A 230,686-nucleotide genomic window follows, 5' to 3' on the forward strand; every position below is an offset into this window, starting at 1 on the left:
TTCGTTTTCCACGAAAGTATGGCGCCTAAATTCTGTTGTCCCAGCGTACTGTTTTTAGATATGGTTATACCACTATTGAAAGTGCTTTCATAAAGGTCCAGCGAATTTCGTATGGCAATGGCAGAAAAACTCAATTCGTTTTTTTCTCCGATTTTCTGCTGATATTGTACGGTCGTGTCATAAAAATAAAAATACTCATCACTTTGGAAATTGATGGCCTGGTTGTCATTAAGGTCAGTTACAATGGTATTTTGGAATATCCGGTTGTAATATTTTTTGTAAGTGGGCGAACTGAAGAAATCGGTCATGGACCGCCTTGCCGAAAGTGTCAGTACCCCTTTTTCCGAAGTATGTATTTTAGTGTTGAAACCGGCCCAGATCATATTGGAGCTGAGGCAGGTCGTACTGTCCGTTTCAACCAATCCTGATGAAATCGCAACCACGCCGGAAACGCTTTCTCCATAAAAGGCGGAAGTACCGTTTTTATAAATTTCTATTTTGTCATTAAGGTAAGGGTTAAAAGCAGAAATCAGACCAAAGAAATGCCCGGTCTGAAACATGCGTAATCCATTCCATAAAAAAAGGGTTTCGTCGTGGGTGCCGCCCCGGATGTTGATATTTGAAACGGTTTCATCGGCACTGTAAATACCCGGAATCTGCTGCATGGTCTGAAGGACATCAGGATCCGTAAGCCCCGGCAGGATTCCCAATTTCTTGGGTTTGATCTGGTAAACGCCGTCGGCTTTTTTAGAGATTCCTGTCGTAAGGTATTTGTCGACAGCCACTTCTTCGAGGGAAACCTTCATCTCGCTTTCGGGAGGTGCTTCGGTGGTTTTTTTTAAGGAAACCGAAACATATGTTCCTCCGATCACATCGAAGTGCAAAGGAGTATGGCCCTCAAGGTAAAATATTTTTTTAGCTAATGTAAATGACGGATCCGGCGGTGTAATCTCGATATTATCGATTTGTTCCTCAATGAAATTGAAATGAATGCCATGTTCTTTTTCAATGTCACGGATGATATTTTTCAAAGGCTGTTTTTGCTGGGCGAAGAAAGGTGTCCAGCATATCAAAAAAAATAAGATAAACAGCAGCCTTTTTTTTTTAATCATTCCCAGACAGGATTATACCGGATTCGGTTTTCTTGACATGAATGCCAAAAGTCCTGCTTACGATTTCAAGTGCGACTTCCAGTTTATCTGCCGGCATTACACCGGTAAAAGCCTGGTTTTTGGTTTTGTCAACAGCTACAACATCTATATTGATGTTATACTGGCGCTTCATTTCAGCAACAACACCCTGCAGGTTTTCTGAAGTGAACTCCATTTGCCTGTCCATCCAGGATGGCCTGTCGCTTTCCATAAATTTACTTGGAATCGCTGCGCCGTTTTCAAAAGCCACTTTTTGGCCTTTGGTAATAAAAATCACATTATCTGCACATTGTACCCTCACTTTACCTTCAAAACAAGTGACTTCAAAACGGTTGCCGCGCGATTTTACATTAAATTGTGTTCCTACCACAGTAACTTTACCACAGTCTGTAAGGACGTCGAATGTTTTTCCTTTGGCTACTTTAAAGAATGCTTCACCGTGAAGGCTGATTTCCCTGTTTTTGTCCCAGTTACCACTTTGGTATGCTGCATCTGAACCCGCATTCAGCGTGACTTCAGAATGGTCAGGAAGCTGGAAAATGGAGGTTTTACCGGCAACGGCAAGTTCCTGGTGGTTTTCCTCATTGGTGTCAGGCATTGCAAACCATATACCGAGTCCAATTACCAAAACAGCGGCAATTTTCAGCAGCAGGTTTTTCCTGTAAAGCGGAATGACTTTGGTTTGTTTTTTCTCACGTGAAATGATGCTGTTGTACATCTTGTCACTATCGAAATCCGGCGCTTCAAGCAGTTGCGAAAAACGCGCAATCTTATCATAGGAACTGAATTCAGGCGTTTTTTCAAAATCAACCCGTTCCTGTTCCGTCATTTCACCGGCAAGCCATTTGGCTAAATCGTGTTCCTTCTTCATAATCTTACTTATATATTGTCAATTTCTTTTCTTAGCGAAATCAGTGCGCCACTGATCCTTTTTTCTACAGCTTTCACTGTTATGCCTAGTATTTCTGCAATTTCACTGTATTTCTTTCCATCAATCCGGTTCATCAGGAATGCCGTCCTTTGCGAATCGGTGAGGTTTTCGATGGCTTTTTTTAATTTTTCACCGAATTCATCATGCTCCAGTATATACTCAGGACTTTCAGCTGTCACACCGCTTTTGCCTGCATTTTTTGAATAATTAAGCACTACTTTATGATGCGCAATCAAATTCAGCGATGCATTGTTTGCAATCGTATACACATAAGCTTTTGCTTTATCCAAAGGAACTGAGGCACAATTTTCCCAAAGTTTTATAAACGCATCCTGCGCTATATCATTGGCATGCTCCTCATTTCCGTATTTATAAAACAGATAATTCCGCACAGCTTTGATATTTGACCGGAAGAAAGACGCAAAAATTCGTTCCTCACAAACACCGGCAGGTTTTATTTCATCCATTTTATTATTACTTTTAAAAGCAAAAATATAGCATATAACAATCCAATTTTAAATTACCCTAACTTTTGGCGTAAGTTTTTTAATAATGTTAAATAAGTAGGGTTTTTTGCATTACGGCTGTTCTAGTATAAATTGACGCACCATTATGAAAAAAACGTTGTTCTTGCTGGCTTCTATTGCGATACTGAGTCTTTTGCCTTCTGCCTGTCAGCAGGATGAGGATAAGGTGACACAAAATCCGCAAAGCCTTGACAGGCAGTCAGAACTGACAACACTTTTAAGGCGTGTTTCCGCTTCAGATGAAGGCGATAATGCTATTGACAGTACCGCCTGTTTCTCGATTAAAATGCCCTACACTGTATGGGTTTACCAGGCCCAGGGAAACAATATGACTTCATATGCCGCGCATGTTGATAATCAGGGGTCTTTGGATGCAGTAAGATCTACCATTAGTGAATTTAATGGCAATGATCATTTCCGCCTTGATTTTCCGGTAACCATTGTGTACAATGATGGTAGCGAGGCTGTTGCGAATAATGCACAGGAAATGCATTTCTTGAAAACACAATGTGAATCCGGAAATCCTGTAAATGCAGTAATACCATGCCTTACAATTGTATATCCGATCACGGTTTCTGCTTACAATAGTGATTTCCAGTTGGCAAATACGTATGATTTTCAAAATGATGCGCAGCTATTGGGTTTTCTTTCCAACCTCAATGCCAATGAATACTATACGCTTAATTACCCGATGAGCGTCACTGTGGATGGCGAAATGATTGCAATCCACAACAATCAGGAATTGCTCGCTGCAATCCAGTCTGCGATGAACGATTGTTTCCCTGTTGTGAATCCTTGCAATAATCCGGGGATATTGATGGACAGCCTTGTTATTTATATGCCTTTTGCCAATGAAGCGCGCGATCTTATAACCGATGCAGCTGCTGTTTACAATAACAATTATCCGCCTGCATTTGTAACCGACAGGAACGGGAATGCAAATAGTGCGGTCGCTTTCAGCGGAAACGACCTGGATTACCTTAAGCTGGTTTCAACCCCTGCCAATAATATTGAAGGTGGGCCGATGTCCATCAGCCTTTGGTTCAAAGCAAACAACACCAATGAGTCGGATTTGGAATATATGTTTGAAAAATCAAATGGAAATCAAAGCAATACACTCAGTTTCGGATTGGCGCTTTATGATTTGAACAGGCCTTTGTTTTATGCAAACCAGGATCCGATTTTCAACTTATGGGACGGTTCATGGAACATGCAGGCCGACAATCCCGGATGGCATCATCTGGTGGTAACTGTAGATGACGGGATGCCTTCAGCGCAGGTTAAATTATACCGCGATGGTGTTTTTATAGGTTCTGCCGAATCACCCGATCCGATTTTCATCAACACCCAGTTTTTTGATTACTATTTCGGAAGGAAATTCAAAGGAAGCCTCGATGACATCCGGGTTTACAGAAGGATGCTGAACCAAAGCGAAATCAGTACGCTCTTCCAACTGGATGGCGACAATAATACGTGCGTTAATTAATAGTTTATATTTTTGGTTTGTTTTTAAAACCAGTCTTTGTTCGGGACTGGTTTTTTGATTTATACCAATATAAGGAAGTCATTTTCGCAAATCCGTAAAAACACAGTTCCTTTGTTTTTTTGTATCCGATGCTGCTTTGCCGCTTCGCAGGATTACGTTATCTTTGCCGCTTTAAAGACAGCATTATGTTCGATAATTTAAGCGAAAAACTCGATAAGGCATTTCACATCCTGAAAGGCCATGGAAAAATCACTGAAATCAACGTTGCAGATACCTTAAAAGAAGTGCGACGCGCGCTTCTGGATGCCGACGTGAATTTTAAGATTGCAAAGGAATTTACCAATACCGTAAAGGAAAAAGCCATCGGTCAGGATGTATTGACTACGTTACAGCCAGGCCAGCTATTGGTCAAACTTGTAAAAGACGAGCTAACGGAATTGATGGGCGGCGATGTTGCCGGAATCAACCTTTCAGGCAACCCGACGGTCATCTTAATGTCCGGCCTCCAGGGTTCTGGAAAAACTACTTTTTCCGGAAAACTGGCCAATCATCTTAAGACAAAAAGGAATAAGAAACCGCTTTTAGTTGCCTGTGACGTATATCGCCCGGCGGCAATTAATCAATTGCACGTGGTTGGGGACCAGATCGGGGTAGAAGTGTATTCCGAATTGGGCAACGACAATCCGGTCGAAATTGCACAGAATGCCGTAAAATATGCTAAGGAAAAAGGATATAACGTTGTCATCGTCGATACTGCCGGCCGCCTTGCGGTTGATGAGGAGATGATGACCGAAATTGCAAATGTGCACCGTGCGCTTAATCCACAGGAAACACTTTTCGTAGTCGACTCGATGACTGGACAGGATGCTGTCAATACCGCAAAAGCCTTCAACGATCGTCTTAATTTTGATGGTGTCATTCTTACGAAATTGGACGGTGATACGCGTGGTGGTGCCGCTTTGACTATCAAATCGGTGGTAAATAAGCCTATTAAATTTGTTGGTACCGGTGAAAAAATGGAAGCCATCGATGTGTTTTACCCAAACCGTATGGCGGAACGTATCCTTGGGATGGGTGACGTTGTCTCTTTGGTAGAAAGGGCACAGGAGCAGTTTAATGAAGAGGAAGCGAGAAAATTACAAAAGAAGATTGCGAAGAACGAATTCGGTTTCGATGATTTCCTTACCCAAATACAACAAGTGAAGAAAATGGGTAATATGAAGGATTTGGTCGGAATGATCCCCGGCGCTTCAAAAGCCATGAAAGATGTCGAAATTGAAGATGACGCGTTCAAGCATATCGAAGCCATCATCTACTCGATGACACCGGCCGAAAGGACAAGGCCCGCCATCATCGATATGAAAAGGAAAAACAGGATTGCCAAAGGTGCCGGGCGTAAAATCGAAGAAGTCAACCAACTCATGAAGCAATTCGACCAAATGAGCAAAATGATGAAAATGATGCAGGGCCCCGGCGGTAAGAACCTCATGAAAATGATGGGGGGAATGAAGGGAATGAAATAAGACACAGGGTTCAGGGTGCAGGGTACAGGTCGCACTTTGAACCCTGAATTTTTAAGAGCATATTTGCCCTGTACCCTGAACCTTGTACTTAAATATAGCAACATGACTTTACTTGACGGGAAAAAAACTTCAGAAGATATTAAAAACGAAATCACGGCACAGGTCTCGGCCATGAAAAGCCGCGGGGAAAAAGTCCCGCACCTTGCCGCAGTAATCGTTGGCAACGACGGCGCAAGCCTTACATATGTTGGCAGTAAAGTGAAAGCCTGTGAACGTGTCGGGTTTGAATCAACGATGGTCAGGCTGCCAAGCACCACTTCTGAAACCGAGCTGCTGAAGAAAATTAAGGAACTTAATCAGGACGATAATATCGACGGATTCATCGTGCAATTGCCGCTTCCGGACCAGATCGATACCCAAAAAGTATTGATGGCTATTGATCCTACAAAGGATGTTGACGGATTTCATCCCGAAAACTTTGGAAAAATGGCGCTGGATATGACGACGTTCATTCCGGCAACACCATTTGGGATTCTGGAACTGCTGGAAAGATACAATGTGGAAACCAAAGGCAAGCATACAGTGGTCATCGGTCGCAGTCATATCGTCGGGCGCCCGATGAGTATTTTAATGGGCAGGAAAGGTTTTCCGGGAAATTCCACAGTGACGCTTACGCACAGTTATACTAAAAACATTGCCCAGATTACCACCCAGGCTGATATTATCATCACTGCTTTAGGCGTTCCCAATTACCTTAAAGCAGAAATGGTCAAGGATGGCGCCGTAGTCATCGATGTAGGAATCACACGTGTTGCCGATGAAAATAATGAGAAAGGCTATGTTATCACCGGTGATGTCGACTTCGAAAACGTGAGTAAAAAAGTATCGCATATCACGCCGGTTCCCGGTGGTGTCGGCCCCATGACCATTGCGATGTTGCTTAAGAATACTTTACTGGCGCGAGAGCAACGCAGGAATCAATAATCGCCTTTTTTTTTGTAATTAGGATCATCTTTCTTAATAAATTCCACTTTCGGGAGTGGCTTTTTCTGTGAAAACTTTGAACCTGATCGTTGATTGTCATTTTCCCTATTGTCACTTTTCTTTATGATAATCGGTTTGCGCTGGGTATCATTATTTTCCTTTTGATTAGTGGCTATTGGCTTTTGGCTGTTAGACCTTAGGAAACTCGCCTCTTCCGTCTTACTTGAAGGCGCGATCAATTGGTTTAAATCACTGATTTCCTGATAGGTCAAATCACGGTAACGGCCAATGGGCAAATCCAAAGTAATATTAATAATCCGGACTCTTTTCAAAGTCATGACTTCATAACCCAAATACTCACACATACGGCGTATTTGACGGTTTAATCCCTGCGTCAGGATAATACGGAATTCAAATTTCCCCGTTTTTTCGACTTTGCATTTTCTGGTTATGGTATCTAAAATCGGGATACCGTTGCCCATGCGTTCCACAAAGCGTTCCGTGATGGGTTTGTTTACGGTAACGATATATTCTTTTTCGTGGTTGTTGCGCGCGCGCAGGATCTTGTTTACGATATCCCCGTCATTGGTCATGAAGATCAGGCCTTCACTGGCCTTATCGAGCCGCCCAATCGGGAAAATACGTTTTGGATAATTGATGTAATCGACGATGTTTTCTTTCACGTCAAGGTTTGTAGTACATTCAATTCCGACGGGTTTATTGAAGGCAAGGTAAACCGGTTTTTCGTTTTTTTCACGAACCAATTTTCCATCAACGCGGATTTCATCGTCCATCGAAACCTTTGCGCCCATTTCGGCAATTTCACCGTTGATGGTGACGCGTTTCTCTTCGATTAATTTATCCGCTTCACGGCGCGAACAGAATCCCGTTTCACCGATGAATTTATTAATACGCTTTAGATTTTCTTCCATTTGGCAAAGGTAATTAGAAAATGGGATAATTAAATAATTAGAAAATCAGCAATCTTCTCATACAATCCATCATCATGCATGCTGTGGCCCAATCCATTTGTCCTGATAAATGAAGCATTCTTCCAGTTTGCGGCGATTTTTTCGGCTTCCGCAAAAGATACTGAATCGTCTTTTATGTCGTGTGCAATAAGACCGTCAACGGCTATAGATTTTGCAAAAAGGTGCGAAGAAAATTCATTGATGCGAACATCGAAGTGATCCACAAAATATTGATAAAGCAATTTTTTCGCCTTAGGATTCAGGCTGAGCAAATCGATGTACTGATCGACAATCACCTGTAATTCAGAAGGCGCTCCAAGTGTAATAAGCCTTTTTAAATCGGGATTTTGGTACTTATATTGGTAATAAATCGCAGCTACTCCACCAATCGAATGCCCGATGATCGCTGAGGGCTTAAAATGTTTTGCGGCAATATTGATGAATGCTGCATAACGCGGCACGGTGAATTCCTTTCCCGTTGACAAGCCGTGGGCGGGAGCATCGATGGCGACAATCGTGCTTCCGGTTTTTTGCAGATAAGGCAACAATTTTTCCCAACGCGCCGCATTGCTTTCCCAACCGTGTACCAGTAAAATGGTATTTTCATTACCGTTCCAGGTGAAAGATTCAAAACGATTTTGTTCAAATGAAAATGTTTGCCTTTCGGCGACAGCCAATATCTCAGGGAGTTTACCGTCAATCAAACGCCCGATGCGCGGTTCGCTGAAAAAACGGTAGGCGAGTCGTTGTGCTTTGCCCGGATTTACAAAGCTCAGGAAATTGATGTAGCCGCCAATTGATTTGGTGAGCAGTAAAAATTGTAACTTTTTCATATAAAAAAACCTCCTGTTGAGGAGGTTTTGATTTATTACAAGGCTGCGAACAGCTTTTCCATTTTTTGTTTTTCTTCGTCGGCCAATGCGCTGTCGACAAGGATTCTTCCGGAATGCTCATCGGTGATGATTTTTTTCCTGGAAGCGATTTCCACCTGTGTTTGTGGCGGAATCGTGAAGAACGAACCGGCAGATGCGCCCCTTTCGATGGAAACTACTGCCAAACCGTTTCTCACGCTGCTGCGGATGCGGTTGTATGCAGTGAGCAACCTGTCCTCGATCAATCCCTGGTATTCTTTTGATTTTTCAGTCAGGTATGTTTCCTCTTTTGAAGTTTCAGCCATGATGGCATCAAGTTCTGATTTCTTGTGGTCAAGGTGCGCTTGTTTCTCTTCGAGTTTTTCAGAAGATTGGGCAACGACCTGCTTTTTATATTCGATGGAAGCTTTCATCTCGCGGATTTGCTTCTCAGCCAATTGGATTTCCAATTCCTGGAATTCCACTTCCTTTGTCAACGAATTGAATTCGCGGTTGTTGCGAACGCTATCCTGTTGTTTGGTGTATTTTTTGATTGATTCCTTGTGCTCGTCAATCGCATTTTTCTTTGCTTTGATCTGGTCTTCGATAACATCAAGCTCTGATTTTAATTTCTCTGAACGTGACTTAAGACCGGCAACTTCGTCTTCAAGATCTTCCACTTCCAATGGAAGTTCGCCCCTGACATTCCTGATTTCGTCAATTCGTGAATCGATCAATTGTAAATCGTAGATTGCCCTTAACTTGTCTTCAACACTCAATTCTTTTGTAGCCGCCATAAATTATAAGTACTTAACTGGATTTGTATTTTCTTTCGATAAAATGAATGCAAAATTAGGCATTTTTTTCGTAAGATAATCAACAATATAATTTTTTGTATAACGCTCGCTTTCAAAATGACCGATATCGGCCAAAAGTAACTTTCCTTCGGCTTCATAAAATTGATGGTATTTCAAATCAGATGTCAGGAAAGCATCGGCACCTGCACGGATGGCGTGGCTGATGGCAAAACTTCCGGCACCGCCAAGCACGGCTACTTTATGTACGTTTTTATGTCGGAATGCACTATGGCGTATGCCACCGCAACCCATTTTATCTTTTACGAAATGCAGGAAATCCACTTCATTATATGTCGTTTCGAGTTCGCCGATCATGCCCAATCCGATATTTTGATGCTGGTTTTCCAAAGCATAAATTTCGTAAGCGACTTCCTCATACACATGATTTGAAAAAAGCGCTTTCAGGATGTTGCTTTCAAGGTGTTTTTCAAATGTGACTTCAATTTTGATTTCCGGTGTTTGCGTCATTTCGCCTTTCCTGCCGACTATCGGGTTGCTGTGTTCATTGCCCTGATACGTGCTGTACCCGTCCGAATTGAAACTGCAATTGTCATAATTTCCAATGGTTCCCGCGCCGGCTGCAAAAAGGGAATGGCGCAATTTCCCGGCATTTTCCGGAATGGTATAGGTGACCAGTTTTCGGATAAAATCATGCTTTGGAACCAGAATTTTGGTGTTTTTCAATCCCAGGGCATCGCAGAAAATTTTATTCACGCCATTTTGATGGTTATCCAAAGCCGTATGTACAGCATAAATGGCAATGTCATTCTTAATGGCTTTCATGACGGCGCGTTCGACATAATTTTTGCCGGTGATTTTTTTCAACCCTGAAAATAAAATCGGATGGAAGCAAACCACGAGATTGCATTTTTTTGCAATGGCTTCGTCAATCACATTTTCCAAAGCATCATGGCAAACCAGCACGCCTGTAGCTTCATGTTCTGCATTGCCGACGAGCAACCCGACATTGTCAAAATCTTCGGCATAAGCCAGCGGCGCCATTTCCTCAAGCACGGAAAGTATTTCTTTTATCAGCATAATTTTAAAAGGTAACTAAAGTATCCAAAGATAAAATATTCTACTTTCGTAACATGATTTTGCTGCGAATAATGCTCTTCCCATTTGCCGTTTTATATGGCTGGATTACCCGTTTTCGGAATTGGCTGTACGATAAAGGGGTTTTAAAATCGTATTCATTCGATATTCCTGTGATTGCCGTTGGAAATCTAAGTGTGGGCGGGACAGGCAAAACACCGCAGATTGAATACCTGATACGGTTGCTTTCGGTGGAATATAATGTAGCGGTCTTGAGCAGGGGCTATAAAAGAAAATCGAAAGGTTTTGTTTTGGCTGATACCAATTCGAATGCAGAAACGCTCGGTGATGAACCATACCAGTATTACCGGAAATTTCAAAATGTCCAGGTGGCAGTCGATGCCGATAGAAAAAACGGCATTACGCAATTGCTGTCACAACATGAAAAACCTGATGTAATTTTGCTGGATGATGCTTATCAGCACAGGAAGGTCAAAGCTGGTTTTTATATTTTGCTCACCTCTTATGACGATTTATATGCCGACGATTTTATGCTGCCGACAGGAAATCTTCGTGAGGGCAGGAATGGTGCCAAACGCGCGGACATCATCATTGTTACGAAATGCCCGGCAGGGATTTCTGAAAAAGAGCGAAATGAGATCAGCCACCGATTGAAAATCAGCAATAAACAAGCGCTTTTTTTTACTTACATCAGTTATGATGACAGGATTTACGGAAATAATGACATCATTCCGGTTTCTGATATTATAGCAAAACATAAAACACTTGTTGCGGGAATCGCAAAACCACTGCCTTTTTTTGAGCACCTTAGGAACGAAAGAGATGTATTGATGACTTTTCCGGACCATCATGATTTTTCTATGGAAGATGTGAGTAAAATCACAGAAAAACCAGACAATTTAATAGTTACCACCGAAAAAGATTATGTGCGCCTGATTGACAAACTTCAAAGCGACAGGCTTTTTTACCTTCCGATCAAAACTGCTTTTGTTTCAGGACAGCAGGATTTCAATCAAAAAGTTAAAAGCGTTTTCCTAAAACGAGGTGAGATTACTTCTGTCAAAAATTAACAATTACTACGGTTTTTACGCAGTATAATGTTTTGGGGAATTTGTATTTTTCCTTAGGGGAAGGGACAAATGTATCCCTACGGAAATATAAAACAGATTCGGTACATAAAAACCGTAGTAATTGTTAAAGTTTTAGTTTGGGACATATTTAATAGTTGTACTATCAATCAATTAGGGCAGTGTTAAATAAAAAGGCTGCAGAATCATCCGCAGCCTTTGATTTTACTGGATCAAGAATTTATCTGATGATCAGTTTTTTGATTGTAAAAGAATCTCCTGCGTAAATTTTAACTAGATAAAGTCCGCTCGCAAGATCGTTAATTTCAATTGTATTATTAGAATTTAAGGTTTTCGAGATCTTTTTGCCTAAGACGGAATAAAACTCCACTTTCGAAACTTCGAAGCTTTTGGCCTCAATATTCAAAAGATTGTCGGCAGGATTTGGATACAAAGAGATCGATTTCTCCAAAGTTGGATTTTCAACAGCCAATGCGCAATCTTCCCCGACGGTATACATGAAATATTTCGTGACGGCCAGGCCGCCTGCAAATGCGAATTTCACACCATAACTGATGTCGGTTCCAGGAGTTTGCCCCGTCAGTGTTTTGGAGAATTGTAAACCGCCGGTATTTGTCATCTGCGCTTCCGAAAATGGGTTTTGATGCCATAAATACGCAACCACACCCACTTTATCGGTATCGAGCAATTCAAAAGTAATGGTCACAGCTGTTCCATTAGTCATAAAAGAATAATTGTAGCCTGTGGAGAACGTGCCTTGCTGCGCTTCATTGCTTGTTCCGGAACATGAAGTACTTGTATCTGCAGCAGTTGTTGCGTGCAGGACGATAGCATTGTTGGCTGCATTATTTCCGGCGATATCACTTGCGTTGATGGTGAAAGTGTATGGAGTTTCAGGACTCAGGTTGCTTATGATTACAGATTTCTGGACTCCGGAAACGCCGGTAGCTGATATAGATTCAGAGCCATATCCGATAGTGTACGTTATATTTCCGGAATCATCGTCAGCATTCAGCAGCAACTGCACGGTGGTTGAAGTGACCGTTCCGACCGTTGCAGTAAAATTTGTTGGTGCCTGGGTATCCGGCCCGCTTACGCCACAATCGTCGCCCACCACGTAACTGATGTATTTGGTAACGGCAAGGCCACCTGCAAAAGCGAATTTACAGGCATAAGTAATGGTTTCACCTGGCGTTAATCCGGACAGTGTTTTTGAAAACGTCAACCCGGAAGTGTTGTCCATCTGGGTTTCTGCAAATGGTGATTGTTTCCACAGATAGGCGACAACGCCCGCTTTATCCGTGTCAAGCATGGTGAATGTTACTGTCACGTTGTTTCCGACAGTTTCAAAAGTCGCATCATAACCGATGGAAAATGTGCCTTGCTGGGCTTCATCTGAAGTTTCAGAACAGGACATCAATTGCGAAACAGTTATGGCAATGGGCTGTGAAGTGCTTTGTGCCGTGCCATTGTCGGTTGCGACCGCTGTAATGCTGTGTGTGCCTATTGCAGCGTTTGTCCAGTCAAAGCTATATGGCGCGGTGTCATCAGTTCCTATTTCAGTTGTGCCGTCATAAAATGCCACAGCAGTAATATTTCCATCCAAATCTGTGGCAATAGCATTGATAGCAATAACGGTGCCTTCAACATAAGCGGTATTATTCAATGGTGCTGTTAACGAAACAGAAGGCGCGGCGTTTCCACTTGCAGATACGATGATAAGCACCTCATCTGTAGCCTCATATTCGCCATCGCTGACGGTAAGCCTGCATTTGTAAACTCCTTCAACAAGATTTGAAATGTTAGGTGATGCAAGGGAAATATCATCAAAATGAATTGTTGACGGACCATAAATTTGTTCCCAATGATAATTGATCGGCTGTCCATCCGGATCATTGCTTAAGGAACCGTTTAGTATCGCTGTGGTTGCAGGCAATACTACTGTAATATTTTCTCCGGCATTGGCAATGGGAGGCGAATAAGGTAAAGCCGTGGCATAAGCGAAAGTCATCTTCCCCAGGTTAAATTCGCCGTTGGTTACCGCTACTCTCAGGATATGATCGCCTGCTGTCAGCGGGATATTGCTGACGATTTTATCCACCCAATTGCCCCAGTCTCCTGTAGTGTTTAACGCGATGTCATTGGTTGCCGCATTGCCATCAATTTCAAAATGGAAAGGCCCGCCGCCATTGCTGTTTCCGGAAGCATAACGCAGGGTCGCATTGTACAGGCCTGATGTTTGTACGTGAATGCTGTATTCCATCCATTCGCCAGAAGCTATCCATCCAACGGTCGCCCCTTCATTGGCATCAACGGCTGCATCAACATATTCTGTAGGCCTGTAGCCGCCTTCATTGGTTTGTGACGAATCATTGTACGAAATATTCTGGCCAATGCCACCTTCAAAAACATCGTAATTCCCTGCCTGGATCATTCCCGGAATCTGGGAAGGGGTGCCTGAAAACGGAACCTGGTCGCCCACCTGAACAGCAATGATATTGGTAATGTTAAATAGATTCTCTACATAGACTTTCGCATACATCCCATGAATTCCCAAAGTCAGGTTTGTCGCCTGGATCTCATATGGAGCGGCCATATCTTCCCCTATCAGATTTTCGCCATCGTAAAATGCGACTTTCGTAATTCCCGTTCCGGTTACAGCAGCGGTAAGATGTACACTGCCGTTGGGATAGGCCTGGTAGAAATCGGCAGAAAGTACGCCAGTGGCATTGATGTCACGGCTCGTAGCCATATCATTTGCAGGAACATGCAATATATATCCGTCGGAGAAAGTAACATCAATAGCCGAATCTCCGTAATTATGCGCTACATAAGTGGTAATGCCGTTTGTTGTGAACGTTGCTGTAATCGGATAATCTGCAGTAATATTCGCATTTACATTGCCTAAAGCATTCATGGAGTGCAGCCAATGATAGGTTTGCGCATCGGATATACCAAACTTCAAACCGCGATCCGGGTACGAATCGTACAAGTTTATCGCTGCCTGAGGATTGATAAATGCCAGATATTCCCAATACACATCATGCCAAAGGTTTGCATTTGCCTGATTGCTTAAAATTCCGGTGTTTGATGACATTTCATTCCAAAGTGACTGTACGTAAGCGGTATTTTGACCTAAATACAATGAGCCACCGTGAATCGGATACATTTCAATACCATATGCGGCAGCGATATCTCCAGTCCAGAAGGTTTGGTTGTCATAGCCATTTCCCCAGATCCTTGATGCCACCTTGAAGCCGTAACCGGGCTTAAACGTACGGTTGTTGACATCAAACCAATATTCTTCTATCGCGGTCTGTTCCGTAGTGTAAATGTAGATTCCCAGATCGCGTATCGCATTATTTTCGGTAATTGTCCCCCAATGGATCAGCGATGACGCGAACTGCATGCTTTCGGAAGTCGATTCCTGGTCGTTGCCAAAAGGAAACGTTGCGAAACCATTTGCCCAACTGTGTCCTGCATACGGACTGAAATTACGCAAATAAGGAAACATTAAGTCATTCCTGTCACTTGATGCGGCATCACGTACCAACATGTTAATCATCGGTCCCCACTGGTTTGCCCAACCTGGTTCAAACTGTTCCATAAAAGCTGCGGCATGTATGAAATAGCCCCAGTGAAAATGATGGTCGTTAATATTGGAATCCTGGCCGTGCCCCGCCGGATAGCCAATCAGCGTAGACCATGTAGGGTTATAATAAAACAGGAAAGCCACTTCACCTGAATCCGCTTTAAGCCAGTCTTCAAGGCGTTCTTTTATGGTAGCGACAATTTTATTCCGTGCTTGCACTTCACCGGTTTCGTCGGCAATCCGTGCGGTTTGGATTAAACGGTTCATGACCTGGCCTTCGTTATAAGAATCGGTCCAGGTGGCCAGTCCATCATTTTCAATCTGGGCAATTTTACTGTCGAGTTTGGCGGGATTGAAGCCGGGACTGTAATTGTCAAGGTAAGGCAAGGTGGGCAATATGCCTTTAAAAGTATTTTCGACAGTAAAAGTATTTCCGTCAAGCGTCCTGATCTCTCCTCGGATAGAAGGATATGCGTAGCCAGAAGGTGTTGCCGAAGCTGAAGCCAAATGCGCCCATTGATGCGGCAATAGACCCAATAATATATTGGTTTCCGTCCCTTCTTTTACATCAGTGGTAACATTGAAAACAGTGGTCAGTTTGGCTGTCGCCTGGTTGTAATTCCATTCGGAAGTCGTATTGGCAGGAAATACATAAGCATATTTTTTATATAGATTAGCCACCGCTGTAACATCACTTGCCGAAGGTGGAATGTAAGCCATCGACCAGTAATTTTTATTGTTAAGGGTTGAGGTATACGTATTCCCTGTTTGTAGCCAGCTGCTGCCAACCGGTGCATAAACGGCGAAATCTGCGCCCTGGTGGGAATTGGTGACAACCAACATTTCATTGCTGATGGTTACCGTTCCTTCTGTAATTTTCAGCTGTGCTACATCGGCGGAATTTTTTGTGAAATAAATAAAAGGCATCCCGATCCCAGCCGTTGCTTCAAACTGGTGTGCGCCATTGCTCCAGTCCATGGTAACGGTCCAGTCGGAGTAATCGGCAACTTTCGTCTGTGCGGCATTCAGTCCCGTTACGCCGACAGTTATTGGTAAAGCATCGTCCAATGGCTGGCTCGCTCCGTTTGGAGTCGATGTCGGTACAATGTAACTTACAACCAAACCATCGTTCACCGTTTTCATTGCCAACGGATAATTGAACAGGTTGGCAGCATGGTTTTCTTTTAATAATGCGGACCACCAATCATTCGTCGGGACTGGTTTCCCGACAGCATTGCCCGTGAGCTGGGGTGCGCCGGACGGAAATGCATTTCTTCCCGCTGAATCTGTTCCGGGAAAAGAATTGGAATATCCACCGCTACCGACGGTTGTAAATTGTGCGTGGATTTGTGTAGTAAAAACCACACACAGCAGTGTAAAAATCTGAATAATGTTTTTTTGGTAAATATTTTTCATGAATTTTTTAATTTCCTGCAATTTAAGGAGTGTCATTTACGATAAGTGCCATTTTGGATATATACAAACCATACACGGCTGCGCTTCAGACGGAATGAGCATATCTGCAACTATACTTTACCTATACAAACCCGATAGAGAAGTTTGACATTGCTTACATTCTATGGTAGTTGTTTGATATTATTCGCTATTTTTGGAAGCATTTAAAAAATTGATTTCCATGTGGGAAAAAGTACAGCATACGGCGGCTTTCATCAACGAAAAAACAAATCATTTCAACCCTCAATACGGCGTAATCCTTGGTTCCGGCCTGGGGAGTTTTACCGACGATATTGATATTCAATTCACGATTCCATATCATGACATCCCGAATTTCCCGGTTTCGACGGTGCAGGGGCATAAAGGTGCTTTGGTTTTTGGTATGATAGGCAGCAAAAAAGTCGTGGCGATGCAAGGCCGTTTTCATTTTTATGAAGGCTATGACATGAAAGAAGTGACTTTCCCGGTGCGCGTGATGAAATACATCGGCGTGGAAAAACTCATCGTATCCAATGCCTCAGGAGGTGTAAATCCAAATTATAAAGTGGGTTCGATTGTCATTCTGAAGGACCAGGTCAATTTATTGCCGGAGCATCCGTTGCGCGGTGTCAACGATGAGCGTTTCGGTCCGAGGTTTGTAAATATGAGTGAACCTTTTTCAGTTAAAATGATGGCCAAAGCCAAAGAAGTTGCTGCGCAGTTGGGAATTCCCGTTCAGGACGGCATTTACCTTGGGTTGCAGGGGCCGACATTTGAAACACTTTCTGAATATAGGATGGTCAAAATCCTAGGTGCGGATTGCGTCGGAATGTCTACCGTTCCTGAAGTGATTGTGGCCAGGCATATGGATCTGGAAACTTTCGGGATTTCCGTCATTACCGATATGGGCGATGAGGAAAGCATTGGAACGATAACCCACCAGGAAGTTTTGGAAGCGGCCCAAAAAGCGGAGCCGTTGGTCCGGAATTTAATTAAAAACCTGATTGAACAGTATTAAGCACTTTCTTTCTGTACGTATTCAGCAATGATAGCAAAGAAATTATCAGGCTCGAAAGGTTTGGTGATTACCTCATTCATACCATATGACAACAGCATTTCGCGGTTTTCCAATAATGAAATGGCAGTCAGTGCAACAATAGGCGTATTGGAGTCAAAAAGGCGTATTTGCTGCGTGGCAATGGTTCCGTTGATGCCAGGAAGGTGTACATCCATCAGGATCAGGTCGTAGCGGTTTTGCCGGGCTATAATTACGGCTTCTTCCCCGGTTTCAACAATTTCGCAGCACATCTGCTTTTTTTCCAGCAGCCTCTTGGTAATCATCTGATTGATTTTATTATCCTCAACCAATAGTATCCTTTTGGAAATGAAATCTTTGTCGTCAAAGTTTTGCCCGGTAACCGGTTGTATGTTGCCTTCCCTAAATTCCAGAGTAAACGAAAAAACGGTACCCTGCCCGATTTTACTAGAGAGATTGATATTGCCGCCCAGTATGATGATCAGCCTCCTGACGATGGCCAGGCCGAGTCCGGTACCGCCGTATTTGCGGTTAATTTCAATCGAGCCTTGTGAAAAACTCTCAAAAACACTTTCCTGTTTGTCCGCCGGAATCCCAATACCGGTATCAGAAACTTCGAAATATACGGTAGATTTCCTGTTTTCAGATTTGAGCAGTTTCAACAAAACCGAAATTTTTCCCTGTTGGGTAAACTTTATGGCATTGTTAATCAGGTTCATGAATATCTGTGATAATTTTGTCGGGTCCCCGATAAGCATTTCGGGAATGTCGGGATCAATTTGCAGGGTAAATTCGTTTTTGTTCTTAGCAGCCTGCTCCTTCATGGACTGATGTATGCCTGTAAATAGTTCTCGTACATCGAAATCTATTTTCTCCACTTCAATGTTTCTCGATTCAATACGATTGATTTCAAGGATTTCATTGATATAATTTAAAAGATAATTCCCGGAAAACTGAAGTGAATTCAGGTAATCCAGTTGAGAAGGTTTTGGATCCTCCTCAATAAGCAGGTGTGTTATTCCGGTAATGGCATTCAGCGGCGTGCGCAATTCATGGCTCACTGTAGAAAGGAATTCGGACCTGGCCGTAGATGCCCTTTCTGCCTTTTCTTTAGCCAACAGCAATTCGCTGTTTTTTTCCTGCAGCAACGCATTGTTCTGTTTGCGGATAATATTATTCCGGTACAATGAAAGGCTCAGTAGCGAGAGTATTGAAATCAAAGCCAGGCTGAGGATGCTGACAACCTTTGAGAATTTACTCTCCGGATTAATAGTATTATGTGCAGAAACTTCCTCAGGTTTCAGGCTGTTTTGTGATTTTGAAGGAGTAGTATTGTCGAAAAGAGAGAAGAAATCAGAAGGGGAGGCTAAATTGATTGTGATTGTCTTTTCTTGTAACGCCGCTGCGGAAACCCTCAAATTACCACACAAAATTAAAAGTAAGAAAACAATTATTAACCTCATTGCATTGTCCTGATTAGCCGCAATAAATATAATTTATTTCTGAAACAAAATCCTAATTAAATCGATAATTCTTGACGAATAGCCAATCTCATTATCGTACCAGCCGACCACTTTTACCATTTTGTCAATCACAGATGTCAATTGCGCATCAAATAAGCAGGAATTGCGATTTCCTAAAATATCAACTGAAACAATCGGGTCCTCGGTATAAGCCAGGATACCTTTCAGGTCACCTTGTGAGGCTCTTAGAAAGGCATCGTTGATTTCGTCAATACTGACTTCACGTTTTACATAACAGGTAATGTCTGTCAGCGAGCCATCCGGTACAGGAACACGGATGCCACTTCCGCCAATTTTACCATCAAATTCCGGGAATATTTTGGTCAGTGCTTTTGCAGCGCCGGTGGTTGTAGGAACAATCGATTGCGACGCGCCGCGGGCCCTGCGTAAATCCTTATGCGGTTGGTCGTGCAGGCTTTGGTCAGTAGTGTAGGAGTGGACCGTAGTGATATATGCCTGTTCGATCCCGCATAATTCGCTAATGATTTTAATCATCGGGGCAGCATTGTTTGTCGTACAGCTGGCGTTGGAGACGATGGTTTCAGTACCGTCTAGAATGTGTTCATTTACGCCCAATACCACGGTTTTGATACTGTCTACTTCCGAGGGTGCCGACAGGATCACTTTTTTGGCTCCGGCCAAAATGTGTGCGTTGATTTCGTCAAAAGTTTTATACTTTCCGGTGGATTCGATAACCACATCAACATTAATGGATTTCCAGTCAAGGTTAGAAATCTCCTTTTCATGGAAAAAACGGTAAGATTTCCCATTGACGATTATGGAATCTTCATCGAAACTACAGTCGTAAGGTAAAATGCCGTGGATGCTGTCATATTTGATAAGATGCGACATCGTTTTATTATCGGCGATATCATTAATGCCAACGACTTCAATTTCAGGATGGTCAATCAGTAACCGGAATACATTGCGTCCGATGCGCCCGAAGCCGTTGATGGCGATTTTTGTTTTCAATTGGTTCAGGGTTCAGGGCCAGGGCTGAGGGGTTTGGCGTGCACCTTGAACCCCGTACCTTGTGCCGTTAAAGAATATGTTTCTGTGCATGGTAACTCGAGCGCACCAAAGCCCCGCTTTCTACATGGCGGAAGCCCATTTCCTTACCGATTTCCTCGTATTTCTTAAATTGCTCCGGCGTAATGAATTCCTTCACCGGCAGGTGTTTTTTTGAAGGCTGCAGGTATTGCCCGATCGTGACGATATCCACATTGGCATCCCGCAGGTCGCGCATGGTCTGGAGGACTTCTTCCTCAGTTTCCCCAAGGCCGAGCATGATCCCGGATTTGGTACGGTTGATTCCTTTGGCTTTTAAATACCTTAAAACCTCGAGGCTGCGGTCATATTTTGCCTGGATACGGACCTCGCGTGTCAATCGGCGTACGGTTTCCATATTGTGTGACACGACTTCGGGATTGGCTTCCACGATCCGGTCGATATTCCTTTCGATGCCCTGGAAATCAGGAATCAGTGTTTCTAAAGTTGTTTCAGGATTCATCCTGCGAATGGCTTTGACCGTCTCAATCCAGATGATGGAACCGCCATCTTTCAGGTCATCCCGGTCAACGCTGGTCACTACGGCATGCTTGATCTTCATGATCTTGATGGAGCGCGCCACTTTTTCCGGTTCATCCCAATCCACAGTTTCCGGCCGGCCTGTTTTTACGCCGCAGAAACCACACGAGCGCGTGCATACGTTTCCGAGGATCATAAAAGTAGCGGTACCTTCACCCCAGCATTCCCCCATATTCGGGCAGCTTCCTGAGGTACAGATCGTGTTGAGTTTATATTTATCGACCAGTCCGCGGAGCTCGGTGTATTTCTGGCCTATCGGTAGTTTTACCTTAAGCCATTTTGGCTTACCAACGGGGAGTGCGTTGTCTAAAACAGTTTCCATAGCAACATTTTTATCGGGGACAAAGATACGGAATAGTATTCAGTTGACTGTATTAATTTGTCGCGTGTTTCAATTGATAAGTCCTGTTGATACCGGGCCGGTACAGCGTCATAGTACCGTTTTCGATGGTGGCCGAAAAATACAATTCGTTGTCACTAATGCGCCTGCATTCATAAGTATTGGTGCCCGTTTCTGCCCATTTATAAGCATTTTCCGAGACCAAATCACACGGAATTTCCGCTGAAAGAGATGCTTCGTTGTAAAAGTTGTCCGTGCCAAAAGCGTACCTCCAGTTGTTTTCACAACCGGTTAACGCAGCTTCATTTGTTGTCGATTGGTTTCCCTGGAACGCTTTGGTGATTTTCCAGATACCAAGTATGGAATCATCTGCTTTTTCATTTTCAGAAGAACAGGAAAAAAGCAAAATAGCGATTATGGGTAAGATGAATTTGAGTTTCATAAATTGGATTTGTTTGTTTTAGGAAGAAATTTGAAGAGTGCATTAAGCAGTCCCAGGATCAGTGCGCTGACGATGGCAACAAAAAAACTTTTACAAAGTAATTTCCAGATTGCAATCGGGTTTTCAAGATTCATGTCGAAAAGGCCGAAGATGAATTGATAGGTCATGATGCCTGCCGCCGAAGCGACAAAAGCCACTTTGAAATAAGTGAGCCGGGATATTTTATCTGGTGTTTGCATAGGTAAAAGTTTGAAACAAATTTACAGTTTATTTATTGTATAAAATCCCCGAGCGCTGTTGTAAAATGCGTCCATCCAAGCATGAAATTGTCTTTGGACAATGCGGGGAATTCCTCCGGCTTGAAACTTGCCAGGCCGCTGTGGGTTAACGTCAGTTTTGTTTTTTCACCTTTCGGGGAAATCTCAAATTGCAACAGGGAATTTCCGGGATAACCTGCATAACGCCATTCATATGCGATTTTTTGCAGCGGGATCACTTCCGTGACTTTCCAGATGTGCACGAAATCCTTGCCTTCATGGTGTACGTTGAATTCGGTCTGAAAACCAGCTTTGGGTTTAAAATCGGCAAGCTGCGGGAAATACCATTGTTTCATTTGGGCAATATCGGTTAAGGCGTTCCAGGTCTTTTCTCCGGAAGCATCATAAATATGTTCGATTACAAGTTTATCGTTATCCATGTTTTTCGATTTTATGGGATGGTGCATTAAAAGTAAATATTTTTTAGCTTTACGAAAAATACCTAATGTCTTTACTCAGCAAAATTAACACTAAGGCTACCGCCGATGCCAATACGGGTTTCGGGACCAATCCGGGCAGTTACGGCGGCCGTTTCATCAATAAGGATGGGACTGCGAATATCAGCAAGCGTGGGATGAATCTTTTTTCGCGCATCAGCTGGTACCACACAATGATCAGTATGCCGCGCTGGAAATTCATGTCGATCCTTTTTACGTTTTATATTTTAGTGAATTTCGTTTTCGCGTGCATTTATTACTTTATCGGTGTCGAATACCTGGACGGGATTGAAACTACAGGCAGCGAAATCGTAAAATTCGGGAAGGCCTACTTCTTCAGCGCACAAACGTTTACAACGGTGGGTTACGGCCACATCAGCCCGAATGGCTTCCTGACGAGCTCGCTGGCAGCAGGAGAAGCTTTAGTGGGGTTGTTGAGTTTTGCGATTGCGACGGGACTTTTCTTCGGGCGGTTCAGCAAGCCGGTGGCACATATTAAATTTTCGCATAACGCATTGATTTCTCCATACCGCGGCGGATCGGCACTGATGTTAAGGCTCACGCCATTCAAGAATACTGATTTTTCGGATGCGGTGGCCAAAATGACGCTTGGGATGAGCATTGAAGACAATGGGAAACTGACCAATAAATTTTATTCGCTTCCGCTCGAACTCGACAGGATCAATGCGCTCACGCTGAGCTGGACGTTGGTGCACCCGATTACTGAGGACAGTCCGCTATGGGGTTTTAAGGAAGCCGATTTCAAATCTGTGGAAGGGGAGATTTTAGTGTATATCAGGACGTTTGACGATATGTTCAGCACAACGGTCGTGGCAAAGACCTCATATACGTTTGAGGAAATAGTGTATGGCGCGAAATTCGAGATCATGTATACTGAAAACGAGGCGAATACGAAAACCATATTGCATTTGGATAAACTTAATGAGTTCCGTAAAATGGTGTTGGATTAAAATAAAAAAGCACCTCCTTTGAAGTGCTTTTTTTATGCTTGAAAAGCGATTATTTTACTGTAAACTCACATTTCACCGCGACTTTATTGGATACTTTGCTTTTTACCACCGATGGGATGGCTATGCCGTAATCATCAGCATTGACGAAAAAGCTGGAAATGATTTCTATACCACCGTCAGCTTTACGGATTTTAGCGGTAATGGTAATATCCTTCACCTTGCCGTGCAATTCGAGTTTGCCTTTCATCGTATAATCCTTTGCCGTCGAGGTTAACGCGGCCGCGTCGAAATTCTCGATTTTCCCCTTGAAGGTTGATTTCGGGTATTTGTCGCTTTCGGCATAATTTTCATTGAAATGTTCTTCCATTAATGCCACTTTAAACCGAAAACCTTTCATCAGCGCAAGGCTGGCGATTTCTCCGGTTTTTGGGTTAAGTACACAGGTAACGGCATCGTTTTTGGCTTTTACCTCTTCAAAAGCGGGTACTGAAGCTTCGAATGTAATCTTTCCGGTTTTGGTCATCATTTTTTCCTGTGCGGAAACCGTTACGGCGACCATCATCAGTGCAATCATCAGAAATTTTTTCATATTTTTTGTTTTTATTGTTCCAGTAATCCGTCTTCAAGCCATTGGTTAATGACATCTATATTGTGTTGCGGCATTCTTGGACCGCCATTGGGCATAAGTCCTTCTTCTCCATTTTGCCTCGAAATCCTGTTCAAAAGGCCGCGGTTCAAAACCGCATTCTTCACATCCTCGTAAGTAGTCAACTGCATAGGGGCGCCATTTACAGGCGGAGAAGTGTGGCAGAAAAGACAATTGTTCGTGATAATGGGTTTTACATTGGCATTATAAGTGACCGTTCCGGTTATGGGTTGCCCGTCAAGCAGGTCTTCGGGGCTGTCATTAGTACAGGCGGCCAGTAATAGCCCGCAGCATGTTATTTTTAAAAGTGTCTTGATATGCATTTTCATAGGATTTTATTCAAAAATAAATAATTAAGTTTGTAAGAAAACAAATGATATGAAAAAAATTATACTTACCATTTTTGTCGTGGTTGCCGTTGCCGCGGTAGGACTTTATTTTTACATGTATAAAGACCATCGGGATATTACTGCTGAAGATGCGGCTTATACCGTGAAGGTTGCGGAGCTCCAAAAGGAATTTTCCGGGAATGACAGCATTTCCAATAAAAAATACCTCGACAAAACTATTGAAGTATACGGCAAAATCACCAGTACGGATTTAGCAGCACATTCCATTATGCTTGATGAGAAATTATCGGCCAGGCTGAAAGATTCAACCGCGACAGGTTTTGAGGTGGGGAAATCAATTAAAATCAAGGGGCGTTTTGTTGGATATGATGACCTGCTCGAAGAATTCCAACTGGATCAGGCTACTGTTTCCAAATAATTTTAAGCTATTATTTCACTTAATCATAACCTATGAAAAAATTATTACTATCATTATTTTTATTACCTGCACTTTCTTTTTCACAGGAAGATTTGCTCGCGGGAGTGGATTCCGTCAGCACCAAAGAAAAAGTTGAGTCTGCTTTTAAAGGCCTGAAGATTGTTAATCTGGAGTCGAACAAATTGGCTGCAAAAGGCGACTTATATTTTATCGTAGCACACCGTTTCGGGTCGATAAAGGATGATTTTGAAGGTTTCTACGGACTGGACAATGCCGTGACGCAATTGAAATTCCTTTATGGCTTGACCAATTGGCTGACAATAAGCGGGGCCAGGAGCGAAGTGGCTTATGACTTCTCGCTCAAATATACCCTGCAAAACCAAATTAAGGATGGATTTCCATTTGCCATTGCCGGTTTCAGCAGTCTTGCGATAAACAATACGCTTAAGGAAAGTAATTACCCAAATATGAAGGGTGAAGACAGGCTGATTTACGTGCAACAGCTTTTGGTTTCAAGGAAATTCAATGATAAATTATCGTTGGAAGTGGCTCCGACAATTTTCCACGAAAATTTTGTCGATAATGATGATCAGGAGAATACGCAATATGCCATCGGTATGGGCGGCAGGTATAAAATCGGTAAAAGATGGTCCGTGAACGTGGATTATGCCGCACACCTGAACCGCGCTTCGAATTCGATTTATAAGAATCCATTATCGGTAGGTGTCGATCTTGAAACCGGGGGGCACGTGTTCCAGATGCATTTCACGAGTTCGCAGCAGATACATGAAGCAGGATTTTTAGGCCAAACTACCGGAGATTGGAGTAAAGGCGATATCTTTTTCGGGTTTAACCTTTCCAGGGTTTTCTAAAAACTATGTCACTAAATAAAAAAGCCGCTCCATTACAGGGCGGCTTTTTCTTTGGTTGTTTATTAATTAACTACGATTTTACGAATTTGTGTGTATAAAGGTTTCCATTGATATCAAGGATTTTCATGATATAAGTCCCGGCGGAAAGCGTGTTTACAGGAACAGTACTGTTGATCGATTCTTTCCTTAAGACCTGTTTTCCGCTAAGATCAAATATTTCAACCTTAATGATGGCAGCATTCGACTTTGATTTGATATTGATGATGTCATTCGCAGGATTCGGATAAATAATAAAAGCATCGCTTCCTGTTTCGGTAACGGTCAATGGGAAAGCGCCTTCGGTTATGGCCATCCTGCTGTCAATTGAAGGGTTGTTGATGACATCAATGGTGCCGCTTGGCCACCTGATGACAAGTTTGTCAATGGCAGTAGCGCTTCCGATACCGAAATGCGCATTCAGGGAATTCATATACCTGAAACCTTCTCCTGCCCTGATATCCCTGATTTGTTTGCCCCAGGCTCCATAAATTTCAACCCTGGCTGCAATACCATTAGCATTACTTGTCGTTCCGTGCAATCCTACAGTCAGGTAATGATTACCGTTCGGGACTGCGAAGCGGATGGTATTATTATTCTGGATGTCAAGGAACCCGTCATTATTCAGGTCGCCGATAGCGCCATGTTCCAGATTGGTGTACACTGTAGGCAGGAAGGACATGTCGTGCTGGTTGAACATAATGTTGTTGCCGGCACCCATGATGTCCAGCCATCCGTCATTGTCAAAATCGTAGGCAACATAATCCTGGTTGTAATCGTTATAAGAATCCCAGCCAGATCCGGCACTTACATTGGTAAAAGCTTCTTCAGTGTCATTGGTCGTGTCAAGTTCATTCCTGAAAAGCCTGGCGTTTACACCTCCGTTCTTTCCAACGAGTATGTCCATATCGCCATCATTATCGAAGTCACCAACTGCTGAAGACCAGCTCGTCACCGGCTGATAGCTGATGCCTGCCTGAACGGATACATCGGTAAAGACCCCGTTGTCATTCCGGTGCAATTCACATGGAGGGCCGGAACATTTTGAGACGAACATATCCACGTCGCCATCATTGTCATAATCGGTCCAGATGGATGCATAGTTTCCGCCACTCATGATTATCCCGAGATTCAGGGCGCCAGGTGTAATCCCGGATTGATAATAGGTCATATTGGCATTTCCGTCATTGATGTAATATACGTTCGGGTCGATATCGTGGCACGAAAATGCATCGAGGTTACCGTCATTGTTAATGTCTACAAAGTTCGTCCTTTGGCAGAAAATATAATCTCCGGGAGTGTTGCTGGTATAACCTGTCCCTGTTCCGTTTGATTTCCAGAAGGTAAGCCCATTACTGCTTCCCAGCAACAAATCGTTATAACCATCTTTGTTTAAATCACCCGCTGCCATACTCCAGCCAGGCATAAAACTGTTTCCGGTAACGGTATAGGAAACCGGAGTGAAAGTCCCGTCCGCATTTTGATAATGGGTTTTCAGGGTGTTGGTGCTTACGCCTACGATATCGTCAAGGAAATCGCCATTCATATCCGCAACACATATGTTGTAGGTACTGTTAATCGAGGTAATAGTTTGTGAAGTGAAATTTACCGGTACGATGATTTGGGATTCAGTAATTTCGAAATCAAAGCCATCCGCACTCCACTTGTTATCCCAGGCGATATAATAGGTAACACCACCGATGACGTCAAATGTCTTTTTTGCCAGATTGGAAAGCGTATTTCCCGAATTACAGGCGATTGTCCCTGAGTTGTCATCACTGGAAACACAGGTAAGGGTTCCTGTACAGGAGCCCGTATACACACTGAAGTTAGTATCTTTACAGATGTTCTGTGCCAAATCCGATGAAATGGTCACATGCAGGTCCTGAGCCGGAACATAAGCATACCATTTACCCATCGAAGCGGTGGAACACGAAGTACTGATATTGGTGCCATTTATTGCATTTACCGTAGTAATTCCGGCAGTTACGGGTATCGCACCGGTACAAGGTGTAGGCGACTCAATGATTTGGAAATCGAAACCATCGGCGCTCCATTTGTTGTCCCAGGCAATGTAATAAGTCGTTCCTGCAGTCACATTGAATGATTTTGCAGAAAGGTTCGAAAGTGTATTTCCGGAATTACAGGCAATGGTTCCGGAATTATCATCGCTCGTTACACATGTCAGCAGTCCGGAGCATGACCCTTTGTAAACATTGAAATTGGTATCCTTACAGATATTTTGTGGCAAATCAGAAGTAATAGTCAGGAAATAATCCTGAGCCGGTGTATAGGCATACCATTTTGCCATAGCTGCTGTAGAACAGGTGGTGGTCATGTTTGTGCTGTTGATGGCATCCACCGTAATAGTACCTGCAGTAGCCGGAATGGCACTGGAACATGGTGTCGGAGATTCAATAAGCTTGAAATCAAAGCCATCAGCCCCTCCACGGTTGTCCCAGGCTATATAATAAATCGTACCGGCGGTGACATTAAATGATTTTACAGAAAGATTGGACAAAGTATTTCCCGAATTACAGGCGATATTTCCAGAGTTATCATCGCTGGTTACGCAAGTCAGCCCGTTGAGGCATGATCCTTTGTAAACGGCGAAAAAAGTGTTCTTGCAGATGTTCTGAGGCAAATCCGAAGTAATGGTGAGAAAATAATCCTGCGTAGGAATATAAGTGTACCATTTTGCCAACGAAGCCGATGAACAGGAAGTAGTAATGTTGGTGCCATCAATTGCATTTACGGTTATTGTCCCGGCAGTTATCTGGGTTGCAGCATAGCAAGGACTCGGCGTAAACGGTGCTTCGATCAATTGAAAATCGAATCCATTGGTGTTGTACCGGTTGTCCCAGGCGATGTAATAAGTTACACCGGCCAGGGCTTCGAAAGTCTTTTTGGATAAATAACTCTGGCCGCTGTTTGGTTGTGTGTTGCATACAAGGGTTCCTGAATCATCGTCTTCAGTGTAACAGCTCAATCCGTTACATGTTCCGGAGTACACACTGAAATTCGTATCTCCGCATATATTTTGCGGCAAATCAGAAGTGACAGTTACGGTGTAGTTGGCAGTCGGCGTATAAGCATACCATTCGGCCAGTGTTCCGTTAGAGCACAATGAGGTAACATTGGCACCATCTATACCTGTTACGGTGTACGTACCGGCGGTAATGGGCAGTGCATTGGCACAACTGTCCTGAGCGTAAGCGCCCTGAAGGCCAAACAAGGCCGCTAGCACCAAAAGCTTACAGGAAATACCGAAAGCTGATAATTTCCTTTTCGTGTAGTGTTTTAAATTCATACGGTTTAATTTAGGTTGATTGAAGAAATTAAAAATATAAGCCGTCCACAATGGGACGGCTTTCAGTTTTTAGAATTTTACAAATTTATGTGTGTATTGCTGTCCGTTTACATCAAGCACCTTCATGATGTAAGTCCCTGCGGCAAGTGTATTCACCGAAATGGCATTGTTTACAGATTCTTTCCTAAGTACCATTTTTCCTGTCAAATCATATATTTCGGCTTTGATGATCGCTGCGCTTGATTTGGATTTGATGTTGATGATGTCGTATGCCGGATTCGGGTAAATCATAAAGGCATCGTTCCCTGCTTCTGTAATTGCTAAAGGGAATGCCCCTTCATTTATAGTAACCATGGCATCGATGGCAGGATTATTGATTACATCAACGGTGCCGCTTGGCCATATAACAACCAATTTATCGATTGCCGTTGCACTTCCGATACCGAAATGGGCGTTCAGGGAATTCATAAATTCAAATCCTTCTCCAGCCCTGATGTCCCTGATTTGTTTGCCCCACACGCCATAAATTTCAACCCTGGCAGCGATACCGTTGCTGTTGCTTTCCTGCCCGCGTAGTCCTACCTTAATCCAGTGGTTTCCGTTTGGTACGCCATAACGGATGGTATTTCCGTTCTGGATGTCCAGAAATCCGTCATTGTTCAGGTCACCGATTGGTCCCGGATTCAAGGAATTATAATAAGTCGGAAGGAAAGACATATCGTGTTGGTTGAACATGATTTTTCCACCGGTCCCGAAAATATCCAGCCATCCGTCATTATCAAAATCATAGGTTACATAATCGGTGTTGTTGGTGGTATCTGTATCCCAACCGGAACCCGCAGTGACGTTAGCGAAAGGTTCTTCGGTATTATTTGTTTTATCTAAATCGTTCCTGTAGAGCCTTGCCTGCACACCGCCGTTTTTGCCAATCAGAATATCGATGTCGCCATCATTGTCATAGTCACCCAGTGCTGATGACCAGCTTGTTACTGGCTGATAGCTGATGCCTGCCTGTACGGAAACATCGGTAAAGACACCATTTCCATCGTTTCGGTGTAATTCACATGGTGGTCCTGAGCATTTTGAGATAAAAAGATCCACGTCTCCGTCGTTGTCATAATCTGTCCATAAAGAAGCATAATTTCCGCCGGTTGTTGTGAGTCCTAAATTGTATGCCCCGGGAGTTGTACCTGATTGATAATAAGTCATATTTGCATTGCCGTCATTCATATAATATACATTACGCTGTACATCGTGGCAGGAAAAGGCATCGAGGTTGCCGTCATTGTCGATGTCGACGAAATTAGTCCTTTGGCAGAAAATATATTGTCCCGGCGTATCGCTGGTATATGCTGTTCCGGTGTCATTTGATTCCCAGAAAGTAAGTCCGTCAATCCCACCCAGCAGCAAATCGTTGTAGCCATCCTTATTCAAATCACCTGCAGCCATACTCCATGAAGGCTGGTTAGTGCTTCCGGGAACTGAAAAAGTCGCCAGCGTGAACGTGCCATCCGCATTTTGGTAATTTGTCCTGAGCATATTGGTACTTACGCCTACGATATCGTCAAGGAAATCGCCATTCATATCGGCAACGCAAATATTATAGGAGCTGTTGATTGTAGCAATGGTCTGGGATGTGAAATTGACAGGGACAACAATTTCTGCTTCTGAAATCTGGAAATCGAAACCAGCTGTACTCCATTTATTATCCCACGCGATATAATAAGTGACGCCACCTACGACATCAAACGTTTTTTTAGAAAGATTGGAAAGCGTATTTCCCGAATCACAGGCAATTACTCCTGAATTGTCGTCGCTGGTCACACAGGTAAGTGTTGTAGAACAACTTCCCTTGTATACGTTGAAATTGGTGTCTTTGCAGATATTTTGCTGCAAATCCGAACTGATTGTTACATGATAATCCTGTGACGGCACGTATTTGTACCATTTTCCCAGAGTAGCTGTCGAACAGCTTGTGGTCATATTGGTGCTGTCGATGGCATCAACAGTGTAGGTTCCGGCCGTGACCGGGATAGCGCTGGAACACGGAGTAGGTGATTCGATGATCTGGAAGTCAAAACCGTCGTTACCGCCTCTGTTGTCCCATGCAATATAATAAAGGGTCCCGGCAGTAACGTTAAATGATTTCATCGAAAGGTTTGAAAGCGTATTCCCTGAATTACAGGCAATATTTCCGGAATTGTCATCGCTTGTGACGCAAGTCAGTCCGCCCGAGCAGGAGCCTTTATAAACGGCGAAAAAGGTGTTCTTGCAAATGTTCTGCGGTAAATCGGAAGTGATTGTCAGAAAATAATCCTGTGTTGGGGTGTAGGCGTACCAGTTTGCCATAGAAGCGGTGGAACAGGAAGTGTTTACATTCGAACCGTTGATTGCCGTGACCGTAGTAGTACCTGCAGTTACAGGGACGGCGGTGTAGCACGGACTTGGTATAAATGGCGCTTCGGTGAGCTCAAAATCAAGACCATTGGTGTTGTATTTGTTATCCCAGGCGATGTAATAAGTGACACCCGCCATGACATCGAATGTCTTTTTGGAAAGATATGATGAATTCGGTGGAAGGTTGCAGGGCAGCACCCCCGAATCATCATCCTTGGTATAGCAGTTCAATCCGCCGCAGGTTCCCGTATAAACACTGAAATTCGTGTCTCCGCATATATTTTGTGGTAAATCAGAAGAAACGGTAACGCTGTAATTGGCAGTCGGGGTATAAGCAAACCATTCCGCCTGTGAGGCATTGGAGCAGGTTGTACCGATAATGTTAACGCCGTTAATGGCATCGATTGTGTAAAATCCCGCAGTAATGGGAAGTGCAGTGGCACAACTGTTTTGTGCGTAAGAATGCTGGATAAATAAAAAGGCAGTGATGGCCAGCATTTTTAAGGAAATGTCAAAACCTGAGGGTTTCCTTTTGGAACAATTTTTTTTCATATGATTTAGTTTTGGTGGTTTATTGCTGTTGTTTCCACCTCACTTTCCAATCATAAGGTGGATCAAATCATAAGGCTGTCGCTGTTTGATTTGTCAAAAAGATTGTCTGGCATAGAATTTTAGGAAGCGGCTTGTATGTTGAATAAGCAATACAAGCCGCTTTTTGGCTTTTGTTATAATTTCACAAATTTGTGTGTGTATTGGTTTCCGTTAACATCCAGTAATTTAATGATATAAGTTCCTGAAGAAAGCGTGTTCACAGGAACCGTGTTGTTTACAGATTCTTTTTTAAAGATTAATTTTCCGGTCATGTCAAAAACCTCTGCCTTAATGATGGCGGCATCAGACTTCGATTTGATGTTGATAATGTCATTTACCGGATTTGGATAAATTACAAAAGCATCGCCTTGGGCTTCTGTAACTGCAAGTGGGAATGCACCTTCATTAACTGTAACCATGCTATCGATAGCAGGGTTTTCAATCACGTCTATGGTGCCGTTTGGCCATGTGATGACTAGTTTTTCAATTGATGTAGCGCCTCCAATTCCGAAATGGGCATTCAAAGAACTCATGAATTCAAATCCTTCACCACTCCTGATGTCCCTCATCTGCTTGCCCCATGCTCCATAAATTTCAACCCTTGCCCCGATTCCGTTGCTGTTGCTTTGCGTGCCTTTAAGTGCCACCTTGATCCAGTGGTTGCCATTAGGTACTGCAAACCGGATGGTATTTTCATTTAAGATATCAAGGAAACCGTCATTGTTAAGGTCACCAATAGATCCCATATTCAACGCGCCATACGTAGCAGGTACGAAAGTCATATTGCCTTGGTTAAACATGATCCTGCCACCAGCACTGAGCACATCAATCCAGCCGTTGTTGTCAAAGTCGTAAGCTACATAATCCCTGTTGTTGGTACCGTCCGTATCCCAACCGGATCCGGCAGTAATGTTTGTAAAAGGTTCTTCAACACTGTTTGATTTGTCAAGATCATTCCTGAAAAATTTGTGGCCTACGCCACCGTTCGACCCGATCAGGATATCCATATCACCATCATTGTCGAAATCAGCAATGGCTGAAGACCAGGATTGTATCGGAGTCACATTGATTCCGGCCAATGCAGAAACATCGGTAAATACGCCATTCCCATCGTTCCTGTGCAATTCACATGGAGGTCCTGAGCACTTGGAAATGAACATATCCACATCGCCATCATTGTCGTAATCTGTCCAAAGCGAGGCATAGTTTCCGCCAGTTGTTGTAAGTCCGAGGCTGTAAGCACCCGGTGTCGTGCCTGACTGATAGTAAGTCATTTCGCCATTTCCGTCATTAATGTAATATACGTTGCGGTTTACGTCGTGACAGGAAAAGGCATCCAGGTTTCCGTCGTTGTTGATGTCTACGAAATTGGTCCTTTGGCAGAAGATATACTGTCCCGGGGTGACATTGGTGTAGGCCGTGCCGGTCTCGTTCGACTTCCAGAACGTAAGTCCGTAGCCACTTCCCAATAACAAGTCATTATATCCATCCTTGTTATAATCGCCTGCTGCAATACTCCAATCTGCCAGATAGCCAGTTCCGGGAATGTTGAACGTAGTGTTGGAAAAGGTATGGTCAGCAAGCTGATAATGTACTTTAAGCGTTTGCGAGCTCACATTTACCAAATCATCTAGGTGATCCCCATTCATGTCCACCACACAGTTGTTGTAAATGCTGTTTCCTGTAGGGATGGTTGGGATGGTTTGTGAAATGTATGAAACAGGTACAATTACCGGAGGGCCTTCCAAAAGCTGAAAATCAAATCCGTTTGGACTCCATCTGTTGTCCCAGGCAATATAATAGGTAACCCCGGCCTGGACATCAAACGATTTTTTAGAAAGATAACTATTGTTTGGCGCGACGTTACAGGGGATGATACCTGAATCATCATCTTCCACATAACAGGTAAGGGCACTGCAATCGCCTGTGTAGACAACGAAACCAGTGTCCCCGCAAATATTCTGTTCAAAATCAGAACTCACGGTCAGTGTATAATTTGCCGCAGGAGTATAGGAATACCATTCCGCTGCTCCCGCAGTCGTGCAAACTGAAGCTATATTTGTACCATTGATGGCATCGATGGTGTACATGCCTGCCGTAATAGGCAATGCGGTTTGGCAGCTGTTTTGGGCTAGTGCCAGGCCGGAACTCATCATCGCAGCCATGGTGAGGATTTTAGTAAAGAAGGCAGGCTTCTTTTTATTCAGGTAATTTTTTAAATACATCTTAATTTAGTTTATGGTGTTTGGTAAGTTCATTAGTCGCAACGCTCGAGCGAATTGATCCAGTCGCGCATCAGGGCGATACCCTCATCATGAAGGATGGTCCTTCCGTGAAGCGGCATACGGTAAGTTTCATCAGTCGTGTTGATCCTGTAGTAAAGCATTGATTTTTCCGGCCTTCCGCCATTTACAATCTTGTTTAATGAAGGCGGGAAACTCTGCATATCCTGAGTATCGACGCAAACGCCCATATTGGCAAGGTTGTTTTTGGTTTCAGAAAATGCAAAACGCATCGGGCGGTAATCACAGTGGCGGTCCACGCCGTGGCAATGCGCACAGTTGATATCGACATATGACCTGGCCCTTAATTCAATAGGCTGTGACGTGTCACTATAATCGATTGTAGTGTTTTCAGCAGTAGGAAAGGTGAAGTTGCTGTCGAGATATCCTTTTTCAATCCATTTGGTCAGCTGGTTTTTCGTCTCAGTGCCATAATTGTAATTGTTGTTCAGGTTTTGCGGCTTGATCCCGATAGGAATGTAAGTCGTTACATCGTTAATATCCCTTGATTTATGGCAAATCACACATTGGGATTCGTTTGGGATCCGGTAATGGGAAGATTTTGTAACGTTATTTTCATCTTTCCATTCCACGTCAACAAAACTACCTAAAAGATCGAATGTCGCTTCCGTCTGTTCGGCATTCCATTTGTAATCGGCAAATATCCATCCGTCGCTTTTGCGGATCATCAGGCGCGTTTCAATAATTCGCCTACCGCCTACGTTAGCAATGTTCTGTACATTGTCATAGTAAAAGTTCTTGATCAGCACAGCGCCTACAGGAAGCTCTAAAACTGTACCGTCACTGTTAAAAGTGGCTTTGGTATTTTTCGGCATCCATACAAAACGTTTTTTGTGGGCATAATCTGAAAATAAGGAACTCGATGGTGCATAAGGCAAAACATCCAGGGAAGGGGTAAGGTCCTTCAAAGCGGCAATCACTTCGCCTTCACCATCAAAAAAGTGGTACTTTGAAAGGGAATCATAAGGAACTTTAGTAAGGTCTACAGATACCGGCGAAACAACCGGCTCCGGAATTGGTTCTATATATTCATCATCTTCTTTGGAACAACTAATGAATGTTACGGCAAGGACCGCAGAAAATAAGAATAACCAGGATAAAAGTTTGTAGTTCTGTCTCATAGGTTTTTAAAATGCTGACCAAAAATAATAAATTTATGTTAAGGTTATGCTAATAAAATTGATTTAAATGCAAGCTTGTTGAAAAATTTTTAATATAATTGAATTTTTCACATTTGTATATAATTAACCGTTTATATAACAATCAAGTCGGTTAAAACCCTACCTTGATATTGAATTTTTTTAAATTTTCTAAAGATGCTGATGATTTATAGCCAAATATTTCTTCATGGCTGTCGCGTTCCTTCTTTTGGGAAATCTGTTTAATGCAGCGGTAAAAGCGGCGCACTTCCTCAAAATCCCTCAGCAATAATCCCGGTACTGAAGCATTTTTCCCGTTCTCATCTTTCGCGACCATGGTAAAATATGATGAATTGCAATGTTTGGTGATGCCTGTACGGATATTTTCAGCATCGACGCGTATGCCTATGATCATCGAACTTTTTCCGGTATAATTCACGCTGGCTTTCATCATCACCAATTCGCCAATTTCAATCGGGTTTAAGAAATCGACCGTGTCCACAGAGGCTGTGACACAGTAATATCCTGAAAATTTTGACGCACAGGCGAATGCGATCTGATCCATTAACGATAAAATATAACCACCATGGATTTTTCCGCTGAAATTGGAATGCGATGGCAGCATCAGTTCGGAAATCGTGACGTATGAGTCTGATACGGGTTTAAATGTGTGTTTCGTCATGGTCGTTTTCTTCGGTTTCAGCGCGCTTCAGGATGTTTTCCGGAAGCGCTTTTTTGGCTTTGGCGCCCATTTTTTTGAGTTTTTCCACACTGTTGATGAGGTTTCCTTTACCGTCAAAAAGTTTGTTCATCGCGCCCTGGTATTCCGTTTTGGCTTCGTCCATCTTTTTTCCGATTTTGACCAGATCGGTTACGAATCCTTCGAATTTATCATATAAAGCCCCTGCCTGCCTTGCAATTTCCAACGCATTTTCCTGCTGTTTCTGGTTCGTCCACATGCTGTCGATCGTGCGTAACGTTGCGAGCAGGGTGGAAGGGGTTACGATCACGATATTTTTCTCGAAGGCACGGTTGTATAACGTCGTGTCTTCGTTTAGTGCCAATGCAAATGCGGATTCAATCGGGATGAAAAGCAGCACGAAATCCGGGCTTTCCATTTGGTATAGATCGTGGTAATTTTTTTCGCCCAATTGCTCTACGTGGCGCTTGATGGATAAGACGTGTTCCCTTAAATAACCAGATTTAAGCGTGTCGTCTTCGGCGTTGATGAAACGTTCGTAGGCCGTGAGGGTGACTTTAGAATCGACAACCATTTTCTTGCCGTCGGGCAGGTTGATGACCACGTCCGGAAATACGCGGCTGCCGTCTTCGTTGCTGTGGCTCTGCTGTACGAAATATTCCCGGCCTTTTTCCAGACCGGATTTTTCGAGCACGCGTTCCAAAATGAGTTCACCCCAGTTGCCCTGCATCTTGCTGTCTCCTTTGAGGGCTTTGGTGAGGTTCAGGGTTTCCTTGCTCATTTGTTCGTTCATTTCCCTGAGCCCCAATATTTGCTGGCGTAAAGCGGCGTGGTAATCGATACTTTCCTTATGGGTGTCCTCGACTTTCTTCTCGAAAAGGTGGATTTTTTCATGCAACGGCGACAGGATATTTTTGAGGTTTTCCTTATTCTGCTCCGTGAATTTTACCGATTTTTCTTCCAATATCTTATTGGCGAGGTTTTCGAATTCCCTGGTGAATTTTTCCTGGAGTTTTTCAACTTCTGCTTTTTGTTCGGAATGGCGTTCGAGCAGGTTGTCGAAATCGGTTTCCTTTTTCGAAAGCTGTATGGCGTAGGCTTCTTTTTCTGTGCGGATGTTTTCGCGTTCCTGAATCAATGCCTGCAATTGTTTTTCGGCCGCCGCTTTTTCGTTTTTCAGCTGTGTGTCAAGGTAAGTGTATTGCGTATTGAGCGCGATGATTTTTTCTTCCAGGCTCGTTTTATCCGACTGGAACCTTGCGGAAAATAACAGTTTTCCGATGAAAACCCCGATGGCGAGCGCGATGATAAAGACGACAATGATTGTGGTAGTTTCCATTTTGTGTGGCGTTTTGTGGGAAGTAAAAATATGGAAACAAATTAAATTTGGGTCTAAATGTTATTTGATTTGTTGACAAATTTTATTCAGACTGGAAACCCTAGCCCCGATGGAAGCGGCATCCTTTTTCCTGCTTCTTTAGCAGGGAAAAGATATAGTGGACAGCGGGAAGCAGCTCCTGAAAACATAAAAAAGGTTCCGCAAACCATGACGGATGCGGAACCTGCAGTATAAAGAGAATAGATAGCCTAGTGGATGCTGAGCTGCTTGTCGAATTCCTTGTTGGGAATGCGTTTGCTCGAATAGCTGTTGTAGATCAATGTCCTTACTTTCCTGCGCTGGCGAAGGATCATCGGGAGATTGATCATCACCCCTACGATGCAGATGAGCATCAGGATGACGAGCAGGCTCATATATATAAGGTAATTCAGCTCGGTGGTTTGCCGCAAATCAGTTACGAAAAAATAACCCGAGGCAACAAATACAACAACAGACATCATTAAGGATAAGGTTTTCATAACAGTTGATTTTATGGTTTTAAACTTTTTACTAAATTACTTCTTAGGTCAGCGTGGTGGCTTACAGTATTTTATGATTATCTTATAATTTAACAGTACCTTAAGATTTATGATATAATCTGTCCTACTTTAACCAACTTGGATTTGAGAATATATTTTATTGGGAAAGGAATTTTATCGGATAAAAATTTTGACCTTTTTGAAAAACAGGTATTTATACGCTAAAATGTTTAGGTGAGTTGATTTATTTTTGGCTCACAAACCAATACTTTAAAGCATGTATAATGATGAAACACCCCGTGTAGCAGCAGGCAAAGGCAAAATGGCTTTTATCAGGAAAGCGGGTTTTTATGCGTTGATCGCGACCCTGATCGTTTATTATGTATTGGCGATTAATGTGATTTTTATGTCATAAATAGTTGAGTTTATAATTATAAATAGTTGTTGATTAGCATTTAAAACCTCCGCTTCAGGAGGTTTTTTTTGTGTTAAAAACGATGAGCTACGTATTTTTACCTGATTTCAAAAAGGGGGAGAATTGCGCTGTGGGGTGTGGAATATGAATCCTAGTTTTGGAATATTATTAACCAATTAAACTATTATTCATGCAACCTTACTTAGGACAAATTATGCTGTTTGCCGGAAACTTTATACCGGTTGGATATCTTCCTTGTGATGGCTCATTACAGTCTATTGCTGAAAATGATGCGCTTTACAATCTGTTGGGAACAACGTATGGCGGAGATGGGATGACGACTTTTGGAATGCCTGACCTCAGGGGAAGGGCTCCGCAACATTTTGGAACCGGACCGGGCCTTAAATCTTACACACTTGGACAAATGAGCGGATCTGAAACTGTTACCCTGACCACCGCACAGATGCCAGCGCACAATCATGTGCTTACTGCTACAGTGGCGCCAGCTTGTAATAACGGCGACGAAGAAAGTTCAGATAATCCTGTTGGGAATTATTTGAGAAGGTTTCCGGGCACCAATACTTATTCTGCAAACATGAATGGCCAAACCGGGCAATCTGACCCGTTTACCATTCCGATGATGCCCCAGGGCGGATCACAGCCAATGGATATTTGCCAGCCATCACTCGTGATGACGTTTTGCATTTGCTCATCAGGAATATATCCGTCACAAAGTTAAAAACTATTAAAAATAATCTTAAAAAAAATATTTATGGAGCCAATATTAGGATCATTAATGATTTTTCCTGGGAATTTTCCCCCGTACGGATGGGCCTTCTGTGATGGATCGCTTCTTCCCATATCAAGATATACAGCATTGTTTTCCATTTTAGGGACTACTTATGGAGGTGATGGTAAAGTGACTTTTGCGCTTCCGGACCTCAGGGGGCGTGTACCTGTTAACGCTGGTACCGGAAATGGCCTGTCACCACGCGATTTAGGAGAATCATACGGGATGCAGACCATGACGATGCTTCCTGCAAATATGCCGATGCATACGCATGTTACGACCGGTACTGCCGGGATTGGGGCAAACACAGCTGTGGATGAGACTTCCGATACTCCGGTGAACAATTTCTTGTGTAGTAATGCCAACCCTATTTATGCAGGGGGTTCAAACGGTGTAATGGGTAACTCTACCGTAACGCCGGGACAATATACAACAGCAACCGGGCAAGGAATACCTTTCACCACTTCACAACCTTTGCTTGGGCTTAACTATTGTATCGCAATGCAAGGTGTATTCCCTCAAAGACAATAAATCAGTTAATTTAAAAAATAGAAAATATGGATCAATATTTAGGACAAATCATATTATGGGCAGGTAATTTTGCCCCGAAAGGCTGGTTATTCTGTAACGGTCAGCTTTTGCCGATCAATCAGAATCAGGCGCTCTTTTCAATATTGGGGACTACTTACGGCGGCGACGGAGTTACTAATTTTCAGTTACCGGACCTGCGCGGCAGGATTCCGGTCCATGCAAATAACGGCACTGCCGGCCCCGGACTTGCACCTGTTACACTGGGAGAAGTGTATGGTAAAGAAACTGTCACCCTGACGATTGCAAACCTGGCACAACACCTCCATATCCCAACTCCAGGTAGCACTGTTACCGTTGGGATGAAAGCGCAAAGCGGTGATGATGCCGATACCACGGATCCTGTTGGCAATTACCCACACGGGACACCACAAACCAGTACATATGCAGCATCTGCCAATGCTGTGATGGGTACTGTAAATGCTACAGTGAACGTACAGACATCAGGTGCGAATGAGCCTATGCCGATACTCGGGCCGACATTAGCACTGAACTATTGTATTGCACTAAATGGTATTTATCCTTCAAGGAATTAAGATTAATAAATTACTGAAAGAAAAATCCCTAAAGCAATGCAGGGATTTTTCTGTTTATAAAAAACTGATTTTATGAAAAAAATTTACCGCTTATGTATGGCCTTTACGATATTCAATGCCTTTGTTTGTGAGTCGCAGGCGCTCAACACCGGCGATGTGGTCATCATCGGGTATGGTGTGGATATTGATGTTACGCCTTCGGTTGATGAATTTAGCTGGCTGCCATTGGTAGATCTGGTTCCGGGCACGAAAATATATTTTACCGATTCCGGTTACAATGCAATCGACAATATGTTTATGGGAAACGGGCTCAATGATGAGATATTGATGCGTTATACCGTTCCTGCCGGCGGTATTGCTGCCGGCACTGTGATGACAGTCACTGAAGCATCCATACCTGCAGACTACGCTGTGATTGCCGGAACACAATTCGGTACTGATTTTAACGGGCTCCTGACACTTACGAATTCAGGGGACCAGGTCCTTGCCTTTCAATCCACCGACGATGACAGCGTACCGGCTTCATTTGGCACTACCAACTTTACGCCGCTTTTCATGGTTACGGGAAGCTCTTTGTCATTCTCGGCACTGAATACCAATACTGCCGGAATCAATCCGGTGTCAAACGTTCACAATGTGACGAACCTTCCGCCAGGACTTACCGCTCAAGTAAATGCAGTCGCGGTGGGCAGCGGTCCATTGGCAACGGATGAATCGGATAATGCGAGATATGAAGGGCTAACTACCGGAACAAGAGATGAAATACTGTTTGCAGTTTCGCAATTGTCGAACTGGGCCAGGTATGATGCCGCGTTTGGGAATGATATCGAATTTGGGACCGTGGCCAGCGGGTGGTCTTCTAACGGAGTGAATGCCTTTACTGTCAATCCGCTGTCAGTTTCACCGGATCTGATTGACAACCAGATCATCGTTGGGCCAAATCCAGCTAAAGACATGTTATATATCCGCAATTCATCAGGAAAAGATATCAGGAAGGCTGATGTCATTGATATGACAGGAAAATCCATAAAAACGCTTAATGTAAACAGCGGACAGCTCGATGTATCGGAAATAGCTGCCGGAGTTTATATTTTGCGCCTTGACATTGACGGCTCGACAATTATGAAAAGGATTGTTGTGGAATAATCAGTTTGCGATATTCAACGTTACAATCTTATTTTGTATTGCATAAACAACAAGTCCTGCTATATTGCGGGACTCTGTTTTTATGAGCAGATTATTGCGGTGTCCTTCCACGGTGCGCGGACTGATGAATAATACTTCTCCGATTTCGATGGTGCTTTTCTGTTCGCAGATCAATTCCAGTATCTTAATTTCGCGTGCAGTAAGGTATTCCGTGTCAAGATTGCTCCTTGTGGTTTTCTTGGTCAGCATATCGTCATGGATGATTTTCATGACTTCTGGGCTGTAGTAAAATCCTTTCTGGTCCACTTCATTGATCGTGTGGATCACTTCCTGAGGCGTGGCATTCTTTACGATAAACGATACCGCGCCCACCTGGATCATATTGGCAATAAAAGGTTTGGTATTGTAACTCGTCAGCGCGATGATCCGGATTCCGGGAAACATTTTGTGGATGACTTTTGTCGCTTCAACACCATTAAGCATGGGCATTTTCAAGTCCATCAGGATGATGTCGGGTTGTTCCGGTTGTTCCTTAAGGTAGGTTATGAGCTCAGAGCCATTTGATGCCTCGAAAATGATTTCAAGGTTCTTTTCGCGCTGGAGCAGGAAAGCGATGCCTTTCCTGAAAAGCAATTCGTCATCGGCTAGGGCTATTTTTATTTTGCTTGGGGCCATAATAAAAAAGTTTAAAAAGTGAATGAAACCTGCACACCGTTGTTAACGGCACTGTCAAAGTTAAGATTCCCATTAAGAATAGCAATGCGGCTTTCAATATTTTTCATGCCAAGGCCTTTTTTGTTTTGAATTTCAGATGGGTCAAAACCGCGGCCGTTGTCTGAATAAAGGCAGGTGCGGCGCCCATCCCTTTCCTCGAAGCATATGTTGATGACTGTGGCTTTTCCGTGGCGGAAAGAATTATTCAGCAATTCCTGAAGTACCCTGAATACCTGGAGCTGCATTTCTTCTTCCGTAACATGGAAAGCGGGTAACTTATTCTCGAAATGAATTTCAGCCTGTTTAGCAGTCTTGAACTCATGGCACAATTCTTCAATGGCCGCATGCAGTCCGAATTTTTCGAGGACAGGCGGTAAGAGGTCGTGCGCTATCCTTCGGGAATTTTCCAGTGCTTTGCCGGTAAGTTCGATGATGTTGCTTGTGATTTCCGATAGCTCAATTTCCGATAGCCCTGACGTAGTGAGCAAATGCGTATTGAGTGATACGATGTTGAGTTTAGAGCTGATGTCGTCGTGAAGGTCCTGTGCAATGCGTTTGCGTTCTTCTTCCTGTGTAATGATGGTGGCTTTCAATAAATCCTGCTGGTGGCTGATTTTGAGGTCCCTTTTTTCCAGTTCGTGCTGTACGATTTTTTTTCTTGAAAAGTGATAGAATAAAACCAGTACAACGGCCATCATTAAGAAAGCAACACTGGTGTAAATAATAACCACCATTACGTCATTGTCAGCAACGCTATTTGTACCCATTTGTTTCCTATTTATAGTTAAACCTTGAGAATTTTGCACATTCTACAAGTACAAAAAGCTGATAAATAACATATAGGAAAGCGTTTAATGTCCAGGTAATGGTATTCACTTCTGAACTGAGGCTCGAAACTAAATTACCAGTAAGAAAGAGTACTGTACTCCCAAAAAGATATACCAAAATTCCCGAATTGATGTAGTAGAATTCCTTTTTCTGGTTTAGCAGGTTATAAAAATGGAAGGTAGAGAAAATAATAAGTGTAAAAGATGTCAGGAATATCTCAAACAAATTAAATTTAAAAAACAGGCCTGGTATAAGCGTATATTGAATGCTTAATGCCAATAACACTGTTGCTAATCCCATTTTTACGATTTTTTTCTGAAATTTTTCCTTTAATAAAGCGTGATAAAATAAACTTAGCAGGATAAATTGTAAAATAAAGTAAAAATGGGACAGGAACAGGTTGTGAACTTTATAATAACTTAAGGTGTACGATGCTACTTGTATAATTAATATAATAGCAGTGTAAAGCGTGAAAATTCTGTAAGGCGCAGTTTTGTTATATTGTATTTTGTATGCAAATAAAACTAAATTTATAAGCAAAACCGAGTAGCCCGTCAATGCCAGAATTTCAGCCATGGTTTTATCTTACGAAATATAATGGACTTGAAGTATCACACGTTGTCGGACAAGGCATTGTAAAATCATACACATACAATCCGTTGTTGTAATCGATGAGGTCATTTCCGCTTTTGTCAACGCCTACAAGCATCATTTTTGAAACACCGTTGCCATCAATACCCATATAAGCACGCACATCCTGCACTTCAGGCTCAGCCATTAACTGTGTGATGTCCGCTTCTGGAATAAGATAAGCCTTCACCGGGCTGATTCCGCTGCTTACCCAGGCTTGTGCCCACTCCTGGGCTGTTTCTAAAGGAATTACATTTTCGCTTGTCATAAGATAAATAATTAGGGATTAAAATAAATAAATAATTGTGGCCTAAAGCTAAGGATTAAAATCGAAAATCAGGCTGGAGTATATAAAAACAGGTGTTTTTACGGGGTATAGAAACACGTATTTTTACGTATAATATAAAGGAATAAAATTTCTAAATTTGCTTCAACTGCAAATATTGACTTTACAACCGGTTAATTGTCATTGATTTATGAAAATGTGCAGTAAAATAAACCAACTACTTAAATTATGAAAAAACTATTACAATTGTTATTTGGACTGACACTGATGGTATCCAGCCTGGATGCCGGAGCCCAGACACTGGTAGCAGGAGACATTGTTATCCTTGGGATATCGGCTGATTCCGGTCCTACGCCACAGGGTGAATTCTGCTGGATGCCGTTGATCAACCTGAATTCCGGGACCGTGATTTATTTTACCGATGCGGGGTGGAATGACCAGGACAACGCTTTTATGGGCGCTGCCGCAGCATCAGAATCATTGATTAAATATACTGTTCCTGCAGCAGGTGTGCTTGCCGGCGTGCCACAGGTGGTCAGTAACTGGACTGCTACGGCACCGACGAATTACCAGTGCGTTACAGGAACCAAATGTGGTGAACGCGCTGCTGGATTTAACCTTCCGAATTCCGGTGACCAGATCATTGTCTTTACCAGTACGACTGCGACCACAAGTAGCTCGTTCGGGACTTTAGGCTTTTTTACACCCATTTTTGCGGCGACCACCGCTACATTGAATTGGGCTTCAGCTACCGGGAATACGGCTTCTTACAACGCCAGTTCGCTGAGAAACAATGTTTCCAACCTGCCTGATGGCCTTGTTGATGGATCAACGGCCGTAGCGGTAGGAATGGGTAGTCTTGAAGCCGATGAAGCGGACAACATACGTTATGAAGCAAATCCAGCTTCTGGAAGCAGGGCGGTCTTATTGTCTAATATCGCTACACGTGCCAAATGGGGCCGATATGATGGAACAGCCGGTGCGGAATTTCCAGACCTTACAGTAGGAGGTGTAGCTACTGGCTGGACCAATAAACTTGCGGGTAACTATAGCGTCACAGGTTCAGACAATATTAAGCCTGTTTGCCAATCCATAACATTGGTTGGCTCGCCTGCTGCAAATGCAACGAGCGTTAGCTTTACCGTTACTTTTGACGAAACTGTAAGTAATGTGAGCACGGATGACTTTACCGTCTCGACCGCAACAGGGAACGCTTCGGGCACTGTAAGTGGCGTTAGCGGCAGCGGTACTACGTATACAGTTAGCGTCAGTACGGCTACAAACACGGCCGGAAGTTTTAGGTTAAACCTAAACGGCAATACAAATATCGTTGATGCCTATGGCAACGGAAACGGTACGAACGGTACTGTTGCAGCCTTTACTACCGGTGCAACCCATACTATGGATCGCATTAATCCTACCGTAACCATCAGTTCTGCCCAGACAAGCCCGACGAATGTGGCTTCCATTACCATAAATATTTCCTTTAGTGAGTCGGTGACCGGATTCGATATCAACGATGTCGTTGTGGGCAACGGTACGAAAAGTAATTTCAGTGGTAGCGGAAACAGTTATTCGCTGTTGGTTGCGCCTACTGCAGATGGTGCCGTCACTGTAAGTGTTGCTGCTGGTGTCGCTGTGGATGCAGCGTCCAACAATAATAATGCCGCGACCAACTTCTCCATTACTTCAGACAGGACTTCACCGACAGTTTCCATATCCGGAGCCTCGGGAACGACTAATGCTTCTTCTATTCCTTTAACGATTACGTTCAGTGAATCTGTAACAGGATTTGTGGTAGGTGATATCACGGTGAGCGGCGGAACGCTGAATACATTTTCAGGCAGCGGAACTACATATACTGTGAACCTTGCCCCGACGACCAATGGTACAGTGGCAGTAAACATCAGTGGCGGTGTGGCGACAGATGGCCCCGGAAACGGAAATGCTGCCGCTTCTCAATACAGTATCGTTTATGACAACATCCAGCCAACTGTCAGCATCAGCTCTGCGACAGCAAATCCGACCAATTCGAATAGTATTCCCGTAACGGTTACTTTCAGTGAATCAGTTGCCAATTTTATTGCTACGGATGTAACGATAGGTAATGGTTCGCTGAACTCTTTTAGCGGAAGCGGAACAACCTATACTTTTAACGTGGTCCCTACAGCCAATACAACGGTAACTGTAGCGGTCAATGCCGGTGTGGCCAATGATGCTGCCGGAAATACCAATACTGCCGCAACATCGCTGACCAGGGTGCATGACAGCCAACAACCTACGGTTTCAATTACCTCAATAACTTCAAATCCTACCAATTCGACGAGTATTCCGGTTACGGTAACTTTCAGCGAATCGGTTTCAAATTTTGTTTCCGGCGATGTCACTGTTGGAAATGGTACGCTGAACACTTTTAGCGGAAGCGGGACAACTTATACCTTTAATATTGTACCATCAGCCAATGGCCCTGTAACCGTAGATGTTAATGCCGGTGTTGCCAACGATGCTGCCGGAAACCTAAATACCGCTGCGACACAATTGAGCAGGACTTTTGACAATGTACAGCCTGGCACGTCAATCACGTCAGGCGCTGCGAACCCTACCAATGCCAATATCCCCGTTACCGTCACATTTAGCGAATCTGTTGTGAACTTTGTATCAGGGGATGTTTCTGTGGGCAATGGTACGCTGAATTCCTTCAGCGGAAGTGGCACTACTTATACTTTTACGATTGTTCCCGCTGCAAACGGTGCAGTGACGGTTAACGTAGGTGCAGGTGTTGCCAATGACGCTGCCGGAAATGTGAATACCGCCGCTACGCAATTGAGCCGGACTTTTGATAATGTTCAGCCTACGGTTTCGATTTCCTCGGCTGCGGCAAACCCAACCAACTCGGGCAGTATTGCTGTTACGGTAACCTTTAGCGAATCTGTTGCGAATTTCATTAGTACTGATGTAGTTGTGGGTAATGGAACACTGAATACCTTTAGCGGAAGCGGTACAACGTATACTTTCAATATCGTCCCTTCGGCTAATGGCACAGTAACGGTCAATGTTGGCGCAGGTGTTGCAGACGATGCTGCCGGAAATACGAATACTGCTGCAACGCAGTTCAGCATCGTGTATGACAATGTCCAGCCTACGGTTTCTATTTCGTCGGCGGCTCCAAACCCTACAAATGCCAATATTCCTGTGACGATTAGTTTCAGTGAATCAGTAGCAAATTTTGTGCAGGGTGATATCACTATTTCAAACGGGTCCATAAACTCATTTAGTGGAAGCGGTTCTACTTATACTTTTACCGTTGTGCCTTCTGCCAACGGCACCGTTACACTGGATGTTTCTGCCGGAGTGGCTAATGACGCTGCAGGAAACACAAACACAGCCGCAACACAACTGAGCAGGACTTTTGACAATACACAGCCAACGGTTTCGATTTCGTCTGCAGTGCCAAACCCAACCAATTCTGGCAGTATTGCGGTGACAGTGACGTTTAGCGAATCGGTTTCGAATTTTATTGCTACGGATGTAACGATAGGTAACGGTACGCTGAACTCTTTTAGCGGAAGCGGCACTACTTATACCTTTAATATTGCTCCTTCGGCAAACGGAACCGTGACTGCAGACATAGCCGCAGGTGTTGCTAATGATGCTGCTGGTAATACCAATACTGCCGCAACACAATTCAGCAGGGTTTATGATGCGGTACAGCCATCAGTTGCGATCACATCGCCGGGCACGACGAATCCGACCAATGCCAATAGTTTCCAGGTTACCGTTACTTTCAGCGAGAGCGTGGTAAATTTCGTTTCAGGTGATATTACTGTAGGGAATGGCTCTTTGTCTAACTTCTCAGGAAGCGGAACCACTTATACCGCAACTGTTACGCCAACGGCTGACGGTACCGTTACAGTGAATGTAAGCGCAGGGGTTGCGAATGATGCAGCCGGAAATGGAAATACGGCAGCCTCACAATACAGTGTGGTGTCTGATAAAAACGGACCGGCGGTGACCATCTCTTCATCGGCAAATAATCCTACAAACCTGAGCACTATTCCACTTACATTTACTTTTGCTGAATCGGTGACCAATTTTATTGCGACAGATATATTCGTTTCCAGCGGTACCATTTCAGGCTTTTCAGGAAGCGGCACTACATATACTGCCAATCTTATACCTTCTTCTGACGCGACAATCAATGTTTTCGTCTTTGCCGGTGTGGCAAACGATGCTGCCGGAAACGGGAATACGGTTGGGACGTTCGCAATTACGTCTGACCGGACCAGGCCAACCGTGACTATTTCATCCCCACAGTCTACGCCTACAAGTGCCAATCCTATTGTAATCAATATTAACTTCAGTGAACCTGTTGTCAATTTTATACAAACAGACATTACTGCTACCGGTGGAACACTTTCAGGGTTTTCAGGAAGCGGTTCATCTTATAGTGTCAATCTCACGCCGACCGGCAATGGCAATAAGGTAGTGAATGTGGCTGCTAATGTGGCTACGGATGCTGCCGGAAATAATAATTTCGCCGCAACACAATTCTCGATATTCTACATCACGGCCTGTTCACAGCCAACCGTCTGGAATGGTTTGTTCTGGTCTGGCGGGAATCCTGTGGCCACCCAGCCGGCGATTATTAATGGCGATTATGATTCGGCATCGGCAAACCCGGGAGGATTCTCGGCTTGTAGCCTGATTGTTGGGTCTGGATTCAATGCCATCATAAACTCTGGAGATAACATTACCATTACTGGTAACGTTACTGTACAGAGCGGCGCAACCTTAACCTTTGAAAACAACGCGAACCTGATCCAGAGTGGCTCAGTTACCACAGGAAATTCAGGAAATATCACGATCAAAAGAAATGCTACGATGATCCGCCAGGATTATGTGTACTGGTCTTCACCTGTTGTAGGACAAAATCTGCTGGCATTCTCGCCGGCTACGCTGCCAACACGTTTTTATGAAATCAGCGAAACCACGAATGCTTTCGTGTATGTAAATCCGGCGACCAATACATTCCAGGCAGCCAAAGGATACGCCATCCGTGCTCCTGACAATTATGTACCGAATACCCCGACAGTTTTTGAAGGCATTTTTACTGGCGTTCCGCGCAAAGGGGATATTTCTATTCCGATAACGCACAACGCCCAGGGTTATAACCTTATAGGAAATCCTTATCCGTCACCAATCAATGCCGATCTGTTCCTGGCTGCCAATCCAAGCATCGGGACAATTTATTACTGGACACATATGCAACAAAGCGCGCCAAGCGGTGCAAATTATGCTTCTTACAATGCCACCGGAGCAGCAGCGGCTTCCAACACTGTTCCTGCCAGTGCATTGCCAAATGGTACGATTCAGACAGGGCAAGGCTTCATGGCCCTGGCCAACGCAGCAGGAAATGCGGTATTTACAAACAGCATGCGGGTCAATAATACCGATGACCAGTTTTACAGGGCGTCAAACAACCCGGAACAGAAAAGCCGCATCTGGCTGAACCTTTCTTCATCGCAGGGATCAATCAATCAAATGCTTTTGGGTTATGTGGCTGAGGCTACGAATGATTTTGACCTGCGTTTCGACGGGAAACTGGTTGAACTCCAGGGAACGAAATTGTACAGCGTCATTAACGACAGCGAATATGTAATCCAGGGTAGGGCATTGCCATTTGCAGATACTGACGTTGTTCGGTTAGGATTCAGGACTGATGTTGCAGGTACTTACACCATTTCGCTCGACCATGTTGATGGATTGTTCAGCGATGCACAGGACGTGTTCTTAAAAGACAATCTTACAGGTGCGATCCACAACATCAAATTATCCGATTATAATTTTGCAGCTACTGCCGGAACCTACCACAACCGATTCGAAGTGGTCTACCAAAACAGCCCGCTTGGAACAGCAACGCCTGTACTCGACAGCAGCCAGGTTGTGCTTTACAAGGATCAGGGTATTGTTAAAATCAATTCTGGTGCCATAGCGATGGATAACGTTAAAGTTTTTGATATCCGCGGCAGGCTTATTTACGAAAAAAGAAATATCAATGCTTCTGAAACGGCACTTACAGATTTAAATGTAGACCAGGAAGTATTATTGGTACAGATTACATCTACGGACGGAAGGATGATTACAAAAAAGGCCGTCAATTAATTGCTGTTTGAATCAAAAAATCAAAATCACGAAAAACTCCTGCTTCAAGTGGGAGTTTTTTTATTTTGGGGCGTTGGAACCGGAATTGCGGTTTTGGATATAATGGCTATCTTGCGTGCACTATTGTCCCCTTTTTGAACTGGCCTTAGTAGCCTATGGCTGATAAGATGCGGGGATAAAGCCAGCCCAGCTATGTCATACCAAAAGCTTAAACTACTCATTGCAGACGATCACCAGCTTTTTATAGGAGGCCTCAAACTGATATTGCAGGAGCACCTTGGTACAGAAATTTCAGAATTCGCGCTCAACGGCAAAGAAGCAATCGACAAATGCATGAAACAGGATTTTGATATCGTATTGATGGATATCAACATGCCAGTCATCGATGGCATTGAAGCGACACGCGAAATTAAAAGCCACAGGCCAAACATCAAGATATTGATGGTGAGTATGATGTCAGACTTTGATACCGTGAACCGCGTTTTTAAAGCCGGAGCCGATGGTTTGCTGATTAAGAATGCGAATGCTTCGGAATTCATAAGGGCATTCCAGACCGTACAGGGCAATGGCATTTACCTTTCGCCGCAATTGTCTGATTTTTTTGCAAAAGATAAAGCCGGAAAACCCGTCACCAAAGGCGATTACATCCAATTCAGTGAACAGGTCGTTACGCCCCGTGAGAAATCAATCCTTAAAATGATAGCGGAAGGTTTTACAAATCAGGAAATTGCAGAAACATTATTCCTTTCCGTAAAAACCGTCAACACCCATAGGAACAATATGCTGGCCAAGCTCAACCTTCCGAACACGGCTGCTTTGGTGAAATTTGCCATCGACAATAAGTTGGTTTAGAATGACAATTTTATGTTCCGAATTGGAAACATACAAAATTTGCGGCTGGACTCATTTCAGGTAAAAATACGCTATTTCCAACAACGTAAAATTCCTATATTTGAAACAATGCTGATTGTGAAACAGTTATGCTTATCATAAAAACTGTCACAATACCAAAAACAGCCGTATTCAAACATGGATGCCAAAGATTTATACCAATCGCTTAGCGCAGACAATAAAAGGCAACTGCAGCAACTTGCCGCCGAAATCTGCGAAAAGTATGACAGGGGTGACAAAGCCGGACAATATAAAGGCCGTGTGGTATTATTCCTCGGGGCAGCAGTAAATTACCATTTGTCGCGCCCGGGTTTTGAAGGGATTTATAGCAAAGAGGACCGGCCGCCGCTGGGCAACGAACTCAATAATTATTTTATTGATGCGCTTTTTGCCGCCGACAATACCACGGAACGAAGCGATTACATGAAGGAAGAAAGGCTTCCGCTAAGCTGGGTCAGCCAGTATTATCAGGAAACCTTCAGCCGTGAAGCGATGGTTGACAAACTGGCCCACGCCATCGATAATAAAAAGCCTTCCCCAATTTTGAATGCGCTGGCCGAAATGCCTTTTAAATATATCGTTTCCACCAACTACGACCACCTTTTTGAGACCGCATTGGATACTGCGATACAAAATGGTTACAAAAAAGGCTATAAAAAAGGCGTTTACAAGCCCAATCGCGGCGATACTTCAGAATATACAGAGGATTTCGGTGCAGATATTTCAGCAGAGATGCCTTTTTTATACAAACTCCACGGGGACATACGCGACCCTTTTAATGAAGACGGCGATTACCTGCCAGAAAAAGATGCCATCGTTTTAACCGATGAGGATTACCTGCATTTTATTTTGAGGATGAGCCAGGTGAGTACCAATATGGAGCGTGGCCTCACAGACCAGCGTTTGGATCTATACCCCATTCCGCAATCGATCAATAATGCATTCAGCGGCCTGAACCGCAATACGTTCTTGTTTGTCGGCTACAGCCTAAGGGATTACAACCTCCGGCTGATCTTCAAGACCGCGCTCTGGAAAAAGAATGTTGATATTTTCAGGGCACTTCAAAAATGGTCCATCGATGTAAAACCCGATGAAGTCATCAAGAATATTTACATCAGGGATTATAAATTCAGTTTTATAGAAGACGACATCTGGACTACAATCCCTTATCTGTACAAAGAAATGTTCGGAAAAGAAATGCCTTTATGATGGACATGACAAATACAAACAACGCTAAGGACAATCAGGAAATTCCGCAACCCTTTCGCGGGATTAAGCCCTTCCGGTATTCCGACCGGGATATTTTTGCAGGGCGCAACTGGGAAAAAGAGCAGCTCCTGAACCTCGTTTCGCTGTACCGCGGCATATTGCTTTTCGGTCAAAGCGGTTTCGGGAAATCATCAATCATCAATGCGGCTTTGGCACCAAAATTGCTCGAATATGATTTTTTGCCTGAAGTCATGCGGGTGTCACCATCCTATGATGGTACTTTCATCATTTACAGGATTAAGGAAAATGAGGACAACGATACCTATCTTCCATCCATTTTCGACGACCTGAATACGGAAAACAAACCGCAAATCAGCGTGTCATTTAAGGAATTCCGCGAAAGAATTTTAACGCTCAGGCCAAAACTCAGAGGCGATGCCACCGATCATCCGGAAAAATTGCCGCCAAGGCTTACGCTTTCCGATGAGATCGCTTACGGTGAATCTATAATCGATGAAGAATCGCCGATTCCGGTGTTCATCTTTGACCAGTTTGAAGAGCTGATCACGCTTTTTGAGGAAATGGGAGGCACTACCACAGATGGGGAACTTACGCCTGCTGACCGTAAAAAATTCCAAAAGGAAATCATCGAATTTTTCCGGGAAATATATTACAACAGGTCTTTACGCATGAAGTTCATCTTTGTGTTCCGGGAAGATTACCTGGCGAAGTTTTCCCGCCTGTTCATGGCAATCCCTGATCTGAAGGACCATACTTTGCGTATAAAATCAATCCCCTGCCAGGACATATACCAGATTATTTCCTGTCCTTTTACAGGCGGGAATGAAGGGAAATTCACAAATCCATTTTCGGAAGAATTTATGGTTGCCCTTGAGACAAAATTGAAGGAGCATTTTGATGATGACTACGCTGTACTTACTGATGTGCAGATCGTGTGCGAGTTTCTTTATGAACTTCCGCCGGTTGAACGTATGTCGTTCCTGCAACATGCGAGCGTCAAGGATATCATCAGGCAGTCTTATGAAAATGCGCTCGCGCGCCTGCCTGCAGCAGATCAGACCGTTGCCACAGAAATCCTGCAGATTTTGGTGCTGAATGAAAATACGCGCAATATTTTCCACAAGCATGCCATTGAAGAAGCGCTGACGGAACAAGGCCACCGCGTTACAAACCTGAATGCCATACTCGACAGGCTTGAGCATGAAACAAGGCTTGTGCGCAGTGAACGGCGATCGGGCGGGGTATATTATGAAATCAACAGCGAGTCCATCATCCCGACGCTGAACAAGATGAAGGTCATCCGGGAACAGTCACTTTTGGCACAAGGCATCTGGGTCAAGAATAAAAGGCGCACGGCTATTCTGGTTTTGGTTTTAATATTGGCCTTTACCTCATTCGGGTTTTGGTACCAGCACCAGCAATCTATCGATACCAGGGCGCAACTGTATATGATCGCCGCTAAAAATGCCGACAATTCCACGTTGGCTTACCTCATTGCCAAAGATGCCTTCAAGCGTCCACCGGACATTCTCCAGAATTATTTAAACGGATTTGAGAATAAAGGGCCCGACTTTTACCTTACCGGCATGTTTGCCGATGGTTACGGCAAGGTAGGCTATAATGATAAAGGGGAAGTCACAGTGGTGCAAAGGGATGCTGTACTGTATTATGGGGCCAAAGGGATTATATTTGAAAAACAGCGGTTTAAGGATATCGATTATGTCTATTTCGCATATCCTGAAAGCGCTTTGCTTATTGGCAGGCCCATCGACAATAATGGATTTTGCCTGGTCAGCATGAATAACAGCAGCGCCACACGGTATGCAACAGCTCGGGACAACGGGCCCGCTAATGCCATGTCTCCGGACCGGAAATCCTTTATATTGGCCGGGAATCTGTATCATTACGGTAATCCAGCGCCCATGGGAACGTTAATGGCGTATGGTGAAAAACTGCATAAAGTTGTTTTTTCAAACAACAGCATGTTCATTATAGGACAGACACAGTATGGCGATTTTTACAGGTTCAGCAGGGAGGGTGTTATGGAAGGTTTTATTGCCAATACCGGTAACGGATTCACCGATTTCTGCATAGCTCCTGATGGTCGAAGTATATACATTGTCGGGAAGGATAATAAACCCGAAGTCATTGCAATCCCCGACCTGTTAAGCAAGGATATTCAACACAAACAAAAGCAGGGGGATTATTATACTGCGTATTATGATGCTGATGAATATGGGAACGTAGGGGAACGCATTGCCATTTCGCCTGACGGAAAACACGTGCTTGTCGCCCATAGCAATGAAGTGGAATTATCAGACAATAACGGGAATGGACAACGCACATTAATTACTGCTGAAAGCCGCATCACCAATGCCATCTTTTCACCTGATGGGCAAAATATCCTGGCTTCGACGCTTTCCGGTAAGGTATATATTTGGAAGAAAGGTGAAATTTCCGCCTTGTATAAATCAAAGGAACTGCAGATTTACAGTCCTTTGGATTACGCCAAAACAGGCTTGACAGATTATACTGCTGAAAAAATTTACGGAAATCCTGACAGCAGCATCGAGCTTTTGAGGCAAATCCTGACTTACAGCATGGCATTGCCAAATATCAACGAACATCCCGGTGACAAGGATTATGACAAACTCATCAGGACTTCCCTATATGATATTTCCGGGATGTATAAAAAGCTGATGGCAGAATCAAAACTCAAAGGACTGTCAAAACTCCAGCGCCGCCAGGCCATGCTGAAATATGCCAAATTTGAAATCGATTCCATCAGCCTGACCAGTACCGGTAATGACAGCATCATGCGTATTAAAGGTTTGCTGGTCACACAGCATCTCAGGGAAAAGGCTTTTGATGATGACCAATCGGATAAGGAGATCATCCTGGATCTTGCACAGGGATATAAATTGGTGGCGAAAAACCTGATACCGGATTATGCAAAAGCGGCAAACCTGCTTAAAAAAGGAACCTCGAAAATCGAGCGCGCCATCATCGGGACGCCATATGATGCAGCTATAAGGCATGAACTCTCGCCATTATATGACACGTTATCGCATTACAGTATTTATGCCGGGCGCTATGCAGATGCGGTCACTTATGCCCGAAAAGGACTTTATTATGATGCTGGAAACAAATGGATCAATTCCAATCTTGCGATGGGCCTGCTGCTTCAAAGCCGATTTGCAGATGCCCAAAAAGTGTATGCGGCCAACAGCAGCCTCAGCGCCTATTTCCTGGAAGATTTAGAAGCATGGGAAAAAGCAAAAATTATAAAACCGGGGACTGCTTTGCATGCTGAGTTCCTGAAAATAAAGGAATATCTGCGAAAATTGTAAATATATATTGTCATTTATAAAGCTCGATATACGGTAAAAAATACCCACTAGGGGGTATTTTTTATTAATAGTCAATGAGTTACATTTATATCCTAAAACCAAAACCAATGACTCCACAACAAAAAACAATGTATGAAGGCAATTTCGACACCTGTACCTTAAGCGCTGCTAAATTGGCGGAAATTGATACAGCGGTGACGAAAATTTCGGCTAATAAAGCACGTTACGAAGCTGTCGCAACGCCCCTGAACATTCCATGGTATGTCGTAGGCGTGCTGCATAATATGGAAGCGGGACTGAACTTCAATTGCCACCTGCACAACGGTGATCCGCTTACTGCCCGAACTGTACATGTCCCGAAAGGGCAGCCCGTTAAAGGCAATCCGCCGTTTACATGGGAAGTCAGTGCTGCTGACGCGTTGACCGGCAATGGCCTGAATACCTGGAAGGACTGGAGCCTCAGCGGCTTGTTATACCGGATTGAATGCTATAACGGACTTGGGTACTTCAAGAAAAACCTGCCTTCCCCATACCTGTGGAGCTACACTGATAAATATACCAAAGGGAAATTTGCCGCAGATGGGCAATACGATCCCAATCTTGTCTCAAAGCAATGCGGCGCCGCGGCTTTATTGAAAAGGATGTCCGACAAGAAGATTATTGCCATGCCGGCAGCCTCAGCTCCGGCAGTACCTACAATTAAAGACCAGATTATTGCGGCTGGAAATAAAGTGGCCTATTTTTCCGGGACCGTATCTCCAGATGGTAAGGCATTGCAGGACTTGCTCAATCAAAATGGCAGCACGCTTGTCGCTGATGGCAAGGCTGGTAAAAATACTTCTGATGCATGGTTCAAATGGAGTGGCCTGTACCTGAAAGGTGATCCAAGGAGGACTTCTTAAGCCGGGATTATCAACGATTTCATTAAGGTAAGTGTCGGCACGGCTGTAAAAGGCTGCGCTCAACACTTCATTTTTTAAAACTAAAACACAAAAATCATGGCTGAAATTATTTACAATTTTCCTGCCACCAAGGAACAACAAGATAAAGCGGACGGACAGAAAAAACCTGAAGTGACCTACCGTATCGAAATCCATAACAGAAGCGGAGAACCTTCAGAAATACATAGTATTAATACAGCTGACAAGGATAAATATTATCAGTTTGTATACGACGACAACACCACCTGGCTCGCTGACGGCGATACCCTCCACGAACTTTTCGGTGAAGGGCAGCAATCCCGCGGCGGTAAAAGTGAAACCAGCCTTCCGCTCGAACTTGGCAGTGGTTCACAACGTGGCGTTGTCGGGAGCATCGTCCTTAAGCTCATCCATGTTTTTGTAAAACCCGCCGGAGATAAGTTGGTAGCCGATGTTGCGGCCAAACTTGAAAACAAGCAATTGGCGGCAACCCGTGATGGACTCCATATCTTGAACCGGGATTTCATGATGCGTTATTATCCTTCAGATAAAAATGCAATACTGGAAGAAAAGCCGATATTGCTGTTTATCCACGGTACCAATTCCAATACTGAAGGCGCATTCGGAGGTCTGGCACAAAATAAAGTGTTTGACGAAATTTATAATACGTATTCCGGAAACGTGCTTGCATTCCAGCACAGGACGCTTACGGTCAGTCCGTTGCAGAATACCGTGGATTTGGTAAAGGGACTGCCAGACAAATGTACGCTGCACATCATCACACATTCCAGGGGAGGCCTCATAGGGGATATATTGTCCAAATATGCTGCAGGCAAATTCTTTACGGAACAGGAAATACAACTTTTCAAAAAGGAAGGGCGTAAGCAAGATCTCAAAAGTATTGCAGATCTTGAGGAATTGTTCAGGAACAAGAGGATCAGTGTTGATAAGTTCGTCCGTGTGGCCTCGCCATCGGCAGGAACATTGCTCGCATCGGACCGTATGGACCACATTCTCAATGTACTTTTTAATGTTGCAGGAACCGCCAGTGTTTTTGCAGATGTAATGCATGACCTGATTAGTGCAGTATTAAAGGAAAAAAGTAATATCGATGTGCTCCCGGGACTGGAAGCCATGAATCCGCAGTCGATTTTTATAAAAGCACTCAATGTAAGGACCCCCGGCTCAGAAATTGACGGCAGTTCGCTGATGGTTATTTCCGGCAACGGAAAGTTGAGCCTTAGTTTCCGGGGGCTTATGGTTGTTTTAGGCAAGCTATTCTACAGGCAGCGCAGCGATTTAGTCGTAAATACCGATTCAATGTACCTGGGCGTGAGCCGCAGTGGTTCCATACAGTACTTTTTTGATGAAGGTATTAATGTAGACCACCTCCACTATTTCAACAACCAGAAAACGCAACAGGCCCTGCTCAATGCGCTTAAGGCTGAACCAGGAAATACGGTCAACGGGTACAAAAGGGTGCCACAACTGGAGATACCAGCGTCAGACAGGGGTGTCTTTGGTATGGACGGAGGAGAACTGCATCCGGTATTGGCACCACCTTCAGGTAAAAGGCCTATCGTCATATTATTGCCGGGGATCATGGGCTCGAATATATATGATGAAAACAGCCGGATGTGGCTGAATTATTGGGGTATCCTGAAAGGGGATCTCAGCGAAATGACCAATCTCGATGGCAAAGGCATCAGGGCACGCTCCATCATCAAGAGCTCATACAATAAATTGTACCTGCAGCTTTCGCGGAATTATGATGTCGTGATTTTTCCGTTTGACTGGCGTAAGCCAATGAAGGACTCCGCATCCGAATTGAATAAAAAGATTACGGAGCTGCTTAAATTCAGTGTCCAGATCAAGATTATCGGTCATTCGATGGGAGGGGTGCTGGTACGGGATTTTATAGTATACCATAAAGATACCTGGGAAATCCTCAACCGCCGCAACGGTTTTAAATTGCTGTTCCTGGGATCCCCGCTGAATGGCTCCCATCGCATTCCGGCCGTACTGTTTGGCATGGATGGCATCATCAACAAGCTCAGCTTCCTGGATATGAAACATTCCAAGAAAGAACTGGTGTCGTTTTTCACTGCCCTGCCCGGTATATTAAGCCTGTTGCCCTTCTCTAAAGGAGATGACATGGATTATGCCGATATAAAACTCTGGGAAAAAATGCGCTCAGGCATGAATGATGATTCCTGGCCATTGCCCCCGGTAGGTGCGGGGACCAAAGAGCGCCTGAAGGAATTTGCTGCCTATCGGGATGAGGTGCTCAGCGCGGCTTCGGGCATTGATTATACAAACATGATCTATATTGCAGGGCAGGATAAGGCTACGCCGTGCGGGTTTTCTACGGATGGGGGCAGGCTCGTTTTCAAATATACACGGGAAGGCGACCAGAGTGTTACCTGGGCCACCGGAATTCCTCCGAAACTGATTGAATCAGAGCAGGTGTATTATACCGATGTTACCCATGGCGACCTGGCCAATGAAGAAAAAATCTTCGCCGGAATTGAAGAGATTATCTCACGAGGCAGTACCAACAGGCTTTCAAAAAAGCGCCCTGTATTCCGCGATGCACAAAAGACTTTCACTATTAATGAGCATACCGACTTCGATTTTTCAGAAAGTGGGCTCGAAAGGTCCATCATGGGTACCACAACCATTACCGAAACCGTGGCGAGCCGCAATCCTTTGGTAGTATCGGTAAGCCATGGCGACCTTGCCTATTCATCTTTTCCGGTATTGGCAGGGCATTTCAACGGAGATGCCATCCTGCAGGCAGAAAAGGCCATCGACCGCAACCTGAATTCCATGCTCCAGTACAAGCACAGGCTGGGAGGATATCCGGGCCCTATTGGCACTTATGAAGTGATTTATAAAAGGGATATTTTCTTTGAAGGGGCCATTATCATAGGCCTTGGGGAACCGGAAAAACTGACTTCCTATATGCTCTCCAAAAGCGTGGCGATCGGTGCTGCCAACTACCTGATTGGGATGCAGGCCAGCAATACAGGCTATAAAACCATCGGTATTTCTGCGCTGCTGATTGGTACAGGATATGGAAATCTGAGTATCGAAAACTCGGTAAAGGCCGTGATTGAAGGGGTGAATAATGCAAATAATACCGTTGCCGCATTGGATTGTGGCTATCCGCAGATTACACATATCGAGTTTATTGAGCAATGCGAAACCAATACGATCAGTGCGTTGTTTGCCTTAAAAAATATCGAATCCTGCGATAATGAAAATTACAACATTACCATGGAGACGGCCCGGATTAAGAAACTGTTTGGTTGCCGCAAGACGCTTCCGGTACTGAATTCGGAAGAATGGTGGAACAGGCTTGCCATCCGTACCGAAGTAAATGACTGTAGCGGTAAGAAACTGACCTTCAGTTCGAGTACCGGAGATGCCCGTGATGAGGTAAGCGAACTGTACTCCAACACCGCCATTACCGATTCTTTCCTGAAGGAAATCTCAGTAGGTGGGCAGTGGTCCGATGCGGTAGCCAAATCGCTTTTTGAGCTATTGATCCCAAATTCGTTCAAAAACCAGCTAAAGCGCAAAGGCCACATCACCTGGATATTGGATAAGGAGAGCGCCTCATACCCTTGGGAATTGCTTCAGGACAGTTCCGTAAAAGCCCGTCCGCTGTGCATCGATGCAGGCATGATAAGGCAATTGTCGACCCGGGATTTCACCCCTAAGATGGAAGGCATCATCAGTGAAAAGGCTTTAATCATTGCCGATCCTGAACTCGGAGGTTACCTGCCGCAATTGGATCACGCCCGTGACGAAGGTGAAGCCGTCAAAAGGCAGATGGATATCAAAGGATGGGCAAACCTCCCATTGATAGGCAGGGATTATTCAGATATTGTTAAAGTACTTTATACTGATTCCTATAAAATCATCCATATTGCCGGACACGGGATTTATGATCCGGAACATCCATGCAACTCGGGTATCGTCGTAGGAAATAATATATTCCTGACCCCTGCAGACATTCACCAGCTGCCCGTGGTGCCGGAATTCGTGTTTGTGAATTGCTGCCACCTGGGTGCCGTCAATGGTGTTGACGATAAGTTTATCCGGGATCGTTACCGCCTGGCTGCGAACATCGGTACCGAATTGATAGAAATGGGTGTGAGAGCCGTAGTAGTGGCAGGCTGGCAGGTCGCTGATGATTCCGCGAAGGAATTTGCCGAAGTCTTTTATGAAAACCTTTTCAACGGTGAAACTTTCGGGACCTCGGTCAGGAAAGCCCGATCCCGCATCTACGACCCTAAGAAACCCCACGACAATACATGGGGCGCTTACCAGTGCTATGGTGATCCCTATTATAAAATCAACAACCGTTCTGTAGATCCGATCAGGGATAAGAACTACATCATCGAAGACCAGGTTTATATAGATCTTTTCAATCTGCTTAACCAACTCGATGTGCGTTATACGAAAAAGGAAAAAGTACTCGATAAGCTTTTCAGGATTACAGCAGACAGGAAACGTGCCGGCCTTAGCAGTGCCAGGATTGATGAGACTGAAGCGCTGATTTATTATGAACTTGGGATGTATGATGCCGCTGATACTAAATTCCGGGAGCTTAAAGGATGGGATGATGCTGCTTTTTCTGTAAATGCGCTGCACAAATTCTTTAGCAATTGTACTTATAAAGCATTCAAAGAATACAATGATGACCATGGCAAGCGCGCCGACGCAGAAAATCAGATTTATGAAGTACTGAAAAACCTCAAAAACCTGCAGGATATCAATAATACCGCAGAACGCCATGCACTGATGGGCAGTGCTTACAAGCGATTGGCTTATATGGAAGGGACATTGGTGAAAAAACGCGCCCTGCTGGAAAGCGCCATTGCGAACTATCACGATGCCTACAAAAAGAACAAGCGCATTTATCCATTGAACAGCCTGCTGATTTTTGATACCATTCTCAATTTCGGAAAGGAAAAGCGCCGTAAAAAACTGGATGACGATCATGTAAAGGAATATACTGAAATCCTGAAAGTAAAAACAGCGCAACCACTCCAGTCAGCACTCGACATGGATTATTGGGACAACACCGACCCGACGGGAATGATGCTCGTCATGCTGTTCCTGGATCCGGAAAATGCAGCGAAACCTGAACCATGGGATAAACTCTTCGAATTGGGCAACGAGATGCGCCAGCGGTTTGGGTCTGTAGGAAAGAAACAGGCCGAGTTGTACAACCTGGAGCTGATTGTAAACGCTTTGGAAATGTATGACCAGGTTATATCGAATCCGCATCTGGAAAGGCTTAAGGTCAAAGTAAGTGAACTCCTGGAACGTTTTAAAATGCAACAGGAGTAAAGATTACTGAAATAGACACCAACATATTATTGCCGCAGAAATGCGGCATTTTTTTTTAAATAATATTTTAAGTAAGCGAACATTCATTTATTATGTATATATTTGCCGCATCAAGATAAAAATCAATGCGGATAAGGAATACAGATAAGGAAAGCATCGTAAAGCAAAAAGCCATCGAAATGCTCGTAAGGGAAGGTATTGAAGGTTTTGCCATGAACCGCCTTGCCAAGCAAGCCGGCGTTTCCGTAGCCACGCTTTATATATATTATACTGACAAGGAAGACCTCATAAAGAAAATAGGGGTCGGGATCGGGCAGGATTTTTTCAGGGCCATGTTAAAGGATTTTTCGTCTGATATGCACTTTATCGAAGGCTTGCGCAAACAATGGGAAAACAGGGCCGCCTTTTTGATGCAAAATATGAAGGAAGTGGCTTGCTGGGAAGTCTTGCAGAATTCTTCCTACAGCGATTACATTGCACAGGAAGGCATCAGGGATTTCAAGAACACCATGATGGAATTCTTCCAGAACGCGGTGGAGCGCAAAGAAATGCTTCCTATCTCGAAGGAAGTTTTCTGGAGCATCGCTTACGGGCCTTTGTATGCATTGCTGCGTTTCCACAACAAAGGCAAAAGCATGGGCGGCGCTCCGTTCTCCCTTACGCAACAAATACAGGATGAAACTTTCGCATTAGTCATAAAAGCATTAACACCATAACCTCACCTCATGAAAGAAGATTTAACAAGCATATTGGTCTTTGCCACCAATATCCGCAACAGATCCGACAAGGAATTTGTCAGCAGCATCTTAGATGAAAGCACCGTAATCCGCAAATGGAGCATCGACCAGGAAGATATTGATTGTGTGCTCCGGGTTGTCACAAACGTACTTTCAGTAAATGACATCATTAAAATCATCAACATCCTCGGCTTTAACTGTGCCGAATTGCAATAAGCAAAAACAACCATGGACGCACAAACCTTGCCATCGGCCTCTTTTACAGGGTATCAGAAATTTGTAATCTTTATATTGGCCATCACCCAGTTTACTGTCGTGCTGGATTTTATGGTGATGTCGCCGCTCGGCGATATCATGATGAAAACGCTGCACATCAATACGGCGCAATTCGGTTCGGCAGTGTCAGCTTACGCCTTCAGCGCCGGAATCTCAGGCCTGCTTACAGCGGGCTTCGCGGATAAATTTGACCGTAAGAAACTCCTGTTGTTCTTTTACACCGGTTTTATCATCGGGACTTTCTTTTGTGCGATGGCACCCAATTATGAACTGTTGCTGGCGGCACGCATCGTGACCGGTATTTTCGGAGGAGTCATCGGGTCCGTATCTATGGCCATCATTGCCGATTTGTTCAGCCTGCAGCAGCGCGGGAAAGTGATGGGATTTGTGCAGATGGGCTTTGGTGCCAGCCAGGTCCTCGGCATCCCGATCGGTTTGTTTATTGCCAATGCCTGGGGATGGCATGTGCCGTTCCTGTGGATTGCGGTTATGGCAGCGCTGGTAGCCATCGGAATTGCGGTAAGGCTGAAGCCGGTAAATGCGCACCTTTTACTGCAAAGGGACAAAACTGCCGTACAGCATTTGTGGCATACGGTGGTGAAAAAAGATTACCGCGTCGGGTTTTTGGCCACGGCATTGCTTTCCATCGGCGGTTTTATGATGATGCCCTTCGGAAGTGCTTTTGCCATCAACAACCTTGGGATTACCAATGAGCAATTGCCTTTTGTGTTTATGTTTACGGGAATTGCTACATTGATTACGATGCCATTGATTGGAAAATTAAGCGATAAGGTCAGTAAATACAAAGTGTTCGCCATCGCCACACTGACAGCCATTGTCATCATCAACATTTATGCCCATTTTGCCGTGACGCCGTTTTGGCTCGTGTTGGTTGCGAATGTCCTTATGATGGTGGCAATCATGTGCAGGATGGTGCCTTCGACGGCGCTTACTTCCGCTGTGCCTGAACCGGCAGACAGGGGTGCGTTTATGAGTGTCAATGCTTCCTTACAGCAAATGGCGGGTGGCTTTGGGGCCATGCTTGCCGGCGTGATCATCGTACAGAAAGACAATTTCTCCCCGTTGGAACATTATGACACACTGGCGATGATCGCCTCAGGAATCATGTTATTGACGATTTTCCTGATGTACAGGGTCAATCGTATCGTACAGAGACGCAACGGTGTCAATTCCTAATGTCCAGTTCTGTTTATAATCGATGAAAGGTACGATTTTATCGATTATCTGCATAAAAAGATGCCGGTTACCATATTCTTAAAAATATTTACCTGATGTTTTTGAAATTATTTTATTTTTGGAAGCTTTTTGTATAATAGGCACTAACCCAAAGACAAAACAATTCTGTATGAAGGCAAAAATTACGCTCTTTTCATTCCTAATTTCATTATGTTTTTTTTCTAATGTTTCTGCACAGTGTACTAATGGAACACTGTTGAGTTCGCAGACGTTTACGCCCATCCTGGATTATGGACAAACCGTCGGTTTCTCAACTACACCGGGGCAGTACAGCAATGTGGCCATCCTTCCAAACAGGATTTATGAGTTTTATACTTCTGTTTCGACAGATTATGTAACCATAACTAACGCAGATGCGACGACGGTCCTGGCACATGGCACTGGTCATGTTTTCTGGACAACACAAGGCACAGGAAACGTCCGTTTTTATGTGCATACCAACGCAGCTTGCGGGACCAGCACCACGACAAGGACGAGCTATATGGGTTGTTATACTTACACTGATTGCGCGACAATGCCTTCAGATGTCATGGTATCGGGTATCACGTCAAATTCTGCGCTCCTGACCTGGACCGAGCCGGTCCCGTCTCCTGTTGACGATTATGATTTGTATTTCAGTACCAGTCCTACGCCGCCACAGGCGAATACTGTTCCTACACAAAAAGTGTTGAATTATTACTACACGATTTTGTCTCCATTGCAGGCCAGTACCACTTATTATTACAGCATGCGTTCAAATTGCGGATCGACAAAGAGCAATTGGACTACTTTAAAAAGCTTCACCACCAATGCATTCCAAAGCTGTAATGGCGCGGTGAATGGTACGGGACTTTATACATTTACGCCACCGTTGACCGGTGTAAGTACTGCCACTGACACGCGTTCTCCGGGACAATTTGAGCGGATCAGGGTGGTAAATAATACCGCATATCGCTTTTCTACCAATCTTACTACAGATTATATCACGATTACCGATGAGACCGGCGCAACAGTATTGGCCTCAGGGGTAAATATCCTAAATTGGAACTCAGGTACCATAAACGGCATCGTCAGGATGTACGTGCATTCCAACGCGTCTTGCGGGGCTACAACGCCGCAGGGCAATACGACGAAATGGGTAAGGGCTACGCCTTCAGCGTCTACCTGCGTCTACCCGGGCTTACAATTAGCCACCAACATTACTTCCAATTCTGCGCGGATACCCTGGACAGCACCCAGTGTTAATCCCCCGGGTTCGTATGACGTATATGTCAGCACTACAAACATAATGCCGTCCGCTTCGGCGACACCTACCGGATCGACCACTGCCTTGTTTTTTGACGTGACGGGATTGCAGCCCGGTACGCAATATTATTATTGGGTAAGATCCAATTGTGGCACATCAAAAAGCCAATGGGCTTGGGATAGCGGAATAAGTTTCACTACTAATGCTGCAACAACCTGCGGGAACGCAACTTATGGCATGTATCCGGCAACCACATTCGTCCCTTCCTGTACAGGTGCACCACAGCAAATTGTGGCTGATGCGAAGGCCGGACAGTATTCTGAGGTGACGGTGGGAAGCAATACGCAATATACGTTTTCAAGTTCTGTAGCCACGGATTTTATCACACTCACAAATAGTACGGGAGGGGTAATATCAAGCGGATCCACACCACTGATATGGAATTCTGGACCTTCATCAGGAACCCTGAGATTTTTTATCCACACGGACAATGCCTGTGGTGAGCAGAATGTTTCAAGGATAAAATCGGTCGCCTGTGCGGTCGCAACGTCCTGCGGACTGCCAACGAACCTGACCGTATCCGAAATCAGCTCCGGTTATGCCAGAATATCATGGACTGCACCAGAAGGGTCCCCCGGATCTTACGAGGTTTACCGAACGTTGTCTTCAACAACCGTGCCTACGGCGACCAGTACGCCTAGCGAAACTTCCACAACCACAAGTGCCATGGTCAACCTTACCAATGGCACGAATACCTGGAGGTATTGGGTACGCTCCGTTTGTGGCTCATTAAAAAGCGAATGGGTTTTCGGTGGAAGTTTTGCCAATGTTGTTAGTTTAACGTGTAACAATGCAAAATACGGTTTATTCCCTAAGGCGACATTTACGCCGCTTTGCAACGGTACATTGGAAACAGTGACCACCAATGCTTACGCCAGCCAATATTCAAATATCAATGTGCTGCCGTATAAGAACTATATTTTCGATTCTTCCACAAACGATGTCATTACAATTACCAATGCTGCGGGCACTGTAGTATATGCCTATGGTGTTGCGCCATTGTCGTGGGCCTCTGAGTCTATCTCAGGAGTGGTTAGGTATTTTAACCACACTGCAGGTTGCGGGGAGGAACAGTATCGAAGGACCAAATATATTACGGGTACAGATGCGGTAACCTGTAATGGCCCGACTGCGTTGACTGTTTCAAACATCACATCAAATTCTGCACGAATTTCATGGACAGCACCAACTTATCCGCCATTAGGAGGCTACGAAGTCTATTATAGCACTGCGAATATAGCACCCACTGCGGGTACTCCGGCTACATTTGGCAACGCGACCAATGTCAGTCTTGCTTATAATCTTAGCGCTGCTACAACCTATTACTACTGGGTTCGCTCGAACTGCAACGGTACGATAAAAGGTTCCTGGATTTCGGGAGGCAGTTTTACGACAAATGCTTTCTCAAGCTGTAATGGCGCGAGTTACGGATTGTATCCCGAAGCGGCTTACACGCCAGCAGGAACAGGACAAGCCGAGCCAGCTTTTGAAGCCTATGCCGGACAGTATTCGAATTTCAATGCGCTAGCATCAAGGCATTATATTTTTTCCACTTCGGTTTCGACGGATTACGTGACCATTACCAATGCGGCCGGAACTGTAGTTTATGCTTCGGGGTCCACACCATTGACGTGGCTTTCGGGCAGTAACTCTGGCGTTTTAAGATATTATGTACATACGAATGCGTCTTGTGGCACACAGAATACGGCCAGGACAAAATACATTACCGCTACTTCAGCGAGTTCCTGCGGAGGAGTGGTATCAGGAATGACTGTATCGAATCTCACTTCAAATTCGGCAAGGATATCATGGACAGCTCCCGCTTCACCACCGTCATCAGGGTATGATTTGTATTGGTCGACGAGCAATGCGGTTCCACCGGCACCAATCGGGAATTTTACTTCCTCTACTTATGCCAATGTTGGGGACCTGGCGAGTGGTACTACGTATTATTATTGGGTACGTACCAGTTGTGGTACGACAAAAGGACCGTGGACAATGTTGTCTTTCAATACCTTACAGCCTTTAAGTTGTAATGGCGCGAATCAGGGCATCAATCCGGAGGCAACCTTTACACCTTTGGAAATCATGTCTCCTGAAACGATTACTACTACGAGTTATGCAGGCCAATACAGCAACATCAACATCCTGACTAAAAGGGATTATACTTTTACCAGTTCTGTAGCGACAGACTTTCTGACGATTACCAATGCAACCGGGACAACGGTCTATGCATCCGGACAAACGCCGTTAAACTGGTCTTCGGGCACGACTTCAGGTGTAATACGATTTTACGTTCATACTGATGCTGCCTGCGGTTCCGTCGCGAGCTACAGGACCAAATCCATTACAGTAGTTCCGCCGCAAATCCTCAATGCCGGAGATATTGTTGTCATCGGGGCTGGCGCAGATACAGGTACCATTGCTCAGGGTGGTGATGAATTCAGTTGGATGCCGCTCACGAACCTTCGCCCCGGAACGCAGTTTTACATTACCGATGCCGGATGGAATACCTCCTCGAACCAGTTCATGTGTGCGGGCAATACGGAGGACATCCTGTTCCGCTACACTGTTCCGGCTGGAGGAATCCCTGCGGGTGCAGTACAGACAGTATCCCAGCTTGGCACCGATGCGAATTATGAAGTGATTTCTGGCACACAATGCGGAAGCGATTTTGACGGCAAACTGACTTTCCCGAACATAGGTGACCAGGTGGTGATTTTCAGGTCTGATGCTGCCATCGATGCCAATTTCCCAGGTACGAATTTCACGGCAATTTACGCATTGACCACCGCAACGAACAATTGGGCTTCGCTCACAGCAAATACGGCATCCATATCTTCAAACTTAAGGGACAACTACAGCAACCTGCCTCCGGGATTAACTAACGGGCTTACTGCAATCGCGGTAGGATTAGGGTCAGGTGTGCAGAACGAAGCCGATAACGCACGTTACGAAGGGCCTACATCGGGTACCAGGCAGTTCCTGCTCGCTCAGGTGGGCACGCTTTCCAACTGGAAGCGATATGACAATGGTGCTGGCGCTGAATTCCCGGATTTTACCGAAAGCAATCCTGTGTACGGATGGACCGCAAACGGCCTTGCCAATTTCACACTCGAATACTGTAATCCGCCTTCGGCTATCGCCACTTCACTGAGCACTTACCATTCGGTCAGGATCTCGTGGAATGCGCCGCTAATCGCCCCGGCAAACGGATACCAGGTATATTACACTACTGTTGCCGGAGTGCCATCCGCCAGTATTCCTGTGACCAATGCTACAACCAATACATATTATGATATCGACGGACTGACATCAGGTACAACCTACCGCATCTGGGTGAGGTCCGTTTGCGGAACCAATCCTCCGGTCGGAGACTGGATGGATGGCGGTACCTATACACCACCGGCACCAGGCTGTGTGAACGGCAGCCTGTCTCCGCAAAATACATTCACCCCAAATTGTGACGGTGGTTCACAAGTAATTACGGCCAGTGCCCTGGCAGGAGAATATTCCAATGTAAACATACAGTCTGACCGTAGTTATATCTTCAGTACGACACGTGCTACAGATTTTATCACAATCACCAACAGCACCGGGACTACTGTATATGCTTATGGCACTACACCACTGAATTGGTATTCGGCCAGCCGCACCGGCACAATAAGGTATTACATCCACAAAAGTGATTTGTGTACCAATGATTTTACGATCCGTACGAAAATGATAGCGTGCCAGACACCAGGAACGTGCAGTCCGCCGCATTACCTGACGTCCAGCGACATTACTTCACAAACCGTAAAAATCTCATGGGAACAGGCTCCGTTTCCACCTTCAGGCGGAAGCCAGGTGTATGTTTCCACGTCAAACACCGCACCATCGATCAATTTACCGATTACGACGAACACTACTGCCGGTAATTCCCTTACGATTAACGGACTGAATTCGGCAACAGTGTATTACTACTGGGTACGATCAATTTGTTTCGATGCTGGGTTTAACTGGGTATACGGTGGAAGTTTCACTACGAAATTCCCGGGATGTACCAATGGTTCACTGTACCCGCAGACTACCTTTACGCCATCCTGTATTGGTCGTCAGACCATTACCACTGCGGCTTATGCCGGAGAGTATACGAACGTCAATGTAACGGAAACGGTATATACTTTCTCCAGCTCGAATGCTTCAGATTACATCACTATAACAAACGACGATGCCACGCAGATCCTTGCTTACGGTACCACCCCGCTGGTATGGGAATCTGGATTTGAAGGTACGATCCGCTATTACCTCCATACGGGTTTTGCCTGCGGGATGCAGGCTCAGAACAGGGCGAGGTATATCGCTTGTGGGGAAGCCCCGCCATGTGCGCCGCCTTCCAACCTGGGCGTGGTCGCTTCGTCGATCACTTCGGAGAACTTGCTCCTGACCTGGGACAGCCCTAACTATGTACAGTTATACACTTCCACGCAAAACACGCCACCATCGGCTTCGGAACCTTTTATTACTGCATATGACCCGACAGGTACCTTCCTTACCGGCCTGACACCGGCTACGACGTATTATTTCTGGATTCGCTCCGCCTGTGATGGTAATTTCAGCGAATGGATTGCCGGCCCGTCTTTTGCTACGATTGCTACTGTAACCCCAGGCTGTAACGGCGCGAAATACGGACAGTATCCACAGGCTGCGTATGCTCCGCAATGCACCGGTACGCAGGAATTGATTTCCGACTCAAGCTGGGCAGGTGAGTTCACAAACGTCAATGTTGCAGGCAACAAGATGTATACTTTCGGAAGTTCCGTTGCGACAGACTATATTACGATTACCAATCAAAACGGTACCCAGCTTTTAGCGTACGGTACGACCCCGGTTGTTTGGAATTCAGGCTCTTATTCCGGAATTATCCGCTACCACCTGAACCTGGATCAAAACTGCGGTTCCGAGACTGTCACAAGAAGCCGGTTCATCACCTGCGAGGCCGCGCCTTGCTTCACGACCTCCGAGGAAACGATAACTGCCTGCGATAATTATAACTGGAATGGGATTACCTATACCGCTTCAGGAGATTATACCAGTCAAACCACCAATGAAGATACCGGTTGCGTTAATACCGCGACGCTGCACCTGACCATTAATAGCAGTACGGCTTCATCGGAAAGCGTGACTGCCTGTGATGCTTATGAGTGGCATGGTACAGTGTATACTGAGACCGGCGATTATACTTTTGAAAATACGAATGCCTCCGGCTGTGCGAATATCGAAACATTGAACCTGAGGATCAACCACAGCACTTCTTCGGAAGAAACGGCTGAAGCATGTTCTGAATATTATTGGAATGGCCAATCGTATAGTGAAAGCGGCGATTACATTTTTACAACTACAAATGTATCCGGCTGCACGCACACGGCGACACTGCACCTGACGATACACCATGGTTCGGAAATGACTGAGGAGGTGACTGCGTGTGATTCTTACTCCATTTTTGGCACAACACTTACCGAATCCGGAATTTACGGTTTCGACACATACAATGAATGGGGCTGTGAGTCTACGAAGATCATATACCTGACCATCAATCATAGTACAACGTCTGAAGAGTCGGCTACAGCTTGTGATTCGTATCAATGGCACGATACCACTTACACTGAAAGTGGTGATTACAGCTATGAAGGCACAAATGTCTTCGGTTGTAAACATGTGGAAACATTACACCTCACCATCAATCACAACTCCACGACATGGGAAGATGCAACGGCGTGTAATTACTATGTATGGCACGGGGTAACCTATACCGAGACCGGTAATTATACTTATGGAAGTACCAATGCATCGGGATGTACGAACATGGCGAATCTGCACCTTCAAATCAATCACAGCACCACCACATCTGAAGAGGCTGTAGCCTGCGATTCATACAACTGGCACGGGACAACCTACACTGCAAGCGGTGATTACACTCACACCAGCACCAATGCTTCAGGTTGTACCAATGTGTCTACACTGCACCTGACGATCAACCACAGTACAAGTGCATCTGAAGCAGCCACGGCCTGCGATTCGTATGATTGGCATGGTGTAAACTATACGGAAAGCGGTGATTACACGTTTGAAAGCACCAATGCTTCAGGTTGTACCAATGTGTCTACGCTGCACCTTACCATCAATCACAGCACCACAACTTGGGAAGATGCCACGGCCTGTAACTCTTATGTATGGCACGGGGTAACTTTTACCGAAACTGGTAATTACACCTACGCTGGCACCAATAGTTCGGGCTGTACACATATTGCAAATCTCCACCTGACGATCAACCACAGTACAACGATTTCCGAAACGGTAACGGCCTGCGGATCATATGCATGGTATGGGACTACTTATACTGCCAGCGGCGATTATACCCATACGGGTACCAACAGCTCAGGCTGCACTGAAACCGCCACACTGCACCTTACGGTAAACCATACGCCTGCCCCGACGGCAAGCTCACAGTCGTTCTGCAGCGGCAGCATCGCAAACCTGACGGCTGCAGGCACCAACATCAGATGGTACGGCACCGCTTCGGGCGGCACGGCCCTGAGCACCGATACGGCCCTTGAACAGGGTACCTATTACGCCACACAAACCCTCAACGGCTGCGAAAGCCCAAGGACTTCGGTAAGCGTTACGATCCAGGTAGCCATGCCATCGGCGCCGTCACCGCAAACGTTCCTTTGCGGTGCGAGAAGGACCAACCTTTCGGCTACAGGCACTACACTGAGATGGTACACCACCGCCACGGGCGGCACGGCCATGGCCTCGGCAGACCTGCTTGCCACGGGCACCTATTATGTTACCCAGACCATCGACGGCTGCCAAAGCTCGAGAAGGGCAGTGGAAGTGATCATAAACACGATCGCCCCACCGACGGCAAACGACCAGACCTATTGCTATAATGGCACCGTAGCGAACCTTATGGCCACCGGCACCGATATCAGATGGTATGCCACGGCTACGGGCGGTACGGCATTGGCCACCACCACGACTCTTACCGCAGGCACCTATTACGCCTCACAGAAGACAGGCACTTGCGAGAGCCCAAGGATACCAATCAATGTGACGCTTTCCGGACCTGCACTCCCTGATGCGGCCTCACCACAGACCTATAACTGCGGTGCAAGAAGGACGAGCCTTACCGCTACGGGTACCGGACTCAAATGGTACACGACCGCCACGGGCGGCACGGCCATGCTGTCCTCAACACAGCTTGTTGCGGGATCGTATTATGTAAGCCAGACCATAGACGGCTGCGAGGGCGCGAGAAAAGAAGTACAGGTAACGATTACATACCCGACCCCACCTACGGCATCCACACAGGTGTTCTGTACGGCGGCCACGGTGGCGAACCTTTACGCCACGGGCACAGGCATCAAATGGTATGCGACAGATACGGATACCACGCCTTTGGCATCATCCACACCGCTTTCCAGCGGGACCTATTACGCTTCACAGACCAACTCGATGATGTGCGAGAGCACACGCACGGCGGTACAGGTGATCACGGGCGGTGCACCTATGCCTGATGCCCCATCGCCACAATCGTTCGTCTGCGGAACGAAGAGGCCGGCCCTTACGGCAACGGGCAGTTCATTGCTTTGGTACACCGTACCGACTGCAGGCACGGCACTGTCCTCAACAGCAGTGCTTGTCACGGGGACTTACTATGTCAGCCAGACCATCAACGGCTGCGAGAGTGCCAGAAGGGCGGTATCGGTAACGATCACGAACCCTGCGGCACCATCGGCATCGGCACAGACCTTATGCTCGGGATCCACAGTGGCTAACCTTACGGCAAACGGCACCGGCCTTAAATGGTACAGCACCCCGACGGGCGGCCCGGCGTTGGCTTCTACTGCTCAGGTTACTGCCGGGACTTATTATGTATCGCAAGGTTCAGGCATCTGCGAGAGCGATCGTACTGCGGTAAGCGTGACGATCAATACGATTGCCATGCCTGATGCGCCATCACCACAGGTATTCAGTTGTAACGTGAAGAGGCCTGCCCTTACCGCTACGGGAACAAGCCTGTTGTGGTATACGGTGGCAACGGGCGGCACGGCATTGTCCTCGACGGCGCAGCTTGCTACGGGAACGTATTATGTGAGCCAGACCGTTGACGGCTGTACCAGCGCCAGGCGTGCGGTATCGGTGACGGTGAACGCTACGGCGCCACCGTCGGTATCGGACCAATCGCTTTGCCAGGGCAGATTCGTAAGCGACCTTACTGCTACGGGTACAGCACTGAGGTGGTATGCTGCGTCGAGCGGCGGGACACCGTTGGCACCATCGGTGCAGCTTACGGCAGCAACCTATTATGTGACCCAGACGATCAATGGCTGCGAGAGCCTCAGGTCGGCATCGAACGTGACACTGATGCCATGTGCGGTGAGGATGCCTGAGACGGCTAAGGATGATACCACATCGAATGACGATATTACTTCAGCGTACCACATCAGGATATTCCCTAACCCGACGGCTTCGGTGATCAACATCAAATCGGATGGTGATTTCAAAGTGGAGCGGGTGGTCATCCTGGATTCAGCGGGAAGGGTAGTGCTGGAGCAATCCGGACCGGACCAGGTGGATGTATCACGATTCGCAAGAGGGGTGTATATCCTCCAGGCATTCTCAGGAGAGCAGCGCTACCAGGCGAAGTTCATTAAGGAATAAGCTTAAGCTAAAAATAAATAAAAAAAAGCCGGACCCAATGTCCGGCTTTTTTATGGCGCTACTGTTACCTGATGTAGAGGTGATGCTTCATTTTTACGGGGGACTGCAACAGGGATAGCAGCGGCATCCTTTTATTTTTTCCTTTTAAAAATAAAAGATAGAGCGGATAGCCCGACCCGCAGGGGTTGCCATACATACCTTACAACATTTCCGGAAAGGTTTACAATCGCTTTTAAACACCCGTACTATTTGCTAACTTCATGCAAAATATAAGCATATGAAATGGTTCGGACACCGCGAAAGCGGCAATATGGAAGACCGCCGCGGCATGTCCGGAGGTGGGAAAGCGGTGGCTGGCGGCGGAATACTTGCTGTCATTGCAATAATATACAGCCTGCTTACCGGCGGCGACCCTTCACAATTGCTGCAACAGGTGGATACAGGGACTGCACAGGAGCAAACAAGACCCTTAACATCGGACGAGCAGGAGCTCGGTAAATTTATGCGCGTAGTCCTTGCCGATACCGAAGAGGTGTGGGGCAAATTGTTTGAAGAACAAGGCATGACCTATGAACCGCCCACGCTCGTTTTGTTTAACGATGGTGTCAGTACCGGCTGCGGAGATGCTATGTCGGCTGCGGGACCGTTCTATTGCCCCGAAGACCGCAAGGTGTATATGGACATGGTGTTTTTTACAGAATTGCAGTCGCGTTTCGGTGCCAAAGGGGGTGATTTTGCCATTGCCTATGTGCTCGCCCATGAGATAGGGCACCATGTGCAGAACCTGCTCGGCACTTCGGGCAGGATACACGACCTGCAACAGCAAACAAGCGAAAGCGGTGCCAACAGATTATCGGTAGGGCTTGAACTCCAGGCTGATTTTTATGCTGGCATCTGGGCGCACTACAGCGAGCAACGCAATAAGTGGCTTGAAGCCGGAGACATTGAGGAAGCGCTCAGTGCCGCCAATGCTGTGGGTGATGATGCGTTGCAGAAAAGGCTTCAGGGACATGTGGTACCGGATTCATTTACCCATGGCACTTCGGCGCAGCGCATGATGTGGTTCAGGAAAGGTTTTGAGGGTGGTGATTTGCAGGATGGTGCGGCTTTGACGGAATAATCATGTAAAAGGCGGCGTTAGCTTGTGGCGGAATGAAAACAATACCAATCCCACTTTTGATTTAATATTGTATCGCTCGAAAAGCGCTGTGCGGTACGCTTCAATAGATTTTACGGATACATTCATGATGTCTGCCATCTGGTCATAAGTCAATTCACGCTCATCGCAAACCAGTTTGAGGAAATCAGCTTCCCTGCCTGATAATACAATATTAATTGAACGTTCATTGCGGCCACTGTTATAATGCCTGACCCGCTTAAGAATTTCAGTAATATTGTTGTAACCGATTGTCAGGATATTTTCAATGGCAAATTGCAATTCGGCTGCTGTACAGTTTTTATGCAGGAATCCTCTGGCACCATGGTGGTATGCGGCATCAATAATATCTTCGTCAAAATGCTGTGTCAGCAGCAGTACCCTGTATTCCTCATCGCGCTCTTCCAGTGCCTGGAGCACTTCGATGCCATTCATAACCGGCATGGAATAATCGAGGATGAACAATTGCGGCGCATTTCCCAACGGTAATGCAGAAAGAAATTCGGCTCCGTTTTCAAATTCAAGGTCAACGGAATAGCGCCCCATTTTCTGCAGCAATTCCTTAAGACCGTGCCTTACGATCTTATGGTCGTCGATAATACATATGGTAGTTTTTTCCATATCAGGTGTTTTTTTCAGATAGTGTGACAATAGTACCTTTACCAAGCACGGAACTGATATCAAGCCCATATCCTATGCTTTCCGCGCGGTGCCGCATATTATGGAGGCCGCTTGTCGCTGAATCCGTTTTTTCAAAGCCCCTGCCATTATCGGAAATGATCATCTCAAAATAAGGGGAAGTGACGACGCGTACCTCAAGTTTTGCAGCGCCTGAATGCTTGCAGGCATTGTTTATGGCCTCCTGGAAAATACGGAAGATGAAGATTTTCTCGTTGGTACTGAAAACTTTTCCCGATGTGTTGCTAATGGTATATTCCAGGTTGAAATGCGGATTTTTCTCCAGCCGTTTCAATTCATGCTCCATCGTCTGGAAAAGGTCCTGGCGCGTGAGCAGTCGTTGGTCAAGGGAATGGCTGATGTCGCGGATTGACACGGAAAGCCTGTTCACGGATGCCGTCAGCGGGTCCAGTATTTGCTGCAGTTTCTCCGAGTCGAGCTTTAGGTTTTCAATCTGGAGATTGATGTAAGTGAGCTGCTGGCCGGCATCGTCATGGAGGTCTTTTGAGATGTTATTAAAAACCTGTTCCTGGGTTTCGAGTATAGCCGTATTGAGGTTTTTCTGGAAATCAATGTCCTTCTGGTACAGCTGCGCGGTGTATTTTTTGATTTTGATAAAATACAGGCGGATTAAGAGTACACAGAAGGCAAGGATCAGCAAAACAAATAAAAATGCAATGACAATTCCGAAAGCTGTGGTGTTCACGATTTTAAAGATTTGGTTTCTAGACGGATATAAATATTTAATAAGCTGTAATAGATGATATTTGTGGTAATAATCACAAAATTCCATAAAGTGATCCCGCCAAATGGAATCTGGAGTGTCACGTCGTGGGAATAGAAACCAAAAATGAAGCTCAGTCCCAGCAACAGGCTCACCGGAGAAAAAAGCAGGATATAATTGCCGGAACTGAAAAAAACTAAATCTTCATTCCAAAGGCGTTGGTAATTTTCTACGATAAAAATGGAAACGTAAACGAATGTGGCAAATATTATCGTAGTGAAGTTGAAGCCGAAAAAACCTTCAGCGAAGACGAGGTTTACTACAGCGAAAAGCACGAAGAAGGCGGTAAGCAACCTGGTTATTTTACGAAAACTCCCCAACTTGGACAATAACATCAGCCACAGCGTCAAATAAAGTATAAAACTGATGTTTGTTACTACAGCCGTATGGATGCCCCTTAAAATCAACACCGTATTGATTACTTCATTCCAGCATTCGATGGCCAGGATGAGCAGCACGAGCCTATGAATACCATTCCGCCATCGCAAAACGGCCACACTGTGCAAAAATGTGGCCAGGACTATGGTTTTGATGATGTAGGGAATGAGGTGCTGCATGGGTTATTGGGCTGTAGGATTGTCAGAGAAATTATAATACTCCAGGCGTCCGTTTTCCCTTTTGATACGGATGAGTATTTTCTCGACCTGCGGAAATTTTACTTTAAAGAAACCAATTTCAACAGGTGGATTTTCAACATCAGTCCTGGTAATACTGTGAAGGAAAGGAATAGAGTGCAGGTTTTCATCTACGCTAAACTCGGACTCGGACTTAACTTTAACCCTTCCAAAATACGAAAAATAAAATCTGGCGTAGTTTTTATACATTTCAGTATCCAAGTCAAGTCCCTGATTTTGCAGCATGATTTTAAAATCGCCAATCGTTTTTGTCTTTACGGTGATGCTGCCCAGTTCCTGCCTTTGTATATCACTCAAAAAATGCATGCATGACAGGCTCATGTAATCTGGTGCCATGCATATATGTTCATCTATAGCTTTCCACCAGTCCGAAAATTCCCTGGATGTCATTTGTGGTAATTTTCCGAGGTCAATATAAATAGGATTATGGCAATCAGACGGAAAATCAGGTATCGTATCGGGTGCATACCCTTGGTTTTGTTCAATCCATGTTTGGCTGACACCAGTCCTTTCTACTGCAATAATTCCTGAAAGGTTGCATTGTATCATCTTTAGGATTTCAAGCTGTTTGTCAACCAAATCTATTGGTTTATCTCTTTTGCAGCCTACAATTACCAATAAAGCTAATACAGTTAATAATATTCTTCCCATCACTAAAAAAATTAAGATTAATAACCACAAAGATTTCCAAACCTATCCAGAACCAAATAGGCAAAACCCTATGTTTTGGCGGTATTTTACCTATAAAGCCCATAGTAAAAATAGTCAGAAAAATAGTAACGTTTATACGTAAAACTACTGTTTTTTAAATCATTAGGGAAAAACCGCTTCCTAAATAGGGTTTTTCCTATTGGGCACCAGGATCTGCCCGTATACCTTTGGTGCATAATCAATTAAATCAAAAACTTATGAAGACAATTTTTACAATGCTTGCCATCTTTTGCTTCGGAATCTATTATGCACAAACCGAAAATCCGGGACAAATGTTTGAATTGAAAGCTAACACCAACGCGACCTACCTCAATCTTATGAAAGGGATTGGGCCTGATATGGTGACGGTGCCTGGTACCCACGTAATGGTTACCGAAAAGGTATTGTTTATCGTGCAAAGCGTGGATAAGGGAAATAATTGGGTGCGTTTCTATGCACGGCCTTATTCCGACGGTCCTGCACCTACATCAAACGCGTTTTATTACAACGACAAGCTGTTTGAAATGACCTATACCGACTACAAGGCCAATGCAAAAGATGCCGCCTATCCTGACAGGATCAATTTCGGGATCATCACATTGCCTTTCAAGTACCGCCCGCAGAAGGGTGCTGGTTTCGATACTGAATTCAACCTTAACGCAGCATTCGGTTACCTCGTTACGCCAAAATACTTCAGGAAGACCAGGCTCTACATACAAGGGGGCGCTGGGATTGGCACTGTAGGGCTTGACAGTTCCAATTCAAAGGCAACAGACAGCCAGGACGTTTCAATAATTACAGGTTTTGCCGGGCTGATGGTGCAGTACAACGATGTACAGGCCGGAATTTATTTCGGAGCCGACAAGATTAACAACAACCAGAAATTTGACTGGGAGCACCAAGGCAACCTTTGGATGTCGCTTGGTGTCGGGTTTAAGATCTTCACGCTGTCTAAGTCGGATAAGAGTTAGTGTATTTTCAATCTGTCTATCAGGATTGTTTGTCAGCGGTATTTGTGAAACATGGATTTGCAAATCTGCAATATCTGAACTTCAAAATCATTGATTCCTAGCAAACAAACACGTATTTATACGCATTTTATTTCGCCAAAATACCTTAAGTTTATACACAGGTAGTTTTTACGCTGCCGGTAAATAACCAAACCAATAAACCAGGATAAAATGAAATTACCTTTACTACTGCTGGGCTTCCTGCTCTTGTTTTCCGTCGCCGGTGTTGCACAAGACACGATTACAAAACCCGTCACCGACAGCATAACGTCAAACAATCCCTTACCCGAAGAGGAACCTGAAACCCCCAAAGTTTCTACACAGGGTGCCCGCTTCCCGATGAGCGACAATGCATTCAACCTGTCGCTGTGCATACTTGGTTTTGGGGTACTGCTGATCATTGGCGAAATTATATTGGTATACCGGCTTTCGATTTCGCCGCAGGACACCATCAAGTTCATCGTCGTAACGGTCATTGTGATCGGGTCGCTGTACCTGATTACCGCTGGCTATACCAATGACCAGATTGCACCGGCAATGGGATTGCTGGGTACCATAGCGGGATACCTGCTCGGCAAGATGGGACCGGAGAGCAATGCCAACAAATCCAATTCTTAAGCATATGAAAAAAATATACCTGCTGTTTGCCTTACTGGCAGGCACCGCCATATTTGCATTTTCGCCTGCAGCAACTCCCGCGACAGTTTCAAGGATGGTAAATCCGGTGAAGGACACGCTCTGTGAGATACAGCTTAATGTCACCGTACGCGATGCCAGCCTCGGCAATCCGGTTCCGGGTGCAAACCTCATCCTTAAGGATGCCAGCGAAAATGTGCTCGAAACGAAAATAGCCGATGCCGACGGCCGTGCCAGTTTTACGGTAGCCTGTAGCCGTGATTATACTGTTGGGGCTTACGGCGATGGTTTTAACGGTAACAGTGTCCTGCTGTCCGTTCCGCCGGATTCCAAATCGCCTGTGCTGCTCGATATCCCGTTACAGGCTATAGGCGAAATGATCAAGAGCTCGGGCGGCCACCTGCTCGATTTCAAGGTAAGGGTATTCAACCCCAAAAAGACACCCCTGAACATCCGTTTCGGGCCTGACAGCAAAAATATGCAAACTATTGCAATTGCAGGAGGCGCTGTCTGGGAAAGCCCGGCCTTCCCCACAGACCAGAAGTTGCAGTTGTGGGTCACTACAAATAAAGTAGTCAAAAAATATGTTACACTGCCCGGTAAGGCATACCAGTTGGTGTACGACAAGGTGAAGAAGGTGTATGGGATTGAGGAAGTGGTGGTGGAGGAGTGAGTTTTTGAGTTCTTAGAGAAAACTTCCTGACTTACTATAGACACTATTCATTCCACCAGGGTAACTACTATAGATGTGTTGATACACATTAATCGTTTTCTCACCTACATCTGTATCCGAATAACTGTTTTGTGGAAGCCATTGCAATGAATCAAAGATTATAGTTTTCACTTGAGCCATCAGTTGCCTGCTTTCTCGCCAACGCTCAATCCTTAATTTTTCAGCTTTAAGTTTTATAATTAAGTCCATAGAAACCTTTTTTACTTCCTTAATTTCTTTTACTGAAAGTTCCTTGCCGGACATTAGTAAATCAAATATTGCTAAGGATTCCTGATCCAGTTCTTCCCGGAATGCCCTGGCTTCCTCAAATGTCAGATCTTGTATAAATTTGGTAAGGTTACCAAAAGCAGACATCGTGTCTTCAAGGCTCTTCCCTTTATTATATTCCTTAATGATTTCCTGATATCGATCATAAAATTCCAACCGCAATGGGTTTTCCTTAAGCATTTGCTCAAGCTTCATCTCAACGGCTTCCTGAAGGTCATACAATAACTTATTTTTCCTTTGGGTCTTTGCAAATGCAGCTTTCAGTTTATCAAAATCTAGCTTTGATAAATCTATATAAATCCCATCAGGCTCACTAGTTAGATCAGGTTCAATAAACACACTTTCATTTACAATCTGCTGCAACTCCATGATAATTGATGTCACATCTGCCGATTTCACTTTTTGATTCAATTGCTGATAGACGGCTTCAATTGCATTAAATTCTCTTACAAACGCCTTAACCTGTTTCTCCGGATACAATGCATGATACTTACGAAATACATCCCTCGCCATCACTTCAAACTTTGTTCGAGTGGTTCCATTGAGGCATACACAGTCAATAGCCTCCCTGATATTGGCTATTTTTTCCATTGGCTTAGCATCTTCACTGCTCAGGTCAGCCAACTGAAAACCCAGTTCGCTTAAGTAACCTTTAGTCTGCCTGATAGATTCTTTTAGCTCGATCGTGAGGCTTTCCAGTAATTCAAATGGTCGGTCTGTTCCTGATGCCGCTCCAGTACCGTTACCCGATCCTCCTCCTTCTCCGTAAACCGAGTAAGCTTTTTCCAGTTGCTTATATACATTACCATAATCTACTATCAGTCCATTTTCCTTTTCATCATCATAAACCCTGTTAGCCCTGGCTATGGTTTGCATCAAGGTATGTCCTTTGATGGGTTTGTCAAGATAAACAGTTGAAATGCAAGGCGCATCAAATCCAGTAATCCACATAGCGCAAACAATCGCCAGACGGAACGGATTCTCTTCATCCTTAAACTCTTTTTCTAAATTACGTTCCACAATCTTCTTCCTGTGAACCGCAATATCAAGGTTCATTTTGCGGAATTTTTCTACCTCATTCTGCTCTGAACTGACAATAACGCAAACTTCAGTCTCTTCAACCTTTTTAAGTTTACGTTTTATATCCTGTTGTTCTTCAATGTCTGCCGCTTTTTCTATCCGCTTCTTCAATTCAGAGATATATTCCGGCCAATACTTCATAAACAGTTCATACATTCTTACTGCCGTCGGTTTGTCCAATGCGACCAACATTGCCTTTCCCTGATAGCCTCGCTCGTTAAAATGCCACACCAGATCCTTTGCAATAGCATCGAGGCGTGGCTCCGCAGTAAGTATTACATAATCTTTTTGAAACAGGTAAGACAATTTGCGTTTTTGGTCATCGTCAATCTCCTCGTTTTCGAGAACTTCAGCCATACGCTCATCCAATTCCGGATTTGCAATACCCAGCTTTTCGCCCTTATTGAGATAGCGCAGGGGTAGGGTGGCACCATCTTCAATGGCACGTTTAAAATCATATACCGATACATACTCCCCGAAAATATTCTTTGTCAGTTCCTCTTCATCTTTAATGATAGGAGTACCAGTAAAACCAAGGTACGAAGCGTTCGGTATGGCATGAAATCTCATATTCCGTGCAAACGTACCAGCCTGTGTACGGTGTGCCTCATCAGAGATCACAATAATATTCCTGCGTTCTGTAATCAAAGGAAACTCTGTTTCAACCTTCGGGTCAATCGAAAATTTATGGATTAACGAAAACACATAACGATGGTTTTGTTTAAGTAATTCACGTAGGTTATCCCGACTTTTAGCAATAACCTCCTTACTCGTGGTCGCACCAACACCGGTAAAAGTATCATACAGCTGACGTTCCAGTTCACTCCGGTCTACTACAATCAGGAAAGTGTACGACCCGCCAAACTTCCTGTGTATCTTCTGGCATACAAAAACCATGGAATATGATTTCCCGCTACCCTGTGTGTGCCAGAACACACCAAGTTTGCCCTGTAATTCCTCAATGGTAGCCGCCTTGTCTATAACCTTATTAACCCCAATAAACTGGTGGTTCTTCGCCATAATCTTCACCACATCACCGCCGCTATCGTCAAACAAAAGGAAATTCTCGAAGATGTCCATCAGGTTTTGTTTGGAACAGGTGCCCCGCAGCATAGTATCCAGACTGACAATACCTTCCTCCTCCTCAGTAATACGTTTCCAATCCAGAAAGTATTTATATGGACTTGTTATCGTACCTACTTTCGCATCAGTACCATTGCTGAGCAATATAAAAGCATTGCAATGAAAAACATGTGGTATCGCATCCTTATAGTCAGTAATATTATCGGTAAAGGCATTCCGTAAATCAGTATGATGCGCTTTTAATTCAAAAAACAGCAATGGAATCCCATTTACAAACCCAACAATATCCGGCCTGCGATTGTACAACTCCCCAACGACTTCAAACTGTCTGACAGCAACAAAATCATTATTGCTGTAATCTTCAAAATCAAATACTTTTAATCTTTTCTTTTCGAGTTCTCCCTGAGCATTTGTAAAAGTAACCGGAACACCATCTTTCAGCAGCTCGCTCTTTTCCTTATTAATACGTGCCAAAGTCTTGTCGGCATTTTTTTGCTCTATCTGCTCAATAGCTTGTTGATAGGCGGAATCAGGCAAATCTTTATTATACCTTCTTAAAGCAGCCAATAAATTCCTGCGTAAAACGACCTCCGACTTGTTCTCACGTCCCAGCAAACCACTCTGTCCGAAAGTTTCTTTCTTCCAGGCTGTGATAACTGTCCAACCCAGTTCTTCGAGAACGTGTTGGGTGGCGGTTTCTATGAGGCCGTCTTCGGAGTATTCGTAGCTCATGTTAAGTTGCTTTAACTAGTTTGGATAACAAGTTAGGATTTCCGCCGTTTAGATTACCTTTTGTATTAAATATTTTTTTTGACTTTTTAAAATATTTGTCCTTGCGGTGACCATTTATCTTATGTAACGCATTATAATTATCTCCAGAAATTGAAATATAAAATCCCTCATCCCACATTTTTTCCGCGTCTATATTTTTAACATACCAGACAAGCTGATAATGCAAATCTTCAGAATCTTCCTCATACTCGATTGTAATCTGATCTAAACGATTTTGATAAAATTTCTCGATAGTTAAACCTCCCATCAAGAATTCCTTAAAAAATATTTTAAAAACATTATCTCGAATTGTTCTGCGCCAATTATTAAATCTGTAGTTGTAATAATAATTTGGAGTGACCTTTTGCCAAAACGGCCCATAACTTATTAATAAATTAATTGCCTTTTTTTCGTTGAATTTAACGAATTCAAAATAACTCTGCTTTATCAAAGACAAATTTTCTATAGCCAAGGAGCGTGTATAATCAATAAGGTGACTACTATTAATACTGTTCATATCACTTCCGTCAAGGTTATATCTATGGTCTTCTAACTCCCAAATGATTTGTTCCATCTCGCGAATAACCTGTGAGTTCGAATTTAACAACGCTCTGTGCTTAAGATTTTCTTCTTCACGTTCCCGTCCGAATTCAAATTGCCATACACCGTCGTGTAACAATCCTTCAACATCCTTTTTGATTTGAACTACACTTCTTACATTGTTATTAAAGCGCAAATAGTAAATTCGGAGCATTCTGAAAATTTCATCTGTAAAACTTTCATTAATTTTCTCATCAGACAGATACAATAATAATGACCAGATAAACACCATTCTCCTTTGTTCCGTCGTTCTGTTAGCATCATTGAAATCCGCAAACCAATTGGTTTTGGAATTCAAAATTATCCAAATTTCTCCGATTGCCTTTTGCAACCAATCTATATTGCTGTAATGACTTTTAAAAGTTTTAGCTAAAGTCTTAAGTTTTACAAATCCATCGTAATACTTCTCTATTTTTTCTAAGCTTAAACTATTGGAAATAAACCGAATAGATATTTTATTATTTAAATAATCTAAGTGTGAAACGAATCTGGACTTGTCGTCTGCTAAATAATTTTCTAAGCCTGCAATGCACATTAAAAAACTATCAAATCCTCTATCCGCATTTGAATTATTACCTTTTTTTTTCCAAAATAAATCCTGCCAAATTTCCCATTTTCTTCCCCACGTTATTACCGTTGTTTTATCTTCAATTTCTTCAAAAAGAAGGGCGCGAATATTTTCATTATCACTAATTGCTTTTCCCCTTGAATTCATAGTAATGTAAAGTTCCTCACCTTGGGATGTTGCGTTAGTATTAAAGTGCCAAAACCTAACACGATTTAATATAAAATCATAGTCCGCTTCATCCATACTAAAACACAATCTATTGATGGTCTGAAAGCCTTCATTGATAGATTTTATTGTAGTGTCGTTTTTATAATTCTCTAAATACCAGGTTTTTTTAGATAATGAGTTTAGGTCATCGATAGTATTTGAATTATTAATAAGATCTAACATAAAATCCTGAGTCAGATTTCTCACCCTATAATTAAACGCCAGGCTTTTTCGGCTTTTATCAAATCTAATATCTTTAAGGAATAAATCCTTTTTCTTTAATTTTATCGAGAGATAAAAACAAAGTAAAAAAAGCGAAGTAAATCGCTGTTGTCCATCAATTAAAAATAAATCGGCTATCTCATCATTATTAATGTAGTTGGGCCTATATGTATAAAGAAATCCAATGTCCATTGCTTTTTCTGCATGAAACTCATCTTTAATTTTTTGAATTTCAGCTAAGCCATCACTGCCTTTTTCTTCAAAGATTGATTTGATTTTATTATCTAATGCCTCCTTTTTTAAACCCTCATGTTTTTTTGAATCTTTGAGTCCAATAATTATGTCTTGAAGGAATTCTTCTAATATTTGGTTACTTATCAATCCCCAAACATATTCACGTTGTATTTCAGGAACGATTAAATTCTTTTTTTTAATAATGTCTTTTATACTTAATTGCTCCATTACAACAAATAGTTAAATATTATTTCCTTGATTGATTTGAAACTGTTTTCTACATCTACGTTAGTCCAATGCTCCAGATCTAAACTTTGGATACTTGACTCATCTTGAAATGCCCTCACGAACACGTTAAATGTATGAGGGTGGATGAAGTTCCCTTCGTTACTTTCCTGTATAAGCCTCAATCTTTTTTTCGAGTATGGATTATTCTGAATACTCCTATTTACAGACGAATCGAGTAAAACCAAATTACCTATGGAATTTGTATCCACATCGTCGGTAAATTTTTCTACGAACTTTTCGATTTTGTTCCTGAATGAGTCTTGAGCAAATTTTTCCTCGAACTTTTCGATATTAAACCTGTCACTTTCATTTTCAACTCTATATTTATTTATGAATTCTATGTAAGATCTAAAATCAGATGCATTTTTGCTCTTTGGAGTCTTTGGGAAAATATGCTCAATATCTCTGTCTAATCTGTGAAATGCAATGGCGGGTAATTTTAGATTACTCCCTTGCTGCTTTGTGACGTGAATGATGTCAAGCAACAAAAGGATTTTTATCAACTCTTTCTGTGAAAGCGCTTCATCATACCAGTCTTTTTGATCTAGAAACTCTGCTGGGTCTTCACTAGTGGGAAAGAACTCTTTAAATTTATCTTTATAAAAATCGTGATAATTGCCATGAGTTTTTTCCTCGAACTTTCCGAGAATTCCTTCTCGAATAATGCCTTTTAATTCATCTATAAACTTTTGTCGGGTTTTATCTTCTTGATTCCATAACTTATAAATTTCTTTGAAAGAGGCATCTTTTTTTAACTGATTAAAAATATATCCCAAGAAATGATAAATATATTTATCATTGTACCAATCTGTCAAAGTATTGTGCAACTTGATAATTTCCAAATAGGTTGTTATTATGTCAAGTTGTCCTTCAATAAATTGAATTTCTAGGCTTTTCCCCTTTGTCTGTGCAAACAAGTAGTATAAATTATTAATTGGATATTGCTCACTATCAAATTTGATATCGCCTTTAGATTGTTGAGTTATAAAGCTGCTGAAATAACTTTTAGTTTCTTTGTTGCTCCACCAATTGTTCAATTCATCAAGTTCCCAGCCTATTCTAACGCGCTCTTCATTGATTTTAATTTGTAACTTTTGATCAGTGTCGTCATGTCCAAATTTAAATTTCGCGACTTTTGTAATTAATATTGCGCGAATTAGGTCAGAACCATCTAAAGGTATTCTCTTTGAATTAACATTTCCAAATACTTTCTCTTCGTCAGTGTCTTTGAGGTTATTCACTATGAACTTTACATTTTCCAGTATTTTAGTTGAGAATTTTTCTTTTTTAAACGAAGGATATTCATCTTCTTTATCTTCAAACCATCCATTTACCGTTCTGCATGTTGAACATAAGTAAAATATATCCTGATAATTAAACTCTCCATTAGTTTGGGTGTTAAATTCGTCCCAACTCATACGGTATACATCCAAAACTCTGTCCAAAATATAAGTTGTCTGAAATTCAAAAGTTTTTGATCTTATTGAATCTTGTGGATAGCTTAATTTATCTCTTATGAGTTCTTTTTCTCCGAGAAATGACAATATAATATAGAGTGTTGTGAGACGTTGCTGGCCGTCAACTACGTTAAAATAGCTATCTGATTTATTTACTAACGTAATATTTTGTAGACAATAAAATTCGTTCTGTTTGCCCTGAAATTTAAAAATGTCATCTAATAAAGTTGTCACTTCGTTTTCAGACCATTTATATCCACGCTGATACTCTGGAATATTATAGTGGGTCTTTTTATTCTGAGATAAGAATCCTGACTTACTATCAAATACTTCTGCCACACTATAGATAAAATTACTCATAATTAAATTTTTGCTTTGTGCATCCAAAAAGTTGCCGGATTTATAGTTGACACATTCAAAATGAGGCTAAACATTTTATGCATAGTTTAATAATTAAAAATTGTAGGTAAAAACCCAATCGCTCTCCCAATATTCCCATCACTAAAAATTTCCCTTTCCAACTTCGCCTTCCATTCCAGCTCCTTCTTAATAATTCCTTTTACGTTCTCTACAGTAACAGGCAAATCATTTTTATACAATTCAATCATCGTACTATCCACAGTAGCATATAACTCCAATTCATCATTCGATTTATATTTAAACTGGCTTTCCAGCCAGTTCATATAATCATTGCTCCAATATTTTTCAAAGTAACCCTTTGCTACAACAATGTTTTGACCTGCAATAAACCCCGTCAGATTACCATTTTTATGGTCAACCACATAACCATTTTGGTGTGCAATCTTTTCTGGTCCGGCATACTTTGTTTTAGGATTGTAAGGCCCCGCAGCTTTCCGCAGATAATCTGCTATCTGGTTGTCAGCATGGCGATGGAATAAATAAGAAAGTTTCGTATAACGTTTCCTGCCTAGTGGATACTTTTCACTGCCAAATCTTTCAGTTAAAACTGATATTAAAACTGCTTCTTTGAATTCTTTAGATGCTTCTTTTATTTTGGCTTTTTGTATTGGAATAGTTAATGTTTCTAGCTGTTCTTTGACCTTCTGCACTTCAATCTTCCCACTCATCAACCGCGGCAATAAAATATCTCGGGATTCTTTGAGAAGACGGTTTTCAATACCAAGATTAATTTTCAAGTTTAGCCAATCATTAAATTTATTGATATAATTGTCGATTTCTTTTGGTGGAATAACTATTTCGATTGTGTCTAAGTGTTTTTTTCCTAAGTGTGCTACCGTAGCTCCTGAAATTGTTGCCTCAAAATACTTAATAGGCTTTACGATTGCTTGTGAAAGATAACCGTGATAAAATTTATCTACTGCTTTTATATTGCAAGAACGCTGAACTAAAAAAGCTTTTGGCCCCGACCAATTATTTATATAGAACTCGCCGTCCATACCAACTAATAAATCTCCCTTTTTTACTAAAAATTTATCGTTAACTTTCTCTGTTGTGAAATCATTTGTGTTGGAATTTGGAATATTTCTAATACGTATTATTGGCATACCCTTTTTATCTGTGTTGAACTGATTTGCTTTAAAAGCAAAACCATTGCTTATTTCAGCGATATCAACAAGCATCTTCCTTTCCCACCCCTCCGGCAACCCATTCTGCCCAACCTCCAACTGCACCCCATTCACCCTAAACTTCACAAACCACTCCTCATAAGTCCGCTGCGCCAATTCTTCAAGCAGCTTAATACGTTTCAAATTGTTTTCTATTAGATCGTCGTATTGCGACAGTATATATCCTATTTTTTGTTGAACATCAAAATTAGGAAGGGCAATTTTAAATTTTCTGATTGAACCTAACGTAATACTTGCTTGATTTGCTGCTCCTTGAGCTGTGCTTAAATTGTAAAACTTGAAGCTTTCATCTTTCAGCCTGTAAAACAAAAAATCGCTATCCACGTTTTCAAGGGGAACAATTTTCACAATATTCTGATTGAGCAATGCATTTTCTAGTTGTTTTGGTACTCTAACAACTTTACCAACAATTGATGCTGGATTGCTTTGCCACGAACCAACAGTTTGGATCAAAATGTCTTTGTGCCGTAGTTTATATTTATGAAATTTACCTGCCTCATCATCAGAATAATATAACAAATCATCAGTAGAAATTGAATCACTTGTAAAATTTGAAGCTCTAACAATAGGTGTTCCTTCTTTAACGTATAAACTACTTTTAAAAGCATTACCTTTTAATGTAGTCATTATTCCCCCCAACTCAACTTCTTGATATTCTCTCATATCAATTCCTTTAAATTTTCAGAAATAGTCTTACTCAAAACCAAAGCCTCTGCATTCAAAACATCCAATTCCTCCTGTATTTCAATCAACCGTGTTTTATAATCAAAATCCTCATCCAATGACAAAGTCACCCCCACAAAACGCCCAGGCGTCAGGCTGTAATCATTCTCCGCCACTTCTTCAACAGTTACAATCTTGCACAGCCCTTCAATGTCCGTATATTGGCTTTCAGGAAAGCGCTCATTAAACCATTCATTATTCCCGGCAACTTCCGGCTTCTCGCCGCGGTACATTTGCATGATTGCCGTCAAACCTTCCAGCTGGTCATCACTAAAATCATTAATTGTCGTACTTACTTTGCGGAACACATTACGTGCATCAATCATCAGTATCTTATTCTTATTCTCCGGCTTTTTGCCCTTATCATAAAACCATAAGTGGCATGGCAGTGAACGCGTATAAAAGAAATTATTCGAGATAGAGACAATACAATCCACAGCGCCGCTTTCAATCAGTTGCTTCCGGATCAGTTTTTCACTATGCCCGGCATCAGTTGCAGAACTCGCCATGACAAATCCCGCACGGCCTGTAGCATTGAGGTAACTGTAAAAATACTGCATCCACATATAGTTCGCATTATCACTCTTCGGCAACCCAAACGGCAATCGCGGATCTTCTTTCACAAAATCCCTGTTCTTGTCCACTTTATTTACGTTAAACGGCGGGTTCGCCATGACGAAATCGCACTTCTCAAACAAGTAGTGCGGGTCGCTGTAAAAGCTGTTCGCTTCAATGATTTTACCCTCAATACCGTGAATTGCTAGGTTAATTTTAGCAAGTCGGGTGTTGTTGGTTTTCTGCTCGGTACCATAGCAGGTAATCGCCTCATTCACACCTTTGCTCGTATGGTCTTTTACAAAATAGCCTGTCTGCACAAACATACCGCCCGAGCCACATGCCGGGTCATGGATAATACCATGGTCAGGCTGTATAAAGTTTACTATCAGTTTCACAAGGCTTGGTGGCGTAAAGAACTCACCACCTTCCTGTGCACCCGCTCCCTGCATTGAAAACTTCATCAGGAAATATTCATATATCCTTCCAAAGACATCTCCTGTAGCTTTTTTTACCGCATCCTTATTAAATACACGAATCAGGTCGCGCAAAAGGTCACTTTCAAATTCCTGGTAATTCTTAGGAAGGTTACCCTGTAAATCAGGATATTCCGTTTCAATGGTTTTCATCGCATTGTTTATAGCCTCAGCGATATCTGCACCCTCGGGTAAGTTGGCTAAGTATTCATATTTTGCCTCATTAGGCAGCATGATGGCTCCGGCAGCAAGGAAATCTTCTTTGGTTGCAGCACGTTTGCCTCTTGGCCCGTCCGGGATATTGGCTTCAACTGCCGGTCTGGCTTCCTCATATTTATTCTGTGCAAAGCGAAGTAAAACAAGTCCCAATACAGGGTCTTTATATTCGGCAGCGGTTAACTTACTGTTTGCTCTTAGCGAATCGGCAGCATCCCATAGTTCTTTTTCAAGTTGCTTGATTTGGTCTTGGGTCATTGTAATCTTTATGAATTGATTTTGCTGCTAAAAGTAGGACTTTGGGTTTCCAAAAGCAAACGTCCGGAAGCCTAATTAACATTAGTGAATGACGAATATCAGTAAACTTTCATTTCTCATTTACTGCCCTGATCAAACTTTCGGTCCTTTTGTCTGCCCTTGCATTCTGCAAAGAAATCAAAGCCCACACCGCAGCTGGAATCCAGCCAATGAGCGTAATCTGAAGTAATAGGCAAATAACAGCAGTAATAATCCTGCCCCTGAAAAGGAAAGATAAAAAAGGAAAAAAAATGGCTATTAATGTCATTGGGTTTGATTTTAATTGTTTGAGCCCAAACATAATAACTTTCCAATTACAAAAAAATACCCACTAGGGGGTATTTTACAAATAAAAAGCGCCCCTTTCAAAGGCGCTTTTCAATCAGCAGAACAGCTTTTATGCCACATCAATAACCGTCAATGCATTAAACTGTCCGTTGCTTAATGCATACTGTATCCCGTTCATCTCCTGGTAAAATTCCATGAGCAGCAGGTACAGTACCGTACCCGTCCCGGCAGGTACGCCAGTAGGAGTGAGGGTCACATTTCCGATTGCAGCACTAAGGGCAAGATTCACTACAGGGCTGTACGTGATGGCCCGCTCCCCGGTATGGAAATTCAGGTTCAGGAACGCCGCCCGGAACGAAACATGTGTAGCATGCGGGGGTGCAACAACCTGCTCAGCAGGGATCAGGTCGGTAATGACGATCTTTCCTGAAGCTTTAGTAAGTGCATAGGGTGCCATGAGCGCTTGTGGCAGCGACACTTGTCCGTTAAACTCAAAACCCTTAAGGAGTTCCTTGCCCGCTACAGTATTCAGTCCGTGGTAAACCTGCCGTTGCCCGCGTACCGAATTCACATCCAAAGCCTTGATGCCGGTCATGGTTTGCATCAGCCTGATGTTCATAGTGCCTTCTTTGGCCTTGTTAATCAGTACGCCACAGGAATCCCGCAGCAGCTTGCCCGCACTCGCAACCATTCCAAACTCTACGCCGTTCTCACGGGTACGTTTGAATTTCGGGTCGGTCATAATGCGGTGCTTGCTCACGCCACCTTTCTGCCTTAAAAGATATTCATCTTTTCTCTTAAAAAAGGAAATGTCATCGATCTTTCCTTCAACCTTTAAAAATCCGCGTTGTTTCGCCATGATAAAAAAAATTAAAATTAATAATGGCACAAAGGAATATCCTTAATATGCTGGTTTCCAAATCGCTTGTTCCGTTTGGTTCGGGTTAGTTCCGAATAAATGCATTTATGTACAATTTAGCCGCACTTTTAAAATATCATAGGCGTTTTAAAGAGGTAATAATTTCATATATCTATTTAATAAATGTTAATTTATTCTCAATGAGTGCGTTTTATTATTAATTCCTTTAGAAATTAGCTACGTATTTAATGATAGTACTAGCTCAAGCTCGCACGTCCCCGCGGCTGTAAAGCAGTTTTGATGAGGTATCAAAGCGGTACTAATGCGGTACTAATACGGTACTAGTGCGGTACTAAAGCGGTACTGGTGCGGAATAAAGCGGTAAATGAATAATCCAAATACCAAATACAACTTAGAAAAAAATTACTAACCAATAAACAAACAAAACATGGGACAGCTAGAAGGCACATCAAGGTTGTGCATCCACACCAAAGACATGGTGCTCCTCACAGGTTACAGCGAAGGCTACTGCCGAAGGGTCATCAGGGAAATCCGAACCAGGAATAACAAGAAAAGGCACCAGCCCGTTACCATATCAGAATTCTGCAGCTACCTCGGCTTCGAAGAGGAAGCTGTCCGCAAAAGGCTATACTAATCTAAACATGTCCCATCACAATCCCCTCATGCCGGAGAGAAGTCGCCACCAATCCCCTCCCCATAACAGAGTCCTCACTAATCCCCTCCCCCGGAGGGGTGGCCGCAGGCCGGGGTGGTTATCAAGACGCACCACAACCTCACATTAAAAGTGGCACCCATCATTCAAAAACTGTAAAACACCCCTGCAATACTGTAACCATACAATCTGCCCATATCGTAAATTTGATTCCATAAAAAACAAATCATTATGGAATTCAGCGAAAACGACAAAGCAGGGTACAGGGGTGTCATTGCCGTAAACCTGGACAACAAGGAAGAAGTGGCGCATTGGATGGAGCACTGGGATGTTACCGAAACGCAACTGCGCGAAGCTGTAGCCGGTTGTGACAGCAACCTGGTCAGTGCGATTGCGGCTTACCTGAAGAGATAATACTCCGTTGTAAGATTCCGAAGTCGCTTAAACTATAGGCATGTTCCTGTATTTGTAAAAACTTGACTGGCCCGGTAGCGTCATTTCCAAATCATAAACTTTCATTTTTTATTCATAACACCGGCCCCAACGGCATCCTCTATTTTTGCTTGAAACAAAGCAACAGCACCATGAAAGCACAACATACTTACAACGGATTCGAAGCCTACGAGCACCTGATGGTCATCAGCGCCAATGAAGATCATAATGAAGATGTGAATGCCACGCCACACTCTTTTGAGGATTGGGATTTATTCTTCCCGGACACGGCGTTTTAACGAAACCTATTAAGCCACTGACAATAGGTCCGGCGATTGATGCCAATACTAAATGAAAAGCCCGCAAATCAATGCAGGCTTTCTCACAATATAGTAATTTCAAATTCTAAAGTGAACTGTCAGAAACAATCCGCATCTTCTATCGATTCAAAGGATTGGCTCCTAAAATCGGCCCTTCGACTTCTTCCGGTTCCGGAGATTTGGTCGGGGAGGTACTTCCGGTAAGGACATTATTGCTGAAATCGTAGGCATCGTTAAGCTCCTTTGTCTTGACTTCGCGCGTGTTGCGGTACTTCTTCACGTTAATCTGGTGTTCATAAATGATCACCCATGAGCCGCTTTCACTATCCAGTGCCAAAGCCTTGGTGATGATAGCATGTGATGCGGTCTCATAATCTGGCCTGATGATTTGCGAAACCTGTGTTGTACTGTATTTTCCCTGCGAAAAGCAGAACCCTGTTGCCAGGAGAAAGAAGAGGACATTGATTTTCATTTTGCTGCGGTTTTAATGGCAGCAGGTTAAGACCGGGTAGTTTGGTAATCCAAATGTATACAAATTATATATAGCCCAGTGTTAAAGTGAGTAAAGAAGCCCAATGACTGAGTGAATACCTGATTGTAATGAGAATTAACGGAATCAGTTGCCGGATACCAAGCTTCTGAAGAGCTGAGCCGATCACTTCCTCACTCACTACCTTAAACCTTCACCGTCTTCCATTTTCCACGCTTAAACAGGATAAAGCTCGCTATCGTAATACCTGTTTCTGCCACAGGAAGTGCAATGAACACCCCGCGTGGCCCCATCTCTAAGTATTTGGCCAACAGATAGGCCAATGGAATCTGGAACAGCCAAAACCCTATCAGGTTTACGATCGTAGGGGTCCAGGTATCGCCGGCTCCGTTAAAAGCGTTGATCATCACCATCCCGATGCCGTAAAAGACATACCCGCAGGCTATGATACGCACCGCTTCAACTGCATACGTGCGTACGAGCGGATCGTTGGTAAAAAAATCAACCAGTATTTCTGCTCCAAGCAAAGATATCAGCATGACAACCAGCATGTATATTACATTGTATTTAGCTGTTTTCAGCACCGATTCTTCAGCGCGCTGGATTTCCTTTGCGCCGAGGTTCTGCCCGACCAACGTAGCCGCAGCATTGCTCATGCCCCATGCCGGCAACAGGAAGAACATCATCAGGCGCATGGCCGTCTGGTACCCCGCAGAACCATGATCCCCGCCCGTAGTGGCGACAAGCTGTGCCAGGAAAATCCAGCTGCACGAGGCTATGACAAACTGCAATACCGCCGGAGAGGCAATTTTTACAATCGACCGTATGATTTCGGGATCCGGTTTCAGATAAGAAAAAGCGACTTTGAGTACGCTGTTACCATGAAACAAATGATACAGCTGGTATGTTACTCCGATGCTCCGTCCAAGGGTCGTAGCGATCGCCGCACCTGTAAGTCCGAATGCAGGAATCGGTCCCAGTCCATTAATGAATATCGGGCATAAGATAATGTTGCTGATATTGGCAATCCAAAGGCTTTTCATCGCAATGGCAGCATTACCAGCACCTCGGAAAATCCCATTGATCAGGAACAGCAGCATGATGACGATGCTTCCTCCGGTCATGATTTGTATAAAGGGCGTGCCTTGTTCCGCAGCCTGGGCACTGGCTCCCATGAGTTTTAATATATCGGTGCCAAAATAAACGCCAAGGCCACTGATGACGATGTTGATACAAAACGCAATCAGGATGGCCTGCATGCCCGAACGTGCTGCCGCTTCAGGGTTTTTCTCGCCAATGCGGCGCGCGACCATGGCCGTTGCCGCCATGCTGATTCCGATGGCAAGCGAATAAATGATGGTCAATACGGATTCTGTCAGCCCGACCGTCTGCACTGCAAAGCTGCTGTTTTCAAGATGTCCCACAAAATACAGGTCGACCAATGCAAATACCGATTCCATGCACATTTCGAGCATCATCGGGATGGCGAGCAGGATTACCGACAGCCGGATACTGCCGGTAGTATAGTCAATGGTTTCGCCTTTGAGCGATTGTTTTATGATGGAAAAGATATTGGACAGGGTTCCGGTGAAAGGTTTTTTCTGTTTCATAAAACAAATATATCTTTTTTATAAAAAAGCAGGCCCATAAAGTGAGCCTGCTAAAAGTCTAAAAGTCTAAAATCTATTTTTATGTATCCAGATTCCCACGATTGATATGGTTGTCCGGATGGGAATTCGGGTAACGGTTCGCCGCCGTATCCGAATTGCGGTCTTTGTTTTCTACCTGTGACTGCATGTCGCCATCGTATGATTTTGCGTTTGGAGTATCATCCTGAGTGTCATTTGCAGCAGTGGCATCGGCATTCCTGGCGCGGTTCACTGTGTGTTGCCTGCCATTGTCGTCGGTTTCGGTTTCCTGCTGGAGTTTGGATGCTGCAGGATTGTAATCTTCAGGGAGGTTTTCGGCACTGAAACCTTCGTTGACTTCCTGCTCGTTGTTTATTTTTTTATTGCCGAGGTCTTTATTGTGGTCCATGATGGTATGGTTTAGAATTGTCATTTCAATTTACGGCGATTTAATGACAATCTATTTTTGTTTAACATACATTTAATTCCGTTTATCTTTGCGCCATGGGCCATCATCATTACATCATCCATAAACCTTACGGGTATTTAAGCCAGTTTGTTTATGAACTCAAACGGAAGAAAAAGCTTTTAGGCGAATTGTATGATTTTGCTGAAGGCACGATGGCTATCGGGCGCCTCGACGAAGACTCCGAGGGTTTATTGCTATTGACAACGGACGGCATGATGAGTGAAATCGTGCGGGGCAGGAAAGTCGAAAAGGAATATTACGCCCAGGTGGATGGTATCATCACACAGGCCGCTGTCGACGAACTTAAGAACGGTGTCGAAATAGGCTTTAACGGCAAAAAATACATTACCCGAAAATGTGAAGCCCATCTGCTTGAAACGCCTGATTTACCTGCACGCGGCCAAAAAATCCGGGATGAGCGCCATGGCCCGACGAGCTGGGTATCGATTACATTGAAGGAAGGGAAGTTTCGTCAGGTAAGGAAAATGACGGCTGCGGTGGGGTTTCCAACCTTAAGGCTGGTACGGGTGCGTATCGGGAATGTGCATCTGAATGACCTGAAGTCAGGAGAAGTCATGGAAGTGGATGATTTTTCGCTTTAGTATTAATATTTTACCACAATCAAAACCTATCAAAAACTTACATTCCATTATTGGTGTTGTTTTGGAGTTGTATGAAAATTACGAAGCGTCTATATTTGTAACCAACCAATAAACCGATCACAAATGAAATTATTGAAGATTGCGCTGCTTGCGTTGCTGTTGTCCTTGCCGGTATCGGCACAAAAGAAAAAAGGGACAGTAGTGAGTTCCTGGATTACAAAACCGGACAGATCTGCCTTATTGCAGCAACAGCCTGCTTTATATTTTAAGAATGTAAAGCAAAAAATGCAGACCATTTATGTCGATGAAAAAACGACCTTCCAAACGATGGATGGTTTTGGCTATTGTTTGACTGGCGGTAGTGCGCAACTGATCGGTAAAATGGGCGAAAAGGAACAATCTGAGTTGCTCAGGGAATTATTCTCGGATAATTTAAGCAGTATTTCCATCAGTTACCTGCGCGTAAGCATCGGTGCTTCGGATCTAGATGACCATGTATTTTCGTATGATGATTTGCCTGAAGGTGCAACCGATCCGTCACTGGCTAAGTTCAGTTTAGACAATGATTACAGGACGGGATTGATTCCGCTGTTGAAGAAAATCATCGCCATCAATCCAACCATAAAAATCATGGGTTCGCCGTGGTCGGCACCGGTTTGGATGAAAACAAATGGCAAAGTCAAAGGAGGCAGCCTGAAACCGGAGTTTTACGAGACATACGCAAACTACTTCGTGAAATATATTCAAGCCATGCAGAAAGTTGGCATTCCCATTGCTGCAATTACGATACAAAATGAACCGCTGCATCCCGGCAATACGCCGAGCATGTACATGGAAGCCAAGGACCAGGCCATTTTCATAAAGAAACATTTGGGACCGGCATTTAAGAGCGCTGGCATTAAGACTAAAATTATCCTGTACGACCACAATTGCGACAAACCCGAATATCCGATTTCGATAATGGATGACCCTGAAGCAAAACAATATGTTGACGGCTCCGGTTTTCATTTGTATGGCGGTGAAATCACAGCAATGACAACTGTTCACAATGCCCATCCGGATAAAAACCTGTATTTCACGGAACAATGGAACGGCGGTCCTGAGAAGTTTGCCGAAGATTTAAAAAGCAATGTCGGAAACCTTGTCATCGGGGCCACGCGCAATTGGGCGAAAACCGTCCTGCAATGGAACCTTGCCGCCGACCCGCAATACAATCCGCATACCGACGATGGCGGTTGTACTTCGTGCCTCGGGGCCATTACAATTGATGGAAATCATGTGACACGCAATATTGCCTATTACACCATGGCGCACGCTGCCTCATATGTTGAGACAGGCTCAAAACGCATTCAGAGCAACATCGTCGGGGACTTACAAAATGTGGCATTTATTACGCCGAATGGCAGGAAAGTCCTGATTGTACTCAATACAGGCAATACGACACAGCAATTCTTTATCAAAGATTCAAAACGCTGGGGCAAGGCGGTCACGGCAAGTTTGGAAGCTGGTGCCGTTGCCACTTATTCATGGTAACATCGACAATAAAACATACAGCGATAAAAGCAGGCCCGAAATGAAAAGACCCGCCTAAGCAGGTCTTTGTCATCAAAGTGTACCATCAAAAACTAGTAGCTGTTGTCTGGATTTTCGGTATAGGTCACACCCACCGTACCCGAAGACGATTGGGGATTTCCGGAACCATCCCTGACCGGAAAACTCGTGTTCGGCGTAATCATCGTCATGGTGTTGCCCGACATTCCGTTCCCGGTTTTAAAAACATAATGATTTACAACGATATCATTGTCCAGGTCCGATGTGGTGGTGAGCGAGTTTTCTGACCTTGTCCAGGTTCCCTTCGTGACCCTTGCATCGCAAAACGAAATTGTCCCTTGTATACTGATGAAATTCTCCTCCAGTATGTAGGTGCCGTCGCGGTTAATCGTGATCCTTGAATCATCAAAACACCTGCTTTCCTCCATCAGGTTAATGGAACTGACACCGTCCTCATCATAGTCTACCGCCCTCGGGGCATTAAACGCAGTAAGATTGTAGGTTCCTGTAATGTCATGGTTACCGGTGGTCCTTTCATCATCACATGCCAGTACTAAACATCCGGCAGCGGCAAGCAAAACAAATTTCATTTTTTTCATTTTCTTTTTTCATTTATTAATTGGTCAAATGTACACTGGGCATTGGCGGAACCTTTACAACATTCCATCCGAAGGTTACGATGCGTTTCCGTAATCCCGTAACCTTCAAAGCCAATCCTGTAACTTTAGCAGCACAACATCAGCTTGACTGTTTTACGGCATTTCAGGTACAGTTACCAACAGTCATTTAATAACTAATTCAAACGAAATCCAATTATCTGACTATCTTTGCGCAAGTTTAACTTTTTCAAATAAAAATGAAGCCTGACACACAACAACTCAACAATTTAAGCATTCAGGTACGCAGGGATATTTTGCGTATGGTTCATGCCGTAAACTCAGGCCATCCGGGCGGTTCGCTGGGCTGTACCGAGTTTTTCGTAGCCCTTTACCAAAACCTGATGGACCGGAAAGACACCTTTGATATGGATGGTATCGGGGAAGATATCTTCTTCCTTTCCAACGGCCACATTTCACCGGTTTTTTACAGCGTATTGGCGCGCAGCGGATATTTTCCGGTTGCAGAACTGGCGACTTTCCGCCACATTAATTCCCGTCTTCAGGGACATCCGACGACACATGAAGGATTGCCGGGCGTACGCATCGCATCAGGCTCACTAGGGCAGGGGATGTCGGTAGCCATCGGAGCTGCACAGGCCAAGAAACTGAACAAATGCAATCATCTCGTTTATTCCCTGCACGGTGATGGGGAATTGCAGGAAGGACAGAATTGGGAAGCCATTATGTATGCTTCAGCAAAAAAAGTGGACAACCTGATCGCTACCATCGACCTTAACGGAAAGCAGATAGACGGTTCTACCGATGAGGTGTTGGCGATGGGTAGTGTAAAAGCCAAATTCGAAGCTTTCGACTGGGAAGTACTTGAAATCACTGAAGGAAACAACATCGAAGCCATTATCAAAGGCATGACCGAAGCCAAATCCAAAACCGGAAAAGGAAAACCGGTTTGTGTACTGTTGCACACTGAAATGGGCCACGGTGTCGATTACATGATGCACACCCACGCCTGGCATGGCAAAGCCCCGAATGATGCGCAGCTTGAAGCGGCATTAAGCCAGAATTACAGCGAAAGTGAAAGCGACTATTAAAAAGAGATATTAGATTTTAGGATTGAGAATTGAGACAAGGCACAAGTTGTTTATCTCACATCTCAATACGCATTATTCAATACTAAAAAGACAATGAAAAAATATACAAACACAGGCAGTAAAGACACCCGATCCGGTTTTGGGGCAGGGCTTACTGAGTTAGGGCAGAAGAATGAAAACGTAGTCGCATTGTGTGCGGACCTTATCGGATCGCTCAAAATGGACGACTTCAAGAAAAACCATCCGGAGCGTTTCTTCCAGATCGGTATTGCTGAGGCGAATATGATTGGCATTGCCGCCGGATTGACCATTGGCGGTAAAATACCTTTTACGGGAACTTTTGCAAATTTTTCCACAGGAAGGGTTTATGATCAAATCCGCCAGTCAGTGGCATATTCGGATAAGAATGTAAAAATTTGCGCTTCACACGCCGGACTTACATTAGGTGAAGATGGTGCCACACACCAAATCCTGGAAGACATCGGCCTGATGAAGATGCTGCCGGGAATGACCGTAATCAATACCTGTGATTACAACCAGACCAAAGCCGCTACGCTTGCAATAGCTGACCATCATGGACCTGTTTACCTGCGTTTCGGGAGGCCGGTTGTGCCAAATTTCATGCCGTCCGATGAACCTTTTGAAATCGGGAAAGCCATTTTGCTCAATGAGGGTAGTGATGTAACTATAGTTGCCACCGGGCATCTCGTTTGGGAGGCATTGCTTGCAGCCGAAGCTTTGGAAGCCAAAGGGATTTCTGCGGAAGTCATTAATATCCATACCATTAAGCCCTTGGATGAAGCCGCAATCCTGAAATCTTTAGGTAAAACAAAATGCATTGTAACTGCCGAAGAGCACAATATCCTGGGAGGACTTGGTGAAAGTGTGGCAAGAGTGTTGTCACTTCACCATCCGGCGCCACAGGAATTTGTTGCCGTACAGGACAGTTTCGGCGAAAGCGGGACCCCTGAGCAACTGATGGAAAAATATAAGCTGAACCATCAGGCGATTGCTGAAGCGGCCATGAAGGTAATTGCGAGGAAATAAGAAATTAGTGAATTGGCAGATTAGCGAATTCGCTCTGCGACCAATAAAAAAATCCCGTCTATTATGACGGGATTTTTATTTATAGTGTATGTGTAATCCGCTGATTTATTAATGGCAACTCGCATCCAGATGCTTCCTCAATCGCGTCTGTGATGAAGTGTCTCCAGCGCAATTCGGAATTCCTGCCGGTTCATTCAGCAGTGGATCTGCATTAGGAATCGGGTCAAATGGATATTTCCATGAAGGGCCTGCTGTTCCTGCTGGTTTGCGGACTTCATCTTTGGTATAGTAATGGTCGTTGTCATCATCGATATCGATAAAATCAGGAACAGTATCACCATCTGTATCATCATCAAAATAATCGCCATTGTGGTTCAGGTCTTCATACAGTGACAATACGCCATCCTGATCATGGTCACGGCGTTTCACTGAATTGAGCCTGACGGTAAAAACCAATGGGGAATACGAAGGGATGTTCACCCTCGCCGTATTAAAGTAGCCCAATCCGGAAGGAAGGAAAACCACACCCACACCGGCATTGTTAAACGTATAAGTCCCGTCACCATTCTGTGTAACGCTTTCGGCAGGATTCAGCAGGGTTACAAATTGCCTGTAGCCTGAAATCAATGCGCTTTCTGCCGTACTCATTATAGGGTAAGTGGACCAGATGCCATTTTTATTCCTGTCAAATTCCTTGTTGTCAAGCTTCCATCCGCGATAACTTGTGAAAGTCGAATCTACGGTTGTCGGGCGGTTTGCACCACCACCCTGGTTCAAAATCACATAATACATGTGGTAAGGTACCGTATCTTCAGGATCACCGGTAGTAAGGTTGGATACCCTAACATCGTTGGTTACGATTTTATCTTTTACCAAAGGATATTCCGTATTGTCCCAAATGGACACGTGTCCGTCACCTGCAATAAGCGTGTCAATCGCAATATCCTGCAGTCCGTCGATAGTGGTGACGGTCATGTAATGTGTTTTCAGGTAAGTTTCGATAGAATCTATATCGGCGGTATATTGTGCAGCGCGATCACGCAGAGGAGCTGTTTTGATACTATCATCATTTTTATGGCAGGAAAATAATGTCAGGGAGGCGGTAAACGCAATAAAATAAAACTTAAATTTGTTCATTCTTGAGTCGAATTTTGATGGCGCAAGATACAATATAGATTTATTTTTGAAACAAATTTAACTCCGTTTTTGTAAAAGATATGAGAATTGATAAATATCTGTGGTGTGTGAGATATTACAAGACACGGAATATGGTGACAGAAGCCTGCAAGAAGAACCAGATCACTGTAAATGGCAGTGTTGCAAAGCCATCGAAGGAAGTGTTTGCAGGAGATAAGATTACTTTTCGCAAAGAGCAGATTACCCATATTATTGCGGTATTGGATATTCCGCTGAATCGTGTAGGCGCGAAGTTGGTTGATATTTACCGAAAAGATGAAACCCCGCCGGAAGCCTTTGCACATCTCGAGATGATGAAGCTTTCCAAAGAACATTACCGTCGCACCGGAGATGGGCGCCCTACTAAAAAAGACCGTCGTGATCTTGAGGATTACGAGCTTGAAAACGAAACCGATTCCTGAGTATAATTTACAAAGCACATGAGCCACAACATCATCCTGAACCATCAGGAAATCGAGCATAAGATCCGCAGGATTGCTTACCAGATATATGAAACATTCGTTGACGAGGAGACTGTAATTGTAGCCGGTATCGCTGACAATGGGATTGTTTTTGCAGAGAAAATCAAGTCGGTGCTTGAAAAAATCGCTCCTATAAAAGTACTTTTATGTGAAGTGCGTATCGACAAGCAAAATCCGAATAATCCAGTAACCACTTCACTTACACCCAGTGAATACAGTGAAAAATGCCTTGTATTGGTTGACGATGTGCTGAATTCCGGGACTACATTAATATATGGGGTAAGGCATTTCCTGGATGTTCCACTGAAGAAATTCAAGACGGCGGTTTTGGTCGACAGGAATCATAAAAAGTACCCGGTGAAAGCTGATTTTAAAGGGATTTCGCTTTCGACTTCGTTGCTTGAGCATGTGAATGTGGAATTTAAGGAAGAATCAATCGCCTACCTGAGCTAGCAATTTTATGATTTCCTGAGCCACCCCTTCAGGTGTAAGTGCATCGGTATTGATTTTAAAACGGGCCTGGTTGTAGTAAAAACTTCTTTCAAAAAGATGGGCTGCAATGTAATCTGATTGCTCCTGTTCAGATATTGATGTGATTAAAGGTCTTCCGGAAATCCCTTCCCGCAGCCTTTGCATTAAAGTACCCACTGTTGCTTTCAGGTAAATTGAAATGACATCTTCCTGCTTTAAAAACTCATGGTTGTTTGCATAGCACGGTGTTCCGCCGCCAAGGCTCAGGATAAAACTTTCCGGGCGTTGCAACTGTACCATCAGTGCTTTGTGTTCTGCTTTCCTGAACCAGATTTCTCCTTTTGAACTGAAAATTTCGGGAATACCTGCCTGTTCGCTTTCTTCAATAATTTCATCAAGGTCATAGGCCGGTATATGGATTTTTTGAGACAAAATTTTCCCAACCGTCGTTTTCCCCGAACCCATATAACCAAGTAAAATGATTTTTCGCATAGAATAAATCCTTATAAACTAGGGCCTTAAGGCCAATTATCAAAAAAACCCAAATTTAAAGGAAAATTGCTTTGAAAAATAAATAATAAGGTCTTATATTTGCACCCGCGTTCAGGGAATGAAAATAATGACTCGATAGCTCAGTTGGTAGAGCACAACACTTTTAATGTTGGGGTCCTGGGTTCGAGCCCCAGTCGGGTCACGAAACGACTTAATTTCCTGAAGCACAGACTCGATAGCTCAGTTGGTAGAGCACAACACTTTTAATGTTGGGGTCCTGGGTTCGAGCCCCAGTCGGGTCACAGAAGTCGGGCGAAAAGCTTGACTTTTTTTTTACGGCGACGTGGAGAAACTGGTAGACTTGCCATCTTGAGGGGGTGGTGCTCGTAAGGGCGTGTGGGTTCGAATCCCATCGTCGTCACTTAAGAATGGAAACCCGCACGATAGTGCGGGTTTTTTTATTTTCCTTCCTGATGTTGAGCTTGCTCATAAATCAGGAAGGAAAATAAAAAAACGCCCAATCCCTGATTGGGCAGGTTTTCATTTCCACTACGCGCCAGATGGGCTGGCCGCAGCCATCCCATCGTCGTCACTTTTTAAAACCGTAATCAGCTATAAATAAACTGATTACGGTTTTTACTTTTAAAATCTTCACGATATTTTCACAGCATATATCACTTAAAAAAACGCCCAATCAGGGATTGGGCAGGTTTTCAGTTCCACTGCTAATCAGATGGGCACCCGAGCGCAGCGAACTGACGCACTAATCCCGCCATCATGTAAGGAATAAACCGGAAACTTCGGGTTCCTTCGCCATTATTATCGCGAAACTGCGTTAAGGATAGAAGCGGAAAGCCCGGAGCGCAGCGAGGACTTGTAGCGGATAGCCTGACGCGACGCAGGAAGCGTAACGCCCAAAAAAGCCTGTGGAAAGACATAAATTTTCCCTATTTTTGTTTAAATCCGTTTGTAGTGATGAACAATACCCATGCTATTTTCAATATCCGAGACCTCGAAAACATTTCGGGTATTAAGGCGCATACGATACGTATTTGGGAAAAGCGGTACAATATTTTGCAGCCGGAGCGTACTGATACCAACATCAGGCTTTATACTATTGAAAATCTCAGGCGCCTACTTAACATTACGTTGTTGCACCATCACGGCTATAAAATTTCCAAGATTGCCATTTTTGATGAAGGTAGGCTTGCCTCGATGATCAAGGATATCATTTCGCCTAAAACTGTCAAACATCACGCTATCAATGCGTTTAAGATGGCCATGCTGCAATTTGATCAGCAATTTTTCCAGGAAACTTATTTTAATCTATTGGCAGAAAAATCATTCAGGGAAATCTTCAATGACATTTTCATCCCCCTTTTGAATGAAGTCGGGTTGTTATGGCAAACCGAAACCATCACTGCAGTGCAGGAGCATTTCATAAGTTCGATGATACGCCAGAAACTCTTTGTCAGTATTGAAAAAACGCAACAAGAGGTAACCATTAGTAATAGCGGAACTTTTATTTTTTACCTTCCGTCAAACGAAAACCACGATATCGGATTGCTGTATATGTATTATGAGGCGATCCTGAATGGTTATAAAACCATTTACCTCGGTCCGGGAATACAGATAGATGACCTGCGCAGGCTTTTGCCGCATGTTGAGAATCCAGTTTTTGTAACGTATTTTACGCTGCATCCTGAAAAAGAGACTTTGCAGGAATATTTTTCAGAATTCCTAAGAAAATTACCTGATGAGACTGAATTGTGGATTGCAGGCCATAAGGTACTGGATCTGCCGGATCAGGTCAATATTCCGTCCATCTCTATCATTCGCTCGTTTGCAGACTATACGAGGAAATTATAATTTTCGATGGTAGGCTTATTTTGTTTATCATTTTGCTATATTTGTTAAACAATTATGAAAAAGAAAATTGCTGTTATCGGTTCCGGATTTTCATCGCTTGCTGCTGCTTGCTATCTGGCAAAAGACGGGCATGCGGTAACTGTTTACGAAAAAAATGACACCATCGGAGGCCGCGCAAGGCAGTTGAAAAAAGATGGGTTTACGTTCGATATGGGACCGAGCTGGTATTGGATGCCTGATATTTTTGAGCGTTTTTTTGCTGATTTTGACAAAAAGCCATCTGATTATTATGAACTGATCAAACTTTCGCCAGCTTATAGTGTTTATTTCGGGCCAAATGAGCACGTTGAAATTGCAGACAATTTTACCGCAATCTGCAATACTTTTGAAGAGATAGAACCTGGAAGTGGTATCAAGCTTGCTAATTTCATTGGCAAGGCCAAAAATAATTATGCCATCGCAATGACGGATTTGGTATACAGGCCCGGGAATTCTCCTCTGGAGCTGGTCACTGCAAAAACGATCCAGAATCTGGGACAGTTCTTTACCAATATCAGCGGCGATATCAGGAAACAGTTCAGCAACCCGAAATTGGTCAGCATTCTTGAATTCCCAGTATTATTCCTTGGCGCCAAGCCATCGGATACGCCATCTTTTTATAGTTTTATGAACTACGCTGATTTTGGGATGGGCACCTGGCATCCGAAAACCGGGATGTTCGATGTGGTAAAGGCGATGCAGGAACTCGCAACAGCATTGGGCGTTACTTTTAAAACATCAAGCAGCATTCAGAAAATAATCGTACAAAATAATAAGGCGACAGGGCTTGTCATAAACGGCGAAAATATAAACGCAGATTTGGTTCTGAGCGGTGCAGATTACCACCATACTGAAACATTAGTGGACAAGCGCTTTCGGCAATACTCAGAAAAATATTGGAATAGCAGGGTTTTTGCTCCTTCTGCGTTGCTTTTTTATGTGGGACTGAATGAGAAAATCAAAGGTATAAGCCACCATGCCTTATTTTTTGACACCGATTTCGAAAAACATGCGAAATCTATTTATGACACGCCTGAATGGCCGGAAGCCCCTTTGTTTTATTCCAGCTTCCCTTCAAAAACAGATCCTTCGACTGCTCCTGAAGGCATGGAAAGTGCCGTTTTCCTTATTCCGCTTGCGCCCGGAATTGATGATACTCCGCAACTGCGCGATAAATACTTCGAAATCATTATGAACCGTTTCGGAACGATAACCGGAACCGATTTGCGTAAAAGCATTGTATTTAAGGAAGACTATTGTGTGAATGATTTCACATCAGATTACAATTCCTATAAAGGCAATGCCTACGGACTGGCCAATACGCTGATGCAAACAGCTTTCCTGAGGCCAAAACTGAAAAGCAGGAAAATCCGTAATTTATATTTTACGGGCCAACTGACTGTTCCGGGCCCTGGTGTTCCCCCTGCGTTAATTTCGGGGAAACTGGCTGCGGGGCTGATACAAAAAGACATTGCAAATAAACCTGATCAACGATGAAATCCATATTCGATACCATATCATTCCAATGCTCCAGAGATGTCACGAAGGCTTACAGCACTTCATTCTCGGCCGCAGTGCGTATGCTCGCGCCATCCATTAGGCAGGATATTTACAATATTTACGGATTTGTTCGTTTTGCGGATGAAATCGTAGACAGTTTCCATGACTATGATAAAAATGTGCTTTTCGATGCTTTTGAAATGGATTTGAAAAAGGCGATAAGCCATAAAATCAGCCTGAATCCTGTACTCAATGCATTTCAGCACACCGTGCATAAATACCAGATTCCGATGGCGCTGATTGATGCTTTTATGAAAAGCATGCGGCTGGACCTGACAAAGACGGTTTATGAAACCCAGGCGGATTATGAACAATATATTTATGGCTCGGCCGATGTAGTGGGATTGATGTGCCTTAAAGTTTTCGTAAATGGGAATGATGCAAAATACAACGAACTGGAATTTGCGGCGATGAAACTCGGATCTGCATTCCAGAAAGTCAATTTTCTCAGGGATCTGAAGGCGGACCATGAAGAATTAAACCGCACCTATTTCCCGGGAACTGATCTGAACCAGCTCGATGAAATTTCAAAGCAACGGATTATTGATGAAATTGAAGCCGATTTCAAGATTGGATATGAAGGCATTGCGGCATTGCCGCTTGAAGCAAAGTTTGGCGTTTATACCGCTTATGTTTATTATACGAGGCTACTTTCTAAACTTAAAAAAATCCCGTCGACGGATTTGAAGAGCAAACGCATCCGTGTGCCGGATTATGAAAAATATGGACTTTTTGCCAAATGTTACCTGACGTACAGGTTTAATTTTATTTAATATGTGGATTCATATTGTCGTTTTTTTCCTGACTTTTTTCTTTATGGAATTTATGGCCTGGTTCAGCCATAAATATATCATGCATGGGTTTTTATGGGTTTTGCACGCTGATCACCATAAAAAAGACCATGACTCGTGGTTTGAACGTAATGACATGTTTTTTATATTTTATGCTGTCATCAGTATCGGTTTTTTCCTGCTTTGGCAATATGATGTCCTGAACATAGGGCTTGCCATCGGTTTAGGGATTTTTGCTTACGGAGCAGCATATTTTATGGTGCACGATATTTTTATACATCAAAGGTTTAAAATATTCCGAAATGCCAACAACCGCTACGCACGCGCCGTACGCAGGGCACATAAGATGCATCACAAGCATTTGGGCAAACATGACGGTGAATGTTTCGGGATGTTGATTGTCCCGTTCAAATATTTCAAAAAATAAAGCACCCTTTTGAGGTGCTTTTTTGATTTGCTGTCCGATTGTTGATTATATATGTCTTATTTCATAAGCTTTTTCAATGGCTCCAATTGCTTTTGGTCGATGTTGGCATTTTTCAGCAGCGATAACAACGTCATCACACCTGATGGATCCATATCATTGCCTAAAACCCTGACTACTGCAATGCCGTTTTCTTTTTTTGCAGCATAAATAACGAATTCGTCAATATGCTCGTCGTCTTTTCCTACATAGCTTATAGAAGCGCCATCGCTTCCGGAACCGACACGCATCAGCAGTTCGTATTTCTTGTCATTAAGAAGGTTTTTTAATGCCTTATTTTCTGTGTCATAAGCCGTAGTTGAAACAGAATCCGATTTGAAGAAAAGCATGTTCATTTTATCAAACGAGTCGAGCGCTTTCTTTTCATCTGCAGTCAGTTTCAGCTTGTCCATCTTGAAAATATTTGGTGTTAAATCCAATACGATAAAATTGGACTTTCCGCTTTTCTTAATGAAGTATTTCTGCAGGGTAGGTTCAGAATTGCAGCCCGTTAAAAACAGGCTGCAACTGAGTGATATAAGAAGGCGTTTCATGTTACTTTTTGCCTTTAGTACCCTTTGACAGCACGTCGCCGCCCGGAAGGTTCATTTTATCGGTCAATACTGAAATCTCGTCCAGGTCAAATTCACCAATCAGTGACAGCAAAACCGTGTCATCTTTTCCGGAACCTTCAATGAACATGAGCAGTTCCTTAACAACGGTTTCCTTTGCACCGGATTTGATCATGATCCTGATGTTTTTGCCTTTGTCATTCACGCGCATCAGTTCTTCAAGGCCTGATGATTTGATATATTTCTCGGCCGTGGATTTGAGTTCCTGCGTAGTCTTGTCATTCGTTGTGGTAAAAACCCTGAGGTAATCCAGTTTCTTGATCAGGTTCAGGTATTGCTGGGCTTCCTTATCCTTGCTGTCTACTTTACCCATCATCTGGAACATCTTTTTGTTGACAATTACCGCAGTAATATCGTCACGGCCATCGAATTTATCAAAGGCTGTCTGGCCGAAGAATAACATTGGCAATAAAAGCGCTGCATAAAGGAACATTTTTTTTGTTGATTTCATGATAACTATTTGTTTGTTGATTAATTCACTTTTCCTGTTTTCAGAAGCATAACAGGGAATGCTTTATTGTTTAAAAATCCTTTCTTTGGTATTCTCGTAGGCTTTGAGGTGCTGCATGCCTTCCACGCCGGTATTGACATTTCTGGAAAGCAGCGCCAATGCTTTTTTCGTCTCCAGGAAAGCCCTTTCAGGACTGTTATAAGTACCTAAATCCTGTTGCGGTTTTTCCTGGAAATTCAGGTAGGAAAAACTCCCGATACTTAAAAAAACAATTGCGGCCGCAGCTACTGCCAGCCACGGATTTTGATTTTTTACCGAAATGGATGTGATTTCCGGTTGTTGTGATTTTTCGCTTTCGAAATAACCGAATAACGGCTTATACATTTCAAATTCAGGAGCGACATCTGCGGAAGCGAAATAAACACTAAGCAATTTCTCTTCGGCAATTGTGGTCTCTCCTTCAAAATATTTCTCTAATAAATGAGCTGCTTTATGCGGTTCCATACTGGTGCGTTTTAATAATTTGTTCTTTAATCGTCTTGCGCGCCCTGTTCAGGGTCACCCTTGCCGTAACTTCGGTGATGTCCAGGATTTCTGCAATCTGTGCGAATTCATAGTGTTCGATATCACGCATGTGCAACACTAATTTCTGTTGCTCAGGAAGCTGGTTCACAATCCTGCCGATCCATTTCAGGCTGTCGGAAGATTCAAGGTCCTTCTGGTAATCTTTTCCATGAATTGCAAAATCATTGTGAACAATCTGCAGGTGCTTTGTTGCCCTGTTTGATTTGAGCTGGTCCAGGCAGTAATTTTTTGTCATGGTCATGGCCAGTGCTTCAATGCTGCGGTATTCATTTAACCTTTCATTCATCGCCCAAAGTTTCATGATGACTTCCTGCGTAGCGTCTTCGGCTTCTTCATTGCTGATCAGCAAACGCTTTGCAAAGCGGAACATTTTGCTCCTGAGCGGATTGATGATGGCAATAAAATCGCTTTGGGTCATCGGTAAGTTTGGTCGGTTATGAAGTCAAGACGAAGGTGCCTGATTTTTGTTACAAAGAATTAAAAATAAAATTAAAGTATTAAATTTACGTTCACACTTAAAAGTGCCATTGCTATGAAAAGAACTTATAAATACCTGATTTTACTGTTTTTGGGCGTGCTTGGTTTCCAGGCATGCGATGATATGGATGATAAAGTTGCCTCAGTACCGGAAGGCCTTGAAGTGGAAAGCTTCATTTACCGTGGGCTGAACCTTTATTACCTATGGAAAGCTGACGTCCCGGATCTGGCTGACGACCGCTTTGAGAACCAGGAACAAAAAAATGCATTCCTGGCCGCAGCGGGTGGTCCGGGGAACCTATTCCAGGACCTGCTTTACAGGCCGTCGAGCAAATTTCCAAATGATCCCGTGGACCGTTTCAGTGTGCTCTTTGATGATTATGTTGCGCTTGAAAATCTTTTTGCCGGGGTAACAAAAAATAATGGGGTCGATTTTGGATTAAAGCGAATAAACGGCGGCAGCCAGGTCTTCGGCTGGGTACGGTATATCATTCCCGGTTCAGATGCGGCTACAAAGGATATTCACCGCGGCGATATGTTCTATGCCGTGGATGGCGTCCCGCTATTTTCGAACAGCCCAACCGACGATAACCTCGATTTACTGGCCAAGGAAACATATACATTGAGCCTTGCTGATTATGACGGCGGGAATATTACACCAAATGGACGTACTGTAACGCTGACAAAAACACAGCTTACAGAAAATCCAGTGTTCGATGCCCGGGTAATTACTACCGGAAACCATAAGATTGCCTATCTGGCTTATAACGGTTTTACGGCAAATTTCGATTCCCAACTCAACGATGCTTTTGCCCAATTCCTTAGTGCAGATGCTACTGATCTTGTATTGGATTTAAGATACAATTCCGGTGGTTCTGTCCGCACGGCAACGCGGCTTGCCAGTATGGTTACCGGACAGTTTAACGGGCAGCTGTTCGCAAAGCAACAGTGGAATGAAGAAGTGCAGGCGGCCTTTGAAGACATGAACCCACAGGCATTGGTAAATAATTTTACGAATTCCATTGGCAGCACAAGCATCAATAGTCTGAACCTGACAAAAGTCTACATCCTTACATCCAGAGGAACAGCATCAGCCAGTGAGCTTGTCATTAATGGGTTAAAACCTTATATTGATGTAGTACAAATTGGGGATAAAACCACCGGAAAAAATGTGGGCTCTATTACCTTATATGATTCACCTGCGCTTGTCAATAAAGACAATGTCTCGAACAAGCATAAATATGCAATGCAACCTTTGGTTTTTAAAACGACCAATGCTGAAGGATTCGGCGAGTATGCAAACGGCCTGCCTCCAACGGTTCCGCTGTTAGAGGATCTTGGAAACCTCGGTCAACTGGGAGATGTAAACGAACCTTTGCTTAGTACCGCCATCGGGTTGATTACTTCAAATGGAAGAAGGATCCATCAAAACCCTTCAGACCAGACGCGTGATTTCAAAGATTCTAAATCCATCAGGCGTTTCGGGACAGATATGTACCTTGAGGAAGTTCCTGCCGGAATCGTCCGCAGATAATAAATAAAAAAGGCTTTCGTTGTGAAAGCCTTTTTTAAATCTCGTTTTTATTTAGTTGAAATAAAATCCGTTCGGGATCAATCCCACTGTAAATTGATTTTGGAGCGCTCCTGCGAGGGAGTAAATAAACGCTTTTCCATCAGATACGTAATCTTTCGCATCTGAAATATAAATTTTATTATTGTCTACCGCAAACCCGTACAAAGTAGTCGCATCTGATGTAAATAAGGGTGTGCTACCAACAGTTGTGGCGTTCAAAGGGGCGGAAAAAACATCAGAATTCACGGTGAAATACAATTTGCCGTTCTCAATATCCAGGTTTTGGGCATTCACCAATCCATCAGCCAGCGTGATTGTTCCTGTAATCTGGTTGTTGGAAAGGTTGATTTTAACAATCGTACTCGGATCTGCATAGTTCGAACAAAGCACATATAAAGTATTGTTGTCTTCTGCCATCGATGTAGGTGAAAGCGTGGTTTCCAAAGTAGAAATTATCGCGCCGTTTGCAGGATTCATTACGGTTACCGAATGCCCTTCGCCGTAATTCCCGTTGCCGATATATAATTTTCCGTTTTCTTCCAAAATCCTGTCGGCGATGGCATTTACGGGAAAAGTAGTTTCCACTGCATAAGTGTCAAGGTTGATGACCGTAACGAAATCGTCGGTCAGGCTCCCGAAAGTGGCCAGGTTGGTCACATAAGCCTTACCGTCAACAACCACACCATATCTTGGTACTGAAAGATTGGTTTCTATCTTATCAATCACCTTGAAGGTATAACGGTTTACAACAGTTATCTTATTGGAGCCATTCGAAATGATAAAAGCCTTATCACCATTGAAGAAAATGGATTGCACATAGCCACCCAGGCCATCACCTGCATTTTCAGCACCATATACATTTTGCTGTGTCGTAACCATATCATCACCGATAAACGTTACTGAACCTGCTGTCCCGCTGCCTTCATTGACAACCAGAATGCCATTGTCATAGGCTCCAAGTGGTGCCGAATTATCAGAATCATCACAGGAAACCAAAAACAGGGAACCGGCAAGCATTGCGAAAAAAAATTTTGTGAACTTCATTGTTTAAAATTTAAGGGTTAGGTATATATTAAAATTTCGTTGTGGCATATAACGGCCTTCCTTGCTTTGGTAATTTTCATCCCACAGGTTGCGAACGTTAACCCCCAGTTTGTAAGTGTCTCTTTTACCGAAATCATACGCCAGTCCGGTATCGGTGACATTATAGTAAGAAACGATTTTCGTCGGGCTGTTGTCAGTTTGGATGTAAACTTTGTCTGTAAAAAGATGTTGTACCGTAAAGGACCATTTCCGGAAACTATAGCCTGCCGAAGCTGTAATTTTATGAAAAGGCACGTAAATCAATTGCTTTCCCGTTTCGGCATTTTCAGATTGGTTGTAAGCGTAAAGCACATTGGCTTCTATCGTATGAAAATTGATTTTTTTGTTCCAATGCAAAGCCGTTTCCACTCCGTTTATCTTCACTTTGTTGGTGTTTTGGGGCGCAAAAACACCATTGGATCCGGGAATCCAGCGAATCATATCCCTGATGTCCATATGATATGCAGTAATGGAAATATTGAAACCCTTTAGCTTGAATTCATTCCCGATCTCACTTTGTATTGAAGTTTCCGGCTTTAAATCAGGGTTGCCGAGGCCATCCCAATACAAGTCATTGAATGTCGGGATGCGGAAGTTTTTCGAAATATTGGCTTTTAAGCTGTAGTTTTTGGTAATGTTGTAAAGCGTTCCTGCAGAAAAAAGCAACGGGCTTTCATAGTTGTCCGTAATTTCCTTTTTCAACCCGGCTTCATATTTCAGTTTTTCCGAAAGCCTGTGGCTCATCAGCAATGCGGCTGAAGCAATATTGCGGTTTTCTTTGATATTTTCAGAAACACGGCCATAATCCCGGGTAAAATCCAAAATACTGTTCAAACGTATTTTTTCATTGACATCAAAAGACAAATCGTATTTGCCTGTAAAACGCTGCGATTTCCCAAATGTGTACGCATCACTTTGGATATTTTCATAATATTGATAACGTTCGGTAAGCAAAGCGACCTTAGTCCGGGAAGCAAAACGCCCGGCGAAGTGATCCCATTCCAGCAAATGCCATGTGTTGGAATCACGGTATTTTGTCTTCGTATCCGAGGGCGAAATCAAGGCAAAATGGCGTTCGCCGTCATAAATGCGGGTGTAAAACTTCAGGAAATCATTTCCGCCTAAGCGGTAACCGAAATTGGCATTGAAACCGATATTGCGGTACTGGCCATTCTCATTTTTAAACTCCGGATTAGGGTATGGATAATCATTGTCCGAATAGTTTGCGGAAAAACTGAATTGGGAACTGAATTTGTCTGTTCCGTATTGCAGGCGATATGCCAAAGCCGCTGTGTTGAAACTCGCGTACGCAGCATGAATATTGTTCGAGAATGATTTCCCGAAAACCATATCGTTGTTCAGGCTGACCGCCCCGCCAATCGCACTGCTGCCATACAACACACTGCCACCGCCTGCACGTACCGAAATAGAATTAAAATCAGATCCCGAAATGGTGTTGAAATCCGTTTGCCCGTTCAATTGTGAATTGACGTTGATCCCGTTCCAAATCACGCTCGTTTGCTCTGCAGTCGTACCACGGAAGGAAGGGGAGGAGACCATGCCCAGGCCGTTTTCCTTAAAATAAATAAATGAATTGTGATTGAGCAGTGCCGTTAGTGAAGATTGATTCGCTTCAATTACAGAATCATTCAGGACCAAAACGGATTGCGAACTACTGAAATGCTTCAGCTGGCTGTCAGAAACCGTCACTTCCTCCAATACAATGGTCGTTTGCTGTGCGCAAAGGCTTTGGCACAAAAAATAGAAACAAAATAAGAAAGCGTGTCTGCAAGTCATTATCCAGCCTTTCTTCCCGAAGGCGCGGTATTGGTTAATGAAAAAAGGCAGGTCTCCTGGCTTGCGTCCTGTTGCTGCCTTCCCGGTAGAATTTCAAATTTCAAATTATAAATTACGAGTATAGCCGTAATTCATAATTTCTGATTCATAATTCAATTCCAGTGGCTTTGCGGTACAACAGGCTTTTTAGCTTACAGTTGCGGGAACAGCTTAGGTCTTGAACCTAATTCCCTTTTAATGCGATTGCTGAAAGCCAGCAATCACAACCTTAATCCGCCGCAAATATAGGCTGAATATTGCGATTATGAAATTTGAAAGCCGAATTCTTTCAAAAAACCGCCTTTACTTCTACCTTTGCCTTGCTTTTAAACCTTCCCCATGAAAAAAAACTTCCTGAAATTTTTATTATTACTGCTTGTTTCCCTGAGTTTTTCCTGTGCGAAAAATGAAAAGCCTGCTAAAGCCGGAATGCCATCAGGCACAAACGTGATAAAGTATGCAAAGGGCCTTGCCATCAGTCATTACGAAGGTTTTTCGATTGTGAAAGTCACCAATCCGTGGCCGAAAGCAAATAAGGATTACACTTATATCCTTTATAAAAAAAATACCGTCATTCCCGACAGCCTGAAACAATTTACTTCGGTTCAGGTCCCGATAAAATCAGTTGTGGTCACTTCCACGACGCACATTCCGTCATTGGATATGCTGGGTGTCGAAAATTCATTGGTCGGGTTTCCTAACCTTGGTTATATTTCATCAGAAAAAATCCGGACACGCATTGAAGCGAGGCAAATAAAGGAACTCGGCTCAAACCAAAGCCTGAATACCGAAGTGCTGATCGGGCTTTCGCCTGATGTTATCGTTGGCTATGGCATCGATAACAACAACCCGACGCTCGACAATTTGCAGCGCGCCGGACTGAAGGTATTGCTGAATGGCGACTGGAATGAGCAAACGCCCTTAGGCAAAGCCGAATGGATTAAATTCTTCGGTACTTTATACGATAAGGATGCTGAAGCTGAAAAACTGTTTTCAGCGATTGAAAAAGAATACAACACGACAATGGCCATGGTCAAGAAAGTAAAAACAAAACCAACGGTTCTGGCCGGAGCTGTTTATGAAAACCAATGGTACCTGCCTGAAGGCAACAGTTGGGGGGCGCAATTCATCGCTCAGGCTGGAGGAGATTATTTATGGGAGGATTCCAAAGGCACGGGAAGTTTGTCGCTACCTTTTGAAGTCGTATTTGAAAAAGCCAAAAATGCCAGATTCTGGATTGGCCCCGGGCAATTTACATCATTGAAGGAAATGGCCGATGCCAATGCGAATTACAAAGCATTTGATGCTTATAAGAACAAAACCATTTACTCCTTCAGTTCAAAGAAAGGTAAAACAGGCGGAATCATATTCTATGAACTGGCACCGAATCGGCCCGACTTGGTCCTGAAGGATATGGTGAAGATCCTGCATCCTGAACTGTTACAGGATTATAAACTTTATTTCTTCGAGCAACTGCAATAATGCACCGATCCAAACGACATATTACTTTATTCCTGCTGCTTTTTGGCGTTACGATATTATTTTTTTTATTGGACATTAGCTTCGGACCGCTTAAAATTCCGGTTCAGGATGTATTCCGGAGCCTTGCAGGAAAAAAAGCATCGAAAGATACCTGGGAATTCATCATCCTCAATTACCGCCTGCCGAAAGCCATTACGGCAATGTTGGTCGGGATGGGATTATCTGTTAGTGGCTTGCTGATGCAGACATTGTTTCGGAATCCTTTAGCGGGGCCTGATGTATTGGGACTTAGTTCCGGTTCGGGGCTGGGTGTGGCATTTGTGATTATGGGCGCCGGAATGCTGCCGGGTGCTGTGAGTATGTTCCTGATTTCCTCTTATGGCGTCATATTGGCTTCCTGCCTCGGAAGTTTTGCAGTATTGATGACATTGCTGTTTGTGGCAAGGAAGCTGCGTGATACCTCCGCAACATTGATCGTCGGGTTGATGTTCGGGAGCTTCAGCAGCGCGATTGTGGGCGTTCTTACCTATTTCAGCACGGCGGAACAATTGCAGAAATATACTTTTTGGGCATTAGGCAATTTAGGAAACCTTTCCTGGATTTCGATATCGATTTTGGCGACCGCCATACTTTTAGGTTTGGTTTTAAGTATTGCAAGCGTCAAGTCGCTTAATGCGATGCTTTTGGGGGATAATTATGCCCGTAGCCTGGGAATGGATTTAAAGAAATCAAGGTTGCTGATTATTTTTTCGACCAGTATTCTGGCGGGTAGTATTACCGCATTTGCCGGTCCCATTGCGTTTATCGGGCTTGCCGTCCCGCATATGGCAAAGTTGGTATTCCAGACCAGCGAACACCGCATCCTGTTTGGGGCTACGTTGTTGTGCGGCGCGATCATCATGTTGCTTTGCGATATGTTATGCCAGTTTCCAGGTTCGGAAACGGTATTGCCGATTAATGCCATTACTTCCATTATTGGGGCACCGATGGTGATCTGGCTTGTGATGCGTAAACGAAAAATCATCAACTGATGGAAAAAGACAGCATACTTTACACCCAAAACCTCAGTATCGGCTATCAGCAGAAAAATGGGAATATTGTAGTAGCGTCCGAAATCAATATCGCACTGAAAGCTGGAATGCTGATGACCATCGCAGGAGCAAACGGCATTGGAAAATCGACATTGCTTCGGACACTTACAGGAATACAACACCCTTTGAGCGGAAAAGTCATTTTGGATGGAGCGCCATTAGATGATTGCACGCCGTTGGCTTTGGCACAAAAAATAAGCGTGGTCCTTACAGAAAAACTTCCACCTGGAAATCTTACGGTGTATGAAATTATCGCGTTGGGGCGGCAGCCATACACGAATTGGCTCGGTAGCCTTTCAGCTGAGGATAAAACGAAAATCAATCACGCGATTGGTTTGGCAGGAATTTCGGATTTGCTTCATAAAAAGCACTATGAAATCAGTGACGGGCAATTGCAGCGTGTGATGATTGCAAGGGCCCTGGCGCAGGACACCCCGATAATCATATTGGATGAGCCGACGACACACCTGGATCTACCTCACAAAATCAGGTTATTTGCGTTACTTAAAAAATTGGCCACCGAAACCGGGAAATGCATCCTGTTCTCAACACATGATATCGATCTTGCGATTGAAATCAGTGATGAAATGATTGTAATGACTCCCGGCCATTTCATCCAGGATGTGCCAAAAAAATTGATTGAAAAGCAGGTTTTTAACGCTCTTTTCGAAAAAGACAATATTCGGTTTGATGCTGAAAAGGGCCGGTTTGTGATGGATTAGTTTTTAAATAAAGGCGTAAATGGTTATCTTTGAGAGAAACGCCAGATATGAAAAAACTACTTTTATTCCTCGTATTATATAGCTGCAACGCCGTTACAGCACAAATTAAGATGGAATTATCGCCTTCAGGTTTTAATTCCGTCGAAGGCATGATGCCGAATGCACCGCTTGTAAATCTTATTGAAACTGCGAAAGGCTGGGCGTATAATTACAATAAAAAAAGCGTCGATGTTTATGACATTACCGCTAATTCCCTGAAAATCGACGGTGTAAAGGAAAACGGGTTTTATTACCTCAACCGTGGGCAGAAATATGTCTTCAAGATAAAATATACTCTGGCGGTTTTGTTTGGGGAAAAGACTTACAAGGTGACTTTCACCATTAATGAAATCCTGGGTAAAGACGATAAACCGCAACAATCAACACTTGCCGACTATTTCACTTCTGAAGGGAAAATCAAGGAAGATTACACCGAAATGCGGCCGTCACTGGAATACACCGCAAGCCAGATTGTAGGTAATTTCATGGAGAAGATTGCGAGGAGCAATTAAGGCAATCTTGAATGACTGTTGAAAATTATGTCTTTCGTAAATATAATCGCGAACAAAGATGAACATAGATGCTGCGTATAATCGTGTACACAAAGCCATACCGGTTTTTTGAATATGCGAATAAAAAAGATTTGAACTAAAGTAAATTTGGTAAAAAAAAGCTGTAAAAGCAGGACAATCTTAAAAGCGATATGGAATATAAAAATCTGAAATACTTTTTTTTGAGCATTATAGGAGCTTGGGCCTTTTATAAATTGCACAAAATTCGAATTAAAGATCGAGAGGAAAGATTAGGAATGACAGGAGCTTTTAACAACAATGTTAACACCAAGGCGTTTGTTACAATCTTTTGTTTAATAATTATAGCAATTGTAAACCTATACTGGTTTTTAACTTCATAAATATCTGGTCAATAGATTTATTTTCCCTTCAGCAAATTAATGCTCACCGTTGCCGTATCAGCATCAGGAAAACGCCTGAACACTTCCGGATCCGGGAAAAGTCCCGCCTCAGAAGCGATGCGATTGAATACTTCGATTTCCACAATATATTGGTCTGAGAAACCATGCGTGGCATCATAAGCGGTAGCCGCGGTTTTTCCCAAATGTGACGACGTGAGTGCAGGGGAAATGGTGTGCAGTTCGATCAGCAGCAAACCAAATTTACTGACATAAGGAGACCATTTCTGGATGTGCTCATAAAGATTGTCTTCCACCAGGCTGTTGGAAATGCGCTTTCCACGGTGTGCAAATGCACCGGTTGACGTACTGATACGGCCTTCAGTAATGTGTTTCGGGTCTTCCCAGATGCGGTTGTGGTCCAGGAATGTCCTTACATTCAATAAATCTTTCAGGTCAATCGAATAATTTTCCTTCAGGTCACCGGCTAAAATATCAGGACGCCCGATGTCGCCCCAAATCACCTTCGCCCAGATATCGGCTTTGATGAGATTGCCACGCGTTACCTTAAGCGCAGCCTGGTTGTAATCTACCCCGACGAGGAACAAGGGATGTTCATCGAGCATTTTACCGCGCAATGTCTGCCTGTCAATCACTTCGAAAATATGTTGTAAAAAAGCACCATTTCCGCAACCCATATCAAGGATTCCTTTTGGCTGCTGCTCAATCGGCAGGTTGAAAAGGCGGATCAGGATTTCGTCAACGACCTTGAAATACGTGTCGTGTGCACCGCCGCTTCCCCATACGTTCATTTCGCGGTCTACGTGGATTTCCTCGCTGCCGTCAGGCTGCATGCGCAGGATAGCAGGGTTTCCGAACATCAGTTCCTCGATTTTTGCAAAAGTGGGGAGGTAAGAAACCGTTACACCATAAGCCGAAGCTTTTTTTGCAAAAAACAAACCGGTCTCTGTAAATTGGTAATTGCCATTTTTTTCTGTAAACCAACCCAAAAATACCATGAAATCAAGGATTTTCCTGAATTGTTCGGGAGAACGGTGGTATTCATCCGGGCTGAACGACGTTTCCATGAAATATTTATGGAACATGCCATTCATACCGAGACGCACGAGCGTCGGGCCTACAAGATACCCTTCAATATGTTTTAATATTTGCTGTTGTACCGAACTTTCTGTAGTGTCATCAGCTATTTTTATGCCATAACCCGCTTTATATTTATCGAGGATGGCATCAAGCTTGCGAAATGGCTCTTCTTCGAAAATCCTTGGATGGAAACTCGATGAGAATTGCAGCAAATCGACGACATCTTCGTATAAATAAAATAAGGAAAAGGCAAAAGTGCTTTTGTCATTGATGCTGCATGAAACCGTATCCGTCGCATTGTCAATATGATAATCCAAAAATCCCTGTGAAGCCAGTACGCGCAAACCAACATTGAGGTAACCTTCATTGGCATTAAATGTAGAAACCAACTCTGAAAGCGTGGCTTTTTTATGCTGAAGCAGGTAATCAGTGATGCCTTTGTTTTTTAAGGCGACAGCGACGGGAGCTGTTGCAAGTCCGTCGAGATGCCTGAAAATGGTACTGCGAAGGTCGTTTTTGTTTATCATATAAATTAGGCTAATGGTTGCCAAATATATAAAAATTTAATTGTAAGACAGGAAATAATACAAATTGCAGGGTTGTGAAATCGATTGCGTAAATGAATTTTATTTTAGCATAATCTGTCGCTTTGCTTCGCCTATGACAAAGGCTACGGCATTCGCCAGGTTGAAGCTGCGTACCAATGGTGAAATCGGAATCTTAAGATGGTTAGGGAAACGGGAAAGCATTTCTGTGCCAAGTCCGACGCTTTCTTTTCCAAAGACAAGCCAGTCGCCATCACGGAAATCATTTTCAAGATAGCTCGTTTGTGCGTGTGAACTGAACAGGAAAATGCGGGATGTATCAGGTACTACGGCAAGCCATTCGTCTACATTCTGGTAATCCTGCCAGTCGAGGTGCACCCAATAATCGAGTCCGGCGCGCTTTACGCTGGTATCTGTAATTTTGAACCCGAATGGGTGGATCAGATGCAACCGGCTTTCGGTGCCTACGCAAAGGCGTCCGATATTGCCGGTATTGGTTGGGATTTCAGGTTCTACAAGTACGATGTTGAGCATGGTTTTTGGAGTTACGAATTATAAATTACGAATTATGAATTGTGATTCAGGCAGGAAGCTTTGTTATGATTTTGGCGATGGCTGCAATACTTTTTACAAGAGCATTTAAAGGAACTCTTTTCTGTCCACAGCTACTCGGTAAAATCAAGGTCTTTATTATGTGTCTCAGGAATCGTAAGTGTCGAGTAAATACCCAGGGAAAACGCACCAAAACCTACAATTGCCGCAGCAATAATGACACCTTGTGATAACTTGAAATAATCAAAAATAATGATCATCACAGGAACCAGTCCGCGTACCATATTAGGCACCGTAGTGGTAGCCGTACTCCGGATATTCGTGCCGAATTGTTCTGCAGCTACTGTGACGAACATGGCCCAATATCCGGTTCCCAACCCAAGCCAGGCACAGAAAAAATAGTAACTATTTTCAGTGGTGGCCACGCCGGAAAGCATCAGGATGACACCCAATAAGGTAAAAAGTGTCATGTATAAAATGGCTTTCTTCCGCGAATGAAGGACATGTGAAATCCATCCGCTCGCAAAGTCCCCTGCTGAAATCCCGATGTATGCCCACATAATTGCTTTGCCAGGTTCAATATGCCCAATGCCCATTGCTGTTGCGAATTGGTTCGCCAACATCGCCAATATCCCTACGCAAAACCAGGTAGGCAAACCTATAGCGATGCATTTCAGGTATTTGACAAAGCGTTGCCGGCTGGTGAAAAATGACAGGAAATTACCTTTGGAGATTTCAGATTTGGAAATGTCTTTATACAAACCACTTTCCAATACACCGACACGCAATAACAGTAGCACCAATCCAAGTCCGCCGCCGATGAAGTAAGCGATCGTCCAGTCTCCTGCAAGCTGTACTGTAAGTTGCGCTACCACAGCACCAAGCAATCCGAAACCGGCCACGATGGAAGTCCCGATGGCGCGTAATTCTTTGGGCAGGCTTTCAGAAACCAATGTAATTCCTGCTCCGAGTTCTCCGGCAAGCCCGATTCCGGCGATGAAGCGTAACGAGGCATAAAGCAGCGCTTTGTCCGCGACATCAATATGCGGCAAAAATCCACACGCAATATTGGCGAGTGAATACACTAAAATGGATCCGAACAACACCGAAAGCCTGCCTTTTTTATCGCCGATAATCCCCCAGAGGATGCCTCCCAGCAAAAGTCCTACCATCTGGTAGTTGATAATCATCGTGCCGACTGTGTCTACATCGAGCCGCAGGCGCTCCAGGCTTGGGACGCGTACGATACCGAAAAGGAGCAAATCGTAAATGTCTACGAAATAGCCTAAAGCGGCCACGATAACAGGGAAACTTAAAAGATATTTGGTTTTTTCCCGAAGGGTAAACTCGTGCATGGAATAGATTTTTCCAAATGTAATGAGAAAGTTGCAAAATCCGAAAACCTCCAAACAGGAAAAAATCCGTTAAAGCTACGATCAAACCCTAGCCCGGATGGGAGCGGCATCCTTTTGCGGAGTGCAACGGAGCAAAAGATACAGCGGACAGCCGGATAAAGCTCCTGAAAAAAAATTACCTTTGCCCGATAAAACAAACAAATATGGAAGTAAAAGACAGCAACGGCAATATCCTCAGTGACGGCGACTCGGTAACCGTGATTAAAGACCTTAAGGTCCGCGGATCCTCAGATGTGATCAAGAGAGGGACGATGGTGAAAAATATCCGCCTTACCGACGATCCGGCGGAAATTGACTGCCGTGTCAATAAAACGGCTATGGTCCTCAGGACCGAATTTGTAAAGAAGGCATAAAAAAACCACAGTGAAAGCTGTGGTTTTTATTTTTATGAAGTCTGTTACTGCTTTGGCTGTATCGCAATCGGCAGGTTGTAGATGGTGCGTACGGGATGACCGGCGATCATTCCCGGATTCCATTTGGTTTTCATCGATTTCAATACCCTTATGGCTTCTTTGTCCATACCGTAACCGGGATTGCGTACGATTTTGATGTCCGAAATCGATCCGTCTATTTCGACAACGAATGATACGAGTACTTTTACGACATTATTTCCGCTTTCTTCAGCATCCGGAGCCTTGAAGTTGTCTGCTATATATTTACGGAATTTATTGATACCGCCTGGATACTCAGGCATTTTATCTACAGCAATATACGGTTTATCAATCGGGATTTCTGTAGTGACAGTACCGGGTTCTGTACCGTCGCCACCCGGAGTTCCGGTAACAGGCGTTCCGGTTCCTGATGTTCCCGGTGCCGTCGTTGGGTTTGTGTTCACACCTTCACCCAGATTTGGGGTTTCATGCGGCGCATCGGTGACTATTGGATTGTCGTTAATGACCGGCTGGTCGGGTTTTTGGGTGTCGATAGGAGGCGTGGCAGGGTTAGCTTTTGGCGCTTCTGGCTGTTTTGGCATAATCGATATCGGCGTTACATGGTCGAATGTATCGGTGATTATCGGGCTTTCGACCGGAGCTTTACCAAACGAGCTCAGCAGATAAGGCAGCATCGCAAGCGCAGTAATCAGGCACAAGCCTAGAAATAAGGCTTTAAGCGTGGTTTTTGGGTTTTCACGGCGCAATTGGTAAGCACCGTATTCCTTGTTCCTTCCTTCAAAAACAAGATTGATCCATGAAGTTTCGAAAATACTTGATCCAGACATAATAATTTATTGTTAAGGTTAAGTATTTTCATTGCATAAGACGGTGGATTTTAAGAGATAACGTAAGGTAGGGAGGGAATATTGTGAAAAAATTAAGAAACGAATTAGGAATTACGGTATAGCCGCAATTCGTAATTTCTAATTCATAATTAAAAAATTACCGTCTTTCCTGAATGATTTCGGCCAGAAGCTTTTTGGCGCGGAGTAACTTGATCTTCACATTGCTCAGGGGTTCGCCGATTTTATCCGAAATCTCCTGGTAACTCATTTCCTGGAAATACCGGAGCTGGATGACTTCCTGGTAATGCGGTTTCAACTCTTTGATGAAGCGCAGCAATTGGGAGAGGTTTTGTTCGGTAATCAGTTCGTCTTCAGCGGAAGGGGCGGTATCTGCAATATTATATGCCTGATGGTCTTCCTCGTCGGTAATCTCGATGAAAAGCGAGGATTTCTTTTTACGCAGCAAATCGATATGCACGTTTTTGGCAATCGCAATGAGCCAGGTGTTGAATTTGAATTCAGGATTGTAACTCCCGATCTTATCGAAGGCTTTCGAGAAAGTTTCTATCGTAATGTCCTCGGCATCGGTTTCATTTTCAGTCCGCTTAAGCATAAAACCATAGACTTCATTCCAGTAGCGGTCCAGCAAAAAGGTAAAAGCCACCTGGTCGCCTTCCTTGGCTTTGTCTATATAAGCTTTTATTTCCAATGTACCGGTTTTGAAAAGAGATTGGTGATAAAGATATTCAATTGCGTGAACACCACCACGATTTCGATCACCGGATACCAGATCATCACATCTTTTTCTTTTAACTTTCCAGCCGTAAACCCTAAAGTGAGCCATGTAAACAGGTAACGGAAACCGATGATTGCTGTGACTGTAATCCATTCATACTGGAAAATCAGCAGCAATACAGGCAATAAAAAGAAAGACAATTGTGAAGCGTAAAACAAGCCAAGCTGGAATTTATCCATCGGTTTGTAATGCTGTGCCGTGGAGATGTGCCTTCTTTTTTGGGTAAACCACGCCGTGAAACTGGTTTTTGGCCTCGAATAAGTAAAACCCTCCGGCGTATAGCAAACTGTCGTATTCTTTTTGTTGGCCACCTGGTTGATGAAAAGATCATCGTCCCCGGAACGGATTTTCAAATGGTCGCGATAACCATCCACCTTGAAAAATTCATCTTTTTTATAAGCCAGGTTCCTGCCCACTCCCATAAAAGGACGTCCAATGCGTGCCCAGGAAAGGTATTGCGCAGCGGCAAGTAGCGTTTCAAAACGGATGATTTTATTCAAGAAGGAATTAGGGACTTTTTCATAAGCGCCATAACCGATGACGATGGTTTTTTGCAATGTAAAATTGGAACTCATTTCGGTGATCCAGTTTTTGGAAGTCGGGTAACAATCCGCATCTGTAAAAAGCAGGTATTCCTTTTTCGCCGCTTTGATTCCCAGTGTGAGCGCGAATTTTTTATTGCCCCAAAAAGCCTCGTTATTAGCCACTTTTACAAGGCGTACATTTTTATATTGCTTTTCAAATTCTTCAAAAACTTCGAGTGTATTGTCGAATGAAGCATCGTCAATCAGGACAATTTCATAGTCCGGATAATTTTGTTCTGCTAAAAGAGGTATATATTTCGCCACATTTTCCTCCTCGTTTTTAGCGCATACGATTACAGAAATGGGAATTTTTTTAGGATTGTGCTGCTTTGGCTTTACAAAAGCTATTTTGCCGAAAATGAGCACATAATAAATGAACTGGATGGCAACTACGGCAATAAAGACAAAAAAAATCACTTGTAACATAACTTTTCCGGCGGCTGTTAAATTTTTTGCAAAGGTACGATTACATCACCAATATAAAAAGCTGTTTTTTTAATTTAATCGTATTTTGGAATGATTATGGTATGCTGCCTAAGTGCTTAAATAATATTGACTTCCGCTTCGATATTAATCCCGTAAATATCAAAAACGGCCTGCTGTACTTTGCGTGATACTTCAAGGATTTCGGCGCCGGTAGCATTGCCATAATTCACGAGGACGAGCGCCTGGTTTTTATGCACGCCCGCATCGCCGAAGCGTTTTCCCTTGAATCCGGCCTGTTCAATAAGCCAGCCCGCAGGCACTTTCACTTCAGTGTCTGAAACGGGGAAAAACCTGATCTCGGGAAATTTTTCCTTAATGGCATCAAACTGTACTTTCGGGATGATGGGATTTTTAAAGAAACTGCCGCTGTTTCCAAGTTCTGCCGGATCGGGCAGCTTGCTTTTGCGAATGGAGATGACGGCATTGCTCACGTCTTTCAGGGTTGGCGTTTCAATATTTTTTTTGGCCAGTTCAGCGAGGATGTCACCGTATGAAGTATTGATTTTATGGTCTTTTTTCGTAAGCCGGAAAGTTACGGATGTGATAATGTACTGGCCTTTGGCTTCGTTTTTAAAGATACTTTCGCGATAACCGAATGCACATTCGGTATTTGAAAAAGTCCGGATTTCAAGCGTTTTGATGTCCATCGCTTCACAGCTGACAAAGGTATCCTTGATTTCTGTGCCATAAGCGCCGATATTCTGCACCGGCGTGGTTCCTACATTGCCGGGAATAAGCGACATATTTTCCAGTCCACCGAAGCCATGGTCGATGGTCCACAGCACAAATTCATGCCAGTTTTCGCCGGCGTTGCATTGTACTTCAACCACATCGTCGTTTTCAAAAATGACTTTCTTTCCTTTGATATCGATATGTATTACCAAAGCGTCTATGTCCTGTGTCAGCAGCATATTGCTTCCGCCGCCGAGGATGAATTTTTCTTTCGATGTGTTTTGCTCGAGGATTTGTTTTAATTCGTCGGTGTTGTGAATCGCGACAAATTGTTTTGCAAAGGCCTCAATTCCGAAAGTATTGTATTTTTTGAGCGAAAAATTATCGAAGATTTCCATAGGAGAAACTGCTGTTGGATTGCTGCCAAAGGTAAGCCAAATTTCGAAAACCTAAATCATATCTGCGGCAGCGGAAAAACTTTTCACATAATATTTCAGCCAGATATGCAGCATGAACAGCGGCATGACGTAGGAAACCATCTGCCTTTCTCCTTTGCGGAGCTGGCACACGAGTTTTTCAGCATCGATATGTTCCAGGTAAGGCATCCTGAAAATATCACTTTTGATGAAGGATTCCACTTCTTCTGCGAAAGCGGGATTTTTAATAAGGTAATCACCCCATGGCGCACTGAGTCCTATTTTCCGGAAGTTTAAAATCTCTTCGGGCAACCTGTTTTCAACAGATGATTTCAGGATATATTTCCCTTTCTTGCCTGTAAAGAGCCATTTGTCGTCCAGAGAACCAAGTCCTTTAACAAGCCTTTGGTCCAGGTATGGCTCGCGGCATTCAATCGAAGCGCCCATAGTACAGCGGTCATTGCGGTCGAGCAGCGAACATAAATAGGTGTGCTGGTCGAAATACAGCATTTGGCGTTTCAGGTTTCCGGGATACAGCGATCTGGCGTCTTCAAATATTTTATGTCGGTACTCGTTTGCCGGTTCATCGGAAATGCGAAAAACCTGCTCGATGTCTTTCGGGTAAATATTGGAACCATTATAAATGACAAGACCCGACTGGCTTTTAATCTGTGCATACCTCGATAATTTATCGAATCGTGCATTTTTAGAAAAAATCCCCATACTGCTGATCGCGCCCATCGATTGCAGCAATGACGGGAAACGAAGCGGTTTGTAGCGCACATATCCGCCCATAAGTTCATCTGCACCTTCGCCGGAAAGCAATACTTTTACCGATGGTTTGGCAAGTTCAGACACAGCCAAAAGGTGCGGTTCGCTTAAATGCATCAATGGCTCGTCGTGGTAATATGCGGCGGCAACCATTTTTTTGAAAAGTGTTTCGCCTTTGAGTTCTATCGACTCGAATTTATAATCAAATTTTTCCGAAAGCATCTTTGCCAAATGCGACTCATTATGCTCGGATTCCGAAAAACCAATGTTGAATGTATTGATGTCCTCATAATCCTGATGTTTCAGTGAAGCCAGAACCGAGGAAGAATCCAGGCCTCCGCTCAATAAAACGCCAACAGGTACATCGCTGACCATGCGCAGTTTTACCGATTCGTCAAAAGTTTCAGAAAACCATTGTTGCGGATTCTTGATCTTAGGCTGTTCCTGGATCTCTTTTTTCAGGTTCCACCATTGGGATGTTTCGGTTTTGCCATTTTCTGAAATGGTCATGATATGGCCCGGAAGTAATTTCTTCACTTTTTCGAATAATGTATTTTCACCTGCTACAAATCGGTTGAAGATATATTCCTGGAGCCCTTCGGCGGCAATTTGTAAGGGAACACCTGCAGCAAAAATAGCTTTTTGTTCAGACGCGAAGAATATTGCGTCATTGTAAAAAGCATAGTATAAGGGTTTTACGCCCATCCTGTCGCGAACCAGCGTAAGTTTCCGTTCCAGTTTGTCCCAGATGGCGAAAGCGAACATGCCATTAAGTCGCTGTAACATTTTGGTGCCGTGCAGTTGGAACAGTTTCATCAGTACTTCCGTATCCGATTGCGTTTTGAGAGCACATCCTGCGGCTTTGAGTTCGCTGTGGAATTCCCGGAAATTGTAAATTTCACCGTTGAAGACCATCGCATACCTTCCATCGTCAGATAAAAACGGCTGGTGTCCCGCAGCTGAAGTATCCAGGATAGAGAGCCGCCTGTGGCCTAAACCAAGATTTCCATCAATAAAAATCCCGCAATCATCCGGCCCGCGATGTGCCAGAGCATCGCGCATTTTGGTTAAAACCTGCTCGTCAGCGTCTTGCTTCCGAAAATAAAGAATACCGTTTATCCCACACATTAGCTGTCGCCTTTAACATTATTGATCAGTTCGTGATACCGGTTCGCAATGATTTTCATGTTCACTTTGTAATCGGCATGATCTTCAACAAATTTTCGGTTATTTTTTATAGCGGTTTGAATGGTTTCAGTGTTTTGGGTGGCCCATAGTAGCTCCCCGGCCAGCATTTCAGCATCGTCTGTCGCAATCAGCTGCCCGTTCCCGCGGTGCGTTATCCAGCTTTGGTTTCCCGGGATATCGGTAACCAAAGGATAACAGCCTGCTGCCATTGCTTCAAATAATGATGCCGATACGCCTTCCGTAATCGGCATGCTGATGTAATAATTGGATTGCTGTAATAATGCAGGCAGATCGCGGTTGTCAATCCGCCCTGTGAATATTACTTTATGATCGATCTTTAATTTTTGTGCCAAATTTTTCAGGTTTTGCAATTCCTTTCCGTCACCGACAATCCTAAGTACGAAATCCATCCCTTTTCGGTTTAGGATTTCGAATGCTGCCAATATCACGTCATGCCGGTATTCCGGTAGCAGTGAGCGGGTTACGATGGCATTGATTTTCTGGCGCTCATTAAAGTTACTGAAAACAAATGAATTCAGGTCAATTCCTTTTGGGAGCACCATAACCTTATTCATATCTACCCGCGCTTCCTTCATTGAAATCGTCATCACAGGGCCCCAGGCGTGGATCAGGTCGGCTTTTTTGAAAGCATAAGTTTGTATAGCGCGTTTCAGTGGCAGTAAAATGGAACCTTCAGGCCATAAATCTGTCCTGCCTTGCTGGGCGATCGCGACCGGCTTTACACCGCACAGTGCGGCAAGAAATCCATAACTCGTGGTGCGTTCCGCAATTACCATGTCGGGATGGTGTTCGCGTATCAGTTTCCTGATGCTCCACCATGCAAATTTGAATTCAAAAAGCCTTTTGACACGGTTCAGGCCGCTCCCGGAAGATTTCAATTCCCAGGTGATGATTTCAAAATCACCGAATTCCCTTAGGCCGTTCATCCAGGTAATGGCGTCGGCACGGTAGGATTCCCCAAGGAAAAGGATCTTCTTTTTCTGGCTCATGCTTAATCGTTTTGCGTCAGCGCCCTGGTAAGGAATTCGGTCATAGGCTTCAACGCAATGAGCTTTTTAGTGGTTTTTGAAACAAAATCTTTTTGCAAAACTTCTTTGGTGTCAAAATTGGCGCTCGCGGTAAAACTTTTAAGTTTCAGGAAATGGATTGCCGGATGGTCTTTTTCGTAATCTTTCGGTGATGTTTTGAGCGAATTGTTCTCGTTGATATCCAATCCGCCGAAGACTTTTTTGAAATCCTTGTGCGCGACAATTTCATCGAGATCCTCATAAAAAAAGGCAATTTCTTTGCGTATCTTTTTGAGTTCCTCGTTTTCAGGCTGGTAAAATCCACCTGCGATAAAACTGCCTTCAGGAGCAATGTGTACATAATATCCGGGACGGTTTGCGCCTTTGGCTCCGCCTGAAAACCACATGCCCATATGGTCTTTATAAGGCGATTTGTCTTTGGAGAAACGGATGTCGCGGTTAATCCGGAAAGTACAGTTTTTCACTTCAAGATGTTCGAGTGCGGGATCGAGGGGTTTCAGTGCCTCGAGAAAATCAGAGACCAGTTTGTGATAATCTGCTTTATAGGCTTCGTAGCGTTTTTTGTTCGCTAAAAACCAGTCACGGTTGTTGTTTGCCTTAAGATCCGACAGGAATTGCAGTGATTCTTTCGTGAGCATATTACAGGTTTTTTTTAAGATCTTCTTCGTTGATGAAGCCTGTGTGCTGCCATTTTACTTCCTTATTTTCATATAAGTAAAGCGCAGGCAATTCGTCAATTTTCATTTCTGACATCAGGGTTTTATTCTCGTCGGCATTCAGCCTTACAATGACGACCTTGTCTTTCATGTCCGATTGCATCCTGGTGATGTATGGCGCCATTTTTTTGCAAGGCTCACACCATTCTGCATAAAAATTGATGAGGACTTTCTTATCGGTATTCAGCAGTTCCTTATATTCCTGGGGGCACATCCCGACGATGCGGTCACTTTTCGGAGCGAGTCCGGCGGCGTTCCATTTCATGATGCCGCCCTGGAGTTCATAGATTGAAGTGAACCCCATTTCAGACAACTTGGCCGCTGCCTGTTTGCTTCGCCCACCGCTCATGCAGTATACGAAAACTGGTTTTGATTTGTCATAAGTGGCCACTTTTTGTGCAAAATCATCACTGTTCCAGTTTACGTTTTTCGCGTTATCGATGTGCTGGTCATTGTATTCTTCAGGAGTGCGGACATCCAATATCTGGGCTTCCGGAGTGGTTTTTATCTTTTCGGCGAAAGCCAAAGCAGGTATTGATTCGTATTTTTTTGAGGGCTGTGCCTGGCAACTGCCCAATATAAAGCAGATCAGCAGCGGTAAAACCAAACGTAGTTTCATAAAGCGATTTTTAATGATGATGCTAAAATAGAATATTTTTTTCGTTTGCCTGAAAAATATAGGTGAACAGTGCAAAGACTGCTACAGATTGAAAATCCTATAGCTTTGATGCGTCGATTTTACGATTTCTTCTGTCCGCTGCGGGTGGGTGTCAGAAATGAAAAGCTGCCCGAAATCATCATTATTCACCATTTCTACGATTTTCCCGACGCGGCTTTCGTCAAGTTTGTCAAAGATATCGTCAAAAAGTATAATCGGTTTTTCACCGCTTTGTTGTTTTACGAATTCAAATTGGGCAAGTTTTAAAGCGATCAGGAAGGATTTTTGCTGTCCCTGCGAGCCGAATTTCCGGATGGAATGGTGGTCGAGCTCAAATGACAGGTCGTCACGGTGGATCCCGACTGATGTGTAATGCAGCATGCGGTCTTTCGCAATATTTTGTTCCAGAAGCTGGAGCAGGCTGGCATCGTGCAAATGGCTTTCATATACCAGCTGCACCGTTTCGCCTGAGCCTGTAATCGCCTGGTGGTGTCGGTTGAAGATCGGGATGAAATCTTCCAGAAAAGATTTTCGTTTCTCATAAATCTTTTGCCCCGCCGCATCGAGCTGTCCATTGTATATATTTAAGGTGTCGGTTTCAAAAACGTGGTTCAGCGCAAAATACTTCAATAAAGCATTGCGCTGTGCGAGTACTTTCTGGTATTGGATCAGCAATTGCAGGTAAGCTGCGTCGGACTGTGAAATCACGCTGTCGATGAATTTCCTTCGGGTTTCGCTGCCTTCTACAATGAGGTCGCGGTCGGCAGGGGAAATGATCACCAGCGGAATAAACCCGATATGGTCTGAAAACTTGTCGTAAGGCTTGCCGTTGCGCTTCAGGATTTTTTTCTGGCCTTTCTTGAGGCTGCATACGATCTGTTCGTCACGTTGCTGCTTATGGAAGGCACCGTCTATTACGAAAAATTCTTCACCATGCCGGATGTTTTGTACTGCCAGCGGATTGAAATAACTTTTTCCGTAAGAAAGATGGTAGATCGCGTCAAGTACATTGGTTTTCCCGATGCCGTTTTTGCCTACGAAGCAATTGATCTTGGTGTCAAAATCAAAATCGGCTTCCGAAAAATTCTTATAATTGAAGAGTGAAATTTTTTTTAAATACATAGTGTAAACCCGCGTAAATACTGACTATTTTGTTGTTTTGATGAAGTCATTGGAAAGGGTCATCCATGCAGCCCGCAAATTATTGAAAAATATCGATAAAACATCTTTTGTTATTGAATAAAAATTTTATTTTTGCACCTCACTAAATTATAATAGATGGCAACTTTTAACAAAAGAGGATATAAAGCACCAAAACCTAAAGAAGAAAAAATTGACAACCAGTTTGTCGATGATACGGATTTGAATATTGATGAGAAAGACAGCGCTACGGCGAGCGTCTTTAATTCATTGGACAATACGGCTTCAAAAACGGAGGAATTCGTGGAGCGCAACCAAAAATTGATTTTCGGTGCGGTATTCGTGGTTGCTTTAATCGCTGCGGGTTATTTCTTATACCAGAAATTTGTTGTAGAAGTGAAGGAGGCTGAGGCAAATAAGGACATGTTCCAGGCGCAGAAATATTTTCAACAGGCGACTGATGGTGTTAGCCCGGATTCTTTATACGTTTTGTCATTGAACGGCGGTGAAGGAAAATACGGATTCGTGAAGCTTGCTGACAAATATTCAGGAACTGATGCCGGTAACCTTGCCAACTATTACGCCGGTATGGCTTACCTGAACACAGGTAAATTTGACGAAGCAATCAAATATCTTGAAAAATTCCAATCGAAAGAAGAGTACCTGAGCGCTACGGCTACCGGAGCGATAGGTGATGCACATGCTGAGAAGAACCACCTGAAAGAAGCGCTAAGCTTTTATCTGAAAGCTGCCGATGCTACCAAAAGCGATGCCATCAGGCCACGTTTTCTTCTGAAAGCTGGAAAAGTAGCTTTGGAATTGGGCAACAAAGCCGATGCATTGAAATATTTCACAGAGATCAAGGAAAGTTTTGATGTTACTCCGGAAGCACAGAATATCGATGTGCTGATCGGATTGGCACAATAAAAAAATATAGGTTTCAGTTTAAATCTGAAATTATAAATCATAAATCTGAAATAATTATGGCGACTGCTAATAAGAATTTATCAGACTACGACAAAAATACGATCCCAAGCGCGAAAGATTTTCGGTTTGGGATTGTTGTTTCTGAATGGAACGAGCATATTACGGAAGGACTTTATGCCGGTGCCATTACCGCGTTGATGGACTGTGGCGCTTCGCAATTCAACATCATCCGCTGGAGTGTTCCCGGAAGTTTTGAATTGGTGTATGCTGCCAAAAAAATGATCGAAACCCAGAAACCTGATGTCGTCATTACCATCGGAAGTGTCATACAGGGGGAAACAAAACATTTTGATTTCGTCTGTGAAGGCGTCACCCAGGGCATTAAGGACTTGAATATCCTTACTGACATTCCGGTTATTTTTTGTGTGCTGACAGACAACAATGAGCAACAATCCATAGACCGCAGTGGCGGAGCACACGGTAATAAAGGCACTGAAGCGGCCATAGCGGCCATTAAGATGGCTTACCTAAGGCAGCAGGCTAATTTAGGGTACCAATTTCCGGCTCAAAACCTGCTTGAACCTGGAGCCATTCAAATAGAAGGGACTTATAAGCTGGAACAATAAATTCAGTTTGATTATAATAAAAAACCTGTTTCTTCTGAGCAGGTTTTTTTGTTTAAAAACTACGTTGATTTAAGATTTCCGGCGGAAGATTTCTGCAATATTTGTGTAACTTTGGAAGTCGTTCGAAAACCAGTTTCCGAAACGGACACTACTAACCAAAAATGCCAAATGTCGAGTATTATCCAATTGCTCCCCGATCATGTCGCCAACCAGATTGCCGCCGGAGAAGTCGTTCAAAGACCCGCTTCAGTAGTAAAAGAACTGCTTGAAAACGCTGTTGATGCAAAAGCGACTGACATCAAATTAATTATCAAGGATGCCGGAAAATCATTGGTACAGGTCATTGACAACGGTTTGGGAATGAGCGTTACCGATGCGAGGCTCTGCTTCGAGCGCCATGCTACTTCCAAAATACGCCAGGCTGAAGATTTATTTTCATTGCATACCAAAGGATTCCGCGGAGAGGCACTCGCCTCGATTGCTGCTATTGCTCATGTAGAAATGAAGACGCGCCCGGACCAGGAAGAGCTTGGAACGCACATCGTGATTGAGGGCAGTAAATTCATGTCGCAGGATGTGGCTGTGTTGCCGAAAGGAACATCATTTGCAGTTAAAAACCTGTTTTTCAACATTCCTGCAAGGCGCAATTTCCTGAAATCGGATATTGTCGAGCAGCGCCATATTATTGATGAATTCCTGAGGGTGGTAATGGCGCATCCAAACATTCATTTCACTTTATACCACAATGGCAGCGAGGTTTTTAACCTGCCTCAATCAAATATCAGGCAACGGATTGTAAATATTTTCGGTGGGAAAACCAACGAAAAGCTGGTGCCTGTAAAAGAAACCACCGACATCGTCTCGATACAGGGATTCGTTTCCAAACCTGAATTTTCAAAGAAGAGCAGGGGAGAGCAGTTTTTCTTTGTCAACGATCGTTTCATTAAGAGCGGTTACCTGCACCATGCGGTGATGGCCGCTTATGAAGGTTTGCTCAAAGACGGCTGCCAGCCCGCATATTACCTATATCTCGATGTGCCGCCACATACCATCGACATCAACATCCATCCGACAAAAACGGAAATTAAATTTGATGATGAGCATGCATTGTATGCCATTCTGAGATCGGCTATAAAACACAGCCTGGGACAGTTTAACGTGGCACCGGTATTGGATTTTGAACGCGACCCGAACCTGGATACGCCTTATGATTATAAAAACCAGGAAGCGTCTGTTCCGCTAATTCAGGTCGATGCAAACTTCAATCCGTTTTCGGATGACAAACCATCTAAGCCATCCTATTCCACTTATAAAAAACCGGATACTTCGCATTGGGAAGGCTTGTACGTTGGGCTTCGGCAGGAAACCGAAACCCTCACTGCGCCTGTTGAAATCCATTTTGAGCAAGAAGAAGTCACGGCTTCTCTGTTTGACGACCATGAGCAGGAGCAGCAGACCGTCAAACTGTTCCAGATCCATAAAAAATACATTGTCAATCCGATCAAATCCGGAATGATTATCGTCGACCAGCAGCGCGCGCACCAACGCATCTTATATGAAAAGTTCCTTACAAATATGACTGTAAGGCAGGCTGCGAGCCAACAATTGCTTTTTCCGCTGACGCTGTATTTTTCAAGGCAGGAAATAGAATTGATTGCCGAACTCCAGGAGTCATTAGTCAATACAGGTTTCGTTTTTGAAAGTATGGCGGATGACCATGCCGTAATTTCAGGGCTGCCTGTCAATGTTGCCGAAAGCGAAGTCTCGATATTGCTGGAACAATTATTGGGAGACCTGCAGGACGGTATACCGGACAGCAGTTTTAGCCAGAATGACAGCATCGCCAAATCGATGGCGCGAAGCCTGGCCGTGAAGACCGGAACATTTTTAAATGAGAAAGAACAGGAAAACATTGTCAATGGATTATTTGCATGTAAAGACCCGAACGTGTCGCCTTTCCATAAACCTACTTTCATCACGATGCGGGTGGAAGACCTGGACAAAAAATTTGCCTTATGATGAATAACATGACCCCGGTGGTGAAGCAGTTGCTCATCATCAATATTATTGTTTTTATTGGCGCGCAGCTCATGGGCGGCAATCCGATAGAATCTAATGCGGCTTACCAGCAGCTGTCCTTATTTTATTTTGAAAATCCACATTTTAAAATCTGGCAGCCCATAACCAGCATGTTTATGCACGCCCCGATGCCCAATATTATGCACATTGCATTCAACATGATTGCTTTGGTATCATTCGGCTCGATGCTGGAGCATTTCTGGGGTGCAAAAAAATTCCTGATTTTTTATTTCGTATGCGGATTGGGAGCTTTCCTGATGCATACGGGTGTGAATTATTATTTTTTTCATGAAGGACTCAATGCATTGGCGGCAAAAGGATTTTCTCCTGATCAAGTGATGCAGACTTTACATCAAGGAAAATTTAATACCAGTTGGCAGGAGGCATTGCCAGTTACGCAATTCAATACTTTTATAGATGCTTACATGGGTACCGCTGTCGGCGCGTCAGGAGCGATTTACGGACTGTTGGTCGCTTTTGCCTTTATGTTTCCGATGGCGGAATTGGCGATGTTTTTTATTCCTATTCCAATCAAGGCCAAATATTTTGTACCCGGACTGATTGCCGTCGACCTTTTCCTTGGACTTAAAGGAAATTCTATTTTTGGGGATGGTGGCGGAGGAATTGCCCATTTCGCCCATATTGGCGGAGCTCTTTTAGGATTCATCATGATGATGTCATGGCGTAACAATAAGTTTCAAAATAACCGTTGGAATTAAATTATGGGATTATTAGATGATTTGAAAGTGCAATACCGGATGGGCGGGATTACCCAGCGCCTGATTTTCTGGAATATCGGTATTTTCCTTATTTCATTGTTCTTTTATGAATTTCGCCTGGGGGTTTTCATTTTTCCCGATTGGCTGGCGTTGTCATCAGACCCGCTTACCGTAGCAATTCATCCCTGGACATTAATCAGTTATGCCTTTTTGCACAGCGGATTCCTTCATCTGCTGTTTAATATGCTCGTGTTGAATTATTCCGGCATGTTATTCCTTACATTTTTCAAAGAAAAGCAGTTGGTTGGATTGTATATTCTGAGTGCGGTATTTTCGGGAATCGTTTTTAGTACGGCCTATTTCCTTATGGGGCAACAGTCTACAATTGTAGGCGCTTCGGCAGCAATTATGGCGGTACTGATGGCGACCACTACCTACAGCCCGAAAATGCCGATACGATTGCTTTTAATCGGAAGGGTGCAATTATGGCATATGACGGCAGTGATCCTGATTATAGACTTAATGCAACTCATGATCGAAAATACCGGTGGCCACATATCACACCTTGCCGGCGCTTTTTTCGGATTTATATATATTAAAATGCTGCAAAATGGCACCGATCTCAGTAAAATTATTACGGGCATTTCTGACTGGGTTGTGAACATTTCCAAACCATCAAATCCAAAGCCATTTAAAAAAGTCCATCGCAATTACAACACAAAGCAAAACCCAACCGCATCTAAACTCATCGGCAGGGATAAAAAACAGCAGCAAATTGATGATATTCTTGATAAGATCAGCCGTTCCGGTTATGAGAGCCTGACTCAGGAAGAGAAGGATTTTCTGTTCAATGCCGGAAAATAATTTCCCAAGTCACTAATTGTTTGTAGATTAGTACGGTTTTCGGCCAACCCATACGCACCAATGAAAAATCTTTCGTTATTCAATAAAATCATGTTCGTGTGCAACATTGTCCTGGCATGCTGCACTTTCATGGCGTATCTGTTGCCGTTTATGGCTCCAAAACTTTTTCCGTTCCTGTCGGTATTCACGCTTTGCCTGCCATTGATATTGGTGCTCAATCTGCTGTTTTTTTGCTATTGGGTAGTGCAGTTCAAAAGGCAAATGCTATTGTCGGGAATTGCATTGCTGATTGGGATTACCTTCATCAATAAGTTTTATAAATTTTCAGCACCGGATTATACGCCGGCCGATGGCGATTTTAGCGTGATGAGTTATAATGTGCGCCTTTTTAATAAATTCGAATGGTCGGAAAAGGAAACGGTGCCGATTGAAATTTCAGATTTCGTAAAGGAAAAAAAACCAGCACTGCTTTGCATACAGGAATTCTCAAATGCCAGGGACTTTGATTATTCGGCTTTCCCGCATCGTTTTATTTTTTCAAATGGAAAAAAAATTAAGACCGGGCAGGCCATTTTTTCAAAGTTTAAAATCATCAATACCGGAAATATCGAGTTCCCCGATTCAAACAACAACGCCATATTTGCGGATATCATCAAAGGAAAAGATACGATCAGGGTCTATAATATGCACCTGCAATCCATCAAGATCAGCCCCGATGTGCATGATATTTCTGAAGACATCAACGAAATCGACAAAAAGAAATCAGAAATGATGTTCAGGCGCATTGGCAAAGCTTTCAGGAAACAGCAGCTCCAGGCCGAAATCATCATGAAACACAAGCAAAACTGCAAATACCCGATCATCATTTGCGGTGATATGAACAACAGTGCGTTTTCATATGTTTATAGAAATATCAAAGGCGACCTTAACGATTGTTTCGTCGAAGCCGGGAAAGGGTTCGGGAAGACTTACGATTTCAATTATTATCCGGCAAGGATCGATTATGTTTTTGCCGATGAGAAGTTTGAGGTAAAAATGTTTAGCAGTTATCCGGAGATTGTAGATTCGGATCATTTTCCGGTGATGGCGGTGTTGTCTGATAAAAAGCAGCAGTAAGCAATGGCCGTGGGCAGTGTGCCAACTGTAAACTGAGACTGCTTACTTTACTTCCTGTCTTTTCAAATAATCCAAAGCGTGCCTGCCTTCATTAAAGAGCAGGTCCAAAATGCTAAGGTTGTTTATAAATCCATGCTTTTCTCCGAAAACCTGCGTGTAAGGCTCTAATTGCATCTTATCTTTTTTTCCATTGGCGAGGTACCGGAAATCCTGAAATGTTTCAACGTCCTTAAAATATTCTTCGGTTTTCGAATAGCGGAAATCCATGCGCAGGCATTTGCTTCCAATGTCCATAGTATCCAGATTCAGGTCCATCAGGAAGGTGTATTTTTTTTCAAAAACCGGCATTATCGCATCTTCAAAATATTCAAAGAAAGGCGAACTCCTGTAGGCTGCTTCCAAGGACTTGAAATGCTGTTTCTGCCAGTCGAATGCCGTCTCTAATTTGATATCCCGCGTTTTCTGGTGTGCATTTTCCCTAGAATGTTTCACAGGAATGTTTAACAACTGTATCCCGTTCGGGCTGTAAATGTACATCCTGTTGCGATTCGTCTGTTTCTGGAAATTGTCATCCATTTCCAGAGTCACCGCCTCTGCCTGGGCCATTGCCGCAAAAGAAGAGATGCTTGGGAAATATGTTGGATGGATGAGGATGGGCATATTTGGACTACTTGGATTTTTAGACTGCTTAGACATTTTAGACTTTCCGATTTTTAGACAAGTCTAAGAAGTCCAAAAATCCAAGAAGTCTAATGCAATCTTAAGTTGTTTTTTCTTTCTTCCTGTTCATAAAAAAACTGATCCCGAAATAGGCGGCCAGTGCGATCAGGAAAAACTTAAAATACGAATAAGGCTCGCCGCTGCCGCCAACAGTCGTGAAAAGCCTGTCCCAACGGATGCTCCAGTTCTTGAACCCGTCATTGATGCCATCAATACTCATCCAGATGAATACGGGTTTGCCGACGATATGGTCTTCAGGTACAAAGCCCCAATAGCGGCTGTCTTCTGATTTGTTGCGATTGTCTCCCATCATCCAGTAATAATTCATTTTGAAGGTATAAGTGGTCGCTGGCTTATCGTTAATGAAGATCTGGCTGCCTTTCACTTCAAGCTTATTATTTTCATATACGGATATAATGCGCTTGTAAAGCGGCAGGTTTCCCATTGTCAATTGTACTGTGGCATCGCGCTTGGGAATCGTAATCGGGCCGAAATTATCTTCACCCCATTTGGAATCGTGCGGGAAAACGCGCGGGTCGTTGGTTGCTGGCTTATATCGTATTACAGAATCGATTGTTGGATTTTTCCGCAATGTCTCTGCTTCCTTCAAGGTCAGGTTTGCGAAATTTTCCGGCTCATATTGTTCCTGGGCAAAAATCCCGGCTTTTTGTATCACTGAAGCCGGTAATCCGCGCGGGCCGGTATATACCATATTTTCCTTAGCTCCTGTAAGGTATGGCCTGATCATATTGAATTGATCATCAGAAGTCACCTGTACTTTGTATGCGCGTTGGTAGTCATTTGTGCCTAAGGTTTTCAGTAATTCGCTGCTCACGCCTTCCTTAGCAGCAAATATCCTGTGCATATACTGTACTTTTGCCCTGTCAGAATACTGCATTTCCTTGCCATTCACAAACAGTATGCCGTCTTTCGCCTGTACCATATCACCCGGTGTGCCCACGCAGCGTTTCACATAATTCGACTTTTTATCAATCGGCTTTACAACCGCCTTGCGCCCGCTTTTATCAAAAAAGACATGCACTGTATCCACTGGCCAGTTGAAGACCACAATGTCATTTTTCTTCACATCTTCAAAACCTGGCAGCCTGAAGTAAGGCAATTGGGGCCAGTTCAGGTACGATTTCGTTTTTACGATCGGTAAGGTGTCGTGCACCATTGGTGCGGCAACAGTGGTCATGGGTGTCCTGGCGCCATAGTTCACTTTGGATACAAACAGGAAATCCCCGACCAGTAAAGTCCGTTCCAATGAAGCCGTCGGGATGGTAAAAGGTTGTATAAAATAGGTGTGCACAATGGTAGCAACTACAATTGCAAACAGCAATGAACTTACAGTGTCACCCATTTTTGTAGCTGCCACAAGGCTCCTGCCTTCAAGGTGTTTCAGGTCCTGCGTATAGTTCAGGTAATAAGTGTAAAATCCTAAAGTGAAAAGCACTAAAAGCGTATCAGCTGTCGAATTTTTCCCGAAACTCCTGATCGTTTCCACCCAGATTACCGGGAACATAATCAGGTTCACAATCGGAATGAAAAGCAAGACAGTCCACCAGGCCGGGCGGTTGATGATCTTCATCAATACGATGGCATTGTAAACAGGTACTGCAGCTTCCCAGGCTTTGCGGCCCGCTTTAGTGTACAATCTCCAGGTTCCGGCAAAGTGTACCACCTGCAATAATAGAAAGAATACGAACCATTCTGCTAAACTCATATTTTCAAACTTTAATTTTTATGCTTTTATTTTTACGCCTTCCGGCAGATACTATCCTAAGTATTGTTTTACGCACAATTGTTACAAATCCAAAACATCCTTCATCGTGAAAACGCCTGTTTTTCCGGCAATCCATTCCGCGGCGATTACAGCTCCAAATGCAAATCCTTCGCGACTGTGCGCTGTATGTGTAATCTCAATCGAATCGATTCCCGACTCGTATTTTACGGTATGTGTCCCGGGAACATTTTCTTCACGTAAGGCTTCAATCGCAATGTCATTTTCCTTCGCCTCCGTTAATGTCCAGTTTTTATAACCCGAATTTTCAATAATGCCTTTGGCCAGAGAAATCGCCGTGCCACTCGGTTTGTCTAGTTTCTGCGTATGGTGGATTTCCTGCAAAGATGCTCTGTATTGCGGAAATTTTGCCATCATTTTCGCCAGGTGATCATTCAGTTCAAAAAATAAGTTCACGCCCAGGCTGAAATTCGAACCGTATATAAAAGCACCGTTTTTCTCTTTGCAAAGCGATACCATGTCCTCATATCGTTCCAGCCAGCCTGTAGTTCCTGAAACCACAGGGATATTGCGTTCAATACAAGCGGAAATATTGCTTACGGCTGCATCGGGAATACTGAAATCAATCGCCACATCGGCCAATTCCAGTCCGTCAAAAGTATCGTTACTGCCTTTACGCAGCACAATCCCATGGCCGCGCTCCAAAGCGATGCGTTCGATCACTTTGCCCATTTTACCATATCCCAAAAGTGCTATTTTCATCAGAATTGATAGTTTAGGGACAGGCCTACATTGTGCCTGTAATTGATATCCGTTGGATAATAATCAGGGCGCAGTGATAAATTGTCATTAACATTAAACTGCAATAAATGTGCGTCAACATTAGCGTCTACAATATTCAGCACATAAATCCCGACGGTGATCAGGAAGGATAAATCGCGGTTACGCTGGAATGTTTTTTGGGCATTCAATAAAGTAGCTGTGCTGTACTGGCCGTCAAATTCGTCTTTTCCGCCAGCAAGCCTGACTTTATATGCATCGCGGAAACGATGGTATTTTTTGTTATTGTCTGCAAAAAAGTAAATCCCGGTTCCCAATGCGCCATACACGATAGGGATTTTCCAATAGCGTTTGTTATACGCCTGCCCGAGGCCAGGAAGTATGGCAGAATAAAACGCGGCTTTCGCTGGTGCCAATGGATTGATGGGCTTTCGTTTCACGGTATCAGCCATAATCAACACGTCATTCTGCTTTTGCTGCGCAGACAAAAAGATGCTGAACAACAGGCAAAAGGACAATATGGTAATCCTGCGGAACACTAATTATGCAGTAATTTAAGGATGCGGTTGAAATCTTCTTCCGAATGGAATGGGATGGTAATTTTCCCTTTACCGTTTCCGGCCATTTTTACCTCGGCTTTGGTGCCAAAATAATTGTTAATGGTTTTCTGCTGCTCATCGGCAATGGCAAATGCAGCGCCTTTGGCTTTAGCGGCAGGTTTCGGTTTCAGGCTTTCCTGATAACTTTTGACCAAGGCTTCTGTTTCCCGGACAGAAAGATTCTGGCTTACGATTTTCTGGTAAATGTCCGTCTGTACATCAAGATCTTCAATATTGATGATGGCGCGGCCATGTCCCATCGAGATAAAACCATCACGGATTCCTGTCTGGATGATCGGATCCAATTTCAGCAAACGCAGATAATTGGCAATCGTGGAACGCTTTTTACCGACGCGGTCACTCATCTGTTCCTGTGTGAGCTGGATTTCGTCAATCAGCCTTTGATATGATAAAGCGATTTCAATAGGGTCAAGATCGTGGCGCTGGATGTTTTCCACCAAAGCCATTACAAGCGATTCATTGTCGTTGGCAATACGTATGTATGCAGGAACTACAGCCAGTCCGGCAATTTTGGAAGCCCGTAAACGGCGCTCTCCTGAAATCAACTGGTACTTGTTAAAATCTAATTTCCGTACGGTAATAGGCTGGATAACACCAAGTTCCTTGATCGAAGTGGCGAGTTCCTGTAGTGATTCCTCATTGAAATTGCTACGCGGCTGGAATGGGTTGATCTCAATCGCATCCAGTTCCAGTTCGATGATATTGCCAACAACCTTGTCGGCATTTTTATCGTCAACCGATTTAATATCATTATCAGGATCCTTAAGCAATGCCGATAATCCCCTTCCTAATGCCTGTTTTTTTATCGCTTTGGTCATGATTAGCTGTTTTTCTTGATGATTTCCTGCGCCAGGTGCAGGTAATTCGTAGCGCCTTTACTCGTGGCGTCATAATTGATGATGCTTTCCCCGAAACTCGGTGCTTCACTCAGTTTTACATTACGCTGGATCACAGTATTGAAAACCATATCGCTGAAATGCTTCTGTACTTCCTCAACTACCTGGTTGGATAAACGCAGGCGTGAGTCAAACATCGTCAGCAGCAAACCTTCAATATCGAGCGACGGATTGTGGATTTTCTGAACGCTCTTGATGGTGTTCAGAAGTTTCCCAAGCCCTTCCAATGCAAAATATTCACACTGGATCGGGATTACCACAGAATCTGCGGCGGTCAATGCATTTAAAGTCAGCAATCCCAATGACGGCGCACAATCAATCAGTATATAATCGTATTGGTCTTTAATGCCTGCCAATGCCTGCTTGAGCATGTATTCGCGATTTTCCTTGTCAACGAGTTCGATTTCAATCGCTACAAGATCGATGTGTGCGGGAATGACAGAAACGTTCGGTGCAGTACAGGCAATAATCGCCTCTTCCGGCGTATTGCTGTGTTCCAGGATCTGGTAGGTCCCGATGGATATATTTTCAATGTCGATGCCGAGGCCCGAACTTGCATTCGCCTGCGGATCAGCATCGATAAGTAATACTTTTTTTTCAAGTACCCCGAGCGAGGCGGCCAGATTCACAGAAGTCGTCGTTTTTCCGACGCCGCCTTTCTGGTTGGCAATGGCAATAATCTTACCCATTTAAGTTTCAAAATTTGGAGCGGTAAAAATACAATTAATTATGGGTTTATCAAGGGGAAATGATTTGAAAAATTAGAAAATTAGATAATTAAAAAATGCTCTCGAAACGCAGTAAAACATTGCTTTTTAAAAAGGTTTTTAGGCGTTGCCTGCGGCCCGGGCTGTCCGCTATATCTTTTTCTAACCTTTCAGGATTAGAAAAAGGATGCCGCTTCCATCCCTAACGCAAACGCGCGTTTAGTTACACGAGTTGCAACATTATCTAATTTCCACATTTTCTAATTCGATTTCTTTGCCTTAATCATCGTCTCGAGTATATCCCACATTTCTTCCGGAATCGCTTCCAGCAGGTTGAATTGCCCCGCGCCCTTAAGCCATTCGCCACCATCAATCGTGATAACTTCGCCATTTACATAAGCCGAAAAATCAGAAACCAGATACGCAGCAAGGTTCGCCAGTTCCTGGTGGTCGCCGACACGTTTCAAAGGCACTTTTTTCGCCATATCGAATTTTTCCGCCAGATCACCCGGCAACAACCGGTCCCAGGCGCCTTTGGTCGGGAAAGGGCCGGGAGCAATGGCATTGGAGCGGATGCCGTATTTCGCCCATTCCACAGCGAGGCTTCGGGTCATGGCAAGCACGCCGGCTTTGGCAGTGGCACTCGGAACGACATAAGCAGAGCCTGTCCAGGCGTATGTTGTGACGATATTCAAAATGACATTGTCGGTTTTTTTGGTATCAATCCAATGCTTCCCGAAGGCCAGCGTGCAATTTTTACTTCCTTTCAGGACGATATCGATAATGGTATCAAATGCGTTTGCCGACAATCTTTCAGTAGGCGAAATGAAATTCCCGGCGGCATTGTTCAACAATACATCCACTTTCCCGAATGCCGCAATAACCGAATCAAGCATGTTTTCAACCTGCTTGTAATCGCGCACATCACATTGCAGGGGAAGGCATTTAGCTCCGCTCCGTTCGGCTCCGCCTCGGGTTCCTCCGGTTTCACTTTCAAGTTCTGATGCCGTTTTTTCGAGCTTTGATAAATCACGCGAGGTGATGGCCACATTGGCACCAAGTTCGAGGAAGTATTTTGTCATTGCCTTGCCGAGTCCGCTTCCGCCGCCGGTAACCACAATTACCTTATTTTCAAGCGCACCGTCGCGCAGCATTTTTTTTGAGAAGTCCATGGGTATACGTTTTTGGCTAATATAACAAATTAACAGCAACAATTAAATGAAGTCGTGGATATCAAATTTAATAGAAATGGTTATTTTGCAGCCCAAACAAAAACAAGTAAAATGAAAAAAGTATTCCTGCTCTCCGTCCTGTTCTGTAGTGTTACCGGCTTCTCCCAAAAGATGCGTTACGGCGCCCTGATGGGTATGAATGCATATGATATTGAAGTGAGCGGACCACTTATTGCAGGCGGCGGGCTCAGTGGCCTTAACGTCGGGGGATTCATGGATTATCAGTTCAGCACCCATTGTGGACTGAAGGTGAATATGATTTTTAACCAGACTACTGAAACCGATTATGGTCCGTTGGAATCCGGTACTTTTTATGAACTTTTCGATGAGGCGAAACTGACCACCTTGCAATTCCAGCCTTTAATAAAGTTTGATGTCAATAAAGTGTACGCCAAAGGTTTTTACCTGCAGGGCGGGTTTAATATGGTCAATGTGCTGAGTGCGAAGGATGATGAAGGGACATCCGTGAAAAGCTTCTATAATAGTTCAAGTATCAGCGGTATGTTTGGCTTCGGGGTAACATTCCTGAAGCATTATAGTTTTGAACTTATGGGAAGTTACAGCCTGACCAATACGATTGGGTACCCGGAAAGCAAAGCTAAAAACATAGGGGCTTATACGAATCTGGTGATTGATATTGAATCTTTCCTGCACAAATAGTTTTCATCTCCAATAAAAATGTATTTTAGTGATTCCCAATCAGTAACATTAAAACCCAAACAAATGAAAACAATGAAACAGTTTCTTGTGGCCATATTGATGATGATGGCTATGTCAGGTTGCAAAAGCGCACAAACTCAGGCCAACGCATCTGGTGATGGCAGTTCATATGAAAATGCAGTTGTTGTGAAAAGCGTAGGCGAGGAATATGCATTTGTCAAAAGCAAGTGTACCGGATGTAGGGTCACTTCACAAGCTCTTTCCAATAAGGACGGGAAGTATTACGATGTGCTGTATGTCAGTACGGCTGATGGTAAAGAGGTAAAATATTTTTTTGATATTAACAGTTTTTATGGAAATTGGTAATGCATTTAAAAATGCAAAAGTTAAGTAGTGCATCATCGACGTGTACTCATTTCAAAAATAACGCTATGAAAAAAATCATACTGTTAACAGCAGCTTTTCTCACGCTCTGCCTGTCTTCCTGTTCTTCGGATGATGACACTCAGGAAACGGCACTTTTTGCGATTCCCGTCGTTAAATCGCTGGATGAGATCCGGAATGCGGTTTCGATTTCTGCCGCAAGGCAAACCCATTCTGACGGTAAAATCTATGTTTCTGAAAAATACCTTTTTTATATTGCAAAAGAGCAGGGCGTACACATCTTTAACAATCAAAATCCGTCGGCACCTGTCAATATTGCTTTTATCAACCTTGAAGGCGTTCATGATATTGCCGTAAAAGGGCATTATTTGTATGCTGACAATTTTGTCGATCTGCTTGTTTTCGATATAGCTGACATCAATAACATTACATTGGTCAAAACGGTTGAAAATGCCATCGAATTTGTTCCTGTTTTCCCTGCTCATGCTTCGTTTTATGACTATACGATCCAACCCGGTACAGGCGAAATCATCGTAGGATATAAAGCGGAAACACGCAATGTCCCGAAGCAGTACCTGAATTTGTATGAAGATGCGATGGCTGAGGCTACCGGCGGCGCGAACGGTATCGGTACCGGTGGGTCTTATGCCAAATTCCAGATCAATGATAATGCTTTGTACACTACCGATGCATATGCATTGAATGTTTTCAATATTGCTGTACCGGAACAAACCGTTTTTGACAAGAAAGTCTATATGGAGCAATGGTTTGGCGGTGGGATGTTCGAAACGCTTTTTAAAAGGGATGATTTCCTGTTTGTGGGTTCCACCAGCGGCATGTTTGTAGTGGATGCTACGGACGAATTCAACCCGACGTTCATTTCCGGCTTTTCCCATGCTACGGCCTGCGATCCGGTTGTGGTTAACGGAAATCTCGCTTACATCACCGTAAGGGGTGGTACCAGCTGTGGCGCCATCGAGGACCAGGTGAATGTGATTGATATTACAGACATGAACAGCCCGACGTTAATTTCAACTACACTGCTCGAACAGCCTTACGGTTTGGGAATAAAAGAAAATACGCTCTACATTTGCTGCGGAAACCAGGGCCTTAAAGTCTTTGATGCAACCAACAGCAACGCACTTTCACTGGAAAACACCTACACAGGTTACCTTACTGATGTGATCCCGATGGATTCGCACCTGATTGCCGTTGGCCCGAATAAGATTGAGCAATATGCATATGGTGATCATTTCACGCTGGTGCCCATCAGTACCGTGAATTTTTAAATAAAAGCCATCCGGGAGGGTGGTTTTTTTGCTTCAGTTTTGCAGCAAAGCGAAGCTTTGATTCAGGCCTGGTGTATTTGTCCAAAAAATAAAAAACCAATCCTTAGAAAAGGATTGGTTTCCCGGTCGGGATGACTGGATTCGAACCAGCGACCCCTGGCACCCCATGCCAGTACGCTACCAGGCTGCGCTACATCCCGAAAGTGGATTACAAATATATTTTAATTTTTGAGTTGATGAAAGGCAATCTTGTGACTGACCTTATTATTTTGCATCATATTCCGAAACGCATTAATTATATTTGTCGGAAACCTAAGCGTACAATATGTTCAATATCATTAAATTACTTTTTAAAGGTGCCCTTGCAAAAAAGGAAACCATTACTTTCAACGACACGCGATTGGGGAAACTGACCTGTGAATTCACGGCTGATGAAAAATATTTCTTTTGGGACACTCAAATTACATCAATCAATAAAAATGGTAAGGAAACCGCCATCACGGTTGATGGTACCCTCCACAGTCCCGATATGAAAGGACTTGAAAGGATTTACTGGGCAATCGATTCTATTGAAATGATTCTTGACGCCGCGCAGCAGGAAGCTTCAAAAACCTATCCCGGCAAAGTGCTTAACATCAGGCGTGATTTTTACGTTGAAGATATTTCTACTTACCTGCCCGATGGTGATGACGAAAGCGATGTTGAGATCGAACTTGATTCTGATGAATACGGATTACTGACAATAGAATTCAAAGAAGGAAAATTCTTTGCAATCGATTATATAGAATAACAGTTTTACATTGTAGATTTCCTAAAAATCCTTTTCGTTCCCATCATCACTGCCACTGCAACAAGCCCGACAGCAATTCCCAAAAGTAATTCCGTTAGCATTGTGGGCAGGTCAGGCAGGAAATGGTGGAAGTAATCAACATTGTGCATGAATATTCCGCCTGCAACCAATATCAGCGCGATGGTTCCTACGACAGACAGCATTTTAATAATCATCGGCAACAGCCAGACGAGGAATTTCCCCATTTGGTATAAAAATCCTGAATTGTTGCTTTTTCGCATCAGGTGGTAACCCGCATCGTCCATACGTACAATCAGCGCAACCAACCCATAAACTCCAATTGTGGCAAGTATGGCAACGATGGTTACCGTCGCGATTTGTGTTGTTAAATCCTTATCCAAAACCGAACCCAGCGCAATGATTACGATTTCGACGGAAAGGATAAAGTCGGTAGTGACCGCAGATTTTACCTTAGCCTTTTCATCATCAACAGCATCTTCCATGTGCGCGTCGGTGGTGTCGGGAGCGTGGCGTTTGTGAAAAAAATATTCGATGATTTTCTCAACGCCTTCATAAGCGAGGTAAATCCCGCCCGAAATCAATGCAAACTTGATTGCTATCGGGAAATAATAGTTCAAAAGGAACGCTATGGGAAGGATGATGAGCTTGTTAAGGAATGATCCTTTTGTAATGGCCCATAGAACAGGCAATTCCCTGCTGGCAAGGAATCCTGTGGCCTTTTCAGCGTTGACGGCAAGGTCGTCGCCTAAAATCCCTGCTGTTTTCTGGGTTGCAATCTTACTGCTGACCGCGATATCGTCCATTAAGGCTGCGATGTCATCCAGAATTGCAAAAAAACCTCCTGCCATGTTTAATTATGAATTACGAATTGTTAATAATGGAGTGCGGGTTGATATTTCCGAAGTAAATTAAAGTTTTAACATCATTTTTTTAAATAATATTTACTCCCCAATCAAGATCTCCAAAATCTTTATCGCCGCCTCACTGATTTTAGTCCCTGGCCCGAATACCGCCACGGCACCTGCATCAAACAAATATTGGTAGTCCTGTGCAGGAATAACACCGCCTACAATGACCATGATATCTTCACGACCGTATTGCTTCAGCTCGGCAATCACCTGCGGGACTAATGTTTTATGGCCTGCTGCCAATGAGGATACGCCTAATATATGCACGTCGTTTTCCACGGCTTGTTTCGCAGCTTCTGCAGGTGTTTGGAACAATGGGCCAATATCCACATCGAAACCGACATCGGCATAGCCGGTAGCGACCACTTTTGCACCGCGGTCATGGCCGTCCTGACCCATTTTTGCAATCATGATCCTTGGCCTACGTCCTTCCGTTTTGGCAAACGCATCGGCAAGCTGCTTCGCTTTGGCAAAGCTTTCGTCGTTCTTGATTTCTTTACTATACACGCCGCTGAATGATTTGATTTGTGCCTTATATCTTCCGAAAATGGTCTCCAGTGCATCGCTGATCTCGCCCAGCGTTGCCCTTTCGCGTGCTGCGGCAACTGCCAGTTCAAGCAGGTTTCCGCTTCCCGTTTTCGCAGCATTGATGAGTTGCGTTAATGCCATCTTTACTTTATCATTGTCCCTTGAAGCCTTGATTTGGTCAAGCCGTTCCACCTGTTGTTTGCGTACCATCTGGTTGTCGACATCAAGGATGTGCAACGGATCTTCTTTCTTTAAACGGTATTTATTCACGCCAACGATTACGTCCTGTCCGCTGTCAATGCGCGCCTGTTTCCTGGCCGCCGCTTCTTCGATACGCAATTTCGGGATGCCGGCTTCAATGGCTTTGGTCATGCCGCCAAGTTCCTCAACTTCTTCAATTAATGCCCATGCTTTTTCAGCGATTTCCGCCGTAAGCGATTCCACGTAATAACTGCCGGCCCATGGATCGACGGTTTTAGTGATTTTGGTTTCTTCCTGTAAAAAGATCTGTGTATTCCTTGCAATACGCGCGGAGAAATCCGTGGGCAAGGCAATCGCTTCGTCAAGCGCATTGGTGTGCAGCGATTGTGTACCGCCAAAAGCAGCAGCCGCGGCTTCAATACAAGTGCGCGCGACATTATTGAACGGGTCTTGTTCCGTTAAGCTCCAACCGGAGGTTTGGCAGTGCGTGCGCAGCGCAAGTGATTTTTCATCTTTCGGGTCGAATTGCTTTAATAATTTAGCCCAAAGCATCCTAGCAGCACGCATCTTCGCAATCTCCATAAAATGGTTCATGCCAATGGCCCAGAAAAAAGACAGCCTTGGGGCGAATTCGTCAATATTCATACCGGCTGCGAGTCCGGTGCGGATGTATTCCAATCCGTCGGCAAGCGTGTAGGCGAGTTCTATATCTGCAGTAGCGCCTGCCTCCTGCATGTGGTAGCCGGAAATCGAAATCGAATTGAATTTCGGCATTTTTTTGCTTGTAAAATCAAAGATATCCGCAATGATTTTCATCGATGGGGCAGGAGGGTAGATGTAGGTATTGCGTACCATAAACTCTTTAAGGATGTCGTTTTGGATGGTACCGGAAAGTTGTTCGGGTGTTACGCCTTGTTCTTCCGCAGCAACGATGTAAAACGCCATAATGGGCAGTACAGCCCCATTCATGGTCATGGAAACCGACATTTCATCCAATGGAATCTGGTCGAAAAGCAATTTCATATCTTCAACGGAATCAATAGCCACTCCGGCTTTACCAACGTCCCCAACGACACGCTCATGATCAGAATCATAACCGCGGTGCGTGGCAAGGTCAAACGCAACAGAAAGTCCTTTTTGCCCTGCGGCGAGATTCCTTCGATAAAATGCATTACTTTCTTCGGCAGTTGAAAAACCCGCATATTGCCTGATGGTCCAAGGTCGGCGGACATACATCGTAGCGTATGGTCCGCGTAAATTCGGTGAAAAACCGGCCCCGAAATCAAGATGCTCCAGGTCGGAAATATCATTTTCTGTATAAGTAGGTTTGATTTCAATACCTTCTGCAGTCAGGAAAGGGCCTGAGACATTCTGTATTTTACTGGACCCTGGATCCTGAACCTTGTTGCCCAAATTGATATGGCTTACATCCTTCCGCATTATTTCTCCACAATTTTAAAGGTCCATTTTCTTGTAGTATAATTTGAATTCACTGCTTCAAGGACCCCGGCGCCAATGGTTGCCCCGGATCCGGCAACAAAAACCAGGAAAGCCGCATTGTTTCCGGCGGTAGCTATGGCAATAGAAGTGGCAACGGTTGCCAATCCCGCGAAAAGTACTACGGTTTTTACAGTTCCGAGCACTTTAGGTTGCTTTTTAATGCTTTGAAGGCTATCCAGAGCAATGGAATGATCGCCGATTTTCAATGTACCGTTATCGGAAAACGTAAGCAACCCGACGTGTTTTTTATGGTCGAGCGTACGTGCTTTTACACGTTCGTTTTCGGTGAATGTTTTGGTTTTGCCGCTTTTGGTATTCGTAAGCTCTATGGCATGTTGCTGTGAAATTGCAGCGAATGAGATAAAGCAGGTTATAAGAAGTACGATGTTTTTCATGAGTTTTCAGTTTCAGTATCGAGGCGTTCCTGCTCAATTTTTTCGGCAAGGCGCTTTTCGATGATCGGGGTGAGTAATGTTTTGCGTGGTTTTATTTTGACGAAAGGGAACAATTCGAGTTCCTGCTTCATCCTGTCGTTTTTATTCGGATATTTGTTAGTGCCTAAGAGGACTTCCTTGCCTGAATCAAACAATTCCTGCTCGCGCGCGGCACTTTCATTGATTTTTTTATTTATCGTGCCATCGGAAAGTTGTTTCAAAAAACCTCCTGCAGCTTCGATTTCCTTGAACAATGTCAATGCTTTTTCTGCCAGTTGCTGGGTCAGGCTTTCGATGTAATAACTGCCATCAGCGGGGTTTTCGACTTTATCAAAATAACTTTCGTGCTTCAGGATCAGCAATTGGTTCCTCGAAATCCTTCCCCCGAATTCATTGCCTTTATGATATAGTGCATCATACGGCATATTCGAAATGGCATCAGCGCCACCGGCAATCGCAGCCATACATTCGGTTGTAGTACGCAGCATGTTCACGTTATAATCGTAAAGCGTTTTATTTCTTTTGGAAGGCGTGGCGATAATATGGCAGCCGGTTTCGATCCCATACTCTTTGGCGACCAAATCAAATAAGATACGCAAAGCCCTGAGTTTTGCAATTTCGAAAAAGTAATTCGACCCTATCGAAACCTGGAAAACAGGCGGTTTGGAAATATCCGGGATATGGTTGAAATATTCATTGGCATGCGACAGGGAATAGGCAAGTTGTTGCACAATATTAGCGCCTGCATTTTGATACAAACCTGCGTCAATACTAATAATGGACATGTGGTCGTGATCCGGCAATGCTGCAATTGCCTTAAAATTGTCCTTTCCGGGGGTGTCAATCCAGTTACCCTCTTTGGCAAGATGGCCGACGGGATCAATGAGACAATAAATCTGTGCCTTTTTGTCTTTGGCGAAAGCCGCAACCTTTTCGATAAAAACATCGGAAATAAAAGAAAGGCTAAGATAAACCGGCGTCGTTTCAAGCGGTAAAGCCGAAAGCAGTTTCTCAATCTCGGTATCGGCGGACGGAATATGAAAACGCAGGCTTTCCGCGCCACGGCTCAGGCAATCCAGTGCCCTTGCGATGGATTTCTGCAATTCAAAAACAAAAATATCTTCGCAGATTGAAAATCCTTCCGCGCTTTTAGGCTGCAGGATCGCCGTTCCTTCATCAATATGGTAAAAAGGTTTTACCTTAATGCCTTCCGGGCTTTCCCAGACGAGCGTTTCATTATAGTCGGCGCCGCGAAGCTCAAACTGGATCTGTTGCTTCCATTGCTTTGAAGATACCGGCCCGAAGGTGTTAAATAATTTAGGTTTTGTCACGCAGTAATTCGTTTAGTTTCCTTTAAAAAGAAGCGTTATTTGAGGAACGAAATTTAATTAAAAAAAACGGAATGGGCTTACTTTGCGAATCTGATAATTTCGTGAAAGCTTTTGCTTGATTTTAAATTTGCGGACCTTTTGTCTATAAAAAACGTTTCAAATAAAAGATCCGATCGGAATAGTGGAGTCTTATCTCACAGAAGTTGAGGATTAAAAATCCCGTTTTACCGTATCGCCCTCAAATTCAATGATATAAATATCCTCGCTGTCACGCTTCATGTAGTATTTCTCGCGCGCGAATTTTTCGATCTGGTTCGAATCCTTCAGGATTTTGATATTGCGTACATCTTTTTTGATCTCCTCCTGGTAATAATGCTTGTTGTCGTTAAGCTCGTCAATGTCCTTGTCGAGCAAACGGTGGTTCAGCCATGAATAATTGTCCAGAAAAAGCATCCAAACCACGAATACGAGCAATACCAAAACGTAGCGGTTGCTTACTATTCGCAGCAACGGCCATTTTTCAAAGGTATTTTTCAGTGGATTCTTCATCTGATTACAAATTGTAAACTACGAATTATGGATTCAGGGCGCACCGTAATTCCTAATCTGTAATTCCTAAATTACAAAATACGCTGGTTGATTACCGCGCGGACCACATCAATCGCGACCGTATTGTATTTGTCGTTCGGGATGATGATATCAGCAAAGGCTTTTGTAGGCTCGATGAACTGCTCGTGCATTGGCTTGAGCGTGGTCTGGTAGCGGTTCAGGACTTCGTGCATGTCACGGCCGCGTTCGGCAATGTCACGTTTAAGACGGCGGATCAGGCGTTCATCAGAATCGGCGTGTACATAAATCTTGATGTCGAACAATTCACGCAATTCCGGATTGGCCAGAATCAGGATGCCTTCCACAATCATCACTTTGCGCGGATGCGTGGACACGGTGTCATCAGTACGGTTGTGTGTCACAAAGGAATATACCGGCTGATCGACTGTTTTTCCGGACTTAAGATCTTTTAAATGGGTTACCAAAAGCTCAAAATCGATCGCTCTAGGATGGTCGAAATTGATCAGCGCACGTTCGTCAAACGACAGATGATTGTTCTCGCGGTAGTAAGAATCCTGGGAAATGATACCCACTTCCGTTTGCGGCAATTCGTTCATGATCTGGTGTACCACGGTGGTTTTCCCGCTGCCCGTTCCTCCGGCGATTCCGATAATCAGCATATATGCAGTTTTTATTTAGGCAAAAGTAAAAATTAAAATGAAAGCAGCAGATTAATTTATAGGTTAACAATGCCAGCCTGCGTTTAATTTCTTTCAATTCCCTGAAACGCAATTGCGAAGGATGTTTATTCCAAAATTATTCCCGATGGAAGTTCCTTCTGGATTTTCTCCAGTTTTTTCTCATTAGACTTGATTTTCGAACGCAGCTTTTTAACGTCTTTTTCTGCGTCTTCCAGCCTGTTATTGGCTTTCCGGGCTTTTTTGGCATCATCAGCGGCTTCATCGCCGGCATTCCTGGCACGGCGTGCTTTGCGGCGGCTGTCGAGGTCATCTTCGAGTTTTGATGCGGCTTTTTTGTTGGCAGCGCTTGATTCCCTGGCTTCGGATTCTTTTTCGTTAGCTTCCGCCTGAACTTCGCTTAGCTTCGATTCCAATGCTGAAAGCTTTAGTTTTTGTTCGGTGATTTCTTTATAAAGGGATTGCGCTTTTTCCGTGTTTTTTATCATCTGCAGCGAATCCTTTGATGTTTGTGAAGCTGCGTATAGCCCGGTCATCAATAACATCGTTATAAGTACTTTTTGAATTTTCATAAGATTGGGAATTAAGATTGAGTGGTAAAAGTAACGCATTGAATTTATTTTATTTCCGGATTTTGTTTCAATATTAATGGCTTTGACGGAAACATTTTCAAGGGATTGCTTTAAAAAAGAAAAATGGATATATTTACAATCAACACTTTAAACCACCAACCAATGAAAAAATTACTTTCTTCCTTGCCGATAAACCTGGATTTGGGTTTGTTGCTGATCCGTTTAATCATAGGGATTCTCATGGCCTGTTATGGTTACCAGAAATTGACCCATTTCGAAGATACGGCAGCTTATTTCAACGAGGTCAATTTCCTGGGAATGACAGGTAAAGTGCCGCTGGTGCTTACCATTTTTGCCGAATTCTTTTGCAGCCTGTTGCTGATTGCCGGTTTGCTGTCAAGGCTCAGCCTGATCCCACTGCTGATATGTATGGGTTACATCGTCGTGGTGATGGACAAGATGGAGATTTACACCTCCGGTGACCACGGCGTGGAAATCGGGCATGCATTTTTGTACTTCGTGATTTACCTTGCCTTATTCTTTACTGGGCCGGGCAGATACAGCGTCGATGCGGCGGTTTTGAAGAAATAAGATGTTTTTTTGGACTGTAAGATTTTAAGACTGTAAGATTTTCGTGTAGTTCAAAAATTATAAAGCTCTTAATAAAAAATCGGGGGAAAGATGTCTGAAACGTCTTTCCCCCGATCTTATAATCTTACAGTCTTACAATCCTAATAATTAAATATCTCTTCCAAAGAAACTTCCTCTACATCCCCTAATTTCTTCAGCGCTTCAAAATCAAGGTTTTCCTTTTTACCCACGATGGCGGTGTTGTACTTTTTCGGTTTCACTTCCGCATTGAAGAAAGTATTCGTGTTGTCCAGCGTCAGGTTTTTGATGCTGTTGTAAACGTCTTTGCGGTTGTCGTAATCAATTCCGAATTTCTTCAGGTTCAATTGCGTAAAAAAGATATTCGATTTAATGATCCTGCTCGACGCAATCTGCTTTAAGCTTGACTCTTTGGCATTGTTGAACTGCCTGTCTATTTTCGGCATGTCCGCTAACAATACCGAAATCGCATCGACGGCCTGCGGTAGTTTGTTGGCCTGGGTACCGATAGAAACCTGCATATAATCGCTCTTGTCTTTGTCGCTCGCAGTGCGGTAAACAGCACCTGCAGAATACGCAAGTGACTTCGATTCACGGATTTCCTGGAACACGATCGATGACAATCCTGAACCGAAATAATTGTTGAATACATTCACGGTTCCGGCAATCTGCGGATTGTATTTCACGCCCTTGGCCACACGCGTCATTTCGGCCTGTACCATATCGTAATTGGCAAAATAAACTTTCCCCGCGGTATCAGGCTGCGGATACACTTTTGCAGCAGGAATGGCTTTGTTTGCGGCAAGATTATGGTTTGTTTCCAAAGCTTTCACGATATTGTCAAGGTTGCTTCCATAAAAGAAGATCTGGTGTTCGTAATCGTTGATGCCTTTGATAATATCAGTCAGTTCAGAAACATTCATAGACTTCAGTTCATTTTCTGAAAGGATATCCCTGAAACGCGAATTCTTCCCGTACATCGCATAATTGGTCAGCGCACTGCTGATGCTTTCCTTGCGTTTTTTGGCGTTGGCTCGTTGGTTCAGGATCGTTTCCACTTGTGTATTGTATACCTCCTGGTCCGGTTTTACGTTTTTCATCAGGTTTTCAAGCAGTGCGATGCCTTTTGGGAGATTTTCTTCCAGGCCGGTCAAGGTCACATAAGTTAAATCGGTTCCCGGGTTCACTGAAGTGGTAATCCCGATTTTGTAAAACTCCTTTTTGATATCTTCTGACGACATTTTATCAGTACCAAGATAATCCAGCATCCCAATGGCGAGCGACAGTTTCTTGTTATTATCAGAGCCCATATTGAAAATGTAATACACGCTTGCAATATTGTTGGTCGTATTTTTTACGAAGCTGATATTGGTGTTCTTCACTTTTTTCGTCTGGATTTCTTTTTTGAAATCGACAAAGACCGGCGCAAGATCGGTTGTAGTCAGCTTTTGGAAATCTTTGTAAAACTGGGATTGCGAATCGCGGTTCAGGTTCACCGGCGTGATGGCAGGATTGGAAACACGTACCAGTTTGTCATTGACACCTTTTCGTTTGTAAACGATCACATAATTGTCTTTGTAGAAGTCGTTCGCGAATTTTACGATATCGGCTTTGGTGATTTTCGAAAGTTCGTCGATTTCAGCCAGGACCTGCTCCCACGATCTTTTTTCGATAAAAGTGTTGTATAAAGTCGTAGCCAGCCCGTTGCCTGATTCAAAGGTCTTCATACGGTCCAGCTTCATATTATTGATCACGGCCTGGATCATCCAATCGTCAAACTGCCCTTTTTTCAGTTTGTCGATTTCGGCCAGCAGCAATTGTTTTCCTTCTTCGAGTGTCTGGCCTTCTTTTACGGAAATCGACAATGACTGGTAGCCGTAATCGTTCATGATTGATGTTCCGGCACCGGCGCTCAGTGCCAGCTGTTTTTGGTTGATGTCCAGATCGATTAATCCTACATCGCCTGAATTTGACAGCATGTTCGATGCGATATCTGACAGCATGGCTTCTTTCGTTCCTACACCTGAAGTCCTCCACGCCATGGTCAAACGTTCCGCCGTAGGGCTTTTAACCTCGCGTTGTGTAATCGATGTCATCGGCACTTCGGATACCATTTTTTTCATGGGCAATTCCTTGTATTGGAACGCACCGAAATATTTATCCACCATTTTGATGGTTTTGTCAAAATCCAGGTCTCCGACTAAAACCACAGCCATATTATTTGGCACATAATAAGTGTTGAAATAATTATGGATGGCCACCATCGATGGATTTTTCAAATGCTCGGATTTTCCGATAGTCGTCTGTTGCCCATAAGGAGTCAACGGGAACAACGCATCCATTAATGCATAATTCACCAACCGTCCATCATTGTCCTGCGCGCGGTTGAATTCTTCATAAACCGCTTCAAGCTCGGTATGGAATAAGCGCAATACCAATTCCGAGAAACGCTCTTTTTCAATTACCATCCATTTTTCCAATTCGTTGGAAGGGATGTTGTTTTTGTAAACCGTTTCGTTGAGCCAGGTGTGGGCGTTGGTCCCTTTTGCGCCAAGCGACGAAATCAGTTTGTCGTATTCATTGGCTACTGAATATTTCGAAGCTTCTAAAGAAACCTGGTCAATCTGCTTGTAAATCGCAGCTTTTTTCTCAGGATCGGTTTCGGCTTTATGCTTTTCGTATAAATCGGAGATTTGTGCAATCAGCACTTTTTCCTTTTCCCAATCCTGCGTCCCGATTTTGCTGGTTCCTTTGAAAACCATGTGCTCTAAATAGTGCGCCAGTCCGGTATTGTCCGAAGGGTCGTTGTTGGAACCGGTCCTTACGGGAATGTATGTCTGTATTCTTGGCTCGTCCGTATTTTTTGCAAGGTATACTTTCAGTCCGTTTTTGAGGGTGTAGACGCGTACGCCGGTTTTGTCGTTTTTTACCACTTCATAAGAATAGCCGTTGGCATCTTTTTTGGTTTCAGTGGTGAAAGTTTGTGCTTGTGCTGCTGCCGATAGGAACAGGATGCAGCGGGTGATGGTTTTAATCATAAATTTAAGTTTGGTTTCAAAATTAGCCAAAACATCAGACGTTTTTAAATTAAATTGTTACACATTCAGTGCGTTAAAATAAAAAAAACCCACTTAAAAAGCGGGTTTTCAATAGTAAGTCCAAAAAGTATTAAACGTTTATTTTACTTTATTAAGTATTGCTTTGAAAGCCTCTGGGTGGTTCATAGCCAAATCTGCAAGAACTTTACGGTTCAATTCGATCCCACTTTTCTTCACCTGTCCCATGAATTGAGAGTAAGACATTCCCTCTAAACGTGCACCAGCGTTGATACGCATAATCCACAGCGCGCGGAAGTTTCTCTTTTTTGCTTTACGGTCACGGTAAGCGTAGCTCATCGCTTTCTCTACCGCGTTTTTAGCAACTGTCCAAACGTTTTTTCTACGGCCAAAGAAACCTTTGGCTTGCTTCATCATTTTTTTTCTACGGGCCCTTTTGGCAACCGAGTTTACTGATCTTGGCATAATTTTCTTTTTTTTGTAGCAGGCGTCCCGAATTAAATCAAGGGAACTTAGTGGCCATACTCCAAGGTTATTAAATGATTTTTTAACCTAGAGGATAAAAAGTTTGCAGTTTCCAGTCTCAGTTTGCAGTACTGCTTACTGTGACTGTATACTGAATACTAATTAAATGATCCTCAATTGTTGTTTGATGCTTTTCTCATCCGTCTTGTGAACAAGAGTTGAATGCGTTAAAGCCAACTTGCGTTTCTTCGACTTTTTAGTCAGGATGTGGCTTTTGAAAGCGTGTTTCCTTTTGATTTTACCAGAGCCGGTCACTTTAAAGCGCTTTTTGGCACTGGATTTTGTTTTCATTTTAGGCATAATTCCTAAGTGTATTTAAATTTGGACTTACTTCTTTTTAGTGCCTGAGTGCCTGAGCAGTCTGGCTTTCTTTTTTTGGAGCTGATTCCCGCTTTCCGTTACAATCTTTGCTTCGTAAACTCTGCAAAGGATTTCCACTTCAATCGGGGCTAGGGCATCCGCGTTTAACAACTATCTGCTGCAAACTGCGACTGCCAACTGCCTACTTTTTCTTTTTCGGCGCGATAAACATAATCATCCTTTTTCCTTCCAAAACCGGCATGGCTTCAACCTTTCCGTGTTCTTCGAGATCCTGGGCAAGCCTTAACAGCAGGATTTGTCCCTGGTCTTTGTAGATGATGGAACGTCCTTTGAAGAATACGAATGCTTTTAACTTAGAACCTTCCTTGAGGAATTTTTCAGCATTTTTCCTTTTAAATTCATAATCATGCTCATCGGTCTGAGGCCCGAAACGGATCTCCTTGATAACGACCTGGGTAGATTTAGCCTTTAGCACTTTTTCGCGTTTCTTCTGCTCGTAAACGAATTTCTTATAATCCATTATCTTACATACAGGCGGCTCTGCATTCGGAGAAATCTCAACCAAATCCAGTTCCTGCTCGTCGGCCATGCGCAGCGCATCGGTGAGTTTATAAACTCCTGCCTCAATATTCTCGCCCACAAGCCTTACTTCCTGTATACCACGGATGTGTTGGTTAATCCTGTGTGCGTCTTTCTTTTCTACCCGAGGCTGGTAACCTCTGTTGTTTCTTATTGCTATGACTTTTAAATTTTAGTTAAACGTTGAATGTTTTTAATGTCTTGTCTATTTCTCCCTGTACCATTTCAGCAAATTGCTCAATTGAAACAGTAATATTTCCTTTTCCTTCCTGGCCGTGACGACGCACAGAAATCGTGCCGTTTTTCTCTTCTTCCTCCCCTACAATCAGCATAAACGGGTATTTCTGCGTTTCAGCATCCCTGATTTTACGCCCGATTGTCTCGTTTCGGTTGTCAATTAGGGCGCGAATTTCGTGATTTTCCAGCAATTCCAAAACTTTTTTGGCATAATTTTCATATTTCTCACTCAGAGACAGGATTATAGCCTGCTCCGGCATCAGCCAAAGCGGGAAATTTCCTGCAGTATGTTCCAATAAGATGGCAATGAATCGTTCCATTGACCCGAAAGGCGCTCTGTGAATCATCACAGGACGGTGCAATTTGTCATCAGCACCCTTATAAGTAAGCTCGAAACGTTCCGGCAAATTGTAATCCACCTGAATAGTTCCCAATTGCCAGCTTCTGCCCAAGGCATCCTTCACCATGAAATCCAGTTTCGGGCCATAGAAAGCCGCTTCACCATATTCCACAACTGTATTCAGCTCCTTATCGCGTGCCGCATTGATGATCGCATTTTCCGCTTTTTCCCAATTCTCATCAGAACCGATATATTTCTCACGGTTTTCCTGGTCACGCAAAGAAATCTGTGCCGTAAAATTCTCAAATCCCAATGAACCGAATACATATAATACAAGGTCGATCACTTTTTTGAATTCGGCATCCAGCTGATCCGGAGTACAGAAAATGTGTGCATCATCCTGGGTAAACCCACGAACACGTGTCAGACCGTGTAATTCCCCGGATTGCTCATAACGGTAAACTGTTCCGAATTCAGCATATCTTTTCGGTAAATCCTTATAGGACCATGGTTTGTTATTGTAAATCTCACAGTGGTGCGGACAGTTCATCGGCTTAAGCAAAAACTCCTCACCTTCAGCAGGCGTATGGATTGGCTGGAATGAATCTGCGCCGTATTTTGCATAATGCCCGGAAGTCACATACAATTCCTTTTGACCTATATGTGGTGTAACAACTTGCTCATAACCGGCTTTCTTCTGTGCTTTCTTGAGAAACTGCTCCAGCCTTTCACGCAAAGCGGCACCTTTCGGCAACCATAATGGCAAACCTTGTCCCACTTTCTGTGAAAAAGCAAACAGTTCCAATTCTTTCCCAAGTTTCCTGTGGTCACGACGTTTTGCCTCTTCAAGTAGTTCTAAATAATCGCTAAGATCTTTTTGTTTTGGAAAAGAAACTCCGTAAACACGAGTCAATTGCTTGTTTTTCTCATCACCGCGCCAGTAAGCACCGGCCACGCTCATGATTTTCATGGCTTTGATCAATCCTGTATTCGGGATATGTCCGCCACGGCATAAATCGGTGAAAGTAGCATGGTCACAAAACGTAATCGTGCCATCTTCCAGATTCTCAATCAATTCAATCTTATATGGATTGTTCTCTTTCTTATAAAACGCCAACGCATCAGCCTTCGAAGACGAACGCATCTTAAATTCATGCTTCTCGCGTGCGATTTCCAAAACACGATCTTCAATTTTCTTGAATTCCGCATCAGTGATGTTTTTATCACCGAAATCCACATCATAGTAAAACCCTTTTTCAATCGCAGGCCCAATCGTCAGCTTTACGCCCGGATACAATTCCTGCAACGCCTGCGCCATCACGTGCGAAGTCGAATGCCAGAACGCTTTCTTGCCTTCAGCATCATTCCATGTATATAAAACAAGGCTACCGTCCGTCGTCATTGGTGTTTCCGTTTCCACCGTTGTACCATTAAAGGAAGCCGAAATCACATTTCTGGCCAATCCCTCACTAATGCTTTTGGCAACTTCCATAGGGGTTGCCCCGGAAGCGAACTCCTTCACCGAACCGTCGGGTAGTGTAATCTTGATCATCGTTTAAAAATTTGAACGGCAAATATAGGGCTTTGGGAAATCATCGCCAAATAAATCCTTATTAGTATATGGTATTGTTTTTGGGCGTTCCGGCGGCTGGATAGTTGTAGTTTCGTTATGGTTTGCAGCAGCCGCCGTCGGGCGCTCCGCTATATCTTTTGTGGCTCCGCAAGCTACGCCACAAAAGGATGCCGCTGCGATCCCTAACGCGGAAGAAGCCCGGAAGTTAGAAAGTCCGAAAGTCAGGAAGGAAGACGATAATCTTTCGGACTTTACTAACTTTACTGACTTTCCCGACTTACAATGATTGAAAGATATTCCATAGTATTATATCCTCCTCCGGAAATTGTCGAAATAGTGCGACAGTTGAAGCTTGAATTAAAAAGTAAGATCGGGTGGTTCGCAAGCGTCAACTCAGAAGCACATATTACTATTTGTGAATTCGCCGGTGAAAACTCCGAATTTCAAAAAGCAATGTCGTATCTCGAAAAATTTGCAGATGCGGCTTCACCGGCTTCGGTTTGCTTCAATACTTTAGGCAGTTTTCCCAACGGTGCTTTTTATTTAAGTCCGGATCAGGTTTCGCGATATTATATGGTTTCCTTAATGAAATCGTTTGCAAAATCGTTTCCTGTAAAGCCGCTTTTCATTGTGGACAATCCGCATATGAGTATTGGTAGGAAACTTAAGCCTGCCGCGCTTGCCGCGGCCTTTGAATTGTTTTCCGGCAGGAATTTGGAATTATATTATATATGTAATCGGATTTCGTTAAGGAAATTCAATCCTGAAAGGAAGCAGTTTGATGTCGTTGCGCATTTTTATTTCAAAGGAGCAGAGGATGGTTTAAATGAAACTTCACAACTTGCATTGTTTTAATTCCTGCTGTTTCAGTGAATTAAAAAAACAGGTATTAAAAACTTCAAAAAACTTTCAATAAAAATTTGGTAAACACAAAAAGTGGCTTACCTTTGCCGTCCGCAAAACAGGGAACTGTGCTGTTGGAAAATAAAAGTTCTTCATAAAATATTGATTTAAAGCTGAAAGAAAATAAACTTTAAAAATTATTTTCAAAAAGGCTTGCACGGTAAAAAAGAAGTTGTACTTTTGCACCCGCTTTGAAACACAAGCGAGAAGAAAAAGATTGACACGTTCATTGATATATTGGATTGACAGCACTTCCGAAGAGATTTGGAAGTAAGCAGAGAGTAAGGAAGATCGATTTGGATTTTCGAAAAAATAAAACGTTAGAATTCGTCTAAAATTAAGTTGAGTAATCAACAAACAAAATACGATGAAGAGTTTGATCCTGGCTCAGGATGAACGCTAGCGGCAGGCTTAACACATGCAAGTCGAGGGGTAGATGTCTTCGGGCATTGAGACCGGCGCACGGGTGCGTAACGCGTATGCAACCTACCTTGAACAGGGGGATAGCCCAGAGAAATTTGGATTAATACCCCATAGTATTATAGAATGGCATCATTTTATTATTAAAGTCACAACGGTTCAAGATGGGCATGCGTCCCATTAGCTAGATGGTAAGGTAACGGCTTACCATGGCAACGATGGGTAGGGGTCCTGAGAGGGAGATCCCCCACACTGGTACTGAGACACGGACCAGACTCCTACGGGAGGCAGCAGTGAGGAATATTGGTCAATGGGCGCAAGCCTGAACCAGCCATGCCGCGTGCAGGATGAAGCATCTATGGTGTGTAAACTGCTTTTATACGGGAAGAAACCCCGCCTCGTGAGGCGGATTGACGGTACCGTAGGAATAAGGATCGGCTAACTCCGTGCCAGCAGCCGCGGTAATACGGAGGATCCAAGCGTTATCCGGAATCATTGGGTTTAAAGGGTCCGTAGGCGGGCCTGTAAGTCAGTGGTGAAAGCCCATCGCTTAACGATGGAACGGCCATTGATACTGCAGGCCTTGAATTATTGGGAAGTAACTAGAATATGTAGTGTAGCGGTGAAATGCTTAGATATTACATGGAATACCAATTGCGAAGGCAGGTTACTATCAATATATTGACGCTGATGGACGAAAGCGTGGGTAGCGAACAGGATTAGATACCCTGGTAGTCCACGCCGTAAACGATGGATACTAGCTGTTGGGCGCAAGTTCAGTGGCTAAGCGAAAGTGATAAGTATCCCACCTGGGGAGTACGGGCGCAAGCCTGAAACTCAAAGGAATTGACGGGGGCCCGCACAAGCGGTGGAGCATGTGGTTTAATTCGATGATACGCGAGGAACCTTACCAAGGCTTAAATGTAGATTGACAGGTTTGGAAACAGACTTTTCTTCGGACAATTTACAAGGTGCTGCATGGTTGTCGTCAGCTCGTGCCGTGAGGTGTCAGGTTAAGTCCTATAACGAGCGCAACCCCTGTTGTTAGTTGCCAGCGAGTCATGTCGGGAACTCTAGCAAGACTGCCAGTGCAAACTGTGAGGAAGGTGGGGATGACGTCAAATCATCACGGCCCTTACGCCTTGGGCTACACACGTGCTACAATGGCCGGTACAGAGAGCAGCCACCACGCGAGTGGGAGCGAATCTATAAAGCCGGTCACAGTTCGGATCGGAGTCTGCAACTCGACTCCGTGAAGCTGGAATCGCTAGTAATCGGATATCAGCCATGATCCGGTGAATACGTTCCCGGGCCTTGTACACACCGCCCGTCAAGCCATGGAAGCTGGGGGTGCCTGAAGTCGGTGACCGCAAGGAGCTGCCTAGGGTAAAACCGGTAACTAGGGCTAAGTCGTAACAAGGTAGCCGTACCGGAAGGTGCGGCTGGAACACCTCCTTTCTAGAGAAAGACGCAATTTGGTTACGTTTAGGGAAGATTTAGAAAGAAATTCATTACTCTCGCTGTTGGTTCAAATACATATCCAAGAAACAAACAGAGTCTCGTAGCTCAGCTGGTTAGAGTACAACACTGATAATGTTGGGGTCCCCAGTTCGAGTCTGGGCGGGACTACTATTTTGTTTTATTGGAAAAGGAAATTCTGGAAGTTGAGATTGTCACGTTTAGTGGGCGCGTTATCAAACTGCAAACTGCGACTGATAACTGCTACTACGGAAAGACGGGGGATTAGCTCAGCTGGCTAGAGCGCCTGCCTTGCACGCAGGAGGTCATCGGTTCGACTCCGATATTCTCCACGATCGATCCATTGGATTGAAAAAGTTCATTGACATATTGGGATAAGAAAATACAAAAAGTAGAAAGAACACGTCTTGTTTTAATTAGCAAGGCAAAAGTACAATAAGCAAAATAAGGGCGTATGGGGGATGCCTAGGCTCTCAGAGGCGAAGAAGGGCGTGATAAGCTGCGAAAAGCTCCGGGGATCGGCACACACGAGTCAATCCGGAGATTCCCGAATGGGGCAACCCAATACATTGAAGATGTATTACTCCGATAGGAGGGCAAACCCGCTGAACTGAAACATCTAAGTAGGCGGAGGAGAAGAAAACAAAAGTGATTCCGTAAGTAGTGGCGAGCGAACGCGGATTAGCCCAAACCAATGTTGTTACGGCAAGATTGGGGTTGTAGGACCACGATATTCCATGCAGAGTGAACCGGAAGGACCTGGAAAGGTCTGCCATAGAGGGTGATAGCCCCGTATGGGTAAGCGATGTAATGGATAGTGGTATCCTGAGTAGGGCGGGGCACGTGAAACCCTGTCTGAATCTGGCGGGACCATCCGCTAAGGCTAAATACTCCTGAGAGACCGATAGTGAACCAGTACCGTGAGGGAAAGGTGAAAAGAACCGTGAATAACGGAGTGAAACAGATCCTGAAACCATACGCCTACAAGCGGTCGGAGCCCTTTCGTGGGGTGACGGCGTGCCTTTTGCATAATGAGCCTACGAGTTAACGTTGCCGGCAAGGATAAGGTATTAAGTACCGGATCCGTAGCGAAAGCGAGTCTGAATAGGGCGCTTTAGTCGGTAGTGTTAGACGCGAAACCGTGTGATCTACCCATGGGCAGGATGAAGCTGTGGTAACACACAGTGGAGGTCCGAACCGGTTGTCGTTGAAAAGACTTCGGATGACCTGTGGGTAGGGGTGAAAGGCCAATCAAACTCGGAAATAGCTCGTACTCCCCGAAATGCATTTAGGTGCAGCGCTGGATATAGTTATATAGAGGTAGAGCTACTGATTGGATGCGGGGGCTTCACCGCCTACCAATTCCTGACAAACTCCGAATGCTATATAATGTTTACCAGCAGTGAGGGCTTGGGTGCTAAGGTCCAAGTCCGAGAGGGAAAGAACCCAGACCATCAGCTAAGGTCCCAAAATCTACACTAAGTTGAAAGAACGAGGTTTGTCTGCCCAGACAGCTAGGATGTTGGCTTGGAAGCAGCCATTCATTTAAAGAGTGCGTAACAGCTCACTAGTCGAGCGGACGAGCATGGATAATAATCGGGCATAAGTGTAGTACCGAAGCTATGGATTTACAGTAATGTAAGTGGTAGGGGAGCATTCCAGCGGGGCTGAAGGTGTGGCGTGAGCCATGCTGGACCTTCTGGAAAAGAAAATGTAGGCATAAGTAACGATAATGCGGGCGAGAAACCCGCACACCGAAAGACTAAGGTTTCCTCAGCTATGCTAATCAGCTGAGGGTTAGTCGGGTCCTAAGGCGTACCCGAAGGGGGAAGTCGATGGCCAACGGGTTAATATTCCCGTACTTGTATTGATTGTGATGGGGTGACGGAGTGATGAAAGCGCCGCGAACTGACGGAATAGTTCGTTGAAGTACCTACCTATAAGAGCCGCAGGCAAATCCACGGCTTTTGGGGAAATACGATAGTACACGGAGTCTTCGGACAAAGTGATAGTGCGCCTAAGGGCTTCCAAGAAAAACCTCTAAACTTCAGATCGATACAACCCGTACCGTAAACCGACACAGGTAGTCGAGGAGAGAATCCTAAGGTGCTCGAGAGATTCATGGCTAAGGAATTAGGCAAAATAGACCCGTAACTTCGGGAGAAGGGTCGCCAGCAGCAATGCTGGCCGCAGTGAAGAGGTCCAGGCGACTGTTTATCAAAAACACAGGGCTCTGCAAAATCGTAAGATGAGGTATAGGGCCTGACACCTGCCCGGTGCTGGAAGGTTAAGAGGAGATGTTATCTTCGGAGAAGCATTGAATTGAAGCCCCAGTAAACGGCGGCCGTAACTATAACGGTCCTAAGGTAGCGAAATTCCTTGTCGGGTAAGTTCCGACCTGCACGAATGGTGTAACGATCTGGACACTGTCTCAGCCATGAGCTCGGTGAAATTGTAGTAACGGTGAAGATGCCGTTTACCCGCAGTGGGACGAAAAGACCCTGTGCACCTTTACTATAGCTTAGTATTGACTTTGGACAAGTGATGTGTAGGATAGGTGGGAGACTTCGATCCAGCGTCGCCAGGCGTTGGTTAGTCATTGTTGAAATACCACCCTTTGCTTGTCTGAAGCCTAACCCCATAATGTGGGGGACAGTGCTTGGTGGGTAGTTTGACTGGGGTGGTCGCCTCCAAAAGAGTAACGGAGGCTTCTAAAGGTTCCCTCAGCACGCTTGGTAACCGTGCGTAGAGTGCAATGGCATAAGGGAGCTTGACTGAGAGACATACAGGTCGATCAGGTACGAAAGTAGAGCATAGTGATCCGGTGGTTCCGCATGGAAGGGCCATCGCTCAAAGGATAAAAGGTACGCCGGGGATAACAGGCTGATCTCCCCCAAGAGCTCATATCGACGGGGGGGTTTGGCACCTCGATGTCGGCTCGTCACATCCTGGGGCTGGAGAAGGTCCCAAGGGTTGGGCTGTTCGCCCATTAAAGTGGCACGCGAGCTGGGTTCAGAACGTCGTGAGACAGTTCGGTCTCTATCTACTGCGGGCGTTAGAAATTTGAGTGGATCTGATTCTAGTACGAGAGGACCGAATTGGACTGACCGCTGGTGTATCTGTTGTTCCGCCAGGAGCATCGCAGAGTAGCTACGTCGGGAAGGGATAAGCGCTGAAAGCATATAAGCGCGAAACCCACCACAAGATGAGATTTCTTTTAAGGGTCCTGGGAGATGACCAGGTCGATAGGCTATAGGTGTAAAGGCAGTAATGTCATAGCCGAGTAGTACTAATAACCCGTAAGCTTATGTACGCGCTTCCGGGCCGCAAGGCCCGGAGCAATCTTTCAAAAGTAACTTTTTTATCCCAGTGTGTTAATAATATAATGTGATCAACCCGATCATGTAACGACTTAAGGTGGTTATTGCGGCGGGGCTCACCTCTTCCCATCCCGAACAGAGAAGTTAAGCCCGCCTGCGCAGATGGTACTGCAATTTTGTGGGAGAGTATGTCGTCGCCTTTCTTTTTAAAATCCTCATCAGTAATGATGGGGATTTTTTGTTTTATATGGATTACTGAGCGGATTTTAGGACTATGAGATTTCAAGACTGTAAGACTATAAAATTGCAGGATTTTGAGACTGTAGGATTTATTGGAGGGCAGGGATGTCTTATAATCTTACCGCCTTACAATCCATTTTATACAATGTGCTTTCATTGACGAACATGGCCGCGTGAGGGATGGCAGCGGCAGCCCGCACCGCGAGGCACGAGCGGAAGGACTACAGCGGACAGCCCGACGGCGCCGTGGAAATGCGCCAGGCAACGAAGGGATCCGACGGCGGCGGCACGCCCAAAATAAACTGAGAAATATCAATTTTTTTGTTACATTCGTTGTAATTGCATATGGTGCATGCAAAAAAATAAGTAATTGAACCATTATGACGACAAAAAATAAAACCAATGAGACAGAAGTCGATGTGATAGATTTCATCAATTCTTTTGTAGTCACCGACCAGAAAAAAGCAGACAGCTTACAATTGATAGCTTTGATGAGCGAATGGTCAGGATTCGAGCCTAAAATGTGGGGGCCGACCATCATTGGTTTTGGCAGTTACCACTATAAATACGCGAGTGGGCATGAGGGTGACGCGCCTATGCTTGGGTTTTCGCCACGGAAGGCTGAGTTTTCATTGTATGTGTATTCTCCCACTAAGGAAAATGAGCATTTGCTTGAGGGTTTTGGTAAATTTAAGATGGGAAAAGCGTGTATCTACATAAAAAAACTGGCTGATATCGATATTGATGTTTTGGAGAAAATGTGCCGTGCATCCATTGCCTATCTCGAAGAGCATCATGAGTGTGCCTGCAGGCAGAAGTGATTGTAGGAGAGTATGCCTGCTCCTGACATACGCATAAATACTACAGGAAATAAATACTATGTACAGGTGACTCCAATGATTTCAGGAGTTTTTCTATTTTAGAAATCTATTTTTTGTGGCATAACCCAACAGAAAGCAGCACCAAGAACGATAATCCCCGGATTTTTGCATTTGAATCCCATTGAAATTACTGCCGCTGCCTGTTGTTTTTGCTTTTTATAAGGATATACACTCCACAGCTAATAAACACGGCAAGACTGGCCAGCAATCCAATATCTACGGTGCGTATTTTTTCAAAGTTTATTTTCGGGAAATATATTCCTAAAATGATACAACCCATAAGAATAATTACTCCACCATTGTTCCTGCGTTTATTTTCCATAAAAATGTTTGGTTTGGCTAACAATTTTTAAATATACTGCTTTTTTATAATCAAAAACGCAACAAATTTAATTTCTCCCAAAGCCGACTTTATCCTCACTTCTCGCTATCTTTGCCGCTTTAAAATTCGAAACTTATGATTACGGTTAATGATATTTCAGTGCAATTTGGCGGCACAACGCTTTTTAGCGAAGTCTCTTTTGCAATCAATGAAAACGACAAAATTGCCCTTATGGGTAAAAACGGTGCTGGAAAATCAACATTGCTGAAGATTATTGCAGGGGAAAGTAAACCTTCTACAGGAAATATTTCAGCCCCAAAGGAGGCCGTAATCGCTTACCTTCCGCAGCATTTGCTGACTAAAGATGACAATACCGTTTTTGAGGAAGCTTCCAAAGCGTTCAGTGAAGTGTTCAGCATGAAGTCTGAAATCGATGCGATCAATGAACAACTTACCATCAGGACCGATTATGAAAGTGATGCGTATATGAAGCTGATCGAGCGGGTGTCAGAACTTAGCGAAAAATTTTATTCGATTGAGGAAGTCAATTATGAAGCCGAAGTGGAAAAGGTATTAAAAGGACTTGGTTTCGAAAGGCAGGATTTCACACGGCCTACTTCCGAATTTTCCGGGGGATGGCGCATGCGTATCGAACTCGCTAAAATCCTGCTGAAAAAGCCGGACCTGATCCTGCTTGATGAGCCTACCAACCACATGGATATTGAAAGTATCGAGTGGCTGGAGGATTTCCTGATCAATTCGGCAAAGGCGGTCATCGTGATTTCGCACGACCGTGCTTTCGTCGACAATATCACCAACCGTACCATAGAGGTGACCATGGGCCGTATTTACGATTATAAAGCGAAATACTCGCATTACCTTGAACTGCGAAAAGACCGCCGCGTGCACCAGCAGAAAGCTTACGAAGAACAACAAAAGATGATAGCAGAAAACATGGAATTCATTGAGCGTTTTAAAGGGACTTATTCCAAAACGCTGCAGGTACAATCGCGTGTGAAGATGCTTGAAAAACTGGATTTGGTCGAGGTGGATGAAGTAGACACTTCGGCATTGCGACTCAAATTCCCGCCCTCACCGCGCAGTGGACAATATCCAGTGGTTGTAAATGAACTTTCGAAAAAATACGACGACCATGTTGTTTTTAAAGATGCCAATCTTGTCATCGAAAGGGGGCAGAAAGTCGCTTTTGTTGGTAAAAACGGAGAAGGTAAATCGACTATGGTCAAAGCCATTATGAAAGAACTTACTCCTGATGGCGGAAAGGTTGAAATCGGCCATAATGCACAAATTGGTTATTTTGCACAGAACCAAGCATCGTTACTCGACGGAGAGCTGACCGTATTTGAAACTATAGACCGCATTGCCGAGGGCGATATCCGGACGCAGATCAAGAACCTCCTTGGTGCGTTTATGTTTGGCGGTGACGACGTGCAGAAGAAAGTAAAAGTGCTTTCAGGTGGTGAAAAAACACGACTTGCGATGATTAAATTGCTGCTTGAGCCCGTAAATGTACTGATCCTAGATGAGCCAACAAACCACCTTGATATGAAAACCAAAGACATCATTAAGGATGCATTGAAAGATTTCGACGGCACATTGATTCTCGTGTCGCACGACCGTGATTTCCTCGACGGACTGGCTGAAAAAGTGTTCGAATTCGGGAACAAACGCGTAAAGGAGCATTTTGAGGATATCAAGGCTTTCCTTGCGAATAAGAAAATGGAGAGCTTGAAGGAGATTGAGAAGTAGTATACATTATGCTTTGCGGTATGCATGTAGCGAACATAAAATAAAAACCCGGTCATTATAACCGGGTTTTTCAATTAACCACTACAATGTTTGGTCTTTGTAACTAAAGAGCACGAATTATGTAAAAAGTTGGAAGCGTTGTAGAAAGAGTTTTCAGTAGGCAGCGGCAGTAGGCAGTTTCGGGATGATTAGGGTGTAAATTGTGGAATGCGTCGCTTCGGAGTCACTGTCTTCGCAGAGCAGGAAAGACAGTTCCGTTTCTGTTTGTTTGTACAGCGTTAACCCTTCAAATTTATGTTGGTGCGAAATAATCAATGTTTCTTCAATGCTGAAATCGTGACGGTTTATCTTTCCGAAAAGGCTTCCCAGGATGTCCCCGTCTTCATAGGTCGAGGAAGTATTTTCTGCGGAAGCGAGAAAAAAAATAAGTCCGTCTACAACAATTGCATCAGTGAAAGAAAATTCGCTGCCATTGATTTCAGGAAGTTTTAGTGGAATGAATTTAGGGTTTAAACCAGCAATATTTTGGGAAATAAAAATGCCGTTTTGGTTTGCCGCACCATTACCACGTTGGAAAAACAACCAATCATCATCAAATTTTGCGGTGCCTTCAATATTGAATTCGGATGTTGATATTCCTGAAGAAAACCGTAGCGCTTCGTACGTTTTTGTCAAGTCTTTTGCTGTGATGGCTTTTGATTCGAGGTTGTAAATGCGGAGTGTATTGCGGTTTTCAGTCGAACCGGAACCGAATGCGTATAAATTCCTGCCGAGGATCATTAAAGACTCAAAATCGGGTTTGAACGATTTCGGGATATTTTCGGTGGCGTTTTCAACAAGCGGGATTTTATCAAGTTGCCTTGATTCCATATCGTAAACATAAAGGAACTGGCTGTTGTCTGAAATCAGGTAGAGCAGGCCATAATCATATGCAATACCCGATGCGGCGCTGATACCGGGGATTTCAAATGCAGGCCGTAGTGTGAATTGGGGCATTTGCGTGGTGTTTAGCCCGGATGGAAGTGGCATCCTTTTTCCTGTTCCTTTAACAGGGAAAAGATATAACATACAGCCGGAAGTTGCTACAAATAAAAATTAAGCATAAAATATTTACGTGATTAAATATATACATTTATGGGAAATAAGTAGATATGGAAAAAATCAATGCCAACGATTTCAGGGTAACCGGTGCGGTATCGCTACAAAATTTGCCTACCACGACCGATATCGGGGCGGGCGAAGATGAAGTGGTGAAAAAACTTGCTAAAACCCGCCAGAAGTTAAGCAGCATGCAGGACGTGATGTATGCGCATAAGAAATACAATGTGCTTGTGTGTTTCCAGGGTATGGACACTTCAGGCAAAGACAGCCTGATCCGCGAGGTATTTCGGGAATTCAATCCGCGTGGCGTGGAAGTCCAAAGTTTCAAAACGCCCACTTCCACTGAATTGGAACACGATTACCTGTGGCGGCATTATATAAAATTACCGGAAAAAGGTAAATTCGGGGTGTTTAACCGTTCCCATTATGAAAACGTGCTGATTAGCCGGGTGCATCCGGAATATGTGCTCCATGAAAATATACCCGGAATCGAATCGGTGGATGATATCCCGAAAGATTTCTGGAAAAAACGGCTCAAGGAAATCCGGAATTTTGAATCACACCTTGTCAATAACGGCACTATCGTCATGAAATTTTTCCTTCACATCAGTAAGGAAGAACAACGCGAAAGATTGCTGCGTCGGCTGGATGAGGAAAAACACAATTGGAAATTCTCACCCGATGACCTGAAAGAGCGTGACTGCTGGGAAGCCTACCAGGAATTTTATGAAGAGGCGATTAACGAAACCTCGGTTAAAAATGCGCCCTGGTTCATCATTCCTGCTGATGATAAGGATACGGCACGACTGATCACGGCGAAAATCATCCGACAAGAAATGAAGAAATACAAAGACATCACCGAGCCTGAACTTAGCGAAGAAATCCAGGAGCGTATTGCTTTTTACAGAAAAAAATTAAATGAAGTGAAATAAAAAAACGTGCCTTTTATGAGGCACGTTTTTCATTCTACTTGTGATGGTTTATTTATAAGTCGAAGCCATACGCTAAACGAAGTGCCAACTGGCCAATACCTTTTTCGCCATTGGCATCGCGGAATTTGTTATAGAATTCATAACGTACGCTGAAATCGATATGTTTTGTGGCATAACCGAAGCCAGGAGCGAAAATCAGTGATGTATCGTCATAATCGGCCGTTACCGGGATCGCAGCACCCACTTCTCCCTGGAGATAAAATGTATCTCCCCAAACGAATCCTTTGAATCCGACTTTAGCCGGTATGAATCCTAAATCGTCTCCATCACCATCTACAAACAGGTGTGTATAACCAGTTGTCAGTGTCAGGGAATTTCGTTTTGAAAAATTATACTGTAGGCGCGCGTCAGCTCCCAATGCGGCTCCATAGCCGTCTTCAAACACGTAACCTCCGGAAATCCCGAATCCCAATTTAAATCCCTGATCGTAATTCGCTGGATTATCCGATGCTACCTGTGGGTTTGTCTGTGCATTTGCCGTGTTGATTGCCAGTGCTAAAAAAGCGGCTGTAAACAATCCTTTAATTGCTGTTTTCATGATGTTCAATTTAAAAGTTTGATAATTTGAGTTAGTTACATTTGTTAGTAATATTCTTAGCAAATATTACATTACAAATATAGAACCGCCATTTTGCAGGGTGGTTACAGAATTACAAGGTATTGTTATAATGTGTGCAGGTAGGCTTTTTCATACAATTAAATGGGGAAAATTGCTTCAAATACGCATAACAGAAGAATGACTGGGGATTCGGTACTTTAAGAATTCACCGCTATTCATCTTATAGTAAATTGGCCTTTCTTATTTCATTTCTCCCTCTTTTTTCTTCCATTTAAGTTACCTTTGCCCGAAATTTTTCGGACATGTTTGCGCAATACACAAAAGAATTCAGGTACAACCTCAAACTGGCTTATCCGGTAATACTCGGGATGATCGGCCATGTAATGATCCAGATCGTGGATAATATTATGGTAGGGAAACTGGGCAGTACAGAATTGGCCGCGGTGTCTTTAGGCAACAGTATGATTTTCGTAGCGATGTCTTTGGGCATTGGCTTTTCAACAGCAATTACACCTATAGTAGGCGAGGGCGATGTCGAGAATGATACCGGGAAAATCCGTTCTGCATTTCATCATGGACTTTTTTTATGCACGATTCTCGGGGTCATGTTATTCCTGCTGGTAGTTTTGGCTAAACCGATCATGGAGTTGCTGCAACAGCCGGAAGAGGTAATTGTGTTGGCCAAACCCTATCTGGATTGGGTGGCATTTTCATTAGTACCACTCATCATATACCAGGGTTATAAGCAATTCGCAGATGGCTTGTCAATGACCAAGTTCTCCATGTATGCCATCGTAATGGCCAATATAGTACACATCGGAATCAATTATTGCTTAATATATGGTATCTGGATTTTTCCGAAAATGGGGATTGTCGGCGCAGCATTGGGAACCGTGATTTCGCGGATACTGATGGTGGCTTTCATGCACATCATTTTGTCCCGCCAGGAAAAACTGAAGTCCTATTTCCAGGGTTTTATGTTTTCGGATATTAAAAAAAGTATGCTCAGGAAAATCATCAATCTCGGATTGCCTTCAGCGATGCAGATGATGTTTGAAGTAGTACTTTTTACCGCGGCAATATGGCTCTGCGGCAATATCGGGAAAACGAGCCAGGCTGCCAACCAGATTGCGCTCAGCCTTGCGTCCTTCACTTTTATGTTTGCGATGGGATTAAGCGTGGTATCGATGATCCGCGTAAGCAACCAGCGCGGTTTGCAGGATTATAAAAATTTGGTGGTTGTCGCACGGTCGATATTTTTGCTGGCCATTGTCATTGAAATCGTATTTGCTTTGCTGTTCATCGCTTTTCACCAGAGCCTGCCTTACCTGTTCCTGAACATGGACAACAATTTGCAGGAAGTCGACAATGCCGAAGTGATTGCCATCGCATCGAAATTGCTGATCGTAGCAGCCATATTCCAGATTTCTGACGGCATACAAGTCGTCGTACTCGGCGCTTTACGTGGTTTACAGGATGTAAAAATCCCAATGTACATAACGTTTGTAGCCTACTGGATCATCGGTTTCCCGATATCATGGTATTTGGGCGAATGCACAGAACTCAAAGCAACGGGGGTCTGGATCGGATTGCTGGCAGGATTAACGGCTGCGGCATTATTTTTGTATCTTCGCTTTCATTTTCTGACGAACAGAATGAGAAAAGGGGATAATTAGAAAATTTGGTAATGGCTATCAATGCTTATTGAATACTCATTTTTAATTATCTCATTTACTGATTGATTTATTATCTAATTATAAAAACATGGAATTACCAAAATTCGTCCTCGCCGATAACTCCGATTTCCCGGAAGATATCTTCATCATCCATCTTGATTATCCGCGTTTCATCATCAATCTTAAAGACGATGAAGTCGAAATCATGGAAGAAGCCGAAGACCTTGACGAAGCGGAACTCAACGCCGAAATGGAAACCCTCATCACCCAGGCAAACGAGTTTTACGACCGTGAAATGGAGCGTTACGAAAAGGATAATTAGCAAATGAGATTGTTCCATAAAAATCATTCTCCTTGCTAATCATCCCGTTTGCTAATTAATTAATTTAAAATTATGTTTGTTCTAAATCAAAAACAATTATAACAATGAAAAAAATCGTTTATGGGTTCTTGTTATTCTCAGCTGCCCTTATGGTTTCCTGTGGGAAAGATGACAATAATGAAGAGATTTTAAAGTATACCACAGACAAAACCCTGGCCATCGTAAAGGTGAACCTGCAACAGCTTGACAAAAAGCTCCCGAAAGATGAAATGCTGAAAGACCAGTCCGGCCATTTTTCTGAAAAGGACAAAGAAAAACTCGAACTGTTCCTTAACGCCGATAAAAACGGCCTCGATATTGAAAAGCCGCTTTACCTGCTGACCGACCAGGAAAAGGATGGTTTCGCATTTTCTTTCTTTGGATGGCTGACCGATAAATCTAAATTTGAAGCCAATTTTTCCAGAATCAGCGGAACAAAAATCCATATCGATGAAACGAAAAAACTGATTTATTCTGACAGCAACCTGATCGGAAGCATCAATGACGACATGATCGTGCTTTCGCGTAACGTAGGCAATCCCATGGCCGGGATGTATGGCGGTGCAAGGCCGGCTGACAGCAATGCAAGCGATAAATTCTACGCTGAACTTTGGAAACGCAAGCCGATTGAGAATAAAAATACGCTGGAGCAGATTAAAAGTTCGTTGGATTCAGATGCAGATGTAAGCTCATGGATCAATCTTTACGGCATGGTAAACACTTTTTCAAAAGGGTATATTGAAACCCTTGCAATCAATAAGCTGCTCATAGGTGCTGGATTTGGCGTCAATATGAATTTTGGCGAAGGAAAAATCGAATTCAAGGGAAGCACTTTCTTTAATGACGACCTTAAGAAATTGGTTGAGAAATATTACAAAGGCAAGACTGCTGATTATGATATTGTAAAAAACATCGATATCGATAAAACCAAAAACTATAGCCTGGGTTATATGAGCCCGGATTTTTTCAGGTATTTTGTAAAGGAAGCCGGTTTTGAATCGATGGCAAATAATTTCCTTGCTTCAAGGAATGTAACGCTTGAAGAAATCACCAGTGCATTGAGCGGCCAATATGCTTTCGCCCAGTTCAGGGACGATAACACTGCTGCACAAGCCGCACCGCAGGTCGATGAGTATGGCTACCCTATACTTCCGTATTCACAACCAAGGATGCTTTTGGCGTTGGGCATCAATGGCGATAAGGCGCAAAAGCTGATCAATTTAGTGAGTGCCGAGCCAATGCTGGCGCAGGCTGCAAAAGTGTACAGCAATAAAGAACTGCTTGTTGTTGCTTCTAATGAAAATGACCTGGCATTGCTTAAGACCAATAAAACAGCCACAAACAGCACACTGAAAAAGCAATCAGGGGTAACCGGTTACAGCTGGTCCGATTCTTCAGACGTAAACAACTTATTGGAAAACGGCAGCAGGAAAGTGAAGGTGGTTAGCATGGAATCGGTTTCGAATGTGAAAGATGGTAACTTTACTTCGGACATTACCATCACTCTGGACAAAAGCAAGAAAAACGTATTGCACTACCTGATGGGATATGAATAACATCACGCTTGACGGTATTTCACCTAAATATTTTGTTCCAAAGACGATTGCTACGGCAACCACGATCTGGAACACCAGGACAACTTTTGAGAAGGGCAATTACTATCTGGTGATTGCCCCTTCCGGAAGTGGAAAATCCACACTGGCAACGGCTATGCTGGGAAACCACACGGAATATGAAGGGACCATCACCTATGACCACACCAGCCTGAAAACACAATCCATAGAGAAGGTCGTCGGTTTCAGGAAAAAAGAAATCCAGTTGCTTTTCCAGGACGTACGCCTGATTCCGGATCTTACGATTCGTGAAAATGTGATGCTGCGTACATTTACAAAAAAAAATGCCGACTTTGAAGCGAAACTGCAATCCTATGCCGAAACATTAGGCATATTGCCTTTACTCGACAAAAAAGCAAAAAACTGTTCATATGGTGAAAGGCAGCGTTCCGCCATCGTGAGAAGTCTGATCAACCCAACTGATTTCCTGATTTATGACGAATGTTTCAGCCACCTTGACCTGAAGAATAAGCAGATCGCCTTCGATTTGATTACTAAAGTAGCTGCGGAAAGTGGCAGTGGCATTATTTTTTTTGAGTTGAACGACTTCCCGTTTCCCCATCAATGCCATATCCTGAATTTATGATGAAACAGTTGACCAAATCCTTTTTCCTTTACCTCGGATTGTTCCTCGCATTCGCGCTGGTATTGAGCTGCATTCAGCTTTATGTCAATGCCAATGCGCTTTTCGGAAGCAAAAGCAGCGATGCGAATTATTGGTTGACTATGTCTAAAACCATTACGCCGGACAACATTGGCCGAAAAGAACTGATCGGTTTCAATGATAAGGATATCGCAGAGCTGAAAACGTGGAAAGAAGTAAAAAACCTGTATCCTGTAGTGTCCAATGATTTTAAAGTATCTGCTGATGGTGGCGACTTCATCCCGTTTTACACCGATATGTACCTTGAAGCGGTAGACAACGACGCTATCGACATCAGTGATTTATCCGAATTTAAAGTGAGGGACAATGTACTCCCGATCATTATCTCCCGCGAATACCTGAACCTGTACAATTACGGATTTGCCCTGAATCAGGGTTTGCCTCAGATTACGGAAGATTTTGCCAAAAAGATCGAAGTCAACATCAACCTCAGGCTCAAAGAGAAAAACCTGAAATATACAGGAAAGCTTGTCGGATTGTCTGACAGGATCCACTCGGTATTGGTGCCTAAACAATTCCTGGATTCGATCAATGCCACACAGGATTTCAGCAAGGCACACCAGAATATCTTTACGCGGGTGCTTGTTAAAGTCAGTGATGCAAACGACCAGGACCTGATTGAGAAAATGAAACAGAAAGGTTATGAGTCCAATCAGGAATCGTTGCGTTCTGCCAAAATAAAAAGCAAGTTGTTCCTTGTGTTGAGGACCATTGCCATGATTGGCGGCTTCATTTTCCTGTTGTGTGTATTCATGATCATCAACTTCATCAAGATGCAGTTCTTAGAGCAGCAGGAAGCGGTATCGATTAAATATTCATTGGGCTATTCACCCAGGAAAATGGTGAGTTCCATCAGTCGCTTCTTTAGTATCAACCTAGGGATCGTGTTGGTAATTTGTCTGGGATTATTGTCCGTCGGGCAATACTATTTAGGGACTTCTGCGATATCAAACGGATTGCTTCCAAAATTCATCCATATTTATCTATGGCCGATGATTATAATTGTACCATTGGTGGTTTACGTCGTAGTGAATTGGCTTATTTACCGCTGGCTGGTCAAATCCTGGAAGTTTTAATCATGAAGCAAGGCCATTTTTGATGGCATACACGGCCAAACCCACCCTGGTCTTCATTCCAAGTTTTTCAAACAGGCTGTCTCTGTAGCTTTCCACGGTCCTGGGACTGCAGAACATTTTCTGTGAGATTTCCTTATAGCTCATTTCGGTGATGGTGTATTGCAGGAATTCCTTTTCCCTTTCTGAAAGGGAAATCTCGATTTTGCCATGCAATTGCTCATCAAGCCCCGAAAAAAGGCTATTGACAGCCCATTCCGGATAGTAGCTGCCTTTTTCCATTACTGAAATTAGTGCCCTTTCCAGTTCTACGGGATGTGTGTTTTTCAATAAATATCCTTTTGATCCACTACGGATCATTTTAATCACACTATCACTCCCATTGTCCATACTTAGTGTAATGATCCGGACGTCAGGATGATGCAATTTGAGCCATACGGCTGTTTCAAAGCCATCCATCACAGGCATGCTGATGTCGAGCAGGATAATGTTCGGGATGTTTTTTTTATTTGTCAGTTTTTGTTGGAGTTCCTTCCCATTTTCACATTCGTATAAAACTTCAAATTTTGGAAAATTCGATATGATGCTGCGAAGCGCTTTCGCAATCAATACGTGGTCGTCGACTATTACAATGGAAAATTTCATGGCGTCCGCATTTATTTATAATCTATTTCGATAAAGAGCGTCGTGCCTTGGCCCGGTTCGCTTTTAAATAAGTAGTCAGCATTAATGATTTCTGCCCGCTTCCTGATGTTTTCGAGCCCAATTCCGGAACGGTCCGTTTTAGACATATCAAAGCCGGTACCGTCGTCCGTGAGTTCCAGGACCAGTTTGCTGCCGCGTATATTGATGCTGACATGCAGGTTGGCACAGTCGGAATGCTTCATGCTGTTTTGCATGAATTCCTGCGAAATCCGGAAAAGGATGCTTTTGACCTGATAAGGCAAGTCAATATCTGCATCATTTGTATTGAAAATGGCTTTGCATTTATTGGATCCGGACAATTTAAGGCATTCCATCCGGAGTAAATTCGAAATTGTATTGTTCCTGATAATGTCATTTGTCAGCGATTTCGATAGCTTTCGGAGTTCTGAAATGGAGTCGTTAATGATAGCAGTGATGGTTTCGATATTATCAATAATTTGCGGGGCCTTGTTTTCATAGGCCAGTTGCTGGGCATACAAGCTGGCCAGTGTCAGTTTCTGGCCGATGCCATCATGGATCTCCCGCCCGATTTCCTGCATGGTCTGGTACTGGATTTCAACTTGTGTTGCCAAAAGTTCCTTGTGGTGGATTTTTGATTGGTCGCGCAACATCGCTTCATGCTGCTTCTTCTTTAATTTATATTGCCATATATAAGTGATGATGGCAATCACAAATAAGATAAAGAAAGCATTAAAGACAATAAGTGATACTATGTATTCGGTTTTCCCCATACGAATGCAGCCGTAAAAAATAAATACATGATGTTATTGGCAGCCAGGAAAAACACATAGTAATAATTCCAAATGTGCAGATCCTTAAGCAGCAAACCGTAAAATGTAAAGAATGGCAAAGTGCCAATATAAAATAAAATTACACCCGAATTGACATAAAACATCATGTTTTTTTTGAAATGCAGGATTTTCTCCGTCTGTATTTGCTTAAAAAATTCAAGGCAGGCCATGATCAATAATAAAAGATTCCCCGTTACATAACTGAACGAATAAACTAACGGGGGTTCTTTGAATAGCAGCAGGTGCGGAGCAAATGAACCAAGGTAGATTGCCGAACTGATCCAGAACAATCTTTTATTGTCCAACGCATGCCAGCAATACAGCCAATACAGGAAAAGGAATTCGAGCGGGATGATCAGGAAGTCATAATAATATTTGCGGTAATCGGGGCAATGCTTCAGCCCCACCTTGCTGAACATCTCGCATAAGAAGATCAGCACGACATAGACCGCAAACCATTTCCAATAGCTGTCTTTAAGTTTTCTAAAAAAGAGGCAGGCTGTCATGGCGCACAGGAATTGCATCCAAAGCAATACCTCGCGCAATACATCCTGGATCTCGGGTGTCACTATCTTTAAAACCATTCCCCGACAGAGGATTTAGGCGGTATGAGTTGCCCGTGGTTCATGGCCATGATCCGTGTGGAGGGGCTTGCGGCCAGCGGGGCAATGGCATCGAGCGGATTAAAATCCTGATGGCGGCCCTCATTTGCAATTGTCGGGATCATAATCAGCGTATGTTTTTTTTCATATTTTTTGGTATCAGCATCATTGAGAAGGCCTTCTAAATCCTCATAACCGGCATCATCCCACAATTCCTTGGCCGGGTAAGCGGCATAATAAATGCGTATGCCTAGTGATTCGGCTGCTGCAGCCTCTGCGTGGCGTTCGATGTCTGCAATAAAATTCTTCAGGTTTTCCAGGCTGAACCATGCAGAATGCGCATCGTTCGACACTGCATTTACCACAGCATTTTCAATCGAATACAGTTGTACCGACCTGTATTGTTCAATCATTTCTTTCACAAGATCATAGGGGAGTGTGTCTGGTGTTCTCATAATAAAGCGTTGTTTTTAGGGGTTTACAATTTTGTGTTCCCCTCAAAGGAAAAGCCTTATGTGAAAAATATTTCCAGTCAAATAACCAATTCTACTCCGTTAAATCAACATTTATTTTTGGGTGTTTCAACTAATGTTTTACAGTCAAATACCTATTGCATGTCATTGCTAACCTTGTCAACTTTGTCTAAATATCATTGATACCACCTTCGTAAAGATAGCCCCATTTTTTTATTAATAGGTTGCTGTACAATGAAATAAATCCCAAAAGCATGAGAACAACGACACTTCCCGGCATACCTGATCACGCGACCTGAACCCCGGAACCATCCAGGCGGAAATACTTCCCGCCTCCGGCAGCGATCATTACACAAACCAACCAAGACAATCATGATTACAGTCAGACTCATAGAAAGCAACGGCTACGACGCACCAAGGCTCCTGAAGCTCCATGCAAGCCTTGCCATCATCAGCAACGTGATGAACAGCCCTGCCTTCATGGATGCCATCTTTGACGCGAGGTTCCATTTCCGGCGGTCGTTCTCAAGGTGGATCGATAAGCCTTACTCGAATGAGACGGTTTACGCCATGCTCATGCGTGCCACCGAAGCAACCGGAAACACAGGCTCTTACACGATGGAACTTCACCTAAACCTCATTGATGGCTCAAACGGCAGTGTCAAAGGATACGGTATTCCCAACAGCCCGGAAATTTACACTTACAAGGCCCGGTTTGATGAAATGACCACCAGCGAAATGGCCAACCACATCGTCCATGAATGGACCCATAAGTTGGGTTTTACACACGCCGAATACCCCATGCCCCTGGGCAAAAGGAATATGTCCGTACCTTATTTTACAGGGAACATCGTGGAAATACTGGCTGATACATACTTTCCACTACAAAAATTAAATAACTATAAATAATTCACCTATGGATTTCAAGATAATTATAAGTGCCTTCAGGCAGCATGGATTTGGAAATTGTACTTCGATAGGTATCATTAAAGCCTCCATAGAGGCATTCGGAATCAATAATGTTTTTGAAAGTATACCTACAACGGAAGGAATGCAGGTGAATTTAAGAAGCGATAAGCAAATTTTACTGACTAAAAGTGACTTGCAGTACGCTATCGAAAATGCCGGTTTCGAATTATTGGAATCTACTGAAGAGAAAAAAACAATCCTGGATTATGCAAAATTGTGTTTTGCAGTCATCTGTAAAAGCAAACAGATTGCTGAAGAATACGACAATTTCCAAGATGCCGTCACCGACGTAAATAATGGCGAAAGCGCCACTGACGCCCCACGCTATCTTGGATTGGAAGGCTACCGCGAGTTCATCCGTTACCGTGATGTCGATGATTTTGGCGGTATAGTGGCACACAGTCCCCGCCATACTGTTTATGTAAGCCATGGTTATTATGATGACTATGGTACACCCAACAAACTTAGCTCCCTTAGGGAATGGGCAAGGTTCGGAAGGAAGGTCTACAGGTTTAACCCCAATATGCAACCATAAAATAAATACCATGTGCCAGTTTACTATTTCTTTTACGCAATCAGCAGCCGAGTTGGTCGCCACCGCAAAAAAAGCCATTGAAGACCGGGGAGGAACCTTCTCCGGAGATACAGCTTCAGGGGATTTTAAATTGAACAATCCTATAAGAATCAAGGGACGGTATACCCTTTCCGGGCAAAACATCGATATCGTCATTACGGATAAACCGATGCTGGTCCCCTGTAGCATGATTAAAAATAAACTGCAAGAATATTTACAATGATAAAAGCCGGTAAGCCGAAAACGGGATAACAGAGTAGGCAAAAAAACATCGTAATTATGAATTTAAGAGCGTTTTACAAAAAGTATGAGTTAGAGCTGATCCCTGTGGCCATGAAAAGCCTGACTCTTGGCAAATGTGTCTGGGATGGTGGCTGGTTTGATACGCCGTCATTTACACATGCAAATATGCCGGATTACATCTATAATACCTTCGTACAGGGAGGCATCATCACGATCGCACAGGCTGATGAAATTTTGAACAGGATGAGGGCAATTCCGGCGGAACCCGCAGAATTTGCCAACATCAATATTGAATTTACACTTGAAGATGCATTGGAACTTAAACTTTCTCAACAATTGGACCTTAATGCTAGTTTCAACCTTAAGAACGTGAAGAGTTTTAATTTTTCCGGTTCAGTAGGTAAGTGTTTTCCCAATACCGACCGGCTAAACATTGATAAAATGCTCGATGAGATTAAGGATGGGCAATGGGATCAATACAAATCAGGATTGAGGAGGGCTTATATTATCACTGAATTATACTATGGTAAAATAGAAATGTCTATAAATTCTGATATGCAGGCAGCATTTGAAGGCGCGCTTCCACCAGAAAAATTGGCCGCATCAAATAAGTTCACATTGGGCAATACACTAAGCTATATTTTTGAAAGCTCAGACGTTCCTTTTGCAATGAGGCTGGAAAGAATAAAACACTTTAATTCATAACATCATAAATCCATGGCCAACCTAACCAACAACCGAATCAATACCACTATGACTGCAGCCCAGGTCACGGCTGTAAAAAATGCACTTGCCACGATCCAGACCAACATGCCTTTTTTGGTAGGCTTAACGATGGACGAACGTGCATCAATACCAAAAATAGATGTCAGCAATAAGACTTTTACTGAAGATGCAATTAATGCTGCAGTAAATAACAGTGCCATGCTTCCGGGGTACCTTAATGTTACCTCAATGCAATCTGATTTGGCATTGTTCAACCAGATTGATGAGCTCACCGGACTGCTTAGGCAGATGCTCGAAAAAATGGAAGATACCCAAATGCTTGCCGGAAGTGAGTCTTATATCGGTGCGCTGACAGCCTATAAGCTATTTACGACCACTGCCGAAGCCGGGATTGCCGGTGCAGATGCCATTGTGGAACAACTCAGGCAACGTTTTACGAACAATACTCAAAAATCAACCTGATAGTGCATTAACTCATCTCTCTTGCATATTAAAACTGCGACAGGGATGAGTTATTCATTTACATCGAAGTTTCATACCCCACAAGCAGTAGATTAAAACTATAGTACCGAAGTTTTAATCATTAGCAGTAAAGTTTTAAACTGCGAGTGATCATATTAACTACCCTTCTTTGATGAGTTAAACATCAGCATGACAGCTTTAATCAATCTAATCAGTACACGATGATCAACCGAACGAAAAAATATAAGGCACAGGAAGCCGATGCCTATCCTCCTATAGGCATGATATTAAAAGAGTATATGCAGGAGCGCAGGATTAGCGCTGCCGCAATGGGTAAAAAACTTGGCGTGACATCTTCTTCCTTCAGGGCTTACTTCGATAGGGAATCATTGCAAATGGGCATCATCTGGAAAATCAGCCTGGCACTGAAGCATAATTTCATGGCTGAATTGGGTGAACAACTGCCTGTCAGATTCATTACTGAAAATGAGAAAAAACTACTTCAGCAAATAGAACAAAAAGATTTGCTCATCGAAAAGTTGGAGAATGAAATTGCAGTGTACAGGAAGGTTATCGTTCTTAAATAAAATATTTCAAATAAATTAAATTATGGACCAACCGATTAACGAACAGGATTATGCACCTGATTTTGAGATCTCAGACCGCTACATTAAACTGTCAGCAGAGCTTTTACGACTATCGCTTTTAGCCATCACGGGTATCGTAACACTCCTTTATAATTATAAAAACTGTAATAGTGGTCCAATGTATGATTTTAAATATTTTTTTATCGCTATCAGCGGTTTTATACTGTGTTGTGGTGCCTCGCTGGCACATCGTTTTTACGCGACAGACTGCCTAAGTTATCATATGGCGTATCTGCGGACGAAAGATACCATTGAAAAAAGTGGGCGTAAAAAATGCTTAAAGAGATCTGAAATAGCACTCATCGCTACAGAATATCTATTTGGCGTGGCCATTTTTGCAGGAGGTTTTGCATTGTATAAATGGTTAGGTATTTAAAGTATTGCCCCAAAAAAAACAAGCGTATGGAAACCAGATCGAAGTTCGGGCAAGGGCTCGAAATTATCGCAAAAATATGTACAATCCTTATTCCGGTAGTTTTATTCTATTGGGGTAATCGTTATCAGGAAGCTAATGCTGCTGAAACAAAGATTCAACAGAATTATGATCGTGTAGCCAACCTGCTGAAGTCACTCAGTAGTAAGGACACTCTAGAAAGAAAGCTGGCGTTAAAATTTTCGGAAACATTGTCAAAGACAGGTGATTTTCCACCAGACTTATTTCTGGTAATAGCCGAAGTTTCTCTTGCAGATACAGACCCTTCAGTTGCCAGTGTAGCCAACAATATATTACAGAACGCAGCTTTGAATGCAGCTAAGGATCAGGATAAAGAAGTTGAGAAAAGTGCCAAGGCTGCCATTAAAGCATCCACCCGGGTGTACTTGCAGGCAACTCCGGATTTTGATAAAAAGTCAACCATTAAGCTCCGTAACACACTAGAATCAAAAGGCTTCAGTCTGCCTGGTATTGAAACGGTAAGCCAAAAGATTTCTCCTGAAAATACTGAAGTCAGATATTTTAATGAAAAAGACAAGCCGATAGCGGATATTATTTCCAAAGTGATGAAGCAACAGGGATTAGAAGCAAATGTTAAGAAAATAAATCCTGAAAAGCCCATTAACCGATCACAGGTTGAGGTGTGGCTCAAAAAATAAAACAAAATGATAAAACCAAAAAATCCATCATGATCAACCGTAAATTTTTCTTCGACAATGCCCGGACCGCCTTGTTTAATGGTACGATGCGGATCAAGCAGGTGCATGGGCTTACCATCATATTCGATCAAGGACTATGGTTTGAAGTCTTGAAGAGTAATAAACGGTAATCATATGAATATTAATCTGATGTGATATACTATGTTTAGCAATTTTTTTATTTGGTGTGCAGGTAGTGATACAAATGTATTGTCTAAGTGTGAAGGCTCTGTTCGTACGAAGCATGTTGGACTAGGAACACTTGTCGTAATCCCTGCAATATTAGGATTTGTTTCGATGTCTTATGCATTGACCACTATTGAATTGGTTAATGCAAACAAGTACCTACCTTTATTAGGAGGAGCGGTATGGGGAATGATAATATTTGCTTTCGACAGATATATAGTATCAACCCACAGGAAAAAGCAAGGTAATATAAGCGAACTTACCAGCATTACGTTTTACTTAAGACTTGTTTTTGCATTTGTCTTAGGAATAGTAGTTTCACACCCCATAGTAGTCCTCATTTTCAATGGCAGTATCACCAACAGGATAGAAAAGGATAAAGTTGAAGCGATAAATCGAGAAGAATCGTCCCATAACATGGCTTTGGCCGATTATTCACAGAAGCTAAAAGAACTTGAAGATAAGAAGTCGTGTCTGCAAAGTGCAAAATCTGCAGAAGAGACCGGGTTAAAAAAGGTATTTGATTGTGGAGTTTCTACTTCAGGACATCCCAACCACAACTCTAATGGTAGTGCTTCGCAATATCCATTTACTAAAGAAATACAAAAAAGGATCGAATTAGCAGATGAAGAAATTAAGGCGGAGAAGGAACGGATAGCATTGTACATGCAAACGACACTACTTCCTAATAAGGAGCGTAGCATAAAAAGAATTAATGATGCGCCCTCCGATTATCTTAAAAGGGAAAAAACTTTAGAGAAGCTGGTTAAAGAGAATTCAATTGTATGGCTGACACAATTCTTTCTAATGCTCGCATTTATGTTGGTTGACATACTTCCCTTGATATTTAAAACTTTTTCTCCATTCTCGATGTATGATAAAATATTAGTCGATGATTCCGATATTTTAAAACAATTGAATATTGAAAGCAGGACCAAATCTTTGCAGGATGCATATGATGATATCAGTTCAGATTATGTAGCAGCTTTTAGTAAAGCATGGAATATAGCGCGTATTAGCAAGAAATACCAGTTTAACAAAAATATTCTCATTGGTTTTTGCTCCGGTATTGTAATAACCATTGGACTCTTTCTTTATGGAGATGTTAAGATTTCGACCAATCAATTATTCAGTCTTATGACAATCTCTTCGATCGTGGTTTCAATCATCTCAAATTTTGCAACAGATTTAATAAAAAAGATCTCAATCTCTTTAAGCGAGCCATTATGAAAAAAGTACTAATCTCAACTTTCCTGATTACAGCCATAGGTTTTTTAACGGCATTAGGCCTGCTTAAGGCTATTAAAATCATCTATGCTGGCAAACCACAAACGCACACTACAAATGAAAGTGCAAATCAAAAAATAAATACGCTGCCAAGTCCAAATAAAGGAGACAGCGCGCGTCCAGACTCTGGCAACCCTTCGAAATCTATTGATTCTACAGTAGAAAAAATACCTGATACTAAAAAGCCAAATCCTACGAAAAAGCCCGCCAATAAGCATAATAATTCAAGTGCAGGAGGAAAGGTCGTGAGAAATCAAGAACCTTCTACAGTAATAAATGAAGTCAGCACAGGGAAGACCGGCAATAATACTGAGAGTTCAGAAAAAGGAAATGCATCACAGGCTGAAGTAAATGAAAACAAACCTGAAATTAAACCTGAAACGATAATTCAGGTTGAGAAAGCAAATAAACTTCCAAAGCAGGAACTTCAATTTACGAAAACAGGAGGAAAAATAAGATTCAATTCTAAATCGTTCAGTGATAAAAATCAATTGCCAATAAGAAAAAGTGCAGACCCTGAAAGCCCTGAAGTTGGAGACTTTTTTAGTGAAATAAAGGGTAAAACATCTCTTAAATACCTGTCAAAGTCAACTGAAAAAGTAAAAATTGATAATATGGAAGATTATTGGTATAAAATCCCTTTGAAAGATGGTGGAGTTGGGTTTGTATTCGGATATTATTTAATTGATTTTAAATCCTTATAAACATTTTATCTCTCCTCCCCCAACAACCTTCCAGCCGCTGCAAATGGCGATATCTCCCCATTTGCAACGGCTTTTTTCATGCTTTCCAGCAAGGCCGTCATGCCCGGGCGGTTATAGAATTGCGCTTTCAATTGCCGCTCAATGGTTTCCATCATCCAGTAATGGTTTTGATCTGCGCGTTTTTTATCAAAGAACCCGTTCTGCTTTGTGAGATCGAGATACTTCAAAATAGTATTCCAGACTTCAGCGATCCCCTGTCTTTCTGCCGCACTGCAAGTAGACACCGTGGGCTGCCATCCTGAATCTTTTGCCGGGAATAAATGCAATGCCCTGCCGAATTCTGTCTTTGCCAGTTGTGCCCTTTTGATGTTGTCGCCATCGGCTTTATTGATCACGATGGCATCGGCCATTTCCATAATGCCGCGTTTGATGCCCTGCAATTCATCGCCGGCACCGGATATTTTCAATAATAAGAAGAAATCGGTCATGCTGTGTACCGCCGTTTCACTTTGCCCGACACCAACGGTTTCTATGATTACGATTTCAAAACCGGCAGCTTCACATAAAATGACTGCTTCACGGGTTTTTCGTGCAACACCGCCTAAAGCTTCCCCGGATGCCGATGGCCTGATGTAAGCATGGTCGTTTTTTACCAACTCCTCCATACGGGTCTTGTCGCCAAGGATACTGCCATGGGATAAAGTGCTGCTGGGGTCAACAGCTAAAACAGCGACTTTTTTACCCAGGCCGGTCAGGTAAGTCCCGAAAGCTTCAATAAAAGTACTTTTCCCAACCCCGGGCACACCGGTGATCCCGATGCGGATGGAACGGTTTGCATAAGGAAGGCAGCCGTTGATCACGGCATTGGCCTTATCCATATGGTCAGGATTGGCGCTTTCAATTAAGGTAATGGCACGGCTCAGGGCAGTTTTATCACTTTGGAGTATTCCTGAAATCAATGCTTCCGCACTGGGTTGTATTTTCCGGGATTGCCTGATTTGCAGCGCCGATTTTTCGCTGACGATTTCCGGAGGCGGGATGCCGTCTTTTTCCTGTAGCGTTATCGGTCTTTTGCTTTCGTCTGCCAAAATCATGGGTTTGATTAGTAAAAGTAATGAAAACCCTGTAGTTTCAAAAATCTCAAAATCCAATTTCAGAACCTTGCCTCTAAAACCCTATTTTTACGCCATGGAAAACATCCTGCTTATTTTTATCTGCCTGTTCCTCGGCCTCATGCTGCAGCGCGTAAAGCAAATGCCTGCGCAGGCGTATAAAGTACTGAACCAGTTTATCATATATGTTTCACTGCCCGCGCTGGCATTATATTATATCCCGAAAATCGTATTGGGGACACAGCTTTTATATCCATTAGGTGTTGCGTGGATTGGTTTTGGATTTTCCTTCTTATTCTTCAGCATGCTTGGGATTTGGCTGAAATGGCCACGAAAACTGACGGGCTGCCTTATTATCGTTTCCGGCCTGGGAAATACTTCTTTTGTTGGTTTTCCTGTGATACAGGCGTTGTACGGCGAACAGGGTTTACAGACGGCAATTATTGTGGACCAGCCGGGATCGTTTGTCGTGATGGCCACTTTGGGAATCATTACGGCCATGTTTTTCTCGGGCAACAAACCGGATTTCAGGACAATTGCGATGAAAATATTGATTTTCCCGCCGTTTGTGGCTTTCGCATTGGCTTCTTTAATGAATGTATCGAAATTCGATTTTCCTGATGTATTGCAACTGGTTTTACAGAAACTGGGTGCCACCGTGACGCCAATTGCGTTGGTGTCCGTTGGGTTGCAACTGGCGATCGATTTCAAAAGCAGGCACTGGCGCTTTTTATCGCTGGGGCTTTTCTTTAAATTATTTCTGACCCCAGCGTTATTTTTTATTTTATACCGCTGTTTTTTTTCGGCAAAAGGATTGGCTATAGATGTTTCCATTATGGAAGCTGCGATGGCCCCGATGATTACCGGTGCGATCCTTGCCTCAAGTTACGGACTGAAACCGAAACTGAGCAGCATGATGATTGGGATTGGGATCCCGTTGTCATTTTTGACATTGTGTTTTTGGTACTGGGTGCTTACATTGCGTTAGGGATGAAAATGAAAATCCTTTTGGTACAGGCGCAGCGCAGCGCAGCCTGTACCAAAAGATTGCAATGGACAGCCCGGCCGCAGGCAACGCCCAAATAAAATTGCCCGAGATATTATCTGACGTCATTTAAATATTATTTTTGAAAAGCATTCGAAAATTATCATATCCATATTCATGAATCATAAAATAAACCCCGAAATAATCACCAGTTTACAGCAAATTGCCGGAGTGTCCTATGTTTTTTCAGATGCCGAAACGCGAAAGCATTACGGGCATGATGAAACCGAAGATTATAATTTCCCGCCGGAAGTAGTCGTAAAACCGGCAACTGCTGCGGAAATTTCAGCCATCTTAGCCTTGGCCAATGAACACGAGATCCCGGTGATCCCGATAGGAGGGAGGACCGGGCTGAGCGGTGGGGCATTGAGCATTCACGGCGGTATCGGGCTGTCGATGGAACGGTTCAATAAGATTATCGAAATTGATGAACGGAACCTGCAGGTTACGGTAGAGCCCGGTGTCATCACACAGGCATTACGCGAGACGGTTGCTGAAAAAGGACTTTTCTACCCGGTAGATCCCAGCAGCCAGGGAAGTTGTTTTATTGGTGGAAACGTGGCTGAAAATTCAGGGGGTGCCCGTGCCGTAAAATATGGCGTGACCAAAGACTATGTATTGAATCTGGAAGTGGTGCTGCCTAATGGGAAAATCATCTGGACGGGAGCAAACACATTGAAGAATTCGACGGGTTATAACCTGACGCAGTTAATGACAGGCAGCGAAGGCACATTAGGGATTATCACTAAAATCGTGCTGAAACTGCTACCGCTAAACAAGCATAATATCCTGATGCTGGTGCCATTTTACAAAGCGGCAGAAGCCTGTGAAGCGGTTTCGGCGATATTCAGGGCGGGGATTGTCCCGAGCGCTTTGGAGTTTATGGAACGTGATGCGATTGACTGGGCATTGCGCTATGTGGAAGGCATCAGCATAAAGGTAAAAGAAAACATACAGGCTCACCTGCTCATTGAAGTGGACGGCAATTATCCCGAAGTGCTTTTTGCGGAAGCGGAGAAAATCATGGCCGTTGCTGAGCAATTCCAGATCGATGAGGTGTTGTTTGCCGACACCGACGACCAGAAAAATGCTTTATGGAAAATGCGTCGCAGCATTGCCGAAGCGGTCAAATCCAATTCGGTTTACAAAGAAGAGGATACGGTCGTGCCGCGTTACGAGCTTCCAAAGTTGTTGCACGGCATTAAGGAAATAGGCGCGAAATATGGATTTAAATCGGTGTGTTATGGCCACGCCGGTGACGGCAACCTGCATGTCAATATCATAAAAAGTAGTATGTCTGATGAAAACTGGCAAAGGGAAGTCCCGAAAGGCATCCGCGAAATCTTTGACCTCACAGTGTCGCTTAAAGGGACGCTTTCCGGTGAACATGGTATCGGTTATGTGCAGAAAAACTATATGGATATTGCTTTTACCACGGCCCATCTGGATATTATGCGCAGTATCAAAAAAGTCTTTGATCCTAATAATATATTGAATCCAGGTAAGATTTTCCCGGATAAATAGAGGAAATTCAACGGATTATCAGATTATCAGGGCATCCAAAAATCTGAAAATCCGAAAATCTGAAAATCCGAAGATCTAAAAAATACGACATTTTACGTATTGCCGGCGAAGCATCCCGGGAGTACTTTTACAAAAAATTATTAACTAATCAATTTTTACATCATGAAAAAATTACTCTTAAGTGTAGCTGCTGTTTTGGCTTTTGGTCTTGTAAGTGCCCAGGATTCAGATGGTGGTTTCAAAGTCGGAATTCACGTAGGCATCCCAATGGGTGATGCCGGTGATCTTTATTCTGCCAATTACGGTGCGGATATTGCTTACATGTTCCCTGTTGCAGATTCGTTCCTTTTAGGGGCAACAACAGGTTACTCTTTCTATTCTGGTAAAGAATATGATTTGGGAGGCGTGACAGTGAAGCAAAATGGCGCTTTTATTCCTGTAGCTGCAGCAGCACAGTATTCTTTGGACACCAACTGGTTCATCGGTGCTGATCTGGGCTATGCGGTTTACAGCGGAGACGGAGATGGTAACGGTGGGATGTATTACCAGCCAAAAGTAGGTTTCCAGACAGAAACGATGCAGTTTTATGCAGGTTACAAAGGGATCTCTGTTGAAGGAGGTTCAGTTTCTTCAGTAGGTGTAGGCGCTGCTTACAAATTCTAATATTTGTTTTAGTTATTAAAAAAGCCATCAGGAAACTGATGGCTTTTTCGTTTAATCCCTTTTTGGGTTGTTTTTCTTATCCCTTTTTTCTGCTTTTTTCTCTTTTGCGGTTTTCAGGGGTTCTTTCTTTTCTGTTTTTTTAGCGTCGTGACTTTTTGCCATGGCTGTGGTTTTAAAGGTTAGCTTGGTAAATTTAAAAAATCACTTTTATTATAATCCTAAAGCGGTCTTAATTTTTTCATCAAAAATCATATTGAAAAGCTGCTCATTGTCATAATTTACAAATGTCCATTCGTTTTTTGTTGTGGCATCCGCAACACCAATCATAACGGAAGGGCCTTCGATGATGAAGGTTTTGGTGGCCTTATCATAATTCACTGTATCAAATTGCGGCGTGCTTTTCAGGCCTTGTTGCATGGCGTTTACCATTTCGTCAGTCACTTCGCCTTTTAAGGCCATTTTCATGCCATTCCTGTATCTGATTACGCTAAGCTTCTTTCCGTCGATTTCTTTAATGTCGCTGTAGGTGAACGTTGGCTTAATGTCGTTAAGCGTAATGGTCATGTTTTCATTGTCGAACATGGCTTTCATCATGCCTGAGAGCGTTTCTCGGTCTACAATGTCGAACACTTTAGGGTAGGTCAGATCCATTATAGTATCAAAATTCATGTCTAAAGAAGATTTGTACATTTTCTGGGTTTGGGTTTTCAGGCCGTCCAATGTCTGGGAAAAACCAATTGAAACGGTAAGGAATAATAAAAGTGCAAGGATTTTTTTCATGGAGTTTTAAAATTTTAGTTTCTGTTAAATGTATGAATAATTATGAGTTTGGAATTCAATTGGGAGATTTTATTTTGTGGTGTTACAGCCTGATCCCCAGACCGAACTCCACCGTGCCGATATTTGTATTGTAACTCGTGTCCGGGGCATCATTGTCCAATTGCGTTATTTTTACGAAATCATACCCAGCACGCAGGTAAAACCTATTTGTTACATCAAAGGCGAGTCCGATGTTCAGGTTAACCCCACTTTGGCTGCTCGATTGATCCGGTATTCCGGAAGCCGAATCAAACGTAGCGTTTGCCATAAAAAAAGAATATCCCAGAGCCGCTTCAGGATGGAGCCTGGTTATGTTTTTTAATTTGAACGCGGCGAAGATCCTGGGCTGGATGATGAAAAGCCTCGTTTTAAATGAAAGATATTCGTCAAACTCGGGAAAATAGGCGCCTTCTTTTTTGAGATTCAATAACGACGCATCCACTGATATACCTAAATCAACCAATGGAAGGTTCTTGATGCTGTATTTAATGCCAAGGCCTGCAATTCCTTTGTAATTTTCACCAATAAAATTGTTGCCAACTGGAACAGGGTATTTTGCCTCGATTGAAAGTTTGGATTGTGCCATTGCCATTGCGCTATACAATAGCAGCAGAACGAAAAATTTTGATTTCATTTTCAATTATTTTGCGAAAAATACAAAAAAATCCCCGGTGGAATACCGGGGATGTTATTTATTCGTTTACGATGACCCACTCGCCTGAAGTCAGCAGCGATTCGGCTTTCTTGTACTTCATGGTTTCGGTCTTGCCGCTCATCACGTGTTTGACGGTAACGTTGTCATTCCTGTTGATTTTCGGGGCATCGCGTACGATTGTTTCGGTAACCTGGCGTTGCTGCGTTTGCCCGGCTTCGCGGTTCATGGCGGAAGATTGGTCGCTATTAGGGATTTCATCTTTCGAAGTCTGGTAGTTTTCCTTCTGCTTTACTTCACGGGCTTCCTCGATTTTAGGAGCCTGCTGCATCGGCAGATCGCCTTTGAACAGGAATGATACCACTTCCTTATTGACACCATTGAGCATATTGTTGAACAGGTTGAAGGCTTCAAATTTGTAAATCAACAATGGATCTTTTTGTTCATGGACAGCCAATTGCACTGATTGTTTCAACTCGTCCATTTTACGGAGGTGTTTTTTCCAGGCTTCGTCTACAATCGCAAGTGTAATATTTTTCTCGAAATCGCTGACCAGTTGTTTTCCTTGTGTTTCGTATGCTTTCTTAAGGTCGGTCACCACATTCAATGTTTTAATACCATCAGTGAAAGGCACTACGATACGCTCAAATTTATTGCCTTCATTTTCGAAAACATTGGCAATGATCGGCATGGCTTCACGTGCGCTGCGTTCCGTCTTTTCAGTATAATATTGAAAAGCAGCTTTGTAGACTTTTGCCGTCAGTTCCGTTTCATTCTGTTGGTTGAATTCGCTTTCAGATACAGGAGATGTGATGGAGAAATAACGGATCAGCTCGAATTCAAAATTCTTGAAATCGGAAGCAGCCTTATTATTGGCAACAATCAGTTCACAGGTGTCGAACATCATGTTTGCGATGTCCAGTTTCAGCCTTTCACCGTGCAATGCATGGCGCCTTCTTTTGTAAACGACTTCACGTTGTGCGTTCATGACGTCATCATATTCCAAAAGCCTTTTACGCACACCGAAGTTGTTTTCTTCGACTTTTTTCTGTGCACGCTCGATGGATTTGGTCATCATTGAATGCTGGATCACTTCCCCTTCCTTCAATCCCATACGGTCCATGATTTTCGCTACCCTTTCCGATCCGAACAAACGCATCAGATTGTCTTCCAAAGACACATAAAACTGCGAGCTACCCACGTCTCCCTGACGACCGGCACGACCACGCAACTGGCGGTCCACACGGCGTGAATCGTGGCGCTCTGTACCGATGATGGCCAAACCTCCTGCCGCTTTCACTTCGGGAGTCAGCTTGATATCGGTACCACGGCCGGCCATATTCGTAGCGATGGTTACCACGCCTGGTTTTCCGGCTTCTTCCACGATTTGCGCTTCCTGCTTGTGCATTTTCGCGTTCAATACGTTGTGGTTCACGCCGCGCATTTTCAGCATACGGCTCAGCAATTCCGATATTTCGACAGAAGTCGTACCGATCAGTACCGGCCTTCCCGCTGCTGAAAGCTGGGTGACATCTTCAATGACAGCATTGAATTTCTCGCGTGTGGTTTTGTAAATCAAGTCGTCGCGGTCAATCCTTGCCATTGGCCTGTTGGTTGGGATTTCCACTACGTCAAGTTTGTATATCTCCCAAAGCTCGCCTGCTTCAGTCACAGCCGTACCGGTCATACCGGCCAGTTTGCTATACATCCTGAAATAATTTTGAAGTGTCACTGTTGCAAAAGTCTGCGTAGCGGCTTCAATCGTCACATTTTCCTTTGCCTCAATCGCCTGGTGCAACCCGTCTGAATAACGGCGTCCGTCCATAATACGGCCGGTTTGCTCGTCTACGATAAGGATTTTATTTTCCATGATAACGTACTCCACATCTTTTTCGAAAAGCGTATAAGCTTTCAAAAGCTGTGTCAATGTATGGATACGCTCACTTTTGATGCTGAAATCCTGGAACAGTTTTTCCTTTTCTTCGGCCTCTTTGTCTTTTTCAAGGTGCATTTTTTCGATGCGCGCGATTTCGGTCCCGATATCCGGAAGTACGAAAAAGTTGTTGTCTGTATCTCCGGAAAGGAATTTGATCCCATTGTCCGTAAGCTCAACCTGGTTGTTTTTTTCCTCGATTACAAAATACAATGCTTCGTCAACCTTATGCATGTCGCGGTTGTTGTCCGCCATATATTGGTTTTCGGTCTTTTGCAGCAGTTGCTTGATGCCTTCTTCACTTAAGAATTTTATCAGTGCTTTATTTTTAGGCAAACTCCTGTAAGCCCTTAACAAAGAAAATCCGCCGTCTTTGGTATTGCCTTCCTTTATCAATTTTTTGGCTTCTGCTAAAAAACCATTGGCAAGCTGCCTTTGAAGATTTACCAGGTTCTCCACTTTGGGGCGCAATTCATTAAACTCATGACGATCGCCCTGTGGTACCGGCCCAGAGATAATCAATGGTGTCCTTGCGTCATCAATCAATACGGAATCCACCTCATCGACAATCGCGAAATTATGTTTACGCTGTACTAAATCTGCCGGTGAATGCGCCATATTATCCCTTAGGTAATCAAAACCGAATTCGTTGTTGGTACCATAAGTAATATCGGCATCGTAGGCTTTTTTCCTGCCTTCCGAGTTTGGCTGGTGGTTGTCGATACAATCCACTGTAAGTCCGTGGAACTCAAACAATGGTGCCTTCCAGCTGCTGTCACGCTTGGCAAGGTAATCGTTGACGGTTACCAGGTGTACGCCATTTCCGGTGAGTGCGTTTAAATATAATGGAAGTGTTGCTACGAGCGTCTTTCCTTCCCCAGTCTGCATTTCAGAGATTTTCCCCTGATGCAGTACCATACCGCCGATCAATTGGACATCGTAGTGAATCATGTCCCAGGTGATGGCCTTTCCGGCCGCATTCCAGGAATTGGCCCAGATGGCATTATCGCCTTCAAGGGTGATGTATGCTTTTTCAGCAGAAAGTTCACGGTCTTTCGGGGTTGCTTTTACCGTAATATTGGTGTTTTCCTTGAATCTTTTCGCGGTTTCCTTAACCACTGCAAAAGCTTCCGGAAGGATTTCCAATAATGTTTTCTCAGAAATTTCATAAGCTTCTTTTTCAAGCGCATCGATATCAGTATAGAGGTCCTCTTTGGCATCGATATCCTCAATTCCCTCCACTTTGGTTTTAAGTTCGGCAATTTTAGCATCTTTATCTGATCGGGCCTCTTTAATGCGCTGCTTGAATTCAGCAGTTTTAGCACGCAGTTCGTCATGCGAAAGTGCCACCAGGCCTGGCTCCAGTGCTTTGATTTTAGTCAGGTAGGGCTGTAGGGACTTTACGTCTTTTTCTGATTTGTTTCCTACGAATGCCTTGAGTATGCTGTTTATGAAACTCATAATTTAATAATTTCTGGTTGTGAAAATGTGTGCAAATTTAAGCAAAAAAAAAGCCTCTTGCAGAGACTTTTAGATTGATTTTTTATTTTTTTAATATTCGTCCTCGTTCCAAAGATAATCTTCGTCGGTAGGATAATCAGGCCATATTTCTTCCATTGATTCATATATCTCGCCTTCGTCTTCAATTGATTGCAGGTTCTCTACAACTTCAAGCGGTGCTCCCGCGCGGATCGCGTAATCGATAAGTTCATCTTTGGTAGCCGGCCATGGCGCATCGCTTAAATAAGATGCCAATTCTAATGTCCAATACATCTATAGTCGATTTAATAATTTGATGCAAAAATAATTTTTTTACTGAAAAAGTCAAGTAAAATTCGATTTATTTTAAAAAAGTTAAGAACGTCTTTGAGAAATCCCAAAATCACTTGGTGTCAATTGCAATGAAAGTCCTTCAGGTTACTTCCTGGGAATCCATTTCACTTCTTCAGCGCCCAGGTCGGTTGTCAATTTCCGTGCCAGAACGAAAAGATAATCGGAAAGTCGGTTCAGATATTTGATAGCCAGTTCAGGAACAGGTTCGTTATGGCTTAAATGGACTGCCAACCTTTCAGCACGGCGGCATACGCAACGAGCAATATGACAATATGACACGGTGGTGTGCCCGCCTGGTAGTACGAAATGCGTCATCTGAGGCAAAGTGCTTTCCATGGAATCAATCTCGTTTTCAAGCAATTCGATGTCTTTTTCTTCCAAGCCTAGATTTTGCAGGCGCAATTCCCCGTTTTTCATGACTTCTTTTTCAGGCGGCGTGGCCAGAATGGCGCCAATGGTGAACAATCTGTCCTGAACTTCAATCAGGATGTTTTTATAAGTTGTCCCTATTTCCTGGTCGCGGACCAGTCCGATGTAAGAATTCAGTTCGTCGATCGTGCCATAACTTTCAATACGGATGTGGTCTTTCGGGACGCGGGTTCCTCCGAAAAGCGCCGTGGTGCCTTTGTCGCCGGTTTTGGTGTATACTTTCATTATAATTATGAATTATAAATTATGAATTATGAATTCTGGACAATGCCGAAATTCATAATTCCTGATTCGTAATTTATTTTAGCGTGTCGCTTTCAATCACCCCGTCACGCAAACGGATGACCCGATGCGCATAAGCAGCAATGTCTTCTTCGTGTGTGACTAAGATAACGGTGTTTCCGTTTTTATGGATTTCACCGAAAAGCTTCATGATTTCCACTGAAGTTTTACTGTCGAGGTTTCCCGTGGGCTCATCGGCAAGAATGATCGAGGGCGTATTGACCAGTGCCCTTGCAATCGCAACCCGCTGGCGTTGCCCGCCTGAAAGCTGGTTGGGCTGGTGGTCCATCCTGTCGGCAAGGTTTACCTGTGTCAGGACTTCTTTAGCGCGCTTATGGCGGTCGGCTTTTGAATAACCGGCATAAATCATCGGTAACGCCACATTGTCGAGCGCAGTGGTCCTTGGCAGTAAATTAAAGGTCTGGAATACAAACCCGATTTCCTTGTTCCGGATTTCAGCCAGTTCATCATCTCCCATATGGCTCACATTTTTCCCATTAAGGATATAGGTGCCGGATGTTGGCGTGTCCAAACAGCCCAAAAGATTCATCAATGTAGATTTTCCGGACCCGGATGGCCCCATCAATGCAACATATTCCCCTTTATTAATTTCGAGGTCGATACCTTTAAGTACATATACGATTTCATTGCCAAGCGTGAAATCCCTTGTTATGTCTTTGATGCTTATTAATGGTTGTGCCATATTTTTAATTTGAGATAAAAGTAAACATTTTGCTTCAAACACAAATCAAGGTGCCGCCTTGTAATGTTATAATATTTCCGGGGTTAATGAAAATATTTATAAGATGAGACTTAATAATTTTGGAGTATTAAAATCAAAACAATCTATTTTATGAAAACGAATTATTTATTATCTGGGGTCGCTGTAATAGCATTAAGCTTGACCTCTTGCAAAAGCGAAGGCGAAAAACAAGCAGAAAAAACAGTCGACAGCTATGAAAAGTATGCTGATTCAGTAAGTAGCGTTGCTGTCGCTGATGCTAAAGAGAACTGGGCAGCAATCGAAGCAGGTTACAGCCAGCGTACTGCCGAGGCTGAAGCAGCGTTAGCAGAATTTAAGGACAAGGCTGCTGCCGAAGCTAGGGTAGAAAAAGCTAAGGCTAAGTATGAAACATTGAAAACACAGGTCAACGCTGAAGTTGAAAAAGCCGCTGCAGCCGCTACGCCGGACAGGAAACAGGTATTGCGCAACGCTTATTTCGGGGCTGGAAAAATCGGTGAGGATATGAATTTCTCATGGGTTAATAAAGACAACATCCTGAAAGTGTACAATGATTTTTACAACGAGTTTGATGCGCATAAGGATTCTTACTCCAGAGAAGATTTTGACGAAATAAAAGCCATGTATGAAGCATTGGATGCACACAAAAATACGGTTGAAAAAGAAGGGCTTTCGTCGCATGACAACAGGAAGATTGCTGAGTTGAAATTCAAGTTTGCTCCTAAATTCAAATGGGAAAGAATGGGCGCCAAGGCAGAAGAAAATGCTGATGCTAAAAAATAATAACACACAATAGCAGACTGCCTCAGCAGTCAGGAATATCATAAAATCCGCAATCCTTTAATGGTTGCGGATTTTTTAATTTTAATAAATTGTAAAATATTAGTAAAAGTTTAGTAATTTTAAGTTTTTATTAACGACTGGTTTCTGATGAAGCAACTTTTACTTAAAACATTATTGATATCCATTATCGGAATGCCGCTGAAAGCACAATGCTGGAAATCGGTCTCCCCAGGTGTTTATCATACCATGGGCGTAAAAGATGACGGGACGTTATGGGGCTGGGGAGGCAATACCAATGGGCTTTTAGGTGATGGTACCACCATCGAGAGGGTTTACCCTGTCAAAATCGGTACAGAAAACAATTGGGATGTGGTTTCCGCAGGCGGTTCACATTCCCTGGCGCTGAAAAATGATGGTACATTGTGGAGCTGGGGTTATAACGGTTATGGTGAACTCGGTGACGGCACTTTTACCAATAAGAGTATGCCTACCCAAATTGGCACAGATAATGACTGGGCAATGATTTCTGCAACATACTGGTCAAACATGGCGATCAAGGATAATGGTACGCTCTGGGGCTGGGGACATAATGTAACTTATGGGCAGCTTGGAGACGGGACCATGTACAACAAAGAAATTCCGATCCAGATCGGTACGGATAATAACTGGGAGTTTGTCTCTGCCGGTCCCGGGCACACCGTAGCCATCAAAAAGAATGGTACCTTATGGATGTGGGGAAATAATGAACACGGGGAATTTGGGAACGGGAACAACGTATCCAGTATTGTCCCTATACAAATAGGTGCCGGGAGTGACTGGCTGGAGGCATTATCTGGTGAATTCCATACCGTGGCACTCAAGCAGGATGGTACACTTTGGTCTGCCGGATTCAATGCTGACGGCAGGTTGGGCTTGGGCACTAACACTGAAACCAACATATTGACACAGGTGGGTACCGATTATGATTGGCAATCGATAGGGATAGGAAAATCAAATACGCTGGCCATCAAACAGGACGGATCATTGTGGGCCTGTGGTTATAATTATAACGGGCTTTTAGGTGATGGTACCAATGCTGAGAAAAAAGTCATGACCAGGATAGGTACCGACAATGATTGGGTGTTTGCCGATACGGGAGAATTTCACACGATTGCTTTAAGGGAAAACCATGCCATGTCGGCCTGGGGAGATAATTTCTATGGGCAATTGGGCAATGGTTCTCACGTGCCGTCATTTTTTCCTGTAAATTATACGTGCATTACATTAGGAAATGCAGTTGCCAATGAATTGGAAAACATTTATTTATTCCCAAACCCGTCACATGATATCGTTTATTTTAGCAATGCCGCCGGTGATTTTATCGAAACAGTAATGGTTTTTGATGCTTTTGGCAAAAAGATAGCGGAACAAAATAAAAATAATTCCGCCGTCGATGTCAGCAAATTCTCCTCAGGAGTTTATTTTATCAGATTGACCGCTGATGGTAAATCCAAAAACTTCAAATTTGTAAAGGATTAATCAGATCCTGATTATAAAATCCTCTTTCTCCTGTTCCTTCCTGAAAAATACAATTCCCCATTGGAAGGTATCAATTGAAACCGTCACTTTCGGATGTTCCTTAATCATTTCCCATGCCGACTCCATATCTGCTGACCAATGGATGTCATCAAAAATCCAAACCGAATTATTCGTAACCGTTGGCAATAAAATGTCAAAGTACTGTAAAGTAGCTTCGCTGGTGTGGTTACCGTCGAAGTAAACTAAGTCCCAGTTGGGCCTCACAGATTGCAATGATGCGAAAGAATCTTCAAACTCACCAATGAGTACATCAATGTTTCTGAAACCAAATTTTTCAAATTGTTTTTTTGCAACCGCAGCCGTTTCAGGGCAGCCTTCGAGCGTGGTTATTTTGGCGTGCGGACTTGCAGCAGCTAATGCCGATGTAGCCAACCCAATTGAACTGCCTATTTCCAATATGTTTTTTGGCTGAAAATATTTTGAAATCCGAAAAAGCAGTTCGGCCCGCTTTGCCGAAATCCCGGCGTTTTTTGCAATCGCTGCAATTGTTCGTTGGTCGGATCGGAACACTTTGGATCCCACCCCAAAATCAGTAACATCAATGATTTGGTGATTGTTTACAAGTGATTTGCGGAATTCTCTTAAAATGCCATATTCCACATCATGCTTCCCGCAATAAAAACATTTGGTCACCAAACTGAACACAAAAGGGGAATGTACCCCGTGTTCATTCGTCGATTTCCAAAGGAATTTTAAATATGATTTTACCTGAAATATGATCATCACTGCAAACGGCTGCCGATTTTCTAACCTTCCATTTTGGCGCTCAGTTCAAACCAGCGTTCTTCCTTTGCTTCCAGTTTCTTGATAATGGCCTGCAGTTCGGAGGCTTTTTTCTCTATATCGGCATCTGCGATACTAGCGTCTGCAAATTGTTTTTCTATATTGGATTTCTCAAATTCGAGATCCTTGATTTCGCGTTCTGTTTTCTGGAATTCCTTCTGCTCCGCAAATGACAATCCGCTTTGGACCTGTTGCTGTTTCCAGGAATTTTTCTCGGTGTTTACGGAATTCAGTTCTTTTTTTGTCGGTTCAATACTGTCCTCATAACTCCTGAAATCTGAGTAATTCCCCGGGAAATCCTCAATCTGTCCTTCCCCCCTGAAAATGAATAGGTGGTCCACAATCTTATCCATAAAATAACGGTCGTGCGATACCACGATCAGGCAGCCCGGATAATCGAGCAGGAAGTTTTCAAGGACATTCAGCGTGACAATATCAAGGTCATTTGTAGGCTCATCCAAAATCAGGAAATTTGGATTCTGAATCAAAACGGTGCACAAATACAATCTTTTCAATTCCCCGCCGCTGAGCTTCTCGACATAATCATGCTGCTTCTTCCTGTCAAAAAGGAAGCGCTCCAGCAATTGCCCTGCAGAAATCGTCCTGCCTTTCATGAGCGGGATGTATTCGCCGTATTCCTTGATGATGTCAATCACTTTCTGCCCCGGTTTTGGGTTGATGCCGCTTTGGGTGTAATATCCGATTTTGATGGTATCTCCGGTCACTACTTTCCCTGCATCAGGCGCAATCGTTCCGGTGAGCAGGTTCAGGAATGTCGATTTTCCCGTACCGTTTTTTCCGATGATGCCCACACGCTCGCCCCTCTGGAAGTCGTAACTGAAGCTGTCAAGGATCACTTTGTCCTTAAATTTCTTCACGAGCTTGTGCATCTCTATCACCTTGCTGCCCATACGCTCCATATTGATTTCAAGCTCGACCTGGTTCTCTTTCCGGCGGCTTTGGGCTTTTTCCTTGATCACATAGAAATCGTCTTGGCGGGATTTGGATTTCGTAGTACGTGCCTTTGGCTGCCTGCGCATCCAGTCAAGTTCCTTTACGAAGAGGTTCTGCGCCTTGTCAATACTCGCATTTTCAGATGTGATGCGCTGTTCCTTTTTCTCTAAATAATAAGAATAATTGCCTTTGTACTGGTATAATTTCCCATTGTCCAGCTCAATGATTTCATTGCACACACGTTCGAGGAAAAACCGGTCGTGCGTGACCATGAACAAGGTGATGTTTTCTTTCGCAAAATAACTTTCCAGCCATTCGATCATTTCCAGGTCAAGGTGGTTCGTTGGCTCATCAAGGATCAGCAAATCGGGCCTGTTGATCAGGATAATCGCCAGCGACAGCCGTTTTTTCTGGCCACCGGAAAGGCTTTTGACCTTAAGCTTAAAATCCTCTAATTTGAGTTTGAACAGGATTTGCTTGAACTGTGTTTCAAAATCCCAGGCGTTGAACTGGTCCATCTTATCAAAAGCGCGTTGGTAAGCTTCTTCATCAGCGGGGTTTTCCAACGCTTGTTCGTATTCCTCGATCACTTTCAATATCGGGTTGTCCGAAGCGAAAATACTTTCTTCAATCGTTAGTTCATCCTGTAAATCAGGGACCTGCGACAGGAATGCCATCTTGATTTCCTTGCGCATCACCACTTTACCGGAATCGGGTTCGTCGATGCCGTTGATGATGTTCATGATGGTCGTTTTCCCGGTACCGTTCTTTGCGATGAATGCAATTTTCTGGTCTTTATTGATGCCGAAGGAGATGTTTTCAAACAATACGCGCTCGCCAAACGACTTAGAGATATTTTCTACTGATAAATAATTCACAGGTAATATTTTTATTTTATGCGGACGTAATGCCCGGTGCAAAAGTAATGTTTTGTGCGAAGTTTAATATGTAAAGTTTCAGTACTCTGGGTTGTGGATGCTTACTGGCAACTTTTTTATACCTTCGCAATATAGAAAACCTTAATGATGCGTCAGAAATTTTCTTTCTTTTTACCGATTTTAGTTTTCCTGTTTTCACCCATTGTCCTCGCACAGAATACAAGGTTAAGCACCCATAATAATATTGGGTGGTATGGCGCTACAGGCAATTTCAGGCTTGATGAAAAATGGGGCTTTATTGCGGAATACCAATGGCGTCGCGACAACTTCATCACAGACAAACAGCAAAACATGATCCGTATTTCAGGAACTTATCAGGTACATCCAAGGGTGCAATTCCGGGTGGGTTATGCCTGGGCGCAGACTTTCCCTTATGGCGAAATACCGATCAACCGCTACGGAAAGGATTATCACGAACACCGCGCTTTTGAAATGATCACCATTACCGATAAATTGTCAATCCTGTCACTTTTACATCGTTTTACGCTGGAACAACGCTGGGTGGGCCGCTATACCAGTGCCGACCTTAGCCATGAGGACCAGTTCCCGTACAGGAACCGTTTCCGGTACATGTTCAGGATGGCGTGCCCGTTAAAAGGCGAATCGATTGTCGATAAAACGTCTTATCTGGTATTGTTTAATGAGCTTTCAGTCAATTTCGGGAAGAATGTGAATGAAAATGTATTCGACCAAAACAGGCTGGGGCTGCTTTTCGGGCACCGTTTCAACAGGGGCTTCAGCATTGAAGCAGGCTACATCAGCCAAATCCTGGAATATGGCCGCGAGATTGACGGCCGCAATGTTTTCCAGTACAACAACGGGGTCATGGCCAATGCGATTTTTAATTTTGATTTGAGTAAGAAAAGTGGCAAGTAGCAAATTAGCAAAGTTTTTAATCAAAGTACTGCAAATCAGTAACTCAGTAACTCAAAAATGAAGTTATCCGTTATCATCCTCAATTATAATGTGCGCCACTTCCTGGAGCTTTGCGTGGGGAGTGTACAAAAAGCGGTTGATGGTATTGACGCTGAGATTATTGTCGTAGACAACAATTCCCAGGACGACAGCTGCGATATGATGAAATCGCGTTTCCCGCAGATAAAACTGATTGAAAACAAAGAGAATTCCGGTTTTCCAAAAGGCAATAATATTGGCGCTGCGCAGGCCAAAGGCCAATATATCTGTATTTTAAACCCGGACACAGTGGTTGCTGAGGATACTTTTTCCAAGGTTTTGGCTTTCGCCGAAAAACAGCAGGATTTGGGTATAGTAGGCGTAAAACTCATTGACGGCACCGGGAATTTCCTTCCGGAAAGCAAACGCGGCATCCCGACGCCATGGGTTGCCTTTACAAAGATCTTCGGGTTGTATAAATTGTCGCCGAAAGCTTTTGGGAAATATTACGCCATGGATTTACCCGAAAACCAAACCGGGGAAGTAGACATACTGGTGGGCGCTTTCATGCTGATGAAGCGCGATTTATACAATGAGTTGCACGGTTTCGATGAAAATTGCTTTATGTATGCAGATGATATCGATTTGTCTTATAGGTCATTGTTGCTGCAGAAACACAATTACTATTTCCATGAAACGGCCGTCATCCATTATAAAGGAGAAAGTACGGTAAAGGATGGAGTGTATATGAAGCATTTCCGGGATTTCCTGAATTTTTTCTACAGCAAGCATTTTAAGAAATCAATGTTTTTTGATGTCATGGCAAAATCCGGGGCTTTTTATTTTGCTGCAATCAAACGGTTTCAGGGCAAACCCAAGGCTAAAATAAAGCCAAATTTGTTTATTCTGGTATCTGAAAATCAATCATTAAAGGCAAAGATTGAAAATGCTTTGGTTGCAACAATCCAAATGCAGCAGGCCGTGCCTTCACCGAAAACGTTTTCGGGAAAGGAGCATGTACAGGTGATATTTGACAATAATTTTCTTGATTTTCAAACCATTCTGGACGCTTTCGTAACTTTGAAGAATGGCCGCACTACCTTTCGTATTATTCCTCAAGATGCTGATTATATGATTGGTAGCGACAGTAATGTAGATAGGGGAACGGTGATTCACGTCGCAAAATAACAGCATTTTTCAATCTGCTTAAATTTAAGCGATTCGTAGCCAAAACTCAAAAAAAACATTAATTTTGCACCCATAAAACTAAAACCACCTTTCAGGTTAATAATATGGCAAGATTTGAACTGAAACTTCCGAAAATGGGAGAAAGCGTTGCAGAAGCGACGATTACCAATTGGTTAAAAGAAGTAGGCGACACGATTGAAGCCGATGAAGCCGTACTGGAAATTGCTACGGACAAAGTGGATTCTGAAGTCCCTTCCGAAGTCAGCGGTGTCCTTGTCGAAAAACTATTCCAGAAAGATGACTTAGTGCAGGTGGGACAGACCATTGCCATTATTGAAGTGTCCGGCGGCGTAGTCGTCGATGCCCCATCTGAAGCCACTATGGAGAAAAATGGCGATATTGAAACGGTCGAAAAAACAGTTGAAGCTGCAAAGGAAACGGTAGCTGCACCTCAGGATTTTTCAGGCTCTGAGAAATTCTTTTCGCCATTGGTGAAGAACATTGCCAAAGAAGAAGGGGTTTCTGTCGCAGAACTTGAAGCCATCGAAGGCCATGGAAAAGACGGACGTGTTACCAAAGACGATATCCTGAAATATGTTGCCGACCGTAAAGATTCCGGTAGCAAACCAGCCGTAACCGCTCCAACAGCAGCAGTTGTAAAAGCAACGCCAATTACAGCAGAGGCCCCAAAGGCAGCGCCTGTTTCTGTAAACGGCGGCGACGAAATCATCGAAATGGACCGCATGCGCAAACTGATTTCCGGTTATATGGTCGCTTCAGTACAAACATCGGCACACGTGCAATCGTTTATTGAAGTCGATGTGACCAATATCGTAAAATGGCGCGACAAGGTGAAAAACGCCTTTGAAAAGCGCGAAGGCGAAAAACTCACCTTCACCCCGATTTTCATGGAAGCCGTAGCCAAGGCATTGAAGGATTTCCCGGGAATGAACATTTCGGTAGACGGCGATTACATCATCAAAAAGAAAAATATCAACCTTGGTATGGCCGCAGCTTTGCCAAACGGCAACCTGATTGTTCCTGTAATCAAGAATGCGGACCAACTGAACCTTGTAGGCATGGCGAAAGCTGTGAACGACCTGGGCAACCGCGCCAAAGCCGGAAAACTGAAGCCGGACGATACACAAGGCGGTACCTATACCGTGACTAATGTGGGGACTTTCGGCAGCGTGTTCGGTACACCGATCATCAACCAGCCGCAGGTCGGTATTTTAGCCTTGGGCGCGATCCGTAAAGTGCCTGCCGTTATTGAAACCCCGGAAGGCGATTTCATCGGCATCCGCCAGAAAATGTTCCTGTCACACTCTTACGACCACCGTGTCGTCGATGGCGCATTGGGCGGAAGCTTTGTGAAGAAAGTAGCCGATTACCTGGAAGCGTTTGACGTGAATAGGGATTTTTAACAATTGATAATTGACAATTAATAATGGAAGCCTTTCATCTGAAAGGCTTTTTTATTTCCCGATAAGTAAGTCGTTCCATTCATCTTAAATTACGCCCCTCAGATTCCTAAACGGTTTTATTTTCTATATATTAGCTATACCAAAACAATTTAACATATGAAAAATAAAACTATCCTCACCTTGTTGATTTCGACTTTACTTACAATATCTGCTTTTTCACAAAGTTGGGTAAACGATCCATCATTCAATCCTCAGGACGAGGGGTATTGGAACGGTGCGAACAATACCATTTACGTAAACGCTGTACAGCCGGATAACAGGATTGTCATTTCGGGGAGTTTCACCAGGTATAAAGACTATGACAGGAACAGGATTGCAAGGATTAATCCTGATGAATCTCTTGATTTGTCTTTCGATCCCGGAACCGGACCAAACGATTATATTTCGGCGATTGTACTCCAACCCGATGGGAAAATCATCATTGGCGGAAATTTTACAACTTACAATGACATTCCTGTTAATCACATTGCCAGACTTAATGCTAATGGATCGCTCGACAGTAGTTTTAATACTGGCACAGGCGCGAACGATGTGGTCAGCTCAATTTTGTTGCTCCCGGATGGGAAGATTGTTGCCGGAGGATACTTTACAGCTTTTAACGCAAATAATTATAAAAGAATCGTAAAGCTAAATACTGACGGATCTGTAGACGGTAGTTTTACAACCGGAACAGGATTTAATGGTAATGTGCGTGGATTGGCGTTGCAGGCAGATGGAAAAATTTTAGCCGTTGGTGAATTTTTTCAATATAATTCCCAACCATCGGACTTTATTGTAAGGCTTCATGAAGATGGTACCAGAGACGTTTCATTTACACCTGCATCAATTAATGACATTGTCACCAAAACATTGGCGCAGGCTGACGGAAAAATAATAATTACAGGGGAATTCTCTTCTGTAAATGCGGTACAAACCGGAGTCATCGCGAGGTTGAATAGTGATGGTAGCCTGGACTCTGGATTTAACGTTCCGATAACACCCGTTTATAATACTATCACCGATGCAGTTTTTACTCCGGCGGGAAAGCTTATTGTAGCCGGTTATTTTAGTACTAACGGGGATACCTATGCGCATAATATCTGCAGGCTGAATATGGATGGCAGTCTGGATGAAACGTTTTACTCCAGGGCAAATAATTTAGGTTTTTTTTCAGACCTCTCTTTGCAATCAGACGGGAATATTATCGTCACGGGAAGTTTTGATTATTATGACAAAACAAACAAAAACCGTTTTGCCCGCCTTCATGAAGATGGTACAATTAATATTGATATACCTGTCAACGCGGGAACCGGAGCTGATAATTACATCAGGCGAACCATTGTGCAACCTGATGAGAAAATATTGGTAACAGGAAGATTTACTCATTTCAACGGCTCGGCACAAAGCAAGATTGTACGACTGCTGCCGGACGGCGACGTGGATCCGGATTTCAATACGGGAACAGGATTCAATGATGATACAAGGGTAATGGCTCTTCAGGCCGATGGTAAAATTTTGGTTGCAGGCAATTTTACAAGTTTTAATGGGCAGGAGGTGAATAAATTTGTAAGATTGAGCCCGGACGGCAGTATGGATAGTGCTTTTATTCCTAACATTGGGTTTGATCCAACTATTACTAATATTGGAGTACAGTCGGACGGGAAAATAATTTTAACCGGAGTATTTTATTTTACCGTCGACTTTTCTGTACACTATGGTGTTATCAGGTTAAACATTGATGGAAGCATCGATCAGGATTTCATGGACACTTTGAGCGCGATCCCAGCATCGCTTTTAGCGGACCAAGTTTCACTATTGATTACTCCAGATGATAAGATTGTGCTTGGACGCCAATCAGGTTTCACCAATAATGCAATATTATTGAGGTTAAATTCAGATGGATCTCAGGATTTAAGTTTTACTCCCGCGGTAGGTTTGAATTTTGAAGAAGTTACAAGCATGTCACTGCAGCCTGATGGTAAAATAGTTTTTGTCAAAGTCGGAAGCGGGACATATACACTTTTGAGGATTAATGGAGACGGGACTACTGACAATAGCTTTTTGTCGGGAAATAGTGTTTCAATTTCGGGGAGTTTTAACAAAATACTTGTACAGCAGGATGGGAAAATGATTTTATCAGGTAGTTTCACAACTTATAATGGGATTCCGCGATTTGGACTCGTAAGGCTTAACAGTAATGGAAGCGTAGATGAAAGTTTTAGTATCAACTCTGTAACGTTTGCAAATAGCATCGGTGGTTACATTTTTGATATTGCTTTTCAATCTGGCAAAGTCATTGCCTGTGGCGAATTTGCATTCTTCGGAAACACAGGGCGAAACAGGATCACACGTATTATGGCCGCGGATGATCTATCAACAGGAAATATGGGCGACGTATTGGATAATGATATCAGGATTTATAAAGACAGCGGTATTTTAAATATAAAATCGCTTTCAAGCAATATATCGACAGTCAGTATATATGACTTGAGCGGAAAACTGGTTTTACAGAGTAAACGACTGGATAAAAACGAAGTGTCAATTCAGGATGTACTGCCTTCCAATTCATTTTTAATAGTAAAAATCATGTTGGCAGACAACTCGATGGTTACTAAAAAGTTCTGCTTTTAATTTATTAATTTTTCAGATTAAAAGTAACTGCATACATGTATCCGTTAAACATGCCGGAAATCGCAATATCATTACCCAATTAAAAAGCTCTATTATGAAAATCTCGTGGTTTGCATTATCAATACTTTTTTCACTACCGGCCCTGAGCCAGGAACTGTCTTTAGACGAAAGTTTCGGAAACGAAGGGAAAGTCGTGATCTCACTCCAGGAGCAATACGATTATGATGCCATTACTTCAGTATTCATCCAGCCCGATGGCAAGATTATGTGTTGCGCTGAAACAGAAATTGAAGGAAATACGGCCGTGCTCATGAGGTTTAATGCGGATGGCAGCCCGGATAACGCTTTTGGCACCAACGGGATATTAAATACCGGAACTTCAGTGGAACACGCCAATCATAATTTCATGCTGCTTGACGATGGTAAGATGTTGTTGTTTGGGATGAAACTCAGTGACGATTTTTCTTCGGCGGATTTTGAGTTAAGCAAATACAACCCCGATGGTTCTTTGGATATTGCGTTCGGGAATAATGGTGTGGCGCTTACCAATGCGATGGGCAATTACGGTTTCGGAATGGCAATAGGGACTACGACCGCTGGAAATGTCATTGCGGCTGGAGCTTTATATGATACATGGGAGAGCCATGCCGGGCAATATATGGTAATGAAATATCTTAATGATGGCAATCCGGACCCGTCGTTCGGGGATAATGGGAAAGTCACCGGAACTGTTTTTAATAATAGTAACTTTTCAGAAAGCCCGGTAGCAATTGCGGTGCAGCCAGACGGAAAAATCCTGGTTGCCGGGAATGGCATCAATTACGATATCGTACCGGAAGTTTCCGTTCCATATTTGTTGAGGCTAAACCAGGACGGCAGCATGGATATGGATTTTGGCGACAACGGCAAAATATTGGGAACGCCATCGGCATTCAATGGCGTGAACTCGCTTGTACTTACAGGCGATGGCAAAATAATCCTGTCAGGATATACTTTTTCAGCAGGATTGGCAAAGGTGTTGGCGATGAAATACAACAACGACGGATCACCGGACATCAGTTTCGGGACCAGCGGTACATTCACCAAAGATGTTTTTAATGACGGGAATGATGATATATTTTACAAGAACCAGTTATTGCCCGATGGGAAAATATTATTTACGGGGGTGAGTTACCATGATGAAAAAGCAAACCTGCTGTTGTTGCAACTGAATGCCGATGGGGCTTTAGATACCACATTTGGCGACGGCGGCATCTTTTTGCCCGTTATTGCCAATACCAATACTTATATGAGCACCATAGCCATGCAGCCTGACGGTAAACTGGTGCTTGGAGGCTCGATAGATATCGGTTCAGAATATTATGATACCATATTGCTGAGGCTTAACACTGAAGATTTAAGCATTAGTGATTTAGGATCAAATGCGCTTTCTGTTTACCCGAATCCTGCTTCGGATTTTATCAACATGGATTTTACCCTTCCACAGGATGATAAAGTCACCTTTGGCCTGTTTGACATTTCAGGTAAAAAAGTAGTTACACTGGTTTCAAACACTGATTTCCCTGCAGGTTTGAATTCCATAAAATTAAACCTTCCTGCAACGCTGTCAAAAGGCATTTATTTCCTCAGAATTTCTAATGGAAATGAATCATCAGTCATTAAATTAGTGAAGTAAGCTTTTAAAACAGCAATCTGGAAATGATATATACAGACCCACTGAATTATAAGTGGGTTTTGTTTTTTACATATATTAGCCTCACCAAAACAATTGACAATGAAGATAAAATTATTAACTGCAACACTCCTTGCAGGAGCATGCAGTATTTGCTTTTCGCAGGATCTTGCCTACGATACTGCTTTCGGTAATAACGGAATGACTACAACCACAATCAACGAAAACGGCGATGCGTTGCTATCGTTAGTGCTGCAGCCTGATGGTAAAATTGTATCATCTGTGGGATTTGATTTTTCATTAAACGGAAACGAGGGTCTTATCAGGTACAACAGCGATGGAAGTATAGATACCACTTTTGGCAATAATGGAATTGTACTGACTTCTTTGGTTGATGAAAACGCGTTCAATAACAATTTGAAATTGCTTGCCGACGGCCGCATATTGATCGTCGGTTCGAAAAGCACGGTCCCAAACAACTCCAACTACGATTATTTTAATTTCGCTATGGCCATGTACCTTCCTGACGGGACGCCTGATTTGTCCTTTGGGACTAATGGGATACTACAGACAGATTTTGCAGGACACGGCGACGTTGCCAAAGCAATCGACATCCAGCCAGACGGTAAAATAATCGTGGCGGGTTATGTTACAATAACCTGGGCATCACACACCACTTTTGGAATTGCCCGCTACAATCCTGACGGTTCGCTGGATACTGGTTTTGGGCAAGATGGCTTTGTTGTGGGGGATTTTGAAGACGACCCGCAAAGAATTGAATATGCTCATTATATCAAATGGGTGGATGAGAAAATTATCGTTGGCGGATCTACAAGTATATATGATAACCAGGACATAGATGATATGGCTATCGCGGTCTTAAGGATCAATGCAGATGGTTCGCCCGATACGACTTTCGGTGCCAACGGCAGGGTGGTAACCAGTTTTGCACTTGAACAGGATGTATATACTTTTCTTCCTGCTCCTGACGGCGGTATTTATGCTGCGGGAAGTATTGACCAATCTGGTGTCACCAACGCTTTGCTTATTAAATACAACAGCGATGGCAGCCTTGATGCCGGTTTTGGGGACAATGGGAAAGTCATTTTTAATGATAGCCTGTTTCCCGGATCGGTGATTTCCAGGCTGTTGCTCCACGATGGTAAAATCCTTTGCAGCGGGACAGTATATGATGGTACTGAGGTCAACCTTATGCTAATGCGTTACAATTTAAATGGGTCGATCGATACTTCTTTCGGGAGCAATGGCATCTTCGCGTTCGACATAAATGGGAACCAAATTGATTACAGTATTGATATGCTGCTGCAGCCTGATGGCAAATTGGTCATGGGCGGATGGACCGGTGTTACTCAGAACGACAACCATTCTGTGTTAACGCGGATGCAATTTGATAACCTGTATGTAGCAGGTTTGAAAAGTGATTTATGCACCACCTGGCCGAATCCTTTTACATCGTCCATAAATATCCATAGTGACGATGAGATATTTTCGGCAGATTTATTTGATATTTCCGGCAGGAGAATTACGGATATTTCGGTTGTGCATTTACCAGACAGGAGAGAAGCCACGTTGAAAGTGCCTGAAGCGTTATCAAATGGAATCTACATACTGAATGTTTCCAATGGTAAAAAATCCTCGGCCATTAAGGTTATCAAATAAAATTCAAGCCTTCTCAACCGGAAGCTATTTATTGCGTGTTTGCAGCATTGTAATTTGACTATTGCCCGTTATCAACTATCTTTGCGCCATATTTAAATAAAATGGAACTCAAATTACACCGCCCGATCTGTTTCTTCGATCTCGAGACCACAGGAATCGACATCTGTAAAGACCGCATCGTCGAAATTTCGATACTCAAGATTTTCCCCAATGGCAACAAGGAAAGCAAAACATGGCTTGTAAACCCTGAAATGCCGATTCCCGCTGCTTCAACAGCAGTACATGGTATCAGCAATGAAAAAGTCGCTAACGAACCGACGTTTAAGGAATTGTCGCACGCCATATACAATATGATTAAGGATGCTGACCTGGCTGGGTACAATTCCGACAGGTTTGATATCCCTCTGCTGGCAGAGGAATTACTGCGTGCCGGATTGGATTTTGATATGAAAAGCCGCGTTTCTGTTGATGTGCAGACTATTTTCCATAAGATGGAAGAACGTACTTTAAGCGCCGCGCTGAAATTCTATTGCGGGAAAAACCTTGAAAATGCCCATTCCGCTGCCGCAGATACCGAAGCGACATACGAAATCCTGAAAGCACAGCTTGATCGTTATGATGCACTCGAAAATGACATGAAGTCGCTTTCTGAATTTACGACAAGGAAAAAAATCGCCGATTTTGCCGGAATGATCGCGTTTGACAAAGACGACGAGGAAATCTTCACTTTCGGGAAGCACAAAGGCGCCAAAGTCGAGAAAATCCTCGAAACCGAACCCGGTTATTTCAGCTGGATCCAGAATGCGGATTTCCCATTATATACCAAGAAAGTCCTGACGGCTATTAAACTCAGGAAGTTGAATAATAAATTATCTTAAAGTCTCAGTCGCAGTCTCAGTTTACAGACTGCTAACTGTGACTGCCAACTGTGACTATGAAGCTCATCTGCATCGGCCGTAACTACGCCAAACACATACAAGAACTCCAAAACGAACGCCCGGAGGAACCCGTGGTATTCATCAAGCCCGATTCTGCGATATTGCTGAAACAGCATCCGTTCGTAATCCCGGAATTTTCGGACGACATCCATCATGAGATTGAAATCATCGTCCGGATCAATAAAGTCGGGAAATACATCGAACCGAAATTTGCCCATAAATATTACGACGAGATTAGTGTCGGGATTGATTTTACCGCACGTGATTTGCAGCAAAAGCTCAAGGATAAAGGACTGCCGTGGGAAAAAGCAAAGGCTTTTGACGGCTCGGCGGTCATCGGAGAATTTTTACCCAAAACACAGTTTGAATCAATAGAAAGCCTTACATTTGAGTTAACCAATAATGGGAAAACGGTCCAAAAGGGGAATAATTCGCATATGTTGTGGAAAATTGACGAGCTGGTATCTTATGTTTCGCAATTCTTTACACTCAAAATAGGCGATATTATTTTTACCGGAACACCTGAAGGCGTAGCGGCAGTGAAACCCGGAGATGTTTTGGAAGGTTTTCTTGAACAACACAAACTATTCAGAATACAGGTAAAATAATGGCCCTAAATTATAACTTAGCAAAGGTCTATGCGATTTCGGAAAACGACACCGAATTCGTGCTGCAGATCGTTTCGCTTTTCATCTCTGAAGTCCCGGCCGACCTACAGCAGGTCAAGGAAGGAATTGAACAGAAAAACTACAAACAGGCGTACAGTTTTGCACACAAGATCAAGCCTACCCTCGATCTTCTGGGTATGACTGTCGCTTTTGAGGAAATCCTCGTAGTAGAAGACTGGACCAAAAGGGAAGGCAAGCGCAGGGAAATCAAGGATACCTTTAAGGATATTGAGGACCGCGTGGAGAAGGCGGTAAAGGAGATCAGGAAGGATTTTAACTTATAGGTGCAGGTTGCAACGTATAGGGTAAAGGTTTACATCTGAATTCTTCCCGGCAGCATATATTAAGAGATATTTTACCTGAACCTTGCGCCCTGAGCCCTGAACCAATTACAAATGAAAGCATCCATCATCACCATCGGAGACGAAATCCTCATCGGGCAAATCGTGGACACCAATTCCGGATTTATAGCCAACGCACTTGATAAAATAGGGATCGAAGTGGCAGAAATGCGCTCGATTTCAGATAATAAACAACACATCCTCAATACCTTCAGTGAACTTCAGGATGATTCCGACGTTGTGATCGTTACCGGCGGATTGGGCCCGACCAAGGACGACGTGACCAGGAACACCTTCTGTGATTATTTTGACGACACACTCATCAGCAACGCCGAAGTTTTAGCGCATGTCACTAAACTGATCCACAATTTTACGGGGAACACCAATCCCTTGCTGCAATCCAATATCGACCAGGCGTTGGTACCGTCCAAAAGTACGGTGCTGTTCAACCAATATGGTACCGCGCCCGGCATCTGGATGAAAAAGGGAAAGACGGTTTTCATATCATTGCCAGGAGTGCCGTACGAGATGAAAGGCCTGATGGAGCATGAAGTCATCCCGAGAATCGTTGCCGAATACAAACGTCCGTACATCATCCACAAAACCGTCATGACTTACGGCATGGGCGAAAGCATGCTTGCCGACAAAATCACCGATTGGGAAAACAACCTGCCGGATTTTATCAAACTCGCGTACCTGCCAAGCCCCGGGCGCGTAAGGTTGCGCCTCTCTGCCCGCGGTACTGATAAAGCCCAACTTGAAAAAGCGATTGCGGACAATATACATTCATTGACCCAAATCATAGCAGAGGTTATTGTGGGTTTTGAAGAAGATGAAACGATTGAGAAAGTACTTGGGCGGCAACTGACTGAAAAAAAACTGACCATTTCCACTGCGGAAAGCTGTAGTGGTGGCAAGATTGCGCAAATACTGACTTCGGTTCCCGGTGCGTCGGCATATTATAAGGGCAGCATCGTATCGTATGCCAAAGAAGTAAAAATGGATTTACTTCAAATTCCGGCTGAAACGATAGAAAAGTACACCGTAGTCAGTGCAGAAGTGGCCGAAGCCATGGCACTCAGCGCAAAACGCCTGCTGAAAACAGATTATGCCATTGCGACAACGGGAAATGCCGGTCCTACGAAAGATGATACCGATAAGGAAGTCGGGACTGTATTTATCGCGCTTGCAACCCCTGATAATAAAACGATTGTAAAGGAATTCAACTTCGGGCAGCCGCGTGAAAAAGTCATTGACCGAACCGTAAACAAAAGCCTTGAAATGCTTCAGAAAGAAATTTTAAAAATTGTGGAATAATTATTTTGCGCATAGGTTTATTTTTCTTTTCTTTGCACCCTGATTTTGAATAACGATAAAAGATAAGCATCATGTCAAGAGTTTGTGACCTTACAGGCAAAAGAGCGATGGTAGGAAATAACGTTTCCCACGCTATGAATAAAACAAAGAGAAAATTCTCTGTAAACCTAGTGAAAAAACGTTTTTACCTTGCTGAAGAAGACAGATGGATCACCCTTCGCGTGGCTGCATCTACAATTAAAACGATCAATAAGAACGGAATCGCTGCTGTTTTGAAAAAAGCACAGTCAGAAGGATTTATTAAATAATCTTTCCCAATAATAAATATTTAGCAAAATGGCAAAGAAAGGCAACAGAATCCAGGTAATCTTAGAATGTACTGAGCACAAGACTTCAGGTGTTCCGGGAACTTCAAGATATATCACGACAAAAAACAAGAAAAACACTCCGGACAGGTTGGAAATCAAAAAATTCAACCCAATCCTGAAGCGTGTAACCGTTCACAAAGAAATTAAATAATACAAAGTCATGGCAAAGAAAACCGTAGCAACATTACAGACACAATCAAAAAGATTGTCTAAAGCCATCAAAATGGTGAAGTCTCCGAAAACCGGTGCTTACACTTTTGTTGAAGCTATCATGGCTCCTGAAGCCGTAGACGAATTTCTGAAAAAGAAATAATAACCATTGCGTTATATAGAACAGCTACTTTCTCACCGGAAGTAGCTTTTTTATTTTATATATTTGCGCAGCATTTCCGGCTATCCGCTGCAAGTCCTCGCGCTTCAGGCGGTCTTTTGTAAAATTCCCGCCGGCTTCCTTTGGTCGCCACGGCAATTTTCAAAATCCGCGCCTTCAGCACTGCGGGCTTTCCGCTGCTATCCGGGCTGACCACCCCGCCTTTCAGGCACCCCTCCGGAGGAGGGGAATGCAGGGCACATATTAACGAAAGAATTCAGACCATGTCATTTTTCAAAAAAATATTCTCCTCCGAAAAGAAACAAACCCTCGACGAAGGCCTCGAGAAATCGAAAACGTCTTTCTTTTCAAAACTGACCAAAGCCGTTGCCGGTAAATCCAAAGTGGATGATGAGGTACTCGACAACCTCGAGGAAATCCTTGTCGCTTCCGATGTGGGCGTAGACACCACGCTTAAAATAATCACCCGTATTGAAAAACGCGTCGCCGAAGACAAATACCTCGGTACTGACGAACTCAATAAAATCCTGCGCGAGGAAATTGCCGCCTTATTATCTGAAACAAACCTGGGCGAAGCGTCTGAATTTACAATTCCGTCCGGGAAGAAGCCTTATGTGATTATGGTTGTCGGTGTGAATGGCGTAGGAAAAACCACAACGATCGGTAAATTGTCGCACCAGTTTAAAAAGGCAGGCTTCAAAGTGGTCCTTGGTGCTGCAGATACTTTCCGTGCTGCTGCGATTGACCAATTGCAGATCTGGGCTGACAGGGTAGGTGTACCTTTGGTAAAACAGCAGATGGGCAGCGACCCGGCCTCAGTGGCATTTGATACGCTACAATCTGCGGTAGCCCAAAACGCAGATATCGTCATCATTGATACTGCAGGACGACTTCACAATAAAACCAATCTCATGGCGGAGCTGACGAAAGTAAAACGCGTCATGCAGAAAGTGGTTGATGATGCACCGCACGAAGTCTTACTCGTACTTGATGGCTCCACAGGGCAAAATGCTTTCGAACAGGCCAAGCAATTTACCGCAGCAACTGAAGTCACAGCTTTGGCCGTTACAAAACTTGACGGTACGGCAAAAGGCGGTGTTGTCATCGGGATCTCAGACCAATTCAGGATTCCTGTGAAATATATCGGTGTCGGCGAAGGGATTGAACACCTGCAGGTATTTAATAAATATGAGTTTGTCGATTCGTTTTTCAAGTAAAAACCTATTCGTACAAAGCACTGATCTTCTCCCAAAGCACTTCATCAAAATCGGATAAAGCCAGATTCACATTGTCTGCAGCTTCCCCCATTCGTATGACCACCATCTTCTTTGAAGGAATTACATAAATTTTCTGGTCATTTTTGCCTAATGCCATAAACATATCATCCGGGCCTGAAGGAATGATGCTGCCCGGGAATTCAAACTGGCTTTGTGGAAGATGATAACTCTGTTTTCCATTGAGCCACCATAAATAGCCATAACCAGAATTAATGCCTTGTGACGTGGTGGTCGCAGCATTAAAATAATTTTCATCCAGGATTTGTACGCCATCCCATTTTCCTTTATTGAGCATCAGTAGCCCAAACCGGGCCATACTTCTGGTGGTGCTCCAATATACGCTGAGGTCTTCACCGGAAGTGAGCCATGTGCCTGTCATCCCGATTTTATCCCGCAGTTGGCTATTGAAATAAGCATTCCAACTTTGACCTGTCGCCGAAGCCACCACATCCTGCAATTTCACATACACATTGTGATACGCCCAGCGCGTGCCAGCATCGGCTTTGTATTGCAGGTTTGCAGGCGATACATCGTCACCCAGGGCATCATCAAGTCCGGAAGTCATCGTGAGCAAATGCCGGCAGGTAATCAGGTTTTCCTTTGTCAAAGGGGCGCTCGTCCAATGGGGCTCCAGATAATCAGAAACCTTATTGTTAATGTCTAAAAATCCCTGCTGTGCGGCAATTCCGGTGACAGTTGAAGTAAGTGTTTTTCCGGCACTGGCCCAATACCACGGTGTTGTGGCGGAATGGCCGTTAAAATAATTTTCCATGATGATCCTGCCATTGACCAGTATCATGAACCCTTTGGTGTGTTTTGTTTCGAGATAATCCACCAGTGATTGCTTTGCATTTTCATTCCAGTTTAAGCGCGAAAAGGATTCTGTTTCCCATGTTTCACTGCCGATACTGGGAAAATACATGGTTTGTACAGGTGCAATTTCATTTTTTTCGTCTTTGCTGCAGCTAAAGCAAATGAGTATGAGTGCTATAAGTGTTTTTCGCATCAGGAGATTTTTTTGAAATTTAAAATTAGTAAATATCGTTGCGAAACACATTGTATTTACGGCTTATTTACTACATTTATTTTTTAAATGCCATGAAAAAAATAACCTTCCTATTATTGATTGCCATCGTTTGTTACAGCTGTAAAACCGATGTAAAAAAAGAAAGCCTTTCCCATATCAACGGCTATTGGGAAATTGTGCAAACGATTTCTGCAACCGGCCAAAAGAAAGATTTCAAAATAAATGAAACCATTGATTATTTTGAAATAAAGGACAATAAGGGTTTTCGTAAAAAAGTCATGCCGCAATTTGACGGTCATTATATTGTAAACGACCAGAAAGAGGATGTCGAGATAAAAGAAGAGAAACAGTATTTTTACATTTGTTATATGACTCCTTATGGCAAATGGAGAGACAAGATTGAAGAGGTCAGTGCCGAAGAAATGGTCCTTGTGGACAGCTCAGGAATGGAATACCACTATAAAAGGCCTGTAAAATTTTCCCTGAAGTAATGGCAAAAAGACTCAGTAACGAAAGCCCGATAAGCGATGTTTTGAAAGAAATCATCAGCCAGAATAAACTCCAGCCCGGCATGGATGTTGTCGCTGTCCGTGAAGCATGGGATTCGCTGATGGGAAATGGTGTCAGGAATTATACCAAAGAAGTTATCTTAAAAGGGCATACGCTTTATGTGGCACTTTCTTCTTCGGTATTGCGTGAAGAACTCGCGTACGGAAAGGATAAAATCATCAGGATGATTAATGACGAATTGGGTAGGGAAGTGGTGAGAGAAGTGGTGTTGCGATAGATTAGGGAACGCTGTGCGACAAATTTTCAGAAACGCCTGCGGCTTTGGATTTTTAGATTGACAGAAAATATAAAATAAAAAATCCCGTTCAATAGGAACGGGATTTTTTGTAGTCTTATAGTCAAAGCGCAGCGTGTCTAATTAAAATTCCTCTCTTCCCGCAAAGTGGAAAGCACCTTCAATAGCTGCATTTTCATCGCTGTCTGAACCGTGTACGGCATTTTCTCCGATTGATTTCGCGTAAGCTTTACGGATAGTGCCTTCAGCAGCGTCCGCAGGATTGGTAGCACCGATCAAAGTCCTGAAATCCTCAACAGCATTTTCTTTCTCAAGAATAGCCGCAACGATTGGGCCTCTCGACATGAATTCGACCAATTCGCCGTAGAAAGGCCTTGCAGCATGTACTGCATAGAATGCTTTCGCATCAGCGGTTGTGAGTTGTGTCAATTTCAGTGAAACGATTTTGAATCCTCCGTCGGTAATCATTTTCAGGATATTCCCGATGTTTCCGGCTTCAACCGCATCAGGTTTGATCATTGTAAAAGTTCTGTTTGTTGCCATTTTTATTTAAATTTTGCGCAAAAGTAGCTTTTTAAAACCATATAATGAAATCTGTGTAAAGTAATCAGCCCCAATCGCAAAAAAAATCCTCTAGCTGTTTCGTACCGGAGGATTTTCAGATTAACCAAATTCTAAATAATCAGTTCTTTATTACTTTAATGGTTTTTGAACCTTTATCGGAAGTCAGTTTTGCAAAATACAATCCTGAAGAAAGCGACGATGCATCGATTGTAGCGTGGTTTCCTGAAAGGTTTTTACTCACGACCGTTTTTCCGGTTGCATCAATGATTTCTATGTCATGCAGGTTATCGCCTCTTGACGAGAAATTCCAACTTTCCGAAGAAGGATTGGGAAATACCGAAAATGTAACCTGAGCGGGTTCGTTGACTCCAAGGATAACCTCGTCAAACTGTCCTACTCCTGTGAGCCTGTTGAAAGTGATAATGTAGTCGCCTTCGGTAACAGGAATATTTTCGCCACTCAAAGTGTATGTTCCTCCAGGAAAATCTGTTCCACCCCAATTTACAGTCCAATTGTCATTCTGCCTGAATTTAATCAGGCCATCAGTTAGGTGTATGCCGTCAAGGTAATAATTCACACCGTCGGTAGTGGTCATATCGGTATCTTCTACATCAAATCCATTAAGTGCAGTTCCAAGTATTCCTATGTTAACAAAGTCAAACGAATAAGCGCCTGTCAAAATATTGAACGTTACATTGTACGTTCCCGCAGCTACCTCGATATTTGACCCACCCTGTGTGCCGGTACCTGACGGGAAATCAACACTTCCCCAGTTTACATCCCAATTGTCATCCTGGCGGAATTTTGCTTCACCATCCGTAAAAGTATAAGCCATTAAGGTATAAGTGATGCCATCGGTAGTCTGCATATCCACATCGGCACCTGTAAAGCCATCAACCGTTACAGCATCTCCGATAATTCCGATGCTTGGATAAACCGGCAAAGTGCTATCGAATGAATAATCTCCGGTCAATCTATTGAATGTAACATCATAGTTACCGGCCGTGACCATAATATTTGCACCGCCCACAGTTCCCGTACCTGACGGAAAATTGACACTACCCCAACTCATATCCCATGCATCATCCTGGCGGAATTTCGCTTCTCCGTCCATTAGCGTGACACCATCTAAAGTATACAGTATGCCGTTTGTAGTAGCCATATCAGTATCCGGGCCGTCGAAACCATTGGCATCTACGGCGGTCCCTATAAGCCCGACAGCCGGGAATGCACCCACTGTAGTGAATTCATAAGCACCGGTTGAACGTGTAAAAAACACATTGAATGTTCCTGCTGGGACTGTAATATTACTCCCGCCCTGTGTAGCGATCCCTGTTGGGAAAGCGGGATTGCCCCAATTGATATCCCAGGCATCATCCTGCCTGAATTTGGCTTCACCGGCAACAAAGGTATAATTCTCCAAAATGTAAGTCTCACCATCCGTAGTGGTCAGGTTGATGTCGTTTCCATTAAATGCATTAGCAGAGACAGCCGTGCCCAGGATGCCAACTGTCGGGTACAAAGGAGTTCCTGTAAAAGAATAGGCCAATGTATTGATATTGAATGTAAGGGTGTATGTGCCTGCTGTTACAGGAATATTCGGGCCATTAAAATTGGCAGTATCACCTGGAAATCCTACACCGCCCCAATTGTTGTCCCAAACATCGTCCTGGCGGAATTTCAATTGGCCGTTTGCAAATACATAATTTTCTAAAGTGTAGGTAATCCCGTCCGTGGTGGTCATATCCGTATCCGGATCATCAAATCCGCCAGCGCTTACCGCAGTACCGATTACTCCAATGTTGGCAAAAACCACCGGCGCATCAAATGAATAAGCCCCGGTTTCGCGATTGAAATTTACAGTATAAGTGCCTGCCGTCACCGGAATGTCTGTTCCTCCCTGCGTCCCGATTCCTGAAGGGAAGTCGCCATCTGCATTGCCCCAGTTGACATCCCAGTTGTCTCCCTGCCTGAATTTGGCCAGGCCATCGGTGAATACATGGTTGTACAGGACATAATGTACACCATCGGCCGTCATCAAATCAGTATCCGGATCGTTAAAACCTCCAGCACTCACTGCGGTTCCGATGATACCAATACTAGGGAACGTAAAACTGTAATCACCGGTAATCCTGTTGAACGATACCGAATAAGTACCTGCCGGCACTGGGATATTGTCGGGAACATTCAGCACAGCAGTTCCTGAAGGAAATGCAGTACTTCCCCAACTGTTATCCCATGAATCGTCGAGTCGGAATTTCATTTCGCCTGAGAGGAAATTATAATTGGTAATGGTGTAAGTTATGCCGTCGAAAGTGACCATATCCACATCAGGCCCGTTAAAACCATTTGCGTTTACTGCTGTGCCGATCATTCCGATGCTTGGGTATGTAACCACATTTGTAAAGGAATAAGCGCCCGTCAGACGGTTGAATGTTACATCATAAGTGCCTGCAACCGTTAAAATATTTGCGCCGTTCTGTGTTCCGGTACCCGATGGAAATGCTGCATTCCCCCAATTGATAGCCCACGCACCATCCTGCCTGAATTTCGCACCGCCACCATTCGGGTCAGCAGTTGCGACAGCCAGATTTGAAAAGGTGTAGTTGATGTTGTCGACAGTAGACATAATGTGGGTGTCCGGAGTGTTAGGGTCGTTATCCTCCCATCCTCCCACAGCTTCCCCAACAATGGAGATGCTTTGCGCATTCCCCAATGAGAAGCATATTAATGCGATAAGAAATAGTAGATTTTTTTTCATATTATTACCTGTTTTTGTTAAAAGCGTTGGCTAAATTTAATTAAAAATTAACATGCTTATGAACAGGCATAAATAAAATTACATACGAAAACGTTTGCGTATTGATAACTTTTTACAGAAGTACAAATATAAGAGAATGATTAAAAAATAACGATTTCGAAAATGTTGTCAAATGGTTTTAATCTGGAAACCAAAGCCTTAATCAGGTCATTTCCATATTCTGCATAAAACTCTGAAAAATTAGTCGTCCTTTCCTGAAGTCCGCTGAACGGAAAAAGGGCATTCTGAAGGTCTGTTATGCGTTCTAATTCGTCAGCATGCTTCCTTTTTTGCGCTTTAAGCAAACGCTTTTCAAGATTTTCGAGTCCCTTTGTTTGTTTTACTTCCTGAGCCTTTACTGCACCGATAAAGGATTTGTCGGTTTGTAAAGCGATATTGTGGAGTTTTTGAAATTGTTCGGAAAGTAATTTTTTCTGCTCAGAAAGATCAATCGGGAATTCAGAAAGTTGCCGGATCTTTTTATTTGCCAAAGCATTCTGCTTCATAAACAGGTCCCGCCATCCGAGTTGAAGCCTGTCGGCTTTGCGAGCCTGTTTTTCAGTGGAAAGCAATACAGAGTTGCGGATCAGCAGTACCGGGAACGTGACATTCACCGCTTCGAAAAAACTCTTCAGCTCAAGCCAGTACGCAATTTCGCCGCCCCCGCCTATGTAGCATAAATTGGGTAGCAGCACTTCCTGGTAAAGCGGCCTGGTGATCACATTGGGGCTGAACTTTTCAGGATGTTTTTCAGCCAAATCGAAAATTTCGGCTTTGGTGAAACTTAAAGCGGTATTGTTAACGAAATATTTCCCGTTTTCAAAAATAAAACGTTCCCGCAAGGCATCATCGAGGTAAAAAAGGTTGATTTCACGCGGATTTACCTGTACCGTATAATCCCCGAATTTTGCAATCGTTTCTGACACTTTCCCAAATGAAACCTGCTGCTCCAATTCCGATTTGATGTATGGTATGAATGTTTTTTTTAAGGCTGCAGCATCAGCATCGATGATTACGATTCCGTATTCCCCAAACAATTCATTGGCAAGGAAACGTGTGGCATCTGCAAGATTGGTGTGGCTGAGATAAGCCTCCTTGAAAAGGTCTTTCAGTTTTTGTGCATGGTTTCCCGGACCGAGTTCCATTGCAAAAATATCGAGTACATCATCAAGACCTTCTGTGGATAAACGACCCACAGCTCCGGCACTTTCACGATTCCACCTGAATTTTTTGCCCCGGAAGTTGAAGTAATTGATTTCCTCAAAATCATGGTCTTCCGTCGCCATCCAATATACCGGCACGAAATGGTTTTCTGGATATTTCGCGCCGAGTTCCTTCGCCAGGTTTATCGCCGAGATGATCTTGTACAGAAAATATAACGGGCCGGTGAACAAATTCAGTTGGTGGCCGGTAGTTACTGTAAAAGTATTGTTTTGGGCCAAAAGCGAAATATTTTCCCTCGTAAGCTCCGATATTTTTACACCAGCATATTGCTTTCCAAGTTCTTCAACCAAAACGGCCCGGTTTTCATGGGCGTAACGTTGTTGCTTTTCTGCAATCTGTCCTGCAAAATTTTCCAATAAGGGAAACCGGCTGTAAAATTGCTGTACTTCAGGTTTCTGGTTCAGGTAATCGACAATTAACGGAGTAAAATACCCGGAATCCTGATAAGTGATACAGTCGGTTGGCATGTGGAAGGTTTGAATTTCCTGTAAAATTACTAAAAAAAGAAATGGGTTTTACTTAGTCCGTCTGTACAGTGTTTCCGGCGCTAATCATTGCCTGCTTATCAACGATTCCCTGGCCTGTAGGTGGTGCAGGTGGCGTTTGGGACTGCAGTTGTAAATATTTACCGGATGCCGGCGCAGCATTAAGCACTTTGTTGAGCAGGTAATTGATCTGTGAGCTTGGCAGTGCGCTGTACGAGAATACCAGCCTTTTTCCCGCACTGCCCACCTGTTGAAGCTGAGGGAATGAAATAGAGCTCAGTTGCGAGCCGCTGATATAACACTGGGCTAAAGAGGTAAGGTTGGGAAGACTGATTGCCGTAAGGTCAGGATCACCTCCGATGTCCAATTGATTAGTTACCGTCGTAATGCCAGGCAGATTGATAGTGTTCATTCCGGTATCACCAATGGATAGCCGTCCGCATGAAGTTAACGAAGGAATATCTAAAGAAGTAATCATCGGGCCGGATATGAGCAGGTCGCCCTGCGAAAAAACAGGCAGGCTGATCTCGGTAAGCTGGCCTCCAGTGATATCGACTGAGCCCGAAGCCATTAAAGGCATGTTGATTGAAGACAAATTATCCGAACTTACTGTAAAATATGCTTCTGTAAGCGCGCCCAACGCTATGGCAGCCAAATTGTTATTATTCGTAATCTGCAGCGTTTGGCCATGCTGCAATGCATTAAAGTTTAACGTCGTAAGCCCTTCATTTTCAAAAATATCCATATAAACAGATTCAACAAGGCTGCTGAAGTCGATCGTGCCAAGGACAGTGTTGCCACTGATGTTAAACATGCCCGTAGATTTGGTCAGTGCAGGAAACGATAGCGATGTCATCGCATAGTTTGTTGAAATCAAGACATACCCACGGCCGTTTATTTTTGTCAGTGCAGGAAACGCAAGCGACGTAAGCGATATATTGGTATCTACATGCAGGTCTCTTGACGCCTGTGCCAGCGATGAAAAGTCAATGCTGGTCAACTGGTTATTTCCGTGGATATGCGTATCGCGGAACACAGCCGTCAGGTTGCTCAGATCTACAGAAACCAATTGCGTATTATCAGAAATCGTGAGGTCCAGCAGCTTTGTAGCCATGCTTAAATCAACCGTTGTAAGCTGTGTGGTAGCTTCGATAGTAATGCTTTCTGTATTGGTGCCGAATTGCTGCGCGATTTGTTCAGCCGCTTCCTCATCAGTAATATCACCTGTAATGTAAATCGTTGATTTTCCTTGATTTAAGCTCGTTCCGGAATACAAGGCATAAGGCACGCTCAGCAATTGGCTCGTCCCTACGATGGAATAATTGCTGCCGCCTTCAGGGTCGGTTTCCGTCTTGATAAAATAATTGCCGCCGCCCCAATTGATTCCTGAAAAGGTTCCCGTAACGGGTGTCCCGGCCCCGATTTCAAGGCTCGCCAATCCGTTTTCATTTGTGGTTGTCGCGTGCGTTTCCACATAAACCGCAATTCCTGCCGGATCGTTTTTCACTATACTGATACGCACGCTGATCGGGGTTTCGGTAATCAAATCACCTGAAGCATTACGGATCACCGATTGGTAACTCATCTTCTGCGGCGCCTGCGCGAAAAGGGTAGCACTCATGAGAAATATTACGGCAAATGCTATTTTTGAAAAGTATTTTTTGAACATGTGATTATTTTTTAATGATTTTAAAGGTCTTGGTTTTTTTATCGCTTCCGCAGATTTTAAGCAGGTAAATTCCCGACGGATAGTTTTCCATCGCTAACGACGCTTCCGCAGAAAAAGATTTTGGCTCCAAAAGGATTTTTCCGGAAATATCAGAAAGGCTGTAAGTAAAAGCGCCATTTCCGGAATCCGTATTTTTTAACGTTAGCCTATTGCTGACGGGATTTGGGAAAACCGACAATTGTATTCCCGGAAGGTCATTTTTCCCTAAAGAGATAATTTCATACGGCTGCTGCACACCGTCACTGATGAGCACACCTTCAGGGCTTTTATACGAAATCTGCCCAACGGAATAACTCACCGTACCGCCGGATCCTGTAGCGTTTCCACCACTCGCCACCGTACTTTGCTGTGCCTGCAGGCTGACGCAGCCCGAAAACAGCATTACACAAAACAATTTCTTCATAGTCATTTTATTTTCCCGGCAAAGCTAACATCTTTTGTGGTTAATCTTCAAGCCATTAAGGATATTTTTTCATGAATGGTTCCGGCAGTTTGGAATCGGCAATTTTATTGAAAGTCACATTCTTAAGAGTTTCAAAAATTAGATTAATTTTGCCTCATGACCAGACCCTTCCTCATCACCCCGCCGTTTACGCAGCTCAACACGCCTTATCCTGCGACGGCATACCTTAAAGGTTTCCTGAACACGAAAGGGATTGCATCTGTGCAGGCAGATTTGGGTATAGAAGTCATCCTGGAATTGTTTTCCAAAAAAGGGCTCACGGATTTGTTTGATCATATTGGCGCTTCCGCAGATACCACTCCGAACGCCGAAAGGATGATCTCCCTGAAACAATATTACATTGACACGATTGACGCAGTGATGCTGTTCCTTCAGGGCAAAAACCCAACGCTTGCGCTCCAGATTTGCCAGGAAGACTTCCTTCCAGGAGCCTCCAGGTTTGATCAGCTTGAGGAACTCGAATGGGCTTTCGGGGCCATGGGAACGCAGGACAAGGCGAAACACCTCGCCACCTTGTATCTTGAGGATATCTCTGACCTGATCGTCGAATGCGCCGATGGCAATTTCGGGTTCAGCCGTTATGCAGAAAGGCTCGGGCGCAGCGCCAATTCGTTTGATGAATTGTATCAGTCTTTGCAGCAGGAACCCACCTATACGGACAGGATTTTATATCAAATCCTGCAAAAGAAGCTTAATGAAATCCAGCCAACACACCTATTCATTTCAGTGCCTTTTCCCGGGAACCTTTACGCTGCTTTCCGTTGTGCTCAATGGGTAAAAGCCCGTTTTCCGGATATCATCATTGCAATGGGCGGTGGTTTTCCAAATACGGAACTGCGATCACTTTCAGAAAAAAGGGTTTTTGAGTTTTTCGATTACATCACGCTTGATGATGGGGAAGCGCCGGTAGAGCAATTGCTTTTGAATTCGGGGATGGCAGCAGGAGAAAGGAAATTCAAGCGAACTTTTCTGCTTGAAAATAATGCAGTCGTTTATAAAAACGATTCCGTGTTACACGATTACAAACAATCCGAAACCGGTACGCCGGATTACAATGATCTGCTTTTAGACCAATACATTTCCGTCATTGAAATCGTCAATCCTATGCACCGCATGTGGAGTGACGGACGCTGGAACAAACTCACCATGGCGCACGGTTGTTACTGGGGGAAATGCACATTCTGCGATATTTCACTGGATTACATCAAAATATATGAACCCGTAGCGGCTTCTTTGCTTTGTGACCGTATCGAGGAAATGGTGGCACAAACAGGCCAGAACGGATTCCATTTTGTTGATGAAGCCGCGCCACCTGCGCTGATGCGCGCTTTGG

General features: G+C 43.6%; 200 protein-coding genes, 6 tRNA genes, 3 rRNA genes and 1 riboswitch (2 of these 210 running past the window's edge). Of the genes, 106 read left to right on the forward strand and 103 right to left on the reverse strand.

What is annotated here, in order from left to right; genetic code table 11:
* The 3 genes from HYN49_RS07420 to HYN49_RS07430 form a co-directional block, all read right to left on the reverse strand.
* A protein-coding gene (locus HYN49_RS07420) for a TonB-dependent receptor plug domain-containing protein (protein WP_181368925.1) crosses the window boundary here: on the reverse strand, window positions 1-1,031 show its 5' end (the start). It extends 1,201 nt beyond the left edge of the window; the window shows 1,031 of its 2,232 coding nt (coding positions 1-1,031); its start codon is at window positions 1,029-1,031; its stop codon lies beyond the left edge, outside the window.
* Window positions 1,032-1,104: 73 nt separating this feature from the next.
* A complete protein-coding gene (locus HYN49_RS07425) occupies window positions 1,105-2,022 on the reverse strand; it encodes a FecR family protein (RefSeq protein WP_108903529.1) in 918 nt (305 codons plus the stop codon).
* A gap of 8 nt (window positions 2,023-2,030) precedes the next feature.
* Window positions 2,031-2,549, reverse strand: coding sequence for an RNA polymerase sigma factor (locus HYN49_RS07430; RefSeq protein WP_108903530.1), 519 nt, complete (start codon window positions 2,547-2,549; stop codon window positions 2,031-2,033).
* Window positions 2,550-2,694: 145 nt separating this feature from the next.
* Between HYN49_RS07430 and HYN49_RS07435 the strand changes: the two genes are divergently transcribed.
* The 3 genes from HYN49_RS07435 to HYN49_RS07445 all read left to right on the forward strand — a co-directional run bounded on the left by HYN49_RS07435 (window position 2,695) and on the right by HYN49_RS07445 (window position 6,602).
* On the forward strand, window positions 2,695-4,095 hold the full coding sequence (locus HYN49_RS07435; RefSeq protein ID WP_108903531.1) for a LamG domain-containing protein: 1,401 nt from the start codon (window positions 2,695-2,697) through the stop codon (window positions 4,093-4,095).
* 185 nt (window positions 4,096-4,280) lie between these two features.
* Window positions 4,281-5,618, forward strand: a complete 1,338-nt coding sequence (gene ffh, locus HYN49_RS07440) for a signal recognition particle protein (protein WP_108903532.1) — start codon at window positions 4,281-4,283, stop codon at window positions 5,616-5,618.
* A gap of 102 nt (window positions 5,619-5,720) precedes the next feature.
* Entirely contained in the window at window positions 5,721-6,602 is an 882-nt protein-coding gene (locus HYN49_RS07445; RefSeq protein WP_108903533.1) for a bifunctional 5,10-methylenetetrahydrofolate dehydrogenase/5,10-methenyltetrahydrofolate cyclohydrolase, read from the forward strand.
* Here the strand turns inward: HYN49_RS07445 and rluF are convergent.
* From rluF to HYN49_RS07465, 4 genes are read right to left on the reverse strand one after another with little or no spacing between them, the layout of a single operon-like run.
* Window positions 6,596-7,534, reverse strand: coding sequence for a 23S rRNA pseudouridine(2604) synthase RluF (gene rluF, locus HYN49_RS07450; protein WP_108903534.1), 939 nt, complete (start codon window positions 7,532-7,534; stop codon window positions 6,596-6,598). The genes HYN49_RS07445 and rluF overlap by 7 nt on opposite strands.
* A 29-nt stretch (window positions 7,535-7,563) precedes the next feature.
* A complete protein-coding gene (locus tag HYN49_RS07455; RefSeq protein WP_108903535.1) occupies window positions 7,564-8,406 on the reverse strand; it encodes an alpha/beta fold hydrolase in 843 nt (280 codons plus the stop codon).
* A gap of 35 nt (window positions 8,407-8,441) precedes the next feature.
* Complete coding sequence (locus HYN49_RS07460; RefSeq protein WP_108903536.1) at window positions 8,442-9,221, reverse strand: zinc ribbon domain-containing protein; 780 nt, start codon at window positions 9,219-9,221, stop codon at window positions 8,442-8,444.
* Window positions 9,222-9,224: 3 nt separating this feature from the next.
* Window positions 9,225-10,319, reverse strand: coding sequence for a Nif3-like dinuclear metal center hexameric protein (locus HYN49_RS07465; protein ID WP_108903537.1), 1,095 nt, complete (start codon window positions 10,317-10,319; stop codon window positions 9,225-9,227).
* Window positions 10,320-10,372: 53 nt separating this feature from the next.
* Between HYN49_RS07465 and lpxK the strand changes: the two genes are divergently transcribed.
* Window positions 10,373-11,407, forward strand: a complete 1,035-nt coding sequence (gene lpxK, locus HYN49_RS07470) for a tetraacyldisaccharide 4'-kinase (protein WP_108903538.1) — start codon at window positions 10,373-10,375, stop codon at window positions 11,405-11,407.
* 238 nt (window positions 11,408-11,645) lie between these two features.
* Here the strand turns inward: lpxK and HYN49_RS07475 are convergent, their stop codons facing one another.
* The gene (locus tag HYN49_RS07475) at window positions 11,646-16,469 is read right to left on the reverse strand and encodes a glycosyl hydrolase (protein ID WP_245892148.1); all 4,824 of its coding nucleotides are present in this window, start codon (window positions 16,467-16,469) and stop codon (window positions 11,646-11,648) included.
* Window positions 16,470-16,653: 184 nt separating this feature from the next.
* On the opposite strand from HYN49_RS07475, the gene HYN49_RS07480 reads away from it, so the two are divergent.
* Window positions 16,654-17,469 (forward strand): purine-nucleoside phosphorylase, encoded by an 816-nt coding sequence (locus tag HYN49_RS07480; protein ID WP_108903539.1) that lies wholly within the window; start codon window positions 16,654-16,656, stop codon window positions 17,467-17,469.
* Here HYN49_RS07480 and HYN49_RS07485 read toward each other — a convergent pair.
* The 6 genes from HYN49_RS07485 to HYN49_RS07510 form a co-directional block, all read right to left on the reverse strand.
* Window positions 17,466-18,950 (reverse strand): ATP-binding protein, encoded by a 1,485-nt coding sequence (locus HYN49_RS07485; RefSeq protein WP_108903540.1) that lies wholly within the window; start codon window positions 18,948-18,950, stop codon window positions 17,466-17,468. The genes HYN49_RS07480 and HYN49_RS07485 overlap by 4 nt on opposite strands.
* A gap of 33 nt (window positions 18,951-18,983) precedes the next feature.
* Window positions 18,984-19,982, reverse strand: a complete 999-nt coding sequence (gene gap / locus HYN49_RS07490) for a type I glyceraldehyde-3-phosphate dehydrogenase (RefSeq protein ID WP_108903541.1) — start codon at window positions 19,980-19,982, stop codon at window positions 18,984-18,986.
* 67 nt (window positions 19,983-20,049) lie between these two features.
* Entirely contained in the window at window positions 20,050-20,919 is an 870-nt protein-coding gene (lipA, locus tag HYN49_RS07495; protein ID WP_108903542.1) for a lipoyl synthase, read from the reverse strand.
* A gap of 52 nt (window positions 20,920-20,971) precedes the next feature.
* A complete protein-coding gene (locus HYN49_RS07500; RefSeq protein WP_108903543.1) occupies window positions 20,972-21,379 on the reverse strand; it encodes a hypothetical protein in 408 nt (135 codons plus the stop codon).
* Window positions 21,376-21,618: a hypothetical protein gene (locus tag HYN49_RS07505; protein ID WP_108903544.1), complete on the reverse strand. Its 243-nt coding sequence runs from the start codon at window positions 21,616-21,618 to the stop codon at window positions 21,376-21,378. Before HYN49_RS07505 ends, HYN49_RS07500 begins: the two co-directional genes overlap by 4 nt.
* Before the next feature lie 32 nt (window positions 21,619-21,650).
* Window positions 21,651-22,076: an SRPBCC family protein gene (locus HYN49_RS07510; protein ID WP_181368926.1), complete on the reverse strand. Its 426-nt coding sequence runs from the start codon at window positions 22,074-22,076 to the stop codon at window positions 21,651-21,653.
* Between the two features lie 65 nt (window positions 22,077-22,141).
* Here HYN49_RS07510 and HYN49_RS07515 point away from each other — a divergent pair, with 65 nt between their 5' ends.
* Entirely contained in the window at window positions 22,142-23,104 is a 963-nt protein-coding gene (locus HYN49_RS07515) for an ion channel (RefSeq protein WP_108903546.1), read from the forward strand.
* 49 nt (window positions 23,105-23,153) lie between these two features.
* Here HYN49_RS07515 and HYN49_RS07520 read toward each other — a convergent pair whose 3' ends face one another.
* Both HYN49_RS07520 and HYN49_RS07525 read right to left on the reverse strand, forming a co-directional pair.
* Complete coding sequence (locus tag HYN49_RS07520; protein ID WP_108903547.1) at window positions 23,154-23,693, reverse strand: YceI family protein; 540 nt, start codon at window positions 23,691-23,693, stop codon at window positions 23,154-23,156.
* A gap of 11 nt (window positions 23,694-23,704) precedes the next feature.
* The gene (locus HYN49_RS07525) at window positions 23,705-24,073 is read right to left on the reverse strand and encodes a hypothetical protein (RefSeq protein ID WP_108904990.1); all 369 of its coding nucleotides are present in this window, start codon (window positions 24,071-24,073) and stop codon (window positions 23,705-23,707) included.
* Between the two features lie 55 nt (window positions 24,074-24,128).
* Between HYN49_RS07525 and HYN49_RS07530 the strand changes: the two genes are divergently transcribed.
* Entirely contained in the window at window positions 24,129-24,518 is a 390-nt protein-coding gene (locus HYN49_RS07530; protein WP_108903548.1) for an OB-fold protein, read from the forward strand.
* A 32-nt stretch (window positions 24,519-24,550) separates the two neighbouring features.
* Window positions 24,551-25,390, forward strand: a complete 840-nt coding sequence (locus HYN49_RS07535) for a DUF5777 family beta-barrel protein (protein ID WP_108903549.1) — start codon at window positions 24,551-24,553, stop codon at window positions 25,388-25,390.
* Between the two features lie 70 nt (window positions 25,391-25,460).
* On the opposite strand, the gene HYN49_RS07540 is transcribed toward HYN49_RS07535, so the two are convergent.
* The 7 genes from HYN49_RS07540 to HYN49_RS07570 form a co-directional block, all read right to left on the reverse strand.
* A complete protein-coding gene (locus HYN49_RS07540; protein ID WP_108903550.1) occupies window positions 25,461-28,736 on the reverse strand; it encodes an FG-GAP-like repeat-containing protein in 3,276 nt (1,091 codons plus the stop codon).
* Window positions 28,737-28,805: 69 nt separating this feature from the next.
* Window positions 28,806-31,685, reverse strand: a complete 2,880-nt coding sequence (locus HYN49_RS07545; protein WP_146185062.1) for an FG-GAP-like repeat-containing protein — start codon at window positions 31,683-31,685, stop codon at window positions 28,806-28,808.
* Between the two features lie 173 nt (window positions 31,686-31,858).
* Window positions 31,859-33,949, reverse strand: a complete 2,091-nt coding sequence (locus HYN49_RS07550) for an FG-GAP-like repeat-containing protein (protein WP_245892149.1) — start codon at window positions 33,947-33,949, stop codon at window positions 31,859-31,861.
* Window positions 33,950-33,981: 32 nt separating this feature from the next.
* Window positions 33,982-35,148, reverse strand: coding sequence for a hypothetical protein (locus tag HYN49_RS07555; RefSeq protein ID WP_108903552.1), 1,167 nt, complete (start codon window positions 35,146-35,148; stop codon window positions 33,982-33,984).
* A 151-nt stretch (window positions 35,149-35,299) separates the two neighbouring features.
* Window positions 35,300-35,848 (reverse strand): acyl-CoA thioesterase, encoded by a 549-nt coding sequence (locus HYN49_RS07560; RefSeq protein WP_108903553.1) that lies wholly within the window; start codon window positions 35,846-35,848, stop codon window positions 35,300-35,302.
* Window positions 35,829-37,205, reverse strand: a complete 1,377-nt coding sequence (gene rmuC / locus HYN49_RS07565; RefSeq protein WP_108903554.1) for a DNA recombination protein RmuC — start codon at window positions 37,203-37,205, stop codon at window positions 35,829-35,831. Before rmuC ends, HYN49_RS07560 begins: the two co-directional genes overlap by 20 nt.
* Window positions 37,206-37,453: 248 nt before the next feature.
* Window positions 37,454-37,723: a hypothetical protein gene (locus HYN49_RS07570; protein WP_108903555.1), complete on the reverse strand. Its 270-nt coding sequence runs from the start codon at window positions 37,721-37,723 to the stop codon at window positions 37,454-37,456.
* Between the two features lie 277 nt (window positions 37,724-38,000).
* On the opposite strand from HYN49_RS07570, the gene HYN49_RS15160 reads away from it, so the two are divergent.
* The 5 genes from HYN49_RS15160 to HYN49_RS07590 all read left to right on the forward strand — a co-directional run bounded on the left by HYN49_RS15160 (window position 38,001) and on the right by HYN49_RS07590 (window position 41,198).
* Window positions 38,001-38,138: a hypothetical protein gene (locus tag HYN49_RS15160; RefSeq protein ID WP_181368927.1), complete on the forward strand. Its 138-nt coding sequence runs from the start codon at window positions 38,001-38,003 to the stop codon at window positions 38,136-38,138.
* 190 nt (window positions 38,139-38,328) lie between these two features.
* Window positions 38,329-38,877, forward strand: a complete 549-nt coding sequence (locus tag HYN49_RS07575) for a phage tail protein (protein WP_108903556.1) — start codon at window positions 38,329-38,331, stop codon at window positions 38,875-38,877.
* Between the two features lie 33 nt (window positions 38,878-38,910).
* Window positions 38,911-39,459 carry a phage tail protein gene (locus tag HYN49_RS07580; RefSeq protein ID WP_108903557.1) on the forward strand — a complete coding sequence of 183 codons (549 nt, stop codon included), beginning with the start codon at window positions 38,911-38,913 and terminating at the stop codon, window positions 39,457-39,459.
* A gap of 26 nt (window positions 39,460-39,485) precedes the next feature.
* Window positions 39,486-40,052 (forward strand): phage tail protein, encoded by a 567-nt coding sequence (locus HYN49_RS07585; RefSeq protein WP_108903558.1) that lies wholly within the window; start codon window positions 39,486-39,488, stop codon window positions 40,050-40,052.
* 72 nt (window positions 40,053-40,124) lie between these two features.
* Window positions 40,125-41,198: a T9SS type A sorting domain-containing protein gene (locus HYN49_RS07590; protein ID WP_108903559.1), complete on the forward strand. Its 1,074-nt coding sequence runs from the start codon at window positions 40,125-40,127 to the stop codon at window positions 41,196-41,198.
* Here the strand turns inward: HYN49_RS07590 and HYN49_RS07595 are convergent, their stop codons facing one another.
* The 4 genes from HYN49_RS07595 to HYN49_RS07610 form a co-directional block, all read right to left on the reverse strand.
* The gene (locus HYN49_RS07595; RefSeq protein ID WP_108903560.1) at window positions 41,199-41,873 is read right to left on the reverse strand and encodes a response regulator transcription factor; all 675 of its coding nucleotides are present in this window, start codon (window positions 41,871-41,873) and stop codon (window positions 41,199-41,201) included. It abuts the gene before it with no gap.
* An 11-nt stretch (window positions 41,874-41,884) separates the two neighbouring features.
* Entirely contained in the window at window positions 41,885-42,679 is a 795-nt protein-coding gene (locus tag HYN49_RS07600) for a sensor histidine kinase (RefSeq protein WP_108903561.1), read from the reverse strand.
* Between the two features lie 7 nt (window positions 42,680-42,686).
* A complete protein-coding gene (locus HYN49_RS15240; RefSeq protein ID WP_245892150.1) occupies window positions 42,687-43,040 on the reverse strand; it encodes a hypothetical protein in 354 nt (117 codons plus the stop codon).
* 280 nt (window positions 43,041-43,320) lie between these two features.
* Window positions 43,321-43,638: a hypothetical protein gene (locus tag HYN49_RS07610; protein WP_108903563.1), complete on the reverse strand. Its 318-nt coding sequence runs from the start codon at window positions 43,636-43,638 to the stop codon at window positions 43,321-43,323.
* A gap of 246 nt (window positions 43,639-43,884) precedes the next feature.
* Here HYN49_RS07610 and HYN49_RS07615 point away from each other — a divergent pair, with 246 nt between their 5' ends.
* The 11 genes from HYN49_RS07615 (at window position 43,885) to ypfJ (ending at window position 74,957) form a co-directional block, all read left to right on the forward strand.
* Window positions 43,885-49,818, forward strand: a complete 5,934-nt coding sequence (locus HYN49_RS07615; protein ID WP_146185063.1) for an Ig-like domain-containing protein — start codon at window positions 43,885-43,887, stop codon at window positions 49,816-49,818.
* A 192-nt stretch (window positions 49,819-50,010) separates the two neighbouring features.
* Entirely contained in the window at window positions 50,011-50,670 is a 660-nt protein-coding gene (locus tag HYN49_RS07620; protein WP_108903565.1) for a response regulator, read from the forward strand.
* Between the two features lie 177 nt (window positions 50,671-50,847).
* Entirely contained in the window at window positions 50,848-51,918 is a 1,071-nt protein-coding gene (locus HYN49_RS07625) for an SIR2 family protein (protein WP_108903566.1), read from the forward strand.
* A complete protein-coding gene (locus HYN49_RS07635) occupies window positions 51,915-55,289 on the forward strand; it encodes an nSTAND1 domain-containing NTPase (RefSeq protein WP_146185064.1) in 3,375 nt (1,124 codons plus the stop codon). The genes HYN49_RS07625 and HYN49_RS07635 overlap by 4 nt, the downstream gene beginning before the upstream one ends.
* A gap of 107 nt (window positions 55,290-55,396) precedes the next feature.
* A complete protein-coding gene (locus HYN49_RS07640) occupies window positions 55,397-56,191 on the forward strand; it encodes a hypothetical protein (RefSeq protein ID WP_108903568.1) in 795 nt (264 codons plus the stop codon).
* A gap of 96 nt (window positions 56,192-56,287) precedes the next feature.
* A complete protein-coding gene (locus HYN49_RS07645; protein WP_108903569.1) occupies window positions 56,288-61,573 on the forward strand; it encodes a CHAT domain-containing protein in 5,286 nt (1,761 codons plus the stop codon).
* 125 nt (window positions 61,574-61,698) lie between these two features.
* Window positions 61,699-62,289, forward strand: coding sequence for a TetR/AcrR family transcriptional regulator (locus HYN49_RS07650; protein WP_108903570.1), 591 nt, complete (start codon window positions 61,699-61,701; stop codon window positions 62,287-62,289).
* A gap of 9 nt (window positions 62,290-62,298) precedes the next feature.
* On the forward strand, window positions 62,299-62,526 hold the full coding sequence (locus HYN49_RS07655) for a hypothetical protein (RefSeq protein WP_108903571.1): 228 nt from the start codon (window positions 62,299-62,301) through the stop codon (window positions 62,524-62,526).
* A gap of 12 nt (window positions 62,527-62,538) precedes the next feature.
* Window positions 62,539-63,783, forward strand: coding sequence for an MFS transporter (locus HYN49_RS07660; protein WP_108903572.1), 1,245 nt, complete (start codon window positions 62,539-62,541; stop codon window positions 63,781-63,783).
* Between the two features lie 169 nt (window positions 63,784-63,952).
* Complete coding sequence (locus tag HYN49_RS07665; RefSeq protein ID WP_108903573.1) at window positions 63,953-73,837, forward strand: fibronectin type III domain-containing protein; 9,885 nt, start codon at window positions 63,953-63,955, stop codon at window positions 73,835-73,837.
* Window positions 73,838-74,114: 277 nt separating this feature from the next.
* The gene (gene ypfJ / locus HYN49_RS07670; RefSeq protein ID WP_108903574.1) at window positions 74,115-74,957 is read left to right on the forward strand and encodes a KPN_02809 family neutral zinc metallopeptidase; all 843 of its coding nucleotides are present in this window, start codon (window positions 74,115-74,117) and stop codon (window positions 74,955-74,957) included.
* Here ypfJ and HYN49_RS07675 read toward each other — a convergent pair whose 3' ends face one another.
* Genes HYN49_RS07675 through HYN49_RS07690 form a run of 4 tightly spaced genes read right to left on the reverse strand, consistent with a single transcriptional unit; the run spans window position 74,958 to window position 77,741 of the window.
* On the reverse strand, window positions 74,958-75,614 hold the full coding sequence (locus tag HYN49_RS07675) for a response regulator (protein WP_181368928.1): 657 nt from the start codon (window positions 75,612-75,614) through the stop codon (window positions 74,958-74,960).
* A 1-nt stretch (window position 75,615) separates the two neighbouring features.
* Window positions 75,616-76,377, reverse strand: coding sequence for a sensor histidine kinase (locus HYN49_RS07680; protein ID WP_181368929.1), 762 nt, complete (start codon window positions 76,375-76,377; stop codon window positions 75,616-75,618).
* Complete coding sequence (locus tag HYN49_RS07685) at window positions 76,374-77,012, reverse strand: hypothetical protein (RefSeq protein ID WP_108903577.1); 639 nt, start codon at window positions 77,010-77,012, stop codon at window positions 76,374-76,376. Before HYN49_RS07685 ends, HYN49_RS07680 begins: the two co-directional genes overlap by 4 nt.
* Window positions 77,013-77,015: 3 nt before the next feature.
* Window positions 77,016-77,741: a hypothetical protein gene (locus HYN49_RS07690; protein ID WP_108903578.1), complete on the reverse strand. Its 726-nt coding sequence runs from the start codon at window positions 77,739-77,741 to the stop codon at window positions 77,016-77,018.
* A 257-nt stretch (window positions 77,742-77,998) separates the two neighbouring features.
* Between HYN49_RS07690 and HYN49_RS07695 the strand changes: the two genes are divergently transcribed.
* The 3 genes from HYN49_RS07695 (at window position 77,999) to HYN49_RS07705 (ending at window position 80,099) form a co-directional block, all read left to right on the forward strand.
* Window positions 77,999-78,751, forward strand: coding sequence for a hypothetical protein (locus HYN49_RS07695; RefSeq protein ID WP_146185065.1), 753 nt, complete (start codon window positions 77,999-78,001; stop codon window positions 78,749-78,751).
* A gap of 210 nt (window positions 78,752-78,961) precedes the next feature.
* Window positions 78,962-79,408, forward strand: coding sequence for a hypothetical protein (locus HYN49_RS07700; protein ID WP_146185066.1), 447 nt, complete (start codon window positions 78,962-78,964; stop codon window positions 79,406-79,408).
* Between the two features lie 4 nt (window positions 79,409-79,412).
* Entirely contained in the window at window positions 79,413-80,099 is a 687-nt protein-coding gene (locus HYN49_RS07705; protein WP_108903581.1) for a carboxypeptidase-like regulatory domain-containing protein, read from the forward strand.
* Window positions 80,100-80,111: 12 nt separating this feature from the next.
* Here the strand turns inward: HYN49_RS07705 and HYN49_RS07710 are convergent, their stop codons facing one another.
* The 7 genes from HYN49_RS07710 to HYN49_RS07740 form a co-directional block, all read right to left on the reverse strand.
* Window positions 80,112-83,321: a type I restriction endonuclease subunit R gene (locus tag HYN49_RS07710; protein ID WP_108903582.1), complete on the reverse strand. Its 3,210-nt coding sequence runs from the start codon at window positions 83,319-83,321 to the stop codon at window positions 80,112-80,114.
* 1 nt (window position 83,322) lies between these two features.
* Window positions 83,323-85,419: a DUF262 domain-containing protein gene (locus HYN49_RS07715; RefSeq protein WP_108903583.1), complete on the reverse strand. Its 2,097-nt coding sequence runs from the start codon at window positions 85,417-85,419 to the stop codon at window positions 83,323-83,325.
* Complete coding sequence (locus HYN49_RS07720) at window positions 85,419-87,296, reverse strand: DUF262 domain-containing protein (RefSeq protein ID WP_108903584.1); 1,878 nt, start codon at window positions 87,294-87,296, stop codon at window positions 85,419-85,421. The genes HYN49_RS07715 and HYN49_RS07720 overlap by 1 nt, the downstream gene beginning before the upstream one ends.
* 86 nt (window positions 87,297-87,382) lie before the next feature.
* Window positions 87,383-89,206 (reverse strand): restriction endonuclease subunit S, encoded by a 1,824-nt coding sequence (locus HYN49_RS07725; protein WP_108903585.1) that lies wholly within the window; start codon window positions 89,204-89,206, stop codon window positions 87,383-87,385.
* Complete coding sequence (locus HYN49_RS07730; RefSeq protein ID WP_108903586.1) at window positions 89,203-90,771, reverse strand: class I SAM-dependent DNA methyltransferase; 1,569 nt, start codon at window positions 90,769-90,771, stop codon at window positions 89,203-89,205. The genes HYN49_RS07725 and HYN49_RS07730 overlap by 4 nt, the downstream gene beginning before the upstream one ends.
* A 109-nt stretch (window positions 90,772-90,880) precedes the next feature.
* Window positions 90,881-91,111 carry a YqaE/Pmp3 family membrane protein gene (locus HYN49_RS07735; protein ID WP_317045832.1) on the reverse strand — a complete coding sequence of 77 codons (231 nt, stop codon included), beginning with the start codon at window positions 91,109-91,111 and terminating at the stop codon, window positions 90,881-90,883.
* Between the two features lie 96 nt (window positions 91,112-91,207).
* Window positions 91,208-91,957, reverse strand: a complete 750-nt coding sequence (locus tag HYN49_RS07740) for a hypothetical protein (RefSeq protein WP_108903587.1) — start codon at window positions 91,955-91,957, stop codon at window positions 91,208-91,210.
* Window positions 91,958-92,405: 448 nt separating this feature from the next.
* On the opposite strand from HYN49_RS07740, the gene HYN49_RS07745 reads away from it, so the two are divergent.
* The 3 genes from HYN49_RS07745 to HYN49_RS15165 all read left to right on the forward strand — a co-directional run bounded on the left by HYN49_RS07745 (window position 92,406) and on the right by HYN49_RS15165 (window position 93,361).
* Window positions 92,406-92,612, forward strand: a complete 207-nt coding sequence (locus tag HYN49_RS07745; RefSeq protein WP_108903588.1) for a hypothetical protein — start codon at window positions 92,406-92,408, stop codon at window positions 92,610-92,612.
* A 249-nt stretch (window positions 92,613-92,861) separates the two neighbouring features.
* Complete coding sequence (locus HYN49_RS07750; protein ID WP_108903589.1) at window positions 92,862-93,044, forward strand: DUF3606 domain-containing protein; 183 nt, start codon at window positions 92,862-92,864, stop codon at window positions 93,042-93,044.
* A 170-nt stretch (window positions 93,045-93,214) separates the two neighbouring features.
* Window positions 93,215-93,361 carry a hypothetical protein gene (locus HYN49_RS15165; protein ID WP_181368930.1) on the forward strand — a complete coding sequence of 49 codons (147 nt, stop codon included), beginning with the start codon at window positions 93,215-93,217 and terminating at the stop codon, window positions 93,359-93,361.
* 139 nt (window positions 93,362-93,500) lie between these two features.
* Here the strand turns inward: HYN49_RS15165 and HYN49_RS07760 are convergent, their stop codons facing one another.
* The 3 genes from HYN49_RS07760 to HYN49_RS07770 all read right to left on the reverse strand — a co-directional run bounded on the left by HYN49_RS07760 (window position 93,501) and on the right by HYN49_RS07770 (window position 95,933).
* A complete protein-coding gene (locus HYN49_RS07760; RefSeq protein WP_108903591.1) occupies window positions 93,501-93,854 on the reverse strand; it encodes a hypothetical protein in 354 nt (117 codons plus the stop codon).
* A 203-nt stretch (window positions 93,855-94,057) separates the two neighbouring features.
* Window positions 94,058-95,482 carry an MATE family efflux transporter gene (locus tag HYN49_RS07765; protein ID WP_108903592.1) on the reverse strand — a complete coding sequence of 475 codons (1,425 nt, stop codon included), beginning with the start codon at window positions 95,480-95,482 and terminating at the stop codon, window positions 94,058-94,060.
* A gap of 79 nt (window positions 95,483-95,561) precedes the next feature.
* Complete coding sequence (locus HYN49_RS07770) at window positions 95,562-95,933, reverse strand: hypothetical protein (protein ID WP_108903593.1); 372 nt, start codon at window positions 95,931-95,933, stop codon at window positions 95,562-95,564.
* 71 nt (window positions 95,934-96,004) lie between these two features.
* On the opposite strand from HYN49_RS07770, the gene HYN49_RS07775 reads away from it, so the two are divergent.
* Together HYN49_RS07775 and HYN49_RS07780 are read left to right on the forward strand one after the other, a co-directional pair.
* Window positions 96,005-96,571, forward strand: coding sequence for a pseudouridine synthase (locus tag HYN49_RS07775; RefSeq protein WP_108903594.1), 567 nt, complete (start codon window positions 96,005-96,007; stop codon window positions 96,569-96,571).
* A gap of 123 nt (window positions 96,572-96,694) precedes the next feature.
* Window positions 96,695-98,104 (forward strand): glycoside hydrolase family 30 protein, encoded by a 1,410-nt coding sequence (locus HYN49_RS07780; RefSeq protein WP_108903595.1) that lies wholly within the window; start codon window positions 96,695-96,697, stop codon window positions 98,102-98,104.
* 92 nt (window positions 98,105-98,196) lie between these two features.
* Here the strand turns inward: HYN49_RS07780 and HYN49_RS07785 are convergent, their stop codons facing one another.
* Complete coding sequence (locus HYN49_RS07785) at window positions 98,197-98,721, reverse strand: lipocalin family protein (protein WP_108903596.1); 525 nt, start codon at window positions 98,719-98,721, stop codon at window positions 98,197-98,199.
* A gap of 257 nt (window positions 98,722-98,978) precedes the next feature.
* On the opposite strand from HYN49_RS07785, the gene HYN49_RS07790 reads away from it, so the two are divergent.
* A complete protein-coding gene (locus HYN49_RS07790; protein WP_108903597.1) occupies window positions 98,979-99,830 on the forward strand; it encodes a transketolase in 852 nt (283 codons plus the stop codon).
* A gap of 93 nt (window positions 99,831-99,923) precedes the next feature.
* Complete coding sequence (locus HYN49_RS07795) at window positions 99,924-100,877, forward strand: transketolase family protein (RefSeq protein WP_108903598.1); 954 nt, start codon at window positions 99,924-99,926, stop codon at window positions 100,875-100,877.
* A 108-nt stretch (window positions 100,878-100,985) separates the two neighbouring features.
* Here HYN49_RS07795 and HYN49_RS07800 read toward each other — a convergent pair whose 3' ends face one another.
* Window positions 100,986-102,014: an FKBP-type peptidyl-prolyl cis-trans isomerase gene (locus tag HYN49_RS07800; RefSeq protein WP_108903599.1), complete on the reverse strand. Its 1,029-nt coding sequence runs from the start codon at window positions 102,012-102,014 to the stop codon at window positions 100,986-100,988.
* Between the two features lie 80 nt (window positions 102,015-102,094).
* Between HYN49_RS07800 and HYN49_RS07805 the strand changes: the two genes are divergently transcribed.
* Together HYN49_RS07805 and HYN49_RS07810 are read left to right on the forward strand one after the other, a co-directional pair.
* Window positions 102,095-102,475 (forward strand): RNA-binding S4 domain-containing protein, encoded by a 381-nt coding sequence (locus HYN49_RS07805; RefSeq protein ID WP_108903600.1) that lies wholly within the window; start codon window positions 102,095-102,097, stop codon window positions 102,473-102,475.
* An 18-nt stretch (window positions 102,476-102,493) separates the two neighbouring features.
* The gene (locus HYN49_RS07810; RefSeq protein ID WP_108903601.1) at window positions 102,494-102,988 is read left to right on the forward strand and encodes a phosphoribosyltransferase domain-containing protein; all 495 of its coding nucleotides are present in this window, start codon (window positions 102,494-102,496) and stop codon (window positions 102,986-102,988) included.
* Here the strand turns inward: HYN49_RS07810 and HYN49_RS07815 are convergent.
* Complete coding sequence (locus HYN49_RS07815) at window positions 102,968-103,498, reverse strand: shikimate kinase (protein WP_108903602.1); 531 nt, start codon at window positions 103,496-103,498, stop codon at window positions 102,968-102,970. The genes HYN49_RS07810 and HYN49_RS07815 overlap by 21 nt on opposite strands.
* 129 nt (window positions 103,499-103,627) lie before the next feature.
* Here HYN49_RS07815 and HYN49_RS07820 point away from each other — a divergent pair.
* The 7 genes from HYN49_RS07820 to HYN49_RS07850 all read left to right on the forward strand — a co-directional run bounded on the left by HYN49_RS07820 (window position 103,628) and on the right by HYN49_RS07850 (window position 108,184).
* Window positions 103,628-103,700 (forward strand) — tRNA-Lys (locus tag HYN49_RS07820).
* Window positions 103,701-103,727: 27 nt separating this feature from the next.
* Window positions 103,728-103,800, forward strand: a tRNA-Lys gene (locus tag HYN49_RS07825).
* A gap of 35 nt (window positions 103,801-103,835) precedes the next feature.
* Window positions 103,836-103,919: transfer RNA gene (locus tag HYN49_RS07830), tRNA-Leu, on the forward strand.
* Window positions 103,920-104,473: 554 nt separating this feature from the next.
* A complete protein-coding gene (locus HYN49_RS07835) occupies window positions 104,474-105,367 on the forward strand; it encodes a MerR family transcriptional regulator (RefSeq protein ID WP_108903603.1) in 894 nt (297 codons plus the stop codon).
* Window positions 105,368-105,421: 54 nt separating this feature from the next.
* Window positions 105,422-106,903 (forward strand): phytoene desaturase family protein, encoded by a 1,482-nt coding sequence (locus tag HYN49_RS07840; RefSeq protein ID WP_108903604.1) that lies wholly within the window; start codon window positions 105,422-105,424, stop codon window positions 106,901-106,903.
* A complete protein-coding gene (locus HYN49_RS07845; protein WP_108903605.1) occupies window positions 106,900-107,739 on the forward strand; it encodes a phytoene/squalene synthase family protein in 840 nt (279 codons plus the stop codon). The genes HYN49_RS07840 and HYN49_RS07845 overlap by 4 nt, the downstream gene beginning before the upstream one ends.
* A gap of 1 nt (window position 107,740) precedes the next feature.
* Entirely contained in the window at window positions 107,741-108,184 is a 444-nt protein-coding gene (locus HYN49_RS07850) for a sterol desaturase family protein (RefSeq protein ID WP_108903606.1), read from the forward strand.
* A gap of 56 nt (window positions 108,185-108,240) precedes the next feature.
* On the opposite strand, the gene HYN49_RS07855 is transcribed toward HYN49_RS07850, so the two are convergent.
* The 4 genes from HYN49_RS07855 to HYN49_RS07870 form a co-directional block, all read right to left on the reverse strand.
* Window positions 108,241-108,774: a DUF4252 domain-containing protein gene (locus tag HYN49_RS07855; protein WP_108903607.1), complete on the reverse strand. Its 534-nt coding sequence runs from the start codon at window positions 108,772-108,774 to the stop codon at window positions 108,241-108,243.
* Between the two features lies 1 nt (window position 108,775).
* Window positions 108,776-109,303 (reverse strand): DUF4252 domain-containing protein, encoded by a 528-nt coding sequence (locus HYN49_RS07860; protein ID WP_108903608.1) that lies wholly within the window; start codon window positions 109,301-109,303, stop codon window positions 108,776-108,778.
* Between the two features lie 63 nt (window positions 109,304-109,366).
* Entirely contained in the window at window positions 109,367-109,807 is a 441-nt protein-coding gene (locus tag HYN49_RS07865) for a hypothetical protein (protein ID WP_108903609.1), read from the reverse strand.
* Window positions 109,794-110,306, reverse strand: a complete 513-nt coding sequence (locus HYN49_RS07870; protein WP_108903610.1) for an RNA polymerase sigma factor — start codon at window positions 110,304-110,306, stop codon at window positions 109,794-109,796. Before HYN49_RS07870 ends, HYN49_RS07865 begins: the two co-directional genes overlap by 14 nt.
* A 114-nt stretch (window positions 110,307-110,420) precedes the next feature.
* Here HYN49_RS07870 and HYN49_RS07875 point away from each other — a divergent pair, with 114 nt between their 5' ends.
* Complete coding sequence (locus tag HYN49_RS07875; protein WP_108903611.1) at window positions 110,421-111,899, forward strand: S41 family peptidase; 1,479 nt, start codon at window positions 110,421-110,423, stop codon at window positions 111,897-111,899.
* A gap of 51 nt (window positions 111,900-111,950) precedes the next feature.
* Here the strand turns inward: HYN49_RS07875 and HYN49_RS07880 are convergent, their stop codons facing one another.
* Window positions 111,951-112,982 carry a YncE family protein gene (locus tag HYN49_RS07880; RefSeq protein ID WP_108903612.1) on the reverse strand — a complete coding sequence of 344 codons (1,032 nt, stop codon included), beginning with the start codon at window positions 112,980-112,982 and terminating at the stop codon, window positions 111,951-111,953.
* Between the two features lie 3 nt (window positions 112,983-112,985).
* Window positions 112,986-114,779 carry a TonB-dependent receptor plug domain-containing protein gene (locus HYN49_RS07885; protein ID WP_245892151.1) on the reverse strand — a complete coding sequence of 598 codons (1,794 nt, stop codon included), beginning with the start codon at window positions 114,777-114,779 and terminating at the stop codon, window positions 112,986-112,988.
* A gap of 68 nt (window positions 114,780-114,847) precedes the next feature.
* Window positions 114,848-115,104, reverse strand: a riboswitch (cobalamin riboswitch).
* A 92-nt stretch (window positions 115,105-115,196) separates the two neighbouring features.
* Between HYN49_RS07885 and HYN49_RS07890 the strand changes: the two genes are divergently transcribed.
* The 4 genes from HYN49_RS07890 to HYN49_RS07905 are packed head-to-tail and all read left to right on the forward strand — an operon-like array spanning window position 115,197 to window position 118,703.
* The gene (locus tag HYN49_RS07890) at window positions 115,197-116,339 is read left to right on the forward strand and encodes an ABC transporter substrate-binding protein (protein WP_108903613.1); all 1,143 of its coding nucleotides are present in this window, start codon (window positions 115,197-115,199) and stop codon (window positions 116,337-116,339) included.
* On the forward strand, window positions 116,339-117,370 hold the full coding sequence (locus HYN49_RS07895) for an iron ABC transporter permease (protein WP_108903614.1): 1,032 nt from the start codon (window positions 116,339-116,341) through the stop codon (window positions 117,368-117,370). Before HYN49_RS07890 ends, HYN49_RS07895 begins: the two co-directional genes overlap by 1 nt.
* Complete coding sequence (locus HYN49_RS07900) at window positions 117,370-118,152, forward strand: ABC transporter ATP-binding protein (protein ID WP_108903615.1); 783 nt, start codon at window positions 117,370-117,372, stop codon at window positions 118,150-118,152. Before HYN49_RS07895 ends, HYN49_RS07900 begins: the two co-directional genes overlap by 1 nt.
* Before the next feature lie 47 nt (window positions 118,153-118,199).
* Complete coding sequence (locus tag HYN49_RS07905; RefSeq protein ID WP_108903616.1) at window positions 118,200-118,703, forward strand: hypothetical protein; 504 nt, start codon at window positions 118,200-118,202, stop codon at window positions 118,701-118,703.
* 418 nt (window positions 118,704-119,121) lie between these two features.
* On the opposite strand, the gene HYN49_RS07910 is transcribed toward HYN49_RS07905, so the two are convergent.
* From HYN49_RS07910 to HYN49_RS07920, 3 genes are all read right to left on the reverse strand, one after another.
* Window positions 119,122-120,729: a class I SAM-dependent methyltransferase gene (locus HYN49_RS07910; RefSeq protein WP_108903617.1), complete on the reverse strand. Its 1,608-nt coding sequence runs from the start codon at window positions 120,727-120,729 to the stop codon at window positions 119,122-119,124.
* Window positions 120,730-120,828: 99 nt separating this feature from the next.
* Entirely contained in the window at window positions 120,829-121,281 is a 453-nt protein-coding gene (locus tag HYN49_RS07915) for a tRNA (cytidine(34)-2'-O)-methyltransferase (RefSeq protein WP_108903618.1), read from the reverse strand.
* 131 nt (window positions 121,282-121,412) lie between these two features.
* Window positions 121,413-122,654 carry an MFS transporter gene (locus HYN49_RS07920; protein ID WP_108903619.1) on the reverse strand — a complete coding sequence of 414 codons (1,242 nt, stop codon included), beginning with the start codon at window positions 122,652-122,654 and terminating at the stop codon, window positions 121,413-121,415.
* 203 nt (window positions 122,655-122,857) lie between these two features.
* Here HYN49_RS07920 and HYN49_RS07925 point away from each other — a divergent pair, with 203 nt between their 5' ends.
* The gene (locus HYN49_RS07925; protein ID WP_108370529.1) at window positions 122,858-123,067 is read left to right on the forward strand and encodes a zinc ribbon domain-containing protein YjdM; all 210 of its coding nucleotides are present in this window, start codon (window positions 122,858-122,860) and stop codon (window positions 123,065-123,067) included.
* Between the two features lie 44 nt (window positions 123,068-123,111).
* Here the strand turns inward: HYN49_RS07925 and HYN49_RS07930 are convergent, their stop codons facing one another.
* From HYN49_RS07930 to recF, 9 genes are all read right to left on the reverse strand, one after another.
* Complete coding sequence (locus HYN49_RS07930) at window positions 123,112-123,933, reverse strand: energy transducer TonB (protein WP_108903620.1); 822 nt, start codon at window positions 123,931-123,933, stop codon at window positions 123,112-123,114.
* A 157-nt stretch (window positions 123,934-124,090) separates the two neighbouring features.
* Window positions 124,091-124,642, reverse strand: a complete 552-nt coding sequence (locus tag HYN49_RS07935; protein WP_108903621.1) for an RNA polymerase sigma factor — start codon at window positions 124,640-124,642, stop codon at window positions 124,091-124,093.
* Window positions 124,633-125,739 (reverse strand): glycosyltransferase, encoded by a 1,107-nt coding sequence (locus tag HYN49_RS07940; protein ID WP_108903622.1) that lies wholly within the window; start codon window positions 125,737-125,739, stop codon window positions 124,633-124,635. Before HYN49_RS07940 ends, HYN49_RS07935 begins: the two co-directional genes overlap by 10 nt.
* Before the next feature lie 116 nt (window positions 125,740-125,855).
* Window positions 125,856-126,869, reverse strand: coding sequence for a UDP-N-acetylmuramate dehydrogenase (murB, locus tag HYN49_RS07945; RefSeq protein WP_108903623.1), 1,014 nt, complete (start codon window positions 126,867-126,869; stop codon window positions 125,856-125,858).
* Between the two features lie 51 nt (window positions 126,870-126,920).
* Window positions 126,921-128,786 (reverse strand): asparagine synthase (glutamine-hydrolyzing), encoded by a 1,866-nt coding sequence (asnB, locus tag HYN49_RS07950; protein ID WP_108903624.1) that lies wholly within the window; start codon window positions 128,784-128,786, stop codon window positions 126,921-126,923.
* Window positions 128,786-129,856: a glycosyltransferase gene (locus HYN49_RS07955; RefSeq protein ID WP_108903625.1), complete on the reverse strand. Its 1,071-nt coding sequence runs from the start codon at window positions 129,854-129,856 to the stop codon at window positions 128,786-128,788. Before HYN49_RS07955 ends, asnB begins: the two co-directional genes overlap by 1 nt.
* Before the next feature lie 2 nt (window positions 129,857-129,858).
* On the reverse strand, window positions 129,859-130,533 hold the full coding sequence (locus HYN49_RS07960) for a DUF2461 domain-containing protein (RefSeq protein WP_108903626.1): 675 nt from the start codon (window positions 130,531-130,533) through the stop codon (window positions 129,859-129,861).
* Window position 130,534: 1 nt separating this feature from the next.
* Window positions 130,535-131,230, reverse strand: coding sequence for a thioredoxin domain-containing protein (locus HYN49_RS07965; protein ID WP_108903627.1), 696 nt, complete (start codon window positions 131,228-131,230; stop codon window positions 130,535-130,537).
* Between the two features lie 81 nt (window positions 131,231-131,311).
* Entirely contained in the window at window positions 131,312-132,391 is a 1,080-nt protein-coding gene (gene recF, locus HYN49_RS07970) for a DNA replication/repair protein RecF (RefSeq protein ID WP_108903628.1), read from the reverse strand.
* Between the two features lie 156 nt (window positions 132,392-132,547).
* Between recF and HYN49_RS07975 the strand changes: the two genes are divergently transcribed.
* The 6 genes from HYN49_RS07975 (at window position 132,548) to HYN49_RS08000 (ending at window position 138,740) form a co-directional block, all read left to right on the forward strand.
* Window positions 132,548-133,336, forward strand: a complete 789-nt coding sequence (locus tag HYN49_RS07975) for a tetratricopeptide repeat protein (protein WP_108903629.1) — start codon at window positions 132,548-132,550, stop codon at window positions 133,334-133,336.
* A gap of 56 nt (window positions 133,337-133,392) precedes the next feature.
* Window positions 133,393-133,962, forward strand: a complete 570-nt coding sequence (ribH, locus tag HYN49_RS07980) for a 6,7-dimethyl-8-ribityllumazine synthase (protein ID WP_108903630.1) — start codon at window positions 133,393-133,395, stop codon at window positions 133,960-133,962.
* A gap of 168 nt (window positions 133,963-134,130) precedes the next feature.
* Window positions 134,131-135,981 carry a DNA mismatch repair endonuclease MutL gene (mutL, locus tag HYN49_RS07985; RefSeq protein ID WP_108903631.1) on the forward strand — a complete coding sequence of 617 codons (1,851 nt, stop codon included), beginning with the start codon at window positions 134,131-134,133 and terminating at the stop codon, window positions 135,979-135,981.
* Window positions 135,981-136,760 carry a rhomboid family intramembrane serine protease gene (locus tag HYN49_RS07990; RefSeq protein WP_108904995.1) on the forward strand — a complete coding sequence of 260 codons (780 nt, stop codon included), beginning with the start codon at window positions 135,981-135,983 and terminating at the stop codon, window positions 136,758-136,760. Before mutL ends, HYN49_RS07990 begins: the two co-directional genes overlap by 1 nt.
* 3 nt (window positions 136,761-136,763) lie before the next feature.
* On the forward strand, window positions 136,764-137,624 hold the full coding sequence (locus HYN49_RS07995) for a rhomboid family intramembrane serine protease (RefSeq protein WP_108903632.1): 861 nt from the start codon (window positions 136,764-136,766) through the stop codon (window positions 137,622-137,624).
* 60 nt (window positions 137,625-137,684) lie between these two features.
* Window positions 137,685-138,740, forward strand: a complete 1,056-nt coding sequence (locus HYN49_RS08000; RefSeq protein ID WP_108903633.1) for an endonuclease/exonuclease/phosphatase family protein — start codon at window positions 137,685-137,687, stop codon at window positions 138,738-138,740.
* Window positions 138,741-138,782: 42 nt separating this feature from the next.
* Here the strand turns inward: HYN49_RS08000 and HYN49_RS08005 are convergent, their stop codons facing one another.
* From HYN49_RS08005 to HYN49_RS08035, 7 genes are all read right to left on the reverse strand, one after another.
* Window positions 138,783-139,400, reverse strand: coding sequence for a WbqC family protein (locus HYN49_RS08005; protein WP_108903634.1), 618 nt, complete (start codon window positions 139,398-139,400; stop codon window positions 138,783-138,785).
* Window positions 139,401-139,500: 100 nt separating this feature from the next.
* Window positions 139,501-141,186, reverse strand: a complete 1,686-nt coding sequence (gene lepB, locus HYN49_RS08010; RefSeq protein ID WP_108903635.1) for a signal peptidase I — start codon at window positions 141,184-141,186, stop codon at window positions 139,501-139,503.
* 81 nt (window positions 141,187-141,267) lie between these two features.
* Window positions 141,268-141,966 carry a 4-hydroxy-tetrahydrodipicolinate reductase gene (dapB, locus tag HYN49_RS08015; RefSeq protein ID WP_108903636.1) on the reverse strand — a complete coding sequence of 233 codons (699 nt, stop codon included), beginning with the start codon at window positions 141,964-141,966 and terminating at the stop codon, window positions 141,268-141,270.
* Window positions 141,966-142,523: a DUF5683 domain-containing protein gene (locus HYN49_RS08020; protein WP_108903637.1), complete on the reverse strand. Its 558-nt coding sequence runs from the start codon at window positions 142,521-142,523 to the stop codon at window positions 141,966-141,968. The genes dapB and HYN49_RS08020 overlap by 1 nt, the downstream gene beginning before the upstream one ends.
* Window positions 142,523-143,422: a ParB/RepB/Spo0J family partition protein gene (locus tag HYN49_RS08025; RefSeq protein WP_108903638.1), complete on the reverse strand. Its 900-nt coding sequence runs from the start codon at window positions 143,420-143,422 to the stop codon at window positions 142,523-142,525. The genes HYN49_RS08020 and HYN49_RS08025 overlap by 1 nt, the downstream gene beginning before the upstream one ends.
* 2 nt (window positions 143,423-143,424) lie before the next feature.
* Window positions 143,425-144,189: a ParA family protein gene (locus tag HYN49_RS08030; RefSeq protein WP_108903639.1), complete on the reverse strand. Its 765-nt coding sequence runs from the start codon at window positions 144,187-144,189 to the stop codon at window positions 143,425-143,427.
* 278 nt (window positions 144,190-144,467) lie between these two features.
* The gene (locus HYN49_RS08035; RefSeq protein ID WP_181368931.1) at window positions 144,468-145,379 is read right to left on the reverse strand and encodes an SDR family oxidoreductase; all 912 of its coding nucleotides are present in this window, start codon (window positions 145,377-145,379) and stop codon (window positions 144,468-144,470) included.
* Between the two features lie 111 nt (window positions 145,380-145,490).
* Here HYN49_RS08035 and HYN49_RS08040 point away from each other — a divergent pair, with 111 nt between their 5' ends.
* The 3 genes from HYN49_RS08040 (at window position 145,491) to HYN49_RS08050 (ending at window position 147,772) form a co-directional block, all read left to right on the forward strand.
* Window positions 145,491-146,099, forward strand: a complete 609-nt coding sequence (locus tag HYN49_RS08040) for an outer membrane beta-barrel protein (protein WP_108903640.1) — start codon at window positions 145,491-145,493, stop codon at window positions 146,097-146,099.
* Window positions 146,100-146,162: 63 nt separating this feature from the next.
* The gene (locus HYN49_RS08045; RefSeq protein WP_146185067.1) at window positions 146,163-146,465 is read left to right on the forward strand and encodes a hypothetical protein; all 303 of its coding nucleotides are present in this window, start codon (window positions 146,163-146,165) and stop codon (window positions 146,463-146,465) included.
* A 65-nt stretch (window positions 146,466-146,530) separates the two neighbouring features.
* On the forward strand, window positions 146,531-147,772 hold the full coding sequence (locus HYN49_RS08050) for an LVIVD repeat-containing protein (protein WP_181368932.1): 1,242 nt from the start codon (window positions 146,531-146,533) through the stop codon (window positions 147,770-147,772).
* A gap of 126 nt (window positions 147,773-147,898) precedes the next feature.
* On the opposite strand, the gene HYN49_RS08055 is transcribed toward HYN49_RS08050, so the two are convergent.
* A tRNA-Pro gene (locus HYN49_RS08055) sits at window positions 147,899-147,972 on the reverse strand.
* A 125-nt stretch (window positions 147,973-148,097) separates the two neighbouring features.
* On the opposite strand from HYN49_RS08055, the gene HYN49_RS08060 reads away from it, so the two are divergent.
* Window positions 148,098-148,562 (forward strand): hypothetical protein, encoded by a 465-nt coding sequence (locus HYN49_RS08060; RefSeq protein ID WP_108903643.1) that lies wholly within the window; start codon window positions 148,098-148,100, stop codon window positions 148,560-148,562.
* A gap of 5 nt (window positions 148,563-148,567) precedes the next feature.
* Here the strand turns inward: HYN49_RS08060 and HYN49_RS08065 are convergent, their stop codons facing one another.
* The 7 genes from HYN49_RS08065 to HYN49_RS08095 all read right to left on the reverse strand — a co-directional run bounded on the left by HYN49_RS08065 (window position 148,568) and on the right by HYN49_RS08095 (window position 155,304).
* The gene (locus tag HYN49_RS08065) at window positions 148,568-149,431 is read right to left on the reverse strand and encodes a DUF808 domain-containing protein (protein WP_108903644.1); all 864 of its coding nucleotides are present in this window, start codon (window positions 149,429-149,431) and stop codon (window positions 148,568-148,570) included.
* Between the two features lie 93 nt (window positions 149,432-149,524).
* Entirely contained in the window at window positions 149,525-151,660 is a 2,136-nt protein-coding gene (scpA, locus tag HYN49_RS08070) for a methylmalonyl-CoA mutase (protein WP_108903645.1), read from the reverse strand.
* Complete coding sequence (locus HYN49_RS08075; RefSeq protein WP_108903646.1) at window positions 151,660-152,115, reverse strand: hypothetical protein; 456 nt, start codon at window positions 152,113-152,115, stop codon at window positions 151,660-151,662. The genes scpA and HYN49_RS08075 overlap by 1 nt, the downstream gene beginning before the upstream one ends.
* Window positions 152,112-153,485 (reverse strand): methylmalonyl-CoA mutase subunit beta, encoded by a 1,374-nt coding sequence (locus HYN49_RS08080; protein ID WP_108903647.1) that lies wholly within the window; start codon window positions 153,483-153,485, stop codon window positions 152,112-152,114. The genes HYN49_RS08075 and HYN49_RS08080 overlap by 4 nt, the downstream gene beginning before the upstream one ends.
* Window positions 153,486-153,695: 210 nt before the next feature.
* Window positions 153,696-154,034, reverse strand: a complete 339-nt coding sequence (locus HYN49_RS08085; RefSeq protein ID WP_108903648.1) for an FtsB family cell division protein — start codon at window positions 154,032-154,034, stop codon at window positions 153,696-153,698.
* Between the two features lie 71 nt (window positions 154,035-154,105).
* Window positions 154,106-154,714 (reverse strand): uridine kinase, encoded by a 609-nt coding sequence (gene udk / locus HYN49_RS08090; protein ID WP_108903649.1) that lies wholly within the window; start codon window positions 154,712-154,714, stop codon window positions 154,106-154,108.
* A 125-nt stretch (window positions 154,715-154,839) separates the two neighbouring features.
* On the reverse strand, window positions 154,840-155,304 hold the full coding sequence (locus HYN49_RS08095; RefSeq protein WP_108903650.1) for a hypothetical protein: 465 nt from the start codon (window positions 155,302-155,304) through the stop codon (window positions 154,840-154,842).
* Between the two features lie 162 nt (window positions 155,305-155,466).
* On the opposite strand from HYN49_RS08095, the gene HYN49_RS08100 reads away from it, so the two are divergent.
* Window positions 155,467-155,895 (forward strand): DoxX family protein, encoded by a 429-nt coding sequence (locus HYN49_RS08100; RefSeq protein WP_181368933.1) that lies wholly within the window; start codon window positions 155,467-155,469, stop codon window positions 155,893-155,895.
* Window positions 155,896-156,035: 140 nt separating this feature from the next.
* Here the strand turns inward: HYN49_RS08100 and HYN49_RS08105 are convergent, their stop codons facing one another.
* The 5 genes from HYN49_RS08105 to thrS form a co-directional block, all read right to left on the reverse strand.
* Complete coding sequence (locus HYN49_RS08105; RefSeq protein WP_108903652.1) at window positions 156,036-158,951, reverse strand: M16 family metallopeptidase; 2,916 nt, start codon at window positions 158,949-158,951, stop codon at window positions 156,036-156,038.
* A gap of 138 nt (window positions 158,952-159,089) precedes the next feature.
* Window positions 159,090-159,434, reverse strand: coding sequence for a 50S ribosomal protein L20 (gene rplT / locus HYN49_RS08110; protein WP_108903653.1), 345 nt, complete (start codon window positions 159,432-159,434; stop codon window positions 159,090-159,092).
* A gap of 162 nt (window positions 159,435-159,596) precedes the next feature.
* On the reverse strand, window positions 159,597-159,794 hold the full coding sequence (gene rpmI, locus HYN49_RS08115; RefSeq protein ID WP_091398482.1) for a 50S ribosomal protein L35: 198 nt from the start codon (window positions 159,792-159,794) through the stop codon (window positions 159,597-159,599).
* A gap of 202 nt (window positions 159,795-159,996) precedes the next feature.
* Window positions 159,997-160,548 (reverse strand): translation initiation factor IF-3, encoded by a 552-nt coding sequence (gene infC, locus HYN49_RS08120; protein ID WP_108903654.1) that lies wholly within the window; start codon window positions 160,546-160,548, stop codon window positions 159,997-159,999.
* Window positions 160,549-160,570: 22 nt separating this feature from the next.
* Window positions 160,571-162,523: a threonine--tRNA ligase gene (thrS, locus tag HYN49_RS08125; RefSeq protein ID WP_108903655.1), complete on the reverse strand. Its 1,953-nt coding sequence runs from the start codon at window positions 162,521-162,523 to the stop codon at window positions 160,571-160,573.
* A gap of 303 nt (window positions 162,524-162,826) precedes the next feature.
* On the opposite strand from thrS, the gene HYN49_RS08130 reads away from it, so the two are divergent.
* The 8 genes from HYN49_RS08130 to HYN49_RS08170 all read left to right on the forward strand — a co-directional run bounded on the left by HYN49_RS08130 (window position 162,827) and on the right by HYN49_RS08170 (window position 171,879).
* Complete coding sequence (locus HYN49_RS08130) at window positions 162,827-163,399, forward strand: 2'-5' RNA ligase family protein (protein WP_108903656.1); 573 nt, start codon at window positions 162,827-162,829, stop codon at window positions 163,397-163,399.
* 412 nt (window positions 163,400-163,811) lie between these two features.
* Window positions 163,812-165,325 (forward strand): 16S ribosomal RNA (locus HYN49_RS08135).
* A 97-nt stretch (window positions 165,326-165,422) separates the two neighbouring features.
* Window positions 165,423-165,496, forward strand: a tRNA-Ile gene (locus HYN49_RS08140).
* A gap of 108 nt (window positions 165,497-165,604) precedes the next feature.
* Window positions 165,605-165,678, forward strand: a tRNA-Ala gene (locus tag HYN49_RS08145).
* 101 nt (window positions 165,679-165,779) lie between these two features.
* Window positions 165,780-168,659 (forward strand): 23S ribosomal RNA (locus tag HYN49_RS08150).
* 100 nt (window positions 168,660-168,759) lie between these two features.
* A 5S ribosomal RNA gene (rrf, locus tag HYN49_RS08155) occupies window positions 168,760-168,869 on the forward strand.
* The 16S, 23S and 5S rRNA genes sit together here with 2 tRNA genes alongside, the layout of an rRNA operon.
* A gap of 417 nt (window positions 168,870-169,286) precedes the next feature.
* Window positions 169,287-169,727, forward strand: a complete 441-nt coding sequence (locus HYN49_RS08160; RefSeq protein WP_108903657.1) for a DUF1801 domain-containing protein — start codon at window positions 169,287-169,289, stop codon at window positions 169,725-169,727.
* A 517-nt stretch (window positions 169,728-170,244) separates the two neighbouring features.
* Window positions 170,245-171,879, forward strand: a complete 1,635-nt coding sequence (locus HYN49_RS08170; protein ID WP_108903659.1) for an ABC-F family ATP-binding cassette domain-containing protein — start codon at window positions 170,245-170,247, stop codon at window positions 171,877-171,879.
* A 153-nt stretch (window positions 171,880-172,032) separates the two neighbouring features.
* Here the strand turns inward: HYN49_RS08170 and HYN49_RS08175 are convergent, their stop codons facing one another.
* A complete protein-coding gene (locus HYN49_RS08175; RefSeq protein WP_146185068.1) occupies window positions 172,033-172,875 on the reverse strand; it encodes a DUF6929 family protein in 843 nt (280 codons plus the stop codon).
* A gap of 155 nt (window positions 172,876-173,030) precedes the next feature.
* On the opposite strand from HYN49_RS08175, the gene HYN49_RS08180 reads away from it, so the two are divergent.
* Complete coding sequence (locus HYN49_RS08180) at window positions 173,031-173,912, forward strand: PPK2 family polyphosphate kinase (protein WP_108903661.1); 882 nt, start codon at window positions 173,031-173,033, stop codon at window positions 173,910-173,912.
* Window positions 173,913-173,964: 52 nt separating this feature from the next.
* Here the strand turns inward: HYN49_RS08180 and HYN49_RS08185 are convergent, their stop codons facing one another.
* Window positions 173,965-174,510: a hypothetical protein gene (locus tag HYN49_RS08185; RefSeq protein WP_108903662.1), complete on the reverse strand. Its 546-nt coding sequence runs from the start codon at window positions 174,508-174,510 to the stop codon at window positions 173,965-173,967.
* A 323-nt stretch (window positions 174,511-174,833) separates the two neighbouring features.
* On the opposite strand from HYN49_RS08185, the gene HYN49_RS08190 reads away from it, so the two are divergent.
* The 5 genes from HYN49_RS08190 to HYN49_RS08210 all read left to right on the forward strand — a co-directional run bounded on the left by HYN49_RS08190 (window position 174,834) and on the right by HYN49_RS08210 (window position 179,921).
* Window positions 174,834-176,207 carry an MATE family efflux transporter gene (locus tag HYN49_RS08190; RefSeq protein WP_108903663.1) on the forward strand — a complete coding sequence of 458 codons (1,374 nt, stop codon included), beginning with the start codon at window positions 174,834-174,836 and terminating at the stop codon, window positions 176,205-176,207.
* Window positions 176,208-176,295: 88 nt separating this feature from the next.
* Window positions 176,296-176,529: a hypothetical protein gene (locus HYN49_RS08195; protein WP_108903664.1), complete on the forward strand. Its 234-nt coding sequence runs from the start codon at window positions 176,296-176,298 to the stop codon at window positions 176,527-176,529.
* A 104-nt stretch (window positions 176,530-176,633) separates the two neighbouring features.
* Window positions 176,634-178,124 carry a hypothetical protein gene (locus HYN49_RS08200; RefSeq protein ID WP_108903665.1) on the forward strand — a complete coding sequence of 497 codons (1,491 nt, stop codon included), beginning with the start codon at window positions 176,634-176,636 and terminating at the stop codon, window positions 178,122-178,124.
* Window positions 178,117-178,767, forward strand: a complete 651-nt coding sequence (locus HYN49_RS08205) for an ATP-binding cassette domain-containing protein (protein ID WP_108903666.1) — start codon at window positions 178,117-178,119, stop codon at window positions 178,765-178,767. The genes HYN49_RS08200 and HYN49_RS08205 overlap by 8 nt, the downstream gene beginning before the upstream one ends.
* A complete protein-coding gene (locus tag HYN49_RS08210) occupies window positions 178,764-179,921 on the forward strand; it encodes an ABC transporter permease family protein (protein ID WP_146185069.1) in 1,158 nt (385 codons plus the stop codon). The genes HYN49_RS08205 and HYN49_RS08210 overlap by 4 nt, the downstream gene beginning before the upstream one ends.
* Here HYN49_RS08210 and HYN49_RS08215 read toward each other — a convergent pair whose 3' ends face one another.
* Genes HYN49_RS08215 through HYN49_RS08230 form a run of 4 tightly spaced genes read right to left on the reverse strand, consistent with a single transcriptional unit; the run spans window position 179,922 to window position 182,471 of the window.
* Window positions 179,922-180,563 carry a response regulator transcription factor gene (locus HYN49_RS08215; RefSeq protein WP_108903668.1) on the reverse strand — a complete coding sequence of 214 codons (642 nt, stop codon included), beginning with the start codon at window positions 180,561-180,563 and terminating at the stop codon, window positions 179,922-179,924.
* Window positions 180,564-180,574: 11 nt separating this feature from the next.
* Window positions 180,575-181,354, reverse strand: a complete 780-nt coding sequence (locus HYN49_RS08220) for a sensor histidine kinase (RefSeq protein WP_108903669.1) — start codon at window positions 181,352-181,354, stop codon at window positions 180,575-180,577.
* Window positions 181,333-181,998, reverse strand: a complete 666-nt coding sequence (locus HYN49_RS08225) for a hypothetical protein (protein ID WP_146185070.1) — start codon at window positions 181,996-181,998, stop codon at window positions 181,333-181,335. Before HYN49_RS08225 ends, HYN49_RS08220 begins: the two co-directional genes overlap by 22 nt.
* Complete coding sequence (locus tag HYN49_RS08230; protein WP_108903671.1) at window positions 181,989-182,471, reverse strand: hypothetical protein; 483 nt, start codon at window positions 182,469-182,471, stop codon at window positions 181,989-181,991. The genes HYN49_RS08225 and HYN49_RS08230 overlap by 10 nt, the downstream gene beginning before the upstream one ends.
* A gap of 390 nt (window positions 182,472-182,861) precedes the next feature.
* On the opposite strand from HYN49_RS08230, the gene HYN49_RS08235 reads away from it, so the two are divergent.
* The 10 genes from HYN49_RS08235 to HYN49_RS08285 all read left to right on the forward strand — a co-directional run bounded on the left by HYN49_RS08235 (window position 182,862) and on the right by HYN49_RS08285 (window position 189,418).
* Window positions 182,862-183,398, forward strand: a complete 537-nt coding sequence (locus HYN49_RS08235) for a hypothetical protein (RefSeq protein WP_108903672.1) — start codon at window positions 182,862-182,864, stop codon at window positions 183,396-183,398.
* Between the two features lie 7 nt (window positions 183,399-183,405).
* A complete protein-coding gene (locus tag HYN49_RS08240) occupies window positions 183,406-183,993 on the forward strand; it encodes a hypothetical protein (RefSeq protein ID WP_108903673.1) in 588 nt (195 codons plus the stop codon).
* A gap of 10 nt (window positions 183,994-184,003) precedes the next feature.
* Window positions 184,004-184,255 (forward strand): hypothetical protein, encoded by a 252-nt coding sequence (locus HYN49_RS08245; protein WP_108903674.1) that lies wholly within the window; start codon window positions 184,004-184,006, stop codon window positions 184,253-184,255.
* 56 nt (window positions 184,256-184,311) lie between these two features.
* Window positions 184,312-184,980, forward strand: a complete 669-nt coding sequence (locus HYN49_RS08250) for a hypothetical protein (protein WP_146185071.1) — start codon at window positions 184,312-184,314, stop codon at window positions 184,978-184,980.
* Window positions 184,981-184,992: 12 nt separating this feature from the next.
* Window positions 184,993-185,463: a hypothetical protein gene (locus HYN49_RS08255; protein WP_108903676.1), complete on the forward strand. Its 471-nt coding sequence runs from the start codon at window positions 184,993-184,995 to the stop codon at window positions 185,461-185,463.
* 221 nt (window positions 185,464-185,684) lie between these two features.
* Complete coding sequence (locus HYN49_RS08260) at window positions 185,685-186,050, forward strand: hypothetical protein (RefSeq protein WP_108903677.1); 366 nt, start codon at window positions 185,685-185,687, stop codon at window positions 186,048-186,050.
* A 22-nt stretch (window positions 186,051-186,072) separates the two neighbouring features.
* Window positions 186,073-186,486 carry a hypothetical protein gene (locus HYN49_RS08265; RefSeq protein WP_108903678.1) on the forward strand — a complete coding sequence of 138 codons (414 nt, stop codon included), beginning with the start codon at window positions 186,073-186,075 and terminating at the stop codon, window positions 186,484-186,486.
* A 26-nt stretch (window positions 186,487-186,512) separates the two neighbouring features.
* On the forward strand, window positions 186,513-187,202 hold the full coding sequence (locus tag HYN49_RS08270) for a hypothetical protein (protein ID WP_146185072.1): 690 nt from the start codon (window positions 186,513-186,515) through the stop codon (window positions 187,200-187,202).
* Window positions 187,203-187,403: 201 nt separating this feature from the next.
* The gene (locus HYN49_RS08280; protein ID WP_108903681.1) at window positions 187,404-188,657 is read left to right on the forward strand and encodes a DUF4407 domain-containing protein; all 1,254 of its coding nucleotides are present in this window, start codon (window positions 187,404-187,406) and stop codon (window positions 188,655-188,657) included.
* A complete protein-coding gene (locus HYN49_RS08285) occupies window positions 188,654-189,418 on the forward strand; it encodes an SH3 domain-containing protein (protein ID WP_108903682.1) in 765 nt (254 codons plus the stop codon). Before HYN49_RS08280 ends, HYN49_RS08285 begins: the two co-directional genes overlap by 4 nt.
* Before the next feature lie 5 nt (window positions 189,419-189,423).
* Here HYN49_RS08285 and meaB read toward each other — a convergent pair whose 3' ends face one another.
* Window positions 189,424-190,506, reverse strand: a complete 1,083-nt coding sequence (gene meaB / locus HYN49_RS08290; RefSeq protein ID WP_394336389.1) for a methylmalonyl Co-A mutase-associated GTPase MeaB — start codon at window positions 190,504-190,506, stop codon at window positions 189,424-189,426.
* A gap of 100 nt (window positions 190,507-190,606) precedes the next feature.
* On the opposite strand from meaB, the gene HYN49_RS08295 reads away from it, so the two are divergent.
* The 3 genes from HYN49_RS08295 to HYN49_RS08305 all read left to right on the forward strand — a co-directional run bounded on the left by HYN49_RS08295 (window position 190,607) and on the right by HYN49_RS08305 (window position 193,762).
* The gene (locus tag HYN49_RS08295; RefSeq protein ID WP_108904997.1) at window positions 190,607-191,518 is read left to right on the forward strand and encodes an AEC family transporter; all 912 of its coding nucleotides are present in this window, start codon (window positions 190,607-190,609) and stop codon (window positions 191,516-191,518) included.
* 174 nt (window positions 191,519-191,692) lie between these two features.
* Window positions 191,693-193,099, forward strand: a complete 1,407-nt coding sequence (locus tag HYN49_RS08300; protein WP_108903684.1) for an FAD-binding oxidoreductase — start codon at window positions 191,693-191,695, stop codon at window positions 193,097-193,099.
* 162 nt (window positions 193,100-193,261) lie between these two features.
* Window positions 193,262-193,762, forward strand: a complete 501-nt coding sequence (locus tag HYN49_RS08305; RefSeq protein WP_108903685.1) for a hypothetical protein — start codon at window positions 193,262-193,264, stop codon at window positions 193,760-193,762.
* Window positions 193,763-193,972: 210 nt separating this feature from the next.
* Here the strand turns inward: HYN49_RS08305 and HYN49_RS08315 are convergent, their stop codons facing one another.
* The 6 genes from HYN49_RS08315 to HYN49_RS08340 all read right to left on the reverse strand — a co-directional run bounded on the left by HYN49_RS08315 (window position 193,973) and on the right by HYN49_RS08340 (window position 200,413).
* Window positions 193,973-194,542 (reverse strand): hypothetical protein, encoded by a 570-nt coding sequence (locus HYN49_RS08315; protein WP_108903687.1) that lies wholly within the window; start codon window positions 194,540-194,542, stop codon window positions 193,973-193,975.
* A gap of 82 nt (window positions 194,543-194,624) precedes the next feature.
* Window positions 194,625-195,215, reverse strand: a complete 591-nt coding sequence (locus tag HYN49_RS08320; RefSeq protein ID WP_108903688.1) for an outer membrane beta-barrel protein — start codon at window positions 195,213-195,215, stop codon at window positions 194,625-194,627.
* A gap of 58 nt (window positions 195,216-195,273) precedes the next feature.
* Window positions 195,274-198,627, reverse strand: a complete 3,354-nt coding sequence (gene secA / locus HYN49_RS08325) for a preprotein translocase subunit SecA (RefSeq protein ID WP_108903689.1) — start codon at window positions 198,625-198,627, stop codon at window positions 195,274-195,276.
* A gap of 90 nt (window positions 198,628-198,717) precedes the next feature.
* On the reverse strand, window positions 198,718-198,939 hold the full coding sequence (locus HYN49_RS08330) for a DUF2795 domain-containing protein (RefSeq protein ID WP_022828503.1): 222 nt from the start codon (window positions 198,937-198,939) through the stop codon (window positions 198,718-198,720).
* A gap of 144 nt (window positions 198,940-199,083) precedes the next feature.
* Complete coding sequence (locus HYN49_RS08335) at window positions 199,084-199,653, reverse strand: cob(I)yrinic acid a,c-diamide adenosyltransferase (RefSeq protein WP_108903690.1); 570 nt, start codon at window positions 199,651-199,653, stop codon at window positions 199,084-199,086.
* Window positions 199,654-199,726: 73 nt separating this feature from the next.
* A complete protein-coding gene (locus HYN49_RS08340; protein WP_108903691.1) occupies window positions 199,727-200,413 on the reverse strand; it encodes an ABC transporter ATP-binding protein in 687 nt (228 codons plus the stop codon).
* Window positions 200,414-200,563: 150 nt separating this feature from the next.
* Between HYN49_RS08340 and HYN49_RS08345 the strand changes: the two genes are divergently transcribed.
* Window positions 200,564-201,235: a hypothetical protein gene (locus HYN49_RS08345; RefSeq protein ID WP_108903692.1), complete on the forward strand. Its 672-nt coding sequence runs from the start codon at window positions 200,564-200,566 to the stop codon at window positions 201,233-201,235.
* 147 nt (window positions 201,236-201,382) lie between these two features.
* Window positions 201,383-202,753, forward strand: coding sequence for an RCC1 domain-containing protein (locus HYN49_RS08350; protein WP_108903693.1), 1,371 nt, complete (start codon window positions 201,383-201,385; stop codon window positions 202,751-202,753).
* Here the strand turns inward: HYN49_RS08350 and HYN49_RS08355 are convergent, their stop codons facing one another.
* Both HYN49_RS08355 and HYN49_RS08360 read right to left on the reverse strand, forming a co-directional pair.
* Complete coding sequence (locus HYN49_RS08355; RefSeq protein WP_108904998.1) at window positions 202,754-203,533, reverse strand: O-methyltransferase; 780 nt, start codon at window positions 203,531-203,533, stop codon at window positions 202,754-202,756.
* A 26-nt stretch (window positions 203,534-203,559) separates the two neighbouring features.
* Window positions 203,560-205,428, reverse strand: a complete 1,869-nt coding sequence (locus HYN49_RS08360; RefSeq protein WP_108904999.1) for an ABC-F family ATP-binding cassette domain-containing protein — start codon at window positions 205,426-205,428, stop codon at window positions 203,560-203,562.
* Between the two features lie 147 nt (window positions 205,429-205,575).
* Here HYN49_RS08360 and HYN49_RS08365 point away from each other — a divergent pair, with 147 nt between their 5' ends.
* From HYN49_RS08365 to ftsY, 14 genes are all read left to right on the forward strand, one after another.
* On the forward strand, window positions 205,576-206,364 hold the full coding sequence (locus tag HYN49_RS08365; protein WP_219928741.1) for a DUF2490 domain-containing protein: 789 nt from the start codon (window positions 205,576-205,578) through the stop codon (window positions 206,362-206,364).
* Between the two features lie 57 nt (window positions 206,365-206,421).
* Window positions 206,422-207,570 (forward strand): glycosyltransferase family 2 protein, encoded by a 1,149-nt coding sequence (locus tag HYN49_RS08370; protein WP_108903695.1) that lies wholly within the window; start codon window positions 206,422-206,424, stop codon window positions 207,568-207,570.
* A 104-nt stretch (window positions 207,571-207,674) separates the two neighbouring features.
* On the forward strand, window positions 207,675-208,994 hold the full coding sequence (locus HYN49_RS08375) for a dihydrolipoamide acetyltransferase family protein (protein WP_108903696.1): 1,320 nt from the start codon (window positions 207,675-207,677) through the stop codon (window positions 208,992-208,994).
* Between the two features lie 156 nt (window positions 208,995-209,150).
* A complete protein-coding gene (locus HYN49_RS08380) occupies window positions 209,151-211,664 on the forward strand; it encodes a delta-60 repeat domain-containing protein (RefSeq protein ID WP_108903697.1) in 2,514 nt (837 codons plus the stop codon).
* Between the two features lie 94 nt (window positions 211,665-211,758).
* Window positions 211,759-213,339: a T9SS type A sorting domain-containing protein gene (locus HYN49_RS08385; protein WP_108903698.1), complete on the forward strand. Its 1,581-nt coding sequence runs from the start codon at window positions 211,759-211,761 to the stop codon at window positions 213,337-213,339.
* Between the two features lie 99 nt (window positions 213,340-213,438).
* The gene (locus HYN49_RS08390) at window positions 213,439-215,016 is read left to right on the forward strand and encodes a T9SS type A sorting domain-containing protein (protein ID WP_108903699.1); all 1,578 of its coding nucleotides are present in this window, start codon (window positions 213,439-213,441) and stop codon (window positions 215,014-215,016) included.
* A gap of 101 nt (window positions 215,017-215,117) precedes the next feature.
* Window positions 215,118-215,894, forward strand: a complete 777-nt coding sequence (locus tag HYN49_RS08395) for a 3'-5' exonuclease (RefSeq protein WP_108903700.1) — start codon at window positions 215,118-215,120, stop codon at window positions 215,892-215,894.
* A gap of 56 nt (window positions 215,895-215,950) precedes the next feature.
* Entirely contained in the window at window positions 215,951-216,562 is a 612-nt protein-coding gene (locus tag HYN49_RS08400) for a fumarylacetoacetate hydrolase family protein (RefSeq protein ID WP_108903701.1), read from the forward strand.
* Complete coding sequence (locus HYN49_RS08405) at window positions 216,562-216,906, forward strand: Hpt domain-containing protein (protein ID WP_108903702.1); 345 nt, start codon at window positions 216,562-216,564, stop codon at window positions 216,904-216,906. Before HYN49_RS08400 ends, HYN49_RS08405 begins: the two co-directional genes overlap by 1 nt.
* Window positions 216,907-217,017: 111 nt before the next feature.
* A complete protein-coding gene (locus HYN49_RS08410) occupies window positions 217,018-218,280 on the forward strand; it encodes a CinA family nicotinamide mononucleotide deamidase-related protein (protein WP_108903703.1) in 1,263 nt (420 codons plus the stop codon).
* 71 nt (window positions 218,281-218,351) lie between these two features.
* On the forward strand, window positions 218,352-218,588 hold the full coding sequence (gene rpmB, locus HYN49_RS08415) for a 50S ribosomal protein L28 (protein ID WP_108370603.1): 237 nt from the start codon (window positions 218,352-218,354) through the stop codon (window positions 218,586-218,588).
* Window positions 218,589-218,616: 28 nt separating this feature from the next.
* The gene (gene rpmG, locus HYN49_RS08420) at window positions 218,617-218,799 is read left to right on the forward strand and encodes a 50S ribosomal protein L33 (protein WP_008253902.1); all 183 of its coding nucleotides are present in this window, start codon (window positions 218,617-218,619) and stop codon (window positions 218,797-218,799) included.
* 9 nt (window positions 218,800-218,808) lie between these two features.
* Window positions 218,809-218,961, forward strand: coding sequence for a DUF4295 domain-containing protein (locus HYN49_RS08425; RefSeq protein WP_108370604.1), 153 nt, complete (start codon window positions 218,809-218,811; stop codon window positions 218,959-218,961).
* Between the two features lie 281 nt (window positions 218,962-219,242).
* Window positions 219,243-220,196, forward strand: coding sequence for a signal recognition particle-docking protein FtsY (ftsY, locus tag HYN49_RS08430; RefSeq protein ID WP_108905000.1), 954 nt, complete (start codon window positions 219,243-219,245; stop codon window positions 220,194-220,196).
* Window positions 220,197-220,200: 4 nt separating this feature from the next.
* Here the strand turns inward: ftsY and HYN49_RS08435 are convergent, their stop codons facing one another.
* A complete protein-coding gene (locus HYN49_RS08435; RefSeq protein WP_108905001.1) occupies window positions 220,201-221,262 on the reverse strand; it encodes a serine hydrolase domain-containing protein in 1,062 nt (353 codons plus the stop codon).
* Between the two features lie 92 nt (window positions 221,263-221,354).
* Here HYN49_RS08435 and HYN49_RS08440 point away from each other — a divergent pair, with 92 nt between their 5' ends.
* Window positions 221,355-221,774: a hypothetical protein gene (locus HYN49_RS08440; RefSeq protein ID WP_146185073.1), complete on the forward strand. Its 420-nt coding sequence runs from the start codon at window positions 221,355-221,357 to the stop codon at window positions 221,772-221,774.
* Window positions 221,774-222,070 carry a DUF721 domain-containing protein gene (locus HYN49_RS08445; RefSeq protein ID WP_108903705.1) on the forward strand — a complete coding sequence of 99 codons (297 nt, stop codon included), beginning with the start codon at window positions 221,774-221,776 and terminating at the stop codon, window positions 222,068-222,070. Before HYN49_RS08440 ends, HYN49_RS08445 begins: the two co-directional genes overlap by 1 nt.
* Window positions 222,071-222,211: 141 nt before the next feature.
* On the opposite strand, the gene HYN49_RS08450 is transcribed toward HYN49_RS08445, so the two are convergent.
* The 5 genes from HYN49_RS08450 to HYN49_RS08470 all read right to left on the reverse strand — a co-directional run bounded on the left by HYN49_RS08450 (window position 222,212) and on the right by HYN49_RS08470 (window position 229,293).
* On the reverse strand, window positions 222,212-222,631 hold the full coding sequence (locus HYN49_RS08450; RefSeq protein WP_108903706.1) for a nucleoside-diphosphate kinase: 420 nt from the start codon (window positions 222,629-222,631) through the stop codon (window positions 222,212-222,214).
* A 139-nt stretch (window positions 222,632-222,770) separates the two neighbouring features.
* Complete coding sequence (locus HYN49_RS08455) at window positions 222,771-225,413, reverse strand: T9SS type A sorting domain-containing protein (protein WP_108903707.1); 2,643 nt, start codon at window positions 225,411-225,413, stop codon at window positions 222,771-222,773.
* Between the two features lie 140 nt (window positions 225,414-225,553).
* Window positions 225,554-227,143: a bacillithiol biosynthesis cysteine-adding enzyme BshC gene (gene bshC / locus HYN49_RS08460; RefSeq protein ID WP_108903708.1), complete on the reverse strand. Its 1,590-nt coding sequence runs from the start codon at window positions 227,141-227,143 to the stop codon at window positions 225,554-225,556.
* Between the two features lie 52 nt (window positions 227,144-227,195).
* On the reverse strand, window positions 227,196-228,830 hold the full coding sequence (locus HYN49_RS08465) for an autotransporter outer membrane beta-barrel domain-containing protein (RefSeq protein ID WP_146185074.1): 1,635 nt from the start codon (window positions 228,828-228,830) through the stop codon (window positions 227,196-227,198).
* Between the two features lie 4 nt (window positions 228,831-228,834).
* A complete protein-coding gene (locus HYN49_RS08470) occupies window positions 228,835-229,293 on the reverse strand; it encodes a T9SS type A sorting domain-containing protein (RefSeq protein WP_181368935.1) in 459 nt (152 codons plus the stop codon).
* 156 nt (window positions 229,294-229,449) lie between these two features.
* On the opposite strand from HYN49_RS08470, the gene HYN49_RS08475 reads away from it, so the two are divergent.
* A protein-coding gene (locus HYN49_RS08475; protein WP_108903711.1) for a B12-binding domain-containing radical SAM protein crosses the window boundary here: on the forward strand, window positions 229,450-230,686 show its 5' portion. Its footprint extends 953 nt past the window's final position; 1,237 of the gene's 2,190 nt are visible here — the first part of the coding sequence; it begins with the start codon at window positions 229,450-229,452; its stop codon lies off the right edge, out of view.

Source organism: Flavobacterium pallidum (genome assembly GCF_003097535.1).
Classification (GTDB): Bacteria; Bacteroidota; Bacteroidia; order Flavobacteriales; family Flavobacteriaceae; genus Flavobacterium; species Flavobacterium pallidum.

Excerpts from the sequence above, each read along its gene's own strand:
- HYN49_RS07425 (WP_108903529.1), bottom strand. The coding sequence starts at position 2,022 with ATGAAGAAGGAACACGATTTAGCCAAATGGCTTGCCGGTGAAATGACG.
- HYN49_RS07430 (WP_108903530.1), bottom strand. The coding sequence starts at position 2,549 with ATGGATGAAATAAAACCTGCCGGTGTTTGTGAGGAACGAATTTTTGCG.
- HYN49_RS07435 (WP_108903531.1), top strand. The coding sequence starts at position 2,695 with ATGAAAAAAACGTTGTTCTTGCTGGCTTCTATTGCGATACTGAGTCTT.
- ffh (WP_108903532.1), top strand. The coding sequence starts at position 4,281 with ATGTTCGATAATTTAAGCGAAAAACTCGATAAGGCATTTCACATCCTG.
- HYN49_RS07445 (WP_108903533.1), top strand. The coding sequence starts at position 5,721 with ATGACTTTACTTGACGGGAAAAAAACTTCAGAAGATATTAAAAACGAA.
- rluF (WP_108903534.1), bottom strand. The coding sequence starts at position 7,534 with ATGGAAGAAAATCTAAAGCGTATTAATAAATTCATCGGTGAAACGGGA.
- HYN49_RS07455 (WP_108903535.1), bottom strand. The coding sequence starts at position 8,406 with ATGAAAAAGTTACAATTTTTACTGCTCACCAAATCAATTGGCGGCTAC.
- HYN49_RS07460 (WP_108903536.1), bottom strand. The coding sequence starts at position 9,221 with ATGGCGGCTACAAAAGAATTGAGTGTTGAAGACAAGTTAAGGGCAATC.
- HYN49_RS07465 (WP_108903537.1), bottom strand. The coding sequence starts at position 10,319 with ATGCTGATAAAAGAAATACTTTCCGTGCTTGAGGAAATGGCGCCGCTG.
- lpxK (WP_108903538.1), top strand. The coding sequence starts at position 10,373 with ATGATTTTGCTGCGAATAATGCTCTTCCCATTTGCCGTTTTATATGGC.
- HYN49_RS07475 (WP_245892148.1), bottom strand. The coding sequence starts at position 16,469 with ATGACACTCCTTAAATTGCAGGAAATTAAAAAATTCATGAAAAATATT.
- HYN49_RS07480 (WP_108903539.1), top strand. The coding sequence starts at position 16,654 with ATGTGGGAAAAAGTACAGCATACGGCGGCTTTCATCAACGAAAAAACA.
- HYN49_RS07485 (WP_108903540.1), bottom strand. The coding sequence starts at position 18,950 with ATGAGGTTAATAATTGTTTTCTTACTTTTAATTTTGTGTGGTAATTTG.
- lipA (WP_108903542.1), bottom strand. The coding sequence starts at position 20,919 with ATGGAAACTGTTTTAGACAACGCACTCCCCGTTGGTAAGCCAAAATGG.
- HYN49_RS07500 (WP_108903543.1), bottom strand. The coding sequence starts at position 21,379 with ATGAAACTCAAATTCATCTTACCCATAATCGCTATTTTGCTTTTTTCC.
- HYN49_RS07505 (WP_108903544.1), bottom strand. The coding sequence starts at position 21,618 with ATGCAAACACCAGATAAAATATCCCGGCTCACTTATTTCAAAGTGGCT.
- HYN49_RS07510 (WP_181368926.1), bottom strand. The coding sequence starts at position 22,076 with ATGGATAACGATAAACTTGTAATCGAACATATTTATGATGCTTCCGGA.
- HYN49_RS07515 (WP_108903546.1), top strand. The coding sequence starts at position 22,142 with ATGTCTTTACTCAGCAAAATTAACACTAAGGCTACCGCCGATGCCAAT.
- HYN49_RS07520 (WP_108903547.1), bottom strand. The coding sequence starts at position 23,693 with ATGAAAAAATTTCTGATGATTGCACTGATGATGGTCGCCGTAACGGTT.
- HYN49_RS07525 (WP_108904990.1), bottom strand. The coding sequence starts at position 24,073 with ATGCATATCAAGACACTTTTAAAAATAACATGCTGCGGGCTATTACTG.
- HYN49_RS07530 (WP_108903548.1), top strand. The coding sequence starts at position 24,129 with ATGAAAAAAATTATACTTACCATTTTTGTCGTGGTTGCCGTTGCCGCG.
- HYN49_RS07535 (WP_108903549.1), top strand. The coding sequence starts at position 24,551 with ATGAAAAAATTATTACTATCATTATTTTTATTACCTGCACTTTCTTTT.
- HYN49_RS07540 (WP_108903550.1), bottom strand. The coding sequence starts at position 28,736 with ATGAATTTAAAACACTACACGAAAAGGAAATTATCAGCTTTCGGTATT.
- HYN49_RS07545 (WP_146185062.1), bottom strand. The coding sequence starts at position 31,685 with ATGAAAAAAAATTGTTCCAAAAGGAAACCCTCAGGTTTTGACATTTCC.
- HYN49_RS07550 (WP_245892149.1), bottom strand. The coding sequence starts at position 33,949 with ATGTATTTAAAAAATTACCTGAATAAAAAGAAGCCTGCCTTCTTTACT.
- HYN49_RS07555 (WP_108903552.1), bottom strand. The coding sequence starts at position 35,148 with ATGAGACAGAACTACAAACTTTTATCCTGGTTATTCTTATTTTCTGCG.
- HYN49_RS07560 (WP_108903553.1), bottom strand. The coding sequence starts at position 35,848 with ATGACGAAACACACATTTAAACCCGTATCAGACTCATACGTCACGATT.
- rmuC (WP_108903554.1), bottom strand. The coding sequence starts at position 37,205 with ATGGAAACTACCACAATCATTGTCGTCTTTATCATCGCGCTCGCCATC.
- HYN49_RS07570 (WP_108903555.1), bottom strand. The coding sequence starts at position 37,723 with ATGAAAACCTTATCCTTAATGATGTCTGTTGTTGTATTTGTTGCCTCG.
- HYN49_RS15160 (WP_181368927.1), top strand. The coding sequence starts at position 38,001 with ATGTATAATGATGAAACACCCCGTGTAGCAGCAGGCAAAGGCAAAATG.
- HYN49_RS07575 (WP_108903556.1), top strand. The coding sequence starts at position 38,329 with ATGCAACCTTACTTAGGACAAATTATGCTGTTTGCCGGAAACTTTATA.
- HYN49_RS07580 (WP_108903557.1), top strand. The coding sequence starts at position 38,911 with ATGGAGCCAATATTAGGATCATTAATGATTTTTCCTGGGAATTTTCCC.
- HYN49_RS07585 (WP_108903558.1), top strand. The coding sequence starts at position 39,486 with ATGGATCAATATTTAGGACAAATCATATTATGGGCAGGTAATTTTGCC.
- HYN49_RS07590 (WP_108903559.1), top strand. The coding sequence starts at position 40,125 with ATGAAAAAAATTTACCGCTTATGTATGGCCTTTACGATATTCAATGCC.
- HYN49_RS07595 (WP_108903560.1), bottom strand. The coding sequence starts at position 41,873 with ATGGCCCCAAGCAAAATAAAAATAGCCCTAGCCGATGACGAATTGCTT.
- HYN49_RS07600 (WP_108903561.1), bottom strand. The coding sequence starts at position 42,679 with ATGGGTACAAATAGCGTTGCTGACAATGACGTAATGGTGGTTATTATT.
- HYN49_RS15240 (WP_245892150.1), bottom strand. The coding sequence starts at position 43,040 with ATGGGATTAGCAACAGTGTTATTGGCATTAAGCATTCAATATACGCTT.
- HYN49_RS07610 (WP_108903563.1), bottom strand. The coding sequence starts at position 43,638 with ATGACAAGCGAAAATGTAATTCCTTTAGAAACAGCCCAGGAGTGGGCA.
- HYN49_RS07615 (WP_146185063.1), top strand. The coding sequence starts at position 43,885 with ATGAAAAAACTATTACAATTGTTATTTGGACTGACACTGATGGTATCC.
- HYN49_RS07620 (WP_108903565.1), top strand. The coding sequence starts at position 50,011 with ATGTCATACCAAAAGCTTAAACTACTCATTGCAGACGATCACCAGCTT.
- HYN49_RS07625 (WP_108903566.1), top strand. The coding sequence starts at position 50,848 with ATGGATGCCAAAGATTTATACCAATCGCTTAGCGCAGACAATAAAAGG.
- HYN49_RS07635 (WP_146185064.1), top strand. The coding sequence starts at position 51,915 with ATGATGGACATGACAAATACAAACAACGCTAAGGACAATCAGGAAATT.
- HYN49_RS07640 (WP_108903568.1), top strand. The coding sequence starts at position 55,397 with ATGACTCCACAACAAAAAACAATGTATGAAGGCAATTTCGACACCTGT.
- HYN49_RS07645 (WP_108903569.1), top strand. The coding sequence starts at position 56,288 with ATGGCTGAAATTATTTACAATTTTCCTGCCACCAAGGAACAACAAGAT.
- HYN49_RS07650 (WP_108903570.1), top strand. The coding sequence starts at position 61,699 with ATGCGGATAAGGAATACAGATAAGGAAAGCATCGTAAAGCAAAAAGCC.
- HYN49_RS07655 (WP_108903571.1), top strand. The coding sequence starts at position 62,299 with ATGAAAGAAGATTTAACAAGCATATTGGTCTTTGCCACCAATATCCGC.
- HYN49_RS07660 (WP_108903572.1), top strand. The coding sequence starts at position 62,539 with ATGGACGCACAAACCTTGCCATCGGCCTCTTTTACAGGGTATCAGAAA.
- HYN49_RS07665 (WP_108903573.1), top strand. The coding sequence starts at position 63,953 with ATGAAGGCAAAAATTACGCTCTTTTCATTCCTAATTTCATTATGTTTT.
- ypfJ (WP_108903574.1), top strand. The coding sequence starts at position 74,115 with ATGAAATGGTTCGGACACCGCGAAAGCGGCAATATGGAAGACCGCCGC.
- HYN49_RS07675 (WP_181368928.1), bottom strand. The coding sequence starts at position 75,614 with ATGGAAAAAACTACCATATGTATTATCGACGACCATAAGATCGTAAGG.
- HYN49_RS07685 (WP_108903577.1), bottom strand. The coding sequence starts at position 77,012 with ATGCAGCACCTCATTCCCTACATCATCAAAACCATAGTCCTGGCCACA.
- HYN49_RS07690 (WP_108903578.1), bottom strand. The coding sequence starts at position 77,741 with ATGGGAAGAATATTATTAACTGTATTAGCTTTATTGGTAATTGTAGGC.
- HYN49_RS07695 (WP_146185065.1), top strand. The coding sequence starts at position 77,999 with ATGAAGACAATTTTTACAATGCTTGCCATCTTTTGCTTCGGAATCTAT.
- HYN49_RS07700 (WP_146185066.1), top strand. The coding sequence starts at position 78,962 with ATGAAATTACCTTTACTACTGCTGGGCTTCCTGCTCTTGTTTTCCGTC.
- HYN49_RS07705 (WP_108903581.1), top strand. The coding sequence starts at position 79,413 with ATGAAAAAAATATACCTGCTGTTTGCCTTACTGGCAGGCACCGCCATA.
- HYN49_RS07710 (WP_108903582.1), bottom strand. The coding sequence starts at position 83,321 with ATGAGCTACGAATACTCCGAAGACGGCCTCATAGAAACCGCCACCCAA.
- HYN49_RS07715 (WP_108903583.1), bottom strand. The coding sequence starts at position 85,419 with ATGGAGCAATTAAGTATAAAAGACATTATTAAAAAAAAGAATTTAATC.
- HYN49_RS07720 (WP_108903584.1), bottom strand. The coding sequence starts at position 87,296 with ATGAGTAATTTTATCTATAGTGTGGCAGAAGTATTTGATAGTAAGTCA.
- HYN49_RS07725 (WP_108903585.1), bottom strand. The coding sequence starts at position 89,206 with ATGAGAGAATATCAAGAAGTTGAGTTGGGGGGAATAATGACTACATTA.
- HYN49_RS07730 (WP_108903586.1), bottom strand. The coding sequence starts at position 90,771 with ATGACCCAAGACCAAATCAAGCAACTTGAAAAAGAACTATGGGATGCT.
- HYN49_RS07735 (WP_317045832.1), bottom strand. The coding sequence starts at position 91,111 with ATGTTTGGGCTCAAACAATTAAAATCAAACCCAATGACATTAATAGCC.
- HYN49_RS07740 (WP_108903587.1), bottom strand. The coding sequence starts at position 91,957 with ATGGCGAAACAACGCGGATTTTTAAAGGTTGAAGGAAAGATCGATGAC.
- HYN49_RS07745 (WP_108903588.1), top strand. The coding sequence starts at position 92,406 with ATGGGACAGCTAGAAGGCACATCAAGGTTGTGCATCCACACCAAAGAC.
- HYN49_RS07750 (WP_108903589.1), top strand. The coding sequence starts at position 92,862 with ATGGAATTCAGCGAAAACGACAAAGCAGGGTACAGGGGTGTCATTGCC.
- HYN49_RS15165 (WP_181368930.1), top strand. The coding sequence starts at position 93,215 with ATGAAAGCACAACATACTTACAACGGATTCGAAGCCTACGAGCACCTG.
- HYN49_RS07760 (WP_108903591.1), bottom strand. The coding sequence starts at position 93,854 with ATGAAAATCAATGTCCTCTTCTTTCTCCTGGCAACAGGGTTCTGCTTT.
- HYN49_RS07765 (WP_108903592.1), bottom strand. The coding sequence starts at position 95,482 with ATGAAACAGAAAAAACCTTTCACCGGAACCCTGTCCAATATCTTTTCC.
- HYN49_RS07770 (WP_108903593.1), bottom strand. The coding sequence starts at position 95,933 with ATGACAATTCTAAACCATACCATCATGGACCACAATAAAGACCTCGGC.
- HYN49_RS07775 (WP_108903594.1), top strand. The coding sequence starts at position 96,005 with ATGGGCCATCATCATTACATCATCCATAAACCTTACGGGTATTTAAGC.
- HYN49_RS07780 (WP_108903595.1), top strand. The coding sequence starts at position 96,695 with ATGAAATTATTGAAGATTGCGCTGCTTGCGTTGCTGTTGTCCTTGCCG.
- HYN49_RS07785 (WP_108903596.1), bottom strand. The coding sequence starts at position 98,721 with ATGAAAAAAATGAAATTTGTTTTGCTTGCCGCTGCCGGATGTTTAGTA.
- HYN49_RS07790 (WP_108903597.1), top strand. The coding sequence starts at position 98,979 with ATGAAGCCTGACACACAACAACTCAACAATTTAAGCATTCAGGTACGC.
- HYN49_RS07795 (WP_108903598.1), top strand. The coding sequence starts at position 99,924 with ATGAAAAAATATACAAACACAGGCAGTAAAGACACCCGATCCGGTTTT.
- HYN49_RS07800 (WP_108903599.1), bottom strand. The coding sequence starts at position 102,014 with ATGAACAAATTTAAGTTTTATTTTATTGCGTTTACCGCCTCCCTGACA.
- HYN49_RS07805 (WP_108903600.1), top strand. The coding sequence starts at position 102,095 with ATGAGAATTGATAAATATCTGTGGTGTGTGAGATATTACAAGACACGG.
- HYN49_RS07810 (WP_108903601.1), top strand. The coding sequence starts at position 102,494 with ATGAGCCACAACATCATCCTGAACCATCAGGAAATCGAGCATAAGATC.
- HYN49_RS07815 (WP_108903602.1), bottom strand. The coding sequence starts at position 103,498 with ATGCGAAAAATCATTTTACTTGGTTATATGGGTTCGGGGAAAACGACG.
- HYN49_RS07835 (WP_108903603.1), top strand. The coding sequence starts at position 104,474 with ATGAACAATACCCATGCTATTTTCAATATCCGAGACCTCGAAAACATT.
- HYN49_RS07840 (WP_108903604.1), top strand. The coding sequence starts at position 105,422 with ATGAAAAAGAAAATTGCTGTTATCGGTTCCGGATTTTCATCGCTTGCT.
- HYN49_RS07845 (WP_108903605.1), top strand. The coding sequence starts at position 106,900 with ATGAAATCCATATTCGATACCATATCATTCCAATGCTCCAGAGATGTC.
- HYN49_RS07850 (WP_108903606.1), top strand. The coding sequence starts at position 107,741 with ATGTGGATTCATATTGTCGTTTTTTTCCTGACTTTTTTCTTTATGGAA.
- HYN49_RS07855 (WP_108903607.1), bottom strand. The coding sequence starts at position 108,774 with ATGAAACGCCTTCTTATATCACTCAGTTGCAGCCTGTTTTTAACGGGC.
- HYN49_RS07860 (WP_108903608.1), bottom strand. The coding sequence starts at position 109,303 with ATGAAATCAACAAAAAAAATGTTCCTTTATGCAGCGCTTTTATTGCCA.
- HYN49_RS07865 (WP_108903609.1), bottom strand. The coding sequence starts at position 109,807 with ATGGAACCGCATAAAGCAGCTCATTTATTAGAGAAATATTTTGAAGGA.
- HYN49_RS07870 (WP_108903610.1), bottom strand. The coding sequence starts at position 110,306 with ATGACCCAAAGCGATTTTATTGCCATCATCAATCCGCTCAGGAGCAAA.
- HYN49_RS07875 (WP_108903611.1), top strand. The coding sequence starts at position 110,421 with ATGAAAAGAACTTATAAATACCTGATTTTACTGTTTTTGGGCGTGCTT.
- HYN49_RS07880 (WP_108903612.1), bottom strand. The coding sequence starts at position 112,982 with ATGAAGTTCACAAAATTTTTTTTCGCAATGCTTGCCGGTTCCCTGTTT.
- HYN49_RS07890 (WP_108903613.1), top strand. The coding sequence starts at position 115,197 with ATGAAAAAAAACTTCCTGAAATTTTTATTATTACTGCTTGTTTCCCTG.
- HYN49_RS07895 (WP_108903614.1), top strand. The coding sequence starts at position 116,339 with ATGCACCGATCCAAACGACATATTACTTTATTCCTGCTGCTTTTTGGC.
- HYN49_RS07900 (WP_108903615.1), top strand. The coding sequence starts at position 117,370 with ATGGAAAAAGACAGCATACTTTACACCCAAAACCTCAGTATCGGCTAT.
- HYN49_RS07905 (WP_108903616.1), top strand. The coding sequence starts at position 118,200 with ATGAAAAAACTACTTTTATTCCTCGTATTATATAGCTGCAACGCCGTT.
- HYN49_RS07910 (WP_108903617.1), bottom strand. The coding sequence starts at position 120,729 with ATGATAAACAAAAACGACCTTCGCAGTACCATTTTCAGGCATCTCGAC.
- HYN49_RS07915 (WP_108903618.1), bottom strand. The coding sequence starts at position 121,281 with ATGCTCAACATCGTACTTGTAGAACCTGAAATCCCAACCAATACCGGC.
- HYN49_RS07920 (WP_108903619.1), bottom strand. The coding sequence starts at position 122,654 with ATGCACGAGTTTACCCTTCGGGAAAAAACCAAATATCTTTTAAGTTTC.
- HYN49_RS07925 (WP_108370529.1), top strand. The coding sequence starts at position 122,858 with ATGGAAGTAAAAGACAGCAACGGCAATATCCTCAGTGACGGCGACTCG.
- HYN49_RS07930 (WP_108903620.1), bottom strand. The coding sequence starts at position 123,933 with ATGTCTGGATCAAGTATTTTCGAAACTTCATGGATCAATCTTGTTTTT.
- HYN49_RS07940 (WP_108903622.1), bottom strand. The coding sequence starts at position 125,739 with ATGTTACAAGTGATTTTTTTTGTCTTTATTGCCGTAGTTGCCATCCAG.
- murB (WP_108903623.1), bottom strand. The coding sequence starts at position 126,869 with ATGGAAATCTTCGATAATTTTTCGCTCAAAAAATACAATACTTTCGGA.
- asnB (WP_108903624.1), bottom strand. The coding sequence starts at position 128,786 with ATGTGTGGGATAAACGGTATTCTTTATTTTCGGAAGCAAGACGCTGAC.
- HYN49_RS07955 (WP_108903625.1), bottom strand. The coding sequence starts at position 129,856 with ATGAGCCAGAAAAAGAAGATCCTTTTCCTTGGGGAATCCTACCGTGCC.
- HYN49_RS07960 (WP_108903626.1), bottom strand. The coding sequence starts at position 130,533 with ATGCTCACGAAAGAATCACTGCAATTCCTGTCGGATCTTAAGGCAAAC.
- HYN49_RS07965 (WP_108903627.1), bottom strand. The coding sequence starts at position 131,230 with ATGAAACTACGTTTGGTTTTACCGCTGCTGATCTGCTTTATATTGGGC.
- recF (WP_108903628.1), bottom strand. The coding sequence starts at position 132,391 with ATGTATTTAAAAAAAATTTCACTCTTCAATTATAAGAATTTTTCGGAA.
- HYN49_RS07975 (WP_108903629.1), top strand. The coding sequence starts at position 132,548 with ATGGCAACTTTTAACAAAAGAGGATATAAAGCACCAAAACCTAAAGAA.
- ribH (WP_108903630.1), top strand. The coding sequence starts at position 133,393 with ATGGCGACTGCTAATAAGAATTTATCAGACTACGACAAAAATACGATC.
- mutL (WP_108903631.1), top strand. The coding sequence starts at position 134,131 with ATGTCGAGTATTATCCAATTGCTCCCCGATCATGTCGCCAACCAGATT.
- HYN49_RS07990 (WP_108904995.1), top strand. The coding sequence starts at position 135,981 with ATGAATAACATGACCCCGGTGGTGAAGCAGTTGCTCATCATCAATATT.
- HYN49_RS07995 (WP_108903632.1), top strand. The coding sequence starts at position 136,764 with ATGGGATTATTAGATGATTTGAAAGTGCAATACCGGATGGGCGGGATT.
- HYN49_RS08000 (WP_108903633.1), top strand. The coding sequence starts at position 137,685 with ATGAAAAATCTTTCGTTATTCAATAAAATCATGTTCGTGTGCAACATT.
- HYN49_RS08005 (WP_108903634.1), bottom strand. The coding sequence starts at position 139,400 with ATGCCCATCCTCATCCATCCAACATATTTCCCAAGCATCTCTTCTTTT.
- lepB (WP_108903635.1), bottom strand. The coding sequence starts at position 141,186 with ATGAGTTTAGCAGAATGGTTCGTATTCTTTCTATTATTGCAGGTGGTA.
- dapB (WP_108903636.1), bottom strand. The coding sequence starts at position 141,966 with ATGAAAATAGCACTTTTGGGATATGGTAAAATGGGCAAAGTGATCGAA.
- HYN49_RS08025 (WP_108903638.1), bottom strand. The coding sequence starts at position 143,422 with ATGACCAAAGCGATAAAAAAACAGGCATTAGGAAGGGGATTATCGGCA.
- HYN49_RS08030 (WP_108903639.1), bottom strand. The coding sequence starts at position 144,189 with ATGGGTAAGATTATTGCCATTGCCAACCAGAAAGGCGGCGTCGGAAAA.
- HYN49_RS08035 (WP_181368931.1), bottom strand. The coding sequence starts at position 145,379 with ATGGACTTCTCAAAAAAAATGCTGCGCGACGGTGCGCTTGAAAATAAG.
- HYN49_RS08040 (WP_108903640.1), top strand. The coding sequence starts at position 145,491 with ATGAAAAAAGTATTCCTGCTCTCCGTCCTGTTCTGTAGTGTTACCGGC.
- HYN49_RS08045 (WP_146185067.1), top strand. The coding sequence starts at position 146,163 with ATGAAAACAATGAAACAGTTTCTTGTGGCCATATTGATGATGATGGCT.
- HYN49_RS08050 (WP_181368932.1), top strand. The coding sequence starts at position 146,531 with ATGAAAAAAATCATACTGTTAACAGCAGCTTTTCTCACGCTCTGCCTG.
- HYN49_RS08060 (WP_108903643.1), top strand. The coding sequence starts at position 148,098 with ATGTTCAATATCATTAAATTACTTTTTAAAGGTGCCCTTGCAAAAAAG.
- HYN49_RS08065 (WP_108903644.1), bottom strand. The coding sequence starts at position 149,431 with ATGGCAGGAGGTTTTTTTGCAATTCTGGATGACATCGCAGCCTTAATG.
- scpA (WP_108903645.1), bottom strand. The coding sequence starts at position 151,660 with ATGCGGAAGGATGTAAGCCATATCAATTTGGGCAACAAGGTTCAGGAT.
- HYN49_RS08075 (WP_108903646.1), bottom strand. The coding sequence starts at position 152,115 with ATGAAAAACATCGTACTTCTTATAACCTGCTTTATCTCATTCGCTGCA.
- HYN49_RS08085 (WP_108903648.1), bottom strand. The coding sequence starts at position 154,034 with ATGAAGAATCCACTGAAAAATACCTTTGAAAAATGGCCGTTGCTGCGA.
- udk (WP_108903649.1), bottom strand. The coding sequence starts at position 154,714 with ATGCTGATTATCGGAATCGCCGGAGGAACGGGCAGCGGGAAAACCACC.
- HYN49_RS08095 (WP_108903650.1), bottom strand. The coding sequence starts at position 155,304 with ATGAAAATTCAAAAAGTACTTATAACGATGTTATTGATGACCGGGCTA.
- HYN49_RS08100 (WP_181368933.1), top strand. The coding sequence starts at position 155,467 with ATGAAAAAATTACTTTCTTCCTTGCCGATAAACCTGGATTTGGGTTTG.
- HYN49_RS08105 (WP_108903652.1), bottom strand. The coding sequence starts at position 158,951 with ATGATTAAAACCATCACCCGCTGCATCCTGTTCCTATCGGCAGCAGCA.
- rplT (WP_108903653.1), bottom strand. The coding sequence starts at position 159,434 with ATGCCAAGATCAGTAAACTCGGTTGCCAAAAGGGCCCGTAGAAAAAAA.
- rpmI (WP_091398482.1), bottom strand. The coding sequence starts at position 159,794 with ATGCCTAAAATGAAAACAAAATCCAGTGCCAAAAAGCGCTTTAAAGTG.
- thrS (WP_108903655.1), bottom strand. The coding sequence starts at position 162,523 with ATGATCAAGATTACACTACCCGACGGTTCGGTGAAGGAGTTCGCTTCC.
- HYN49_RS08130 (WP_108903656.1), top strand. The coding sequence starts at position 162,827 with ATGATTGAAAGATATTCCATAGTATTATATCCTCCTCCGGAAATTGTC.
- HYN49_RS08160 (WP_108903657.1), top strand. The coding sequence starts at position 169,287 with ATGACGACAAAAAATAAAACCAATGAGACAGAAGTCGATGTGATAGAT.
- HYN49_RS08170 (WP_108903659.1), top strand. The coding sequence starts at position 170,245 with ATGATTACGGTTAATGATATTTCAGTGCAATTTGGCGGCACAACGCTT.
- HYN49_RS08175 (WP_146185068.1), bottom strand. The coding sequence starts at position 172,875 with ATGCCCCAATTCACACTACGGCCTGCATTTGAAATCCCCGGTATCAGC.
- HYN49_RS08180 (WP_108903661.1), top strand. The coding sequence starts at position 173,031 with ATGGAAAAAATCAATGCCAACGATTTCAGGGTAACCGGTGCGGTATCG.
- HYN49_RS08185 (WP_108903662.1), bottom strand. The coding sequence starts at position 174,510 with ATGAAAACAGCAATTAAAGGATTGTTTACAGCCGCTTTTTTAGCACTG.
- HYN49_RS08190 (WP_108903663.1), top strand. The coding sequence starts at position 174,834 with ATGTTTGCGCAATACACAAAAGAATTCAGGTACAACCTCAAACTGGCT.
- HYN49_RS08195 (WP_108903664.1), top strand. The coding sequence starts at position 176,296 with ATGGAATTACCAAAATTCGTCCTCGCCGATAACTCCGATTTCCCGGAA.
- HYN49_RS08200 (WP_108903665.1), top strand. The coding sequence starts at position 176,634 with ATGAAAAAAATCGTTTATGGGTTCTTGTTATTCTCAGCTGCCCTTATG.
- HYN49_RS08205 (WP_108903666.1), top strand. The coding sequence starts at position 178,117 with ATGAATAACATCACGCTTGACGGTATTTCACCTAAATATTTTGTTCCA.
- HYN49_RS08210 (WP_146185069.1), top strand. The coding sequence starts at position 178,764 with ATGATGAAACAGTTGACCAAATCCTTTTTCCTTTACCTCGGATTGTTC.
- HYN49_RS08215 (WP_108903668.1), bottom strand. The coding sequence starts at position 180,563 with ATGAAATTTTCCATTGTAATAGTCGACGACCACGTATTGATTGCGAAA.
- HYN49_RS08220 (WP_108903669.1), bottom strand. The coding sequence starts at position 181,354 with ATGGGGAAAACCGAATACATAGTATCACTTATTGTCTTTAATGCTTTC.
- HYN49_RS08225 (WP_146185070.1), bottom strand. The coding sequence starts at position 181,998 with ATGGTTTTAAAGATAGTGACACCCGAGATCCAGGATGTATTGCGCGAG.
- HYN49_RS08230 (WP_108903671.1), bottom strand. The coding sequence starts at position 182,471 with ATGAGAACACCAGACACACTCCCCTATGATCTTGTGAAAGAAATGATT.
- HYN49_RS08235 (WP_108903672.1), top strand. The coding sequence starts at position 182,862 with ATGATTACAGTCAGACTCATAGAAAGCAACGGCTACGACGCACCAAGG.
- HYN49_RS08240 (WP_108903673.1), top strand. The coding sequence starts at position 183,406 with ATGGATTTCAAGATAATTATAAGTGCCTTCAGGCAGCATGGATTTGGA.
- HYN49_RS08245 (WP_108903674.1), top strand. The coding sequence starts at position 184,004 with ATGTGCCAGTTTACTATTTCTTTTACGCAATCAGCAGCCGAGTTGGTC.
- HYN49_RS08250 (WP_146185071.1), top strand. The coding sequence starts at position 184,312 with ATGAATTTAAGAGCGTTTTACAAAAAGTATGAGTTAGAGCTGATCCCT.
- HYN49_RS08255 (WP_108903676.1), top strand. The coding sequence starts at position 184,993 with ATGGCCAACCTAACCAACAACCGAATCAATACCACTATGACTGCAGCC.
- HYN49_RS08260 (WP_108903677.1), top strand. The coding sequence starts at position 185,685 with ATGATCAACCGAACGAAAAAATATAAGGCACAGGAAGCCGATGCCTAT.
- HYN49_RS08265 (WP_108903678.1), top strand. The coding sequence starts at position 186,073 with ATGGACCAACCGATTAACGAACAGGATTATGCACCTGATTTTGAGATC.
- HYN49_RS08270 (WP_146185072.1), top strand. The coding sequence starts at position 186,513 with ATGGAAACCAGATCGAAGTTCGGGCAAGGGCTCGAAATTATCGCAAAA.
- HYN49_RS08280 (WP_108903681.1), top strand. The coding sequence starts at position 187,404 with ATGTTTAGCAATTTTTTTATTTGGTGTGCAGGTAGTGATACAAATGTA.
- HYN49_RS08285 (WP_108903682.1), top strand. The coding sequence starts at position 188,654 with ATGAAAAAAGTACTAATCTCAACTTTCCTGATTACAGCCATAGGTTTT.
- HYN49_RS08295 (WP_108904997.1), top strand. The coding sequence starts at position 190,607 with ATGGAAAACATCCTGCTTATTTTTATCTGCCTGTTCCTCGGCCTCATG.
- HYN49_RS08300 (WP_108903684.1), top strand. The coding sequence starts at position 191,693 with ATGAATCATAAAATAAACCCCGAAATAATCACCAGTTTACAGCAAATT.
- HYN49_RS08305 (WP_108903685.1), top strand. The coding sequence starts at position 193,262 with ATGAAAAAATTACTCTTAAGTGTAGCTGCTGTTTTGGCTTTTGGTCTT.
- HYN49_RS08315 (WP_108903687.1), bottom strand. The coding sequence starts at position 194,542 with ATGAAAAAAATCCTTGCACTTTTATTATTCCTTACCGTTTCAATTGGT.
- HYN49_RS08320 (WP_108903688.1), bottom strand. The coding sequence starts at position 195,215 with ATGAAATCAAAATTTTTCGTTCTGCTGCTATTGTATAGCGCAATGGCA.
- secA (WP_108903689.1), bottom strand. The coding sequence starts at position 198,627 with ATGAGTTTCATAAACAGCATACTCAAGGCATTCGTAGGAAACAAATCA.
- HYN49_RS08330 (WP_022828503.1), bottom strand. The coding sequence starts at position 198,939 with ATGTATTGGACATTAGAATTGGCATCTTATTTAAGCGATGCGCCATGG.
- HYN49_RS08335 (WP_108903690.1), bottom strand. The coding sequence starts at position 199,653 with ATGAAAGTATACACCAAAACCGGCGACAAAGGCACCACGGCGCTTTTC.
- HYN49_RS08340 (WP_108903691.1), bottom strand. The coding sequence starts at position 200,413 with ATGGCACAACCATTAATAAGCATCAAAGACATAACAAGGGATTTCACG.
- HYN49_RS08345 (WP_108903692.1), top strand. The coding sequence starts at position 200,564 with ATGAAAACGAATTATTTATTATCTGGGGTCGCTGTAATAGCATTAAGC.
- HYN49_RS08350 (WP_108903693.1), top strand. The coding sequence starts at position 201,383 with ATGAAGCAACTTTTACTTAAAACATTATTGATATCCATTATCGGAATG.
- HYN49_RS08365 (WP_219928741.1), top strand. The coding sequence starts at position 205,576 with ATGCGTCAGAAATTTTCTTTCTTTTTACCGATTTTAGTTTTCCTGTTT.
- HYN49_RS08370 (WP_108903695.1), top strand. The coding sequence starts at position 206,422 with ATGAAGTTATCCGTTATCATCCTCAATTATAATGTGCGCCACTTCCTG.
- HYN49_RS08375 (WP_108903696.1), top strand. The coding sequence starts at position 207,675 with ATGGCAAGATTTGAACTGAAACTTCCGAAAATGGGAGAAAGCGTTGCA.
- HYN49_RS08380 (WP_108903697.1), top strand. The coding sequence starts at position 209,151 with ATGAAAAATAAAACTATCCTCACCTTGTTGATTTCGACTTTACTTACA.
- HYN49_RS08385 (WP_108903698.1), top strand. The coding sequence starts at position 211,759 with ATGAAAATCTCGTGGTTTGCATTATCAATACTTTTTTCACTACCGGCC.
- HYN49_RS08390 (WP_108903699.1), top strand. The coding sequence starts at position 213,439 with ATGAAGATAAAATTATTAACTGCAACACTCCTTGCAGGAGCATGCAGT.
- HYN49_RS08395 (WP_108903700.1), top strand. The coding sequence starts at position 215,118 with ATGGAACTCAAATTACACCGCCCGATCTGTTTCTTCGATCTCGAGACC.
- HYN49_RS08400 (WP_108903701.1), top strand. The coding sequence starts at position 215,951 with ATGAAGCTCATCTGCATCGGCCGTAACTACGCCAAACACATACAAGAA.
- HYN49_RS08405 (WP_108903702.1), top strand. The coding sequence starts at position 216,562 with ATGGCCCTAAATTATAACTTAGCAAAGGTCTATGCGATTTCGGAAAAC.
- HYN49_RS08410 (WP_108903703.1), top strand. The coding sequence starts at position 217,018 with ATGAAAGCATCCATCATCACCATCGGAGACGAAATCCTCATCGGGCAA.
- rpmB (WP_108370603.1), top strand. The coding sequence starts at position 218,352 with ATGTCAAGAGTTTGTGACCTTACAGGCAAAAGAGCGATGGTAGGAAAT.
- rpmG (WP_008253902.1), top strand. The coding sequence starts at position 218,617 with ATGGCAAAGAAAGGCAACAGAATCCAGGTAATCTTAGAATGTACTGAG.
- HYN49_RS08425 (WP_108370604.1), top strand. The coding sequence starts at position 218,809 with ATGGCAAAGAAAACCGTAGCAACATTACAGACACAATCAAAAAGATTG.
- ftsY (WP_108905000.1), top strand. The coding sequence starts at position 219,243 with ATGTCATTTTTCAAAAAAATATTCTCCTCCGAAAAGAAACAAACCCTC.
- HYN49_RS08435 (WP_108905001.1), bottom strand. The coding sequence starts at position 221,262 with ATGCGAAAAACACTTATAGCACTCATACTCATTTGCTTTAGCTGCAGC.
- HYN49_RS08440 (WP_146185073.1), top strand. The coding sequence starts at position 221,355 with ATGAAAAAAATAACCTTCCTATTATTGATTGCCATCGTTTGTTACAGC.
- HYN49_RS08445 (WP_108903705.1), top strand. The coding sequence starts at position 221,774 with ATGGCAAAAAGACTCAGTAACGAAAGCCCGATAAGCGATGTTTTGAAA.
- HYN49_RS08450 (WP_108903706.1), bottom strand. The coding sequence starts at position 222,631 with ATGGCAACAAACAGAACTTTTACAATGATCAAACCTGATGCGGTTGAA.
- HYN49_RS08455 (WP_108903707.1), bottom strand. The coding sequence starts at position 225,413 with ATGAAAAAAAATCTACTATTTCTTATCGCATTAATATGCTTCTCATTG.
- bshC (WP_108903708.1), bottom strand. The coding sequence starts at position 227,143 with ATGCCAACCGACTGTATCACTTATCAGGATTCCGGGTATTTTACTCCG.
- HYN49_RS08465 (WP_146185074.1), bottom strand. The coding sequence starts at position 228,830 with ATGTTCAAAAAATACTTTTCAAAAATAGCATTTGCCGTAATATTTCTC.
- HYN49_RS08470 (WP_181368935.1), bottom strand. The coding sequence starts at position 229,293 with ATGAAGAAATTGTTTTGTGTAATGCTGTTTTCGGGCTGCGTCAGCCTG.